This window comes from Halorussus sp. MSC15.2, assembly GCF_010747475.1.
In the GTDB taxonomy this organism is placed as follows: Archaea; Halobacteriota; Halobacteria; order Halobacteriales; family Haladaptataceae; genus Halorussus.
This window is the reverse complement of record NZ_VSLZ01000006.1, coordinates 1-230,686: the sequence shown is the minus strand read 5'-3', so window position 1 is coordinate 230,686 and position 230,686 is coordinate 1. Positions and strand designations below refer to the sequence as shown.

General features: G+C 59.6%; 206 protein-coding genes and 12 pseudogenes (1 of these 218 cut by a window edge). 111 read left to right on the top strand and 107 right to left on the bottom strand.

All coding sequences use genetic code 11. The features are described 5' to 3' along the window. Positions 1 to 1,095: the 3' portion of a hypothetical protein gene (locus FXF75_RS19205; RefSeq protein ID WP_163523591.1), read on the top strand. It extends 780 nt beyond the left edge of the window; only the last 1,095 of its 1,875 coding nucleotides appear in the window; its start codon lies beyond the left edge, outside the window; its stop codon occupies positions 1,093 to 1,095. Here FXF75_RS19205 and FXF75_RS19200 read toward each other — a convergent pair. Next, positions 1,092 to 1,538, bottom strand: a complete 447-nt coding sequence (locus FXF75_RS19200) for a hypothetical protein (protein WP_163523590.1) — start codon at positions 1,536 to 1,538, stop codon at positions 1,092 to 1,094. The genes FXF75_RS19205 and FXF75_RS19200 overlap by 4 nt on opposite strands. 314 nt (positions 1,539 to 1,852) lie before the next feature. Then, positions 1,853 to 2,746 (bottom strand): hypothetical protein, encoded by an 894-nt coding sequence (locus tag FXF75_RS19195; protein WP_163523588.1) that lies wholly within the window; start codon positions 2,744 to 2,746, stop codon positions 1,853 to 1,855. An 820-nt stretch (positions 2,747 to 3,566) separates the two neighbouring features. On the opposite strand from FXF75_RS19195, the gene FXF75_RS19190 reads away from it, so the two are divergent. Continuing rightward, positions 3,567 to 3,812 carry a hypothetical protein gene (locus tag FXF75_RS19190; protein WP_163523586.1) on the top strand — a complete coding sequence of 82 codons (246 nt, stop codon included), beginning with the start codon at positions 3,567 to 3,569 and terminating at the stop codon, positions 3,810 to 3,812. A gap of 253 nt (positions 3,813 to 4,065) precedes the next feature. After that, complete coding sequence (locus FXF75_RS19185) at positions 4,066 to 4,467, top strand: hypothetical protein (RefSeq protein ID WP_163523584.1); 402 nt, start codon at positions 4,066 to 4,068, stop codon at positions 4,465 to 4,467. A gap of 61 nt (positions 4,468 to 4,528) precedes the next feature. Here the strand turns inward: FXF75_RS19185 and FXF75_RS19180 are convergent. Beyond that, positions 4,529 to 4,846: pseudogene (locus tag FXF75_RS19180) on the bottom strand (SOS response-associated peptidase); the annotation flags it as partial. A gap of 834 nt (positions 4,847 to 5,680) precedes the next feature. On the opposite strand from FXF75_RS19180, the gene FXF75_RS19175 reads away from it, so the two are divergent. Then, positions 5,681 to 6,055, top strand: a complete 375-nt coding sequence (locus tag FXF75_RS19175) for a hypothetical protein (RefSeq protein WP_163523581.1) — start codon at positions 5,681 to 5,683, stop codon at positions 6,053 to 6,055. 706 nt (positions 6,056 to 6,761) lie between these two features. Here the strand turns inward: FXF75_RS19175 and FXF75_RS19170 are convergent. The 3 genes from FXF75_RS19170 to FXF75_RS19160 all read right to left on the bottom strand — a co-directional run bounded on the left by FXF75_RS19170 (position 6,762) and on the right by FXF75_RS19160 (position 8,163). Then, entirely contained in the window at positions 6,762 to 7,202 is a 441-nt protein-coding gene (locus FXF75_RS19170; protein WP_163523579.1) for a hypothetical protein, read from the bottom strand. A 301-nt stretch (positions 7,203 to 7,503) separates the two neighbouring features. Beyond that, positions 7,504 to 7,743 (bottom strand): hypothetical protein, encoded by a 240-nt coding sequence (locus tag FXF75_RS19165; RefSeq protein WP_163523577.1) that lies wholly within the window; start codon positions 7,741 to 7,743, stop codon positions 7,504 to 7,506. Positions 7,744 to 7,770: 27 nt separating this feature from the next. Continuing rightward, a complete protein-coding gene (locus tag FXF75_RS19160) occupies positions 7,771 to 8,163 on the bottom strand; it encodes a TOPRIM nucleotidyl transferase/hydrolase domain-containing protein (protein ID WP_309221866.1) in 393 nt (130 codons plus the stop codon). Positions 8,164 to 8,438: 275 nt separating this feature from the next. On the opposite strand from FXF75_RS19160, the gene FXF75_RS19155 reads away from it, so the two are divergent. Next, entirely contained in the window at positions 8,439 to 9,476 is a 1,038-nt protein-coding gene (locus FXF75_RS19155; protein ID WP_163523574.1) for a hypothetical protein, read from the top strand. A gap of 1 nt (position 9,477) precedes the next feature. Here FXF75_RS19155 and FXF75_RS19150 read toward each other — a convergent pair whose 3' ends face one another. The 4 genes from FXF75_RS19150 to FXF75_RS19135 form a co-directional block, all read right to left on the bottom strand. Beyond that, the gene (locus FXF75_RS19150; protein WP_163523572.1) at positions 9,478 to 9,741 is read right to left on the bottom strand and encodes a hypothetical protein; all 264 of its coding nucleotides are present in this window, start codon (positions 9,739 to 9,741) and stop codon (positions 9,478 to 9,480) included. 843 nt (positions 9,742 to 10,584) lie between these two features. Continuing rightward, on the bottom strand, positions 10,585 to 11,376 hold the full coding sequence (locus tag FXF75_RS19145) for a plastocyanin/azurin family copper-binding protein (RefSeq protein ID WP_163523570.1): 792 nt from the start codon (positions 11,374 to 11,376) through the stop codon (positions 10,585 to 10,587). 148 nt (positions 11,377 to 11,524) lie between these two features. Continuing rightward, positions 11,525 to 12,370 (bottom strand): plastocyanin, encoded by an 846-nt coding sequence (locus tag FXF75_RS19140; protein ID WP_163523568.1) that lies wholly within the window; start codon positions 12,368 to 12,370, stop codon positions 11,525 to 11,527. Positions 12,371 to 12,447: 77 nt separating this feature from the next. Further along, positions 12,448 to 12,873 (bottom strand): ester cyclase, encoded by a 426-nt coding sequence (locus tag FXF75_RS19135; RefSeq protein WP_163523566.1) that lies wholly within the window; start codon positions 12,871 to 12,873, stop codon positions 12,448 to 12,450. Positions 12,874 to 13,182: 309 nt separating this feature from the next. On the opposite strand from FXF75_RS19135, the gene FXF75_RS19130 reads away from it, so the two are divergent. After that, a complete protein-coding gene (locus FXF75_RS19130) occupies positions 13,183 to 13,596 on the top strand; it encodes an ester cyclase (protein WP_163523564.1) in 414 nt (137 codons plus the stop codon). 72 nt (positions 13,597 to 13,668) lie between these two features. Here the strand turns inward: FXF75_RS19130 and FXF75_RS19125 are convergent, their stop codons facing one another. Further along, entirely contained in the window at positions 13,669 to 16,023 is a 2,355-nt protein-coding gene (locus FXF75_RS19125) for a bacterio-opsin activator domain-containing protein (RefSeq protein WP_205427889.1), read from the bottom strand. A 722-nt stretch (positions 16,024 to 16,745) separates the two neighbouring features. On the opposite strand from FXF75_RS19125, the gene FXF75_RS19120 reads away from it, so the two are divergent. Together FXF75_RS19120 and FXF75_RS19115 are read left to right on the top strand one after the other, a co-directional pair. Then, complete coding sequence (locus tag FXF75_RS19120) at positions 16,746 to 16,904, top strand: hypothetical protein (protein ID WP_163523562.1); 159 nt, start codon at positions 16,746 to 16,748, stop codon at positions 16,902 to 16,904. A gap of 531 nt (positions 16,905 to 17,435) precedes the next feature. Beyond that, on the top strand, positions 17,436 to 17,816 hold the full coding sequence (locus FXF75_RS19115; protein WP_163523560.1) for a hypothetical protein: 381 nt from the start codon (positions 17,436 to 17,438) through the stop codon (positions 17,814 to 17,816). A gap of 419 nt (positions 17,817 to 18,235) precedes the next feature. On the opposite strand, the gene FXF75_RS19110 is transcribed toward FXF75_RS19115, so the two are convergent. Then, positions 18,236 to 18,814, bottom strand: coding sequence for a PQQ-binding-like beta-propeller repeat protein (locus tag FXF75_RS19110; RefSeq protein WP_163523558.1), 579 nt, complete (start codon positions 18,812 to 18,814; stop codon positions 18,236 to 18,238). 211 nt (positions 18,815 to 19,025) lie between these two features. On the opposite strand from FXF75_RS19110, the gene FXF75_RS19105 reads away from it, so the two are divergent. From FXF75_RS19105 to FXF75_RS19090, 4 genes are all read left to right on the top strand, one after another. Next, positions 19,026 to 19,466 (top strand): DUF6653 family protein, encoded by a 441-nt coding sequence (locus FXF75_RS19105; RefSeq protein ID WP_163523556.1) that lies wholly within the window; start codon positions 19,026 to 19,028, stop codon positions 19,464 to 19,466. A 146-nt stretch (positions 19,467 to 19,612) separates the two neighbouring features. After that, on the top strand, positions 19,613 to 20,263 hold the full coding sequence (locus tag FXF75_RS19100) for a helix-turn-helix domain-containing protein (protein ID WP_205427887.1): 651 nt from the start codon (positions 19,613 to 19,615) through the stop codon (positions 20,261 to 20,263). 158 nt (positions 20,264 to 20,421) lie between these two features. Further along, positions 20,422 to 23,178, top strand: a complete 2,757-nt coding sequence (locus FXF75_RS19095) for a PEP/pyruvate-binding domain-containing protein (RefSeq protein WP_163523554.1) — start codon at positions 20,422 to 20,424, stop codon at positions 23,176 to 23,178. Continuing rightward, on the top strand, positions 23,175 to 23,939 hold the full coding sequence (locus tag FXF75_RS19090; RefSeq protein ID WP_163523552.1) for a DUF4010 domain-containing protein: 765 nt from the start codon (positions 23,175 to 23,177) through the stop codon (positions 23,937 to 23,939). Before FXF75_RS19095 ends, FXF75_RS19090 begins: the two co-directional genes overlap by 4 nt. A 206-nt stretch (positions 23,940 to 24,145) precedes the next feature. Here the strand turns inward: FXF75_RS19090 and FXF75_RS19085 are convergent, their stop codons facing one another. After that, positions 24,146 to 24,784, bottom strand: a complete 639-nt coding sequence (locus FXF75_RS19085) for a transposase (RefSeq protein ID WP_163523550.1) — start codon at positions 24,782 to 24,784, stop codon at positions 24,146 to 24,148. Between the two features lie 512 nt (positions 24,785 to 25,296). Here FXF75_RS19085 and FXF75_RS19080 point away from each other — a divergent pair. The 5 genes from FXF75_RS19080 to FXF75_RS19060 all read left to right on the top strand — a co-directional run bounded on the left by FXF75_RS19080 (position 25,297) and on the right by FXF75_RS19060 (position 28,503). After that, complete coding sequence (locus FXF75_RS19080; RefSeq protein ID WP_163523268.1) at positions 25,297 to 25,458, top strand: hypothetical protein; 162 nt, start codon at positions 25,297 to 25,299, stop codon at positions 25,456 to 25,458. Continuing rightward, positions 25,455 to 25,790: a hypothetical protein gene (locus FXF75_RS19075; RefSeq protein ID WP_163523548.1), complete on the top strand. Its 336-nt coding sequence runs from the start codon at positions 25,455 to 25,457 to the stop codon at positions 25,788 to 25,790. The genes FXF75_RS19080 and FXF75_RS19075 overlap by 4 nt, the downstream gene beginning before the upstream one ends. 137 nt (positions 25,791 to 25,927) lie before the next feature. Next, a complete protein-coding gene (locus FXF75_RS19070) occupies positions 25,928 to 26,791 on the top strand; it encodes a hypothetical protein (RefSeq protein ID WP_163523546.1) in 864 nt (287 codons plus the stop codon). Then, entirely contained in the window at positions 26,792 to 27,574 is a 783-nt protein-coding gene (locus FXF75_RS19065; RefSeq protein ID WP_205427885.1) for a hypothetical protein, read from the top strand. Continuing rightward, positions 27,571 to 28,503, top strand: a complete 933-nt coding sequence (locus tag FXF75_RS19060) for a hypothetical protein (protein ID WP_163523544.1) — start codon at positions 27,571 to 27,573, stop codon at positions 28,501 to 28,503. The genes FXF75_RS19065 and FXF75_RS19060 overlap by 4 nt, the downstream gene beginning before the upstream one ends. Positions 28,504 to 28,780: 277 nt before the next feature. On the opposite strand, the gene FXF75_RS19055 is transcribed toward FXF75_RS19060, so the two are convergent. The 3 genes from FXF75_RS19055 to FXF75_RS19045 form a co-directional block, all read right to left on the bottom strand. Further along, positions 28,781 to 28,984 carry a hypothetical protein gene (locus tag FXF75_RS19055; protein WP_163523542.1) on the bottom strand — a complete coding sequence of 68 codons (204 nt, stop codon included), beginning with the start codon at positions 28,982 to 28,984 and terminating at the stop codon, positions 28,781 to 28,783. Between the two features lie 30 nt (positions 28,985 to 29,014). Beyond that, positions 29,015 to 29,578 (bottom strand): type II toxin-antitoxin system death-on-curing family toxin, encoded by a 564-nt coding sequence (locus tag FXF75_RS19050; RefSeq protein ID WP_163523539.1) that lies wholly within the window; start codon positions 29,576 to 29,578, stop codon positions 29,015 to 29,017. 615 nt (positions 29,579 to 30,193) lie between these two features. Further along, a complete protein-coding gene (locus FXF75_RS19045; protein ID WP_163523537.1) occupies positions 30,194 to 31,372 on the bottom strand; it encodes a hypothetical protein in 1,179 nt (392 codons plus the stop codon). A 271-nt stretch (positions 31,373 to 31,643) separates the two neighbouring features. On the opposite strand from FXF75_RS19045, the gene FXF75_RS19040 reads away from it, so the two are divergent. Beyond that, on the top strand, positions 31,644 to 32,210 hold the full coding sequence (locus FXF75_RS19040; RefSeq protein WP_163523535.1) for a hypothetical protein: 567 nt from the start codon (positions 31,644 to 31,646) through the stop codon (positions 32,208 to 32,210). A 186-nt stretch (positions 32,211 to 32,396) separates the two neighbouring features. On the opposite strand, the gene FXF75_RS19035 is transcribed toward FXF75_RS19040, so the two are convergent. After that, the gene (locus tag FXF75_RS19035) at positions 32,397 to 33,050 is read right to left on the bottom strand and encodes a ribonuclease HI family protein (RefSeq protein WP_163523533.1); all 654 of its coding nucleotides are present in this window, start codon (positions 33,048 to 33,050) and stop codon (positions 32,397 to 32,399) included. A 217-nt stretch (positions 33,051 to 33,267) separates the two neighbouring features. Next, complete coding sequence (locus FXF75_RS19030; protein WP_163523532.1) at positions 33,268 to 33,453, bottom strand: hypothetical protein; 186 nt, start codon at positions 33,451 to 33,453, stop codon at positions 33,268 to 33,270. Between the two features lie 274 nt (positions 33,454 to 33,727). Between FXF75_RS19030 and FXF75_RS23560 the strand changes: the two are divergent. Next, positions 33,728 to 33,889: pseudogene (locus FXF75_RS23560) on the top strand (IS5/IS1182 family transposase); the annotation flags it as partial. 395 nt (positions 33,890 to 34,284) lie between these two features. Here FXF75_RS23560 and FXF75_RS19020 read toward each other — a convergent pair. Both FXF75_RS19020 and FXF75_RS19015 read right to left on the bottom strand, forming a co-directional pair. Then, positions 34,285 to 35,115 carry a hypothetical protein gene (locus FXF75_RS19020; RefSeq protein ID WP_163523531.1) on the bottom strand — a complete coding sequence of 277 codons (831 nt, stop codon included), beginning with the start codon at positions 35,113 to 35,115 and terminating at the stop codon, positions 34,285 to 34,287. A 49-nt stretch (positions 35,116 to 35,164) separates the two neighbouring features. Beyond that, the gene (locus FXF75_RS19015; protein WP_163523530.1) at positions 35,165 to 36,490 is read right to left on the bottom strand and encodes a radical SAM protein; all 1,326 of its coding nucleotides are present in this window, start codon (positions 36,488 to 36,490) and stop codon (positions 35,165 to 35,167) included. A 300-nt stretch (positions 36,491 to 36,790) separates the two neighbouring features. On the opposite strand from FXF75_RS19015, the gene FXF75_RS19010 reads away from it, so the two are divergent. After that, positions 36,791 to 37,360, top strand: a complete 570-nt coding sequence (locus FXF75_RS19010) for a GNAT family N-acetyltransferase (RefSeq protein WP_163523529.1) — start codon at positions 36,791 to 36,793, stop codon at positions 37,358 to 37,360. Between the two features lie 207 nt (positions 37,361 to 37,567). Here the strand turns inward: FXF75_RS19010 and FXF75_RS19005 are convergent, their stop codons facing one another. The 3 genes from FXF75_RS19005 to FXF75_RS18995 all read right to left on the bottom strand — a co-directional run bounded on the left by FXF75_RS19005 (position 37,568) and on the right by FXF75_RS18995 (position 41,605). Beyond that, positions 37,568 to 38,863 (bottom strand): MFS transporter, encoded by a 1,296-nt coding sequence (locus tag FXF75_RS19005; RefSeq protein WP_163523528.1) that lies wholly within the window; start codon positions 38,861 to 38,863, stop codon positions 37,568 to 37,570. A gap of 390 nt (positions 38,864 to 39,253) precedes the next feature. After that, entirely contained in the window at positions 39,254 to 39,745 is a 492-nt protein-coding gene (locus tag FXF75_RS19000; protein WP_240334782.1) for an HAD family hydrolase, read from the bottom strand. Positions 39,746 to 40,195: 450 nt separating this feature from the next. Further along, positions 40,196 to 41,605, bottom strand: a complete 1,410-nt coding sequence (locus FXF75_RS18995; protein ID WP_163523527.1) for an FAD-dependent oxidoreductase — start codon at positions 41,603 to 41,605, stop codon at positions 40,196 to 40,198. 220 nt (positions 41,606 to 41,825) lie between these two features. On the opposite strand from FXF75_RS18995, the pseudogene FXF75_RS23555 reads away from it, so the two are divergent. The 6 genes and pseudogenes from FXF75_RS23555 to FXF75_RS18970 form a co-directional block, all read left to right on the top strand. Next, positions 41,826 to 42,760 (top strand): annotated as a pseudogene (locus FXF75_RS23555) (dihydrolipoyl dehydrogenase family protein); the annotation flags it as partial. Further along, entirely contained in the window at positions 42,758 to 43,258 is a 501-nt protein-coding gene (locus FXF75_RS23550; RefSeq protein WP_375335551.1) for a hypothetical protein, read from the top strand. The pseudogene FXF75_RS23555 and the gene FXF75_RS23550, both read left to right, overlap by 3 nt. Before the next feature lie 156 nt (positions 43,259 to 43,414). Next, on the top strand, positions 43,415 to 43,720 hold the full coding sequence (locus FXF75_RS18985; protein WP_163523526.1) for a putative quinol monooxygenase: 306 nt from the start codon (positions 43,415 to 43,417) through the stop codon (positions 43,718 to 43,720). A 711-nt stretch (positions 43,721 to 44,431) separates the two neighbouring features. Next, on the top strand, positions 44,432 to 45,424 hold the full coding sequence (locus FXF75_RS18980; RefSeq protein ID WP_163523525.1) for a ParA family protein: 993 nt from the start codon (positions 44,432 to 44,434) through the stop codon (positions 45,422 to 45,424). Further along, positions 45,421 to 45,939 (top strand): acyl-CoA dehydrogenase, encoded by a 519-nt coding sequence (locus tag FXF75_RS18975; protein ID WP_163523524.1) that lies wholly within the window; start codon positions 45,421 to 45,423, stop codon positions 45,937 to 45,939. Before FXF75_RS18980 ends, FXF75_RS18975 begins: the two co-directional genes overlap by 4 nt. 276 nt (positions 45,940 to 46,215) lie before the next feature. Next, the gene (locus tag FXF75_RS18970) at positions 46,216 to 46,449 is read left to right on the top strand and encodes a DUF2249 domain-containing protein (protein WP_163523523.1); all 234 of its coding nucleotides are present in this window, start codon (positions 46,216 to 46,218) and stop codon (positions 46,447 to 46,449) included. 318 nt (positions 46,450 to 46,767) lie between these two features. Here FXF75_RS18970 and FXF75_RS18965 read toward each other — a convergent pair whose 3' ends face one another. The 5 genes from FXF75_RS18965 to FXF75_RS18950 all read right to left on the bottom strand — a co-directional run bounded on the left by FXF75_RS18965 (position 46,768) and on the right by FXF75_RS18950 (position 50,198). Further along, positions 46,768 to 47,052, bottom strand: coding sequence for a sulfurtransferase TusA family protein (locus FXF75_RS18965; RefSeq protein WP_163523521.1), 285 nt, complete (start codon positions 47,050 to 47,052; stop codon positions 46,768 to 46,770). Then, positions 47,045 to 47,239 (bottom strand): hypothetical protein, encoded by a 195-nt coding sequence (locus FXF75_RS22240; protein ID WP_205427883.1) that lies wholly within the window; start codon positions 47,237 to 47,239, stop codon positions 47,045 to 47,047. The genes FXF75_RS18965 and FXF75_RS22240 overlap by 8 nt, the downstream gene beginning before the upstream one ends. A gap of 72 nt (positions 47,240 to 47,311) precedes the next feature. Next, positions 47,312 to 48,031 (bottom strand): hypothetical protein, encoded by a 720-nt coding sequence (locus tag FXF75_RS18960; RefSeq protein WP_205427881.1) that lies wholly within the window; start codon positions 48,029 to 48,031, stop codon positions 47,312 to 47,314. Between the two features lie 290 nt (positions 48,032 to 48,321). After that, positions 48,322 to 49,035 (bottom strand): iron-sulfur cluster repair di-iron protein, encoded by a 714-nt coding sequence (ric, locus tag FXF75_RS18955; protein WP_163523519.1) that lies wholly within the window; start codon positions 49,033 to 49,035, stop codon positions 48,322 to 48,324. Positions 49,036 to 49,148: 113 nt separating this feature from the next. Then, the gene (locus FXF75_RS18950; protein WP_163523517.1) at positions 49,149 to 50,198 is read right to left on the bottom strand and encodes a DUF2249 domain-containing protein; all 1,050 of its coding nucleotides are present in this window, start codon (positions 50,196 to 50,198) and stop codon (positions 49,149 to 49,151) included. 163 nt (positions 50,199 to 50,361) lie between these two features. On the opposite strand from FXF75_RS18950, the gene FXF75_RS18945 reads away from it, so the two are divergent. The 9 genes and pseudogenes from FXF75_RS18945 to FXF75_RS18905 all read left to right on the top strand — a co-directional run bounded on the left by FXF75_RS18945 (position 50,362) and on the right by FXF75_RS18905 (position 56,878). After that, on the top strand, positions 50,362 to 51,249 hold the full coding sequence (locus FXF75_RS18945) for a hypothetical protein (RefSeq protein WP_163523515.1): 888 nt from the start codon (positions 50,362 to 50,364) through the stop codon (positions 51,247 to 51,249). Positions 51,250 to 51,392: 143 nt separating this feature from the next. Further along, on the top strand, positions 51,393 to 51,866 hold the full coding sequence (locus FXF75_RS18940) for a redoxin domain-containing protein (RefSeq protein ID WP_163523513.1): 474 nt from the start codon (positions 51,393 to 51,395) through the stop codon (positions 51,864 to 51,866). A gap of 183 nt (positions 51,867 to 52,049) precedes the next feature. Then, positions 52,050 to 52,325, top strand: a pseudogene (locus FXF75_RS18935) (NifU family protein); the annotation flags it as partial. A 765-nt stretch (positions 52,326 to 53,090) separates the two neighbouring features. Beyond that, the gene (locus tag FXF75_RS23545; RefSeq protein WP_375335550.1) at positions 53,091 to 53,207 is read left to right on the top strand and encodes an ArsR family transcriptional regulator; all 117 of its coding nucleotides are present in this window, start codon (positions 53,091 to 53,093) and stop codon (positions 53,205 to 53,207) included. 36 nt (positions 53,208 to 53,243) lie between these two features. Beyond that, on the top strand, positions 53,244 to 53,405 hold the full coding sequence (locus FXF75_RS18925) for a hypothetical protein (RefSeq protein WP_163523509.1): 162 nt from the start codon (positions 53,244 to 53,246) through the stop codon (positions 53,403 to 53,405). Between the two features lie 133 nt (positions 53,406 to 53,538). Continuing rightward, positions 53,539 to 54,747, top strand: coding sequence for a hypothetical protein (locus tag FXF75_RS18920; RefSeq protein WP_163523507.1), 1,209 nt, complete (start codon positions 53,539 to 53,541; stop codon positions 54,745 to 54,747). Between the two features lie 161 nt (positions 54,748 to 54,908). Continuing rightward, positions 54,909 to 55,346, top strand: coding sequence for a hypothetical protein (locus FXF75_RS18915; protein WP_163523505.1), 438 nt, complete (start codon positions 54,909 to 54,911; stop codon positions 55,344 to 55,346). Between the two features lie 352 nt (positions 55,347 to 55,698). Beyond that, the gene (locus tag FXF75_RS18910; RefSeq protein ID WP_163523504.1) at positions 55,699 to 56,028 is read left to right on the top strand and encodes a hypothetical protein; all 330 of its coding nucleotides are present in this window, start codon (positions 55,699 to 55,701) and stop codon (positions 56,026 to 56,028) included. Positions 56,029 to 56,728: 700 nt separating this feature from the next. Next, positions 56,729 to 56,878, top strand: a complete 150-nt coding sequence (locus FXF75_RS18905; RefSeq protein WP_163523502.1) for a hypothetical protein — start codon at positions 56,729 to 56,731, stop codon at positions 56,876 to 56,878. 339 nt (positions 56,879 to 57,217) lie between these two features. Here FXF75_RS18905 and FXF75_RS18900 read toward each other — a convergent pair whose 3' ends face one another. Beyond that, positions 57,218 to 58,183: a hypothetical protein gene (locus tag FXF75_RS18900; protein ID WP_163523501.1), complete on the bottom strand. Its 966-nt coding sequence runs from the start codon at positions 58,181 to 58,183 to the stop codon at positions 57,218 to 57,220. 347 nt (positions 58,184 to 58,530) lie between these two features. On the opposite strand from FXF75_RS18900, the gene FXF75_RS18895 reads away from it, so the two are divergent. From FXF75_RS18895 to FXF75_RS18880, 4 genes are all read left to right on the top strand, one after another. Next, entirely contained in the window at positions 58,531 to 58,800 is a 270-nt protein-coding gene (locus tag FXF75_RS18895; protein WP_163523499.1) for a hypothetical protein, read from the top strand. Between the two features lie 18 nt (positions 58,801 to 58,818). After that, positions 58,819 to 58,986, top strand: a complete 168-nt coding sequence (locus FXF75_RS18890; RefSeq protein WP_163523497.1) for a hypothetical protein — start codon at positions 58,819 to 58,821, stop codon at positions 58,984 to 58,986. A gap of 86 nt (positions 58,987 to 59,072) precedes the next feature. After that, entirely contained in the window at positions 59,073 to 62,846 is a 3,774-nt protein-coding gene (locus tag FXF75_RS18885) for a helicase-related protein (RefSeq protein WP_163523495.1), read from the top strand. Between the two features lie 96 nt (positions 62,847 to 62,942). Next, positions 62,943 to 64,754, top strand: a complete 1,812-nt coding sequence (locus FXF75_RS18880; protein ID WP_163523492.1) for a DUF262 domain-containing protein — start codon at positions 62,943 to 62,945, stop codon at positions 64,752 to 64,754. Between the two features lie 650 nt (positions 64,755 to 65,404). On the opposite strand, the gene FXF75_RS22860 is transcribed toward FXF75_RS18880, so the two are convergent. Together FXF75_RS22860 and FXF75_RS23220 are read right to left on the bottom strand one after the other, a co-directional pair. Beyond that, positions 65,405 to 69,025, bottom strand: coding sequence for an Eco57I restriction-modification methylase domain-containing protein (locus FXF75_RS22860; RefSeq protein ID WP_240334775.1), 3,621 nt, complete (start codon positions 69,023 to 69,025; stop codon positions 65,405 to 65,407). Positions 69,026 to 69,243: 218 nt separating this feature from the next. Beyond that, positions 69,244 to 69,366, bottom strand: a complete 123-nt coding sequence (locus FXF75_RS23220; RefSeq protein ID WP_275897443.1) for a hypothetical protein — start codon at positions 69,364 to 69,366, stop codon at positions 69,244 to 69,246. 263 nt (positions 69,367 to 69,629) lie between these two features. Here FXF75_RS23220 and FXF75_RS23400 point away from each other — a divergent pair. After that, positions 69,630 to 71,177, top strand: a pseudogene (locus FXF75_RS23400) (LA2681 family HEPN domain-containing protein). Positions 71,178 to 71,679: 502 nt separating this feature from the next. Here the strand turns inward: FXF75_RS23400 and FXF75_RS18860 are convergent. Then, positions 71,680 to 71,937: an ArsR family transcriptional regulator gene (locus tag FXF75_RS18860; protein ID WP_163523488.1), complete on the bottom strand. Its 258-nt coding sequence runs from the start codon at positions 71,935 to 71,937 to the stop codon at positions 71,680 to 71,682. 330 nt (positions 71,938 to 72,267) lie between these two features. On the opposite strand from FXF75_RS18860, the gene FXF75_RS18855 reads away from it, so the two are divergent. From FXF75_RS18855 to FXF75_RS18840, 4 genes are all read left to right on the top strand, one after another. Then, positions 72,268 to 72,600, top strand: coding sequence for a helix-turn-helix transcriptional regulator (locus FXF75_RS18855; protein ID WP_163523485.1), 333 nt, complete (start codon positions 72,268 to 72,270; stop codon positions 72,598 to 72,600). Then, positions 72,597 to 72,989 (top strand): hypothetical protein, encoded by a 393-nt coding sequence (locus tag FXF75_RS18850; protein WP_163523484.1) that lies wholly within the window; start codon positions 72,597 to 72,599, stop codon positions 72,987 to 72,989. The genes FXF75_RS18855 and FXF75_RS18850 overlap by 4 nt, the downstream gene beginning before the upstream one ends. A 151-nt stretch (positions 72,990 to 73,140) precedes the next feature. After that, positions 73,141 to 73,521, top strand: coding sequence for a helix-turn-helix transcriptional regulator (locus FXF75_RS18845; RefSeq protein ID WP_163523482.1), 381 nt, complete (start codon positions 73,141 to 73,143; stop codon positions 73,519 to 73,521). 94 nt (positions 73,522 to 73,615) lie between these two features. Continuing rightward, positions 73,616 to 74,515 carry a hypothetical protein gene (locus FXF75_RS18840; protein ID WP_163523480.1) on the top strand — a complete coding sequence of 300 codons (900 nt, stop codon included), beginning with the start codon at positions 73,616 to 73,618 and terminating at the stop codon, positions 74,513 to 74,515. 574 nt (positions 74,516 to 75,089) lie between these two features. Here FXF75_RS18840 and FXF75_RS18835 read toward each other — a convergent pair. After that, a pseudogene (locus FXF75_RS18835) lies at positions 75,090 to 75,407 on the bottom strand (hypothetical protein); the annotation flags it as partial. Then, positions 75,399 to 75,605: pseudogene (locus tag FXF75_RS22850) on the bottom strand (IS1595 family transposase); the annotation flags it as partial. The pseudogenes FXF75_RS18835 and FXF75_RS22850, both read right to left, overlap by 9 nt. Before the next feature lie 359 nt (positions 75,606 to 75,964). Here FXF75_RS22850 and FXF75_RS18830 point away from each other — a divergent pair. The 9 genes from FXF75_RS18830 to FXF75_RS18790 all read left to right on the top strand — a co-directional run bounded on the left by FXF75_RS18830 (position 75,965) and on the right by FXF75_RS18790 (position 87,202). Beyond that, the gene (locus FXF75_RS18830) at positions 75,965 to 76,840 is read left to right on the top strand and encodes an ABC transporter ATP-binding protein (RefSeq protein ID WP_163523478.1); all 876 of its coding nucleotides are present in this window, start codon (positions 75,965 to 75,967) and stop codon (positions 76,838 to 76,840) included. A gap of 1 nt (position 76,841) precedes the next feature. Further along, on the top strand, positions 76,842 to 78,491 hold the full coding sequence (locus tag FXF75_RS18825; RefSeq protein WP_205427877.1) for an ABC transporter permease: 1,650 nt from the start codon (positions 76,842 to 76,844) through the stop codon (positions 78,489 to 78,491). A 263-nt stretch (positions 78,492 to 78,754) separates the two neighbouring features. Continuing rightward, a complete protein-coding gene (locus FXF75_RS18820) occupies positions 78,755 to 79,765 on the top strand; it encodes an ABC transporter ATP-binding protein (RefSeq protein WP_163523474.1) in 1,011 nt (336 codons plus the stop codon). Next, positions 79,755 to 80,573, top strand: a complete 819-nt coding sequence (locus FXF75_RS18815; RefSeq protein WP_163523472.1) for an ABC transporter permease — start codon at positions 79,755 to 79,757, stop codon at positions 80,571 to 80,573. Before FXF75_RS18820 ends, FXF75_RS18815 begins: the two co-directional genes overlap by 11 nt. A 134-nt stretch (positions 80,574 to 80,707) precedes the next feature. Beyond that, positions 80,708 to 81,427, top strand: coding sequence for a sporulation protein (locus FXF75_RS18810; protein ID WP_163523470.1), 720 nt, complete (start codon positions 80,708 to 80,710; stop codon positions 81,425 to 81,427). Positions 81,428 to 82,578: 1,151 nt separating this feature from the next. Next, positions 82,579 to 84,546, top strand: coding sequence for a type 2 lanthipeptide synthetase LanM (lanM, locus tag FXF75_RS18805; protein WP_163523468.1), 1,968 nt, complete (start codon positions 82,579 to 82,581; stop codon positions 84,544 to 84,546). Further along, a complete protein-coding gene (locus tag FXF75_RS18800) occupies positions 84,543 to 85,751 on the top strand; it encodes a lanthionine synthetase LanC family protein (RefSeq protein ID WP_163523466.1) in 1,209 nt (402 codons plus the stop codon). Before lanM ends, FXF75_RS18800 begins: the two co-directional genes overlap by 4 nt. Before the next feature lie 111 nt (positions 85,752 to 85,862). Continuing rightward, positions 85,863 to 86,756 carry a DUF6895 family protein gene (locus FXF75_RS18795; RefSeq protein ID WP_163523465.1) on the top strand — a complete coding sequence of 298 codons (894 nt, stop codon included), beginning with the start codon at positions 85,863 to 85,865 and terminating at the stop codon, positions 86,754 to 86,756. Between the two features lie 56 nt (positions 86,757 to 86,812). Continuing rightward, positions 86,813 to 87,202: a hypothetical protein gene (locus FXF75_RS18790; protein ID WP_163523464.1), complete on the top strand. Its 390-nt coding sequence runs from the start codon at positions 86,813 to 86,815 to the stop codon at positions 87,200 to 87,202. A gap of 541 nt (positions 87,203 to 87,743) precedes the next feature. On the opposite strand, the gene FXF75_RS18785 is transcribed toward FXF75_RS18790, so the two are convergent. Continuing rightward, positions 87,744 to 88,256, bottom strand: coding sequence for a hypothetical protein (locus tag FXF75_RS18785; protein ID WP_163523463.1), 513 nt, complete (start codon positions 88,254 to 88,256; stop codon positions 87,744 to 87,746). Beyond that, positions 88,257 to 88,559, bottom strand: a complete 303-nt coding sequence (locus FXF75_RS18780) for a hypothetical protein (protein ID WP_163523462.1) — start codon at positions 88,557 to 88,559, stop codon at positions 88,257 to 88,259. It abuts the gene before it with no gap. A 396-nt stretch (positions 88,560 to 88,955) separates the two neighbouring features. Here FXF75_RS18780 and FXF75_RS18775 point away from each other — a divergent pair, with 396 nt between their 5' ends. From FXF75_RS18775 to eif1A, 3 genes are all read left to right on the top strand, one after another. After that, positions 88,956 to 89,360: a hypothetical protein gene (locus FXF75_RS18775; RefSeq protein WP_163523460.1), complete on the top strand. Its 405-nt coding sequence runs from the start codon at positions 88,956 to 88,958 to the stop codon at positions 89,358 to 89,360. Then, positions 89,357 to 89,869: a hypothetical protein gene (locus FXF75_RS18770; RefSeq protein ID WP_163523458.1), complete on the top strand. Its 513-nt coding sequence runs from the start codon at positions 89,357 to 89,359 to the stop codon at positions 89,867 to 89,869. The genes FXF75_RS18775 and FXF75_RS18770 overlap by 4 nt, the downstream gene beginning before the upstream one ends. A 91-nt stretch (positions 89,870 to 89,960) precedes the next feature. Further along, the gene (eif1A, locus tag FXF75_RS18765) at positions 89,961 to 90,245 is read left to right on the top strand and encodes a translation initiation factor eIF-1A (protein WP_163523456.1); all 285 of its coding nucleotides are present in this window, start codon (positions 89,961 to 89,963) and stop codon (positions 90,243 to 90,245) included. A gap of 40 nt (positions 90,246 to 90,285) precedes the next feature. On the opposite strand, the gene FXF75_RS18760 is transcribed toward eif1A, so the two are convergent. The 3 genes from FXF75_RS18760 to FXF75_RS18755 form a co-directional block, all read right to left on the bottom strand. After that, positions 90,286 to 91,341, bottom strand: coding sequence for a phytoene/squalene synthase family protein (locus tag FXF75_RS18760; RefSeq protein ID WP_163523454.1), 1,056 nt, complete (start codon positions 91,339 to 91,341; stop codon positions 90,286 to 90,288). Positions 91,342 to 91,435: 94 nt separating this feature from the next. Next, on the bottom strand, positions 91,436 to 91,582 hold the full coding sequence (locus tag FXF75_RS22235) for a hypothetical protein (RefSeq protein WP_205427875.1): 147 nt from the start codon (positions 91,580 to 91,582) through the stop codon (positions 91,436 to 91,438). 106 nt (positions 91,583 to 91,688) lie between these two features. Continuing rightward, a complete protein-coding gene (locus tag FXF75_RS18755) occupies positions 91,689 to 93,275 on the bottom strand; it encodes a bacterio-opsin activator domain-containing protein (protein WP_163523452.1) in 1,587 nt (528 codons plus the stop codon). A 141-nt stretch (positions 93,276 to 93,416) separates the two neighbouring features. On the opposite strand from FXF75_RS18755, the gene FXF75_RS18750 reads away from it, so the two are divergent. Next, on the top strand, positions 93,417 to 93,788 hold the full coding sequence (locus tag FXF75_RS18750) for an Hsp20/alpha crystallin family protein (protein ID WP_163523450.1): 372 nt from the start codon (positions 93,417 to 93,419) through the stop codon (positions 93,786 to 93,788). Positions 93,789 to 93,861: 73 nt separating this feature from the next. Next, on the top strand, positions 93,862 to 96,075 hold the full coding sequence (locus FXF75_RS18745; RefSeq protein WP_163523448.1) for a CDC48 family AAA ATPase: 2,214 nt from the start codon (positions 93,862 to 93,864) through the stop codon (positions 96,073 to 96,075). A gap of 55 nt (positions 96,076 to 96,130) precedes the next feature. Here the strand turns inward: FXF75_RS18745 and FXF75_RS18740 are convergent, their stop codons facing one another. Further along, positions 96,131 to 98,746 carry a glycoside hydrolase family 3 C-terminal domain-containing protein gene (locus FXF75_RS18740; protein WP_205427873.1) on the bottom strand — a complete coding sequence of 872 codons (2,616 nt, stop codon included), beginning with the start codon at positions 98,744 to 98,746 and terminating at the stop codon, positions 96,131 to 96,133. A 636-nt stretch (positions 98,747 to 99,382) separates the two neighbouring features. On the opposite strand from FXF75_RS18740, the gene FXF75_RS18735 reads away from it, so the two are divergent. After that, positions 99,383 to 100,084 carry a DUF2270 domain-containing protein gene (locus tag FXF75_RS18735; protein WP_163523446.1) on the top strand — a complete coding sequence of 234 codons (702 nt, stop codon included), beginning with the start codon at positions 99,383 to 99,385 and terminating at the stop codon, positions 100,082 to 100,084. Positions 100,085 to 100,105: 21 nt separating this feature from the next. Here FXF75_RS18735 and FXF75_RS18730 read toward each other — a convergent pair whose 3' ends face one another. The 5 genes from FXF75_RS18730 to FXF75_RS18710 all read right to left on the bottom strand — a co-directional run bounded on the left by FXF75_RS18730 (position 100,106) and on the right by FXF75_RS18710 (position 103,375). After that, positions 100,106 to 100,474, bottom strand: a complete 369-nt coding sequence (locus FXF75_RS18730) for a DUF302 domain-containing protein (protein WP_163523444.1) — start codon at positions 100,472 to 100,474, stop codon at positions 100,106 to 100,108. A gap of 139 nt (positions 100,475 to 100,613) precedes the next feature. Further along, positions 100,614 to 101,018 (bottom strand): helix-turn-helix domain-containing protein, encoded by a 405-nt coding sequence (locus FXF75_RS18725; protein WP_163523442.1) that lies wholly within the window; start codon positions 101,016 to 101,018, stop codon positions 100,614 to 100,616. Positions 101,019 to 101,187: 169 nt separating this feature from the next. Next, on the bottom strand, positions 101,188 to 102,300 hold the full coding sequence (locus tag FXF75_RS18720) for an MBL fold metallo-hydrolase (RefSeq protein ID WP_163523611.1): 1,113 nt from the start codon (positions 102,298 to 102,300) through the stop codon (positions 101,188 to 101,190). A gap of 238 nt (positions 102,301 to 102,538) precedes the next feature. Further along, the gene (locus tag FXF75_RS18715; RefSeq protein WP_163523440.1) at positions 102,539 to 103,123 is read right to left on the bottom strand and encodes a DsrE/DsrF/DrsH-like family protein; all 585 of its coding nucleotides are present in this window, start codon (positions 103,121 to 103,123) and stop codon (positions 102,539 to 102,541) included. A 6-nt stretch (positions 103,124 to 103,129) separates the two neighbouring features. Continuing rightward, positions 103,130 to 103,375, bottom strand: coding sequence for a sulfurtransferase TusA family protein (locus FXF75_RS18710; RefSeq protein ID WP_163523438.1), 246 nt, complete (start codon positions 103,373 to 103,375; stop codon positions 103,130 to 103,132). A gap of 229 nt (positions 103,376 to 103,604) precedes the next feature. Here FXF75_RS18710 and FXF75_RS18705 point away from each other — a divergent pair, with 229 nt between their 5' ends. The 3 genes from FXF75_RS18705 to FXF75_RS18695 are packed head-to-tail and all read left to right on the top strand — an operon-like array spanning position 103,605 to position 105,768. After that, the gene (locus FXF75_RS18705) at positions 103,605 to 104,789 is read left to right on the top strand and encodes an MBL fold metallo-hydrolase (RefSeq protein ID WP_163523436.1); all 1,185 of its coding nucleotides are present in this window, start codon (positions 103,605 to 103,607) and stop codon (positions 104,787 to 104,789) included. An 8-nt stretch (positions 104,790 to 104,797) separates the two neighbouring features. Beyond that, positions 104,798 to 105,292, top strand: coding sequence for a YeeE/YedE family protein (locus FXF75_RS18700; protein WP_163523434.1), 495 nt, complete (start codon positions 104,798 to 104,800; stop codon positions 105,290 to 105,292). Next, positions 105,289 to 105,768 (top strand): YeeE/YedE family protein, encoded by a 480-nt coding sequence (locus FXF75_RS18695; protein WP_163523432.1) that lies wholly within the window; start codon positions 105,289 to 105,291, stop codon positions 105,766 to 105,768. The genes FXF75_RS18700 and FXF75_RS18695 overlap by 4 nt, the downstream gene beginning before the upstream one ends. A gap of 108 nt (positions 105,769 to 105,876) precedes the next feature. On the opposite strand, the gene FXF75_RS22845 is transcribed toward FXF75_RS18695, so the two are convergent. After that, positions 105,877 to 106,230, bottom strand: coding sequence for a multicopper oxidase domain-containing protein (locus tag FXF75_RS22845; protein ID WP_163523430.1), 354 nt, complete (start codon positions 106,228 to 106,230; stop codon positions 105,877 to 105,879). 95 nt (positions 106,231 to 106,325) lie between these two features. On the opposite strand from FXF75_RS22845, the gene FXF75_RS18685 reads away from it, so the two are divergent. Together FXF75_RS18685 and FXF75_RS18680 are read left to right on the top strand one after the other, a co-directional pair. Continuing rightward, positions 106,326 to 106,691, top strand: a complete 366-nt coding sequence (locus FXF75_RS18685) for a hypothetical protein (protein WP_163523428.1) — start codon at positions 106,326 to 106,328, stop codon at positions 106,689 to 106,691. Between the two features lie 551 nt (positions 106,692 to 107,242). Beyond that, positions 107,243 to 108,379, top strand: a complete 1,137-nt coding sequence (locus FXF75_RS18680) for a tyrosine-type recombinase/integrase (RefSeq protein ID WP_309221863.1) — start codon at positions 107,243 to 107,245, stop codon at positions 108,377 to 108,379. A 127-nt stretch (positions 108,380 to 108,506) separates the two neighbouring features. On the opposite strand, the gene FXF75_RS18675 is transcribed toward FXF75_RS18680, so the two are convergent. Together FXF75_RS18675 and FXF75_RS18670 are read right to left on the bottom strand one after the other, a co-directional pair. Then, on the bottom strand, positions 108,507 to 109,508 hold the full coding sequence (locus tag FXF75_RS18675) for an AIR synthase family protein (RefSeq protein WP_163523424.1): 1,002 nt from the start codon (positions 109,506 to 109,508) through the stop codon (positions 108,507 to 108,509). 209 nt (positions 109,509 to 109,717) lie between these two features. Continuing rightward, positions 109,718 to 110,947 (bottom strand): MFS transporter, encoded by a 1,230-nt coding sequence (locus FXF75_RS18670; protein ID WP_163523422.1) that lies wholly within the window; start codon positions 110,945 to 110,947, stop codon positions 109,718 to 109,720. Between the two features lie 148 nt (positions 110,948 to 111,095). Here FXF75_RS18670 and FXF75_RS18665 point away from each other — a divergent pair, with 148 nt between their 5' ends. Together FXF75_RS18665 and FXF75_RS18660 are read left to right on the top strand one after the other, a co-directional pair. After that, positions 111,096 to 111,290, top strand: a complete 195-nt coding sequence (locus FXF75_RS18665; RefSeq protein ID WP_163523420.1) for a hypothetical protein — start codon at positions 111,096 to 111,098, stop codon at positions 111,288 to 111,290. A gap of 72 nt (positions 111,291 to 111,362) precedes the next feature. Next, a pseudogene (locus FXF75_RS18660) lies at positions 111,363 to 112,714 on the top strand (glycerate kinase). A 6-nt stretch (positions 112,715 to 112,720) separates the two neighbouring features. Here the strand turns inward: FXF75_RS18660 and FXF75_RS18655 are convergent. Together FXF75_RS18655 and ddh are read right to left on the bottom strand one after the other, a co-directional pair. Beyond that, complete coding sequence (locus FXF75_RS18655; protein WP_163523419.1) at positions 112,721 to 115,789, bottom strand: FAD-binding and (Fe-S)-binding domain-containing protein; 3,069 nt, start codon at positions 115,787 to 115,789, stop codon at positions 112,721 to 112,723. A gap of 135 nt (positions 115,790 to 115,924) precedes the next feature. Next, the gene (gene ddh, locus FXF75_RS18650) at positions 115,925 to 116,863 is read right to left on the bottom strand and encodes a D-2-hydroxyacid dehydrogenase (protein ID WP_163523417.1); all 939 of its coding nucleotides are present in this window, start codon (positions 116,861 to 116,863) and stop codon (positions 115,925 to 115,927) included. An 84-nt stretch (positions 116,864 to 116,947) separates the two neighbouring features. Here ddh and FXF75_RS18645 point away from each other — a divergent pair, with 84 nt between their 5' ends. Both FXF75_RS18645 and FXF75_RS18640 read left to right on the top strand, forming a co-directional pair. Beyond that, a complete protein-coding gene (locus FXF75_RS18645; protein ID WP_309221865.1) occupies positions 116,948 to 118,591 on the top strand; it encodes a thiamine pyrophosphate-requiring protein in 1,644 nt (547 codons plus the stop codon). 91 nt (positions 118,592 to 118,682) lie between these two features. Further along, on the top strand, positions 118,683 to 119,090 hold the full coding sequence (locus FXF75_RS18640; protein WP_163523413.1) for a PPC domain-containing DNA-binding protein: 408 nt from the start codon (positions 118,683 to 118,685) through the stop codon (positions 119,088 to 119,090). A gap of 68 nt (positions 119,091 to 119,158) precedes the next feature. Here FXF75_RS18640 and FXF75_RS23540 read toward each other — a convergent pair. The 3 genes and pseudogenes from FXF75_RS23540 to FXF75_RS18620 form a co-directional block, all read right to left on the bottom strand. Further along, positions 119,159 to 120,414, bottom strand: a pseudogene (locus FXF75_RS23540) (nitrate/nitrite transporter). A 112-nt stretch (positions 120,415 to 120,526) separates the two neighbouring features. Next, the gene (locus FXF75_RS18625; RefSeq protein WP_163523408.1) at positions 120,527 to 121,588 is read right to left on the bottom strand and encodes an alkaline phosphatase family protein; all 1,062 of its coding nucleotides are present in this window, start codon (positions 121,586 to 121,588) and stop codon (positions 120,527 to 120,529) included. A 50-nt stretch (positions 121,589 to 121,638) separates the two neighbouring features. Beyond that, positions 121,639 to 122,856, bottom strand: coding sequence for a nitrate/nitrite transporter (locus FXF75_RS18620; protein WP_163523406.1), 1,218 nt, complete (start codon positions 122,854 to 122,856; stop codon positions 121,639 to 121,641). Positions 122,857 to 122,955: 99 nt separating this feature from the next. Here FXF75_RS18620 and FXF75_RS18615 point away from each other — a divergent pair, with 99 nt between their 5' ends. Together FXF75_RS18615 and FXF75_RS18610 are read left to right on the top strand one after the other, a co-directional pair. Further along, positions 122,956 to 123,834: an oxaloacetate decarboxylase gene (locus tag FXF75_RS18615; protein WP_163523404.1), complete on the top strand. Its 879-nt coding sequence runs from the start codon at positions 122,956 to 122,958 to the stop codon at positions 123,832 to 123,834. A 91-nt stretch (positions 123,835 to 123,925) separates the two neighbouring features. After that, complete coding sequence (locus tag FXF75_RS18610) at positions 123,926 to 125,110, top strand: iron-containing alcohol dehydrogenase family protein (RefSeq protein ID WP_163523402.1); 1,185 nt, start codon at positions 123,926 to 123,928, stop codon at positions 125,108 to 125,110. A gap of 7 nt (positions 125,111 to 125,117) precedes the next feature. On the opposite strand, the gene FXF75_RS18605 is transcribed toward FXF75_RS18610, so the two are convergent. Then, positions 125,118 to 126,368, bottom strand: a complete 1,251-nt coding sequence (locus FXF75_RS18605) for an MFS transporter (RefSeq protein WP_163523400.1) — start codon at positions 126,366 to 126,368, stop codon at positions 125,118 to 125,120. A 135-nt stretch (positions 126,369 to 126,503) separates the two neighbouring features. On the opposite strand from FXF75_RS18605, the gene FXF75_RS18600 reads away from it, so the two are divergent. The 3 genes from FXF75_RS18600 (at position 126,504) to tcuA (ending at position 129,797) form a co-directional block, all read left to right on the top strand. Beyond that, entirely contained in the window at positions 126,504 to 127,871 is a 1,368-nt protein-coding gene (locus tag FXF75_RS18600; protein ID WP_163523399.1) for an MmgE/PrpD family protein, read from the top strand. Beyond that, complete coding sequence (locus FXF75_RS18595) at positions 127,868 to 128,299, top strand: cupin domain-containing protein (RefSeq protein ID WP_163523397.1); 432 nt, start codon at positions 127,868 to 127,870, stop codon at positions 128,297 to 128,299. The genes FXF75_RS18600 and FXF75_RS18595 overlap by 4 nt, the downstream gene beginning before the upstream one ends. A 61-nt stretch (positions 128,300 to 128,360) precedes the next feature. Then, the gene (tcuA, locus tag FXF75_RS18590) at positions 128,361 to 129,797 is read left to right on the top strand and encodes an FAD-dependent tricarballylate dehydrogenase TcuA (protein ID WP_163523395.1); all 1,437 of its coding nucleotides are present in this window, start codon (positions 128,361 to 128,363) and stop codon (positions 129,795 to 129,797) included. 42 nt (positions 129,798 to 129,839) lie between these two features. Here the strand turns inward: tcuA and FXF75_RS18585 are convergent, their stop codons facing one another. Together FXF75_RS18585 and FXF75_RS18580 are read right to left on the bottom strand one after the other, a co-directional pair. Beyond that, a complete protein-coding gene (locus FXF75_RS18585) occupies positions 129,840 to 131,333 on the bottom strand; it encodes an ABC transporter substrate-binding protein (RefSeq protein ID WP_163523609.1) in 1,494 nt (497 codons plus the stop codon). A gap of 204 nt (positions 131,334 to 131,537) precedes the next feature. Beyond that, positions 131,538 to 132,980 carry an ABC transporter substrate-binding protein gene (locus tag FXF75_RS18580; RefSeq protein WP_163523607.1) on the bottom strand — a complete coding sequence of 481 codons (1,443 nt, stop codon included), beginning with the start codon at positions 132,978 to 132,980 and terminating at the stop codon, positions 131,538 to 131,540. A gap of 158 nt (positions 132,981 to 133,138) precedes the next feature. Here FXF75_RS18580 and FXF75_RS18575 point away from each other — a divergent pair, with 158 nt between their 5' ends. After that, positions 133,139 to 133,471, top strand: a complete 333-nt coding sequence (locus FXF75_RS18575) for a hypothetical protein (RefSeq protein WP_163523393.1) — start codon at positions 133,139 to 133,141, stop codon at positions 133,469 to 133,471. Positions 133,472 to 133,931: 460 nt separating this feature from the next. Here FXF75_RS18575 and FXF75_RS18570 read toward each other — a convergent pair whose 3' ends face one another. The 4 genes from FXF75_RS18570 to FXF75_RS18555 form a co-directional block, all read right to left on the bottom strand. Next, the gene (locus FXF75_RS18570) at positions 133,932 to 134,840 is read right to left on the bottom strand and encodes a carbohydrate ABC transporter permease (RefSeq protein WP_163523391.1); all 909 of its coding nucleotides are present in this window, start codon (positions 134,838 to 134,840) and stop codon (positions 133,932 to 133,934) included. After that, on the bottom strand, positions 134,840 to 135,784 hold the full coding sequence (locus FXF75_RS18565) for a carbohydrate ABC transporter permease (RefSeq protein WP_163523389.1): 945 nt from the start codon (positions 135,782 to 135,784) through the stop codon (positions 134,840 to 134,842). The genes FXF75_RS18570 and FXF75_RS18565 overlap by 1 nt, the downstream gene beginning before the upstream one ends. A gap of 3 nt (positions 135,785 to 135,787) precedes the next feature. After that, positions 135,788 to 136,972, bottom strand: coding sequence for an ABC transporter ATP-binding protein (locus tag FXF75_RS18560; protein ID WP_163523388.1), 1,185 nt, complete (start codon positions 136,970 to 136,972; stop codon positions 135,788 to 135,790). 73 nt (positions 136,973 to 137,045) lie between these two features. Beyond that, the gene (locus tag FXF75_RS18555) at positions 137,046 to 137,312 is read right to left on the bottom strand and encodes a hypothetical protein (protein WP_163523386.1); all 267 of its coding nucleotides are present in this window, start codon (positions 137,310 to 137,312) and stop codon (positions 137,046 to 137,048) included. 118 nt (positions 137,313 to 137,430) lie between these two features. On the opposite strand from FXF75_RS18555, the gene FXF75_RS18550 reads away from it, so the two are divergent. Genes FXF75_RS18550 through FXF75_RS18535 form a run of 4 tightly spaced genes read left to right on the top strand, consistent with a single transcriptional unit; the run spans position 137,431 to position 142,043 of the window. Beyond that, positions 137,431 to 138,702 carry a CaiB/BaiF CoA-transferase family protein gene (locus tag FXF75_RS18550; RefSeq protein ID WP_163523384.1) on the top strand — a complete coding sequence of 424 codons (1,272 nt, stop codon included), beginning with the start codon at positions 137,431 to 137,433 and terminating at the stop codon, positions 138,700 to 138,702. A 13-nt stretch (positions 138,703 to 138,715) separates the two neighbouring features. Beyond that, positions 138,716 to 139,222 carry an MFS transporter gene (locus tag FXF75_RS18545; RefSeq protein WP_163523383.1) on the top strand — a complete coding sequence of 169 codons (507 nt, stop codon included), beginning with the start codon at positions 138,716 to 138,718 and terminating at the stop codon, positions 139,220 to 139,222. Between the two features lie 43 nt (positions 139,223 to 139,265). Then, positions 139,266 to 140,663 (top strand): MmgE/PrpD family protein, encoded by a 1,398-nt coding sequence (locus tag FXF75_RS18540; RefSeq protein ID WP_163523381.1) that lies wholly within the window; start codon positions 139,266 to 139,268, stop codon positions 140,661 to 140,663. A gap of 42 nt (positions 140,664 to 140,705) precedes the next feature. Next, positions 140,706 to 142,043 carry a nitrate/nitrite transporter gene (locus tag FXF75_RS18535; RefSeq protein ID WP_163523379.1) on the top strand — a complete coding sequence of 446 codons (1,338 nt, stop codon included), beginning with the start codon at positions 140,706 to 140,708 and terminating at the stop codon, positions 142,041 to 142,043. 12 nt (positions 142,044 to 142,055) lie between these two features. Here FXF75_RS18535 and FXF75_RS18530 read toward each other — a convergent pair whose 3' ends face one another. The 4 genes from FXF75_RS18530 to FXF75_RS18515 form a co-directional block, all read right to left on the bottom strand. Then, the gene (locus FXF75_RS18530; protein WP_163523377.1) at positions 142,056 to 143,156 is read right to left on the bottom strand and encodes an Ldh family oxidoreductase; all 1,101 of its coding nucleotides are present in this window, start codon (positions 143,154 to 143,156) and stop codon (positions 142,056 to 142,058) included. Next, positions 143,157 to 144,218, bottom strand: a complete 1,062-nt coding sequence (locus FXF75_RS18525) for an isocitrate/isopropylmalate dehydrogenase family protein (protein WP_163523375.1) — start codon at positions 144,216 to 144,218, stop codon at positions 143,157 to 143,159. It lies immediately after the preceding gene. A 133-nt stretch (positions 144,219 to 144,351) separates the two neighbouring features. Then, positions 144,352 to 145,491, bottom strand: a complete 1,140-nt coding sequence (locus FXF75_RS18520; RefSeq protein ID WP_163523374.1) for a mandelate racemase/muconate lactonizing enzyme family protein — start codon at positions 145,489 to 145,491, stop codon at positions 144,352 to 144,354. Positions 145,492 to 145,596: 105 nt separating this feature from the next. Next, positions 145,597 to 146,775 carry a CaiB/BaiF CoA-transferase family protein gene (locus FXF75_RS18515; RefSeq protein ID WP_163523372.1) on the bottom strand — a complete coding sequence of 393 codons (1,179 nt, stop codon included), beginning with the start codon at positions 146,773 to 146,775 and terminating at the stop codon, positions 145,597 to 145,599. A 230-nt stretch (positions 146,776 to 147,005) separates the two neighbouring features. Between FXF75_RS18515 and FXF75_RS18510 the strand changes: the two genes are divergently transcribed. Next, positions 147,006 to 147,413: a thioesterase family protein gene (locus tag FXF75_RS18510; protein WP_163523370.1), complete on the top strand. Its 408-nt coding sequence runs from the start codon at positions 147,006 to 147,008 to the stop codon at positions 147,411 to 147,413. Positions 147,414 to 147,440: 27 nt separating this feature from the next. Here the strand turns inward: FXF75_RS18510 and FXF75_RS18505 are convergent, their stop codons facing one another. Continuing rightward, positions 147,441 to 148,151, bottom strand: coding sequence for a haloacid dehalogenase type II (locus FXF75_RS18505; RefSeq protein ID WP_163523369.1), 711 nt, complete (start codon positions 148,149 to 148,151; stop codon positions 147,441 to 147,443). A gap of 172 nt (positions 148,152 to 148,323) precedes the next feature. Between FXF75_RS18505 and FXF75_RS18500 the strand changes: the two genes are divergently transcribed. From FXF75_RS18500 to FXF75_RS18475, 7 genes and pseudogenes are all read left to right on the top strand, one after another. Then, positions 148,324 to 149,106 (top strand): enoyl-CoA hydratase/isomerase family protein, encoded by a 783-nt coding sequence (locus FXF75_RS18500; protein ID WP_163523367.1) that lies wholly within the window; start codon positions 148,324 to 148,326, stop codon positions 149,104 to 149,106. Between the two features lie 44 nt (positions 149,107 to 149,150). Next, positions 149,151 to 150,377, top strand: a complete 1,227-nt coding sequence (locus FXF75_RS18495) for a CaiB/BaiF CoA-transferase family protein (protein ID WP_163523366.1) — start codon at positions 149,151 to 149,153, stop codon at positions 150,375 to 150,377. A 100-nt stretch (positions 150,378 to 150,477) separates the two neighbouring features. Continuing rightward, positions 150,478 to 151,200, top strand: a pseudogene (locus FXF75_RS22835) (CoA-binding protein); the annotation flags it as partial. A 181-nt stretch (positions 151,201 to 151,381) separates the two neighbouring features. Further along, on the top strand, positions 151,382 to 152,488 hold the full coding sequence (locus tag FXF75_RS22830; protein WP_240334772.1) for an acetate--CoA ligase family protein: 1,107 nt from the start codon (positions 151,382 to 151,384) through the stop codon (positions 152,486 to 152,488). Positions 152,489 to 152,527: 39 nt separating this feature from the next. Continuing rightward, positions 152,528 to 153,730 (top strand): acyl-CoA dehydrogenase family protein, encoded by a 1,203-nt coding sequence (locus FXF75_RS18485; RefSeq protein ID WP_163523364.1) that lies wholly within the window; start codon positions 152,528 to 152,530, stop codon positions 153,728 to 153,730. A 51-nt stretch (positions 153,731 to 153,781) separates the two neighbouring features. After that, positions 153,782 to 154,384 (top strand): MaoC family dehydratase, encoded by a 603-nt coding sequence (locus tag FXF75_RS18480; RefSeq protein ID WP_163523362.1) that lies wholly within the window; start codon positions 153,782 to 153,784, stop codon positions 154,382 to 154,384. A gap of 312 nt (positions 154,385 to 154,696) precedes the next feature. Continuing rightward, positions 154,697 to 155,467, top strand: a complete 771-nt coding sequence (locus FXF75_RS18475; protein WP_163523360.1) for an IclR family transcriptional regulator — start codon at positions 154,697 to 154,699, stop codon at positions 155,465 to 155,467. 261 nt (positions 155,468 to 155,728) lie between these two features. Here FXF75_RS18475 and FXF75_RS18470 read toward each other — a convergent pair whose 3' ends face one another. Beyond that, the gene (locus FXF75_RS18470; protein ID WP_163523358.1) at positions 155,729 to 156,070 is read right to left on the bottom strand and encodes a cupin domain-containing protein; all 342 of its coding nucleotides are present in this window, start codon (positions 156,068 to 156,070) and stop codon (positions 155,729 to 155,731) included. A 220-nt stretch (positions 156,071 to 156,290) separates the two neighbouring features. Here FXF75_RS18470 and rdfA point away from each other — a divergent pair, with 220 nt between their 5' ends. Both rdfA and FXF75_RS18460 read left to right on the top strand, forming a co-directional pair. Next, on the top strand, positions 156,291 to 156,923 hold the full coding sequence (rdfA, locus tag FXF75_RS18465) for a rod-determining factor RdfA (protein ID WP_163523357.1): 633 nt from the start codon (positions 156,291 to 156,293) through the stop codon (positions 156,921 to 156,923). 452 nt (positions 156,924 to 157,375) lie between these two features. Continuing rightward, entirely contained in the window at positions 157,376 to 157,753 is a 378-nt protein-coding gene (locus FXF75_RS18460; RefSeq protein WP_163523355.1) for a hypothetical protein, read from the top strand. A gap of 112 nt (positions 157,754 to 157,865) precedes the next feature. Here FXF75_RS18460 and FXF75_RS18455 read toward each other — a convergent pair whose 3' ends face one another. Continuing rightward, positions 157,866 to 159,821 carry an archaea-specific SMC-related protein gene (locus FXF75_RS18455; protein ID WP_163523354.1) on the bottom strand — a complete coding sequence of 652 codons (1,956 nt, stop codon included), beginning with the start codon at positions 159,819 to 159,821 and terminating at the stop codon, positions 157,866 to 157,868. Between the two features lie 365 nt (positions 159,822 to 160,186). Beyond that, entirely contained in the window at positions 160,187 to 160,807 is a 621-nt protein-coding gene (locus FXF75_RS18450) for an N-acetylmuramoyl-L-alanine amidase (RefSeq protein WP_163523352.1), read from the bottom strand. A 249-nt stretch (positions 160,808 to 161,056) separates the two neighbouring features. Here FXF75_RS18450 and FXF75_RS18445 point away from each other — a divergent pair, with 249 nt between their 5' ends. The 4 genes and pseudogenes from FXF75_RS18445 (at position 161,057) to FXF75_RS18435 (ending at position 164,140) form a co-directional block, all read left to right on the top strand. Further along, positions 161,057 to 162,019, top strand: a complete 963-nt coding sequence (locus tag FXF75_RS18445; protein WP_163523351.1) for a transcription initiation factor IIB family protein — start codon at positions 161,057 to 161,059, stop codon at positions 162,017 to 162,019. A 491-nt stretch (positions 162,020 to 162,510) separates the two neighbouring features. Beyond that, positions 162,511 to 162,651 (top strand): hypothetical protein, encoded by a 141-nt coding sequence (locus tag FXF75_RS18440; RefSeq protein ID WP_163523349.1) that lies wholly within the window; start codon positions 162,511 to 162,513, stop codon positions 162,649 to 162,651. A gap of 290 nt (positions 162,652 to 162,941) precedes the next feature. Beyond that, positions 162,942 to 163,262, top strand: a pseudogene (locus FXF75_RS22825) (AAA family ATPase); the annotation flags it as partial. Beyond that, positions 163,223 to 164,140, top strand: coding sequence for a hypothetical protein (locus FXF75_RS18435; RefSeq protein ID WP_240334798.1), 918 nt, complete (start codon positions 163,223 to 163,225; stop codon positions 164,138 to 164,140). The pseudogene FXF75_RS22825 and the gene FXF75_RS18435, both read left to right, overlap by 40 nt. A 74-nt stretch (positions 164,141 to 164,214) precedes the next feature. Here FXF75_RS18435 and FXF75_RS22820 read toward each other — a convergent pair whose 3' ends face one another. Both FXF75_RS22820 and FXF75_RS18425 read right to left on the bottom strand, forming a co-directional pair. Then, positions 164,215 to 166,032: a GAF domain-containing sensor histidine kinase gene (locus FXF75_RS22820; RefSeq protein ID WP_163523347.1), complete on the bottom strand. Its 1,818-nt coding sequence runs from the start codon at positions 166,030 to 166,032 to the stop codon at positions 164,215 to 164,217. Further along, entirely contained in the window at positions 166,020 to 167,537 is a 1,518-nt protein-coding gene (locus tag FXF75_RS18425; RefSeq protein ID WP_163523345.1) for an MEDS domain-containing protein, read from the bottom strand. Before FXF75_RS18425 ends, FXF75_RS22820 begins: the two co-directional genes overlap by 13 nt. Before the next feature lie 556 nt (positions 167,538 to 168,093). Between FXF75_RS18425 and FXF75_RS18420 the strand changes: the two genes are divergently transcribed. The 4 genes from FXF75_RS18420 (at position 168,094) to FXF75_RS18405 (ending at position 170,394) form a co-directional block, all read left to right on the top strand. Continuing rightward, the gene (locus FXF75_RS18420; protein ID WP_163523344.1) at positions 168,094 to 169,320 is read left to right on the top strand and encodes an FAD-dependent oxidoreductase; all 1,227 of its coding nucleotides are present in this window, start codon (positions 168,094 to 168,096) and stop codon (positions 169,318 to 169,320) included. A gap of 96 nt (positions 169,321 to 169,416) precedes the next feature. Beyond that, positions 169,417 to 169,605, top strand: coding sequence for a hypothetical protein (locus tag FXF75_RS18415; RefSeq protein ID WP_163523342.1), 189 nt, complete (start codon positions 169,417 to 169,419; stop codon positions 169,603 to 169,605). 137 nt (positions 169,606 to 169,742) lie between these two features. After that, positions 169,743 to 170,108 carry a hypothetical protein gene (locus tag FXF75_RS18410; protein ID WP_163523267.1) on the top strand — a complete coding sequence of 122 codons (366 nt, stop codon included), beginning with the start codon at positions 169,743 to 169,745 and terminating at the stop codon, positions 170,106 to 170,108. 142 nt (positions 170,109 to 170,250) lie between these two features. Continuing rightward, entirely contained in the window at positions 170,251 to 170,394 is a 144-nt protein-coding gene (locus FXF75_RS18405; RefSeq protein WP_163523340.1) for a hypothetical protein, read from the top strand. A gap of 5 nt (positions 170,395 to 170,399) precedes the next feature. On the opposite strand, the gene FXF75_RS18400 is transcribed toward FXF75_RS18405, so the two are convergent. Beyond that, complete coding sequence (locus FXF75_RS18400) at positions 170,400 to 170,699, bottom strand: hypothetical protein (protein ID WP_163523338.1); 300 nt, start codon at positions 170,697 to 170,699, stop codon at positions 170,400 to 170,402. A gap of 330 nt (positions 170,700 to 171,029) precedes the next feature. Between FXF75_RS18400 and FXF75_RS18395 the strand changes: the two genes are divergently transcribed. Further along, positions 171,030 to 172,271: an MFS transporter gene (locus tag FXF75_RS18395; protein WP_163523336.1), complete on the top strand. Its 1,242-nt coding sequence runs from the start codon at positions 171,030 to 171,032 to the stop codon at positions 172,269 to 172,271. A gap of 28 nt (positions 172,272 to 172,299) precedes the next feature. On the opposite strand, the gene FXF75_RS18390 is transcribed toward FXF75_RS18395, so the two are convergent. Further along, complete coding sequence (locus tag FXF75_RS18390) at positions 172,300 to 172,488, bottom strand: hypothetical protein (RefSeq protein WP_163523266.1); 189 nt, start codon at positions 172,486 to 172,488, stop codon at positions 172,300 to 172,302. Positions 172,489 to 172,823: 335 nt separating this feature from the next. On the opposite strand from FXF75_RS18390, the gene FXF75_RS18385 reads away from it, so the two are divergent. Together FXF75_RS18385 and FXF75_RS18380 are read left to right on the top strand one after the other, a co-directional pair. Further along, positions 172,824 to 173,180 carry a DsrE family protein gene (locus tag FXF75_RS18385; RefSeq protein ID WP_163523334.1) on the top strand — a complete coding sequence of 119 codons (357 nt, stop codon included), beginning with the start codon at positions 172,824 to 172,826 and terminating at the stop codon, positions 173,178 to 173,180. A gap of 231 nt (positions 173,181 to 173,411) precedes the next feature. Continuing rightward, the gene (locus FXF75_RS18380) at positions 173,412 to 175,385 is read left to right on the top strand and encodes a succinylglutamate desuccinylase/aspartoacylase family protein (protein ID WP_163523333.1); all 1,974 of its coding nucleotides are present in this window, start codon (positions 173,412 to 173,414) and stop codon (positions 175,383 to 175,385) included. A 1,010-nt stretch (positions 175,386 to 176,395) separates the two neighbouring features. Here FXF75_RS18380 and FXF75_RS18375 read toward each other — a convergent pair. Together FXF75_RS18375 and FXF75_RS18370 are read right to left on the bottom strand one after the other, a co-directional pair. Next, entirely contained in the window at positions 176,396 to 176,917 is a 522-nt protein-coding gene (locus FXF75_RS18375) for a helix-turn-helix domain-containing protein (protein WP_163523331.1), read from the bottom strand. Between the two features lie 67 nt (positions 176,918 to 176,984). Next, on the bottom strand, positions 176,985 to 178,265 hold the full coding sequence (locus FXF75_RS18370; RefSeq protein ID WP_163523329.1) for a hypothetical protein: 1,281 nt from the start codon (positions 178,263 to 178,265) through the stop codon (positions 176,985 to 176,987). Between the two features lie 261 nt (positions 178,266 to 178,526). On the opposite strand from FXF75_RS18370, the gene FXF75_RS18365 reads away from it, so the two are divergent. From FXF75_RS18365 to FXF75_RS18345, 5 genes are all read left to right on the top strand, one after another. Next, the gene (locus FXF75_RS18365) at positions 178,527 to 179,588 is read left to right on the top strand and encodes a DUF3179 domain-containing protein (protein ID WP_163523328.1); all 1,062 of its coding nucleotides are present in this window, start codon (positions 178,527 to 178,529) and stop codon (positions 179,586 to 179,588) included. A 106-nt stretch (positions 179,589 to 179,694) separates the two neighbouring features. Further along, positions 179,695 to 180,198, top strand: a complete 504-nt coding sequence (locus FXF75_RS18360) for a hypothetical protein (protein ID WP_205427864.1) — start codon at positions 179,695 to 179,697, stop codon at positions 180,196 to 180,198. 241 nt (positions 180,199 to 180,439) lie between these two features. After that, positions 180,440 to 182,428, top strand: coding sequence for a plastocyanin/azurin family copper-binding protein (locus FXF75_RS18355; protein ID WP_163523326.1), 1,989 nt, complete (start codon positions 180,440 to 180,442; stop codon positions 182,426 to 182,428). Between the two features lie 70 nt (positions 182,429 to 182,498). After that, entirely contained in the window at positions 182,499 to 183,008 is a 510-nt protein-coding gene (locus tag FXF75_RS18350) for a cupin domain-containing protein (RefSeq protein WP_163523324.1), read from the top strand. Positions 183,009 to 183,169: 161 nt separating this feature from the next. After that, on the top strand, positions 183,170 to 184,204 hold the full coding sequence (locus FXF75_RS18345) for an NAD(P)/FAD-dependent oxidoreductase (RefSeq protein WP_163523323.1): 1,035 nt from the start codon (positions 183,170 to 183,172) through the stop codon (positions 184,202 to 184,204). A gap of 191 nt (positions 184,205 to 184,395) precedes the next feature. On the opposite strand, the gene FXF75_RS22815 is transcribed toward FXF75_RS18345, so the two are convergent. Genes FXF75_RS22815 through FXF75_RS18335 form a run of 3 tightly spaced genes read right to left on the bottom strand, consistent with a single transcriptional unit; the run spans position 184,396 to position 186,411 of the window. After that, the gene (locus FXF75_RS22815; protein ID WP_309221860.1) at positions 184,396 to 185,775 is read right to left on the bottom strand and encodes a glycoside hydrolase family 15 protein; all 1,380 of its coding nucleotides are present in this window, start codon (positions 185,773 to 185,775) and stop codon (positions 184,396 to 184,398) included. 26 nt (positions 185,776 to 185,801) lie between these two features. Further along, positions 185,802 to 186,269: a trehalase-like domain-containing protein gene (locus FXF75_RS22810; RefSeq protein ID WP_240334771.1), complete on the bottom strand. Its 468-nt coding sequence runs from the start codon at positions 186,267 to 186,269 to the stop codon at positions 185,802 to 185,804. Positions 186,270 to 186,273: 4 nt separating this feature from the next. Continuing rightward, positions 186,274 to 186,411, bottom strand: a complete 138-nt coding sequence (locus tag FXF75_RS18335) for a hypothetical protein (RefSeq protein WP_163523321.1) — start codon at positions 186,409 to 186,411, stop codon at positions 186,274 to 186,276. A gap of 234 nt (positions 186,412 to 186,645) precedes the next feature. Here FXF75_RS18335 and FXF75_RS23200 point away from each other — a divergent pair, with 234 nt between their 5' ends. The 3 genes from FXF75_RS23200 (at position 186,646) to FXF75_RS18325 (ending at position 190,833) form a co-directional block, all read left to right on the top strand. Next, complete coding sequence (locus tag FXF75_RS23200) at positions 186,646 to 186,744, top strand: C2H2-type zinc finger protein (RefSeq protein WP_275897442.1); 99 nt, start codon at positions 186,646 to 186,648, stop codon at positions 186,742 to 186,744. 206 nt (positions 186,745 to 186,950) lie between these two features. After that, on the top strand, positions 186,951 to 189,860 hold the full coding sequence (locus FXF75_RS18330) for a PQQ-dependent sugar dehydrogenase (protein ID WP_163523319.1): 2,910 nt from the start codon (positions 186,951 to 186,953) through the stop codon (positions 189,858 to 189,860). 22 nt (positions 189,861 to 189,882) lie between these two features. After that, positions 189,883 to 190,833, top strand: coding sequence for a TIGR03557 family F420-dependent LLM class oxidoreductase (locus tag FXF75_RS18325; RefSeq protein ID WP_163523317.1), 951 nt, complete (start codon positions 189,883 to 189,885; stop codon positions 190,831 to 190,833). A 479-nt stretch (positions 190,834 to 191,312) separates the two neighbouring features. Here FXF75_RS18325 and FXF75_RS18320 read toward each other — a convergent pair whose 3' ends face one another. Continuing rightward, positions 191,313 to 192,206, bottom strand: a complete 894-nt coding sequence (locus tag FXF75_RS18320; protein WP_163523316.1) for a hypothetical protein — start codon at positions 192,204 to 192,206, stop codon at positions 191,313 to 191,315. Between the two features lie 883 nt (positions 192,207 to 193,089). On the opposite strand from FXF75_RS18320, the gene FXF75_RS18315 reads away from it, so the two are divergent. Next, positions 193,090 to 193,875 carry a hypothetical protein gene (locus FXF75_RS18315; protein WP_163523315.1) on the top strand — a complete coding sequence of 262 codons (786 nt, stop codon included), beginning with the start codon at positions 193,090 to 193,092 and terminating at the stop codon, positions 193,873 to 193,875. A 439-nt stretch (positions 193,876 to 194,314) separates the two neighbouring features. On the opposite strand, the gene FXF75_RS18310 is transcribed toward FXF75_RS18315, so the two are convergent. The 4 genes from FXF75_RS18310 to FXF75_RS18295 all read right to left on the bottom strand — a co-directional run bounded on the left by FXF75_RS18310 (position 194,315) and on the right by FXF75_RS18295 (position 198,653). Continuing rightward, positions 194,315 to 194,713: a hypothetical protein gene (locus tag FXF75_RS18310; protein WP_163523314.1), complete on the bottom strand. Its 399-nt coding sequence runs from the start codon at positions 194,711 to 194,713 to the stop codon at positions 194,315 to 194,317. 73 nt (positions 194,714 to 194,786) lie between these two features. Further along, the gene (locus tag FXF75_RS18305) at positions 194,787 to 196,028 is read right to left on the bottom strand and encodes a S46 family peptidase (RefSeq protein ID WP_163523313.1); all 1,242 of its coding nucleotides are present in this window, start codon (positions 196,026 to 196,028) and stop codon (positions 194,787 to 194,789) included. Between the two features lie 137 nt (positions 196,029 to 196,165). After that, positions 196,166 to 196,552 carry a hypothetical protein gene (locus FXF75_RS18300; protein WP_163523312.1) on the bottom strand — a complete coding sequence of 129 codons (387 nt, stop codon included), beginning with the start codon at positions 196,550 to 196,552 and terminating at the stop codon, positions 196,166 to 196,168. Between the two features lie 1,195 nt (positions 196,553 to 197,747). After that, positions 197,748 to 198,653 carry a hypothetical protein gene (locus tag FXF75_RS18295; protein WP_163523311.1) on the bottom strand — a complete coding sequence of 302 codons (906 nt, stop codon included), beginning with the start codon at positions 198,651 to 198,653 and terminating at the stop codon, positions 197,748 to 197,750. 341 nt (positions 198,654 to 198,994) lie between these two features. Between FXF75_RS18295 and FXF75_RS18290 the strand changes: the two genes are divergently transcribed. Together FXF75_RS18290 and FXF75_RS18285 are read left to right on the top strand one after the other, a co-directional pair. Beyond that, on the top strand, positions 198,995 to 199,441 hold the full coding sequence (locus FXF75_RS18290; RefSeq protein WP_163523310.1) for a hypothetical protein: 447 nt from the start codon (positions 198,995 to 198,997) through the stop codon (positions 199,439 to 199,441). Between the two features lie 351 nt (positions 199,442 to 199,792). Next, positions 199,793 to 200,743: a hypothetical protein gene (locus tag FXF75_RS18285; RefSeq protein ID WP_163523308.1), complete on the top strand. Its 951-nt coding sequence runs from the start codon at positions 199,793 to 199,795 to the stop codon at positions 200,741 to 200,743. A gap of 44 nt (positions 200,744 to 200,787) precedes the next feature. Here FXF75_RS18285 and FXF75_RS18280 read toward each other — a convergent pair whose 3' ends face one another. Further along, complete coding sequence (locus tag FXF75_RS18280) at positions 200,788 to 202,716, bottom strand: glycoside hydrolase family 99-like domain-containing protein (RefSeq protein ID WP_163523306.1); 1,929 nt, start codon at positions 202,714 to 202,716, stop codon at positions 200,788 to 200,790. A 257-nt stretch (positions 202,717 to 202,973) separates the two neighbouring features. Next, a complete protein-coding gene (locus FXF75_RS18275; protein WP_163523304.1) occupies positions 202,974 to 204,698 on the bottom strand; it encodes a hypothetical protein in 1,725 nt (574 codons plus the stop codon). Positions 204,699 to 204,886: 188 nt separating this feature from the next. On the opposite strand from FXF75_RS18275, the gene FXF75_RS18270 reads away from it, so the two are divergent. Further along, positions 204,887 to 206,650 carry a hypothetical protein gene (locus FXF75_RS18270; RefSeq protein ID WP_163523303.1) on the top strand — a complete coding sequence of 588 codons (1,764 nt, stop codon included), beginning with the start codon at positions 204,887 to 204,889 and terminating at the stop codon, positions 206,648 to 206,650. A 360-nt stretch (positions 206,651 to 207,010) separates the two neighbouring features. Here the strand turns inward: FXF75_RS18270 and FXF75_RS18265 are convergent, their stop codons facing one another. From FXF75_RS18265 to FXF75_RS18155, 23 genes and pseudogenes are all read right to left on the bottom strand, one after another. Next, positions 207,011 to 207,871 carry a glycosyltransferase family 2 protein gene (locus tag FXF75_RS18265; RefSeq protein ID WP_163523301.1) on the bottom strand — a complete coding sequence of 287 codons (861 nt, stop codon included), beginning with the start codon at positions 207,869 to 207,871 and terminating at the stop codon, positions 207,011 to 207,013. A gap of 3 nt (positions 207,872 to 207,874) precedes the next feature. Continuing rightward, complete coding sequence (locus tag FXF75_RS18260; RefSeq protein ID WP_163523299.1) at positions 207,875 to 208,822, bottom strand: glycosyltransferase; 948 nt, start codon at positions 208,820 to 208,822, stop codon at positions 207,875 to 207,877. Positions 208,823 to 208,856: 34 nt separating this feature from the next. Continuing rightward, positions 208,857 to 210,005: an alkaline phosphatase family protein gene (locus FXF75_RS18255; RefSeq protein ID WP_163523297.1), complete on the bottom strand. Its 1,149-nt coding sequence runs from the start codon at positions 210,003 to 210,005 to the stop codon at positions 208,857 to 208,859. 35 nt (positions 210,006 to 210,040) lie between these two features. Continuing rightward, positions 210,041 to 211,177, bottom strand: coding sequence for a sulfatase-like hydrolase/transferase (locus tag FXF75_RS18250; RefSeq protein ID WP_163523295.1), 1,137 nt, complete (start codon positions 211,175 to 211,177; stop codon positions 210,041 to 210,043). A 5-nt stretch (positions 211,178 to 211,182) separates the two neighbouring features. Then, positions 211,183 to 212,406: a glycosyltransferase family 4 protein gene (locus tag FXF75_RS18245; protein ID WP_163523293.1), complete on the bottom strand. Its 1,224-nt coding sequence runs from the start codon at positions 212,404 to 212,406 to the stop codon at positions 211,183 to 211,185. After that, positions 212,393 to 212,875 (bottom strand): hypothetical protein, encoded by a 483-nt coding sequence (locus FXF75_RS18240; protein WP_163523291.1) that lies wholly within the window; start codon positions 212,873 to 212,875, stop codon positions 212,393 to 212,395. The genes FXF75_RS18245 and FXF75_RS18240 overlap by 14 nt, the downstream gene beginning before the upstream one ends. A 1-nt stretch (position 212,876) precedes the next feature. Then, a complete protein-coding gene (locus tag FXF75_RS18235; RefSeq protein ID WP_163523289.1) occupies positions 212,877 to 213,425 on the bottom strand; it encodes an iron-containing alcohol dehydrogenase in 549 nt (182 codons plus the stop codon). Then, positions 213,425 to 214,462 carry a hypothetical protein gene (locus FXF75_RS18230; RefSeq protein WP_163523287.1) on the bottom strand — a complete coding sequence of 346 codons (1,038 nt, stop codon included), beginning with the start codon at positions 214,460 to 214,462 and terminating at the stop codon, positions 213,425 to 213,427. Before FXF75_RS18230 ends, FXF75_RS18235 begins: the two co-directional genes overlap by 1 nt. A gap of 393 nt (positions 214,463 to 214,855) precedes the next feature. Then, complete coding sequence (locus FXF75_RS18225; RefSeq protein WP_163523286.1) at positions 214,856 to 216,130, bottom strand: LamG domain-containing protein; 1,275 nt, start codon at positions 216,128 to 216,130, stop codon at positions 214,856 to 214,858. Further along, positions 216,130 to 217,440, bottom strand: a complete 1,311-nt coding sequence (locus tag FXF75_RS18220) for a LamG domain-containing protein (RefSeq protein ID WP_163523284.1) — start codon at positions 217,438 to 217,440, stop codon at positions 216,130 to 216,132. Before FXF75_RS18220 ends, FXF75_RS18225 begins: the two co-directional genes overlap by 1 nt. A 31-nt stretch (positions 217,441 to 217,471) precedes the next feature. Next, positions 217,472 to 219,853 (bottom strand): LamG-like jellyroll fold domain-containing protein, encoded by a 2,382-nt coding sequence (locus FXF75_RS18215; protein ID WP_163523282.1) that lies wholly within the window; start codon positions 219,851 to 219,853, stop codon positions 217,472 to 217,474. A gap of 12 nt (positions 219,854 to 219,865) precedes the next feature. After that, on the bottom strand, positions 219,866 to 222,322 hold the full coding sequence (locus tag FXF75_RS18210; RefSeq protein ID WP_163523280.1) for a LamG domain-containing protein: 2,457 nt from the start codon (positions 222,320 to 222,322) through the stop codon (positions 219,866 to 219,868). Positions 222,323 to 222,324: 2 nt separating this feature from the next. Further along, positions 222,325 to 223,770, bottom strand: coding sequence for a hypothetical protein (locus tag FXF75_RS18205; protein ID WP_163523279.1), 1,446 nt, complete (start codon positions 223,768 to 223,770; stop codon positions 222,325 to 222,327). Positions 223,771 to 223,777: 7 nt separating this feature from the next. Continuing rightward, positions 223,778 to 224,335 (bottom strand): hypothetical protein, encoded by a 558-nt coding sequence (locus FXF75_RS18200; RefSeq protein WP_163523278.1) that lies wholly within the window; start codon positions 224,333 to 224,335, stop codon positions 223,778 to 223,780. 2 nt (positions 224,336 to 224,337) lie between these two features. Then, the gene (locus FXF75_RS18195) at positions 224,338 to 224,952 is read right to left on the bottom strand and encodes a hypothetical protein (RefSeq protein ID WP_163523276.1); all 615 of its coding nucleotides are present in this window, start codon (positions 224,950 to 224,952) and stop codon (positions 224,338 to 224,340) included. Position 224,953: 1 nt separating this feature from the next. Next, positions 224,954 to 226,240, bottom strand: a complete 1,287-nt coding sequence (locus FXF75_RS18190; protein ID WP_163523275.1) for a baseplate J/gp47 family protein — start codon at positions 226,238 to 226,240, stop codon at positions 224,954 to 224,956. Beyond that, complete coding sequence (locus tag FXF75_RS18185) at positions 226,237 to 226,599, bottom strand: GPW/gp25 family protein (RefSeq protein WP_163523274.1); 363 nt, start codon at positions 226,597 to 226,599, stop codon at positions 226,237 to 226,239. The genes FXF75_RS18190 and FXF75_RS18185 overlap by 4 nt, the downstream gene beginning before the upstream one ends. Positions 226,600 to 226,654: 55 nt before the next feature. Continuing rightward, positions 226,655 to 227,374: a hypothetical protein gene (locus FXF75_RS18180; RefSeq protein WP_163523273.1), complete on the bottom strand. Its 720-nt coding sequence runs from the start codon at positions 227,372 to 227,374 to the stop codon at positions 226,655 to 226,657. After that, positions 227,371 to 227,670, bottom strand: a complete 300-nt coding sequence (locus tag FXF75_RS18175; protein WP_163523272.1) for a hypothetical protein — start codon at positions 227,668 to 227,670, stop codon at positions 227,371 to 227,373. Before FXF75_RS18175 ends, FXF75_RS18180 begins: the two co-directional genes overlap by 4 nt. Beyond that, positions 227,667 to 228,497: a hypothetical protein gene (locus FXF75_RS18170; RefSeq protein ID WP_163523271.1), complete on the bottom strand. Its 831-nt coding sequence runs from the start codon at positions 228,495 to 228,497 to the stop codon at positions 227,667 to 227,669. Before FXF75_RS18170 ends, FXF75_RS18175 begins: the two co-directional genes overlap by 4 nt. Further along, positions 228,497 to 228,835, bottom strand: a complete 339-nt coding sequence (locus FXF75_RS18165) for a phage baseplate plug protein (protein WP_163523270.1) — start codon at positions 228,833 to 228,835, stop codon at positions 228,497 to 228,499. The genes FXF75_RS18170 and FXF75_RS18165 overlap by 1 nt, the downstream gene beginning before the upstream one ends. Then, on the bottom strand, positions 228,835 to 229,383 hold the full coding sequence (locus FXF75_RS18160; protein WP_163523269.1) for a phage baseplate protein: 549 nt from the start codon (positions 229,381 to 229,383) through the stop codon (positions 228,835 to 228,837). Before FXF75_RS18160 ends, FXF75_RS18165 begins: the two co-directional genes overlap by 1 nt. A 10-nt stretch (positions 229,384 to 229,393) precedes the next feature. Continuing rightward, positions 229,394 to 230,686: pseudogene (locus FXF75_RS18155) on the bottom strand (hypothetical protein); the annotation flags it as partial.

The following is a 230,686-nucleotide window of genomic DNA, read 5'->3' as shown; positions in this document are numbered from 1 at the left end:
CAGAAGCGCGTCATCAATTCTGTCATACCCGAGACGAACGTGGACTTGGTCTCACACAACTCCTACACTGAGATGTGGGCCGCACTGCGACAAATGAATCCCAACGAAGCACCAGCGTACTTCCAATCGATACTGGATTACGTAAACGAGAACACCCCCAATCCATCACAGTACGTTGAATCAGTGTTACCTGACCCGAACAAGAACGTCTTCGTCGGCGAATACGGACTCCCGTTCGCGGTCGTCGGTGAAGAAAAAGCGACTCAAATCACGAAACTTGCCACTCATACATCGCTAGACTGGGGTGTTCCATACACGATATTCTGGGAGATATACGACAACGAAGGTGGAAAGGGATTCTGGCTCGTCCGTCCTGACGGGACAAAAACCGCCGCCTGGGACTATTTCAACTCGCTCATCACTGAAAACGCGCTCCAGAAACTTCTGACGTACACCGAACTCGTCCTTAAATTCAATAAGTCAGTCGAAACTCACGAGATAAATCCTGATATTTCGAAGGATAAGAGCAGGCCGCTAACGTTCCGATGCTCGGAACTTGACCTTCTTGATTCCAAGGGACAATCATTCAAGCATTACGATATCGGGCGTTTCGATGATGAACCGATACTTACCAGCGGTACCTCGTACCCTGAGAGTAACGACCGACGTAGCTGGCGGTGGTTTGTCGCTGAAGATAACGAGAACCCAAGGACGGTCATATACATCGAACGGTCGATGTTCAACAAAGCAGAAGGAATCCGAATTCGGGGCTATCCTGTTACCGACGCGGTCGAAGCGGACGTGCTGGTAGACGGCCAAACTGTTGACCAACTCAATTTCGACCGAGACCGTGGCTGGACCGACTATTCCGTCGAACTACAAATGAATGCATCAACGACGGGACAGCAATCCGTCTCAGCGACACCTTCTACAACAACTCAACCAACGACCACTGGGCAACGTACACGTCCAAATACTAAGTCAGTAACATCGAACCGAAATGGTTCATCTGTTCCGGGATTCGGTATCTCGGCTGCCACTACTGGCCTAGCGACAGCACTGGCAAGGTATTGGATTAAAAGCGATTCCAACTAGAATTCACCTATTATCTTTTGAGCAACGTACTCTCCCTCGTCGAGTCGCCACGGCCCGTAGCGCTCCTCACATTGCCCCAAGTCTCGAACATCCCACTCACGAGTAGGGAACTGCGGGAGCGTGTACTCTTCGCAGATTTCCTCCCAATGCTGGATGACGAGTTCACGGTTCTCGCGGTAGTACTCGTGATACGGTTCGGAGAGATACGCGGGCTGGCAGTCGGACGCGAGCTGGCGATGCATCAGGTAGTGCTGTTTTTTGAGAGCGCGACCGGTGTTGCCACTGAAGCGTTCGTCATGAATCCGCTGGTGGCCCTCCTCGACGTCTCCATGGTTCTTCGCTGAATCGTTGTGGTCCACGGTGTAGTGCCATAGGTCCCTGGCGTCAACTCCGACGACGGGGAGTATCCAGTCGTGAAGGAGCGTCAGGTCGTAGTCTGCCAATTGGTCGATTTGCTCTGGCGACTTTTCGGGACCGTCTGGCGTGCGGGCCGTCGTATCTGTATTGGAGAGTGCTCTTGGGAACCAATCCAAGAACGGAATGTGAGCTTGGTCCACATCAATTTCCAGCGGGACAGAGGGTGGGAAACCAATTCGTTCGAACTTCGGGAGACCACCACACCGGAGTCAACGTCCGTGTCACCGTCAACTACCGAGACGAGGCCCAGAACGCGACACACTCGTTCGAAATGACAGTGAAGGGGGTTGATAAAGTCGCTTCTTAATCGATGGAGAAAGAATCGATAACTCGACTGCCGTTATCTTTCGATACAGGCTTGCTGGCCTCTCGAACAATCGAGATATTCCTCTAACTGCTTGTTGCGGAGGAAACCCCGAATCACCTCTAGATACGCGGTTCCATAATCGCGTCCGTGGTATCGACCCGGTTCAATCATGTGGGCTTCCGTCCAGTCGTTGAAACTCGCCAGATAAATGCGGTCCCCGACTCGATACTCGTCGGCCAGTCGGAGGAGGTCAGCTAAATGGGACGGATTTCGTGGAACGTAGCGTCCACGTGGCCGACACTCCATCCACGATTGGCGGTCGTCGAACCCTGGGAACACTGTCGGGATGAACTCCATGTCGTTTTGCAGTGCGAATTGGCGAGTCTCCTGATAGTTTCGCTCGACGTACTTGCGATGGTTCTGCCACGAAGTCGTTCCGGGGTCGGGACTTCCGACCCACGTCATCGCGGCATCGAACAACCGATTCCACCGGGCGAACCGTCGTGGATAACCACCCACCGCGTGGTCGCGGAACTCACCGACGACGTACGGTTCGACACCATCGACCGATAGTTTTGCTCGGAGATAGTCCATGAACGCCTCGAATCCACCCCATTCAGCTTTCACCCGTGGCCATCCACCTGCCGCAGGATAATCAGCTGCCCAGAACGTGACGACAGGCCGCCCATCGCGCGTCTTATGATTCTCCCGTTTGAGAAAATTCTCACGGAGGAATGAAAGTTCATCATCCAGAACGTCACGGATGTTCGTGTCAGGAAACACGTGGAATGGACTACTGAGTCCGTAGAAGGTTTCCAGCGGCATCTCCGAAACGAGTTCGGCCGTGCGGAAATTCTCGAAAAACGTGGGTGCATGCGGACTCGCATTGTAGTTGTACAGAAGCGTCGAAATACCGAATCCTTGCATCCAATCGATGTGGCGGTTGACAGCGTTTGAGTCAGCCAGACTGTACCGCCCGACCGCTGGGTTACCTTTCGAACATTTACCCCACCAACGTGAGTTACGCCCAATCCAGGGGATGTAAACGGCTCCAACGTCGATTGGAGGGTTCGTCACCGGGTCGAACGTTCGCTCATATCCCTGTGCGTTTGTAGACCACATGCTACCGACGAGTGGTGCAGTTGCTATTGACGATAGAAATCGTCGTCTATCGACAGAGCTTTTTGAATCGTTCATGTCTGTTTTATTTAAAAACGAGTTTTACTCCGCTTTGTCTTAGTCATGGCGGATATATTAGCAAACCTGATAACTAGTCCGAATCCGTGAAGGAAATATTATAGCAATAATATTTAACTAACTTCCTATATTTGTGATTAGTATGATTTTGTGGATAGTGTGATATGGGTCCAGTAGTACGAATCCGGTAAACGTGCAGGCGAGAACGTTGTCAATACACTACCTCAAAACCCCCGTTAGCATCTGCACGACGTACTCTCCAGCGGAGAGTCGCCGAGGCTTGTACAGTGGGTCTCCCTCGTCGAGTCACCACGGCCCGTAGCGCTCCACACCTTGCCCAAAGTCTCGAACGTCCCACTCACGGGTAGCGAACTGGGCAGCATGTACTCCTTGCAAATCTCCTCCCACTGTTAGATGACGAGTTTACGGTTCTCGCGGTAGTACTCGTGATACGGTTCGGAGAGATACGCGGGCTGGTGGTCGGACGCGAGCTGGCGATGCATCAAAACGACTCGCGAGCGCTGGCTGTCCGGACGAGGCGACGCCCGGGATGTTCCTATACCTCGTGGTGCAGACGTGGCAGGGCAGCGGCAACGCCTCGGTGGACCTCGCGCCGTGGCGATATGAACTCAACCACGAGCGAGAGACCGTCGTAGAACCGTCTGAGGAATGTGGCATCGACGTGGCGCTTTCGATAGCGCACGAGTACGTCCATGAGCACGTCGAAGTCGAGAGCGACGCTGACGGGCCGACTGTCGGCCAGAGGAGCATCACCGACTGGGGTGAGACAGCGTGACCGTAGACGTAATGTGCTCCAATGGACGACGGTCACCGTCACAACGGGTCTCGAACCAAAGGACTGCCGTCGGGAAGGATCTCCTCTTGTTGGCGATGGCGGGGACAGGGTTTGTCCTTGCAGTCGGGTGTACGGCTAGTCCACTACGCCTTACGGAGGGGCCGCGTGCAAATGTATTATACGCGTGAAATTACGAAAATCCTATCCCTTTCTCAGGAAATGATTAAGCATGCATCGACGGACGTTCCTTGGAATGACGACCGCAGTCATAGGGGTGTTTGCGGGTTGCAATGAATCTACCTCCCCTAAGACTACTGTTTCGGGTTCACTTGTCGAATCTGGAGCTGGGGATTACCCCCATAAAATACGAATCGATAATTCGCTTGACCATGATGTTACTGTAACTGTTACTGTGAAGCGTGACAGTTCAAAGGTGTACCAAGAAACGCATACGGTAGCTGCTCAGATGAGTCGGACTGTCGCAGGAATTACTAAAACCAGATTGGCTGGAAACGACCAATCGGTGACAGTAATTGCTAAGGATACTACCGGACAGTCAACTGAAATAACTGCCTCTGTGTCCAACTGCCTCGGCAACATCATCTTCTTCTTTAATTCAGATGAAGAACTGAACTCGACGTACGCAATTTGTTAATCCGGTGGCCTGTGTCAGCTCTAAGAGTGGTTTGGCGAAGATTACAGGTTCTTATTGTCGATTAGCCTTCTGAACTGTCGTCCGCCGAAAGCCACTGGCCGTCACTTGCTTCGGACATCACTGGCATCCGGTCGTGAATCAGTTCGACCACCTTGTTCGCGTCGGTCGTGATGATAGTCACAGTATCCCGCGCCGTGTCCGCCGAGTCACCCCACATTACCCAGAGTCCAGCGAACGCGAACGGTCGGTCGTCAATCCACGTAATCCGATAGGGTTGTTTCGACCCGCGTTGGCCCGTCCACTCGTAGAACCCGTCGGCAAAGACGAGACACCACCGCTCAGCGAAGACGTCACGGAACATCGGCCCCTTCGCGACCGTCTCGACACTCGCTCTGGCATATCAGCCGATTCCGTACTCCCCCGATAGCTCTTGTTCTACCAGCAGTGAACTCGGAGCAAGTAAGTTACACGCCTCGGACGCAAGTCAGTCAACCGCCCCCGTACTGAAACCATTCCGGCAAGACGGACTGGTAGGGAAGTGCGACACGCTCAGTCCCTGGTTGGTCGAGGCCATTGCTGACGACGCCGAGACCGAAGTCCACGAGCAGACCATCCAGCAGTTTTCGCTACTCCGCTAACCAATGCAAGACAACTTTCGTCTCCTCGCATTGGTTAGCGTGACGGAGTTCAAGAATGCGAGCGACTCTGGTTTTCTAGTCTGGTCTCAGTGAGTGGCGTAGAGCGCGATTTAAGTACGATTGCAGTAGTCTGAAACGCGCGTTTTCTCGCGGTATGAGCATTCTATCTTGCGTTAGTCTTCCAGTAGTTTTAAGTTAAACAAGTACCTAACTCTAGGTAGGAAAGCCGGGGCTACTCGGACTCGTTCTTCTCTTCGGGAGAACGGTCCGCGGGTGCTTGGAACACCCGAGACCACGGCTTTCCAGTGAGGCCAGAAAGCCATGTTCGAGTCAACGCTACGCGAAGAAAAGCGTATCGCCAGCGAATCAACTGCGGTCTACTGTGTGGGGGTGTGAGTATGGGGTGTCGCAAGTGCGGATGTCCCAGTCAGTATCGCGTGTGTCGAGAATGCGAGCGCATGGAGCGTGCCGAAGAAGCCGCACGGCGCTCGGGTGGAGGGCTTGACGTTGCCGACTGTCCCGAATGTGGCGGTCAGACGAGTGGCGAGGGTGTCGTCTGTTGGAGGTGCCGCTAAATGGCGTACGCCCAGCCTGACAGTGAGACTGTGTATCTCGAGACCGACGTCGAGCAGGTCCTCACGGGCCTGCAGGTTGGTCTCGGTGGTGCGAAAGGGACTTGTTGTTGGTGTGGCCGGGAGTTGCACGACGGGCATTGTGTGACGGTGTACGCCTACCGGACTGCCGGACATGACGAGTGGAGCCTCCCACGGGTGTACTGTCGCGACTGTAACGGCGGGAAAATCGAGACGCCCACGCTCGGGACAACCGGGGTTGTCGCGACCGCATTTCTTGGTATTCTGCAGGTGGCGGCCTCGCAGACAACGCGGTTGGTATTGACGGGTGTCGAGATAGAGGAGTACAGCGGGCCTGACGACGGAAGCAAGGCGTAGCGGACGGGACGGGATGAGCTTCCTTCTTGATTGCTCGTTGTCGGTACTCGCCTACATCGTCCAGCAGATGCGAGCGTCGAGACGCGCTACGCGTCTTCCACTAACCAATGGAGCATATTTCGAGAATTGGTCTCATTGGTTAGCGGTATTGCTGGTGCAATCCGTTTTTCTCGGAACTACACGACGAAGTGTGTGTTTCCGAATGGAGAGAGTCAAAATGCGGCCTACTGCTAACCAATGATTGCTATCCTATGGAGGGCGTCATTAGTTAGTAGTGATGCGGCCCGGCGCTCGAATCGAATGGAGTTATAAGACGAGGGAAATCAATCTCCGAAATTGCACACGTCCTCGGTCGGCCGCGTGTGCAGAATGACGCGCTCGCCAGCGCCATCCGCACTTCGACCGAGCCGATTAAGCCGGACCTGTGACCTCGTTTATATACGAACCTGATTTTAGTTACCCGATAAAACTAGGAATCCGGGGGAGTGCGCAAAAATATGCGGCTCAGAATGACCGACTCGCGCGAGCGTCGGCTGGAGAACCCCCCTTGAAGCGACCAGTGAGACCACCAAAAGTAAGGCCATCGACCGCGCCGCCGACTATTACATCAAGATGGCCGGAGATACTACAGCTATTCCGAAGGGTGCGTTCGTCGAACTGATGGAGCGCGCTGAGCAGCAGGAGAGCGGTTAGACATATCGTATAATCAGTACCGTGGTTTGAATCGAGAGTCTTTTTTCCCATCTACTTCCGGTAGGCCTGACGAATCTCTATCCCCCGATCCATCAACTGCTGAATCACTATCTCCGCCATTCCCTGAATTTCCTTTCGGTTCATTTTCTTTCATACGATAGTGATAGACAGCGCCAGTGAACGTTACAAACGTACCGAGGCAGATATACAGGAGAAGAATCCCATTCACTCTAGAATCGGCAGGTATAAACTTAGGAGACGGAAATATCTTTAGGCCGAAAACTAGTAGTATAAATATGACAGAAACTGAATCAGGATATAATGCCACCTCTTCTCTTTCGATAACCTTGTCTCTGCAGTAGACTGGAAAAACAGTAAAAACCGCGGTAAATGCACAAAGCAAATACGCTAAGGTTCCAACATCCACGGCACCTGTTACTGTAGTAGATATCACGAATAGAAACGACAAGGCCATTATTCGAGGTGCTGTAATTGATATCCGCTCTACCAATTTATTCACATAGTTCCTTGTTAGAAACAACGACAAAGAAAAAAGAATTACAGGTACGAGTAGAGCAAATATATGAGGACGGAATAAAGATGGAATATCACCTAGCCAATTCGGTATCTGCATATGTGTCAAATCCAAGTTTAGTATTGAAACAGATAAAAAGTTCCATTTTAAGATTCGCAGCAATGGCAAAGGAACAGCTCAATAGATTGTGGAAATGAAGCGGTTCAGAGACAGAATCCGCCTATTCGTCGTCCTTTATCTGGTTACAAAGTTTCCCAACCAAGTCACCAAACGCCTCGACGGTCTCCGTGTCCAACTCGTCCTTCCCGTAATCTCCGCTCGCAATTCGGTCGCAGATGGTCTCCGCGACATCGCCTTTGTCAAAACCGCCTACTTGGAGTTCACCCTGTTCAATCTCCTGTAGTTTCGCCTTCACCACATCGGGCATCGTTTGATACTCGTCGCCCGTCTCCTTGACCAAATCGTCGGGGTCGATATCGTCACGGGGTTACTGCTCGGCGACGACCTCGCAGAAGATATCAGCCGGGAGCAAATCCTCGATTTCGACCGGAGTGCCCTCGTCGGTGTCGTCCAATACGTCGCTCACGAGGACAATGCGGTCCTCGTCAACATCCTTCTCGACTAGCGTCTCCTTGTGGGACTTTGCATCCTCGGCGTCGTCGTCATCCAGCAATATGGTGTAGTCATAGTTCTCGGCGTCGAGGAACCTGACCATGTACTCGGTTTTCGAGCCGTCTACGTCCACGAGGCTGGTCTGGTAGTCGAACGTAGTGTCCTCGCCCTGTCGGCGGAAGAACTCGCTAAAGGTTTTGAGATAGAGTTTGTCGGTGTAGCCTTCGACGAGGACGTTATTGGTGGAGCCGAATAGCGACCCGGAGATGTCCGCGCCGAGGCTCTGGCGGACGGGTCTGAAGATATTTCTTATGAGGACAAACGTGGATTCCTGTAGCTGTGACGGACAGCTATGATAACAGGTGGCTGATATCCGTTGCTACTACAACTGTCAAACATCGCCATGTTCTGTCCATATCTGATTGTCATACCGTCTATTCAAGGAAGTTCGACGTTTGCCTGGTAGGCGTCAGCGAAAATTCGCCAGACAGTAAGTCCCATTTTAGACGCTTTTATTAATAAGAGGTGTGATGATTAAGGACGATGCCAATCGGTCGAATCTTTGGGGACCTCTCGGTATTCGATCTTTTGGGGAACTTCGTACCGGGTATTCTACTCATGGGAAGTATCATTGCGTTACTCCCGCCGGACCGCGTGACGCAGATTGGTTCATCACCGCTTGCTGCGGTGTTTCTGCTGGGGGTAGTAGCGTTTGCCCTCGGGCACTTGATTCAAAGTTACGCGGCGCGGGCAGTCGGCAAACGAGAAACTTTTCGAAATTCGATTCTCGTCAACCAGAGTCTCGGTAAGTCAGCGGCATTGGATTTCGATGAGTTTCCGACAGCACATCCATGTCTGTACTCCGTCTATTCGTGGCTCCATCCGGAGGAGACTGAAGAGTGGAACCTTGACAATTACCTAAACGGCGACCCAGTCGAAGGGGATACTGATGTATCTGTCGGCGAAGGGGTACTAGACAGTGAGACCATAGTTGAGAGATTTGTGCGGGTGCCTGCCCGCTGGTACCGAGCGGTAATCGAAGCCGCGGCAATGGTTCGGATTAAACGTGACCGGCCGCTGTCCGACGTGACACTCGCTGGAAAAACGTGGGCAATCTGCCGGAAGAAATACGATTTAGACCGTAAGTACGACCAGTACGGGGACTTACTGCACCTGATTTCCAGCGATATAGAATCCGTGGCTGCAAGTTCCAGAGCACTCCGTTTTCAGGCGATTCGTAATTTCCATCGAGGAATGTGGATTGCCTGCTACTTTTCGCTATTGCTAATGGTTACCGTGGTTGTCGCACGAGGATTCTCAGAGCAGGTCACCGTGTTCGCCGAGTTTGTTGGTCTCACGGTTTGGAAACCTGTAATCGTCGAGTTTTGGACGCCCATCTGGATGCTCTGTCTCGGGTACGCGGTGTTGCTCTACTTCTTCTGGGAACTAAAAGAAGACTTTGAGGAGGAGTTCATTGAGTATCTGTTGACGGACTTCCTCGCAATTCACGAGAAGGTAGATGAAGAAGACGAGGATGAGCCGGCATGGAAGCGCCGAGATAGTCCGAACTGGTACCAATAGGTTAGACGCGCGCTCTACTACGGCTAACTTGCTCACGCTCAATGTCTTCGAAGGCCCAGATGGTTCGAAGTGAGTTACGGCTCTCTAGTTCCGCCGCAATCGTATCACCTTCGGAGAGTTGGTTGATTTTCTTCCGGATGTCCGAAGAGTACTCCATTCCACTAGCTTCAACAGCGACAGTGAGGCCGCGTTCTAAATCTTTGAGCCAGATATCATTTTTCATGATATCTTCGACTGTGAACTTCGACTTAACGGTCTCACTCATATTGAACACTTCCTGTGCGTTCTACTTCAAGGTTCCTCCATCAAAGTGTTTTGGTTCGTTCTTGTCACTAGTTGCATCATTCCGGAGGTGAACTCATTCAGTCATCATAGGTAGTTGACAAACATTAAAGAGACAAGAAGTATATCCTAATCATGGCGTGCTGTTCTAATTTGGCCCTTCTGCAATTTATCTGGTGATTGTACCTTTTGTAGGCTAGAGCCTCGCTGTAACCTTCGGTTCGGAAATAGATTACGTGAGTATAGTGTATCGCAAATTCACTTCGGCAGAATTTCATCCTGGGCAGTAACCGGCCAGAAACATTCAATATTTAATTTTTGGCGTTGACCGCGTCCATGCGCAGGTTCAGCAGTTGTTGCTCGCTAGTCGATTCCGGTTGGAGTACGATTCTGTCGTCGATACTGGTGTCTGCGTTCATGATTCGATGTCGGATTCCACGGTTCCGGCTACGGAATCCCCCGGTTCACCAGAGAGAACGAGCATCCTAAGAGATTCGTAAAACAAGACATGGAGTGTAATTGAACCACGGTTGAAGCGGTCTTAGAATCAAATACAACTTCACCGACCATGCCATTCCACGAACTCATCCAAATCGGCGAGACGAGTGGCACGGTGTTTCTGCCGAAGAGCGAGCTTCGAGCCGAGGGGTCGCTCGAGGAGGACGGGAGCATCATCGACGGTCAGCAGTTGCGGGTGACGCAAGTCGAGCAGGGCAAGTGGGAGATTGGGAAGGTCGATAACCGATTGTGTAGTGACGCAATACCCCCGGCGACTGTTACGATGGCGAGGTGGCGTGGCTCATGCAGAGAGGGGTTGAGCCGGAGGTTATCTCGTGGTCGTGGTGGTCTCCTCCGGGGGACTCTGTTGTAGTGTCAGGTCACCCCACCCGACGGTTCCGGCCTCGACGATGTGTTGGGGCTGGAGCTCCGGCGCCGTCAAGACGGCCATCGCATTCGGGAACGTCTTCCCCGACGGCGCAGAGAGAGTAGCCGCATCCGTCTCCGAATCGGTGACGACGACGCGCTGCACCATCCCGAACGACACGTGCGGGAGACAGAAGATGTCGTACACGCCGGGCTCGTTGAATGTGTAGAGCCACGAGGCGTCCTCCATGAGGAGTGGCGAATGAAACCCGGGGGTTCCGTCGGGTATCCGCGTCGGAATTTTCAGGAACTCCTCGGCCTCACCCCACTTCTGATGGAACGCCGTCACGGTGTGAAGGTGTGCCACGGATTTGAAGTGAACGACATCGCCCCGAGCAATCCGTACCCCCACTGGGTCGAACAGAAATTCCTCCTCGGCCTCCACCATCTGGTCCGGGTTCTCGGGGTCCGGTCGCATCGGGAATCCCTCGTGGATGTCTTCGTCCTTCTTCTTCTCTACGGCGTCTAACTCGACCACGTGCACTGGGTCGATTCCGTCCGGCACGGCCTGCCCCACGGCGAGCGGCAGTCCGAACACCGGGTCGATATCACTGGCATCGTCGGCGTCCGGTGTCCTCTTCCGCGCGACCGCCTCGTCACTAACCCCGCCGAGCGTGCTGATTCCGGCGAGTGCCGCACTCGTTTTGAGAACGCTCCGTCTGTCCACCCAATCGGTCGTGTTGTCGTGCGTCATGTAACCCCCTCCTGTGTTATGCTCGCTGGACGCGCCGCGCCGCTACGGTGTCGTTTGGTGTCATGGTGTTGCTGTCGTGGAGTCGCGTTCAGTGAGTTCGGTGTTGTGCCGCTCTCAGTGTCGGTCGTAGTCGTGCCGGCGCCGCCGCTCAGTGGTCGGGATCGAACGGGACGCCGAGTTCGTCGGCGACGTTCTTGAACGGCACCGTGCTTGCATCCTGAATCGTCGCCGGGTCCAGCGCGTCCGCGTCGAGGACTTCGGGTGCGGTTAGCCACGTCCACTCGATGTCCTCGTTCTCGTCGCTCGTCGCTTCGAGTTCGTGTTCGAGCAACTCCGCGGGAACCGGCGGGAAGAGCGGCGGTTCGGCTTCGAACGTGTCCTCGTAGTCCGGGACGTCCTCCTCGGCGAGGTCGCCGACGACGAGTCGCATCGTCATTCCTGCGATTTCGTGAACGCCACAGAACAGGTCGTACAGCCCCTTTTGCGTGAACCGGTAGAGCCACGCCCCGTCCTTCTTCACGAGCGGCGACGAGAACGGCGGGACGCCTTCCGGCACTCGCCGCTGGAAGCCGTGTCCCGGGTGGTAGGGCGAAACCGTGTGGTTGGGGCTCTCGTACGTGAACTGGACGATGTCGTCGGTGTCCACGTGCAGGCCGCTCGGTTCGAAGTGGAAGATCGACGGGTGCTTCGGGTTGTCGGGATTTTCCGGGAACACCCGGTGGAGTTCGACCTCGTGATCCGGCGCGAGCGACTCCGGGATGTCCGCGACGTCCGTCACGGGGTAGCCGAACACGGGGTGGATTTGGTCGGCGTCTGTGTTCACGCTGTCTCGCGCGGCAACCGCGTCGTCCCCAGCAGCGGCGACGCCACTGGCGTGCGGAAGTGCAGCACCGATGCCGAGTGCTTTCAACAGCGGGCGTCGCCCGATATCGGGCCAGCGACGGCTCGCGTCGGCAGGTGCATCGTCGGTCGAGTCGTCTGTGGATGATGTCATTAGTGGTCCTCCAATTGGTCGGTGGTGGTCGCATCGATTGTCGCGGGATGGCGTCGTGTGGTCGGGCTCCCGGTTTGTCAGTCCGTGAGCCCGAGTTGCTCCAGCATGCTGACTTCGTCAGCCACGTACCATTTTTCGGCGATTTGGCCGTCCTCGAACCGGAACAGTGCGAGCGCGCGCATGCTGAACGGCTCGCCGGTTGGCGGCAAGTCACCTAATTCGCCTTCTTGAGTGCCACTCATCGTCCAGTGGACTGCCGCCATGTTCTCCTCTGCGAGCAACGCCTCGATCTCGGCGTGTGCATCGGGAATTGCTTTGAGCAGTTCGCCGGCCCACTCGAGGTACGCGTCGACACCGCGCACGGGCCCGTCCGCGCCGGGAAGGCCGTGGACGACCACGTCCTCCGCCACCGTCTCTTCGATTATGGCGGGATTCGCGTCGTTGTACCCGTCCTCGGTGTAGCGCCGCACGACATCTTTCACGCTTTGGACTTCGGTTGCCATGTCTTGTCACACTCTCCGTCGTGGGGAGAGCAAGGGTGCTACATTGGACGTCCACGTAAAGTACCTCTCAAACTAACCCTAGGCGCATGATTAGGAGGTTGTAGCTCCGTGACAGTTGGCCACTGCTTCGACGATACTGCCCCGCCAGTAACTGGTGATTTGCCGGGCATACTCGACTCGCCTCGAATTTGCACGACGTGTGGTGGTTCACTAGGGCTATCTAGAGGCGGTTCTTAAGCCAACTAACGGCACAGTCTACCGCGGGGTGGACAACCTATGGCAGAAGCCACACCGAAATCTGAGCAACTCGTGACCGACTACGTCGACATGTGGAACGAACAGAATTATGACGCGATTCCGGACCTCGTCGCCGAATCGTTTGTGATGTACGACCCGGCGGCTCCAGAGGAGGGGGTTCCCGGGCCTGCAGGCGAGGTTCACGGCCGGGACGGCCTCGAAGCGTTCATGCACGGGGTGGCGGCCGGGTTTCCCGACTTCGACGTGACGATTCTCGACATGGTGTCGAGCGACGACCTGGTGATGTACGAGGCAGCCATCACGATGACCCACGAAGGAGAATTCGATGGGATTCCACCGACCGGCCGGGAAGTGAAAGTGCGTGAAATGTCCAAATATCGCGTTGCGGACGGCGTCATCCACGAACACCGCGCTTACTTCGACCAGCAAGCGATTTTCGAGCAACTCGGACTCACCGACGACTAACAACGAGAACGACCGGGTTGGTGACGAGACGGCCGTCAGCCGACCTGAATTCTCACGTCGGCTCGGTGGTAGTTAATCGTAGTATCCGTCACCGATGTCGGTCAGGGCCGCAACCAACGTCTCCAACGCATTCCGCAAGTGGTAATGGAAGGTGGTTTCAGCGACGTCCATCGCCGCCGCAATATCACTCCCCGTACTCTGGCGTGGCCACTCGAAATACCCGGCGTGGTACGCGCGCGTGAGCGCTTCCTGTTGCTTGGCGGTCAACCGTTCCGCGACCGATTGGCGTAGTTCACTGGCCTTCTGGACCGGTCGGTCACGTTCACGTTGGGCGACCAACGTCGAGTCCGGATACACAGTCTGGAGCCGGGCCACTAACCGCCGAACGTCCGTTGATTGCGGTGCTTCAATGCAGAATTGGCCGCGGCCGTCAGCGACGCGACCCACTGTCAGTATCGCCCCCCGTTCTGTTAGTGCAGTCAGCGCAGGCCCCGTCATGACGCACTCGAGCAAGCCGGTGTCGTCCTCGTCGGTGATGACGCGCACCTGCTCTACACCCGAATCGGCTACGGCGACATCGCGAACCGCCGTCGGAGCAGCGCCGTCAACCCTGAGATAAACACTCCACGTACCAGCCGCTGACTCGACGTAGCCAGTGATTGTGAGGTCACACCCGAGTTGCTCGGATAACCGGACGAACAGCAGGTCGGAATCGGTCACCTCGAACTCGAGTTCGACGACCGTGTCCGCAAACAGGAGGTTGCGGTTCTCGATTGCGTTGGTGGCGAAGCCGACGGCGTTCCCGAGAGTGTCGAACGCGGCTTGTTCGCGGTGACTGAATGCGAGCGGGCGAGTCGCGTACACCGCCAGAATGCCATAGGTGGTGTCGCCGTGGACTAGCGGCACGGCGGCCGCCGATTTAATGCCCCGGGCCAGCGCCTGTTCTCGCCACGGTTCGAACGACGAATCAGACCGAATGTCCTGACTGACTTGCACGCTGCCAGTGCGCAGCGCCCGTCCGCCTGGCCCCTGACCGGTGTCTGTCTCGGTCATCGTGACCGTAATCGAGTCGACGTACCCCTCGTCAACCCCAGCGCTGGCGCGGGGAAGGATTCGGTTGCCATCGGGCTCTGGTTCGCCTATCCACGCGAACTGGTACAAATCGGATGCGGCTAGCCGGTCACAGACCATCTGTTCGATTTCGGCGCGCGTTGGTGAGGTGAACAAATCGCGCGCAATTTCCAGCAGAAGTTTGTTGATTCGGTCGAGCGTCTCGAGTTCGTCGCGCTGGCGTTCTAAGTCCCGCTCGTGTTGTCTGCGGTCCGAGATGTCGATGGCCATCAGGACCGCTCCGTCGAACTCGCCGTCGCGATACAGCGGGACACCACGCCCGGTGAAGTACGCCTCTTTGCCGTAGATCGACTCGAACGGGAACTCGAACTCGATGGTTTCACCGTCCTGCAGCCGCGTAAACAGGTCTGCTTGCCCGGTTTCCACGATTGACGGAAGATTACGGATGTCCTCCCCGATTGCCGCCGACTCCTCTTCGTCGTCGGGCAGCCCAATGATTTCCTCGGCGCGCGAGTTCTCGTACGTGATGCGGAAGTTCTCGTCGAGACGGAACATCCCGAACGGGGCGTTCTCCACTAGCTCTTCGTTGAACTGGCGGGCGGTCCGGAGTTCCTGTTCGCGCTGCTCGCGGTCGGTCACGTCACGCACAACGCCAATACTTCCCCGATATTCGCCATCGGGGTCGGGGTAAAGCCGGTACCGCGCTTCTAGAGTTCGGTCGCCGTCGGCGGTTGGTACCGTCGCTTGAACGGTGCCGATACTGGTGTCGTTCTCGACGGCGCGTCTGCGAATCTCCTCCGCGGCGGCGACCTCGTCGTCGTACTCGAACAGGTCCACGACGGGCGTCCCGATGAGGTCTTCCCGTTGTAAGCCGGTCAGTTTACACATAGCCTCGTTGACGAAGGCAAATCGGAGATTCTCGTCGAGCACGTAGATGCCATCGTCGACAGTGTCGATGATAGTTTTATAGCGTTCCAACTCGCGGTCCCGCGTCAGGCGTTCGTGGCTTTCGCGGGCGGTGCAGATGAAGTGGCTGTCATCTAATCGGGCGATCGAGAGGTGGTGTGGGAAGGTGGTGCCGTCGCGATGGAGACCAGTGACCGTGCCGCGCCACTGGTCTTGCTCATGGCACGCCGGGAAGATTTCCTGTTCGATGCGGGCGCGTTCGTCGGCAGCGAGGCGTTGCGGCCACGGTGTACCACTGAGCGCATCAGAGTGTGGAAACCCGTAGAGGTCGGCGTACGGTTGGTTGACCGCGATGTGTTCGGCCGGGTCGGTCTCGATGACGGCCATCGCAGCTGGCGACGCAGCCAGCACCTGTGCCCCGTCCCAGGGGATGTCGGCTGCGCTGGACATAATGGGCCGTGTTATCAACTAGCACGGTCTTTAATGTTCGGGGAACACCCAGTTCGCGACGTGCCCAGTGTCCAACCCCTCACCGATATCTGTAGGCTAGCCTGAGCGTCCGACCGGCTTTCTAGTCCGGGAATCGAACGTGAGGTGCGTCGGTGACTGCATGGCCGTCAACTCAATTCACCGGTGGAGACCGTCTGTTTCCCATCCGTGGACGGAATACTATGGAATTCCTCTCCAGAAGGGCTGGTAGAACAAGCATGTATAGATAGCGGCTAAACACCAACTCTAATGACGATGATACGCTGGGAAGTTGCGAATTGTTAAGGGTTTAGAGTTTGATTCAGCGGACGATGACCTGTCTTCGCCGCGGAAGTATCATTCTCCTGTTGGCGGGACTCTGTGTTAGCGGACTATTTTTAATAGGGGCGCTATCAGGCACTTCCGATACGCCGAACCCGCAAGACCGTCCAGTGTTCATCAATTTTACTAATAGTGCGGAGACGAGCCATACGCTCGAACTTTGGGTCGGTGAAGGGACAGAGATCAATGACATCCAAGTTCAACGCAGTACTGGTGGTGACTACAACACCACCGAGGGGACTGCTGGTATCAGTTCCAGTCATCCCGGCGACTATCACACGGTTACGTCCCTTTCGTTTCCTAGTGAGGTCCAACTCTACGGACGGTACACGTTGGACCCCAGTACGACACGCACTTGGACGATGGCCGAGCCGTACGGCCAGACCGTTTTCGTAATCGTCGTCTACACTGACGACCACGTCAAAATTTGGAAGAGTGTCTCCTGTGACAACGGACTCCTCTACGGCTTCAAAACCGAAGTAACGTCCTACGGAGCGCCCGGCGCGTACACCTGCCTGTAAACTATGTATTCACGACGAACACTCGTTGCATCCGGTCTCGCGTTCTTGGGTGCGGGCTGTAGTTCACTTCCATTCGGAGGTTCGAGGGATGAACAGGACCTCTGTGAGTACGAAGCCGTCGCCGAACCCTTTGACCCCGTGACGGACCTTCCGCCCGCGTACAACCGATTTCAGCGGACACTCGCTCACCGAGCAAGTCGCCATGGGAGTACGACTGCTTCCTACGGGCCTCGCCCACTCAAACGGGCCTCGTACGTAGAGTTCGAGGACTCGTATTACTACGTCGAACTTGCCAACAGCTACACCGCTGAACTACCGGCACTCGTACTCAGCGTCACGTGGAATCCCAGCCAAACGCCATCACCGAACGCGACAGTGCTATCGTTCCCAGACCTCCCCGAATCAGACCAATTAGCATTGCGGTCCACCGTCTACGGCGGTCTCTACAAACCCCAAGTCCATCCGGAGACGATACTCGATTTTTCCGCGTCTCCAGTTCCATATCCAGACGGGACCGCTGAATCAACGTTCGTGGACGAGAGCGAGTTGTGGGTTCGTTGGGAAGGGAGGACCTACGAGGTGACGGCCCACCGAACAGCCACGATGGAGAAGCTCGTACACGAGTACACGGCTGAACGGGTGGCAGAGAGTGCCGAGTCATTTCGTCGGTTGATTGCCGACCGACACATCATCCGAATTGAGTCCCCCACATCTGCAGAGCAAGCCATTCTGGACGCGGCGGTGACCGACGGCTATCACGAAACAACCCAGTCTCCTTCCCGTGCATGGCACCGGCTCCTGGAGCGACTTCCGGAGACAGCCTTTCCTGAAGCCCACTACACGTGGTACGTCGACTACGACGGGGAGTGGTATACCCTCTCTCTCAGTTCAGACGAGTCATGCGCGAATTAAGATGGTTCGGAACTCCTCAACCTCGGAGGATGAAACTGATGCGTGCCTTTCTTTCACCGTAGCTCGTAGTGACTCAGCTCCGAGAAGTGTCCGGCTGCCTTTCGCTCAATTCAGCCATCTGCTAGTTGATTAGTCTTCTCGGGCGTGGTGCACTCGACTTGCAGGGGATTTCTGCAAAGAAACGTCGGCGCAGGAAGGAACGGTGGTTCTGTCAGTTGCTGAAGTTAAACGCGGCCTCCCGGTCGTTCTTGACGCCAATGTCATCGACAGTCTGAGAGACGTTAGAAAACGTATTCAGAAGAGTTTCATACGAATGCCAGCGCCAATCAGGCAACCGAGGCGCTCTCACAAACGAATCAGCGAGTCCGAAGCGGGCACCGGAAAGGGAGAACGAGTCGTTTTGCCCGACGAATGCCGGATTATCGCCCTTCGAACGCGACGTGATGCAGGCCGCCACTCGGTGCAGGGACGTAGAACGCTTCGTCGGTTCCGACCGAGATTTGTGAGTCCACGTGGCCGACCGACGAGTGGCGCGCGGAGACCTCTAGCGACGACCGCTCAACGACCACCAGTCCTGCATCGCGTCCAGCCACCATCAGTGCGTCTTCGGTGAAGACTGGCTGGGTGTAACTCTCGCCAGTCTTGACGGTTGTCAGTTCGTCCCCGGTCCCGGCATCGAAGACACGCGCTTGCTCGCCTTGGCCGGCATTCACCGCGACCAACTCGCCCGCAATCGCGGGCCGGGCGTACCCCTTCTCGGGGAGCGAGCGCCGCCACTCGACCGTTCCGTCGGCTGCGCTCACACACACCAGTTCCGAGCCGTCCGCAACCGCGTACAGCAGGCCGTCGGAGATGGCGGGCGGCGTGTCGAACGCACTTGGGCCGTTCAGCGTCCATTCAGTGTCGCCGGATTGGAGGTCCAGACCAAGGATTCCTGGCTCAACCGCTGTCCGGTACGTCACGTAGGCGAACGAGCCGTCGGCGCAGACACCAACCACGGAATCGTCGGAATCCTCGCTCCATAACAGTTGTTGCAAATACGGATTATTTATTCAGAATTGGGGTAGAATTCTAACTCACTAATTCCTCTCCAATATGGGCGAAATAATACTGCGCAGACTATTGTAATATTACTGATGGTATTGACATTCGCTACTGAAATAGAGTGTATACATCAAATTGATAGGAGGCTTTCGCGTAAGTGACCTTATGGCTATCACGAATGTCCTTGGTGAGGACTTCTGGGCACGGCACACGAATCCGTGGAGTGGCTATACGCGGCTTCCAATGGGGCCAGTACTCCTCCTTGGGCTGTATCGTCGGGATTGGCGGATGGTTGGCTTGACCCTTCTCTATGTAGTCATCAATCCGGTGCTCTTCCCCGAACCGGAAACAAAGGATGCATGGATTAGTCGAAGCGTTCTCGGTGAGCAACTATGGTTAGAGGACGGACACGAGGTGTTTGAGGCCAGTCTCCCTGGCGCTCTCAACGTGTTGAATGCTGTGGCATATTTTTACGGACTGTACGGGGCTTATAAGCGCAACCCCCGGGTGACGGCCCTCGGCGGAGGAGTTGCGCTCACCTGCAAACTTGTGTATCTCCACATCCTTGTAAAATACTACGACGAAAATGCGCGAAATCGGAAGTAGTCCCAGTAGGCCCATCACTTGAAAGCTGAACTCCTAATGTGATAGTGAAGGTTAAGCAATCGCCTAGCTTCAATGGTAGTATAAATGCAGAGTATGAGAGTGAGAGGCTACCCATTCAGTAAACCGCTGAGCCAGGTGGTACTCTGATGAAATCGGTGACAGTCCTCGTTTCGCCCCCGACGAATCATCCTGTGGACCATCTGTTTACCAGTGAATCGAGAGTGCAACGGGAGCGAATCTTCAATCTCACCCTCCTCGAAGATGGGACGTTTGTTCTCCTCGGCCGGATTCGAGGCGATCTAACGCACGCACGCGAAATTCTCTCGGCTGAACAGGACGTCCTCGGGTTCAGTATCTCCGAACAGGATGCGAACGTCGGACTCGTGTTTGTACACGCTCGACCGCCGCCATCCATCAGGCGGATACTCGAACTCCGTCGAGAGCATGGCGTGTTCTTCGACCTCCCGATCGAGGCGACAGAAGAGGGGCAGCTCAAGCTCACCATAGTCGGCGAAACCAACAGCGAAATCACGGGAATACTGGACGAAATTCCAGCAGAGATCGAGATATCGGTCGAACGAATCGGTCCGTACATCGAGGATCCAAAATCGATGACAGACTTGCTGACCGACCGTCAGCGCGAAATACTGGAGGTCGCACTCGCCAGTGGGTACTACGACGTTCCTCGGCGCGCGACTCACCGAGACATCGCCGAACAACTCGAACTCGCAGTACCGACAGTAAGCGAACACCTCCAGAAAATCGAAGCGAGAATCTTCGGTGCCCTCGAACTCTGATTACGGCCATGAGATCCTCGAACAGCATCACCCTCCGATTCTACTTATAAACAGCCATTAGTACTAGGCACCAGTCTAACTCCTCAGCTAGGCAATAGCGTATTATGGAACTTCACCCCGTTACAGATCAGTACCGCGTAATCAGGAGGGACAATTAGATGCCGGAGACCGAACTATCAGAGGTACGCGATCGGCGATTCGTCATCTCGCTGGATGAAGAAGACGCGACAAACCTCGAACTCACTGGCGGTAAGGGTGCAAATCTCGCTCGCTTAGTCGAAGCGGGCATGCCAGTCCCCGCTGGAGCATGTGTGACGACTGCCGCCTATCAAGTTCTCGTCGACGAGCCCGACATCCGGGCAGAGATCGAATCGTTAGAGGGACTCGACCCAGGGAGTGCGGACGAAATCGCTACGAAGAGCGAGGAACTCAAAACGAAGATCCGGGAGACGGAGATCCCCGAACACATCCAACGGGCTATCTCGAACGCACTCGACACGCTCGATGCCGATTCCTACGCCGTTCGGTCGAGTGCGACGGCCGAAGATTTGCCGACCGCGTCATTCGCCGGAATGCACGAGACGTTCCTCGGAATCGACCAGGAAAATGTTCTCGAATACGTTCAGGAGTGCATAGCGAGCCTCTTCACGGAACGGGCAATGTCGTACCGGCTTCGAAACGACGTCTCGCACTCGGAGGTAGCGATGGCGGTAGTCGTGCAGACGATGGTCAAACCAGAGATTGCCGGAGTGCTCTTCACCGCCGATTCTGTGTCAGGTAATCGCCACATCGCATCGATTGACGCTAACTATGGTCTTGGCGATACGGTGGTCGCCGGAGACGTATCCCCAGACAACGCACGTGTTGACCGCCGAACTGGAGAAGTTCTCGAATACGAAGTCGGCGAAAAGCACCTTGCGCTCCGCTCGGGGAAGGACGGCCAAGATGAGCCATCACTGGAAGAGGTATCTACTGCGCGCCGTGAGAGCCGGGCGTTGACCGATGCCCAACTACGGGAACTCGTAGAGCTCGGGGAGGATGTCGAAGAACTACTCGGCAGCCCACAGGACATCGAATGGGCACTCGTCGATGGCGAGTTCATGCTGCTCCAGTCACGTCCAATCACCTCTTTGTATCCGCTCCCATCACCAGTGCCGGCCGATGACCAGCTGCACATCTACTTCAGCATCGGTCACCAGCAAGCGATGGCCGAGGCACTCCCACCACTGGTCGTCGATTGGATGCAGGAAACGGTAAACAGATCAGTTGCTCGGTTCCAGTCCGCCGAATCTGAGCAGTCGTTCGCAGTCGAAGCCGGACACCGAGTGTATGTGGACCTCACCCCTCTTCTACGAGGGGAAGTAACACGAAAGATCGCTCTTCGCGTCCTCGACTCGATGAGCGAACCCGCAACGCGTGCACTCGAAGATATCCTCGACCGACACGAAGATACACTCTCTCAAGACACGCTCACGAACCGGCTCCGAAAGCTCGGTCGCGTGAGCCGACGCCTCCTCCCGCTCGTTGTCTCAAATGCACCGGACCTTTTGGCCCGTCTCCTCAAGCCGTTCCTTCTGGGGCCACCCGACGCCGGACACGTCCGTGCTCGTATCGAACGTGCGGGAAAAACGATGGCAGCCCGTGTCACGCATCCCGAGTCTCGCAGCGAGCAGATTCGAGTGGGGTTCGAGGAAACCGAGCTCGGTACGCTGGTCGCTTCGGTAGGAAGCAAGTCGATGCCGTATCTTTTGGCTGGCGTTATGGCGGGCAATGTACTAGAACGGCTGTACCCAGACGCAGACGACGAACTCACAGCACTCAGCCGGGGATTCGACGAGGAGATCGCCACCGAAATCAATCAGCGGCTCGGCGACCTCGCAGATATTGCTAGGGAACATCCGGACGTCGAAGCGGCGATTCGAGACGAATCCTCTCTCTCAGAGATCGAAGATGTCGATGGCGGAACCGAATTCGTGGCGGCATTCGAGACGTTCCTTGACGACTTTGGCTTCCGGGCGAGTAACGAGATAGACCTGAGCCGATCACGTTGGCGAGATGATCCCTCAATGCTCTTTCAGACGATTCAAAGTAATCTTCGGAGTGGTGATCATGGAGAACACCGCGAACACTTGGCTCAACTGAAACAGGACGCAGGTGAAGCCGCCGAGACACTTGAGAATCGCGCTAGTCGAGGACTCTTGGGCCCCGTGAAACGGCCGATTGTGGGGCAGTTGATCCAAGTGTACCGAGGCGGAATTCAGCTCCGGGAACACCATAAACACGGAGCTGCGCGATTTCTCGCGGCCGTACACGACGTCGTCTCCGATACAGGAACCGAACTCGCTCGGGCCGGTGTTTTGGAACACCAAGAGGACGTCTGGTTCCTCCGGAAACGGGAATTGTTGAATGCACTAGATGGTGAGTCATCTTTTAATGTGGACATCTCCGAACGACGTGATACTCACCAGCGATATGCGTCGCTGAGTGCACCACCTATTCTCACGAGCGAGGGAGAAACACCGACAGGCAAGAGAGATGGATCTCCCTCAGAACACGTGCTCACTGGAACGCCGGTCTCGTCCGGTGTGGTCGAAGGAGTTGCCAAGGTGATGCACGATCCGTCTGAACAGTCGATTTCAAAGGGTGAGATTCTCGTTGCCCCGTCCACGGACGTTGGATGGACACCGTTGTTCCAGGATGCGGCTGGGTTAGTGATGGAGGTTGGTGGCCGGATGACACACGGCGCACTGGTCGCACGTGAGTACGGTATTCCGGCCGTCGTGTCGGTGGCGAACGCAACCAACGAAATCCGAACGGGCGAGCGAATTCGAATCGATGGCGAGCGCGGAACCGTCGAGTTACTTGACCGAACGGACCAATCGACGGGAGATTCTGACTCTGAGAGTAAGCGATGAGCACTCGCTGGAGCGAGATGAGAGATCGAATCGATACGGAAGACCTCAGAGCGACAGTTGAATTTCTTGCTCTGTTCCTCGTCTTGCTGGTTTTACCCGACGAGCGCCTCAATGTACTGCTCGGAGTGAACCCGCGACAGGTCTGGTTAGTCGTGGTGTTCGTCGCAGGACTGAGTTTTCTTGGATACCTCCTATCCAAGGTAGTCGATCCGGGGACTGCAATCGGGGTCACCGGAGCACTTGGGGGTGCCGTGTCCCCCGGAATGACAATCACATCACTCACTGAACAGTACCGGCGTCATCCGGAGTTCGGTCTTGCCTACACGGTCGCAGCTGCGATCGCATCGACGATGCTGTTCTTGCGTAACTTCATCGTCGTGGCCATCGTCAGCCCTGCATTTGCCCAGTCACTCGTGATTCCATTTGTGGCGATGGCCGGGGTAGGATTCCTCGTAACAGGGAGTCTCTGGTTTCGTACTCGAAATCGTGAACCACCAACGAACGAATTGAATACTCCGTTTCGGATTCGATCAGCGTTAGCGATTGGTGGCCTTGTCGCGGTCGTTCTTGCCTTCGTCAATTCCGTTGACTTGTCTCTTTCAGCAGGCACTACCCGCATTGGAATCGTCATAGCGACTGTGGTACAGTTATCTGTATACGTTGTAGTAACGTCGATAGCTGGTGCGAAACAGATTGCTCAAGTGATTATTGTGATACTACTCGGTAGCGCAAGCGTCGGAATTGTGCTCGTCGTGTTATAGCGGAGCACACACCTGAAATGATACGGTTGGTACCGAAACACATCGGTATCTTGCACTGAAACCTCCATTCAGCTAGAATATCTAATTGAATTCGAGTCAGGTTGCATGCCATATTCTGGCCTTCTATTCAACACGGGCTGTTGTAGCCGTTATCTTATATTTACGCTATTTTATAGTATTCGGCGGGAGTCTAAAATGGCCCTACTTCAGCGGAACTCTGACCAAGGATCAAACGCTTTTAACTTGTCTTTGACCACCGACAGGTCGTCCTTCTCCCCAATTTGCAAATCGGCGGGATCTTCCTCGATAGCGCGCATCACCTCGGGACCGCGGAACGGATAGTCCTCATCGTCATCACCGAGATCAATCCCCAGTTCATCGGCGCGCTTCACGTTCGCGGCCAGCCACATATTGTACCAGAGGACGGCGAAATAGAATACCTGTACCCGGATGTAGTACCGCGTCGAGCGTGACTTCGCCAGAAAATCCTCCTTCAACTTCCGGTAGCTGGTCTCTATCCCCCATCTCGCGCGGAAGTCATCGGCCAGTTCCAACGGTGTCAGCGGCATCTCCTGCTGCTCTTCGGTGAGGCTCTCTAGGTCAATCTCCTCGTCGGGGGCGTCAGCCACCCAGTCGAGATTCGTGTAGAAAGCGATCCACCTGTCCTTCGGGTCATCAGGCTCCTCTTTGTACAGTTTCGACTTCTTCTCGGACTCCATCACCCAGAGGTTGTGACGCTCCGGGACGTCGCTCACGCCCCACTTCGTGGCCTGCCAGTCCTGCTCGTTCTCGATAGCGTGGTCCATCATCTCGTCTATCTTGTCTGCGCTCTGTTTCGCCTGCATCACCCAGCCGAGGCTGTCGAATTCACCGAGCGCACGCGCCGAGTCCTCATTGTAGAACCCGCTGTCGAGATAGTTCTTTGTGAAAACCCGATTTCTTCATGAATTACATCATATGTCCTTACAGACTGCCTTGCGCAGTTCTTCTAGCAACTCTGGGTGATGTTGTCTAAGGACCTCTACATCAGTTTCTAGTTCTTCGATTCGACTGCGAACCCGATGAATCGCTTGGTATCTCTTTTCATCAGAGACATCAGCTTCTTCACTGATTCTCTCTCGGTCCGTCGTAGTCATTATTGCGCGGTATTTTCCCACGCTAACTGGAGGTGGTTCCATCCACTTCTACGTTAGCACTATTGCTATTTAACTTTGCACTAACGCTAATAGTTTGCTTTGATGCTAAGTATTAAGTAACTTCACAATCATGTAACTAGTGAGAAGTGCGGGAAACCGGTCAGAAGTAGGCCGGAACGTGTAGGAGCACGTCCGACCGCGCTTCGCCAACTCGACGAAGCATGAAGATATTAGCCTTTGCCGGACTTGAACCCTCTGGCACGACCGTAGAATCGCTCGACAAGCAAGACGACTGTGACAAGTGCGTGAAACTCGACGACGGCTTCCCGTGCGCCAACTGCTACATCCCCGGCCGGAAGGACTTCTCGGAGGACTACGCATGAGCGCCGAGGAGTGGGAGCCACTTGGTCGGAAGATAGTGTGGATCCACACGCTCAACCAACTTGACGATCTCGAAGTTGCAACCCACCGACTCGCCGGGAAACTCCGAGACGGTGAGGAAGTGACGGCAGAGGACATCAAAGAGATTCGCAAGGCGCTAACAGGGATTCAGACGCTGGTCGAAGAAGACCTGAGTCTGCTGGTTGACGACATTGAACCCTACCACGATGCACTGAATCACGTTCCGTACGATGCGTTCGCCGACTACCTGGACGTCTCGGTGTCACGGCTGAATGAACTCGACCGCCAGGGGCTGCTTGGCGATGAGAACTGACAGTACCCGTGTGACGGCCCGAGTCGTCCGTACTGAGTACGGTGAGACCTTCCACGAGTACCAAGTCGGCGGTGTCACCTACGGCAGTCTCGACGTACTCGAATTGGCCCTAAACAATTGCTAACACCCCTGAGACAATGATTGAAGCCATCGAGAAGGACGTTTTCGTACGGATACAGACCGACCTGCTGGTGGTCGGGGACAGCATCATGACCGACCGCCATCACGCCTCAAACGGCAATTACGAGGACGACGACCCGCAGAATCAGATCGGCGGCATCATCCCCGCCTTCCCGCTCTCGGGCTGGCTTCGACACGGGATGGAGGAAGTCGTCCACGAGTACGACGGCACCGCCTGCCACCCCGGCGAGGCCAACGCGAACTTCATGAAGGAAGACGTCTACGAGCGCGACCTCAATGACGGCTACCACGAGAAGGGCGCGTGTACCGACGATCCGAAGGAAGACGACGGCTGTGTGGTCTTCGATCTCTTCGGCGGATTCGGTGGCGTCCCTGGGAAGGTGATGCGTCGCCCGATTAAGTTCAACCCTGTCCGCTCCAGCGTGGACTACACGCGCGGGCAGGCCGAAGGGCACTACCGCAGGCTTAACCGGAACATCGTCTCCCGAAACGCCGACGACAATCGGGAGCCACTGCGAAACGCCGAAGTGGATGCCGTCGCCAATCTCGACGGCTGCTGGCATCTCTCCTTCCGGGAGGTGAAACCGGAGTTCGTCGGCCTTCTGGCCGAGGGCATCGACTTCCTCGATGCTCACAAGACCGACTTCATGCACCAGCTCGGTGGCGCTCGGAACTTCGGCGCGGGGATTGTCGATTGCCACCTCATTAACCCACTCTACAACGAGCGCGAGTTGAAGCGCGTCTTCGACCGCGGGAAGGGCAACACGAACAAGATGGACGAAAAGGACGACCAGTGGACCGAGGAGTACCGCCCGGCGTTCGTGGAGGCGCTGGAAGAGCGCATCGAGGAGGGACCGTAGATGGCCGAGAACGCCAGCCTCAGCGACTTCCAGACCGGTGATGGTGGCGAGAGCGAGATGGCCGTCGCGTACCGCCACGACGCCCACAAGATGAACGGTCAGCCGCACGACTACGCGCCGGAGACGTTCGCCGGGGTTCCCGTGAACCAGACGGTTCCCCACGGCGCGGACGGCGATGCGTCGGCACTCTCGCGCCCCAACGGGAAGCCTGAGCGGACGATGGAGAACCACGAGACGCTCTACCGGCTGTCGCTCATCGAGGGTGAGAGTCGGTACGACCCGGAGGAGTACACGCGGAACGGCGTGGAGAGCGCCGTGCATGACCTCCTGACAGAGAACGACCCAGAGGCCATGCATCGGGCGTGGCTGAAGAGCGACGTCGCCTCGGCGTTCAACGAGATCGTCTACTACCCGTACACGAGCCTGAAGTACCACACCCTGCTCGTGGCGGCGCTACTCGACAACTACCGCGACGGCCACGAGTTCGCCGATCTCCTCTTGGTGGTGGACCACGCCGGGGAGATCGTGCCCCATCGGACGGTCTACGCAGGCGAGAACTTCGCGCTCCGAATCGACGAGAGCGCCGACGGCCGGCCGTCGTCCCGTCTCGGGAGTCGTCCGTGGCGGTCGTGGGCTTCGACGTGGAACCGGCTGACCGCGCACCCGCTCGATGCCGCTCACGACAAGTACGACATGGTGCTCGACGCGAACCTCCGCCGGATCGGCGCGTGGTCTACCGCGCTCCAGTACATCGAGGACTTCCGGGAGGCGTTTGACCGATGACGCGCATCCAGCAAGTCCAGTGGGAGCTGGAGATGGACTACATCGGCCACCCGTACTACGTCTCGGGGAACGCCATCATGCACGCGCTCGGTCAGCAACTCCCGCACGACGTCCACCGCCACCTGAACGCGAGTCACGGCGTCTTCGTGCCCGGCCAGTTCGGGACGTTCCCGGAGGAGCACTCGCAGAGCGGCATCCGGCCGTACCTCGGAAGCGGCCTCCCGGACGTGGAGAGCTACGACGACCTGTTCCTGATGCGGCAGGCGTCGCACTCGTGGCTTCTCGACTCCCGGCCGCGAGACGCACTGAACACCCACGACATCCGCGTGCAGAGCGGCCACCCGGCGCTGTCCCACGAGACCATCATGGGGAAGCCCGACGACGCGCGGAAGCAACAGCAGACGACGAATTGGTACATCAACGCATACCTTCACGCCGACCGGGACGACGTCCTCCCGCTCGATGAGAGCGCCCTGGATGGCCTCCAGTTCGGCGGGAAGCGCAACTACGGCTACGGCATCACGCGGCTGAAGGACACGCAGGTCGTAGACCTGGAGGCGCTGGACTACTCGCGTCTCGAAGACCGCGAGGCGTTCATCCTCGAACTCGTGACGCCGTTCGTGCTGGAGTCGGAGTACCCGAACGCTCACGACCAGGACGTTCCGTGGTGGTGGAAGGAGGATCGCCGCGATCTCCGCGAACGCGAGGAGAAGGTGCTGGAGCAACGCGAGGTGTACAAGCTCCAGACGGTGGACCACGGGCAGGTGGTCGCCTACGAGGGCGACCGTCCGGTGGAGACCGCGAAGAGCGGCATCCTCCGAGTCGGCAGTCACTCGAAGTACGGTTTCGGTGAACTGCGAGTGAAGCCCGTCGAACCCCGCTCGAATCAGTGTCAGAACTTAGAGGAAAAGACGAAGGTCACCGGGTGAGATAACTCATGTGTGACGGGAGAATCGGCACGAAAAAATCACGCCGCGGACTGAATAAAGAAATCGTATTTGCAACAACTGGTAAAGGTGCTCACATTGTACCATCGGCGAGACGAGTGGCGGGGGAATCCTGCCGAAGAACGAGCTCAAAGCCGAGGGGTTGCTCAAGGAGGATGGGAGCGTCATCGACGGACAGCAGTTACGAGTGACTCAGGTCGAACAGGGGAAGTGGGAGACCGAGAAGGTAGAAGCTGAGCAGTTCGCTGTTGCGGACTGATTACTCGTCGGCGAGTGCGTCGTAGATTTCGCGGTGGTCGTCACGGCTCTTCTTGGCTCGTTCTCGGAGGATTTTCTTCCTCGCGTTTTGGAGAAACTCTTCTGAAGGTTCTTCTCCATGTTCCTCGATGTACTCTTCTCGAACCGTATCGAGTACTTTCTCCATCAGATTTGTTGGAGAACTCTCCGAGTCCTTTGTTGCCATCTTCTTACTACAAATCAGGTTTCGGCTGTGTTAACCATTATGGTGATCATCGTCTTCTACGCTATCTTCGTCTCCACCAGCGTATACCTCGAAGTCTTCTGGATTCTCCTCAAAAGACTCCATAAACCCAGATATGAGAACTGCTGCAAGGAATTGATCAGTAGTCACTTCCTCCCAGTCGACACCGTCTTCTTCAGCGCGGTTACTGAAGTGCTCAACAGCTACCGTCTCATCAAAGATGTCCTCTCGAACAGAGAATAACTTGACCATAGACCTGAAGTCTTCCCCAGTGTGCAATTCGTACCCGTTGAAAAGATAGAACATTTCGACTGTGTTCAACGCGGTCCGCTTGTTTCCATCCACGAACCAGTGGTTCGCGGCGAGTAGACGCATGAGGTGGAACGACTTCTCGTGGATCGTCTCCGGACCCACTCCGAAGTGACCGTGTTGGATGTGGTCTATGGCGTACCGAATCTGGTCCGGGTCCCGGACCCCCGGTTCGCTATCCTCGTCCTCCTCGATGATATCGTCGTGGATAGTGAGGATGTCCTCGACGGTCGGATACCAAAACGGATCCTCGTCCGGGTCGGCCATGCTACTTCGGAGTGGTCACGCCGTGGTCTTAAATCACTGAGGTTGGACGAAGACGATGGCAGCGCAGTTCGTGGCCAGTAGTCAGAGATGACTGGTTTAGTCGAGATAGTTCTCCATCGTCTCCTCGACCGACTGTCTCTCGAAGGACTCTACGAGTCGGTAAACCCGTTTCCGGAGCGGCCGACGTTCGCGTCGGGCACCGCGTTCGTACAGGCACTCCATGCCCAGTTGATGCACGGGTTTCCCGATTCGAGCAGTCCGCTTTCGAGTCACATTTCCGTTGCCTTCGGTGAGTAACAGCGCCCACGTGAACCCGTCGGTCGCGATACCCGCAGCGGGAACCTCAATCTTTGAGAGATACGTCTCGCAGTCGAGTCGAGAATCTTGGAACTCGTTCGGTTTTTTTTAGTTCGCCGATAATCGGGTAGTCGTCTTCCACCAACTGAAAGTCCGGTACAAGGTCTTCTAGTCCGGGTAGCAAGCCGTACCGCCTCTTCTTTTCGATTAAGAAACCGGTCCACATGGTCCCGGAAGTCAGCATACCCTTCTGCGCGGTCGATAGCCTCCGGTAGGAATATTTGTTATGTAAAGCGGAAGAAAACAGAAACTGGAATACTATCCGACCGTGTAGGGGTTATTGTTAACGATTTTGTAAGCAGGCCAGCCAACGGTCTTCGGTTGGGTAGAGTCACCGTCGCAGGCAGTCCCGTTGTAGCTCCCTTTAGCGATGCTCATGTTGTTGATGGCCAACGCTTCACAGCTACCGTAGCTACATCCTGTGAGGGCGAAGATTGGGCCGCCTGAGTCCCCTGGTGCAATGTCCACTTCGGTTTTTACGCCGTCAGTATCGAATCGGGGACAGCCGGTAAATCCGCCCTCATTGTATCCTCTAATCGTCCCTGTTCGATATCCAGTTCCGTCTCCAGATTTGTATGCTTCGCCGGTTTTATCCACCATCGAAGCGATTCCATCACGGGTCTTGTACCCGGTAAGAGTGTAGCTGTATCCGTCCCAGTAAATTTCGTTGGCAATGTCCGTGATTCCCTGATTGTTCGCAGGTACTAAGCACCAGTCGTGGAGAGCGTGTGCATCTTCGAACGTTCCAATCGTGGCATTGTTCGCGGCAGCCGCGACCTCTCCAGTCGCTTTAGTAGTACAGTTGTCCACGAACACATGGTTCGCGGTCAGCATGTACTCCTTATTGCCATCATGCATCCGGTATCCTGCTGTCCCTTGGTGGGTAGATTGGTTCTTCTCCCAGATGACGATTCCACCGGGATATGGCTCTATTGTAGTTTCCGCACCGCCACACAGGAGGGTTTTGTTATGGTTGATTCGTTCGTACTGAATCTCATTGAGTAGGAGGTCATTCGAAACTGAAACACCAACGTCTTCGAGAACACTCGGAAGTTGTTCTTCCAACCCAGAGGGAGCCTCTTCCGCAATTTCTATTACTGGCTGAGTTGCGGTATATCCTCCAATGCTACGTGAAGACCCATCTTGGTACATCGCGATGAGGTGGTCACCGAACTGACTGTTATTTCGAATGTGTTGCAAAGCTCCGAACAACTGATTGTAGACCTGACGTAGAGCCTTCTCGTGTTCATGCCATTGGACAGGCACTTTCTTTTTCTCTACAGGCTCCTGTTTTAGTCCGCCGCGCCCCGTTACGATTCGGCGCTTTCGTTCAGCCGCGCCGACTACATTTGAGAGGGATGCGACTCCAACTGCGGAACCGACACCCTGCAAAACGGTACGCCTGTTAACTCGGCTGTCAGCTGGTTTCTCTGACATCAATACGCAATTTTCAATATTGGATTAAATTATTTTCTCTAGCAATTATACTAAATTAGCCTCATGGGACATGGTGAATTCAAAATGGAGAGAGATTTGTCCTTATAAATAAATTGATTGCCAGAATTACCTTAACATATCGGGGGCGAAGTCCTCTAGTGTTTGGTTAAAGAATGTTTAGGAAATAATAATTTAAAATGCTGTGTTTTTTACTCACCACAAGGCCTTTTTCTCTTATCTCGTATGAGGATGTATGAACCGTCGGAGGTACTTGGCACTCGTTACAAGTAGCATGGGGGCGATTACAGGGTGTGCAAGTCCACTTGCTCAGACCAGGCAAAAGAAAAAGCAACTCGGAAAGGTATCGTTCGTTGATAAAAAGACCAAAGGTGTTGATTTAGATGTGCAGATACCACGTTCAGTTATCACGACAAAACAAACTGCCATCATCCAGTTGCGGTTTTCTAATCCAACTTCCAAACCAATTGAACTAAAACTTGACCGAGAAACTAATTCTCCAGCGCCGTTGTTAAGCTTTGTCGAATCCAATGCCGGTCGGACATCCACCGGTATCGCTCTTGTTCCGCGCAAGGGGTATAACATTAAACGGACGTCAAACTCCTGTTGGAGACCCGGTAAGGATGGATTTGTGAGACAACTTGATGAAGAGGTTATGAAAATTTCGCCAAGTGAATCAGTTCAGTTGGATTACGAGGTTTGGGAAGATACCGAGAAAGGTGAATGCTTCCCTACAGGGAAGTACCATTTCGGGAAGAACAAAGACAACCCAAACTCATGGAGATTTACAATTAAAATAGAGAAAACAGAGAATAATTAATTCCTAATCATTGAATCTAAACCGACGGGGTGGATATTCGGGGTCTACTAGTAGAGTCCTCCGACCGGAATCCCGATGGTGATGGCGTCGGGGCGGCGTCCGCCCGGTCGAGGCCTACATGCCATTCCACTGGACACGAGTAGAACGACCGCACGGACACCAACATGACAGACAAACGTATCACTCCTATCCGGGTCCGAAGGCCGCGATATCGGCTCCCACAGTCGCCAGTGCGTCGGCAGGGTTCGGGTCGCTGTCGGCTAGATGCGTGTACTCGTGTTCGGGAATGTTCGCCAATGCGGTCGTGACGGCTTCGCTATAGGCTTCGACGCCCGGCTCTGTCGGGTCGTTACCGCCCCAGACGTCTCGGATGACCGTCATCGAATCGATGCGCACCTCCAGTCGACGTGGCTCGTAGCGAGCCAGCAGTTCGGAGAGTCCGAGTTGGAGGGCGACGTACTCGGCGGTGTTGTTGCCCGTCCGGGAGCCGACGGGACGGCCGAGACGGGCGAGTTCGTCCTCCGTCGCGTCCATGATGACTGCGCCCGCACCTGCGGGACCGGGATTGCCCCGCGAGCTACCGTCCACGTAGAGGACGAACGTGTCGCTCGTCGACTCGGCGACGGGTGGCCGGGTGACCCCCGACGCCAGCAGGTCTTCGAGCGCGCTTCGCAACTCGTCCGAGGAAGTCGCGGGGTCGAAGAGACCGCCGTAGCCGGGGACGGCGTCGTCGATGGCGTCGGTGGCGGCCGCCATCTCGTAGCCGACGCCCGCGAGTACCTCGTCGACGAGCGCGGCGAGCGGCGAGAGGTGTTCGGCCGGGAGCTGGTCGTCGGTCACGCCGCGTCCCCCTTCGGAATTCGGGTCCGAGTCCTCACACCTTCGCTCGCGGATATTCTCGTTGGCTGCTCGCGCCACTGCATACGGGTCCTCGGTGGTCCAGCGGCATAATCCCTTCAGGTGGGACCACTGGCCGGTCGTTTCGAATCGGTCGGCCTCACGGGGTCCTCAACGACTGATACACTCGGCCTATCTGTGGGATTCGGTCTGGCTGTCGTCAGCTACGGTTTGGGTCTCCGACGTCGTTGTTCGAGTCTTCGCCGACCCTCTCTTGGACCTTCTCGATTCCTCGTTTGGCCTTCTCTTCGCTTACGCTGGTTCGCTTGCTGACCTGCTTCGCTATCTTGTCCTCGTGACCCTCGACGAGTCCGAGTAGCCGCCGGAGCTTGTGCATCAGGCCCATTATCTCTGCGTTTTCGCCCGGGTACCCGAAAACGTGGTGGCCGTCGTCTAACGGAATTGTTGCACACTCTGCGGAGGCGCTACTCCGAGGGTTTGGGAGGGACGTCGTTGAAGAATTCGGGGTTATCCCACGGCGAAGCATGGCCAGCATTTGGGACTTCCTGCAGGGTCAAGTTGGGGATTTGGCCAGCTAGCGTCGGAGCGTGGCGGCTGATTATCGACTTCTCGTGTTCACCGTAGTGGATGAGCGTCGGGGGAGCGATAGAGGAGAACTTGAGGACGAAACCTATCACCGCAGGTCCGTCGTTCAGTCAGTTCTTCGTTCGGTGAAACACCGATTCGGCGACACGCTCTGAGTGCGAGCCTGGTTCTGCCAGTTCCGTGAGCTCGCCCTCAAAGCTGCCGTTAAAAATATCGAAGTATCGCTTAGCCGCTAGACCCCATAATCTCGACCCTCTAAACACGCCCGATTCTTTCCATTCCCTACTGACTGTGTTTTCACCACCATTTTCTTTTAGTTATCATTAATAACTATAATTTGATACAATGGGCCAGGAGTTTACTCCAGAACCTAATACAAAAATTTGGTAACTTATGAACGGAATCCAGCGGATTCCGACTACTTCGGTTCGTCTTCGATGTTAGTGTATTGCGCTTCCATGGGCTCAAAGTCGGTCTCTTCACTGTACGTCTCGTCGAAGGCGCTGTCTTGTAGCATTGACATGCCGTCTCACGATATGGATTCCTTTCTAATAAATCCTTATATTAAATAAATTTTTTATATTATTAATGCATCCCATAATGGGGTCCAGGGGTGACCGTGACCAATCGGTCAGCTGTTGAAGTCGATCGAGGAGACGTCACCGACTTCGTCGTGGTATCCGTTGAATCGGACGACCTCTTCTTTCCAGTAATCGTCGGTGTTGTACTCGCCGATGCACCAACTATTCTTGACGTGGGCGAGGCCGTGATACCCGGACCAGTAGGTGGGTTCGGTGAGAAACTCGTAGGCGGCTTCCGCGGCCTCGCCCCTTCCGATTTCCCGGAATAGCCGCCCGGTTTCACTGGCGAACTCGCGTGCGCGATTACACTCGAATGAACACGGGTAGAAGTCGACGAAACTCCATCCCTGGTAGGCCCAGATCGGATTGAGAATCGGGTGAGGATCTTCGACGACGAGCTCGCCGCCACGTTCTTCTGTACTCGGCGTATTCCGGGCAATCGCTACGATGGGATCGTGCTGTCCGCTCGCCCGGTGTTGGGTGTAGGCAGTCGCACAGCAGTCCGGAACGCCCCGATATTTCATTTGGTCGATGGGACTGACGTCCCCGTCCAGGAGCGTTTCTGGGTTGGCGGGGCAATCTGGAGACGTCAATACGAGGGTCGTATCGTCGTCGTCCACTGCTCGTGCGACGTCGATCTCGTCGCTCATGTCCGCGACGATGTCCGACGCCCGTTCCGTCGGAACGAGTCGGCGGAGGGTTTTCCGTGGGTGGTCTTCGTCCAGGAGCGCTCGTTGGGCGACCTCGCGTCGACCCTCAACGAACGATTCGAGCGGATCGTCCCAGACATCACGGATTTCCAGTTCCTTCCAGTTATGTTTGGAGACCTCTGGGAGGTCAAGCGAAACGTCCGGTTCGTCTCGGGAGGGATCGAGCATCATGGTGAACGATTAGAACCTCGGATTCGGGCACGGTCGCTGGTGATTGACGTCATTTCTCCCCGTTCTCCCGGTAGGCGATCTCCTCAACGCTGGGAGCGTCGTGAGAGCCGCCAACCACGTTCGGATCTTCCGCCTGGCTGTGGTGCATCCCGGCGAACGGCATGATGTCGACGTCGTTGGTGATGGTCAAGTCGGCTAGGGGGGCGTCCCACGGGGCGTCGGTAATCAACCTGATACCGGGGAACATTGCGCGCACGTCTTCTTCGATCTGGTTATAGAGGGCGTACTTCGCCTCACAATCTCTCGTCCGGTTCCGGTAGTCGTAATCCATTCCCGCCGCCGGACAGCCGCCGGTACAGACGTTCCAGTACCGACAGCCCTTGCACCCTCCTTGGTCTTCTTCTCCCTCGGTGTGGGCACCCGGGACCTGTTTGAGCATCTCGTAGCGCTCTTCGGTGTTGTTGTACTCGTTGCCGATCGAATCGCCCTGCAGGAACGCGCTCCCGTCACCGACACTCGCCCACGTCTTCCCGCAACCGCTCGTTCCTCCGTCCCCCTTGATGACCTTCGCACCGGCCGCGTTGAACGGGTCGCATTTGTCGTTTATGCAGTATTTGAGGTGGTTGCCGAGCAGATTGTTCAGGTAATTGGTCATCGGACTCCACTGGTGGTAGGGTTCAGCCTTGAACCACTCCCAGCTCTGGAGGAACACCTCCTTGAGTCGCTCGGGACTCAGCGACTGGTCCTCCTGGATGTCCTCGTAGGGGATTGCAGGATTGAAGTGGCCGTAGATGCCGTGCTGTGTGAGGTCGTCCATCCAGTCGAGGAGTTGTTCGAGCTTCTCGTCGGTACCGGCGTTTTGCGTGGTGAGAACGGTAATAATGCCGACGGATACGTCGGTCTTCTTGAGACGATCGATTGCGTCGAGGGTCCGCTCAGTCATCGTCTCAGTGACGTCACGCATTTCGCCGTCCACCTCGGAACGCGCCAAGCGAAGATCGTTGAGGGCGGGAGGCCCGTCACAGGAGATTCCGACGTTGACCCTGTACTTCTCGAACATCTCGATGTGTTCGTCTTCGATGAGGGTCCCGTTGGTCTGGATCCGAGTGTATCGGCCGGTCCCCTCGAGGTCGTACTCCTCATGGATCCACTCGAAGATCCGCTCGATGTGCTCGTTCCGCATCAACAGCGGCTCGCCACCGAACAGCGACGGGACCTCGGAGTACTTCTCACTGAACTGTTCCAGACGGTCCATTATCTTCTCAATGTCGTACTCCGCGTCGATGTCCGCCTGGGAGTGTTGTCGATCCGGTTCCTCGTAACAGTACGTACAACCGAGGTTACACCCGGTATTTGGCTCGACGAGAATCGTCATGCTGTCACCGTTCGACGATTGACAGTATCGGTGGTTCGAGACTGAATCCCGGTCACGTAACCACCTCGAAGCGGTTGGTTCGCTCTTACGTCGAATGTTTCGTTGGCCTCCGTCCTTGGCTGGCGGGACAGGACTTTGTCCGTTCGCTCCAAGAGCGTCGATTTGACCGTTTTCATAGGGACTCGGATTGTCAAATGGTAGCATGCACCTTAAATATTATGTATACTAATATAATTCATAACTTAGTAAGTAATTACTGTAGAAGAAAAGTATTTATGTAATGTATACAAGTTCGGATTTATGCCAGGTCAACTCGTCGAGAACGGTGAGCGAATCTCGTTGCGGACAGTCGAGCGTGAAGATGCCGAGTTCCTCCAACTGGCCCACGCCAATCCGGAACTTCGCTATCCACTCGGCATCTCCATGCACCGCAATCGCCAGCAGATGGAAGAAGTGCTCGAAGGGCACATCGAAAACCAGAACAATGCTAACTTCCTCGTCTGTCTCGATCACGACGACGCGGAATCCGGTTATCCCTCGGCGGACGAAGTGACGCCCATCGGCGCAGCCGACGTGGTAAACGTCAACGCGACTCGCCCGGAACTCCAGGGGTGGTTCCTGCCCGAGCAACACAACCAGGGCTACGCCAAAGAATGCCTAGAACTGCTGCTCGATTACGTTTTCCGGACGTTCAATCCACACGGAGTGTACATGGAAACCTACGACCACAACGTCCCAATCCAGCGTCTCGCCGAAATATTCGGGTTCACCGAAGAAGGACGGAAACGCGAATCGGAGTTCGTCGACGGCGAGTATCGAGACGAGATTCAGTACGGGTTACTTCGCCGAGAGTGGGAGGAAGAATCGTAGCAGCAACCGACGATACTGTCGTCCGTGGTAGCTTCGGTCCGGAGGTGGTGCCTCGAAATGGTCGTTTTGGAACGTTCCCCCGGACCCCAACCGGGTCGACGAACGTCTGACGCTCGCTCCTGAAAATTTCGACCGTCTTCGGAGCCAGCAGTACGAGGACCGCACCTCGGGCGAGATTACAACTCTCTTCTACGACACGGCTGGAGGCTAATCGGGTTGTTTCAACCCAAGTTGCGTCTCGTTAATTTCGGTGACTGGCGAGAGGTCGTTGAGCTGCGGATGAAGGAGATAGTAGATGCCGATGAGTCCAATGGTGATGCTGACTCCATACAGTGCCGTCACGCTGCCGACCGCGCTACCGAGGGCTCCACCGAGCAATCCACCAGCAGGTGCCATCATCGAAAGAGTACCACTGACGAGTGACGTGACGCGACCGAGTAGCGTATTGTCGACTGTCGACTGGACCATCGAAAAGAACAGTACGTTGCACATGCCGGTCGGAATCGTGGCGATAAATACCAGTAGTGCGGTAGCCCACACCCCGGGCACGGCGATCGCCACGAAGATTAACGCTCCTGATGAGAAGTGTGCTACGGCCGCTAGCCAGCCGAACGGCAAATCTTCGACGAGAAACGCACTGGCCGCCCCGACAAGGCCCCCGGCACCTATCGCTGCGACCAACAGGCCATACACCGCCGGTCCGCCGATAGAATCGGCAAACGCTGGCAGAATTGCGGTCACTGCGACAGCGGCCAGGTTGTTTACCATCATCCCGAAGAGCACCGCTGGAAGTGCCGACCCACGAACGTAGTCAATCCCCTCCCTGAGTTCGACGAGATATCCACCCTTGTCTGCATCTCCATTGTCCGTCGCGTCTTCGGTTTCGACGTCGTCTTTTCGGGTCGTCTTCGGAACGGTGACGCCGACAAATATAATCGCTGCAACGGCGAACGTGACGGAGTTGACGACGAAGAGAGCGACTGCGCCGATGATTGCGATAAGTGCGCCAGCGATTGCGTTGGCGATCATATCGACCGTTCGCAAGGACGTCGAAAAAAGCGAGTTCGCCCGCGTGAGTTCGTCCTCTTCAACGAGTCGAGGGAGCGCCGCGTTCTGAGCAGGATAAACGAATCCGTTGATGAGCTTTAGCAGCGGGATGAGAAACAGGACTAGCCACACTGAGAGGTGGCCCGTTAGCGCTGCGAGCGGAACGAGCAGTACGGCGACACCGTTGATGAGTTGTGTGCTCAACAGGATTCGACGCAACCGCCAGCGATCCACGAGCGGCCCGATGAATACGGTGAGGATGTCCGGTATCCGCATTAGCGCGGCGGCCACTCCCGTGTAGAACGGCGAACCTGTTAATTCCAACACCATCCACATTGACCCGATGAAATACAAACTATCCCCGACGTCCGTAACGACCCGGCCGAAGAACAACCGCATGAAGACTCCGTTGTTGAAGAGTCCACGAAAATCGGAGTTAACAAACTTCTGTAACATCCGCGCCAAATATAATGTTATTTCATATAAAAATTTGATGGATATAAAAATGACGGGGAGTTTCTGGTGATAATCCCCGGATTCGGCGTGGGCGTTCACAGTTCGAGGGGTGTTCACTCGGAGGCGCAGAGACGTGCGAACGTAGCAGGCGGAATCTTCCGGTTCGAGCAGCCTGACTTGGCCGTGCTGAAGGCGGAGAGCGGATTGACCAGCGCGTTACCGGCAGATGTCGGTAAACTTGGCCGACGAATTATCGAACGGGCGCCGGGCCGTCCGTAGAGAGGATGTCTGGAAGATTACCGAACGTCGAAAGCCGAACGTCGGGTTCTCTGTACGGCGTCTCCTCGTCGCTTTCGATTTACACCGACGTCATCCCGAGAGTTTCGCCCATCATGAGGTCCTCGTTGCACTCGTCGCAGACGAAGGCGACTGATTCGTCGCCCTCGGAAGGCACTCGAAGTACCCTTTTGGATGGGATTTCGGCCGCCGCAAGTCCGAGGAGACAACGAGATTATCGAAGCACTCCCGGACCCCGTACTCCGAGAGAACCGTCTCAATCCACGGGCGAACCATGTTGCCGAAGAGGACGAGCGTGTGGTCGTCTGCGAGGTCTCGGAGGACGTCTACGTGTTTCTCGGGAAGCTCGGGGTCGAGCCACGTCTTCTCGAGATATTCACGACACGCATCGTGGGATGCCCCGGTGAGCGTCGAGAGGAGTTCGACGTATTCCGCTGTGCGCTGGACGAAGCCGTCACGGAATGCGAAGTAGGCGAGCCATCTAGGATAGGGTTCGGTTTCAGAATCAACGCCTAGGATGTGGGCTTGTTCGCGTTCGGCGTCGTGCTCGACGATGACACCGCCGTAATCGAGGACGAGATGCATAGGAATCTTTTGAAGCTTCTGAGCAAGATTCAATCTGACGAACCTTCTGCCATTCCTTCCCTCTTCGTACCACAGGTCCAGTTGGCAGTATCTGTATTGTCGAGACGCGGACTAGCGCTATCCATCTGGTAGGAGGGTAGCTCGGCCCGCCTCCCTGCTAGTTCTACGGTGTGGAGTGAGAACGGAACTTCTCATCTAATCGAGGCACTCTGAGAGGGAATAGCGAAAGTCGCGCTCCCCTCGCTTGAGTCGAAAAATCCTACTCTGCACGGAATCCACGACGGAGCGACCACCGTGAGTTTTTCACGCCCTGAGGGGTACTCGAAGAACCCCTCGAACCAGGCCCTAGCGTAACGACCAACTCGCAATCACTCAGAAGCGAGAGGACGACCACGACCGAAAGCCGCCCCACGTGTTCCGGGACTCGTTCCGCGACTACCGTGGAACCGTTCAGCGCTGGCCTTCGACTACCTTCGCAGCGGTCAGGACGGGGTCCCACGTCGTATTAAATGGTGGTGCGTACGCGAGGTCGTAGTTGGAGAGTTCCTCAACGGTGGTGCCTTCGGTCACTGCACCAACGAGCGCGTGGCTCCGGTAGACAGCACCCTCACCGTACTCGGAGACGAGACTGCCACCGAGTACGCGACCGGACGGCCGGTCGACGGTGAGCGTTACTTCCACGGTCCCGCCTTCAGGATAGTAGCCAGCGCGGGATTCCGCCTCGATGGTCTCGGTCATCGGCTCGAAGCCGACCGCACGGGCCTCCTCGTGGTTCAGAATTCCGGTCCGAGCCGCCTCCATCTCGAACGCCTTGACCGCCGCTGTCCCCGCGATACCGCCGCCCTCAGTCGGGTCGCCCGCGACAGTCTGCCCGATTGCCCTGCCGTGGCGGTTGGCAGTCAACGCCAAGGGCACGTACGCTGGCTCGCCGGTGACGACGTGCTCTGCCTCCGCACAGTCACCCGCCGCGTACACGTCCGGGAGGTTCGTCTCCCGGTACGCGTCGGTCGCGATGGCCCCCGTTTCGCCTAGTTGGACGCCTGCGTCCTCGGCGAGGTCCGTTCGCGGACGGACGCCCGTCCCGACGAGTACCATTTCGACCGGGACGCGGACGTCGTCGGTGACGACCGCTTCGACCCGGTCGTCGCCCGCGAGCGTCTCTACTTCCGCCCCGAGGTAGACAGCCACGTCCCGGTCGGCGAGGTGGTCGAGAACTGCCTCACTCGTGGCTTCGCTGAACTGCTTCAGAATCCGGTCGCCGCGCTGGAAGAGGTGGACTTCGAATCCGTTGGCCGCGAGCGCTTCCGCCATCTCAATCCCGATGTATCCACCACCGACGATGCCGACAGGCCCATTACACGTTTCGAGGAACTGGCAGGCAGGTCCCCGGTCGGGTTGCTGGAGATTGCCGTCCGAACGCGCCCGCTCCACGTAGTCACGGAGGTTTTTCCCGTCTGACATCGACCCGAGCGTGTAGACGCCCGTGTGGTCTAACCCGTCGATGGGTGGCGTGACTGCTTCCGCACCGGTCGCCACGAGTAGATGGTCGTACTCCTGTTTCACCTCTCCATCACTGCTACGTGCGGTGACGACTCGATTCGAGGGGTCGATATCGACGACTTCGTGTCCGGTTCGGAGGTCGATATCCCGTTCCTGACGGAACTCTTCGGGTGTGACCGAGACGAGATTCTCGAGGGAGTCAATCTCACCTTTGATGTAATATGGGAGTCCACAGGCACCGTACGAAACCCACTCCCCCTGTTCGAAGACGACGACGTCGAGATTCGAATCGTCCCGTTTCGCTTTACTGGCCGCTGACATTCCGGCGGCGTCGCCGCCGACGACGACGAACGTTGACACAGAGGATACATCGGATGGCTGTGTTATAAAAATGGGTCGGGCGTGTCGTTCAATTTCACAGTGGCTGGTGCGCGAGTTACCGCGACGATGCGTTCACGCGGTAGGACGCTCGCGGAGCGAACGCACTTCGTCAGACACCTCGAACGTATTTTGCAGTAGGTACCGGCGGGGAGGGACGCGGCGATAGCTTTCATCACTCCAGCGCGTCTCGTTGGAGAACATGGAAGAGTTCGACTTTCTCGTCATCGGTTCGGGGTCGGGGTTGGACGTGGCGAACGTCGCGGCGAATCAAGGCCAGTCGGTCGCCGTGGTCGAGAAGGGGCGTCTCGGCGGGACGTGTTTGAACCGCGGTTGCATCCCCTCGAAGATGCTGTTGTACCACGCGGACATCGTCGAAACCATCGAGGACGCCGAGGCGTTCGATATCTCCGCGGAGGTCACCGACGTCGCGTTCGAGGACATCGTTCGGAAGGTCAACGAGGAGGTGCACGGCGACGCCGCGTCCATCCGCAACGGACTGGAGTCGTCGCCCCAACACGAACTGTTCGACGGCGAGGCCCGCTTCGTGGACGAGCGCACGGTCGAGGTCGCGGGCGGCGAGGACGACGGCGCTCGCCTCCGCGCGGACACGGTCCTCATCGCAGCGGGGTCCCGACCGTGGATTCCGGCCATCGAGGGTATCGAAGACGTCGATTACCTCACTAGCAAACAGGCGCTCCAGTTAGCGGAGCCACCCGACCACTTGGTCATCGTCGGCGGCGGTTACATCGCGGCGGAACTGGGCCACTTCTTCGGGACGTTCGGCAGCGACGTGACCATCGTCGCCGCCGACCGCACATGCTCCCGTCGGCCGACGCGGAAGTCGCCGAGGCGTTCACCGAGCGGTACGCCGAGCGGTTCGACGTGTACACCGGCTACGAAGCGATTTCGGCGTCGGCGTCTGGCGGTGACGTCACCGTGAACGCGCAAACGTATCCGCGCAAGCAGGGTGAGGACCCCGACGAAACCGTGAGCGTCACGGGCGACGAACTGTTGGTCGCGACCGGCCGGACGCCGAACTCGGACACGCTGAACCTCGACGCGGCGGGTGTCGAAACCGACGACGCTGGATTCGTCGAGACCGACGAGTACTTGCGGACGACCGCCGACGGCGTGTGGGCGCTCGGGGATATCGTGGGCGAGTACCTCCTAAAGCACAACGCCAACCACGAGGCCCAGACCGTCGCGCGGAACGTCTTCGGCGACGAACTACAGCCAATCGACTACACGGCGATTCCGTTCGCGGTGTTCGGGTCGCCCGAGGTCGCGGGCGTCGGCGCGCACGAGGAGGCGCTACGGGCGGCCGACCGCGAGTACGCGACCAACACGTATCGGTACGAGGACACCGCCCGCGGCGACGCGATGCATGCCGAGGGGTTCGTGAAGGTACTCGTCGATATGGAGGGTGAGATTCTGGGGTGTCACATCATCGGACCGGACGCCTCGACGCTGATTCAGGAGGTCGTGGTGGCGATGCAAGCAGGGTCGGGGACCGTCCAAGACATCCGCGAATCGGTCCACGTCCACCCCGCCTTGCCGGAGGTCGTCCAGCGGGCGTTCACCGGACAGTTCTCACCCGGCGGAAGCAGCCAGCATCACCACCACCACCACTAGGCCCGCTCGGCACGTCCAACCGCTTCGGTGACCTCGCAGAAACGAGCGGCTCAGAGACCCCCCGGTCAATAGGAACGACTGATTTTGTTCGTCTAGACCGGTCGAACTGTCGCTAGGGGAGCGACTTTACGTCTCCTGACCGTAGTCGCAAGCGTTATGCTCGTAGTTCACGCGACGTTTCCGATTGACCCCGATAACCGCGGCGAAGCGCTCGACTTAATCGAGTCGCTCGCGGAGGACTCACGACAAGAGGACGGTGTCATCGACTACCGAGTCGCGACGGATATCGACGATTCGAACCTGTTTCGGTTTTTCGAACAGTACGAAGACGAGGCAGCGTTCGAAGCGCACGCGGAGACGGACCACTTCGAGGAGTTCGAGCGAGCGCTCCCGGACCTTCTGGCTGGCGAGCCGGAAGTGACGCGGTTCGACGTCGAGGACGCTTCGCCCGTCGAACTCTGACTGACTCTGTTTTCCCGGTTCTATCGAGCGAAGGTCTCTAGTCGCGGCCCCACGGTCACCGCCATCCAGTACGTACGTATCACGGCTCGAGTGGTCAGACTCGTCTTCGACGGCGCAGGACCCTGTGGATTTCCGAACTCGAAGACGAGGCATGGCCCCTACGCCACCGGCAGCGAAAGCACGTCCGTCTGATACTGCGCCGGCGCGTTCGGTGCCGACGACGCGATTCAGGACGCTGTCGTGATAGCTGACCGCTAGGACGTACTCACGACTATCCCCCAGAACCCATACGGTTACCTGTCACGGGCTTCTGCAACATCTGTCTGTAATTACTGTCTGTGAAGAATGGCTGTTATTGCTGTCTGTTATAGATTTCTGTAATAGATATGGGTGGCAGAATTCGGTGACGATGACCCGTCACAGAGGACTATAATAGATATATGACCACAGTTTACAGTGTTATTCGAATGCAGTAGTCTGCCACAAAAGTCTGTAATCAGTGACTGTAATAGACATCTGTAACATCCAATGGTGAGTCTGTAATAGACATCTGTAACATCCAATGGTGAGTCTGTAATAGATGCTATCTAATCGCCATACGTGAGTGATTACAGATACCTGTTACAGACTACTATGACAGACGCCTATCACAGATATCTGCTCCATGTGTCTGACACAGATTTATAGTACAGCGGGCGAAATCCGGCGGATATGATAACGACTGTAATCTACTCCGAGTCGGGTGGAACGTACAAGACGACGATGACGGCCAACCTCGCCGTCGCGTTGGAGCGAATGGGTCAAAATACCCTCGTGATAGACCTCGACCCCCAAGAGGGGAACCTGACGAGCCTGTTCGACGCCGGCGAACACCGAAGCGAACCAGATGCTGACAATCTGGTCAAACATATCCTCGACATGCCGGACGGCGACTTCGACGACCTCATCGAAACGACGGCCGAAGGCGTCGATATCGTCCCGAGTCACGACATGCTCGGAGACTTCACCTCGAATCTGGAGCAGAAGATATCCTACGAGACCGGGATGCAGAACATGAGTCGCGACGATTACCCACGGTTCGAACTCCTCCACGAGCTACTCTGGGAGAAACAGGAACTCCATCAGGAGTACGACGCGATTCTCATCGACCCCAACGCGCGGGCGGAAGACCTGCTCTACAACGCGATTTTCGCACTGCGGACGCTCGTCGCGCCCGTCAAGCCCGCCGGAAAAGGCAACCTGAGTTTGGAAGGACTCGAAGAACTCGTCGGGAACATGGAGACCCAATTGGACATCGAAATCGGACTCTCCTGCGTCGTCCCCTCGGGCGTCGGCCAAACGAACGCTCACCGCCAGTACCAACAGCAGTTCGAGGACACGGAGGCGTTCGCCACGCCAGTCGCCATCGGGAACCGCGAAAGCCTCATGGACGCGATGTGGGAGGCGAGGGGGTCGGCGTTCAAAGTCGTCGAAGAACGGTGGAAGACCTTCGAGAGGGACGGCGAGATGGTGAGTGAACCGGGCCAACGGCGGGTGCGCGACAGAGAAATCGAGACGCTGGAGAGACTGTACGAACTCGCCCGATTCGTCGCGGTGGACACGTTCGACACTGACGTCAATCCGGTGTTAGAACTCGATATTCTGGAGTCCGAGAACCGAGTCATCGACCTGCGAGAGGAGGAGGAAACGGAGGCGACCGCATGAGCAACTTCAAATCCGGGTCCGGAAACCTCGATTTCGGCGGTGACGACGACGGGGACGGCGACGAAGACGACGCTGCGGAAACGGCAGAGGCGCACGTGGAGGAAAGCGAGGCTGAATCGACTTCGACCGAAGAGTCCACACCAGCATCGGCGAGTGAGTCCCCGTCGGCGTCACCGAGCAGGACGTCGTCGGAGAGCGAGAACCGGTCCGAGCAATCGACGACCGGCCGAGGTTCAGCGCGGGAGTCCAGTGAATCTACTGCCTCCCCGGACGAGTATCCGTACTTCGTCCGGCGGAGTAACGTCGGTGACGAACGGGACACCCGTCTCGAAATCCACGTGCGAGACAAGGTCGCCGACCAAGAGGCGGAGTTCCGGAGTGAACTCGCCGACCTGCTCGGAACGAGCGAGGTTTCGAAGACGGACGCGCGCGAGTTCGCGCTTCTCGCGGCGTTCCAGAACCCCGAACTCATCGCCGAGTTGATGGAAGACGAGGGATTCGGCACCCTCCAGTAACCCCTCCGAAGAGCGTGCAGTAGACGAGGGGCAGCGTCTCGAACAGTACCGCTTCCTCCACTGACCACGCCGGAGCGGCCACGTGCTGACGAGTGTGAGACTGCCACCGGCGGCGGGGAAGAACTCGAAGGCTCCGACCCCCGGACGGCGCGCCACCGCCAGAACGCCGTCGTCACGCTGGGGAACAAGCGTGGCGGACGCGGGGACAGCAGTACACTCGTCCGCGAACCTGTTCGTGATAAGGGTTTCAGGGGTAGCGTGTCCAGTTCCGTCCACATGACCGGCCAGACACTCGACCTCCGCGACGTACCGCCGCCGGAGCGCCACCCGAAGGTCTTCGACGCGTTCGACGAACTCGATAGCGGTGAGGCCCTCACGCTCGTCAACGACCACGACCCGAAACCATTGTACTACCAGATGCGGACCGAAGTCGAGTCGTTCGACGCAGACGAATACGTCGTCGACAAAATCGGACCTGACCAGTTCATCGCTACACTGCGCAAAGAGTGACAGCGGTTCGCTACGGCGACGCGACGCCGCCTGGGACTTTCGCGGACAGCATCTGATTCCTATTTCGGCCGTACCCATGACGTAGTGGGTCGTTAGACAGACCTCCGTACGTCGGGGGCGACCTGCGCGATACCGAATGTGTCTGTAGGCCGGTCCACATCGAGAGACAGAACGCGGAATGATTCGCTCGTCTCGACGACGGCAAGCGCCGTCATTACTGGGTCGAAAGTGTCGAAAGGGTCGGCGTCGGCCAGCCGTTTCCACTGCGTTCGGTCGGTGTTCTGTGCACTGTCAGTACGTTCTGCAGTCGGCTGTCGGTCACCCGTGGTGGATTTCGAGGTACGTCGTGTACTCCTTTCGGAGGAGACCGCTCCGGTTCGTCTCGATTCCAAGAAGTTCGTGATTGGTCTGTGCGGCTAGCTGCCGGTACTCCTGTTTCGCCCGCTTGTCCGTACTTTGAATTCGTAGTATCGCACCGTCCTCGAGGTCCTCCAGCGCGCGCTGGACGCGAGCGATTCCGCTCGCACAGCCGCGTCCCCGATTGTCGACAGTCATATCTGGTTCGACGTCCGGACCCGTCTCGGGGACTTCGGACTCAGTCATCGGCTTCGCCCTCCGCCGAACCGCCTGACGGTCGCCCGTTCCCGAGGTCTTCGAGTTCGCAGACCCCGTCGATAGGCGAGCAGGCCCGCCACATCGGGCAGAGCTTGAAGATGACGACCAGTAGACCGACGAACCCGATTTTGGCGAGGACGGCAAGCCCCACGAGATTGCCGAGGTAGTTCCCCACGGAGATACCGAACGCGTCGACGGCTTGGTACAGGCCCGTCAGGAACAGCGTCGGGATGATGAACCGAACCGCCTACCGGAAACGTTCGAGTTGCTCGCCGGCGGCCCGAACGACGTCCGCCGTGGGATGGTGCTGTCCCGTCGGGACGGCGACGAAGATGTTCCAGACCGCACCTCCGACCCACGCGGCGAACGCGAGGAGGTGCAGTACCCGAACGGCCGCGGCTAGTGGGTCGAATCCCCGAAGACTCACCTCCGCAAGCGCCGTGGCGACGACGACCACCAGTGCCAGAGTCATCGTGAAGAGTCCGGCCGGGCTCCTGAACTGTTCGTCGACGGACGCCGAACGGCGCACCGTCACGACCGTCGTTCCGAGCAAGAGCGAGGACAGCACTCCGAGACTGACTACGAGTCGGTTGGTTCCGAGAGACGAGACGTACTCGGCGAGGACGAACGGTCCGCTCGACACGAGTACGACCACGGCGACGGTAGCCACGCTGTCGAACCGCGAGTACATCTCCGCACAGTACTCGCTCGCGTCCGTCCCGAGGTCCTGCGGGCGAACGAAGAGGTGCTTCCAGACGAGTCCGCCGGTGAGAACGCCGAGAGACGCGAAGGACGACCACTTAGCCAGCGTGACGACGACTCCCGTCTGATTGGCGAGACGGCCGGTCACCCACGTCCCGACGAGTGAGGCGGTCAGGATTACGGCGAGCGCAACTTTCGGAAGGACGTACTTGTTGAAGAGGTCGTTCGCGACGGTCGCACCAACCTCCGTCGGTGGGTCGGTCATTACGGAATCACCCTATGCGTGAATGAGGCTCGCCGAAACTAAGTCCCCTCACGGATATGTTCGCGTCAATCGACTCCCCCGTACAGGTAGTACCGGGACACGTAGCGACTGACGAGGGCCAGCTGAACATTCGAGAGTCACCCGGAGTCCCGGACCAGACGGGGACGAACCTCGAAAACGCAGAATTTTGTACCCGAACCCGGTGTCTACGTCCTTCGGTCGAGTAGCTGGAGTTGACTCGTGTTGGGGGCGGCGTGGCGCGATGGAATGAATCGATTAGCCAGTGAAATTCAGCTCCGGGTAGCGGTCGATAGCTCCTGCTCGGCTCTGGGGAACAATATGTTGTTCTCTCGATGGACGTGCATGTGGGTGTCTCGTTCGAGTTCTTCGAGACGGGCGAGCATGTTGCGGTAACTCGGACAGGCGTCGTCCGGGACCGCGTATCCGTCGGTCAACGCCTCGATTTGCTCGAGACGTGCTGCAGTCTCCTCGTGGTCGTCCTCGAAGTTATCTATCTCTTCCCGGAGCGTCGCCACTTCAGACTCTGTGAGTGGGTCGCCCCGGTCGAGTTTCTCGACGAGCAAGAACGCCTCGTCTTCCTCCTCGGAGATGTGCGTCTGCATCGCCTCGGCAAGGTCGGAGAACTCCTCTCCGACTCGCTGCAGTTCCGGGTGATTCTCCCCGTGAACGCTCACGACCTTCCGAACGAGGTCCTCCAGTGCTGGAAGCTCCTCGCGGAGATACTCGTGGTGTTCGGAGACGATGGTGTCGACGAGGTCCGACATCGTTTCCCAGTCTTGGTTACCGTCGCTATCCTTCACTGTCGCCAGTTCGTCACGAACCGTGGACAGTTCGAGGCCCGCTTCTGCACACGCGGTTTCGAGGGAGGCGTCTCCCCCACAGCAGAAATCGATGCCGAAGGACTCGAAAACGCGGGCGAATTCCGGGTTCTCCTCGACGAGAACGCCGAGGCTCCGTTCCGAATCAATTGTTGTCGTAGTCATTCGAATCACCCTTCGTGTACTCGTACTGATTCTCTCGGGGGACATAGGAATTCACCCGAACAACTCCGAGACGTTCTGGACTCCCCGTGGCTGGGGCATCCGGACCCGAACGTTCAAAACGGCGCTTTCGTGGTCTCGGATGCCGAGGAGTCGCTCTCGGTCGCGCCGTCTCTGCCGATGAGAACCCTAAATTCGTTGGGGTCTCGCTGCCGGTACTCCCATCGGAACTCGCTCCCGGTTTCCGCTTCGAACTGGTGATAGAGCGGTTTCGGGTCGTGGTCGTTCACCAAGACGAACGCCTCACCCGACTGAAGTTGCTCGTACGCCTCGAAAATCTGTTGGTGGCGTTGGGCGGGCGGCAGGTCCCGAACGTCCAGTTCCTCCGTCACGTCCATCGACACGTCGGCCGACTGCGAGGACTCTTCGTCGTCGGTACTCGACTGGCCTCCTTTCGTGATACGGACGCGACAGCGACCCGGCTCCCTCTCTCGAACCTCCCACGAGAACGACTGTCCGTATCGCTGTCGGAACTCCCGGTGGAGCGGACGGGGTTCGTGCGGGGAGGTTATCTCCATTGCGTTGCCGTCCTCGAGGTTTCCGTACCGGTGATGAATCGTCGGGTGTCGCTCCTGTTTCGGGATTTCACGGACGTCGAATTTCGCCTGTACTTCGTCGTCGTCTTCCGTCTCACCGTCGTCGGTCTTGCGTATCTCGACCTTCCACGCCTGCGAGTCGCGGTTCGTGTACTCCCACTCGAAGATGTCGCCGCGGGTAGAGCGAAGTTCGTGGTAGAGCGGCTTCGGGTCGTGGTCGTTCACCAAGACGAACCCTTCGTCGGGGTCGAGTAGCTCGAAGGTTTCGAGGAGTACCGAGTGGCGCTTTCGCGGCGGCATCTCCCGCACGTCGAACTCGGTCAGGCCAGTCCGTCCCCCAGAGTGCTCCGATTTACTCACGCGGATTTCCCAGACGTCGGGTCCTGCAGTCTCGTACTGCCAGTCTAGCGTCTCGCCACGTTTGATTTGGTACTGATACAGCGCCGCCTCGACATCGTGGTGGGCCACGATAGTCGCCGTCTCACCGGCGCTGATGTCCCGCAGGTCCTCCCGGATTTGCTCACGGCACTCGTCGGCCGCCCGCTCGCGAACGTCGATTCTGGATACCATCGTCTCTACCGAGGAGGTCGAACCGTCCGCCAATAGGTTCTCTCCCGAATGAATTCGGCCGATTGTCCGAGCGTTCACTGCAAAAGTACTGAAAAGCACTCGAACCCTCGCTCGAACATATATGCGGACAGGGTTTCGTATCCGTAGTCCCATCTCCGACCTGATGAACGATACGACGGCGACAGAGAGCAGTACGACCGAAATCAGTTGGAGACAATCAGCACGTACCGACTGGTTGACTCCGATGGTCGAGACGCTTCCGTACGTCGAACTCAAACTCGAACACCCGAATCTCGACCCGACCAGATACGGCGAGTCGTTTTTTCCGGACGCGATTCCATACGAGTACGACGGTGGCCATCGGGTCTTCTACTGGCGTCCAACGCTCGACACGGGGACGAGCGAGCAACCAGATTGGCAGGGCGTCTGTGCGACGACGGACACCCTATCGGTCGTCGAGGAAGGTCGTCCGTACACGCCCGACTTCGTCTCCCGTCGTGGGGAGACCGAGGTCGTCGTCGAAGGGACTGTCGGCGGGGATTCGACGACGGCGTTCGTCCGGTCGTACTCCGTCCCCGACGTTCGAGTCCGGGAGGTGACGGCATCACGGCTTGAACTGTTGGCCGACGGGACCGAGTACACCGTTTCCAGCGGCACTCGACGGCGTGTGTCGCTCTCGGAGCAGACGGTAGAACGCGCGGACGGCGACGGAACGGTGACTGTCACTCCCGAACTGGTCGTTCGATTCCCCGGAGAGCGAGAACTCCACCATCCCGCCCCCGGCGCGGAGTACCAACTGTTCCCCTCGTTCGGTCTCGACCTAGATACCATCCCGAACCCCGTTCCGGTTCCGACGACGAACGGCGAACTTGACCACGCCGCGTTCGCAACGTCTCTCGGGGTCGACCTGTCCGACCGGCCCTATCCCGAGCGCGTGCTCTGGCAGGCGTTCGCCTACACTGCGTTCGACCCCTACACTGCGACTGTTCCACGTCTCACGCAGTTCCGGACAGGTCACCTCGCACTCCTGAATAGTCCGCCCGAACAGTGATGATGTTCGACCGCCGTGGCGGGAATCGGCACGAAAAAATCACGCCGAAGACTGAATACAGGAATCGTATTTGCAACAACTGATAAGCTACCGAATATATTCGTAAAGTGGTTTACCTTTTTGACAGCCGTTCGCTGTAGACGATGCCAGCCACTGGAGATACTGCACCGACGTTCACAGCGACCGTCGGGACCAGCGACCACGCATCGTTCGACCTCGAAGACCGCATCGGTGACGGACCACTCGTCCTCGCGTTCTTTCCGGGCGCGTTCACGCCGCCGTGTACGAACGAGATGCTCGCTCTTCAAGAGAGACTCGACGAGTTCAGGGACGCCGGTGCGTCCGTTCTCGGGGTGAGTGCGGACTCGCCGTTCTCGCTCGGGGCGTTCCAGGAAGAACACGGAGTCGAATTCGACCTCGTAAGCGACATGAATCGGGAAGCGATTCGGAAGTACGACTTGGAAATCGACATCCCGGAACTCGGACTCTACGAAATCGCCAACCGTGCCGTGTTCGTTCTGGACGAGGACGGGACAGTGACGTACGATTGGACTGCCGACGACCCCACGAACGAACCGCCGTACGACGAACTCCTGAACGAAGTCCAGGCGGCCTAACGAGGCCGAACTGGACCGTCACTCTCCTCCGAGCGTCCAGTTCGGATGCCGAGTACTGCTCCGACGACTGTGAGACAGTAACCCGGGCCAGTTCTCCCGAACGTATTCACGGTACTCGAACTTCTCGCTCGGCGGAACGTATTCGGGTAAAGTCGTACAACAGTTGTTACCGATACTGTCGGTATGGGCGCAGACAACCGGAACGGTCCGGACTCATTCGACAACGATGGCGAGAAGCTCGCGAACGACGTTGCCGCGTTTCTCCGGCGGAACTTCCCCCAGATTGCGATGCACGGCGGGAACGCTGCAATCCAGGAGGTCGATACCGAGTCCGGTGCCGTATGGATTCAGCTCTCCGGAGCGTGCGGCGACTGCGGCATCTCCCCGATGACGACGCGAGCGATTCAGGACCGCCTCCCGATGGAAATCGACGAGATACGAGACGTCCACGTCGAGACGACGTGAGACCCGACGTGTACGACCCGTCTCGGTCAGTAGACACACCAGAATACCCCGAGCTTTCAGACGATGAACGACCTCGAACGCCACGAAATCCCACCAGACGTAGACACGACCGACTAGAACCCCCGCGTCACCGGTACGGTCGAACGACCGCGTCGCTTCACCGAGAGTGACCTGACGTCGCTGCCCCTCGAAACGTTCACCGACGACTTCGAGCGCGCGAAAGGGTGGGTCGCGGACAGTCTCACGTGGCGGGGTATCCGCGTCGAAGCCATCTTCGACCGCACGACCCCGACAGCCAAGAACGAGTACGCGCTCGCTCGCGCGATGGACGGTGACTACGCGTGTTCGTTCCAGTTAGACCGACCCGCCGAGTCGAAGTCCCCGAGCAGACCATCCAGCAGTTTTCGATACTCCGCTAACCAATGCAAGACAGATTTCGTCTCGTCGCATTGGTTAGCGTGCCCTAGTTCGAGACTGGGAGCGACTCCGGTTTCTCGTCTGGTCTCAGTGAGTGGCGTAGAGCGAGATTTAAGTACGATTCGAGTAGTCTGGAGCGCGCGTTTTCTCGCGGTACGGGCGTTCTATCTTACGTTATGCTTTCAGTAGTTGAACGTCTCGTTCGGAACCTGAGGGTCCGACTCCGACGAGGAGCGAATATCGTCCGCGGACGCGTCCGCAATCGAGCGTCCGGAGTTAGCCGTTGTTCTGCGGGAAGTATTCGGTATCTCCGAGACGGGGATACGCATCTGCGTCTTCCTCATGGAGGACGGAGAATCGACCGCGAGAGAACTCGCCGACCATCTCGAGTTGGACCGAAGCACCGTCAGCAGACAGCTGAATCACCTGACTGACATCGGCCTGCTGGAGAAACAGTAGCGCCTGCTCTCCGAGGGCGGCTACGTTCACGTCTACTTGTCGGTAGACGTCGAGGAGGTCCGCCAGCGACTGACCGTCGGCCTCGGTGTATGGATGGACGAGGCGCTCGAACTAGTCGAGGACATCAACCGCGAGAAGGTAGCGGCGTTAGCCCGATTTGACCCCGACGATAGCGAATCAACCGGTATCTGCTATTAGTCAAGAGGAATTGCCGCTACTTATTGCTATAAGAATACGCTCTTAAATTTCATAGATAGATAATTACATACCCCATATTATATGTAAATATAGGTTAGAAAATTATAACATAAGAGGAGATAATTTTGCAACTATGGATGGTAAAGATACCTCCAGCTTGCTCGACTTGAACCGTCGAAACTTCACAAAGGGACTCCTTTCTATAGGGCTATCGGCATCAGCGGCAGCTGGTCTATCGAAAGAGGCGCTGGCTGAACTTACAGATAATCCAAACGAAGAGGTCCCTCGACTAGGGTGGTACGAAATCCAGAATTACGAAGAAATCGAGAAGAATGGAGTGCCGCCGGAAATTAAGCCCAAGTACTATACGATTTCCAGAGACAAGTGGGTGAAGACTACGGCTACTGAGAAGGCATCCGAGCAATTAGCGAAACGCTACACAGACTCTAATATTAGCGTCGGACTTGTTCCACACGAGTCGAAGGGTATAGCGGTTGGTGTCAATTATATTGTGGAAGAAAGTTCGGACGGAAAGACGAAGACCCCGAACGTGTCCTTTACTGAGGTGCAAAAGCAGACTCCAGCTAATGTAAGCGCGACAGTGTCTACTGCGGACACGGAATTTACACAAACCGACATTCCCATAACGGTCAAGCGAACCAAAAAGCAAAAAGAGCAAACCAAGTGCGGTGAAGTCACTGTTGAGTGTCACTACGAACACAAGTATGACCCTATCCCCGCAGGCTGTGAAGCTGGGACATCGGCCACATCCGGATGTTCGTGGAGTCTTGGCCCCGTTGCGTACTCGAACAAATATAACGAATACGTTATCTTGACTGCCGGTCACTGCGTCGATTCTACGGGTCAATCAGTGTACCAACCATCGCGTTCCAACGATTACTTTGGTTCAGTCGCCGAGTTCGGCCCTGATGGGATGGACTCCGCGGTCATCGAACCATACAAGAGAGACGTAACGATGGGAATCGTTGATTCCGGTGGTGGAACTCGATATCCCATCAAAGGGATGGTCTCCAAGACACGGATTAACGATATGATGGAAGCAGGCACCGGTGTTTACCACACTGGCCGTAGCACTGGTGACGGCTACGGACAGATTGACTTCCACGCAGACAACGACGACTATCCCTGGATGGGGTACGCGATTTCTACGGCTGGTGGCGACTCTGGCTCAGTCACGTACGATATCGTGAATGATACAGATGCGTACGTCGTGGCGCTTCATACGGGTGGCTACTGTAGTGACGGTATGAAGTATGGATCGGGTGAATGCATGTACAGTGTGGAACAAGAGATGAATATCAATTACAGTAGCACTCTGTAACTTTCCCTCGACTACATATTTAATTAGCCATTAGTGTTGAATAAGGAGTGACCATTGGTTAGGTCTAGAATATCCTTGATAGCGACTGCTAAATTCCACTTATAATTAAATAACACGCAATGGTCAGAAAGTATTTACGGATGAAAATTTGAATAAAGCTTATGGAACGGAGACGATTTTTACAAGCCGCGCCTGCCGCTGCGGTAACTACTATTGCCGGTTGCTTGGATGGCATTAACCCATCAAACCAAGAGAATGGGAAATCCGACTCAACGAGCAACTCAACAATCCAGACTAGCCAAAAAATGAATAAAGTGGGAATAAAAATCGATAATCAAACCGGGAACGACTCCGACATAAATGTAGTAATCTTGAGTGAAAATGCCACAGTAAGCAAGAAAAATGTCTTTGTGCCCTCCAGTGATATAAACACTATCAATACGCCTATATCAAGTCCAGGGACGTACACCGTGAAAATATCGACGGGTAATCAAACGCAAGAGTTTACCCATATCGTCAAAGAACATGCTATTGAAAACGAACTTAAAATTGTCATCGTAATGTATCCAAACAAGATGCGCTCATACATTCAAGAATAAAATCGTATTCTCTCTATACTTAACGGGGTTATATTCGGGATTGACCCTACTTGACTGTAGCAGATTGTGCTGTCCAGCAACGAGGCGATATTCTCGTACTCGATGCAGAAAGTCTCAACACGGGTGTCGATTTTCATCCCTTCGACTGATAAAAGATTCCGACGAACCGCAGTTCGAATACATGGTTGTCTATCTATAACTGTGTAAGAGAGCGCAGATATACTGTATCGAATAAGGTAAGTACGCGTATTTTATGCACTTTTAACAAATGCGCAGGATACACCAATCACTGACGACTTTCGGTCTTGGAATCGTGCTACTGCTGTCACCACTATCTTGGCCAGTGAAGAGTGTGGGTGGACTCATCACAGTTGCCGGGATTATCTTTGTATTGTACGCTCTTCGAAACATGGAGTTCGAGGAGCGAATCGCTCTCCTCTCTCCGTCGTTTTGGACCGGTCTTGGAGGCTTCATTCTCTTTGGGCTAGTCCACTTTCCTTCTTCACAGTTCACTGCTCGAATCGGCGAAATGATAGATAATCCGTGGGTCGTAGCAGTCTCAGTCGCCCTCGTCTCTACGGCGCTATACACCGGAACAGCCGTGTTAACCTGGAGCGTTTTCTCGGTGGGCAACTCCATTCGTTCTACCGACGACGGCGAATCTGGACCTGACGAGTTGTAAGCTCATAGTGGGAACATCCTACTCCGTGTTAACTCTCGATGAAGTCCTCAACAAACCCCGAACGCTGATAGAATACATGCAGCTGCTCTCAGCGAGTCCAGAGTTCCGATATACGAAACGATAGGTCCGCGAGTGTCGCAGGGAAATCGTCGTAGAAGACCAGCCAGTCGGCGAGCGCGTTCCGTCTGGAAGAAGTGCGTGCAGTCGGTGTTCAGGTTGCTGTAGACTTCTTCTGGCACGGCGATTTTGTGGAACAGGACCACCGCCGTGCCCCCGAACACCATGACGTAGCGTCGGTGGTCGAGCGAGGTACGCATAGTTCTAAGAGGTGAGCTAGGACTTGCTGCTGACGGAGGAAGAGCGAGGAAGTCATATCGAACAGAGAGAAAGTGGTGGAGTAATCCAAGTGGCGGTCTCGCAGACGACGCGAACGGTGTTGACAAGTGTTGAGTTGGAGAAGTACAGCGGGCCTGGCGACGGAAACGGGGCGTAGTGGACGAATCGGGATGGGGCTTCCTTCTTGATTGCTCGTTGTCGGTACTCGCCTAGGTCCTCCAGCAGACCCGAGCGTCGAGACGCGCTACGCGTCTTCCGCTAACCAATGGAGGCGGTTTCGGGCGTCGAATTCATTGGTTAGCGGTATTGCTGGTACGAACCGTTTTGTCCGTGTGCTTCCAGTCGTTCGACTGGAAGTTCCTCGGTGTCCCGGACCTCGGCAATCTGCTCGGGGGGTGACCGACCCCTGTTCGACGGCGAGGTCCATGAGTTCCTGGAGGCGGCCGGTCGGGACGGCGGTGGTGTCACCGCACATCTTGAGATAATAGTCGTCTCCGGCGTCGGGTGCGGTTGATTTGTGCCCTTCGCCGGTAGCTTCTTTCAGGTTCTCCCACTTGCGTTGGCGGGCTTCGGTAGCTTCGATGCACATACTCGTTGCACAACCGCCGGTCAGACCTAGTAATCTGCGGCGACTGAAATCGGGTTCATATTTAAACAGTGGTAGATAGGGCGGTGAACTGGTCGGGAACCGAGCGAAATTCACGTGCGAAAAGTCTCTCGTTGCACAACCGGATTCGCTGGCGTTGTGCAACGATCGGGATTCGATTCTGTTCGCGTGCGACCCTGGGGTGTATGAGGTGCGGAGAGTATTTGGGAGACTTCGGTTCTATGAGGATGAGATAAGCATTTGACTCTACTCGCCGATGGTATATTCCAATTCCCCTCCTAAATGGAGCTTTTTACCAGGTGTGTCGGTGTCTGGGTATCCTTCTGTTACTACTATGTTGACAAGACCAATCCCTCCTTCTTTTTCTTCCAGAGATTGTTCTCCTCCGTCCGCTCTGAGAGTTTCGGAGTCCGGAATTTGATTTGATGAGTCACTTAGATTGAACTCAGTATTACTATTGAAAAGGTCTCGGTAAAATTGCCCAATACGGTCATTGGGTCGATATTCTTCCCCATATTGACCCCTCACGAATAGTTTGAGATAGCCTATAAACGATTGATAACCAGACGGAGGATCTTCAGTCCTCTCGTAATGATAATCCGCAGTTTGTTCTGGATTATAGTTAATGTACCCTCCGTCCATTCCATCGGTTGAATGGAAGAATGGAAGCCAAAAGTCGCTGACAAAACTATAATTGGAAAAGGCACTACTTTCCCGTTCTAAATCATACCACTCCCCCAAATTAGGTTGGACTGGATAGAATTTCTGCAAGGTGTGTAGGAGATGATACTGATTAGGCTTAGGATCCCACTGCCTCTGAGTAACGTACTTATTATCGTATGTGTACTTAGTCTGTGATAGCATTGTTCGTCTCCCGACGACCTCATTATCTTCTACATATGTGATGAGGAAAAGAATATCTGCTAATTCACACCTCTCAAATTTCTTTTTCCCTGGCCACCAAAATCTGACACTCGGGGTGTTATGGAATTGCTTCGTATTAATGTGAACGCTCAAATTACCGTCCTTACCAGTGGCTCCATCTATTTCTGGTATAGCGTTGCTTAGGAATTCTACCTCACCCCCTTTGCTATTTGATGCTTTTGACCGAGGTGGGATGTTGGCATATTTTGACCGATTCTGAAGGGGTTCTAAGTCATCACCTAGATTATTGATTAGGTCGTCAGTAATTTTGATATCAACTGAACTCATAGAGTGGTAGTTGAACTGGTAATTTATATACCTGACTGTGAAGGAATTATCGCTTTCCAGACAAAAGGTTAGAGGTTTGATGGGACTATTGCTAAAAGCGAACTGAGACTATTTTTAGTCGCTCTAAGCGATATGCAATACTTGAATGTTGTAATTATAGAAATGTCGACTACTTTCACTTCGGCTCCGTACGTGGCGGAGATTCTTATTAATACTCTGCTACCCCTATTTGTGACCCACTCAATCCTGACTGGCCAATGGACCGATTCCTGACCGACGAAACACGTAAGCGAATTATGCGTGCGTATCGCCAAGTTCTCTCCGCGCCCGATGCGGATATCCAAGAGATGGAAGAACTCACAGACGAACTGCCCCTGGACATCGACGTTCTTCTCATCAAGCGCTTCGATGATAACGTTGTTCACGCCGAGGTTCTCATCAAACACGACGATCACCCGGAGTTGGCCACCGACGAGGTAGAGGACTGTCCACACCACGCCGACGGAGATCGGCTTTCGACGCTGGCCAACATGGGTGAGGAGTACGCTGACCTGGAGCAGAACCTGTTGGAGGTCTCGTCGCTGATGTGCGACCTGCCGGAGTTCGAAGACGAGTGAGAGCGCTACGTCGACCGGGTGGCGTTCCAGAGCCTCTCGTGCTACGAGGGACTGCTCGCGTTCACGTTCGAGATTCGGATGGCCGAGGTAATCGTACAGACGTATCAGGATTTCGAACACGAACTGGGTGGAAAGGTCGGGATTCCGATTGAGCCGTCGGCAGAGGAACTTATCAGACCAAACTAGGGAATAGTCTTATACGAATCCCCCGTGTTTGAGTAATGTCTTAAGAGAAACGTTTATTCCGTCATCACAACGGTTGTTCAACATTAATGCTTCATCTCGAACCACTCGTCGACAATACAGAAACGAATCTCGCTGACACCTATCGAAAAGTTATCCGAGAGAGTGAGGAGGCTCGGATTGCAACAGGGTATTTCTACGTCTCCGGTTTCGATTTGGTTAAAGACGATCTTGATCTGTTGGCCGACCCCGAGGAACTTGGACGGTCGCCGGTACGAATTCTGATGGGGCGTAGCACGGATCGTCACACTGCTGACGAAGTCGAAGAGGGACTCAGTCTTCGCGAGCAACTTGAAGACCAGATTAAGGAAGACATTGAGGAACTCAACAACGCTCAGGTAGAACGCTTAGACCGATTACGCGATTTCATCGCTAACGGTCTTATCGAAATACGGGTTCGAAATCCGGAATCAGGTTATTTCCACGCAAAAGGCGCAAGTTTCCGTTCTCCACCAGAATCGCCGGAGATACGAGAGGGCGAGAATGACCAACGTGGTGGTGCAGTCGTAGTTGGGTCCTCAAACTTCTCTAAAACAGGCCATACGAAGAACATTGAGTTGAATCTCACGAGCCAAGAACCGCAAGATATCGGGGCATTCGACGATTGGTTCGATAACCAATGGGCGAACGCCGACGAATTCAACGAAGACCTCCTTGATATTATCGAGTCACACGATAAGTATCAGGATTGGAAAGGGAAGCAGGGAGGCTCGGACGACGAACTCGGTCAGTATCTTGAACCGTTCGAGTTGTACAAGCTTCTCGCCTACGATGCGCTCAACGGGAACGTCGGGACACGCGACAGTCCGCTCTTCTACTTCCAAAAACTCGGGTACGAAAGCGCAAAAGAGAAGCTCGCACAGTATAACGGATGTATTATCTCCGACTCGGTCGGGCTTGGGAAGTCATTCATTGGTAGTGAACTTCTCTACGACTATCGGCAGCGGGCGAAAAACTGCCTCTTGATTGTTCCTGCGAACCTCGTTGACCAGTGGGCTGATTTACTCCAAGATGCGACGAACGAAGACGGGGATCCGCACTTTGGACTCGAAGTTGATGGTACACACCTCGACGTAATGAGCATCAGTAAGTTCCAGAACCTCAGTTACGACGACGTTCAGGAACTGCGAGACACGTTCGATGTTATTCTCGTCGACGAGGCCCACCGATTCCGGAACTTTGGCAAATGGCGGCCCCAGCCGGACGACGAAGACGACTACAAGGGAACGCGCCGACACGCGAATCTCCGGCAACTCCGCGGTAAGACGATGATTATGCTGACCGCGACGCCGATTAATAACAGTGCGACCGACCTGAAGAACTTGATTAGCCTCTTCACAGGTGAGAATCAGCTCCGGAACAACGCGAGTCTCAACTTCGGCGCGTTCGACGATTACATCGAACTCGCCGAGGAACGGAAGCGGGTCATTGCTCACAAGGAGGAGGTTTCTGAAGAGGAACGAGAACGGCTCACTGACCAACTCACTCGAAAGTCGGAGGTAATTAGTGACATCCTCAACGAGGTAATGGTACTCCGAACACGAAAGCACGTCAAGGAGCAACTGCAAGACGACGAGGAGCTCGAAATGAGCTTCAGTCCGCCGACTCTCCACAAAGAGGAGTACTCCTTGCCTCTCGCGTACCAACCCGTCTATCGCGTTCTCCCGGACGTAATGGATGCACTCCATCTTCCGCACATTACAGTCAAAAACCCTCAGGCCGGTGGAACGCTGAAGGCGCTTTACAAGCTTAATCTCCTGAAACGGCTCGAATCGTCGACGTACGCGTTCGTCCAGTCAATTCAGACCCTACACCAGAGCGAAGTCACGCTTCTGAACTTCCTCGAAGATCTCCCAGAAGATGAAGAAATCGACGTACTTCGACAGTACAACGAGGAGGACTCGTCATCGCTCGACGACTTCGTGGAAGGGGAAGACGCAGAGGAACTCGCGCAGACTCTCGAAGAGTTCGGCTTCGACTCGACCATGGTTCGGGCCGATCAAGAGGAGTCCGACCAGAACGAGCTCGCTGACGCGACCGTCGGTGAGGTCCGGACTTACATTCGAGAGGACCTCACCCTCTTGGCACATTTCCTCACGAAGTTCATCGGTGACGTTGCTCGGCATTCTGGACCGGTAAACGACGCCGCAGTCAAACTCCGTACGTGGCTCGAAGACAATCGCGTCGACCGAGTCCCGGACGTACCTGAGGAGGAACAGAACCCCGACCTGTACCCGCATGCGGACTTGGACGACGTTCGAGACGCAACTGACGAGTTCTACGCCGAGGTCTTCGCGCTCCACGAGTTCCGGGACCCGAAAGTCGATCAAGTCGGCGATGTCCTCCAGAGCCACAACAAAAAGGTCCTCATCTTCACGCAGTATCGGGCCACCGCCGACTACGTCTACGAGACACTCGTAGACGACCCTGATTCGCCGATGACGCGGGCGAATAGCGCTGTCGTGAAAGGCGGTGACGACAACAAGCAGGCCGTCATCGAACGGTTCGCGCCAGAGGCTTCGGGGTATCAGCGGACCCTTGAAGAAACCGGTGAGAGTGAACTACAGTACGTTGTCGCGACGGATACCCTCAGTGAAGGGGTGAACCTGCAGGACGTTCACGTCGTCGTCAACTACGACCTCCCGTGGAACCCAATGCGTATCGTCCAGCGGGTCGGTCGGGTCGACCGTATCGGGAGTACGGCCGAAAAGCACGTCCACAACTTCTACCCCGACGGTGACATCGAAGCTGCAATTAAACTGCTCAAGCGTCTACAGGCGAAAATCAACGACATCGCGCTCATCGTCGGGAAGGAGAACAACATCCTCGATCCGAACGAAGACCAGATTCTGGAGCGTGCGGGCGTCGAAACGGAGAAGACCATCGGCGAGTTGGAGGTCGAAGAGATCGAGGCGTCGCTCGAACAGTCGCGGGCCGTCGACGACTACAACGAACTCGACGACACGAGCAAGAACCCGCTCCTTCGAAACGCCGGGAGCAACGAAGAGCAAGCCTTCGAGCGATTCCTCCTGAAGGAAGACCTAAACGACGAGTATGGTCTTGACGAAGAGGACTTCGAGTTCGCAGAGGACTTCTTCGAGGAATCACCCCCGGAACGCGAGTTCCTCTACACGAACGTCACGGACGGAAGCGGCCCCCGACCGGGCGTGTTCGCCCTCGCTCACATGTGGTTCGAAGACGACGATGACGCGCCACTCGGACGAGTCCGGCGTGGGTTCTACTACAAGCCGTTCAGCGACGACGTGAAGGAGCGCGGCGTTCGGACGCTGAAGATCGAACCGGACGCTGAAGGTGAGCCGATGTCCGGCGACTTGACGCGCGTGCTGGAAAGTCGAGAAGCGATTTCGGAGTTGGTCGATCAACGACTCGAAAACGTTCGGTCGAGTCAGGTGGAAGGAACCTTCGAACAAGGGAAGGAATACTCGAAGGAGCAAGAGACGCTGATTAGCTATCTCCAGCACTTGCAGGGTTCTGCATCGGAGGGGGAGGTCTCACAGTCGAACGAGTTCGATACGGTCGGGGAATGGGCGTCTGAGTTGGAGTCACGACTTCGAGACGTGAAGTTAGAGAACACCGACGAGGACAGGATTCTCCGCGAGACGTTCCGGCATCACGACGAGTACGACGCTATCGGTTCGTGGCCCGTCGAAGAGCTACTGAGCGAATTGGAAATCTTCCTTGACGATAACATTGCAGGGTCGACGGAGTACCAAGAGACACTGGTTCGTGAAAGTGAGATTCACGCCGAGTTGATGTGCTGGGGGGTTGTAGCAGGACAATAAACTCTAACTATCAATTTGACCTTGCGTCTGGTGTTTTCATACCAATTGTCTGTAGCTGTCGTAAGATATATCGGGATATCGTTTGACAGCAGAATTATGAAGACCCGCACCGAAACACTTGCATCTCTATATCAGGATGGACTCTTTGATATCCCCTCCTATCAACGGAGTTATTCGTGGGAAAAATCACAATTAGATGACCTTATAGACGATCTCCGATATCTCCCAGAGGACTCAACTCACTTTTTCGGTAATATCATCCTTGACGAGCAGGACGAACAATATAGAACAGATAAGGGCAGACGATTCGATAAATACGATGTCGTGGATGGTCAGCAACGCCTAACGACTGCGCTTATCCTTCTCCATGTTGCTACAAAGTTTGATGATGTTGTTGATGAAACCGTATCTGAAGATAGCCTGATTTACCCTGTTGAGGAACGTCCTCGACTGTTGCCACAGGACCAAGACGAGGAGTTCTTCCGAGATAGTTTGTTCGGGGATTCCAATCTTGAGACTAAGACTCCTTCGCAGGACCGCCTCGAATTCGCATATCAGTACTTCGAGTCCCGATTTGAAGACCCACCATCGGATGTCTCGGTTCGAGAGATATCAGAACGGTTGCGCTACGACTGTAAAATCAACGTCGTCGAACTAGATGGTGAATCCGAAGCTGCATCCATTTTCGAGAGCTTGAATGACCGGGGGAAGCCTCTGTCCTCACTTGACAAGACGAAGAGCTTCTTGATGTATATGGACAATCGATCAAGCAATCAAGGCGCTCTCGAAGCCAAAATCAAACAGCGGTTTGGAAGTATCTACGGCGAATTGTTCGTCTTGTCGAACGGCCACAACAGAGTCAGCGATTTTGATGAAGACAGCTTCCAGCGGTTCCATTGGGGAATTTACGATGGATATGATTCAGATGAATACTACAACAGCCTCGACACTCTAAAAGCGCGTCTACGGAACGCCTATCGGCAGGGTGACTACGGAAAAGTACAGTCTGAAATCGACAAGTATACACAAGACCTCCGAGAAGCGTCTTCAGCATTCGCGGCACTGTTCCGACCTTTACAGCGACCCGAACCTGTTCAATCCCCCTTGAAACATCTTCTCGAACTTGGTAGAGTTGCCAACGTACTTCCGGTCCTAATAGCGGCCCAAATGGAGTTCGGTGATGACGACCCGGATAAGATGGTAGACATCATTGAGGCGTGTGAAACACTCGTGTTCCGAGTGTATGCGGTAGATGGACGCCGTTCGGATACTGGACGCGGTAAACTCGTTCGTCTTGCTCACAACATCCATACGGACGAAGAACACGGATTTAACGACACGATCGGCCGTCTTCACTCAATCACCAGAGATTACTCCGACGATGAACGGTTCATTCGGGAACTTCGTGACCCCGAATTCTATGATTCCGTCACAAGTCAGGACATTCGGTATTTCCTGTATCACTACGGCCAGAATTTGGAGGCAGCTGTCGGTGAACATGTAGAACACAAACTTCCACAAATTCTTTCATCAGATTTTGAGGTCGAGCATATTCTCGCTCGCAAACTCGAAGAAGAGGACATCCCCAAGGACTTGCGAGAAGAGTTCGTCGATTACGTCCACCGGCTTGGAAACCTAACTATTGCTAGTGACTATTGGAACAAGACCTACGGGAACCTTCCCTTCAAAGAGAAAAAGACCGCTGGAGAAGAGAAAGAGAAAGCCTACGAATCGTCCAGTCTTCGAGTTCAACGCGCGCTATCTGATTACAACAAGTTCGGGAAAGAAGAGATCGAAAAAAGAGAGCAGGATATTATCGATTTCGCATTAGAAGAGTGGAATGTCAAAGAACCTGAAATAAGTGGCCTGGAAAAGGTAGCTAAGAATGCCGGTGAGACGTCGTGGTAGTTGTCGTCCCTCCTACTGGAAACCGATATCACGACATTGACAGGGAGGGAGAGGATGTTGAGACAGACTGTGGACTAGCTATTGATGCTAAGTCGGCCTGTTTCATGGGGCCGGAGAGACAAGCAAAGCACAACGGATTCAAAAAATGTGCGAAGTGTTCTGAACCTGATGGAACACCGAGCGTCTTCTAAATTCCACAAGAGGACATAGAATGTTGAACTTGTAGCGCATTTGTTCTGGGGTCAGGGTAGTCGAATACTACCGACCAAGACGTCCCATGATGGCAAACTAAGACGTTCACGGAGGTAGGGAAGTAATTGGCGAACTGTACCCCGACACAAGTTCAAGTCTCGATCCTATTCTTGGCGAAATTGGCGTTAAGGAGGTCTCGGAGAAGAGGGAGTACTGGGAGTGTTTCAGGGTGGCAGGCCAACGGTGAGACCCGAGTGAAAGTCCTCGTCTTCTCTGTGGACACAGACGAAGCAGCGAACGCCGACGACCCCAACTCTGTCTTAGTCCACTACGACTAGACATCCGGCCTGAACGTGCCACCAGAAATTGGGGACCAACTCATCATCCAGGCCCGACAAGACGGTGTTCTCGGCGGCTCTCGGTGAAGAATCGCTAAGCGAGTAATTTCGGCTTGCTACTTATTCCATCGGCCCTTCTATGTCCAAGTAGTCGTACTTCTCGAACACCATGTCGAAGTAGTCCTCGTCCATCAGTCGCGGATTCTCGACGCGGTGGAAGTCGTCGAGGATGAACTTGACCTCCTGAGCATCAAGCCCGTAGGCATGGAACGCCGCGGCGTCGATCTCGGCCTGAAGCTCACGGCGTTCCTGCCCGGTAGTGGCAGGTTCGATACCGCCGAGTCGTTCGCGCATCTCCTCGAAGTCCTCACCGTAGCAGTTCAGGCGAGCGGCGCGCTCGGAGATATAATGGAACCAGTCGTCACCTTCGGTGAGACGGGGAAGTTGTGATTCCAGCATCTCCCGTTTTATAATATGCGTCTCGACCTTCGTCCGCATCAGGAAGTCAAATGCAATGCTGTTCAGAAGACCAGTAGCAACGAACAGCTCTTTGTCTGTGAATCGGCGCACGTAAGGCGAACATAGAGGTGACTCAGAGAGGTGCGATTCCTCCGGGTTAATCTCGAATGGTTTGAGCGTATTAATCGTATGGAGGCAAACGACATCTTTGGGTAGGACAGTCGCAATGATTGTCCGTTCGTCGCGAGAACGAGACACGTCTCGAATACCAATTCGGTACTCCGAACAGTCAAGCAGAACGTCTTGCTCTTCGAGACCATGTCCGCGATAATCCTCAAGAAGGTCATCTACAAACTGAACCTGTGATTTGCTCGTCTCTTCGCCTCCAAAGGCGTCGTAAATGGCCCGCTTGAGATTTCCACGATTGAATTTCTTTTCGCGGACACGGTACTTAGCACTGTTCTCTGGATCGTATAGGTCTCGACTCCAGTACTTTGGATCGTCAAGTTCCTCGGTGTGAGTATTGTCGTACTCGAATTGGTGGAAATTCTTTCCACCGTAGACCGGATAATCCGCGTCATCTGGCGATGTTAAAAGTCGGTCCTTGTCAGTCGACTCTACGAACTCCTTCGTCAGGATATCGACTGACCATGCATTCTCGATATCTTCACCGAGAGAGGGTTGCTCCACGACTTTTTTAAGAACATCTACCTCCCGCTGTGATGTGATATTCGGGAAGATACCACCCTCAGGGGAGTAGCTTACAAGCACACTTCGAGGAGTTTCAGTTGCGATTTCCTCTATGTCATAAAGAACACCCGTATCCCGTTGATTGAAGACGCTTCGCAAATGCTTTGTCTTACCACCGTACTCACATGTAAGGACCGCAAATCGGTATTGAGGATGAATTTGATTAAAGATACCTTTGTTTTCGAATCCAATCAGACTCTGTACGTCCGCATTGTCAAGTAGGTGTGAACGGAGGTCTTTCCCCATTACGCCCCCAAATATGGTTCCAGGAAGAAGGAGACTGACTTTAACACCGGGATTAGAGAGTTTGTAAATCCTCTCAAGGAAAAGCGCTGAAAGTTCGTTCTTGGTGGGCATCGTCCTGCCTCCAACGACCGGCGACTGGAGATTGTAAGTATTCCCTTTCGTGAAGTAGTCTGCTCGCGTCTCAATTGACTCCTGATACTCCTCCCACTCCTTTTTGACGGTGTCATCTTCCAGCAAGAACTCCATTACCACGTCCTTTCTATCGGAGGAATAAGATTGGAATTGTTCGTCATATCTGACGAAGAAGTCGTCTCGATTTGCATACAGCATATCCCAAGGTGGGTTTCCGATGATAACGTCGAATCCACCATCCCGGTAAACCGGAGCAAACTCAAGTACCCAATGGAAAGGCGAATAGTCTTGGACCCTCTCCAAGTCCACACCTTCAATTCCTGCCTCTTGAAATTCCTCTACGATTTTTTCGTCCAGCTTCCGGCTATGCTGGTCGATTTTTGATTCTGCAATTTGTCTGGCGTTCTGAGCCTCGGAAGAGGAATCTGAACGACGATGACGCTCTTGTGCCTGAATCACGTCGTCATAAAGTTCCTTTACTCCTGTTCCCGCGCCAGCCCCAAAGTTCGACAGCGAATGATCACCTTGCTCTTCACGAGCGATCTCTTTGACCTCAGTAAACCCGATAAGACTGTTGCCTTGTCGAATATTAAAGTCGATATTTGGAAGCTTCTCGACCTCGTCAGGGTCGTCCTCGATATCCGCGACCATCGACAGCCAGAGTCGGAGCTTGCAGATTTCCACTGCGCCGTCGTCGATGTCCACGCCGTAGAGGTTGTTCAGGATAATCTCACGTTTGGCGTACAGTGAAGCGTTCCCCTGCCGCCCCTCAATGGTTTCGAGTTCCTCCTTGATTCGGTCGGTCAGCTCCCACGGCTGGCTGTCTTCCTGTTCCTGGAAGTACTCGATGCACTGCATGTACACGTCCAGTAGGACTTCCTGAGCGGCGAGGAGGAATGCACCGCTACCGACTGCAGGGTCAAGGACGCGAGTCTCTTTCAGCACGTCGAAGTACAGCGTCTCGACGTGGTCCTGCGTCACTCGCTCCGTGGGGGCTTGAGTTGTAATCGTCCCTCCGTCGGCGGCCACCGTCGTATCGCCACCAGCGTCGGCTGGCTTGAATCCGAAGACTTCGTCCAGTTCCTCGTACTCGGCACCCACCTTCTCGTTGAGTTGGTCGAGAAGGTAGGGATGGATTGTCCGGCGAGCCATGAAGCCCGTAATCTCCTCTGGAGTGTAGTACGCCCCCATCTCCTTCTGGTTGACCGTCTGCTCGAAGATGTGACCGAGGACCGCCGGGGAGAGGTTCTTCGGGTCCACAATGTCGAGGCGTTCGTCGACGTTCCAATTCCAATCTGAGAGGAAGTCCAGAATCTCGTCGAAGCAAGCGTTCGTCTCTTCGGCGGTCTCGCCGAGTTTGGCGTCTTCGAACTCTTCCTCAATGGGATTCTTCGAGAAGAGTCCCCCATTGAGATGTGGGACTCGGCCGTACTTGTTGTCGAGTCGGCCCTCTGCGAGTGCGTCGAAGAAGAGATCGTGGTAGAAGCTGTCGTAGACGTCGCCCTCCTCGGCGTACTCGTCGTGTTTCTTCCGGAGGTAGTCCTTGTCGTGGTCGAGCAGGTGCTTCTCCTGAATGAAGTAGAGGAAGATCATCCGGTCGAGTACGACCTGCACGTAACGGCGCTTAGCGTCCCCGCGGTCGTCGGGAATACCCGCAACCTTCTGAACAAGGTCGGTGCGGAGGTCTTCGAACTGCCGGTAGAACTCCTTGACGACCTTCTTCGTATCGTAGATATCCTCATAGATAGTCGCCGGGTTACCGTATTCGATGCTGTTCAGTTTCTCTAATACGGTCCGTTTCTCGCCCGATTCGCGAGTGAATTGGTCTTTCGAGAAGGAGAATTTCTGGTATTTGATTCGGCCGTGTTCTTGGTCCCACGTTCGGACCCGAGTGATGAAGGTGAAATCCTCGAAATCGTTCGTAGCGACGAAGTTCGTGTGCTGAGTCATGCTCTCGGGCTTGAAGTCCTGAGCGTGCTCACCAGGCCCAGCTTCCACGAGCTTGATGAACTCGTCATCTGAGAGTTGCAGAACGATTTCGTTCGAATCGCCGAGGTCGGGTTGTCGCTTCAGCCCGCGTTTTTCGAGTGATTCGGCAATATCAGAGAGCGAGTCCCAGTTGGCGATGTCGATGGCCTCGATCTGGGTGGACATACCCACGGGTTTGTATCATAGTTTAAGAATCTATCCCTATTGAGATAGTGTAGAACGTATGTTCACGACGACGTGGCGAGTCTATCTTTAACTACACTATTTTCGAATATCCAAAAGTACCTCTGCAAGTCCTTTGGGGTCCGATTTCCCAAGGAGGACCTATTCGACATCCATAGGAAGAGCACCGAAGCGCGACGGTTCAGTATCACGTTGCTTCGTCAGGGCATGGGGCGTGCCGGATTAAGGAGCGTGACTCGCTCAGTCCTGGGCTGGTCGAAGACATCGCTGATGACGTTGAGACCGAGGTCCACGAGCGGAACGTCCAGCGGTTGTCTACCCACCAGCGGATTCTGCTCGACATCGTTCGGGAGTCAGGGGAGATCGCGGCGGGCGCATTGCATGACGAGTATGAGAAGCGTGTGGGGAATCCGAAGTCGAAGCCGACCCGGCGGCGGTATTTGCAGTCGTTGGCGCGGTATGAACTGATTGAGAAGGTCGGACAAACGCGAGGGGCGTACTACGAGTATTTAGAACCGTAGCATTTTGGGAATTTTGTAGACCAACACTACCAAACTATTATAACAGTGAGTTGGTAATTACCTGCATGGCTAGTGGTTTTAACCGACAGAGATACTATGAGAATCTCCTCCTCGAATTGTATCAGAATTTAGAATCAAAGCCTTCGATAGTCTATGATTTTTTGTCCCTCATAGATGACTTAGATGTTTTCATAACTGGCAACGCAATCAATTACCTAGGTATATTGCATGATGCGTCCGATATATTGGATCGGGAAGAGGGATTTCAGAAAATCACTAATCTTGGTACTAACCTCCAGAATCGGGATCTTTCGCCAGAAGAGGAAGCAAGGTTAGAATACACCCTTGGTAATGCTCAAACCGGATTACTACGTATTCACGGAGGGTTAACAAGTTGGGACTGGGAAAAACCTGAGATGGAGGTCATCATTCGTCGGTTTAGAAGGGCATTGGATTCAAAGGGAATTCAAAAACTGACTAGTGAAGAAATCCAAAAATCGTATACAAACTTGGGAAACGTTCTCTCAAACATCGGCAGATGGATTGAAGCATTCTGGAATTGGAGGAAGGCAATCGAGATTGACCCGCCCTTTCTTCGTGCTCTGGGACAAATAGGTATGTCGCTACTGTCCTATGCACGACACGTACCGAATCCTGCAGAACGTGTCGTTCTCTTTCAAACCGCTCATGACTATCTACGTCAAGCTCTCTTAGATGGCCAACTTCATCAAGACATGAGAGAACGATTTCAGCAGAATTTGAAATGGCTTCAATCTAACGTCAGCTCAAAAATTCTGCAACTTGATATTGACTTGTCGGATATTTCATTAGGCAGTTCAAAAGAGCAAAAGTACCGGGAATGGTGTCTTGAAAATGTACTTTTCCTTAATCCGCTAAACGATGTCACCACTGAGTCAAGGGCAGCTAAGGATTCAATTCACCTTCCCAAGGTAAGCCAGTCAGATAGCGAGAAACTGATATCTTGTACTGGTTTCCTTAATCAAATCAAGCAAGAATACGTCTCTGCTCGCCATCAGCTCTGGAGAGGTATTTCAGCCTCTCCAGACCATTATAGCGATAAGGCTGTTACTCGCAGGAACACCTTTGATTACTCCCGACACTCTATGGGGGTAGAACTTATCAAGTCCGGATTTAGAGCCTCATATTCAATATTCGACAAGATTGCAAAGTTCATATCCCATTATTTTGGACTCAACTATATTAAAGAACATAAGCTATATTTCAGCAATGTCTGGTACAAATCCGGGGGCAAAAACCAACTCGCTCCAGAATTCCAAAACAAGAAAAATTGGCCGCTTAGAGGATTATTCTGGCTAAGCAAGGACTTAGAATTCAATAGCTAACTGACAGTAACTGAATCCCTTGAACCTGGGGCAGAGGAACTACGAAAACTGAGGAACGAATTGGAACATGGTCACGTAAGAGTGCTGGCTGATTTTTCTGAAAGTTCGGAGTTCTCCAATAGGTCCAATGAACTCTCACACGACCTATATCTGAGTGGACTTGAAACAAAATCTCTTGAAATCATGCAGAAATCAAGAGCTGCAATAATGTATTTGATTCTGGGAATTCACCGCGAAGAGACTCAATGATAGCCTAAAATCCTCTCGGGCACAGTCGGCCTAAGGGCTAGCGGAGTAGTTACTTAATCACATTCCTAAAATTGATGCGAGCTTGGACGAGTGTGGCGCTGTCGGAAATACATCTGATTTTGAAATCACTATAGGTTCTAATCCGGATACAGAGCTGGTATTTATTCATTCGTTCACTTTCGTTCATCACTTCTACACAGTTTCACGGCCACCTCAGAACCTCTACCGCCAATATCAGGGTTTATTCGTTCACGTTCGCCATACGCCCTTTTAGTCCGAATGTCTCGTGGCAAGTATGCCAACGAAACATGGCCCGGACGCGGAGAGATTCGGAGGGAATCAAACTTGGGAGTCACCGAAGACAAGCCTTCCTATTGGGTCGCGGCCGCGCTACACCAGCGAGGCCATCCAAGTCACGAAGTCGACGGTCGCGGCGACGAAGCCGACCAGAAACAGCAGGAGGAATCGAGTCCAGCGATGGACTGACGGACCGACCATCGCGCTACTCCTTGTCGTTTTCTAGTTCTTCTGCGTCGAGGTCGCCAGCGAGATATGCGCGACCTTTTGTAGTTAATTTGTATAATGCTCGCTCTTCGTTTTCGTACGTGATGAGATTCTCATCTTTGAGTTCGCGCAGACGCTGATTTACCGTTGAGAGTGTATACGGAAGATTCGCCTCAATAACACCCGGGGTAGCAACCAACTCTTCATTGCCCTCGTTAAGGAGAAATTCGAGGATTGCATCGTCCGCACGAGTCATCCAATCAACGTGCGGCCGTCTCATTCGTGCTATCGGGAATGAGTATAAGCCATTTAACGCCGCTGATAGGCAATTCTAGTGCATAAAACGGCCCATTCTGGTGCATAGTACTATGCATTAGAAATAAGTATCCCCTGTTGCAATTCAGAAAACAACGACTGTTCGATAGGCCATCTGGTCATAGAAAAGACCCGTGGGGCATCACGGGCCTGTCGTGCGGTCGTTCGGAGAAACGAACCGCATGTTCGCCTTTACCCAGACGGGACTTGAATGTCCCGCACGAGGAGCGGATAGTCTATCAATCGCCCACATGATGGGAGGTGCCCAGCGATGAGCGCGGACTCTTCTCAGTCGGTCGGAGACCTCCGAGCGTTCGAGCGTGACCTCCTGTATGCGGTCCGCGCGCTCGAACGGGATAGCGAGAATCCACCGAAGGGTCTTGCGATCAAGGCGTATCTCGATGAACGGAACGGCGATGAAATCAATCATTCTCGTCTGTACCAGAATCTGGACCGGTTAGCCGAGCACGGCCTGCTAGAGAAGGCCGAGAAGGATGGCCGCACCAACGAATACGCCACCACCGACACTGCCGAGCAACTGCTCGTCCAGCACGCCAAGCGCCGCGCCAACGCAGTCGGCCTGAATAGAGGTGACTCGAGGTGACGCAAGCCATCGAGGAGTTCGGGCCGGACCTCGCTGAAGCGATTCCTGAGACGTTCGACGTGTGCGGTGACTGTGGCACACCCACGATTCAACTGTCGTCGCATACGTGCCCGGATTCGGATACCGTAGACGAGCCGACGCGAGAGGACCTCAACGCGCGTATCGACAACGATTCCTACCCGGCACAAGAGACGGTTCTCGTCATCGAGACGACGGGTCAGCGGTCGTACGCCTACCACGAAACCAACGAGAACGACAACCCGCTCTGTCCGGTCAACCATGACGGACTCAAGGAACTCGCCCGGACGGAAGCCCAACGACAGCGGTATGCGCCCTGCCAGTTCTGCCACCGTATCCGTGACGCCAACCAGGAGGTGACCGGCCAATGAGTACGTGTTGGGCACTCAAAGACGGGGAGTGTCCCGCTTGCGAGACACCGATTCGCGCCATCGCCGCCAATAGCCCCACCGAGTGTATGGTCCAGCCGTGTGGCTGTACCATCCCCAAGGGTACCACTCCCAGTTCCGGAGGTGTGGGTCGATGATCGACCAGACCGTAGCCGACTTGACGAGCTATAAACGCGATCTCTTGCTCGCTGTCTACCGGGCGAACCAAGCCAACGAGACACCTGTCGGCGCGGACGTCAAGCGGGAACTGGAAGCGCTCGGCCAGACCAACACCGCGGGCGGGCAGTTCTATCCCCGCCTCAATGAGCTAGTCGAGCGAGACCTCGTTACCAAGAGCGACCATCCGGACGACGCCCGCGGGTTCACCTGCGACCTCACTGACGAGGGCAAAACCGTACTCACGCAGTTGTTTGTGCGGAACGCCGTCTCGCTCGACATCGACGTGACCGAGTTAGACCTACCAGCGGAGCCGCCGCGGCCCGGATTACGTCTACACGGGCGACCCCGCGGGTAGCCCAGACACCCTCCGTTCGTCCCTTTCGCGCCCACGCACGCCTAGCAGACGGTATCGCCAGCCAACCACCCCTGCCGACAACCCCAGAGAAGCCATGACAACCGACACTCCCACCGAACAAGGACTCCCCGAACAGCTCGCCGAATACATCACACAGCGAATCCAGCAAGCGACCGCCGACCTCCGAGAGCAGATTACCAATCTCGAACGCGAAGTTGAGAATCTCCGCGATGAACTCGCCGAGGAACGCGATGCGCGCCGCGAGGCCGAAGCCCGACTCGCCGACCTCCAAGACACAGTCGAAGGCGAACACGACGCGCGCTTGAGCGCCCTCGAAGCAAAAGCGAACGGGACGCGGTCGATGATTGCGGAACTCCAATCTCGCGAACTCGAAAAGGGCGCACACCTCCAGTATGAGAACGTGGAAGCCAACATCATGGACGAACTGCTCGACGTGGATGGTGACCGCGTCGAACGTATCACCAAAGACGACGGCAACCACTACGCCCGGCTTCCCGGCGAAGAAGACGCACTCGAACGCGGCGGCCACGTCACGCATTCGACGGCCGATCTCCTCCCGATTCAACGTCTCGCTCGCTATGATGACGAAATGCTCGCCAATGTCACGAACCGCAAGCCCGACGAACTCGCCGCAAAAGCATGGCGGGAACGTGACAACCCCGGCCGCTACCAACTCTGGACGTCTGGCAGTAACGGGTGGCGCGTCTACCTGAAGTCCTCCGACCTTGCTGATTGGATTCGTGCTCACGAGGAGGGCGTCTCGAAAAACTACGCGCAGGAACTCGCGCGGCGGACGCTCGACGCCATGCGTGAACTGAGCAAACATCGACTCATCACCACCCAGAAAGAACGCACCGCAGACGGCCTCACCTACAAAGAGAACGTCGTAGTCCTGAAAGACGACGTGGACCTACCGGGCGAACCGTCGCTCGGTGACTCGGACGCTCCGGCCACAGACGAGGTGGCCGGATAACGGGGTGGCCGGACCCAAACACACCCCGAGAGGGACACCTCTCTCCCACGAACGCCCGTAATCGGCCGTGGTCTGGAGCCGTCACGACGTGTAGACACCCCCAAGGGTGGGTCCTCGTGGCGGTGACACCCTATGGCTACCTGTCGGTCTCTCAATTCCAGCGGTGTCCAGCGGTAGACACGGACAGGATGCACTGGAGGAGGGACCGCCAACAGCGTTTGTGGCCGGAGAACGTACACGAAGAGGATTACACTGGTGTATGCATGGTTTTCCGGGTCGGCATAGCCGCCGTTCCGAACACCAACATCGCCATTCCGAAGTTCGAACTCAAGTGCTTCGTACTGGGCGCACTTCCGGACTCTACTCGTCGTCTCGAATCTTGCAAGTGGCGTCGTCATTGTGGTCGTGAGGCACCGAGAAGTCGAGTGCCCCGAACCCGTCAGGGGTAGAAAAACGAACCGACCGGTTCTATCTAATCTATTGAAGCGGCTTATCAGTTGTTGCAAATACGATTTCTTTATTCAGTCTGCGACGTGTTTTTTCGTGCCGATTCCTCCGTCTCGCATGAGTTCTCTCACCCGGTGACCTTCGTCTTTTCCTCTGGGTTCTGACACTGTTTCGACCGGGGTTCAACCGGCGTCACTCGTAGCTCTCCGAAGCCGTACTTCGAGTGACTGCCGAGCCGGAGGATGCCGCTCTTCGCGGTCTCCACCGGGCGGTCGCCCTCGTAGGCGACCACCTGCCCGTGGTCCACCGTCTGGAGCGTGTACACTTCGCGTTGCTCCAGCACCTTCTCCTCGCGTTCACGGAAATCGCGGCGGTCCTCCTTCCATCACCACGGAACGTCTTGGTCGTGAGCGTTCGGGTACTCCGACTCCAGCACGAACGGCGTGCCGTAGGTGAAAACCGGCTCAAAATCGCAGTCACGGTGCCAGATTCGGTCGACTGTTTCCCAACGTCACAATGCTCTGATAGTCGCAGCGTGGACAGAACGTATTTTCCCAAAATTGCTTGAGTCGCCACTCGATGACCGCACCGAGCGGTTTCGTATTACTTCGATGACATCCAGATTAATCAGTTGCCAAAACATCCCGTCGAACGTTGCCTGAGCAGAAGATAAATCGTCAAACCAGCGCTGGCTTATTGAAACTATACATTCTCCCGCATCTTCATACAAAACCCCATATTCTTAACCATCAATAAATCTTGAATGGTGGGACTGTTAGCTATAATGATTAGAGTGTGGGTTTGGGCCTCTGTTTCTTTACATTCTATTGGATTAAATATTCGTTTTGGTTATTCTTTAGTTTGAGTTATGACCGTTAGGCCAAATATAATATTAATCCTATAACTCCAAATCTAGTGGCTTTTGAATGGTATTTTTATATATTCTCTTACACCAAATTCATGCTCAAAAAATATTTGTACGTGGTACTGATACAATCCGCCATGAAGTTACGTACTGAAGAACTTGGGAAAAAGTACGCAGAGGACACATGGGGTATCCGTGACGTCTCCCTCGAACTAAACGAGGGGATTCACGGATTACTAGGACCAAACGGTGCCGGAAAATCGACCCTCATGAATATCCTTACGACGGTTATGAAACCAACAACCGGCACTGCCTATTGGGAAGGCACGGACATAGTCGCATCGCCTAATGCTGTTCGGTCTATTCTCGGTTATCTACCTCAAGATTTCGGCGTGTATCCCGACCTAACACTCGAAGAGTTCCTTGAATATATGGCCGCACTGCGCGGCCTCGATAACGAGACTGCAAGCGCACGCATCGACGAGATGATTACACTCACAAATCTGAGTGACGTCCGAAACCGAAAGCTCAAGACGTTCTCTGGAGGGATGCGCCAACGCGTGGGTATTGCGCAAGCGTTGCTCAACGACCCGGACCTTCTCATTGCTGACGAACCGACGGTCGGATTAGACCCCGAAGAGCGAGTTCGGTTGCGAAGTGCTTTATCTAATACCGCTGCCGACCGTGTTGTCATTCTTTCAACACACATTGTTCCAGACGTGGAAGCAACCGCGAACAAAATCGCCATCCTCGATGATGGCCAACTACTGACCCATGCGAACGTCGAGGAACTCATTGGCCGAGTCGCTGGAGAGGTTTACGAGTGTCTCGTTCCACGAGACGAATTATCTACGCTTCGCAACCAGTACCAGATATGCAGTACTGTCCAGCGTTCGGACGGCGTCAAAGTCAGACTAATCGCAGTGACGCCACCGACAGATGACGCGACTCAGGTCTCCCCGACCCTCGAAGATGCATATCTCAAGACAATCGATCAACAGGACGGTGTCTGAGATGCATCGACTCTACAACATCGCACGGGCAGATTTTCTGCAACGAGTCCGGTCGCGCCGCCTGTTGGTTGTTCTTGCGATTATCGCGTATATCGGGTTTCTCGTCAACGTCGGACAAATCGAACTGGCCTATCAAGTCACCGACGGGAGTACCACGACGAATTATCACGGGGTGAACACAGCGGCATTCATCGGATTGAAGGCCGGATTGACTGGGTCGGCAGTCGTCCTATTTGGCGGGTTCTATCTGATGAAGAATACGCTTGAACGTGACCGGCTATACGACGTTGACCAGTTAGTTGCCAGCACTCCGGTTTCAGAGAGGACATACCTCGCTGGAAAGTGGCTCAGCAACGTTGCTCTCGGCGTGGTGATTCTCCTCACGCTCGGATTTGCAACCATCGCCAATCACGCAATTCACGGCGTTGGACCGACGAATCCACTCCCACTGTTAGCACCGCTATTCGCGTTCGCGCTTCCAGTCTGTGCCCTCGTTGGTGCTGTCGCTCTCTTTTTCGAGACGGTAGATCGGTTGAGCGGCACACTCGGCAATATCTTGTATGTGATACTCGCGACGTTCTCGCTCGCTGCATTAGCTGCGACACAGAATTCGATGCCCGGGGCGATTCCACTCCAAGCGAGGGCGGGTGACATCATGGGACATATAGCAATATACGATCTGACGGTTGACGCGTTACTCACTGAAGCCCCGAACTACGGCGGTGGGGTGCCATCGATTGGAACACTCGATGGTGACAAGACGTTCCGCTACGCTGGGGGTAGTTGGCCACTCTGGATTTATGCACAACGCATCGGCCTGTTCGTGCCTGCTATCACCATCGTGCTCGCCACGACGGTGTTGTTTGACCGAACGCCGTCACACGAATCATCGGACGGATCCGGATGGCTTGCGCGACTCGTCGCAGTCGTGCCAGGAGTCGGCCAAGAAGATGCTCCTATCGAAGATGACACCGAACCCCCGTCAATTGATTCGATGTCGCTCACATCTGTGACTGATCGTGACGCTGGTGGTTTTGGGCGACTCGTCGCTGCGGAGGTTCGACTTGCGCTTAGAGGGCAACCTTGGTGGTGGTACGTTGGTGCAGTCGCTCTTGCTGGGAGTCCAATTCTTATGCTTACGACTGGTGGGTCAACAGATGCGGCGGTCGCGCCTGCTCGCCAAATTGTCCTCCCACTTGCGTTCGTGTGGCCGATATTCATCTGGTCGGGCATGGGCGTGCGGACGGTGAAGCATCGAATGACGAACTTGGTGCTGTCGTCAAAATATGCGAATAGACAGCTCATAGCAGAGTGGCTTGCGGGTGTCGCCGTCGCCGCGAGTATCAGTGGTGGTCTGTTCGTATTGTTTGTCGGCGCCGGTCAACTAGAACTACTTGTCGGGTATGCGGGCGGGGTCTTGTTTGCTCCGTCACTAGCCATTGCGACGGGAATCTGGAGTCGGTCTACGTGGTTGTTCGAAATCGTGTACCTAATGATTTGGTACGTCGGACCGCTCAACAGTGCTGTGCCACTCGATTTCATCGGCTCGACAACAGGGAGTATTGAAGCAGGCGTCCCACTCGCGTTCGTTGGCGTGAGCCTCGTCTTGTTCGGTGCCGCAGTGCTCCGTCGTCGAGCAGAAGTCCAATAACCGAGTGCTCGCTCACCAGTGGTTTGCCTTCTCGTTTGAGCAGTCGATAGCAATTGTCTCGCTGGTGCGATAGCCGTCGACTTTTAGCCGCGAATTTGAACGCTACTGACGTCCTCGGTGTTATCATCACAACATTCGGAAGGAGACTGCACCGGAGTCAAAACTCGCAGTACTTGCCTTGTTTCTGTGTATGGTTTATGAATTCTACGAATAACGGAACAATTAACATGTAGGTATATTATAACTACATTGTAGATAACAATATGAAAACAGATGAACCGCCGGCAATCCGCGTCGAAGGGTTGAAAAAAACATTCGGAGACGGTGAATCTGCTGTTACTGCCATCGATGATATATCATTCGAAATAGAGCGTGGTACCGTTGTCGGCATACTTGGCCCGAACGGGGCAGGAAAGACAACGACGATTAAGTCAATGCTGGGTTTGATACTTCCTGATGCAGGAGATGTTGAAATCACGGGACGAGACGTTCATGAACAACCGAATTACGCGTATGAAAACGTAGGTGCGATACTTGAAGGTGCACGAAATATCTACTGGAAACTCACGGTGCAGGAAAATCTCTCGTTTTTTGCGGGCATTGGTGGGGATAATCCGAGTGATTTACGCGACCGGCACGAGACACTGTTGAAACAATTCGATCTTGACGACTACGCCGACACGCCAGTCAATGATCTTTCTCGTGGAATGAAACAGAAAGTCTCTCTGGCCTCCACCTTAGCGCGTGACGTTGATGTCGTTTTCATGGACGAGCCGACTCTCGGACTCGACATTGAGACGTCGCTTGAACTCCGTACCGAACTCAATAGACTTGCCAACGAGGACGTAACGATTGTGCTCTGTAGTCACGACATGGATGTCATCGAAACGGTGTGTGACAGTGTTTTAATACTCAACGATGGCTCTATCATCGAGTATGACGAGGTTGACGCGCTGTTGGACCTATTCCACACACGTCAATACGAAATCACTCTCGAACGTCCAGTTGCCAATCGCGTCCGACAGCGCCTGGAACAGACAGTAGCTGCGGACATCACAGAAACCGATAATCGACTTACCGCGACATTCACCGTTGTTGAAGGGAACGAAATATATGATGCAGTGAACATCCTGCAGGATGACCAGCAGGACATTCGGGAGATTACCTCTGTTGAACCGGACTTAGAGGATGTCTTCCTTCGACTTACCGAAACAGATCCGCGACCGACAGACGATTCAAGAGCCGTACAGGAGGTGAGCAATATTGGCGACTGACAGTAGCAAGCTGACGGAACTAGCTGACGATGATAGTCCGTCCTTGCTAGCCTTGGTGAAAGTTGTTTTTTATAAACAGTACGTTCTTTTCGTTCGTTATCCCGTTAATACAGCGAGTCTGTTCTTGACGCTTGTAGCGTTCTTTTCGTTGGTCTTCTTTGGCGGAAAGGCTATTGCAGGCCCTTCATTAACCGATTCTCTCAACGGAATTATTGTTGGATTCTTCCTTTTTACCCTCTCGATTACGTCCTACTCCGGACTCGCGTGGAACGTTACGCGTGAGGCACAGTGGGGTACTCTAGAGCGGTTGTTCATGTCCCCTCACGGATTCCGGACTGTCATGGCCGTCAAATCAATCGTTAACATCGCTTTCAGTTTCCTTTGGGGGGCAGGACTACTGGTGTTCATGATGGCTACAACAGGCCGTTGGCTGACTGTTGACCCGCTAACGATACTTCCATTGTTAGCGCTTACTTTGATGTCAATCGTTGGTATTGGATTCTTGTTTGCTGGGCTTGCTCTCGTATACAAACGCATCGAGAACTTGTTTCAAATTGTCCAGTTTGCATTCGTTGGACTAATCGCCGCTCCAGCTGGAGATTTAGAAGTCCTGAAGCTTCTTCCAGTCACCCACGGTAGTTATTTGACTCGAAGAGCGATGGAAGACAGTATTCGACTCTGGGAATTCCCGGCAACTGAAATTGGTCTTCTTGTCGCTACAAGCGTCGTCTATTTCACAATCGGCTACTACAGTTTCTATCGGGCAGGAATTAGAGCGCGACAGAACGGATTGCTCGGCCACTACTAACACTCTAGCCGATTCTATCGTAATTCAGATTTTACGGATACACACCGAGGATGTTCGTCGGTCCTGTACTATTAATATCGCTTATAACTTCAATAATTCGAAAAGTATATTTGCATTCATAAATACTTGAGAGCATGGACGAAAACAACGTTCTTACAAGCCACAGCGTCAGTGAGGGTACAATCGAAATCAGTCTCTCACAAAATTACGTCGTCATCGGGGAAAGTACGGACATCGATGTCACGTTCCGGGGGACGAACTGTCAATGGGAAATTAAAGAAATTGCCCTCGCGCTCAACGTTCCGTATCGAACTGGAGATGACTTTCAGCGGGCCACTATTGACCGATTTACTCTTGTTTCTGATGCCACGTTTGAAACCGAACTCACAGAGACGCGGACTTCGACCATTACGATTCCATGGGAGACCCCTGAGACTGTCGGTAGTATTGATGTAATCTCTTCGATAAAAATTTTCACAGAAGAAGAGACCACGACCTACGAGCGACACATTGATGTCACGGCACCGCAACTGCAAGCGGTTTTTAAGTCTATGATTGAGTTGGGGTTCACTCCAAGAGACTTTGAGTGCGTCGAAGCGGCTGCTACCTGTGATACCCCGTTTGTCCAGCGACTCGTATTTCAGCCTGTTGAAGGGTCATTCCAGTCCAAATTCGACAAACTGGAGCTATTATGCCGGTCGAGTGAGGGGACAGTTACGGTGTTTGCGGCAGGTGATGGCAACGTCTGTCCAAAGGATATGACTAATTGGGAGAATATCCCTCAAACGAAAATTGAACGAACTGATGAAGGTGTAGTCTACGACCACATTAAGTCGTTCATTGAAGAGATTTAGTTATATCACGTATACTATTCGCCCGGAGGAAGATAGAGTACCTCGACCGCAGTTGGCATATTAGAGTTTGCAGTATATCACTTGTGTCTATGGCTAGAATCCGCTGGAAAAGTCGTGAAGGTGGACTACTGACTGTGCCAACGAGTCGGTACTCCTATCCTTCCCCCAAACAGGGTGCAAACTACTAAGAACGTTACGCGTTCTGCTGTAAGAACGAGAGTTTCTCTCTCGTTAACGCTACTCGGACTTCGCCGAGTTGTTTCATAACGATGATGTTTTAGCGCCTGCATTAAAGTAAAAGGTCGGATTGAGAATGGTGGAAATTTTCCGTCCACCTATCGCCGATAGACTGAAAATGGGTTGTCGGATTCATCCTGCGCCTTTGGATGCGGGTGTTCTCCTCGCTCTTTACGGTGTAGCTATCAGGACTTGATACCTCATGATAACCAAATAATCCATAAATCATAAGCATAGAAAGTTTAACCTAAATGACTTGTTTTTAACAAATTATGGTGGATTAAAATATAACAACACAGGTTCATATATCCTAGAATTAGTAAAAAAACTTAACTTTAAGTATCTCTGGTCAGTAGGTGATAGTGCGTGAGGAAGGATCAACCCCAACAATCCACTACAACAATGCAATCTGACACACCCAAGTCGGTTGACCAATTCGAAGCCAAGCACAGCCGCGACATCAACAACGAATTTGACGACACCGCACCCATGAAGGCATGTGGCTCCCTCACGTGCTTCTGGGACTCCGACTCCAACTAAATTCATCCAAAACAATGTCCGCTAAACCACAGACCACGTCGGTTGACCAGTTTGAAGACAAACACAAACGCGACCTCGACGAAGCCCTCGAAGACAACGTGCAGCAAGCAGAGTGCTTCTCACTCACGTGCTTCGTCGGTTCCGACTCCAGCTGAATTAACCAAGCCAATAATTCGAACCTTCCCTCACGTAATTTTAATACAGATAAAACACAGTCACGATGCCTTTCAATACAGTCGTATAGACAACAAGTACGACGCCCAGCAAGCCTGTAATACTATGAGCGACGCCGAAACCCTGTTCGCGACGACAAAGGCGACGGAGTTTTGTCCGTCATCCATCTGTGGACGGGTTCTTGCAGGAGAGTCCAAACAATGAATCCGGATTATTATCACATTGCAGCGACGGGAGAATTACTACACGACCGAGTGCAGAACGGACACGCGTCTCAGCGTGAAACGGCACCGACTGATTCAGACAAACAGTCATCACCCTTCGATGATATTGACAGTAATCAAGTCGATATTCTCTGGAAGGAATCAAAACTCGACTCCGACAACATCGATTCGTACGTCCAGTTCGACCGGTGGCCAGACGACGAGGATTTACCCCAATGGATTACAGAGTTCACCGGCATTGTCGAGACACTTTCTACAGTCGATACGACCCAAACAACACCTTACGACGGCAAAGATGTCCCGTTCGAACATATTCTCTGGCCAATCGTCAAAGAGAGTCGCAGTCGTCTCACTGCAGAGATGAGTCTTAAACGAGTATCTGAAGATGGTTTACAAGACTTCGAGTGGTTGTTGCTTGATCAACTCGCCGAAGTCGCTGCACAAGCACTCCATATCGATTATATCTCCTACATCTACGAGACAGATTCGGAGGTACTCGAAAACGACCAACTCTCCTCGGAATCAACGGAATGGTACGATGCGTACGTTACTGCGTTCTTTGAGAAACGAGCAGCATCGTTCTTCGAGGAGTTTCCGATGGCTGCGAAGCTCATCACCATTGTGAGTCGCCAGTGGCGGGCCATGGTCACACAGTTCCTGTCTCGATTGAATGACGACATACAAGAACTCAACCGTGTTGTCAACATTGGCGATGGTGAGCAAGTTGTCGGGATTTCTGGGAAAGGAGATTTACATTCAGGGGGGAGTCAGGTACTGCTCGTTGAGTTCAACACTGGAAACGAAGTCGTGTACAAGCCACGGAGCATCGACCCAGAGAACCGTCTGTACGACTTCGAGACTTGGGTGTACGAGACATTTGATGATGTGCCTGAATTAAGGACGCCAGCGACACTGGTCAGACCCGACTACGGGTGGATAGAAAAAGTTGAGCAGGCGGACCATTCGGAAATCGAGACCATCGAACAGTATTATCGCGGAGCAGGAGCACTACTGTGTGTTCTTTACGTGTTGAATGTCACTGACTGCCACTTCGAGAATCTAATCGCTACAGATAATTCTCCTGTTCTGGTGGATCCCGAGACGATACTTGAAATGAACAGTACACCCGTTGATAAACCTCAGCGGAAAATGAACGAGAAGCTCCGTCGTCATATTATGAATAATAGCGTTATTGGTATTGGAGCGCTCCCTCACGACGCGATTCCTGACGATACTTCTGGGATAGCTGGAATCGATGGGCGAGAAGCACGAAACCAACACATCTCGTGGAAAGATGTTAATACCGACGCAATCGACATTGAATATCATACCCCTGTGGGATCGCGGGAAAAGAACTTCCCGACATTGTCTGGGAAGCCTGCACCGCCGAGCCAGTTCGTTGACGAAATCGCAGATGGTTTCGAGGCGACGTATGATGCTATCAAAGGCGCGAGCGACCGCGTGACGGATCTCGTTTCGGACCAGTTCGACAGCCTCCAGACGAGAGTTCTTCTCCGTAATTCAAGAGTATATAGCTTAGTTCTGAAGGCACTTACGACACCGAAATATCTCCGGAGTGGCGCACTCTACAGCTATAAAATTCGAGAGGTTCTCTCGACACGCCCAGACTCACCGGTGGTTAGACGTGAGACGAAAATGCCGGAACTTAGTCCAACGCTATGGGATGAAATAATCAAAGCCGAGCGTGAGGCCCTCCATCGGGGCGACATCCCGAAATTTACAGTATACTCGGACGACCCCGGACTGTACTTCGACGACGAGAAGATACTCTCAGCACTGACCGAAAAAACGGGCGTGGAGCGATTTATGGACCGAATTGAGGATTTATGCGAACGCGACAAGCGACAGCAGGTCGGGTTGATTCGAGCGTGTTTGAGCGAACTGAATGGTGAGCGGAAACCACATCCGGAGGGAAAAATATGACTGAACAATTCACTCAAGCGGAAGACATTCGCTGCGAAGTAAAGTCGATAGTCGAAGATGTCGAACGGACAGGAGTCACGTTCGAAGATGGCACAACTGGCCGAGTTGGGTTTATGTCCTCCCTTGATGGCCTGAACTTAAAGACTCGGAACGGTCTTTACTCTGGACAAATCGGAATCGCTCTCTACTTTGCAGCGATGTACCAATACTTTGAAGACGAAATATACCGTGAAAAAGCAGAACAGGCGGTAGATTTCATCTTTGATAGGGACGAAGAAGAACTAGTCGACACCGCATACATCGGTGCTGGAGCGGGTGTTGGGTCGTTAGTTTACGGACTAGACTTACTCTCGGAACTCACTGACAACCAACGATATCGGAATCGAGCTGCAGACCTCGTCTCCGAACTGTCTAAAGAAATCATTGAGGACGATGACCAATACGATATGTTGCTCGGTGCTGCGGGCACCGTTACTGGATTACTGCGTCACTGGGAGCACTCGGATAACTCTGAGGCGTTGGATAAAGCGATTCTATGTGGCGAACATCTACTTGATAGCAGGTACGACAAGTGGGCGGACTACAAGTTGTGGGATACGAGTCGAAAGGAGGGTACTCTCAGTACCTCGACGGGAATGGGTCACGGAGTCGCGGGCATCAGTTATTCGCTCTATCGATTGTATCAACACACCCAACGCGATGCATTCCGGGTTGCCGCAAGGAACGCCCTTGAGTTCGAGAATCTATTCTACTCGAAACACCAGCATAATTGGAAGTCAAACTTTGTGGGTATCAAACACTACTCGCACTGGTGGTGTAATGGTTTAGCTGGTATTGGTCATGCGCGCCTTGGTAGTCTCCAATACCGCACCTCGGAGACGCTTGAGCGTGACATGAACCGTGTTCGAAACGGTCTCGAACCGCAGTTGCTAGCTGAGGATTCGGTTTGTCACGGTACGTTCGCTCAGATTAATCTTCTTATCGATCTTGGGCGAATGTATGACGAGCAGTACCTCGAAGCGGCATGGGAGTTGGCGTCTGACGCCATCGAGAGGCGACGGCGGGCCGGTTCTTATCGGGTGGATCCGGGCCATATCGATGGCATTGATAACCCTGTGTTTTTCTTGGGCACGACTGGAGTCGGATATACGCTTCTCCGACTGTTGGCTCCCGCGGAAATACCGTCTGTTCTTCGCTTTGAGTAGCGTAAGCTGATATAGATATATCCTCTCGTTTTAATTATGTATATATCTGGAAAATTTTAAGTACTTGAAATATATACTGTTTCTTGTGGCGGCACACCACCGGTGTTACCAATGAGTGACAAAACACACGCAGCAGTTCCCACTGAACTGATTTCCTGTAACAACGTCGTAGACCGAGCGGAAACATTCAAAGAACACACTGACCACTGGATGAACGAGAATGCCGACCAATTCGACCCATTCTACTGGACAGACACCGGAACCCGTGAGGTTCGTCGAAAAGCCCTCACAGAGGCAGCACATTACTTGTACGTCGCCGACATGCATGACGACTCCGCAGCACCGCAACTCAAAAATTTGCTTGCGACTCGAGCAAATGATGAATCGTTCTACCGTCTACTGCGACGAAAGCCAACCGAACTCGACAAGCTAGGGTATCCACTGGTATATCTCTCCACAATAGACGAACTTGACCCAAATGCAAAGCGCGTTCTGGACGATGTTCTGGACTGGCCAGAAACGTGGTCAAAGAGCCGTCTCCCTGCTCGCCAACTTGATCTGTGGAATCTATGCCGTATGTATGGATACGACGGTCACGACTTCGATCTTAACCAGTTACTTGACCACGGCTACGCCACTCGGTCACTGAATATGGCGCAAGTCAATCAAAATGATGTATATGGACTGACGCATGAGTTTCTTTACTATCATAATCTCGGCAGTGGAAGCGATGCATTCCCGGACGAACCGCTTGAATACAATCACCCTTCCGTGCTTCAGGCGGGTATCCTTCGATTTATGATTGAGGGACACACCGACCTCGTCGCAGAATTACTGATTTGTGGCGTGTTACAGCGACAGGTGCCGCCAGGACTGGCGCGTTTTACCTTCAGTTGGCTGTTCGATCATTTGGACGACGACGGCTATCTTTCGTTCTCAGTTGAGAGTACGGAGGAATTGAAAAAAGTTCGTTGGACCAGGCATAGACAATTGGGAAGGAAGTGAAAAAAACGTGGCGTTGTTACTATCATCCAACAGTTGTTGGTGGGATACTCGCACGAGTGCTGATAGATAATTGGCAAGAGCTACGTGACGAGACGAACGAGAAAGACATCGATTATCAAGAACAAAGTGAAAATCTCCTCACTCTCGGAAAAGTCTTCCAGTTGTTCGCCGACTACAGTCTTGACCAAGGTGCCAGATGCCTAAAAGAGCTCTCCGATACTCCTCTCGTCACGGAATATCGCAGCGTCATACAACATGCCGTCCGGTTTCTTGAAACCCAGCGCAGATTTGACGGAACGTTTGGATGCTGGACCGACGAAAAGAAAATGTACTCTCACAGAGGCGAGGAGAACTCCGAGGCACGATTTGAAGAAGAACTATTGAATCCATTAGGAGAAGTGTGTGAATCGGCCATTGAATCGGTCACCACTAATATGGTCAATTAAGCCATAACTGTGATGTCAATCTGAATTCATTCTATACGGGGTTCTCCATATGTCTACCTAGCATGTTGGTTCCAGAATGAGCGCTACTACGAGCCTGAACTTGATGTGGACCTGGCGCTGATGACTTCGTTGCTAGCGGGCTTCGGATAAATACAGAAACCTGCTGGATACACCACGATGACTGCTAACGGATGCGCACAGACGCTTCTCACAGGGAGTGCTCAGGAGACGATGGTGAGTTCTGGCTCCCATGCCGTCTTATTTTGATGTAAGGAGTGGCCTCTGAGAAGGTTGAGAATAGAGGGGTGGTGCTTGGCGTTGGAAGTCAGCGGTTCCTCAAGAGGTTTAACCCTCCCAAGTCACTGCTTACGCAAGCGTGAGTTCGATGTTGTGAGCAATGCATTTGATGATGAGTTCTCGGGATTGTTTCCACCAGCATCGTAATCTCGCGGTCAACAAAATCGCGATTAACGAAAACGGGAAACGAATCCAGACAGAGACCGAGACTCACGCAACGGGGTACTGTCCGAAGGAGCGATACTCACGACTCGTCGAGTAACGAGCGTGCTCGCTGGACGTAGCTGTTCGTCTCCCAACTTCGAGCAGCGCTAATCTCGTCGAGGAGCGCGTGTGCTTCGTCGGGCGTCAATCGGTCCGTTCGAACGAATACCGAGAGGAGCGTGGGCGTCGTCACAAGTCGTGTGTCGGCGAGAGAGGCGTGAATCAGTCCGAGACTGTTGAACTCGTCGCAGAGGAAGAGCGCGGCGTCGATTTCGTTCGCGAGTGTAACTGCGGCGTTTTCACCGTCGTCGAGCGGGAACTCGGCGTCGAGGTCCACAGTTCGGACCGCCAGTTCCGCAGTTCGGTCGAGGACTGCGGTTGCGGCCGCCCCGTGTTCGTCGTCGTACGACGCAATCTCTTCGAGTTCTTCGACGACCTCGTCCGGGACGAATACGTCGTAGCGGTCGAGACAGAGCGAGAGCGGATTCGGACTGGTGTCTGCGACGATACCGAGACTCACCAGCGCCGACGTGTCTGCGACTAGTCCGGCCATCTATAGGTCGGCGATGTCGTCGACGAAGCCCTCGTCCAGTTGCTGTTTCAACACGCGGAGGTTGGCCGCTTCTTCGGCCCCGACGAGCGCTTTGAGTTGCTCGTAGCTGATTTCGTCGTCGTAGTAGGCGGCGGCGATTTCTTGGGTGATGGCGTCGTCGTGCGCGGCGTCTTGGAGGTACTCGCGAAGTGCGGTTACGAGGACGTCTGTTCGGTCCTCTCCGAGGACGGTGGCGAGTGCGTCGGCCCGGTCGATGAGGCGGTCGGGTGCCCGGAACTGCACACGTTTCTTATCGGTACCCATCGTGTGTACATTGTGAGCCAGTCTACTTAGGCGCTTTCGTGTGTACGATGTGAGCCAATCCTCGGACGCCCATAGAGCGGTTCGGTGGGGTAGACGAGGCGTTTTCCACAACCGGGTGTACTGCACAGCCGATTTGCCGGGTCCTCTGCTCTCCGACACTACGACCCGTGAGACCCCGATGTCTACGCGGTTCCTCCGTCCGGGGTGGACGGGTTCGACTGGCGCGTCGAAGAGTTCGGCGACTGTATGCATCCGCTGTCGGTCGCGAACACGGACACCCCCAAGGCCGAACGATTATCAATCAATTAAGCATTTGCCGAGCGCACAGAACGGTGAACATCTAAGTTTAGACCCACCCTAACTATTGCTAGCACGTAACATAGGCAGTGCGTACCCATGAGTGGCCTAATCACTGCGATCGCGTGGTTACTAATCGTGCTCACGTTCACCGGGAGCTATCGCGTCGCGCACTACCTCGCCGCTTCCACCGACGACTCGACCGCTGGGGCCTACTATCCAACGTTGATTGCGGCAACCATCACCGTCGCCTTCGTCGTGGTGTTCGATTTCATCATCTTACTGACCGGATTAGCCGCGATTCTCGTACCGAGTTACCTCCTCGTGAATCCGGACAGACGCCCCGGCCGACCACGTCTCACAAATCCCTTGGCCAACTGGCGGGATAGACTCGGAGAGAGCGGCCACGCCGTGTACGACGTGGTTGCCGGCCGCGTCTCGTCCGCGGAGGAGGAGGCAGAGACTCAGCAACCAGCAGACGCCGACCCGGCTAGAGACAGATGACCGCTCTCCCATCGGAACCGACGACGGGCGAGATACTAGCGAAAGGTATCGAACTGGTCGGCGGTCTCCTCCTGTTGACCGCTGGCTACTACGGACTGTTAGCCCGTCGCACTCCCGACCGTGACCGGCGGAAGGAGTATCGCCGCACCGTCCTCCAACTCACGACGGGATTCCTGATGTTCGCGTACGCGGCGGCGGTACTGGTGCCGGAAACCTCGGTGTGGCCCGCTCAGTTCGGCGATTCACTCCGTAATTACTTCCAAGAACTGGACACGGTGCCGGTCGCAGTGAACAACGAACTGACCGCGTTCTACACGGCGCTTATGGAGAAAGTCGGCGTGGTGACCGGCCCCGAAACCTCGCAACGGGACCCGGTAGCGTATTTCTTGGAGCCAGTTCGGACGCTCGGCTTGGTCGTGTACACGCTCGGCTTCAGTGCCGCCAGTTTGGGCCTACGTGTCCCCCATCGTTTGGTGGCCGGAATTCGCGGCGGGACCGAGGACGAGTAACGTGCACCATCGAACGAGGACTGTTTTTGGGAGTGTGCCGTGACACCAAGGGTATCGGATGCCTTTTCAGTGCGACGCTCTACTATAGAGTATGAGCGAAAACTCGGGCCGGCGGAATCTCCGCATGCCCAACGATGACGAGTTGTTCGGCGTCGTCACCGAACACAACGGCGGCAACCACGTGCGCGTCCAGTGCGAGGACGGGCAGAACCGGATGGGTCGAATCCCCGGACGAATGAAGTACCGAGTCTGGATCGAACAAGGCGACGTCGTCCTCGTGGAACCGTGGGACTGGCAGGACGAGAAGGCCAACGTCGAATGGCGCTACACCCAGCAGGACGCCGACCAGCTCCGCGCTGAAGGCCACATCGACTAACTCTAGTTTTCTTCTACCCTGACCGACGGACCATCCCCAGTTACTCGGACGGTCCGACGGGCCAGCACTTTCGGAGGCGGTTCACGACTCGTTCGAACGGCCTCCGTATTGAACGTACGTCCCGGTAGCCTGTCGTCTCGGTCTGCGCCGAGGCAGCAGGTGATTCGGTCTCGACGTCCGGGTCGCTCTCGGCTTCCGCCGAGATGGCGCTCGCCCGGTAGAAGGCCGCCTCGGGGTCGTTCTCGCGTCGCCAGTACCACCACGTCCGTGCGACGAGACGGAAGTAGTCGCTGAGACCGAGACTCGGCGTCCCGGAGAGGACGTCGAAATCACGCTCGCGGACGTGTCGGTGATACTCGGCGTACAGAACCGCCGAGAGCAACACCGGAAACTGGCAGTCTTCGGGCAGGTCCGCGATGCCCGCGACGCCCTCGCGGTAGCGCTCTTCGGTCCGGCGGAGTTCGCTGCGAACCGCCGCGGCGACGCCCTCGGAGTGGCGCAGGTCGGCGATATCGTCGGTCGAGACCCCGAACTTTCGGAGGGTCGCGCGCGGCAGGTATATCCGGCCGTAGTCGGTGACGTCCTCCCGAACGTCACGGATGAAGTTCGTCAACTGGAACGCTTCGGCGAGTGCCTCCGCGTGAGGGCGGGCCGTCTCCTCGTCCTCCGGCCCCATCACGGCGAGCATCATGTAGGCGACGGCGACCGACGACCCCCGGAGGTAGTCGGTCAGGTCGTCGTAGGTGTCGTACACCTCCGGTTCCACGTCGGCCTCCATGGCGTCGATGAACACCTCGATTTCCTCGTCCGCGATGCCGTGCCGCTCGCGCATCTCGCTGAACGCCGAGAGTACGGGGTCGTCGGTCGGTCGCTCGCCCGTGGCCGTCGCGCGCATCCGGGCGAGTTCGGCCCGGAGTTCCGCCGGGGGTCCCGGGTCGGGGTCGTCCACGACGTCGTCGGCCATCCGAAAGAACGCGTAGAGCACGTACGTCGGAAAGCGCGCTCGTTCGGGGAGGAACTTCGTCGCCACGTGGAACGTCCGTCCGGTCCGTCGTTGTATCGCGCGACTCGTCTGGAGCTGTTCGTCAGTTACCATTCGTGTAGCCTCCGGCTTCGACTAATCGTAACACTAAGACCGGCGTCGAACGACAGTGACCGGCCTGTCCGCGGCCGAGTGGACGACGTGAGAATCAGGACTCGGCCCTACTCAGCGTCACTTCGGCGATTCCCGCGTTCGCCGAACACTCGGGGCAGGCCCGTATCTGTCCGTTCTCGTCGGCGAAGACGCGCACGAACGCGTTCGAAACGTAGCTCCCGCAGTGATTACATGTCGGCATGGTTGGTCTTGGGAACCCCGTGTCGCCGCGAGTCCACCGCTGGACCGGGGTTCGGTGTTAGTCCTAACTGACGAGAGTGAGGCTAAAAAAGAAAATACCTTACTAGTCAGGCGTCACCGAAGAACTCGCCAATTAGCTTCCGCTCGGCCGCCCGAAGGTGCTGGTGAAACGTGGCGCGCGAGACGCCCATCGACTCGGCCAGTTCGTCTCCCGTCGTCGAGCGGTTCGGGTCGTAGTAGCCGCCGAGGTAGGCCTTCTGTAAGGCCGTAATCTGACGGTCGGTCAGGCGTTCTTCCAGACCGCCGACGAACTCCCGCTTCGTGTTGGCCGGGCGTTCTCGTTCTCGGAAGGCGACGAGTTCACTCCCCGTAACGCGGTCGCGGAACGTGTCGGTGACCGCTCGCGAGTCGATACTGGGCGCGAGTTCGAGCGTGAGTCGGGCGGTCCCGTTCTCGGCCACGATAGAACGCGTTTTGACCCCTCGTTCGGCCAGTTCGGCGACGACCGAGTCTCCGCCGATTCGGAACTCAAAGAGGTTCGACTCGTCGTCGCCGCTGACTACCGCGGCGTCTTCGATTTCCGAGATGCTCTCGGCGACGTCGAGAATCGTCGTCGGTGCGGCGTCCGTCGTGAAGAACATCGAGAGTCCCGCACCGTCCGAGTTCACCGACCCCCGATATTCGAGTCGGCACTCGCACTCCGCGGAGAGTTCGACGAAGAACAGCGTGGGGTCGGCCACGTCGAACTCGAGTTCGACGACGTTGTCGGCCGTGAGGACTTCGCGGCTCTCGCGGGCGTTGAGCGCCGTCCCGACGGTCCGACCCAGCGCTTCCAACACGACAGTCTCGCGCTCGTCGAACGCGTCCTCATCGTCAGAATAGACGGTCAACACGCCGTAGACCGTGTCTCGGTCGGCGATAGGGACCGCGGCCATCGACCGCGCACCCGGGACGCGGTCCGCACAGGCGGTGCCAGCGACCGGCGAAGTTCGAACCGACCGTGTGTCGAAGGCGCGGGCCGTCGTATCGTCGGCGTGAACGTCGATTTCGAGTCCGTCCAGCGACTCTCCCTCGCCGGCCCACGACGACGGGACGATACGCTCCGAGACGAGGTCCAGTTCGCCGAACCAAGCGAACGCGTACGGGTCGGCCGCGGCGAGACGCTCGGTCACCCCGCGCACGGCCTCCTCCTTCGAACTCGACCGCATCAGGGTCTCGGTGACGTCCTTCAGGAGTCCGTTTATCCTTCGGACGAGGTGTTCGAGGTCTCGCTTTCGTCGTTCGACCTCTAGTTCCGCCTCCTTGCGCGCAGTGACGTCGTCCTGAAATCCGACGAAGTTAGTGACCTCGCCGTCCTCGTTTCGGAGTGGAGCGATAGTTATCTCGTTCCAGAATGCTTCGCCGTCCGCCCGGTAGTTCACGAGTTCGACCGACACCGGCTCCTCGGCGTCTACCGCTTCGGCCATCTCCGCGACGGCCTCGGGTGCAGTCTCCTCGCCCTGAAGGAACCGACAGTTCCGTCCGACGGCCGCCTCGCGTTCGTAGCCGGTCAGGCGCTCGAACGCCTCGTTGACGTAGATTAGCGGATTGTCCTCGCGGGCCGGGTCGGAAATCGTGATTCCGACGGGCGCTTCGTCCATCGCGCGTTCCTTCAGTTCGAAATCGACCTCGCGATTCGCCTCGGAGTCGGCCATGCGCCGGATAGTGGGACGGCCGGTTTGTATGTTCCCCTCGATGGGACGGTCGGTCGGGTATCAGCGCAGCCGCGTCGCCGACGGCCAAAATATTTATTATGAACCGCGCACAATCATGAATTGGTATCGAGGTGACCAGCCATGGCACTGCCCAGGAGCCCAACAAGCTCGTGGATGCAGAACCTCGATATGCCGAGCCGACTGTTCGAAACCGGGAGTAACGACTACGAACTGTACGAGGAAGACGACGAGTTCGTCCTCAGCGTCGAGATGCCGGGCTTCGAACCGGACGAAATCAGCGTCTCGTGGGACAACGGCGTCCTCAACATCGCCGCCGAACACGAGGACGAACAGCGGGACCAACGCAGGACCTACCACCGTCGGTTCCGCTTCCCCAAGGACGTAGACGAGGAGGGAATCACTGCCGAGTACACCAACGGCATCCTCGAGGTTCGGCTTCCGGTCCAGCGGGGAGCGACCGTCACCGGCACCGAAATCGAGGTCCAGTCCTGACGACGACTGGACCTCACTGGCCTGACAGCATCGCCTGCGACTCGTTTTTTCGACCACGACGGAGGTGAGAGCCATGCGACTCACGGTCAAACAGCTCAAGAACAGGGAACCGGGAAGTGGTATGGCCGTCATCGACCGCGACGCGCTCGTCGAACTCGGGGTCAGTAGCGGTGACTTCGTCGCCATCGAGGGTCGCGACGACGGTCGTGCCGTCGCCCGAATCTGGCCCAGCGATTCGAGCGACGCGGGCCGCGGCGTCGTCCGCATCGACGGGCAGCTCAGACAGGCGGCCAACGTCGCCATCGACGACCGAGTGACCGTCGAGAAGACGGAAGTGAGTCCGGCCGACCGGGTGAGAATCGCGCTTCCGGGTACCCTCCGCGTTCGCGGTGACCTCGACTCCCACATCCGCGACCAACTCGCCGACCAAGCGGTGACCGCGGGGCAGACGGTCGCGCTCCCAATCGGCTTCGGGATGCTGTCGCGCGGGTCGGACCGTCGAATCCCGCTGCTCGTCGTGGACACCGAACCGAGCGGACCGGTCGTCGTCGGAACGGAGACGACAATCGAAATCACCGACCGGAGCGCAGAGGAGGTCACCGTAGACGCCGACGACACCGAGGAACCGGCCGCTCCGACGGTCACCTACGAGGACATCGGCGGACTGGACGACGAACTCGACCAAGTTCGGGAGATGATAGAGTTGCCAATGCGCCACCCCGAACTCTTCCACACGCTCGGCATCGAACCGCCCAAGGGCGTCCTGTTGCACGGACCCCCCGGGACCGGCAAGACGCTGATAGCCAAAGCCGTGGCCAACGAAATCGACGCTCACTTCCAGACCATCTCCGGGCCGGAAATCATGTCGAAGTACTACGGCGAGAGCGAAGAGCAACTCCGCGAGGTGTTCGACGAGGCCGAGGAGAACGCGCCCGCCATCGTCTTCATCGACGAACTGGACTCCATCGCCCCCGAGCGCGAGGAGGTCAGCGGCGACGTCGAGCGCCGCGTCGTCGCCCAACTGCTCTCGCTGATGGACGGTCTCGAAGAGCGCGGACAGATTACCGTCATCGGGACCACGAACCGAATCGACGCGGTGGACCCCGCGCTCCGCCGACCCGGCCGGTTCGACCGCGAAATCGAAATCGGCGTCCCCGACGAGGAGGGCCGCGAGGAGATTCTCCGAATCCACACCCGCGGCATGCCGCTGGGGGAGGACGTCGAACTCGGTCGGTACGCCGAACACACGCAGGGGTTCGTCGGCGCGGACCTCGAATCGCTGGCCAAAGAATCCGCGATGGGAGCGCTCCGCCGCATCCGGCCCGATATCGACCTCGACGAGGATGAGATATCGGCCGACGTCCTCGACTCAATCGAGGTGACCGACGCGGACTTCAGAGGGGCGCTGAAGGGAATCGAACCCTCGGCGATGCGCGAAGTCTTCGTCGAGACGCCCGACGTCAGTTGGGAGGACGTGGGCGGACTCGACGAGGCCAAGGAACGACTGCAGGAAACCGTCGAGTGGCCGTTGGCGTACGCCGACGCCTACGACCGCGTCGCGCTCGACCCGGCGAAGGGCGTCCTCCTGCACGGACCGCCCGGCACCGGGAAGACGCTCCTGGCCAAGGCCGTCGCCAACGAGGCCGACTCGAACTTCATCTCGGTCAAGGGTCCCGAACTGTTCGACAAGTACGTCGGCGAATCCGAGAAGGGCGTCCGCGACGTGTTCTCGAAAGCACGCCAGAACGCCCCGACCGTCATCTTCTTCGACGAGATAGACGCCATCGCGTCCGAACGAGGGCAGGGCGTCGGCGACTCTAACGTCGGCGAACGCGTCGTCTCCCAACTGCTGACCGAACTCGACGGTCTCGAAGAGTTGGAGGACGTCGTGGTAATCGCCACGACCAACCGGCCGGACCTCATCGACGACGCGCTCCTGCGGCCGGGGCGGTTCGACCGTCACGTCGCGGTGACGGAGCCGGACGAGGACGCCCGGCGCGAAATCTTCGAGATTCACACCCGCGACAGGCCGCTCGCCGCCGACGTCGATATCGACGAGTTGGCGGAGCGAGCCGACGGATACGTCGGCGCGGACGTCGAGGCCGTCTGTCGCGAGGCGGCACAGATAGCCGTCCGCGAGTACGTCCGGCGGTCGTCGGGCGACGAGTCCGCGAGCGTGGACGATATCGAACTGACGATGGACCACTTCGAGCGAGCGCTCGACGAAGTCGATGCGAGTACCGACAGCGAAGAACAGGAGTTCGGAGCGGTGTCCGAGGCGGTGTAGAATCGCGGTCACACCCACGACTTACTCGCTCGCCGAAGAACGGAGGGGTGAGCGGTCAGTCGTCGGCGTGTCCGGGGGCGTCGGCGCGGCCGCCGTTCGAGCGCGGGTCGATGACCTCGACGCCGTCTCGGAGGCGGATGTCGCGGGAGGAACTGCCGACGAGAACTTCGAAAGCCCCGGTCTCGACGGTCCAGCCGTCGTCGGGGTGGAAGAACTCGAAGGCGCTGTCGGCGAGTTCGAACGTGACGGTCGCGGTTTCGCCGGGGTCGAGCGCGACCTTCTCGAAGGCTTCGAGTTCTTTCGGCGGCCGCTCGACGCTGGCGTCGACGTCGTGAACGTAGAGTTGGACGGTCTCCGCGCCAGTACGGTCCCCGGTGTTCGTGACCCGGAGTTTCGCCTTGAGCGTCTGTTTCGCCTCGTTCTTGACCTTCGGGGTGACGCGGAGGTCCTCGTACTCGAAGTCGGTGTAGGACTCGCCGTGGCCGAAGGGGAAGACCGGCTCGACGTCGTGTTCGTCGAAGTGCCGGTACCCGACGAAGACGCCTTCGTCGTAGTAGGCGGTGCCGTCGATGCCGGGGTAGCCGCGTGCCCCGTCGGGGAGGGAGGTAATCTCCTGCGGCAGGTAGTCCTCGAGGTCGGCGCCGAACGTAACCGGGGTCTTCCCGGAGGGGGTAACTTCGCCGAAGAGGATGTTCGCGAGCGCGCGGCCACCCTCCTGTCCGGGGAACCAGAGTTGGAGAATCGCGGGAACGTCTTCGACCCACGGCAGTTCGACGGGGGCTTCGGTGTTGAGGAGGAGAACGGTTTCCTCGTTGGCCGTTCGGACCGCGTCGACGAGTGCGGACTGGTTGCCGGGGAGGGCGTACTCGTGGCGGTCGTCGCCGTAGAAGGTGTCGGTCTGCGCGAGGACGACGGCGACGTCGGCGGATTCCGCCGCGGCGACCGCGTCGCGAATCCCCTCCGGCGGGTTCCACGACAGCGAAGCGGGGCCGCCGGCGGCTTCGACGCGGATGTCGTAGGTCTGGCCGGCTTCGAGTTCGAGGCTCGCTTCCTCGGTCTTGGGACCGAAGAACCCGCCGCCCTCGCTCCGGACGAGGGGTTCGCCGTCGACGTAGAGGCGACCGGGGCCTTGGCTGGTGACGGCGACGCCGAACGTCCCCGAAGTTGGGGCGGTCAGCGTGCCGGTCCAGCGGACGGAGTTCGCGCCGATGTCCGAGAGTTCGGTCTCGGTGAGGTCGACTTGGTCTTCGACGCGGGTGCGGACGGGACTGCCCGACCAGTCGTCGCTCGTGAAGTACTCGGCGGTGAGTCCGTTCCCGGTGCCGGACGCCGGCGTGAGGTGTTCGGTCTCGACGAGTCGGGACCGGTCGGTCGAGACGGTCGTGACGGTGACGTCGTCGCCTGCGACGGCGTCGAGACCTTCGACGGGGTCGACGCGACGAATCGCGTCGATGTGGTCGCTGCCGCCGATGCTCGTCTTGAAGCCGGTCGGACTCGGGCCGACGAGCGCGATTTCGTCGACCCCGTCGCGGTCGAGCGGGAGGAGGTCGTCCTCGTTCTTGAGGAGGACGGTGCCCTCTTCGGCTATCTGCTGGGCGAGTTCGAAGTGCTCGTCCGTCCCGCGGACCGGTTCCGACCCGTCGCGCTCACCGTCGAGCGCGCCGATTTCCTGCTGTGCGGTGAGACCGCGTTTCACCATCTCGTCGACGGTGCTCTCCTCGACGTCGCCGTTCTCGACTGCCTTCTTGAGGGTGTCGCCGAAGTAGTTCGCGGACGGCATCTCGATGTCGAGACCGTTCTGTGCCGCCTCGACGGTGCTGTGGGTGCCGCCCCAGTCGGAGACGACGAACCCGTCGAAGCCCCACTCGTCCTTGAGAACGTCTCGCAGGAGTTCGCGGTGTTCACTGCTGTACGTCCCGTTTATCTTGTTGTACGCGGGCATGACTGCGCCGGCGCCGCCCTCGGTGACGGCGGCCTTGAACGGCTGGTAGTAGAGTTCGCGGCGGGCGCGCTCACTGACGACGACGTTGTGCTCGGACGTCGAGAAGTAGTCGTAGACGGAGCCGGTCGTACTCGCTTGGTTGTAGCAGACGAAGTGTTTCAGCGTCGCGATGACGCCCTCCGACTGGACTGCCGAGGTGTAGGCTTTCGCCATTTCGGCGGCGAGATGCGGGTCTTCGCCGTACGTCTCGCCGTGTCGACTGTGCAACGGGACTCGCGCCATGTCCATCGACGGCGCGAGCAGGACTTCGACGCCGCCGGATTTCGCTTCGCGCGCGATGGCCCGCCCCTGCTCGGAGACGAGCGAGGGGTTGAACGTCGCCGCCGTGGCGATGGGATGCGGGAAGTCGGTCGTCGGGACGCCGAGGGAAGCGCCCGGCGGGCCGTCGGCCATCCCCATCCCAGGGACGTCAGGTGACTCGACGCCTTGAAGGTAGCCCGCGATTCCCTCGGGACCACCCTCCGCGCCGTGCGTCCGACTGACCTTCTCATCGAGGGTCATCTCGGCGACGAGTTTCTCGAGGTCGGCGTCGCCGCTATCCGCGGCGGCGACGTCTACGCTTCCTAGTAGCGACCCGCCCACGGTTAGCGCCCCAGTCGCCCGCAGGAAAGTCCGACGCGACGTTTCGCGCTCCTCTGCCACCGCTTCCCGATTGGTGTTATCTTCCACCACATTCAATACTTTACTCTATACTGCATAAATATTAGAGACATTAATAATTAGTCCGTTGCCACGTTAGGATATCGTGGACGACCAGCCGTTTGATGACCCGTGTTTTAGGTCAACCGCCGCGTTCGAAGCTGCAATCATACTTCAGGCACTCCATCCGGTAGTTGGCTACTGAGAGGTTCCCTAAGAGTGCGTCTCTGCAGAAGCGATGTCCGTGTCGTCACAGAATGGTTCGATTCGGCCCAATTGCGTCTCTTGAACGTCTGTACAGCATGGGCGTATCGATTCTATACCACTACAATTTAATCGAAGCCAGCGGAGAAAATCGTGGTCGAACCTACAAGCCAGTACGAACAGGAACGCAAATTAGACACTACTGAATGCCTGCTGAACGACCTCGTTCAGCGCGAACTCGGTCAGTTGTCCACGTTGCATACTGCACGATTGTGTCCTCAAGGGAATAGTATTGTTCGGCAGACGAACGACCTTCCACTCATCGAGAAGGGCCTTCGATACGTGATTCATCGGTGAGGGTCTGTTTGTCTGTCCTCAGATGCTCATTTGCCTCGTTCTCATCTACCTCCTGTATGGTGGAATCGTAGCACAATTATACAAGGCTCTCGTAGATGCCTGTCTATGAGTGACCGGTCACAGAAAGAGTTCGACCCGGCGGACCCCGACCACCGCGAAGTCGGCCAAGGCCTGCTCGACGAGGAGATGGGGCCGAGCGGATCCATGGCGCATCTGTACCGCGGTGAAATCCACCGCATGCGCTTCTGGCGCGAACGCCTCGACCGCACAACCAACTGGGCGGTCATTGTCATCGCCGCCATCCTGACGTGGGCGTTCTCAAGCGAGTCGAATCCCCATTACGTGTTGCTGGCTGGTGCGTCGATACTCGGCGTCTTTCTGGTGATTGAAGCCCGTCGGTACCGCGGGTACGACATCTGGCGGTCTCGCTATCGGACGTTGCAAAAGAATGTCTTCGCGTACGGTCTCGACCCCTCACAAGGACTGGAAGATCCGAACTGGCGAGCCAAACTGAGTACGGATTATCGACAACCGCGCCTCAAGATTTCGCGGATGGAAGCAATAGCCCATCGCCTCCGGCGGGTGTATCTCCCACTGCTCTCCGTCCTCCTCGGAGCGTGGCTCATTCGGGTCACTGCGTTTGCAGACGCCCCATGGCCGGCGAGCGCAGCCATCGGCCAAATCCCGGGGAGCATCGTGAGCGCTATTGTCTTACTCAGCTACGCCACTTTGATTTTCATCGCGTTACGACCGCGAACCTGGCACGCTGAGGGAGAACTCCTGAACGAAGATCTCCGCAAAAAGTAGTTCCCTACGGGGTTCAGTCGATTACCCTTCGACTTCGTCAAGCACACGTTCGAAGCTCTGATGAACGTCTGCTGCAATGCTCTCAAGCGCCTCATTGTCGGTAACACTAACCAACTGTCCTGGATCGATTGCACTGACACCGACATCACCATCGTCCGTTTCGTAGACAACGACATTGCACGGGAGCAGTGTTCCAAGCAAGAGTTCATCTTGAAGCCCTTGATGTGCCTGTTCCGGGTTACAGGCGCCGAGAATACGGTACTGACGAAAGTCGGCATCCAGTTTCTGTTTGAGTGTAGCTTGGACGTCGATATTACAGAGGACGCCAAATCCTTCGTCTTCCAACGCGTCAATCGTCTGGTCGACGATGTTCTCAAAGTCACCGGACACAGTTCAATCGAGAGTATACTCCATAAGTACCACTACTGCCCAATACTGTAAAGTGATTTGGGTCGATAATCATCCGTTCCCCATTGCAGGACACAAAGTGCTATGCTGTCCGCGTGTTCAGACTAGTCGTCGTAGAAAATCAGACTTCGGGCGAACTCTGTTGAGGAGCCTGTTGGTTGTACTTGTCCTCGAACTCCTGGATGAGCTGGCCCATCTGGGCGTACCAATCGTTGAGCATCCGCTGCATATTGTCGGCGATGTTGCTCGGATCGACAGGGCGATAGACGTGGTAGTACCCGCCTTGGTCGTAGTTGATTTGCTCTTTCTGGATGAACCCGGCCTGGATGAGCCGTTGGATTGACCGGTATGCGGTTGACCGCTCCCGGTCGACGCGTTCTGCGGCTTCGTCCACCGTCAAAGGCTCTTCACTCTCGACGAGCGCACGGAACACTTGTTTATCAAGTTCCTTGAGACCGTGCATACACTCGAGGAGCCCTTCACATTCCATGTCCTTCTGGAGCATTTCCACCATTGAGTCACTCATATCACTTCTTCCTAGGCGACCCCTCGCTAAAAGAGTTTTGTACAAATAGAACAACACCGCATAGTCATCGGACGAGGAGAGGGATAAGCGAAAAACGCTACGCCCAATTAATACGCCCCACCATCAGGTGGAACAGCCGTAGAAAAACTACGGGAACTGCGGACCGTCGTTAGTTGGCCGCGCAGTTGTTCGGTCCGAGTTCGAGCGCCTCTGCGTCCTCCGTGAGCGGTTCGTTGCCCCAATTAATCTGCTTAATCTCGTTGTAGTTCGCAGGTTTGTCAGCGAGGCTCTCGACGATGGTCTCGACGAACCCCTTCTTGTCACCGTTCGTGACGAACTCGAGGAGTTCACCGTCAGCACGGTCGCCGAGGGTCACCGCGAGCGGACGGATTTCTTCATCGCTGAAGTGGCCGGGTAGGACGGCCGTCTGGTCCGGCAGTGCCAAGAGCCGGTCGAGACTGTCGAACAAATCGCGGGCTGCCGTCCGAATCGCATCCTCGTCGCTGTCTTCGAGGTCAGGTCGACCAACGCTACGGATAAACAGCGTGTCGCCATTGAGCAGTGCGTCGTCGTATTGGAACGAGACACTCCCGGGGGTGTGGCCCGGCGTGTGGAGCACGTCGATGCTGCGGTCACCAACTTGGAGGGATTCACCCTCTTCGATGGCCGTGTAGTTGTCGAGGTTGCCAGCGTCGGCGCCGTGGAGGTAGTAGGGGACGTCGAGTTCGTCCGCGAGTTGCCGTGCTCCGGAGACGTGGTCGGCGTGGGCGTGTGTGTCGGCGACCCCGACGATGGTGAGGTCGCGTTCGTCGGCCAATTTCAGGTACTTATCCACGTACTGGGTCGGGTCGACAATCAATGCTTCATCGCCGTCGCGGACGAGGTACGAGATACACCCAGTGCCGGGGCGAACGATTTGGGTAACACCTTCGACTGCCTCGAGGTCGTAGGTGCGATGGAGTCGGCCCCACCCACTCATACCGCCGGCGACCGACTTGGCATCGTAGCCGCGTTCGCGGAGGAACTCGGCGGCTCGGGCCGAGGTGACACCGCCGACACACACGATGATAATCTCCTTGTCTTCGGGGAGTTCGTCAAGTGATGCTTCCAACCCGGTGTAGTTCTCGTCGAGGAGTTGGTCGTAGATGGGGATGTTGTGACTCCCGTTAATCTGCCACTCCTCGTAGTCGTCCTCGTTGCGGACGTCGAGGAGGTATAGATTCTCGTCGTCTGCTTCGAGGCGCCGTGCCACTTCGGCTGGCCTCACTTCCTTATTGCTCATTATGTGCAATACTACCAGGAGACAGTGTAAAAGAGTTGTGATGGTGTTGTGGCGGGAATACAATACCGGACTGGGTCAGAAACATCGTACTTCAATACCAACGTCCGCAAATGGAGCAGGGAAAACTGCCCGTCATTGTGCTCGAACTGTACGTTTTCCCTGCTTCACACAGAATTACGACTCCAGAATAGTTAGTTCTTGTAGCAAAACTGCACTATACTCTGGCCACTTCACCACTCTATATCATGAGCTGGATGTCGGCGTCAGCCATATCCTGAAGTGCAGTGGCTGCACCGACACCAGTCGTCACGCCCTCGTAGAACGCATCCTCATCATAGTCCATCAGATTAGCCGTCATTTGGCACGCGAGGAAATCGACACCCATGTCGAGCGATGTATCGATCAACTCTTCGATGGTCGCGGTGTCGTTGTCCGCGATTTTCTTGTTCATCATCTTCGTTGCCACGGAGTCCATGCCTGGGAGCGCAGCAATCGCATTGGGTACGGGCATGTTGGGGTTGCCGACGGCGCTCAGCTTCAGGTTTTTCGACTGCTCTTCGTGGAGGATGTCGAGCCCCCAGAACGTATGGAAGACGGTCACGTCCCAGCCGAACGCAGCGGCGGTACTCGCCAAGATGAGCGGCGGATACGCCATGTCCAGCGTGCCCTTCGTCGCAATAATCGACATCTTCTTCGGTCCATCGTCCAATTGGACTTTCACGTCCGCCAATTCATCTTGGAGTTCTTCGACCTGTCGCTGGAGTTCGGCGCGACTCAGCTTGTCAACGTCAGCTGCGTCTCCAGCGTTTGTCTCGGTACTCATGGGTCGTTAGTCCTCCTTCTGGACGTAGTGCTTGTAGACGTCACTGTCTTCGACCTGATCGATGAGTGCGACGCCGTTGGTTGTCTCGGCCCAGCCTTTGATGTCGCTCATGCTGCCGGGGTCGGTGGCCAACACTTCGAGGATGTCGCCTGCTGACAGGTCGTCGATTGTCTGTTTGGTCTTGACGACCGGCATCGGACAGTTCTGGCCCTTTACGTCGAGTGTTTCTGCGGTATCGTATTCCGTATTCATAGTGGTCACGAATGTTCTGTGTTGAACGCATTCCACAATACTGCTGGCGTTGTTAAAAGATTGTCGGTCATAGTCATTTCTGCACACGACTCTACTCGCCGAGGTTCGCTAATACTGCCATCTAGCCGTTTGTTTTGTGCGCATGCCCATGGCGAACCGGAGATAGTATTGTGCTATTTTGGAAATATCATAGCAACCTTTATTGGCGTGAAGGAAGTAACACCAGGTGATGACAGTAGACAACTTCCCAGACGCAGACGTGGCGGTCGAATCGATCGACCCCACGACACTCAAAGACCGCATCGACGCGGGCGAGGAGGTGTTCCTCCTCGACACCCGTGCCGCTGACGACTTCAACCAATGGCAAATCAGCGGAGAAAATGTTGAAATCATCAACATCCCGTACTTCGAGTTCCTCACCGGCGATGTTGACGATGAACTCGTTGCCGACATTCCTGACGACCGCGAAGTAATGGTGTTGTGCGCAAAAGGCGGGTCGAGCGAGTACGTTGCAGGCCTGCTCAAAGAGCGCGACTACACCGTCAACCACCTCGAAGACGGCATGCAGGGCTGGGCACGCATCTACGAGTCACAGGAATTGAACGCCGACACCGCCGCGACGATTCTCCAGTACCAGCGCCCGTCGAGCGGCTGTCTCGCCTACCTCATCATCTCGGAAGGCGAAGCCGCCGTCATCGACCCACTCCGCGCGTTCACGGACGAATACCTTGAGGATGTACAGACGCACAGCGCAGACCTCACGTACGCGCTCGATACCCACATTCACGCCGATCACATCTCTGGTATCCGTGCCCTCACCGCCGAGACTGGTGCGATGGCGGTTCTCCCTGCGCCCGCTGCCGACCGCGGCGTGGAGTACGACCAGTCCTACGAGACGGTCGCGAACGGCGACACCTTCACCGTCGGCGACGTTGAAATCGACGTTGTTCACACGCCCGGGCACACCACGGGTATGACGGCGTACAAGGTCGGGAACGTCCTGTTCACCGGTGACGGCTTGTTCACTGAGAGCGTTGCTCGCCCCGACCTCGAAGACCCTGAAGCTGCTAAGAACGCGGCGGAAACCCTCTACGAAAGTCTCACCGAGAAGATTCTGCCGCAGGCCGCTGATACCATCGTCGCGCCCGCACACTTTAGCGACGCCGCAGCGCCGAACGACGGGACGTACACTGCCGCGCTCGGTGACTTGCAGGAGTCGATGGACGCGCTCTCGATGGACAGGGACGAATTCGTCGAATTCATCGTCGCAGATATGCCGCCCCGGCCTGCAAACTACGAGGAAATCATCGCAACCAACCTCGGCCAGCGTGATACTGACGACGACGAAGCGTTCACCCTTGAGCTGGGACCGAACAACTGCGCTGCAAGTGACGAAGCACTCACGGGGGACTAATCCGGCACATGCTCGATATCACACCGCTTCTCGCCGCTTGGGACCTCTTCCCGCGTGGCGTTGTCCACTACGCCATCGGTGGGGTTCTCATTGGTCTCGGTGCTGCGATTATCTACCTTGGAACAGGAATCATCGCGGGTGCGAGTACGTTCCTTGAATCGACACTGTCGTATGTGTCGGATTTCCCGCGATTCAACCGCTTCAAGTACATCCAATCGCGTGATTGGCGGGTCGTGTTCACGCTCGGTATCGTCGCGGGCGCCGCCGTCTACGCTGTCCTGTTTCAGGGCGGCATCTGGACGACAGACGTCCAATGGTGGCGGCTCCTCGGCGGTGGGTTCCTCGTCGGCATTGGTACCCGTCTCGGGAAAGGATGTACATCAGGCCATGGTGTCTGCGGGGTCGGCTCGGGCTCGCGGACCTCCATTGTGAACGTGGCGACGTTCATGGCCATCGCTATCGGCACCGCGCAACTCGTTCAAGCACTGGGGGTGACACCATGAGCAGTCAGCAAGAGACGGGTCGGTCGCCGTGGTTCATGCCGCTAATCTTCGTTGGCGGCCTGGTCTTCGGGTTCGGCCTCGGCTTCAGCCAGATGGCACGCCCAGAAATCGTGCTGGACTTCCTCCAGCTCGACGACTTCGGATTGGTGTTCGTGATGGGCGGGGCGGCAGTCGTGACCGGCATCACGTTCACGGTGGCGATGCGGTGGCTCGACCATGCCCCGCTGACCGGCGAGGAGTACACCCGGCGATTGAAGTCGTTCGATCGGAACGTGTTGGTCGGTGGCAGTATCTTCGGCGTCGGCTGGGGACTGTCGGGTATCTGTCCGGGTGCGGCGTATGCGAGCCTCGGCATCGGGAACTTCCCCATTCTGTGGGGAATCGGCGGGATGTTCCTCGGCGCCTATGCCCAGGGGCTATGGCGAGCGTACCGGTCTGAGTCTCAGTCCGGTGCTGCGGTCACGAACGCCGATTAACGTCAATCAGCTTTCTCGTGGCCAGTTAGGAGTCGTAGTGTCCTGTTTTGCACTGTCAGATTTACAGGCCAACCGAACCTACTCTCGTCACACCTGTATAGAAGTCGGTCATTGGACATATGTAATCACACGTGCCATTCCTGCATCGAGATGATACAGGTTGTGGCAATGGAAGAGCCAGTCGCCCGGGTTGTCGGCGATAAAGTCGAACGTCACTTCACCCATGTGTTGCGGAACAAGAACTGTGTCTTGGACGGCGTCCCCCACTTGGAAGAAGTGGCCGTGCAAGTGCATCGGATGGACCACAGGACTATGATTCACCATGTGGACGCGAACATGGTCACCAGGCTGTACAGAGAGTGGATTGGCGTCGGGGTACGGCTCTCCGTCAATCGTCCAGACGTTTCCGCCTCGTCTGCCAGTGAGCGCTAAATCGAATTTCCGATTCGGTTGTCCACTCACATCGAGTGGTTCGTGGCGTGTAAGTCACTGTAGTTTAGGAGTTGGCCGCCAGCCGTCGGTGACTGTGGAGATGCTCCACTATCCGCTCCCTCGTATTGAAGACTGATACGGAGTTTTTCGCTGCTGAGTCCATCGCTGCACTGGAAGATTACGACTTGATGTACGTCATCCCGATTCCAGAAACGAAACGAGACCTGGGGACGAAGAAGGACGGGAAGGTGTGGGTGAAGCTAGTTCACAGGATTACTGGCCCAGTGAAACATAGGGTGACTAACGAGGAGGTGTGGACGTCGGTTGTGGTGTTGCCGCCGGACGGGGACTACAATGCTGAGCAGGCGTTTGCGACGAATCTCTCGGTCTCGGATGAAATCGGAGGAAAACGCGGGCTAAGATTGAGCAGTACGAAAAGCGAGCTGGGATTGAAACGGCGTATAGCAAGATTAAGCAATTTGGTGGGATGACGACGTCGCAATCGTTGCCTGTCCGGCTGTTCCACTTTGGAAGGAGGTGTTGCTGTATAATATGTGGTTGTTGGTTGATTTCTTGGTGCAAGTGTCTATGGAGGTCGAGTTTCGGTCGAAGCCGCGGCTGACGGCTGAGCGGTTTCGGAAGTTCCTCGAGCGGATGTTAGACGATGTGAAACCGGGTTAACGGCCCTCTCTTCTTCGGTGTTTGTGGTTGGTCGACAGAGGTATCACACATGGCAGTCTTTCATTCCAGACTCCGCCCGCCTGTGATTGATTTCTGTGATATATTCTATGGTTTTTGGAAGATTGTGAGCGGCATGTAGCCACTCAGGAACTGTTGGGTCGGTTTCTACCATGCACAGATTCCACGAGTTCTGAACAACACAGCCAGAAGTTTCGATATATCATTTATTACTTTATAGATGGCGATAGGCCGCGCCGTCATGCGATTTTACGTCCAAAACACCGTCACGAGTCCACTTTGCATTAGAGCCATAATACCGAGTGATTTTTGTCACCCCCGCGCCGTACCAACAGCACGAACCGTGGACAACCGAAAGGACAGCTCTTCCGCCCGGCGAACAGATATCGAAGACGCCCTCGCCGACTACGTACGAAGCAAGGCCGTCGCGGACCCTGAGGGAAACGGCTCGGGCAACTACGTCTCGAACGCCGAGTCGGTCGTTCGACGCTGGGCCGACTGGCTCGACCGCGAGGAGGGCGTCGAATCGCTGGCCGCGGTGGAACCGATACACCTCCGGCGGTACGCACGCCATCTCAAGACGAAGGTCCGGCAGGACGAGTACGCCGCCAGCACCGCACGGACGTACTACGCATACGTGCGAGCGTTCCTGACGTGGTGTTCGCGCGACCATCTGCTCGAATCGAATCCGGCGGAAGACGAAATCGCGCTCGAAGAGCTACCCGACGACCCCGGGACCAGAGAGACCCAGCAGTTCTGGAGTCCGGACGACCGACGACAACTCGAATCGTACGTCCGCCAGCGGGCGCTCGAAGCAATCGAGTCCGGCGACGAAACTCAGAAGCGCAAGCGACTCCGCCAACACGCACTCGTCGCACTGCTCGCGCACACGGGCGTCCGCGGCGCGGAAGTCTTCTCTCACCCCAAAGACGACCGCCGAAACGGCGCGACGTGGGCCGACGTCGATTGGGAGAACGGCTCACTCCGCGTCCTCGGGAAGAGCCAAGAGTACGAGTACGCACCGCTGCCCGAAGTGGCACAGAAACCGCTCCGACGGTGGAAGGACGAACTCGAACCGCCAACGACCGAGTTTCCGCTGTTCCCGACCGAACACGCGCCGTCGAAGTACGGCGCAGTCCGGTCGCAGGTGACGGATATCGACCTCGAAACGGCGGATATCGACGCAGTGGTCCGAGAGAACGAGGTCGTCCTCCCCGCGATTTCGACGGAGGGCGCACGGTCCGTAATGAAGCGTCTCTGTGACGAGGCAGACCTTGAGGTCGACGGAGAGTATCTGAAACCCCACGGGGCGCGACGCGGTCTCGGCGACGAACTGTACCGGTCGAACCCGACTGACGCTCAAGCCGCGCTTCGCCACTCCTCGATATCGGTTACGAACGAGAGTTACTCGCACATCGAAGCGGGAGAAATCGGCGACGTCATCGACAACACTCGGGAGAGAGGCGAAGACGAGCGGTGAAAGCCACGACGTCCGATGTATCGGGCGGGTGAGACGCTTCGGCAAGAAATACATAAATCCCATAGTGATATACTAAGTCAGTCGTCTCTGCGGCGAGACGACGAATTATGCCCGTATTTGGATGGACCTATTGAAAGGATTCGAAGGCTTCCCAAGCAGGGTCTGTGTCGGGGTGTGTTACCTGGTTGCCATCGACAGTGACGCCAGTGCCCTCCCGGACTTCTCCGATGATAGTTGCAGGAGTGCCACGGTCTTCGAGAGCGCTCACGATTGAATCGACGTACTGCTTTGGTGTCGTAATGAGGAGCGTCCCTCGGGATGAAACCTTCCACGGGTCGAGGTTCACCGACTCACAGATACCAGTGACGTCTCTCTGCTCGGGGAGGCGGTCGCTCGACACGGCAAAGTTGAGGTCGTTCACATCTGCTAGTTCGACGAGTGCGCCTTGAAGCCCACATTCCGTAGCGTCGTGCATCGCCGTCACGGTACCTGCGTCCACCGCGGTGAGTGCGTCACGGACGAGCGTCGTCTCGTCGAGTCTTGCTTCCGCCCGCTCGACGAGACCCGCACCGACGTCAAGTTGGTCCCCGGCGAGCGCCGCGAACAACCCGGCCACCTCGATACCGGGGCCGTTCGTGAGGAGGACCGTGTCCCCCGGTTGAGCACCATCGGGGCGGACAATTCTTTCCGGGCTACCAACGCCCATCGCTGTCGCCCCGCCGACCCACGGGAAGGACACGTCCTGACGGGAGGTGTGGCCAGTAACGACGCTCACCCCGAGCCGTTCGCATTCGGCGGTCATCGCCTCCCAGAGTTCGGCGAACTCGGCGTCAGTCATCTCGGACGGAAGCGTGAAGTTGACCGAGAGGAAAGACGGTGGGATACCGCTGACTGCGACATCCGAGAGGACACTGTGTAGAGCTAACTTCCCTGCCCGGGCGAACCCAATCTTGGGCATTACTGATACGGGGTCGGTCGCGACGATGAGACGCTGGTCCCCGACCGCAAGCACGCCGAAGTCGATTCCGTGTCGGGGTCCAACGGCGACTGCATCCCGTGTAGCACCAAGATTGGGAGAGATGTGTTCTTCGAAGAATTCTGCATCGATTTTCCCGTTCTCTCCACTCATCGGTGCTCACCCGGGCACTGCTCTGTAAACGTCGGTTCAGGCCAGTCGTCGAGTCGTCGCATAACACGCTCTCATAATACGAATAACATAAGCCTTTTCAATCCAGTTTGTATTAATACAAATCCATTTTCCCCGATGCAAGGCTATCGAGAGAAGACGATGCTCGTTCGACAGGGTAACAGCGACGCCGACTACAAGTACGGACCCAACTACTCCTCGCGCGGGAGTCCGGGGAGGAAGGCGAAGATTATCGCGACGACGGCGAGCAGGCCGCCGAGTATCAGGACCGCGCCGTCGAAGTACCCCTCGTCGGCGAGGACGCCGACGAAGACCGACCCCGTCGATGCTATCAGGAAGTAGCCGGTCCGTAACAGTCCCCACGCACCGTTTCGGTCCGCCGGCGGGAGCGCGTTGATGATGTAGGTGTTCGTGACCGGCGCGATGCCGAGTTGGATGCCCGCGAGGACGATGACGACGGTGATGGGCACGAGACCTGAGAGAAACGGGAGCGCGAGCAGCGGTAGCACGCTGACGGCGGCCAGCGCCACTAGTACCAGTCGATTCCCGTAGCGAGTGACCGCGCGCCCGCCGCCTACCTGCGCGGCGGCACCGCTCACGAAGAGCGTGGCGAAGAGGACGCTGGCGGTCACTTCGTCGATACCCTTGACGGTGATGAGATACGTCGGCAGAAACGCGGTGAGGCCTTGAAAGACGAACACTCGTATCGTCTTCCCTCCGACCCCGAGGACGACTCGCCGACGACTGATAGCAGACAGGAGACCGCGGAAACGACGCCGAGGGGACGACTCGGTGGCGGCGGGGATTGCGGTAGTCGGGACGACTCGCCACGCCAGCACCGTCGTAGCGAAGAGCAGGGGGACGGCGCACGCAATCGTCACGCGCCATCCGAGGCGACCCACGGCCGCCCCGGCGAGGATAGGGAGCGCCGCGGCACCGAGACTTCCGACCGCGAGCGTGAATCCGATGGCGGCGCTGTCGTTGTCGGGATAGATGGACGAGAGGAGCGTCCCCCGCGTGGGTCCGTAGAGACCGTTCCCGACGCCGACGAGCGCCGCCGTGACGAGGAAGACCCCGAAGAGGGGTGCCGCCGCGAGCGCCGCGATACTCAGCGTCATAACCGCGAGGCTGGCGAGGAGCACTTTCCGGTCGCCGATGCGGTTGCTCAGGAGACCGGCCGGGAACTGCGACAGGCCGTACACCGCCCAGATGACGGTGATAGTGAACCCGGCGGTCGCGTTGTCGATGTCGAAGGTCGCCTTGATTCCGGGCAGTAACACGGGAATCGTGATGCGCGTCCCGAGAATCAGCAGCCACCCGACCGCGATGGCGACCAGCGCCCAACCGCGGCCGTCGCCGCGGAGCGGTGCGATAGCGTGTACGATTCGTTCCTTCAACCGGACGGCGATGGTCACCAGCATTCGACTGTCGAGTAAAGTACTATAGCCCCGACGGTTCTGTTATAGCTTCCGGCCTCGGCAACCGCGACTCGCTCGCTCGGGCTACCCACCTAGAAGAACTAACCGTCTCAAGCACGTGGACCCACAGTACGTGGGAGCGTCGGAATAGATGCCGGACCACCTCGGGACGATATACCTGACAATCATGTTCCTCAACTTCCTCTACATGGTATTCCTGCTGTACGGCGGAATCTGGTACACGAACCAGCAGACCGTCCAGTGCCCCCGGTGCGGGGTCAAGTACCCGAAGTACCACGTGGGGAACCACGAGTGCCATCCCTCTCTCGTCGGCGACGACGACTGACGCCGTTCGCTGACTGCGGTCGCAGGCACCGACCACCGTTAGTGTTTTGTCACCGTCCCACACCTTCGAAGTATGAGCGTGTTTCGGGAGTCGCTGGCCGAGACGGCCGCCCACGAAGTCGCGCTGAACTGCCTCGAAGCGGGAATCGAGGGTGCGCACCGGCCCGGGTCGTCGGCGAGAGCGTCGCCCTCGACGGCGAACAGTTGACAGTCGGCGGCGCTACGTACGACCTCTCGGAGTACGAGGAGGTTCTCGTCGTCGGGGGCGGGAACGCGGCGGGCACGGTAGCCGCCGCCCTCGAAGACGAGTTGGGAGAGCGAATCCACGGGGGAATCGTCGTCACCGACGTACTCCCGGAGACGACCGCGGTCGAACTCGTCGAGGGCGACCACCCCGTCCCGAGCGAGCGCGGCGCGGCGGGGGCCGCGCGGGTCCGCGAACTCGCCGACTCGGCGACGGCGGAGACCCTCGTCCTCGGCGTCGTCACCGGCGGCGGGAGCGCGCTGTTGCCCGCCCCGGCGGGCGACCTCTCGCTCGCGGACGTCCAGCGAGTCACCGACGAACTGCTCGCCTCAGGGGCCGCGATAGACGAGATAAACGCCGTTCGGAAGCATCTCTCCGCAATCAAGGGCGGCCGTCTCGCCGAGGCCGCGGCACCCGCGACGGTCGTCGGACTCGTCTTCAGCGACGTCGTGGGCAACGACCTCGACGTTGTGGCTAGCGGCCCGCTCACGCCCGACCGCTCGACGTACGCCGAGGCGCTAGACGTGGTGGAACGGTACGACCTCGACGTTCCGGAGCCGGTTCGCGAGCGACTCCAGCGCGGCGTCGCGGGCGACCTCCCGGAGACGCCCGGTCCCGGCGACCCGGCGTTCGAGGGCGTCGAGACGCACGTCCTCGCGGACGGGTTCACGGCGCTCGCCGCCGCCCGCGACGAGGCGGTCGAACGAGGCTACGACGCCCACGTCCTCAGTTCCCGAATCCGCGGCGAAGCGCGCGAGGCCGCCAAGAGTCACGTCGGAATCGCGGAGGAGATGCGAGCGACCGGCAACCCGTTCGAACCGCCCGCGGTCGTGCTCTCCGGGGGCGAGACGACGGTGACGCTGCGCGGTGACGGCGACGGCGGCCCGAATCAGGAGTTCGCGCTGAGCGCGGCGCTGGAACTCGACGAGGAAGGCGTCGTGATAGCGAGCGTGGACACCGACGGCATCGACGGCGCGTCGGAGGCGGCCGGCGCAATCGTGGACACCGAGACTGTCGGCGACGACAGGGTCGAGGCCCGCAGTGCGCTCGAAGAGAACGACGCCTTTCCGTTTCTGGACGCGAGAGACGCGCTCGTCGTGACCGGCCCGACCGGGACCAACGTCAACGACCTCCGGGTGATGGTCGTGGAGGCGGAAGCGGAATCGGAGTCCTCTCGGTAGGCGGGGTCAGTCGAGCGCGCTCGCCAACTTCTCGACGGGGTGGGGAACCGCCGCGTCGTACTCGTCGCCGAGTTGGGTCCGGCAGGACGCGCCCGGCGCGGTTACGGCGTCGCCGTCGCTGTCGTCGATTTGGTCGAAGAGGATGCGACCGATGGCCTGCGACATCGAGTAGTGTTCGGCCTCGTAGCCGAACGTCCCGGCCATCCCGCAACAGCCCGAATCGAGCGGTTCGACCTCGTAGCCCGCCCGGCGCAGGACGCCCACGGCGTGATGGTCCTTCTTGACCGACTTCTGGTGGCAGTGCCCGTGGTAGGTGAGCGACTCCGCGGGCGCGTTCCACGTCACGCTCTCGCCGAGGCGGAACGTGTCGAGGTACTCGCAGACGCCGTAGGTGTTGCACGCGAGGGTCTCCACGTCCTCGCCCGCCACTCCCGAGGCCTGCGCGCCCGCCGGTTCCGGGGTGCGCTCCGCCCCGCCGAGCAGGTCGAGGTAGTCAGACTGGAACATCACGGCGTCGGAGGGTTCGACTACGACGACATCACGGCCGTCGGCGACGTACTCCGATAGCGTCTCGACGTTCCGGGTCGCGATGTCGCGGGCCTTCTCGACGAACCCCTTCGAGTGGGGCGGCCGCCCGCTCCCCGTCACGTCCGCCACCGTGACGTGGACCCCGGCGGCTTCGAGGACGCTCACGGCGGCCTTCCCCGTCTCGGGCTTGTTGTAGTTGGTGTAAGTGTCGGGGAACAGGACGGCCCGTCGCTCCGCCTCGGCTTCGGCCACTCGCGCGCCGCCGCGCTCCTCGAACCAGTCGCGGAACGTCTCGCTCTCGAACTCGGGGAGCGAGCGCTCGCGGGCGATTCCCACCGTCTTTTCGAGCAGCGTGCGGGCACCCGGGAGGGTCTGGCCCCAGTTGGCGACGGGCGCGAGCGCGCTACCCACCTTCGAGAGCGCGTCGATGTTGGCGAACGCGCGGTCCCGGAGGCTCGCGCCGTGGCGCTCCTTGTACTCGCGTTCGACCTCGACCTTGAGTTTCGCCATGTCCACCTCGCTCGGGCAGTCCACGGAACAGCCCTTACACCCGATGCACAGGTCCATCACCTCGTGCATGAACTCGACGTCGAACTGCTCATCGTCACCCGCTCCGGAAGCGACCGAATCCGAGTCGGATTCGGCGGGGGTCGCGGCGTCGAGGTCACCCGACATGGCCGACCGGAGGAGGTTCGCCCGGCCGCGCGTGGACTGAATCTCCTCCTCGGAGGCGCGGTAGGTCGGACACATCACGCCGCCGGTGGTGTCCTGTCCGCCGCGACAGCCGCCGCAACCGTGACAGAGTTCGGCCATCCCCTGAAAGCCGTTGTCGTTCTCCCAGTTCAGTTCCGGTTCGAACCCGGCGTCGAACTCGTAGTCGGTGTCAAACCGGAGGTTCTCGGTCATGTCGTGGTCGCCGCAGACGTTGCCCGGGTTCAGGAGCCAGTCGGGGTCTACCGCCGTCTTGAGGTCTCGGAACAGTTGCCAGACGTCCTCGCCGTAGAGTTTCTTGTTCCACTGGGTCCGCGCGCGGCCGTCGCCGTGCTCGCCCGAGACGCTCCCGCCGTACTTCACCGCGAGGTCGGTCGCGGCGTCGGCGATGGACTCCATCCGCTCGATACCTTCTGCGTTCTTGGTGTTTATCAGCGGCCGGACGTGGATACACCCGGGTCCGGCGTGGGCGTAGAAGCTCCCGAACGTGTCGTGGTCGTCGAAGACGTCCTGAAAGTCCGAGATGTACTCGGGGAGGTGTTCGGGCGGGACCGCGATGTCCTCGATGAAGGCGATGTGCTTCTCGTCGGTGGTGCGAGAGAGCAGAATGGGTGTCGAGGCCTTCCGCATCTTCCAGAACTCCTCCTGCTCCTCGTCGGAGAACGCCGTCAGTCCGTCGAACGCGACGTCGCCCACCCGGTCGTCGAGCAGTTCCCGGACCTTCCGCTCGGCCGCCTCGTCGTCCTCGGCGTAGAACTCCACGAGCAGGAAGGAGTCGGTCCGCTCGGGGAGGATGCTCACCACGTCCTTGAACTCCTCCAAGTCGCGGGCGAGGTCCACGAGCACGCCGTCCAACACCTCGACGGCGGCGGGGTCGTGTTCGAGAATCGGCCCGACGTCCTCCATCGCCTCGACGAGACTGTCGTAGGTGAGCAGGCCGATAGCGGTCGTGTTCGGCACCGGTTCCAGCGAGAGCGTCGCCTCGGTCACGATGCAGAGGGTCCCCTCGCTTCCGACCATCAGGCGAGCGAGATTGACGGTTCCATCTTGGGCTTCTTCGACCAGCGCGTCCAGACTGTAGCCCGAGACGTTCCGCTTGAGACTGGGATACGCCCCTTCGACGGTGTCGGCCTCCTCGTCGATTACCCGGAGCGCCTCGGCGTAGAGGCGTTCTTCGAGCGTCCCGTCCGGGTCGGCACCCGCCCGCAGTTCGTCGAGCGACACCTCCCCGAGCGTCGTCACGGTGCCGTCGGCCAGCACGACCTCCAACTCCTCGACGTAGGCGTCGGTCTTGCCGTACTTCAGCGAGTGGGCGCCCGTGGTGTTGTTGCCGATGGCCCCGCCGATGGCGCTCCGGTTGGCCGTCGAGGGGTCGGGCGCGAACTTCAGGTCGTGGGGCGCGAGTCGCTCGTTCAACTCCGCGAGGACGGCCCCGGGTTCGACGCGCACCTCGCGGTCCTCGGGGCGGACGTCCAGTACCTCGCCCATCCCCCGCGTGAAGTCGAGGACGACGGCCTCGTTGACGGTCTGTCCGGCGAGACTGGTGCCGCCGCCGCGGGGGAGGACCGGAATCTCCCGGTCGGCGCAGTACTCGACCGCCGCGCTCACGTCCGCGGTCGAAGTGGGGAAGACGACCCCGATTGGCGTCACCTCGTAGGCGCTGGCGTCGGTGGCGTACAGCTGGCGCGTGTAGGTGTCGAATCTGACCTCGCCGTCCACGAGCGATTCGAGGTCGTCAACGAGACCGGGTCGCTCGACTGTACCTTCGCGGTAGTCGTAGTTCGCTCGCTCGTCGCTGGCGGGACCGGACTCTCCGGACGTGTCGCGCTTGGCCATGGGTTTGCGTTATCACGTACCATTGGTCGGTGGCGTGTAAACCCTTCGCCGTAACGGGGCCGAATCCCGCAGAGTCGAGGCTGTGACACGTCGAGCCAGTAGGTACGCGCGGATTCACGCGTCGTGGCCGAGACGCTACGCGACTCGGTTGCGGAGGTCCTCGCCCGCGAGGTATCGGCGGACGTTCTCCGACACCAGGTCGGCGATGTCGAGGTGATACCGGTTGGTCGCCGACCCCTTGTGCGGGGAGATGATGACCTCCTCGAAGTCCCACAGCGGGGAGTCCTCCGGCAGGGGTTCGGTCTCGAAGACGTCCAACCCCGCGCCCGCGACGTCGCCGGCGTCGAGCGCATCGACGAGCGCGTCCTCGTCCACGATGGGGCCGCGAGCGACGTTGATGAGGTACGCGTCGTCGCGCATCCGCCGGAACTCCGGCGCGCCGAACATGCCCTCGGTCGCTGGCGTGTGGGGCACCGCGATGGCGACGAATCGAGCGTCCGCGATGGCCTCGTGGAGGTCCTCCGGGTCGTACACTCGGGAGACGCCGGGCACCGACTCGTCGGAGCGCCGGACGCCCACCACTTCCATCCCGAGGGCGTCGGCGCGTTCGGCGATGCCGCGCCCGAGCGTCCCGAGACCGACCACGCAGAGTCGCTCGCCGCCGACGGTGAACGGGCGCTCGTAGTCGGGGTCGTACCAGTCGGCGTCGTGCTGGTGGTCGCGGTAGACGTGGAGCAGGCGGGCGAACGAGAGCATGTAGTTGACCGCGAGTTCGCCGACGGTCTCGCCGTGGATGCCCGAGGAGTTCGTCAGCGGAACCCCCGCGGCCTCGTAGGCGTCGGTGTCGAACTCGTCGTACCCGGCGCGGGCGCAGTGGACCCACCCCGCGTCGAGGAACTCCGGGCGGGGTCTGAACGAGACGACGGCGTCGGACTCGGCGTAGTCCTCGCCGTCGCCGACGAGTTCGGCGGGCACGTCGAGGTCGTCGAACGCCTCGACGAACGCCTCCTTCGGCACGACGTTCTCGACCGATTCGTGGACGCACAGCCGCTCGATATCGGCGCGCTCTGACATACCTATCACTCACGCGGGACTGGTTTGAGGTTTTCGCCGCACGCACTCGCGCCAGCATACAATCATCACCAAAGAACATTATAAATACATTTACAACACTGCACCGCGCCACACACTGACATGGACGTGACAGAGGCGATTGCGGACGTTCTCGTCGCGGAAGGCGTCGATTACCTCTTCGGATTCCCGTCGAACCCGCTGTTCGACACCGGGGCCGTCGAGGAGGCGGGAATCGAGACGATAGTCGTCCGACAGGAGCGGACGGGCGTACACATGGCCGACGCCGTGAGCCGAGTGACTTCGGGCGACGAAGTCGGCGTGTTCGCCTGCCAGCACGGTCCCGGCACGGAGAACTCCTTCGGCGGGGTCGCGCAGGCGTACGCGGAGTCGGTCCCGCTGGTCGCGTTTCCGCGGGGCTACGACCGGTCGAAGACCGACGTGGACCCGAAGTTCAACTCCTTCCTCAACTACCAGCACGTCACCAAGTCCTGCGAGCAACTCACCGACCCGGAGGCGGTCGCCGACACCGTCCGCCGGGCGTTCAGCGCCGCGCGCAACGGTCGGCCGCGCCCGGCGCTCGTCGAGATTCCCATGGACGTCTGGGACGAGGAGGTTGGCGACGTCGAGTACGAACCAACCGAGTCACGGAAGACTGGTCCCGACCCGAGCGACGTCCCGCCGGCGGTGGACATGCTGCTCGACGCCGAGCGGCCGGTCATCTACGCCGGGCAGGGCGTCCACTACGCGAAGGGGTGGGAGCCGCTCCGCGAACTCGCCGAACTCGTGGAGGCTCCGGTCGCCACCAGCCTCAACGGGAAGAGCGCCTTCCCCGAGGACCACCCGCTCTCGCTCGGGGCGGGGTCCAAGAGCGAACCCGGTCAGCTCGCGCACTTCCTCGACGAGTGCGACCTGCTGTTCGGCGTCGGAACCAGCTTCTCCACGTCGTCCTACGGCATCACCGTGCCCGAGGACAACGCCATCGTCCACGCCACGCTCGACCCCGCAGACATCGACAAGGAGGTCGAGAGCGACCACGCCATCGTCGGCGACGCGAAGCTGACGCTCGAAGCGATGGTGGCGGAAACCGAGGACCGTCTCGACGGGCCGCGCGGCCGCCGCGAGGACGTGGTCGAGGAGATTCGGGAGGTCGAAGAGGAGTGGCTGGCCGACTGGCGGCCCAAACTGGAGTCCGACGAGACACCCATCAACCCGTATCGGGTCATCAACGAACTCACTGAAGTCGTGGACGCCGAGGACGCCATCGTCACCCACGACGCCGGGAACGCCCGCGACTTCCTCGCGCCGTTCTGGGAGTCCACGGAACCGCTGGGTTACATCGGGTGGGGGAAGACGACGCAACTCGGCTACGGTCTCGGACTGGCGATGGGGGCCAAACTGGCCCACCCCGACAAGCTCTGCATCAACGTCTGGGGCGACGGAGCCATCGGTATGACCGGTCTCGACATCGAGACCGCGGCCCGCTACGACATCCCGATTCTCTCCATCCTCCTGAACAACGAGGAGATGGCGAGCTACGACACCCCGTTCGGCGGTGACTTCCGGACGGTGGCCGAGGGGCTGGGCGCGTACGGCGAGCGCATCGAGGACCCAGACGAAATCGCCGGTGCCATCGAGCGCGGCATCGAGAAGACCGAGGAGGGGACGCCAGTCCTGCTGGAGTTCGTGACCGCGAGGGAGACCGAACTGTCGCGCCCCGACCTCGACTGAAGCCGAACCACCGCTTCTTTTCGCGAAACCGGCAGAGAGTCACGCGAGCGGTACTACGAAGTGGGCGGTAGCCGTCGTGGCTAACGCACACATGGACCACGTACGCGAAGGCGACCGAATCGTCGTACGACTCGACCCCGGCGAGGAAGTCCTCGACTCGCTCGCCGAACTCCGCGACGAGTACGACATCGAGAACGGCTTCCTGACCGCCATCGGCGCGGTGGACCGGGTGACGCTCGGCCACTACGACACCGAGGCCCAGGAGTACAGCGAGGAGGAGTTCACCGGCCAGTTCGAGGTGACCAGCTTCCTCGGCAACATCGGCCCGGACAAGATACACACCCACATTCAGGTAGCCGACGACTCCTTCGAGTCGCTGGGCGGCCACTGCTCGGATGCGCGGGTCTCGGGGACCTTCGAGGTGCTGGTGACCCTCGGCGAGACGCCGCTCACGCACCACCTCGACGAGCGAACCGGTCTCGACGTGTTCGACATCTAGTCGGCGGTCGAGCATCCAGTACCGCAGCCGAATCACCTTCCGAACGTGTCCGCGGAAGGCGGCGTTCCTCAGCCCCCCGACCGGCCGCGTGACTCCGGAGCGAACCAGGAGACGAGGAGTCCGAGTCCCGTCAGCGCGGCCGCGTAGGCGAACGCCAACAGGTACGTCTCGGTGAATTCGATGAGCGCCCCCGCGACCAGCGGCGCCGTGAACGCGCCGGAGATTCCCGCCGTCGTCAGGAACGCCAGCGCCGTCCCCGTAATCTGTGGTTCTACGACCTCCTGCACATAGCTGTACACGACGCCGAACGTGAGCTGAATGACGAACCCGGCGACGACCAGCGCCGCGACGATGACTGCGAGTTGCCTCGTCAGCGCGATGAGGACGACCAGCGGGAGCGAAACGAGGAACGCGACCCGGAGGACCGGCAGTCGCCGCCGGTTCAGCAGTCGGTCCGAGATAGCGCCGCCGCCCGCCCGCGAGAGTATACCCATCGCCGGGAACACCGCGGTTAGCAGACCGCTCAGCGCGGCCGAGAGGGCGAACTCCTGGGCGAGATACGACGGCAACCAGCTGTTCAGGAAGAGGTAACAGGAGTAGGCCGCGAACGCCATCGCGCAGCCGTACCACACCACTGGGCGTCTCAGGATGGCGGCGAAGTTCGCGCGCATCGACGCGGTGTTGGTCGTCGGTTCGACCGTGAGACCGCGCACCCCCGCCGTGAGGAGCACGAACGCGACGGCCGAGCCGAGAATCATCGCGAGGAAGTTGGCGTGCCAGCGAACCGCGCCGCGACGAGCGGTCCGGAGAGTTGCCCAATCGCGAACCCCGCGGGGGCGCTCGTGATGAACACGCCGATGGTCGTACCGCGGTTGGCGTCAGAGACGGCACCGCCGACCAGATTCGTGGACGCCGTCCAGATGACGCCCACGGCGACGCCCGCGACGAGACGCGCCGCCAGCAGCGACCCGAACGCGCCCTCGCGACCGGCCCACCAGCTCCAGCCGCCCGCGAGGACGACGATGCCGGTCCCGATGGCTATCATCCGGTAATCGCCGAGTCGGTCTATCCAGACGCCGAGCGCGAAGTTCGTGACCGCCCACGAAGCTGGAACCGCACTCACTAGCCAGACCGCCCTCGCCGGAGTCACTCCGAGGTCGGCGGCGACTGTCGAGAGGACGCTCGCCGGCGCGATGATGTAGTGGTGGGTCGCCGCAGTCAACAGCCACGTTCCGACAAGACACGCGACGAACGCTCGTTCGTCGAGGAAGCCGCGACGGACCGCGCGCAGACGTGTCGTCACTGCGTCGAGGCCCGCGCTCATACTGACGACGCACCTCCACGGTCCGCGGTGGCGGTCGAGAAGCGACCCGGAGCGCGTCCGTCTCGTCGCTCGGTGGACTGCGTACGCTCGCTCATCGGTCGAGCCTCACGGATTATTCGAGTCCCCGAAACGCCTCGACGTTGTAGTCGAGAGTCGTGCCGGTGCTGGCGACGTACGGAACGCGGCGCTCGTGGTGAGAGCCGTGCGAGCGCAACTCGACCGACCCGCGAACGCCCTCCTCGACCGGACCGAACACCGACGACTCGGTTCCGAGAACCAGCGCATCGCCGATGGCGTCGGTCGGCAGTCGGAACCGCTCGGCCGCTTCCTCGGCGGGGAGAACCTCCGCCACGCCGTCGATGTCAGCCAGCGGCGCGAGGGCGTCGGCCGACCCGTCTTCGAGGTAGACGTACGCGGCCCCGCCGAGGTTCTGGTGGTGGTAGGTGTGTTCGTCGGTGATGAGTCGGACCACCTCGGCGTCCAACTGCTCCCGGTCGAGGGCCGCTTCGAGGTCCACGCAGACCGACTTGTAGTTCATGCCGTGGTCCGCGGTGGCCACGAGCGCGTCGCTCCGCTCGGCGAGCGCGGCCACCCCGGCGTCGAGTTCGCGGACCCACTCCTCGGCCGCAGCTTCGTCGGGACCGTGCTTGTGGGGAATCACGTCCGTCGTGGAGACGTACAGCACGTCGGGGTCGCGCTCGTCGAGGACGTGGACCGCGGCGTCCATCAGCCACGCGCTCGCCCCGCCGGAGTAGATGCCCGGCGGGTCGCCCACGGCGTCGGCGAGCCAGTCGGGCGGGTCCTCCGCGCTCGCCGCGAGGTCGCAGTCCTGCCCGACCATCCCGACGAGTTTGTCCTTGGCCACGAGGGCGGCGACGGTCTCGCCGCGGTCGGCCCGGCGCTGGAGTTCGGTCCGACACCGCAGGAGCGACGGGTCGTTCATGTAGGCCTGTTCGTCGCGCTCGGGGTCGTAGTAGGTGTTGCCCGTCACCCCGTTCTCCGCGGGAAAGCTGGCCGTGACGATGCCGACGTTGTTGACGTTGGTGAGGCTCGGAACGAGTCCGTCACAGGTGCCCGCGTTCCCGCGGTCGGCGATGCGGTCCCAGCCCGGCGTCTCGACGGCGTCGAGGTACTCGGGGTCGAGACCGTCGAGACAGGCGACGACGTGAGTCATGTGGTAACGCGTGTACCTGCCGCCCCCAGACACATATACGTTCGCCACCGTCACTCCCCGGCCACCGCGGGTTCCTCCGGACCGGGCGCGGACCGCCGGAGTCGCCGCGACAGCAACTGCAGCGAGACGAGACCGAAGACCGCTCCGAGCGCGAGCGTCGGGAACGCCCACGCGTACCCGGCGGCGTCCACGACCGCGCCGAAGACGACCGGCGAGACCACCGTGGCGCTGAATCCGGTGAGCGTCTGGACCGAGAGCGCGGCCCCGACGTGTTCGTCCTCGACCACCTCGGTGACCGTGGTCGATGTCGGCGAACTGTCGGCCGTCAGGAGCGTGCCGTAGACGAGCAGGAGCGCGGTCAGCGCGGGGAGCGACAGCAGGTCGCCCACGCCGCCGAGGACCACGCTGATGCACGCGCTCCCGCCCAGCACGACGAAGACGGTCGGAATCCGGCCGACGGAGTCGCTCGCCCACCCGCCCAGCAAGTTGCCGACGCCGCCGAGCGACATCATCGCGCCGGTCAGCAGACCGGCCAGTACCGCTGGGTTCGACGCTCCCGCGAGCGCAGGGGTGAGCACGAGAAACGCGGGGAGCCAGTTCCGCACGCCGAACAGTTCCCACGTGTGACCGGCGTAGACGCCGACCGCGTAGAGGTACGCCCGATTGGAGAGGAAGCTCCGGTCGAACTGCAGGTCGCTCGCGGCCGCGTCCGGGTGGTCGCGGGCGAACGCCAGCATCACCGGTCCGGCGACCACCGCGCCCACGCTGGTCGCGCCGATGCCGACCCGCCAGTTCACCGCCGCGGCGACCGACGACGAGAGCAGGAACGAGAGACCGGTGCTCAGCGAGAACGCGCCGGTGTAGACGCCCAGCGCCCGTCCCCGGACCGACTCGGGGTACCACTCGCTCAGGAACCGCATGCCGGGCACGTACACCGCGGCCATGAACGCTCCGGCCACCAGTCGGAGCGCCGCGCCGACGAGGAAGCCGTCGGCGAACGCCGCGAACCCGAGACTCGCCAGTCCCGTGCCGGTCGCGCCGACGGCGACGACCCGCCGTGTCGAGTACGTATCGGCGACCATTCCGGCCGGGAGAATGGCGGCGACGTACCCGGCCTGAAACGCCGCGAACAGCGCGCCCGCCTGAAGCCCAGACAGCGACCACGCCTCGACTATCCGGGGCAGCAGCGCCGAGTAGTTGAACCACACCAGCACCGACAGCAGCAGGACGGTGCTGGCGACGGCGAGCGCCCGAGTGCGGTCTTGCATCGTCGGTGTTCCCTCCGGACCGTCGCCTCGCGGCGGATTCGGACGGAAGGTCCTGGCGAGCGCACTTAACGTTATGGTACGCGATTACGAACCACGGGCATGGCGAATTCGAGAGCCGAGTTCCGCGAATCGGTCGAGAGCGACGGAATCGTCGTCGCGCCCGGCGCGTACGACGCCGCCAGCGCGAAACTCGTCGAACGGGCGGGCGCGGAGGTCGTCTACATGTCGGGGTCGAGCGTCTCGACGTCCGTCCACGGCTACCCGGACGTCGGAGTCACGACGCTGACGGAAATGACCGACCGCGCCCGGCAGATGGCGAACGCGGTAGACGTGCCGGTGTTCGCCGACGCGGACACCGGCTACGGCAACCCCATCAACGTGCGCCGAACCGTCGAGGAGTTCGAGGCCGCGGGCGTCGCGGGCGTCCACCTCGAAGACCAGACGTTTCCCAAGCAGTGCGGACACTTCGAAGGCAAGGACGTGGTGGCGACCGACGAGATGACGGCGAAGCTGCGCGCCGCGGCCGACGCCCGCGAGGACGACGACTTCGTGCTCATCGCCCGGACCGACGCGCGGGCGGTCGAGGGGTTCGACGTCGCGGTCGAACGTTCTCGGGCATACTTGGAGGCGGGCGCGGACGTCATCTTCTTCGAGGCCCCCGAGTCGGTCGCCGAACTCGAAGAGGCGGCCGAGCGAATCGACGCGCCGCTCTTGGCGAACATGACCGAGGGCGGGAAGACGCCGATGCTGTCGGCCGAGGAACTCGACGCGTTGGGGTACGACATCGCGCTGTTCCCCGCGACCGGGTTCAAGGCGGTCCTGAAGACCCTGCAGGACGTGTACGCCGAAATCGTCGAGACGGGGAGCCAGCGGGAGGTCATGGACGAACTCGTCACGTGGGAGGGCCGCAACGAGATTACGGGACTCGACCGAATACGCGACCTCGAAGACAGGTACGCCACCGACGGGGACTCGTAGAGGTCGCGGAAGGGTCGGTCGTTTTGGCCGACAATCGGAGAGTGGTCGGTCGCAGCCCAGTTTTATGTGTCCGCCGGTCGCTCGAAGAGGCATGCACGACCGACCGCTCGTCGGAGAGGGCCGCATAGCGTTCGCGACGCCGGAGACCGAGTTCGGCGAGGGAGTGACCGACCGACTCCCGGAGACGCTCGACCGATTGGGCGTGGACGCCCCGCTCGTGGTGACCGACCGGGGCGTCGAATCCGCGGGCGTCCTCGACGCCGCGCTCGACGGTCTCGACCTCGACCCGACGGTCCACTACGCGACGACCGAACCGAGCGTCGAGGACTTCGAGGACCTGCCCGACGTCGAGGTGGACGGCGTGGTGGCCGTCGGCGGCGGGTCGTGTCTCGACACCGCGAAGGTGGTCGCCACGCTGCTCGCCCACGGCGGGACAGCCAGCGACTACCTCGGCGTCGACAAGGTTCCCGGCCCGGTCGCGCCGACCGTCGCGATTCCGACCACGAGCGGAACCGGGTCGCAGGCGACCCAGACCGCGGTCGTCTCCTTCGACGGTGTGAAACGCGGAATGAGCGACGAACTGCTGCGTCCGGACGTCGCGCTCGTGGACCCGGCGCTCACGCACGGCCTGCCGCGCGACGTGACCGCGCGGTCGGGGTTCGACGCGTTCGTCCACTCACTGGAGTCGCTGACCGCGCGCGACCACACTCAGGTCGAACCGCGACCCATCAACTATCAGGGAGCGAACCCCATCTCGCGCCCCCTGTCGCGTCAGGCGCTCGAACTGGTCCACGGGGCGTACGAGCAGGCGGTCGCGGACGGCGACGACCGCGAGGCGAGGCGCGACCTGAGCCTCGGGTCCCACCTCGCGGGGACCGCGTTCTCGAACGCGGGACTCGGCGCGGTCCACGCGCTGGCGAGCAGCGTCGGCGGGATGACCGGGCGACCCCACGGGGAGTGTCTCGCCGCCTCGCTGACCGCCGGTCTGCGCTACAACCTGCCGGTACGGCGAGAGGAGTACGCAGACGTCGCGCAGACGCTCGGCGTGGCCCGACCCGAGGACGACACCGACGAGGCGGCCGAGGCGCTCATCGCGGAGTGCGAGCGACTTCGGGACAGCGTCGGTCTCCCGGGGTCGTTCGCCGACCTCGGACTGGGACCCGACGACGCCGACGAAATCGTCGAGAACACGCTGATTCAGGAGCGCCGCATCAAGACGAACCCGCGGGACGTTGGCGAGGACATCCGCGAACCGGTGGTACGGGCGCTGGAATGAGTTCCAGTTACCGCACGAGCAGGTAGAGGCTGAGCAGACCGGCGAGCGCCACGAGGGCCGCGAGCGCGACGAACAGCGCGCCCGACCCGGCGTAGGTGAGGACGGTCCCCGCCAGCGCGGCCCCGAGCGCCCCGACGCCGAACATCGCGAGGTAGGTGAACCCGTACGAGAGACCGTGGCTGTCGGCGGTGACGTAGTCGGCGATGGTGGCCTGATACACCGGCGCGGCCGCGTAGACGAAGAAGCCAAGCAGCACGCAGACGCCGAGCAGCGGCACGACGCCCGCGTTGGACGCGGGGACGAACAGCAGCGCCGCGACGACGAGCGCCGCGAACGTCGCGACGAGCGCGTACTCGGTCTCTATCATGTCGGTCACCTTGCCGCCCGCGTACTGGCCCGCGACGCCGACCGACAGCAGGCCCGCGTACACGTATCTGCTGGGCGAGAACGTCCGCTCGAAGACGGTGACCGGTTCGAACATCGAGAGACCCCCGAGGATTTCGGGCAGGAACGTCAGCACGCCCCGGTAGTAGAGACCGTAGAGCATGATGATGGCGAACAGGACCACGAACCCTCTGGTGAACAGCAGTCGGGAGTCGCGGACCAACTCGCGGAGCGAACCCAGACCGCCGTCGGTCTCGGCCGTCCGGCCGGGGTCGCCGTCGGCCGCGACTTCGGTCTCCGCCTCCTCCGCGGCCGCCCGCTCGTCGAACGAGAGTCGGAACGCGATAGCGCCGGCGACGGCGGCGGGAATCACGAACAGTCCGGCGACGAGTCGCCAGTCGAGGACCGCCAGCAGCACCGCCGCCGCCAGCGGGCCGACCACGGTTCCGACGTTGCCCGCCGCGCCGTGGTAGGCGAAGGCGGTGCCGCGGTTGTCGTCCGCCGTGCCCCGACTCAGGAGCGAGAGACCCGCGGGATGGTAGAGGCTCGCGCCCGCGCCCCACAGCACCAGCGCCGCGCCCAGCACCCAGACGTTCGGGGCGACGCTGACGAGCAGGAACCCGCCGCCCATCCCGGCGGCGGAGCCGAGAACGAGTCGCTTCGACCCGTACGCGTCGGCGAGGATGCCGCTGGGGAGCGCGCCCAGACCGATGAGGGCGTAGCCCGCGCCGACGACGAGACCCAGCGTGGCCTCCGTCGCCGTGAAGGCGTCGAGCCACACCGTCACGAAGATGGGGATGGCCAGTTCGTAGGTGTGAAACATCGCGTGGGCGAGCATCGTGAACCCGACGATGGCTCGGTCGTTGGATTTCATCGTTCGAGGTCACCGCGTAATCGGGTGAATCGACTGGACCGATGGTTCGGAGTCGTATAAAATTTTGGTGAAGAACGGGCCGAGGGTCGGAATCGGGAGTACGATTATAATCACGGCGTCACGATAATTGCTTGCATGGGAGAGACGCACACGTTAGCCGAGTTCGCAGCGAACGCGACGTTCGAGGACGTACCGGACGAGATAGTGGCGGAAGCGAAACGGGCGATTCGGGACTACGTCGGCGTCGCGCTCTACGGCTCTCAGCACGGCGTCGGCGAGCGCATCTCGACGTACGTAGACCGATGCATGACGGGCGAGGAGGCGGCGGTGCTCGGTCGCGGCGCGGCGAGTCCGCCCGGCGCGGCACTCGCGAACGGCGCGTTCGGCCACGCCATCGACTACGACGACACCTTCGAGTCGATAGTCATCCACCCGACGTCGCCCGTGTTCCCCGCTGCTCTCGCTGGGGTGCAGGTGGCCGATGGCACCGGGCGCGACGCACTGACGGCGTACGTCGTCGGCGTCGAGGCGGCCTTCCGGACCGGCCACGCCACCTACCCGAGTCACTACGACAACGGGTGGCACAGCACCGGCACTGTCGGGACGTTCGGCGCGACGGCGGCCGCGGCGTCGGCGCTCGGACTGAACGCCGAGGAGATAGCCCACGCGTACGGCATCGCGGCGTCGTCCTCGTCGTCGCTGAAGAAGAACTTCGGGACCATGACGAAACCGCTTCACGCCGGTCACGCCGCCCAGATGGGCGTGCGCGCCGCGCTGCTGGCCGAATCGGGGTTCACCGCAGACGACGCGGTGTTCGAGGGCGACATCGGTTACGGCGAGGTGATGACTCCGGGCGGCGAGTACGACCCGACTCAGATGACCGAGGGGCTTGGCGAGGAGTGGGCTGTCGCGGACATCGGCTTCAAACCGTACCCCTCGGGCGTGATAACCCACGCGGCGATGGACGCCCTGCGAGCGGTGGTCGAGCGCGAGGACCTCGACCCGGCCGACGTCGAGACGGTGCGGGTCGCGCTCGACGAGGCCGCCTCCGAGATGCTCATCCACGCCGACCCCGACGACGCCCTGCAGGCGAAGTTCTCCATCGAGTTCTGCCTCGCCGCGATACTCCGCGAGGGGGACGCGGGCGTCCGGGAGTTCTCCGACGAGTACGTCGCCGACCCGCGCACGCGAGAGGTGATGGCGAAGGTCGAGCGCGACTTCGAGACGAACCTCTTCGGCGGGAGCTTCGCCGGGTACGGTGCCCGGGTGACGGTCACGACGAAGGACGGTGAGGAGTACGTCGAAGTCGAGAAGCACGCGCCGGGGAGTCCCAACAACCCCGTCTCCGACGAGCGCCTCGACGCGAAGTTCTTCGAGTGCGCCGAACCGACGGTGGGTCCCGAGCGCGCGGACGCCGTCGCGGCCGCCGTCGCCGACCTCGACGCCGAGGGCGCGCTCGACCGACTGCTGGAGAACGCCACCGCCGAGAACGAAGACGAATGAGCGACGACTACGAACACCTGTCGCTCGACGACCTCGAGACGAACCCCGAGAAACCCGGCCGACGGTGGGAGCTATCGCCGGCGTTCGGCATCGACGACTACAACGTCAACGTCGCGGTCCTCGAACCCGGTGAGCGACTGTCCCAGAACGCCTACCACTACCACCCGAATCAGGCCGAGTTCTACTACGTCGCCGACGGCCGGTGCCGCGTCGAAGTCGAGGACGGGTCGTTCGACGCCGAGACAGACGACGCCCTCCGGTTCGCGGCGGGCGTCCCGCACATGCTCCACAACCCGTACGACGACCGGTGCAAAATCGTGGCCATCGGCAGTCCGCCCGAGGGGAGGCGGCCGGTCCATCAGGTCCAGAGCTACGAGGAACTGCTGGCAGAGCGATACGGCGAGGACGCAGACGACGCTCCGTCGTAACCGTCACCGTCCCTCCCCGTCGGCGGTAGTTTGATTGTGATTGTCCAGCATATTACGGGCGATGGCAGTGAAAGATGGCAGCGAGCGGAATAGTCCGGAGCGACGCGAGTCGTACGACGTGGTCGTAATCGGATGCGGGATGGCCGGGTTGGCCGCCGGGAACCGGGCGGCGCGACTCGGACTCGACGTGGCGATACTGGAGAAGTCTCCCGAAGAGCGACGGGGCGGCCACACCCGGTTCACCGAGTCCTTCCGCGTTCCGTCGGCCGACACCGACCTCACCGAGTACGGCTACGAGTTCGACATCCCCGATTACACCGTCTCGGAGTTCTACGACGACATCATGGCCCAGACGAACGGCCGGGCCGACGAGGACCTCGCTCGGACGCTCGTCGAGAACGCGGGCGAGACAATAGAGTGGCTGACCGAACTCGGCGTCGAGTGGAACATGACCCCGCTGAACTCCGGGTACACCGTCGGCCGGACGTGGTTCGACGGCGAGGAGTTGGTCGAGACGCTCGTCGAGGCGGCGACCGACGCGGGCGCGGACGTCTACTACGACGCCGAGGCCAGAGACCTCCGGCAGTCGAGCGACCGGCGGATAACGGCGCTCGACGCGGTCACCGACGAGGGGTTCGTTCGGTTCGAGTGCGACGCCGCGATACTCGCCGCCGGAGGCTACGAATCGAGTCCCGAGAAGCGCACGCGCTACTACGGTCCGGACTACGACGCGATGACCGTGCGCGGAAGCCGGTACAACACCGGGGAGGCGATAGACATGGTGCTCGACGCCGGGGCCAAGGCGGTGGGACAGTGGGGCGGGGCGCACATGGCGCTCATCGACGCCGCCGCCCCGGACGTGGAGGGCGGAACCAACCGCATCGACGGCTACCAGTACGGACTGCTGGTGAACCACGACGGTGACCGGTTCGTGGACGAGGGCGAGGACGCTCGCGCCCACACCTACGCCAAGTTCGGGCAGAAGATATTCGAACAGCCGAACCGCGAGGCGTTCATCCTCGTGGACGACCAGACTATCGACGAGGTGGACGCCACCGGCCCGTCCGACCCCGTGGTCGGCGACGACCTGCGCGACGTCCTCGAACGAGTGGGATGCGAGAACCCCGACGCCGCAGTCGCCACCGTCGAGGAGTACAACGCCGCCTGCGACCCGGACTCGTTCGACCCGCAGGTGCTCGACGGCAACGAAGCGACCGGGGTGACGCCCCGGAAATCGAACTGGGCGCTCCCGCTCGACGACCCGCCGTTCTACGCGTACGCGGTGACGGGCGGCATCACGTTCGCCTTCGGCGGGGTGGCGACCACCGCCGACGCGGAGGTACTCGATACCCGCGACCGTGTGATACCGGGCCTCTACGCCGCCGGAAACAGCGTCGGCGACCTGTTCTACGACAACTACCCCGGCGGGACCGGACTGACGAACGCGGCGGTGTTCGGTCGAATCGCCGGCGAAAAAGTCGCGGAATACGTGGACTGACGGCCTGCTTCCGGTCGCGCAACCGAGTCGGTCGAACGCTGTTCAGGAGTTCTTCTGGAGGCGCTGGTTAATCTCCTTGGCGGCCTGCGAGGTGGCCTTCTCGACGCTCACGCCCTGCTGCATGATGCGCTGGTGCATCTTGCGCGGAATCTCGTAGGTGATGGCGTTCGCGCCGGGCACCGCCGGGATGACCGCGGGTTCGAAGTTCTGGAGCGTCTTCAGCGCCGCGCCCCGCCAGAACTCCTTGTGCATCTCCGTCTTCGCGAAGAAGTCCTCCTTCTTGATTTGCTCGGGCGCGACCGGCACGAACCCGAGGTTCTTCGCGTTCTTGACCGCGCGGTCGCTGTCGCCGACCCACCACTCCATGAACTTGACTGCGGCGTCCTTCTCCTGCTGGTTGCTGAACCCGTCCGCGATGAATCCGAGCGACGGCAGCCACGCCAGCGCGGACTTGGTGCCCGCGTTCATCGGGAGACCCCACGTGTAGTCGCCGTTCTTCATGGCCTTGGGCTGTTCTTCGAGGTAGTCGCCCCAGAGGTCCGTCGAGTCCTGCACGTGGTTGACGGCCTGCTTGCCCGCCCAGTGGCGAGTCGTTGCCTCCTCGTCGCCAGTGTTGATGGAGTTCTTGTGGAAGTAGCCGTTGTCGACGTAGTCCTTCTGCATCTTGATGGCCTTGCGGGCCTCTTTGGAGTCGATGGCGGCCTCGTCGCCGGTGATGTTCACGACGCCGGATTTAGACCCACCGTGCTGGGGGATGTACAGCGACATGTACTCCTCGTCGCTCTGCTTCATCCCGGTGGTGTCCGGGTAGAAGCCCTTCTTCTGACCCATCTCCGTCTGCTTCAACTTGTCGTAGATGTCCGGGATGTCGTCGTACCAGTGGAGGCTCCCGGCTTTGTGATTGACTTCGCTCGGGTCGATGCCCGCTTGGTCGAGCCAGTCGGTCCGCCACGCCGAGAAGTACGGCCTAAATCCGAGCGGGAACGTCACGAGGTTGCCTTCCTTCCCGGTCGACTGCGAACCCCAGACCTTGTGACCGGCCATAACCTTGTCCGAGGCCTTGTCGGCGAGCGAGGAACTCTCCCACAGGTCATTGACGACCATGCCCGCGCCGCCCGCGAGGATGCCCGGCCGCGTCATCACCTCCACCATGTGCGGGACGTTCCCCGCGGCGCGCGCCGACCGGAACTTCGTCACCACGTCCGTGTACGGCACGCCCGTGATGTTAATCGAGATTCCGGTCTTGTTCTGGAACTGCTTGACCAGTTTATCGGTGTATTTCTTCTTGTTCTCGCCCTCGGTGTAGTACGAGAGCCAGATTTCGAGCGTCGGTTTGTCGGTGCTGCCGACGGTCGTCCCTTGGTCCTGGCCGCCGCCGGACTCGGTCGTCGTCGCGTTACCATCACCGCCGCCACCGCCACCACTGCAACCGGCGAGACTAGTCGCCGCTGCGCCTGCACCGGCCGCCTTCAGGAACCGACGGCGATTGACGGAACTGTGCCCCGAGTTCGAGTCTGTCGACTGTTTCCTTGCCACGGTTTAACAACTCACTACCCTCTTTAATAGTGAGGGTATTAAGTCTTACCCAGAAATACACGACCTCTACTGGAGTTCAATCGAGCCTTGGTAAATGGTAACGCCCCACATTGAAACGGACGTCGCTCGGAAGCGTCCCGACGGAGGATGGGCTATCGACTGATTACCGAGTCGGACCGAAGAAAAATGAGAACGGAAGAGCCGCTACTGGCTCTGCTGCAGTCGCTGGTTGATTTCCTTCGCGGCCTGCGACGTCGCCTGATTGACGGCCTCGTCCAGTCCCGTCCCCCGCCCGAGCATCTGCGAGATACGCTGGTGCATACTGCGCGGGATGTCGTAGGTGATGGCGTTCGCGCCGGGCACCGCCGGGATGACCGACGGTTCGAACTGCTTGAGCGTCTTCATCGCCGCACCCCGCCAGAACTCCTTGTGCATCTCCGTCTTCGCGAAGAAGTCCTCGTTCTGAATCTGCTGGGGCGCGACCGGGACGAACCCGAGGTTCTTGGCGTTCTTGACCGCACGGTCGCTGTCGCCGACCCACCACTCGATGAACTTGACTGCCTCGTCTTTCTCCTGCTGGTTGCTGAATCCGTCAGCGATGAACCCCAAGGCCGGAAGCCATGCGAGCGCGGACTTGGTGCCCGCGTTCATCGGTAGCCCCCACGTGTACGCGCCGTTCTTCATGGCCTGAGGTTGTTCTTCGAGGTAGTCGCCCCAGAGGTCCGTCGAGTCTTGGATGTGATTGACCGCGGTCTGACCCGACCAGTGGAGCGTCGTGGACTCCTCGTCGCCGTGGTTGATGGAGTTCTCGTGGAAGTACCCCTGGTCGATGTAGTCGAACTGCATCTTGATGGCCCTGCGAGCCGGCTCGGAATCGATAGTCGCCTTGGTACCCTTGAGGTTGACGACGCCGGATTTAGACCCGCCGTGCTGGGGGATGTACAGCGACATGTACTCCTCGTCGCTCTGCTTCATCCCGGTCGTGTCCGGGAACGCCCCCTGTTGCTGGCCCAAGTCGGTCTGCTTCAACTTGTCGTAGATGCCCGGCATGTCGTCGTACCAGTGGAGGCTGCCGGCTTTGTGATTGACTTCGCTCGGGTCGATGCCCGCCTGTTCGAGCCAGTCGGTCCGCCACGCCGACAGGTACGGTCGGAACCCGAGCGGGAACGTCACGAGGTTGCCCTGTTCGCCCGTGGACTGGGACCCCCAGACGCGGTGGCCGGCCATGATTTTGTCGGAGGTCTTGTCCGCGAGCGAGGAACTCTCCCACAGGTCGTTGACGACCATGCCCGCGCCGCCCGCGAGGATACCCGGCCGCGTCATCACCTCGACGAGGTGCGGGACGTTACCGGCGGCCCGCGCCGACCGGAACTTCGTCACTACGTCCGTGTACGGCACGCCCGTGACGTTGATTTGCGTGCCGGTCTGGTTCTGGTACTTCTTGACGAGTTGGTCCGTGTACTTCTTCTTGGTCTCGCCTTCGGTGTAGTACGACAACCAGACTTCGAGCGTCACGTTGCCTTGGAACCCCACGTAACCCGGCAGTCCGGTCGCCACTGCGCCCGCTCCGGTGGCTTTCAGGAAGTCTCGTCTATCTACTGTGCTACTGTCAGTTGCCTTATCGGCAACGTCTTGCTTCTGTGCCATTTGGTAACTCCCCACCACACTGTTGGTCGGTAGCATCTATCATAAAGTTTTGCAGTATTTTTCCCGGCTATCGCGACATCTTCCTACGATTCGAGACCTGTACCCGGCGGACGTTCGGCGGCGCAACGTTTATGGGCCGTTTGCGTGTATGTCACCGTATGTCAGGGCAGACCGTACGGTCAGGTGTCGGCACTCGGAGCAAGGCGGATTACCTCACGCTGGCCGCCAACGTCGTGTACGCGCTCGCGGGAGGCCTGTTCCTCCTCGGACTGTACTTCGATTGGCGCCACTCGGGCCAGATACTCATCAGTGAGTTCGCGCTCGCGGACGAACCGAACGCCAACAGCGGCCTGTTCATCCTCGCCATCATCGTCCTCGCGCTGGGGTACGTGCTGTCGGTGCTGGGGAACAAACTCGAAGAGTGGCAGACCGAGAAGGTGGACCAGACCCAAGAGTGGACGGTGGACGTGGGCGAGTCGAGCGAGGACTGAACGACGCTCTTTTCCGGTACTCGAAGTCAAGGACCGACGACCGCTAGACGAATCGAGTCTCGCCGCTGATTCTGGAGTGCTGGCGGTGCTAGTCGGTGACTGGTCTGTACTACCACGAGAGAGCCGGGAGTCCCCCGTAGTCGCGTCCCGTGTCCAGTCGGGGGCCATTCGAGTGGGCGTCCGCCGCGTTCGACGAGTCGCGGACAGAGGCGTCACTCAGGCCTGCAGAAAACGGGGTCGGTTCGCTCGACGGTTGAGTCCGCTCGAACAGGGTCGCCGGGACGGTCCGGGCGACGTGAGTTAGAGGACGGCTGACTACCGCGACGACTGACAGTCGATGCAAAATGGACACGGCAGACACGTACCGGCCGAGGTGTGTCTGCCGACGGTGAAAACGATGCGAGTAGTTATCGAACCACCGACCGACAGCGGAAACGAAGTCGCCGAAGTCGAAGTGAGGTTAGCCCTTGACGCCGCCACCCGACGAGAGTCCTTCGACCAAGTACTTCTGCAGGTACATGTACATCGTGATGGGGACAATCATCGAGAGGAACGTCCCGGCCATGATGTAGTGGAAGTTCCGGACGAAGAACGTCCCCTTGAGTTCGAGCAGCGCGGGCGCGAGCGTGGTGTGGAGCGGGTCCTGCCCGATGATGAACGCCATCAGGTAGTTGTGCCACGCCAGCAGGAACGCCAGCAGGAACACCGAGGCCAGCGCCGGGCGCGACAGCGGGAGGATGACCCTGAAGAACGCGCCAATCTGGGTACACCCGTCCACGCGCGCCGACTCCTCCAAGTTGTCCGGGAGTTCCTCGAAGAATCCCCGCAACAGCCAGATGTTGTACGGCAGGGTGAACGCGGTAAACGCCAGTATCATACCGACGTAGGTGTTCAGCAGGCCCAGTTCCTGCATCAGCACGAAGATGGGGATGGCCAGCAGCACGATGGGGAACATGAACCCGGCCACGCTCAAGACGAACAGCGAGTTCTTGAACGGGTAGTCGAGTCGCGCGAACGAGTAGGCCGCGAACACCGCGGCGACCGTCGCCAGTCCGGCGGTGCCGACGCTGACGATGAACGTCGCCAGCGTGTACTCGACGAACGGGAACGCGTCCCACATCGTCCGCCACGCGTTCCGACCGCTGAACGCCACCGGGTCGAACGTGACGAACGGGATGCCCAGCGGCTGTGTGAAAATCATCTCCGGCGTCTTCAGCGAGTTCGCGAAGGTGTAGTACACCGGCAGCAGCATCCACACCATCAGTACTGCCAGCGAGATGTACTTCAGCACCGGCTTGTAGTGCGTCTCCCAACTCCACCCTGATTGGTCCGTCTCGAACTCGAATCGTCTGTCGGTGTCTGTACTCATTAGTAGTCCTCCGTTTCGGTGCGCACCCAGATGAGGATGAGCGGGATGATTCCGACCGCGAACAGCATGCCCAGCGCCGCGGCCTGACCCATGCTCCAGTTGAGGAACGCCGACTTGAAGATGGCGACCCCGAGGAACGTCGTGTAGTTGACGGGTCCGCCCTGCGTGACCGCCCACGGGATGGCCACCTTCCCGACCGTGAACACCGTCCGAATCATCACGACGGTGACGATGACGGTGCGCAGGTGGGGCAGGGTGATGTACCGGAACCGCTGGACCGGACCGGCACCGTCCACCTTCGCTATCTCGTACAACTCCGTCGGTATCGACTGCACGCCCGCCAAGAACACCACGTACATGAACCCGAAGTCACGCCACACCTTGGCGATGACGACGCCCCAGAACGCCCACGGGGTGTTCGAGGTGATGCCTCCGGACGCCGGGATGTCGAAGAAGATGTTGAGGGTGTTGTAGACGAGACCGTAGGTGGCCGCCTGCTCCATCGTCCCCCACACCAGTCCGGCGGCAATCGCGGGGCTAGCGTACCCCGCGAGCATCAGGCCGCGCCAGAACGGACGGGCCGGGAGGCTCTCGTTCATGACCAGCGCGGCCGCGAGCGCGACCACGAGGTCGAACGGAACCACGACCAGTTCGTACAGCAGCGTCATCTTGAGGCTGAAGAGGAACAGGCTCTGTCCCTGTCCGAACAGCCAGTACTCGTAGTTCTCGAGACCGACCCACGGGTCTACCGCGTCGGGGTTGAGTGTGAACTGCTTGAAACTCAGCAGGAACCCGTTGACGACCATCGGGTAGAAGACGATGCCCGTGAGGAGTACGAGGGTCGGCAGCAGGAACAGGATACCCTGTAGTCCTCCGTACTCCTCGAGGACCCGGTCTCTGAACGAACGGTCACGTTGCGCGATATCTTCGGAGACCGCCGACATCGCTCAGTTCCCCTCCTCGCGTGCGCCCGACGGCGACCCGTCCGCCCGAACCTCGTCGTCAGGTTGGCCGGGGACGCCGGGGACGGTTCCTTCGGTGGCGTGCATCCACTTGACGACCTTGGGACCGTCTGGGCGGAAGAAGTGGACGTTCGGCCACTCGACTTCGAGTCCGACCGTGTCGCCCTCCTGGACTCTGTCGGTCGACGCCACGACTGCGTTCACCCGTTGGCCGTCCAGGTCGAAGTAGAGTATCTTCGTGTCACCCATCGGTTCCACGACCTCGACCTCGATATCCACGAGACCCGTCCCGGCGTCGGTGACGTTGATGTTCCCGGGTCGGATGCCGACGACCACGTCCTCGCCGGAGAGACCGTCCCGGAGTTCGTCGGCGACGGCCTCCGGCAGGTCTACGCCGAACTCGTCGCCGGTGACCGACGACCCGTCGAACTTCATCTCGAAGAAGTTGATGGACGGGCTTCCGATGAAGTCGGCCACGAACAGGCTGTTGGGGTCGTGGTAAATCTCCTCGGGCGGTGCAATCTGCTCGATGCGACCGGCGTTCATCACCGCGATGCGGTCGCCCATGCTCATCGCCTCCTCTTGGTCGTGGGTGACGAACACCGACGCGACGTCGAGTTCCTGCTGGAGTTCCTGAATCTCGGTCCGCATCACTGCGCGGAGTTTCGCGTCGAGGTTACTGAGCGGTTCGTCGAGCAGGAACAGCGCCGGGTCGCGGACGATGGCCCGCCCCAGCGCGACCCGCTGTTGCTGGCCGCCGGACAGTTGGTTCGGGTACCGGTCGAGCAGGTCGCTTATCTCCATGATGTCGGCGGCCCAGCGGACCTGTTCGTCTATCTTCTCCTTGTCCGCGCCCCGCATCTTCAGCCCGAAGGCCATGTTCTCGTACACCGTCATCGACGGGTAGAGCGCGTAGTTCTGGAACACCATCGAGATGGCGCGGTCCTTCGGCGGCAGTTCGGTCACGTCGTGGCCGCCGAACGTGATGGTGCCCGAGTCCGGTACCTCCAGTCCCGCGATACATCGCAGCGTCGTCGATTTGCCGCACCCGGACGGTCCGACGAGGACGAGGAACTCCCCCTCCTCGATGTGCAAGTCGATGTCGTCGACGGCGACGACCTGCCCGTCGTTGAACGTCTTTCGGACGTTGTCGAGTTTTGCGTCAGCCATGGTTGAACAGTTCGTTTTCGGTAATCGTCGTAGTGCGGTTCTGTTTGAGTAGTCCGTACATCGTTCTGGAATCCTATTTTACGCCGGTGTGAACCCTGCTCGCACCGAACTTGTTGGTGAGTACCGATTTGATGATGGGCACGAACAGGATACTTCCGAGCACAAGCCCCGCAACGACCAGCGAGGCATCGACCGTTCCGGCGATTCCGACTGGCCCTTCCAGCCAGACGTACACGGGAATACTCAGTACGGCGTACACAACGAGTGCCGCCGCCAGCGAGTGCTCCGTAATCCACTCGGAACCACCGTCGCGGTCGTGGGCCTGGTTAGTCTGCCCCATACAAGCTAACTCATAGCACATAGTTATATAAACTCTTGCATGGTCAATAATCACTGTTCTTATATAACCGGCCCATTCGATGCAAAATCTTATCTGACCGGTCGGTCTTTCGTCATCCATGTCAAAGTCAACCGATGACACGACCAGCGGAGAGTCGGGCATACTCGACGGCGTGCGCGTCCTCGACCTCTCGACGTTCGTCACCGGCGGGTTCGCCTCGCTGATGCTCGCGAATCAGGGGGCGGAGGTCATCAAGGTCGAACGCCCCGAGGCCGGCGACGACAACCGCCACTCCGGACCACCCTTCGTGGACGTGGACGGGTACGACGGACCGGGGAAGACGGCCGCGGACCGCGGCGAGTCGCCCTACTTCTGGACGGTCAACTACGACAAGAAGAGCGTCGAACTGAACCTGAAGACCGACGAGGGGTTGGAGGTACTCTACGACTTGGTCACGGAGGCCGACGTGTTCGTCGAGAACTACCGGCCGGGCACCGCCGAGCGACTCGGCGTCGGCTACGACGACCTGCGCGAGCGCAACGACCGACTCGTCTACTGCTCCATCTCCGCGTTCGGCGACTCGGGACCGTGGAGCGACCGGCCCGGCTACGACCTGCTCGTGCAGGGGATGAGCGGCATCATGGACGTGACGGGACCCGAGGGCGGCGACCCGGTGAAGGTCGGCCTCCCCCAGACCGACCTCATCACCGGGATGTGGGCCGCGTTCGGAATCATGGGGGCGTTGTACCGGCGCGAATCGACCGGCGAGGGCGAGCGCGTCGAACTCGGGATGCTGGACGCCGCGCTCCCGTGGTTGACCAAGCAGGCCGGAAAGACGTTCGCAGGCGAGAAACCCGAGCGCATGGGGACCAAGGACCCGGTGCTCGCGCCGTATCAGGTGTACCCCACCGCTGACGGCCACCTCAGCGTCGCGTCGGCGAACCAGAAGCTCTGGACGGAACTGTGCGAGGCCATCGACCGGCCCGACCTGCTCGACGACTCCCGGTTCGCGTCCAACGCCGACCGGGTCGAGAACATGGACGAACTGGAGGTCGAACTCTCCGAGACCTTCCGACAGCGACCCACCGACGAGTGGGTCGAACTGCTCGCGGACGAGCGAGGACTCCCCGTCGGGCCGGTTTACAACGTGGACGAGGCGCTCCACAACGAGCAGGTAGAGGCCCGGAACGTCCTCTCGACGGCGGACCACCCCGCTGCCGGAGAGATTCCGGTCGTCGAACACCCGCTGAACTTCGAGAACGCGGAGTCCGGGTTCGAGGAGGCACCGCCGCTGCTGGGCGAGGACACCGAACCGCTCCTCCGTGAGCTGGGGTACACCGACGAGGACATCGAGACGCTCAGGAGCGTCGGTGCGATTCCGGACGAATGAGAGGGTCCACGACATGACCGACGAGAACACCACCCCGGAGCGATTCAGAGACGGAACGACCGCCGAGGAGGCAGAGACCGACCAAACTGCGACCGACCAAGAGGCGGTCGAAGACCCCTCTGACCAGCACGTGGCGGAGGAGGACAACCGACTCCTCGCGCGGGTGCCGGAGTGGGTCGTGACGCTCGGGTCGGGGTCGCTGTTCACCGCGACGCTAATCACGTTCGTCGGAACGGTGTTCCTGTGGTACTCCGTCTCGCAGCGACGGTTCTACGGCTTCGAACCGTACAAAGTCGTGCTGCTCGCCGTGCAGTTCACCGGCGTGACGCTGTTCCAGGCGCTCGGCGTCCGCTGGGGCCGCAGGCGGATTCGATGGATGTGGGTGATGCTGTCGGCCATCGCGGGCGCGCTGACGTTCGTGGCGCTCCCGTTCAGCGCCATCGCGCTCGTCTGCCTCGGTCTGGGCAAGTACCACTTCACCTTCGACACGCCGTCGAGCGTCATCCGCGGCGAGAGGTAACGCGACCCCCACGTTTATTCCTCCCAATCGCATCGCATTCGGTATGCCATCGACTGACGCGACCGCCAAGGTAGCGGCGCACTGTGCCGAGACGAGTTTCGCATCCCTCCCCGCAGACGTTCGGGAGAAACTCAAGCGCCACTTACTCGACTACCTCGGGGTCACGCTCGGCGCGCGCGAACACGCCGAATCCACGCCCTCCCTTCTCGCCGGACTCGGCGGCGGCGGTGAGGGCGGTGAAGCGACTGTCGTCGGGACGGGCGAGCGACAGGCACCCGACCGGGCCGCCGCGGTCAACGGTGCGCTCGCCCACAGCCTCGACTTCGACGACACCCACCGCGAATCGTCGCTCCACCCGGGCGCGCCGGTGATTCCGGCCGCGCTCGCCGTCGCCGAGCGCGAGGGAGCGACCACCGAGCGACTCCTCGCTGGCGTCTCGGCCGGGTTCGACGTTGCCTGCGTCCTCGGCCGCGCGGTCAACCCCGACGCCCACTACGACCGCGGGTTCCACGGCACGGCGACCTGCGGGACGTTCGGCGCTATCGCCGCCGCCGGCGTGGTGGCCGGTCTCTCGGCGGACGAGTTCGAGTCGGCCTTCGGCGTCGGTGGGAGTCAGGCCGCCGGGTCGCTCCAGTTCCTCTCGAACGGCGCGTGGAACAAGCGCCTCCACCCGGGTCTCGCCGCGAGACGCGGCGTCACCGCCGTCTCGCTCGCCGCGGCCGGGTTCCGCGGCGCGGACGAAGCCATCGAGGGCGAGTACGGCTTCCTCAACGGGTACACCGGCGACCCGAACCCCGAAGCCTTCGACCGACTGGGCGACGAACACACCGTGATGGAGACGGCGCTGAAGCCGTATCCGTGCTGTCGGTACATGCACGCGGCTATCGACGCGCTCACGGAAATCGGGGAAGAGGTCCGCCCGAGCGAGGTGAACTCGGTGGTCGTGGACCTCCCCGAACCGGGCGTCCGACTGACCGGTGACCCCATCGAGCGCAAGCGCCGACCGTCGAACTTCGTGGACTGCCAGTTCAGCATGCCCTTCGCGTCGGCGCTCGCGCTATCGACCGGCGAGGCGGGACTGGCGGCGTTCCTCGACGCGCAGACGCGACTCGACGACCCGGCCCTCCGCGGACTGATGGACGCGACCGACGTGGTGTCCACGGAGACGGTCCAGTCGCTGTTCCCCGACCAGTGGGCCGCGCGAGTCGTCGTCGAGACCGACGGCGGGACCCGAGAGCGGTTCGTGGAGACCGCGCTCGGCGAACCCGAGAAACCGCTGGGGTGGGACGGCGTGACCGAGAAGTTCGAGTCGCTGGCGGGGTCGGCGGGCGTCGGCGAGGACGCGCGACGGGAACTCGTCACCGTCGTTCGCGAGTTCGAGGACCGCAGCGTCGCCGACCTGACCGACGCTGTCCGTCGGGTCGCCGCCGCGGCCCCGTAATCCACGATGGTGCGCGACGTCGTCGGCAGAACCACCGCGAGAATGAGGAGCGGGGTGGACACCCTCCGCGGGGACGGCCGCGGGCGCATCCTGACCGTCGTGGCGGTCGGGTGGTTGCTGGTGCTGGGCACCCGCGTCGTCCTCCCGGCGCTCCTCCCGCAGGTCAAGACCGCGTTCAGCATCGACAACGCGACCGCAGGTCTGCTCGTGTCGGTCATGTGGGCCGCCTACGCGGTGACCCAGTTCCCGGCGGGCATGATGGTGGACCGGATCGGCGAGCGGACGACGCTGGCCGCGAGCGCGGTCGTCACCGCCGCCGGGGCCGCCGCGCTGACGTTCGCCCCCTCGTTCGCGGTGTTCGTCCTCGGCAGCGTGCTGTTCGGCCTCGGGTCGGGGCTGTACGCGCCCCCGCGGGTGACGGTGCTGTCGCGCATCTACCCCGACCGCGACGGGACGGCGCTCGGAATCACGTTCGCGGTCGGGAATCTCGGGGCGGCGGCCCTCCCGCTGGTCGCGGGGGCGCTGGCGGTGTGGGTCCACTGGCGGCTCGGCTTCGGGTTCGTCGTGGCTCCGCTCGCCCTGGTCGCCGTCGGCCTGTGGGTCTACGTCCCGCCGCGGCCGAGCGAGCAGGCCCGCGCGGCCGAGCGGTTCACCCGCCGGACCGCCGTGCGACTGCTCCGCGGCGTGACCGACCGCGACGTCGCGCTGGCGTGGGTGGCGATGACGCTGGTGCTGTTCGCCTACCAGGGCATCACGGCGTTCCTGCCGACGTACCTCATCGACGTCAAGGGACTGACCCAGGGGACCGCGTCCGCGCTGTACGGACTGTTCTACGCGAGCGGGGCCGCCTCGCAGTGGGTCGCCGGAAACGCCGCCGACCGGTACGGCGAGCGAACCGTGCTGGCGTCGGTCGCCGGGTTCGGCGTGTTCACGCTCGTCGCGCTCCCCTTCGTCGGGGGGACGGCGGCGCTGGCGGTGTTGCTCGCGCTGCTCGGGACCCGACTCGGCATCGGGCCGGTCGGCAACGGCTTCGTCGCGGCGTTGCTCCCCGAGGAGATTCAGGGGGCGGGCTACGGCCTGTTCCGCACGTTCTACCTCGCGGTCGGCGCGTCTGGGTCGCTGTTCGTCGGCGTCCTCGCCGAGCGAGGCTTGTTCGACGAGGCGTTTCTGGCGCTCGCCGGCGTCACGGCGGTGGCCTCGGTACTCTACCTGTTCCTCCCGGCCACCCCGGACGAACACACCCACGGTTCCGAGACGGGCCGCGACGGACCGACCGACGACGAATCCGGCGCGGGAACGGGTGGGGGAACCGGCAGCCTGTCCAGCGCCGCGGAACCGGGAAGCGACGCGGACGGCGAGAACGACCGGACGACCGACTGAACGCCCGACGTCTCACTCCGCGAAGGCGTCGGGGACGCGGTCTCCGAGACCCCGCGAGACGGCGAGTTCGCGGAGCGAGTCGGCGACCCTGTCCGGGAGCGGAATCCCCGCTTCGCGACGCTCGGCCGCGGTCCGGTACTCGGCCTCCCCGGGCAGGAGGGCGTCGTCTCCATCTGCGGCGGCACCCGCCGGAACCGACGGCGAGTAGTCTGCCGACCGGAGGTGGTCGGCGAGCGCCGTCACTCGGTCACGGACCCCCGCTTCGGTCGTGAACCGCGTCGGGTCGAGGGCGACGAACAGCGCCGCGTTGTCGGCCCACTCGTGGCTCCGCTGACCGGCCACCACGGCGTCGCCCGCGATACCGGCGAACAGTTCGGCGACGACGGCAAGTCCGAACCCCTTGTACCCGGCCGTCCTACCGCCCAACGGGAGCAGCGCCCCCTCGCCGTCCTCGAACGCCCGGGCGTCGGTCTCGGGGTCGCCCGACGCCGTGACCGTCCAGTCGTCCGGGAGCGGTTCGTCGGCGTGGGCCAGTTCGCGTATCTTGCCGTGGGCGACCTGACTGGTCGCGACGTCGAGGACGAGCGGGAAGTCGAGCGCGCCGAACGTCGGCACGCCGAACGCGACGGGGTTGGTCGCGAGTTTGCGGTCGGCGCTGCCGGGCGGCGCGACGGTCTGAGCGCCGCCCTGCACGTTGACGAAGGCGGCGAACGCGACTCCCTCCTCCGTCGCGCGCTCGGCCCACTCGCCGATTCGGCCGAGGTGGGTGGCGTCGCGGACCCCGACGGCCGCGACGCCGCGGTCGAGCGACTTCGCGGTCGCGAGCGCCGTCGCTTCGGGACCCACTATTTGGCCGAAGGCGTCCCGGCCGTCCACGGTCGCGGTCGCCTCGTCCTCGCGCTCGACCGCCGGAGTCGCCGTCGGGTCGAGGCGGTCGGCCTCGACCATCTCCGCGTACAGCGGGAGTCTGAGTACGCCGTGGGAGGTGTGCCCGCGGAGGTCGGCCGCCACCAGCGATTCGGCGACCCGTTCGGCGGTCGCCGCCGGAGCGCCGAGACCGACGACGACGTCGCGGGCGAACCGTTCGAGGACGCGGTGCTCGACGCGGACCATCTACACCGACAGTCTGTCCCGGAGGTCGGCGACAACGTCCTCGGTCGCGGCCTCCCCGCCGAGGTCGGGCGTCCGCGGCGCGTCGGGGTCGGCCACCTGCTCGGTGACCGCGTCCCAGAGCGCGTCGGCCGCGGCCTGTTCGCCGAGGTGTTCGAAGAGCATCGACCCCGAAAGCACGGTGGCGAGCGGGTTGGCGACGCCCTGTCCGACGATGTCGGGCGCGCTCCCGTGGACCGGTTCGAACATCGAGGGGTACTCGCCGTCCGGGTTGATGTTCGCCGACGGCGCGAGACCCATGCTCCCGGTGACGATGGCCCCGATGTCGGTCAGGATGTCGCCGAAGAGGTTCGAGGCCACCACCACGTCGAACTCCTCGGGCCGGCGGATGAAGTCCATGCTCGCGGCGTCCACCAGCAGACGCTCGACCTCGACCTCGGGGTATTCCTCCCCGATTTCCTCGACGATGTCGTCCCAGAACACCATGCTGTGGGCCTGCGCGTTCGACTTCGTGATGCTGGTCACCTTCCCCTCGCGCTCGGTCGCGGCGTCGAACGCGGCGCGGACGATGCGCTCGGTCGCGTCGCGGGTGAACACGCCGCTCTGGACCGCCACGTCGTTGTCGAACCCGAGGTGTTCGCGGCCGCCGACGTCGGCGTACTCGCCCTCGGTGTTCTCGCGGTACACCACGAAGTTGATGTCGCCGCCCTCGTAGCCCCGGAGCGGACTCTCGATGCCGTCGAACAGCACCGACGGGCGCTTGCAGATGCCTTGGTCGAACCCCTTCCGGATGGGCAACAGCAGGCCGTGGAGCGTGACGTGGTCGGGTACCTCGGGGTGGCCGACCGCCCCCAGCAGAATCGAGTCGTAGGACTCCAGTCGGTCGAGTCCGTCGTCGGGCATCATCGCGCCCTCCTCGACGTAGCGTTCGCTCCCCCAGTCGAAGCGGTCCGTCTCGAATGTGAACCCGGCCGCGTCGGCGGCGTCCTCGAACAGCGGGAGCGCCGCGTCGACGACTTCCGGACCGATACCGTCGCCTGGAATCGTGGCTATCTCGTATGCCATACACCACCAATCGGAGAAATACCGTAAAAAACCTCGGTCGGATGCGGGATTGGGTCGGCCGGACCTCCCGCTCTGCGAGCGCCGGGTCTGTGAACGCGGTGCCGATTCGTGAACGCGGTACTCGACCGCCGCGCTACGCGTCGGCCCGGAACTCCGCCAGCACGTCCCGGTCGATTTCGACGCCGAGACCGGGCGCGTCCGGAATCGGCACCGAGTTCCCGTCGTTCGTGATAGGTTCGACCGCGAGGTCCTCGCGGATGGGGTTCGGCGTGCGGTCGAACTCCAGCATCGGGTCGTCGGGAATCGTCGCCAGTATCTGGAGACTGGCCGCCAGCGCGACGGCGCTCCCGAACACGTGCGGGTGACACTGGACGTTCGCGGCGTCTGCCATCGTCGCCACGCGCCGGGTCGAGGTGATGCCGCCCGCGCTAGTGACGTCGGGTTGGACGTACCCCACCGCCCCGGCGTCCAGAACGCGGTCGAACTCGTGCTGGAAGGCCCAGCACTCGCCGCCCGCGAGCGGAACCTCCACCTCCTCGTTTATCGCGGCGTAGTTCTCGATGTTCCGGGGCGGGACGGGTTCCTCGAAGAAGTGAACGTCGAGGTCAGCCAGTCCCTCGGCGACGCGCCGGGCGTCGGCCACGTCGTAGGCGTGATTGGCGTCGGTCATCAGGCGCACGTCGTCGCCGACCGCCTCGCGGATGGCGGCGACGAGTTCCACGTCCTTCTTGGGACCCCACCCGAAGTGGCGCGCGAGACCGATTTTGTTCTTGAGCGCGTCGAACCCGGCCGCGACGTGGCCCTCAGCCTCCTCTACCACGTCGGCCCGAAGCGTCTCGAAGTCCTCGACGTCGCCCCAGAAGTGGCCGGTCGCGTACGCCCGCACTCGGTCGCGCCGCCGACCGCCGACGAGGGCGGAGACGGGTTGGCCGACCGCCTTCCCGTAGAGGTCCCACAGCGCGATGTCCACTCCGCTGACGACGCTGGCGGGGACGTAGGAGTGGTACGACGACCGCAGCTTGTAGATGAGGTCGTCGTGAATCTGCTCGACGTTCCGGGGGTCCCGGCCGCTAAGCCATGGCGAGACGTACTCCTCGACGAGTTCGCGATTGCCCGCGGTCGGTCCCCAGCACTCGCCCCACCCGACCGTGCCGTCGTCGGCTTCGACCCGGACGAGGCAGTACTCGCGGCTGTCTATCCACTTCTGGGCGTTCGCGAACCGTTCACCGAGGTCTCTGCGGAGCGGAATCGCTTCGACGCTTGCGACTTCCATGCTCTCCACGTCGGAAGCCACCGTCCTGAAACTTTCCCCGTGATAGCAAACCGCATAATGACGTCGAGCGTCGTCGCCGAATCTACCGGGGCGCACCGCGAGCCGTCACTCTCCGCCGCTCTCGACCGCGTCGAGCGCGTCCTCGTCGAGGACCTCGCGGGTGTGTTCGCCGAGTCGCGGCGGCACTCGGTCTGTCCCGGTGCTGAGACCGGAGAAGCGTGCCGGGAACTGGACCAGGGGCATGTCGATACCGCCGAGCGAGAGGTCGGTGGTCACGTCGCTCTCGCGGAGTTGCGGGTCCTCGAACACCTCGACGGTGTCCCGGACCGGCGCGCCGGGGACGCCGCGCTCGCGGAACAGGTCGAACCACGCCTCGGCCGACCGCTCGGCGAACAGCGGTGCGAGTTCCGCAGTCAACTCCTCGCGGTGTTCCACTCGGTCGGCGTTGGTCTCGAACCGCGGGTCGTCGGCGAGGTCCGGGCGGTCGATGGCCTCGCAGAGCGCGTCCCACGTCCCTTCGCTCCCCACGGCGACGGCGAACCACCCGTCGGCCGTCTCGAACGCGCGGTAGGGCGCGAGCGAGGGGTGGGCGGTCCCCATCCGCGGGTACGGGTCGCCGGTGGCCAGCGTCCGACCGGCGCGCTCGGTCAGCCACGAGACGAGTCCCTCGAACATTGGGACCTCGACGCGCTGACCGCCGTGCTGGTCGCGGACCGACAGCGCGGTCACGACCGAGAGCGCGGCGTACATCCCCGCGCAGATGTCGCCGATGGGAATCCCGGGGCGTGCTGGTGGTCCGTCGGCCTGCCCCGTCACGCTCATGCTTCCGCTCAGCGCCTGCACGACCATATCGAACGCCGCGAGGTCGCGGTTCGGACCCTCCAGAAAGCCCGATATCGAGCAGTAAATGAGGTCCTCGTTGACTTCTCGGAGGTCGTCGTATCCGAGGCCCCACTCCGCCATCGTGCCGGGCCGGTAGTTCTCGATGACCACGTCGGCGTCCGCGGCGAGGCGCTCGAACGCCGCCGCGCCCGCCGGGGTCGAGAGGTCGAGTTCGACGCTGCGCTTGCCGCGGTTGAGCGACGCGAAGTAACTCGAAACGTCCGAGTCGCCGACCGTCGGTCCCACGGCCCTCGTGATGTCGCCGACCTCCGGGCGCTCGACTTTCACGACTTCGGCTCCGAGGTCCGCGAGCAACTGGGTCGCGAACGGTCCCGAGAGCATCTGGGTGCAGTCGAGGACCCGGACGCCGTTCAGCGGGCGGGCGGAGTCGGTCCCGGTCATCGCCGACTCCGCCTCCCGACCGACGACTCCGTGAGGGTCTGTAACCGCCCGCCGACTCGTGGATGGTGGTTCATACGACTACGATATCTCCGGATGTAGATATAAGGAACGGTCGTCTCGTGAACGCGTCTCCGGTTCACCGTCGGCCGTTCGGATACCCCGGCCGTCGGCGGTCGAGAGGCCCGCCGCGCGGCGAGGATATAAATCCGCGGCGTACGCGTAACTGAATCATGGCGGACTACGAGTACACGACCGACCTCGACGTTCGATTCCGGGACCTCGACGCGATGGGTCACGTCAACAACGCCGTCTACGCCACGTACTTGGAGCAGGCGCGCGCCGACTACTACGCCGACGTCGTAGGCGTACCCCTCCCGGAGGCGGACACGGTGCTGGTGAACCTCTCGATAGCGTATCAGCGCCCCATCACGGCCGACGAGACCGTCACGGTCGCGCTCGGTGTCGGCGACCTCGGCGAGTCGAGCGTCCCGATGGAGTACGAGATTCGGACCGGGGACGGCGTCGCCGCGACGGCCGAGACGGTACAGGTCGTGTTCGACCGCGAGACCGGCGAGTCGCGTTCGATTCCGAAGGAGTGGCGCGACCGAATCGCGCGGTACGCGCAGTCCGACGGGTAGCGGAAGACGCGACGCTGTGGCGGTTTTTCAGAGTAACGCCTCGGCCAGTTTCTCGGTGTCCTCGACTACCAAGTCGGGGCGCTGTGGCCACCCGCCGAAGGGGTTCTCGTGGCGGTTGAGGAACGCGCCGCGCATGCCCACTGCCTTCGCACCGACTAAGTCGAAGGTGTGGGCGGTCACGAACGTCACTTGGTGAGGGGCGACGTCGAACCGTTCGCAACACAGGTCGTAGGACGCGCGGTGGGGTTTGTACGCGCCAGCCTCGGCGACCGAGATGACGCCGTCGAGGTCCGCCTCGAAGTTCGGCCGGACTGCGGCGAGCATATCGGGGTCGCCGTTCGAGAGGCCGACGAGTGCGTACTCCTCGCCGAGGTCGGCGAGGGCGGCGTCCACGTCGGGGTACGGTTCGAGTTGCTTCCACTGCCTGATGACGTCGCGCACCGCCTCGTCCGGCACGTCGAGACCGAGTTGGTCGAGGCGGTAGGCGAGCGCGCGCCGACTTATCTCTTTGAACGGCGTGTGCGGGCCGGGAATCAGCGAATCGACCATCGAGTCGCGGAAGTGCATCGCCAGATACCGCCGGAGCAGAATCTCGGGGTCGTAGTCACTCCCGTGGGCGTCGAGGAGGTCCGCGAGCGCGGGGACGAGCGTCGATTCGCGGTCGAGCAGCGTGTCCCAGAGGTCGAACGCGAGGACCGCCGTCTCCTCGCGGAGCGTCTCCGTGGCGATTGGTGCCATACCTACAGATGAGTCGGATTCCACGATAAGGTTTCTGCAGATGGGGAGAGGGACCGGGACGGCGAGGGCTTTGGGGCGCGAAACCGGAGATTTCCGGACACCGAAACCGGAGACGGCGAGAGTGAATCTCACCCAAAGTTCTTTCTCGGCAGATTCTGTATTCGTTCGGTGTATGAGCTTCTACAGCGCCTACGACAGTATCACGGTGGACGTCGCAGACGGCGTCGCCACCATCGAGTTCCACCGACCCGACAAGTACAACGCCCTCAACACCGAGGTGATGCTCGACCTCCAGCGTGCGTTCGCCGAGCTCCAACTCGACCGCGACATCGACGCCGTGGTCATCACCGGGGAGGGCGAGGACGCCTTCTCCGCGGGCGCGGACATCGAGCAGTACGCCGGACCGGCCGAGGAACACGACCCGCGTCAGAAGGACCGCCAGGAACTGTTCTACGACATCTACCGCGCGCCGCTCGACCTCCACGCGCCCGTCATCGCCAAGATAGACGGCTACTGCGCGGGCGGCGGCCTGATTCTGGCGATGTACTGCGACATGCGGGTCGCCGCCGAGGGGTCGCAGTTCGGCGTCCCCACCTGTAACATCGGCCAGATTCCGACCGGCGGGTCGAACTACCGCGCGGTCCAACTCGTCGGCGAGGCCAAGGCGAAGGAACTCGTCCTCACGGCCGGGTTCATCGACGACGAGGAGGCCCACCGCATCGGACTGGTCAATCACGTCGTCCCGTCCGAGGACCTCGACGAGAAGGTCGCGGGAATCGTGGACGCGATTCAGAGCACCGGCCGGAGCGCGGTCAAGAACTCCAAGAAGGCCATCAATCAGGCCGCCGACGCGCCCGACATCGACGCCGCGAGGGAGTACGAGGCCGACCTCTGGTGGGAGCAGTTCGCCACCGACGAGCGCCGGGACCTCGTGGACGAGTTCAACGAGGAGTAGCCGCCCGGCAAATCTTTTTGTCCTCCGGGTCGCGTTGCTATGCTATGTCGAAGCAGGGGCCGCTGTCGGACCTGACCGTCGTAGAGATGACTGCACACCGTGCCGGACCCTTCTGCGGGGCGCTGCTGGCCGACCTCGGGGCGGAAGTCGTGAAAATCGAGCGACCGGGCGTCGGCGACCCGGCCCGCGACCAAGGGGCGGGTCCGGCGGGCAAGTCGGGCTACTTCATGGCGAACAACCGGAACAAGAAGTCGGTCACGCTCGACCTGAAGGCCGACGCCGGGCGAGAGGCCGCCCTCGACCTGCTCGCCGACGCGGACGTCTTCGTCGAGAACTTCGGGTACGGCGTCACCGACAAACTCGGCATCGGCTACGAGGACGTCCGGGAGGTGAACGAGGAGATAATCTACGCGTCCATCAAGGGGTACGGCGAGACGGGGCCGTCCAAGGAGAAGAAGGGTCTCGACCTCATCCTGCAGGCGGAGGGCGGCATCATGAGCGTGACGGGTCCCGAGGGCGGCGACCCGGTGAAGGTCGGGCAGGCCATCGGCGACCTGAGCGCGGGGATGTTCGCCGCCATCGCCGTGCTGGCCCGACTCCACGAGCGCGACCGGCGGGCCGGAACCGGGGGCGACGACGGCGAGTTCGTCGGGAAGTTCGACGTCGGCCTCTTCGACGCCATCGTCAGCGTGATGAACGAGTATCTGACCTTCAACTCGATGACCGGCGAGGTGCCCGGCCCGCAGGGGACCTCCCACCAGTCGCTGGTGCCCTACCAACTGTTCGAGACGGCCGACGGGCACGTCGTGACCGGCGTTCCGAGCGACGAGCGGTGGGACGACTTCGTGGACGTCGTCGGCCGCGAGGAACTCCGGGAGTACCCGACCAACGACGAGCGCGCCGCGAACGCCGAGGCGGTCACCGCGATAATTCAGGAGGAGTTCGCGAAGCGCTCGACCGACCACTGGCTCTCGGCGCTGACCGAACACGGGTTCCCGAACGGCCCGCTCAACGACGTCGGCGACGTGGTGGACCACCCGCAGGCGGAGGCGCGGGGACTCGTCCGAGAACACGACGACCCCGACGGGGGCGAAGTCGTCCTCCCCGGCCACCCGGTCAACTTCCCCGACTTCGAGACCGAGATTCGGAGTCCCGCACCTCGACTGGGCGAACACACCGACGAGGTGTTCGCTGACGTCGCCGGCGACCAGACCACGCTGGACGAGTGGCGCGCCGACGGAGCGTTCGGAGGTGCTGGCGGTGACGAGTGACCGAGCGAACCCCGAGCGGCCCGACCTCGACCCGCTTTTCGCGCCCGAGTCGGTGGCCGTCGTCGGGGCCAGTCCCGACTCGTGGTACTCCTCACAATTGATGGACAACCTCCTCGACTACGGCTACGACGGGACGGTCTACCCGGTTAATCCGAGTCGCGACGAGGCGTGGGACCGGACCTGCTACGACACCATCGCGGACGTGCCGGAGGTCGTGGACTTGGCGGTCGTCAGCGTGCCGCGGGAGTACGTGGTGGACGTGGTGACCGCAGCGGGCGAGATGGGCGTCCCGGCCGCGCTCGTCATCACCGCGGGGTTCGCGGAGGCCGACGACGAGGGCGCTCGGCTTCAGGCCGAACTGGCCGAGGCGGCCGCCGAACACGACGTTCGGGTGTGCGGTCCCAACTGTATCGGACTGGCAAACGCCCGTGAGGGGACGGTGCTGACCAGCACCTGCTCACGGAAGCCGGAACCGGGGAACGTCGGACTGGTCAGTCACTCCGGGGCGCTGGCGTTTACGACCTTCTTCGAGCGCGCCGCCGACGAGGACCTCGCGTTCTCGCACATCGTCTCGACCGGCAACGAGGCCGACCAGACGCTCACAGACTACGTCGAGTACATGGCGGCCGACCCAGCGGTGGACGTCATCTGCGCGTACGTCGAGGGACTCGACCGGCCCCGACGATTCATGGAGGCGGCCGAGTCCGCCGTCCGCGGGGGAACGCCGGTCCTCGCGGTCAAGATAGGCGGGTCAGACGCGGCCGAGAGCGCGGCCATGTCCCACACGGGGTCGCTGGTCGGCACCGACGAAGCTTGGGACGCCGTCTGCGAGCAGGTCGGTGTCCAGCAGGTGCCGGACATCCCCGACCTGCTCGGGCGTGCGAGCGCTCACGCGGCGTTCGACCCGCCGAAGTCGAACCGGGTGTGCGTCGCCTCCACGAGCGGCGGACTGGCGAGTCTGCTCGCGGACATGGCGAGCGAACGCGGCCTCGACGTGCCCCCCCTTGGAGGGGGACACCGAGCGCCGACTGCTCGACATGGAGGGGCTGTTGACCTTCGGCGAACTCCACAACCCCGTGGACATCAGAGGCTACGGCGCGGACCACCTCCCCGAAATCGCCGACGCCCTGTTCGGCGACGACGCGTACGACGCCTACGTGTTCGCGGTCGGTCTCTCGGCGGTGGACGAACGCGCCGAGGACATCGCCGACGACCTGCTCGCGGTCGCCGACGCCGCGGACGACCCCGTCCTCTTCCTCTGGACCGGCCGCAAGGACCCCGACGAACTCGACGACCCCCAGCCCTACGAGCGAGTTCGCGAGGAGGTACCGCTGTTCTACGACCCCGGTCGGTGCATGGACGCGCTCGCCTCGCTGGTCGAGTTCGGGTCGAACCGGGACCGACTCGCGGACCGGCCATCGCGGAACTACCGGCGGTCCGAGAGTGACCGGCGCGACGTCGAGGTGCCGTCGGGACGGACCTTGACGTGGCGCGAGTCCGCCGACCTCCTCTCGGCGTTCGACATCGAGACCGTCGAGACGCGACTCGTCGAGGGACCCGAGGAGGCGGCGACGGTCGCGTCGGACCTCGGTTTCCCGGTCGTCCTCAAGGTCGATTCGGCCGACGTCCCTCACCGGTCCACGGTCGGCGGCGTCCGGACCGACGTGCGAAGCGCGGCCGACGCCCGCGACGCCTACGAGGAGATACTGTCGAGCGTCCGCGAGGCGGTCCCCGACGCCGAGATAGAGGGCGTGCTCGTCCAGTCACAGGTCGAAGACGGCGTGGAGGCGCTGGCGGGGGTCTCTACCGACCCCGAGTTCGGCCCGCTCGTCGCGGTGGGACCGGGCGGGACGCTCGTCGAGCAGTTCGACGAGCGGGCGTTGCTGGTTCCGCCGTTCACGGCGGCGGAGGCGACGGAGGCTATCGCTGAGACGCGCCTCGACGCGCTCTTGGCGCAGTCTGACGGCGACGCGAGCGCGCTGGCCGAACTCCTCGCTCGCGTCGGCGACTTCGCGGCGGAGTGCGAGTCGCTCGACGAACTCGACCTCAACCCGGTGCTGGTTCGCGAGTCGGGGGTCGCGGTGGTGGACGCGCTGGTCCGGACTCGGTAACCCTCGGAATTATACTCCGGGCCGCCCCACATCCAAGCGATGGCTCATCGCTTCAGGGACACTCTCCCGCTCTCCGAGCAGCAGCGCCTCGTGCGCCGAAGCATCAGAGAAATCTGCGACAGCTTCGACCGCGCGTACTGGCGCGAGCGGGCACAGGAGGGAACGTATCCCCGCGAGTTCGTGGACGAACTGATAGACAACGGGTGGATGGCGGCGCTCATTCCGGAGGAGTACGGCGGTGCGGGCATGGAGACGAGCGAGGTCGTGGTGATGATGGAGGAGATAGCGGCCAACGGCGGCGGGTTCAGCGCCGCGCAAGCCGTCCACGGCGGTATCTACAACACTGTCCCGCTGGTCGAGTACGGTAGCGAGGAGTTGAAATCGGAACTGCTGCCGAAGGTGGCCGACGGGGAGGCCTCGATACAAGCGTTCGGGCTGACCGAACCGAACGCGGGGTCCGACTCCACGTCCATCGAAACCCGGGCGGAGAAGGACGGCGACGAGTACGTCGTGAACGGGCAGAAGATATGGACTTCGCGGGTCGACCAGAGTGACTATCTCGTCCTCGTCGCCCGCACGACGCCCAAGTCCGACGTCGAGAAGTCCACCCGCGGTATCTCGATGTTCCTCGTGGACCTCGACGACGCGCTGGCGCAGGGCGCGCTGGAGATGGAGGAGATATCGAAGTCGGTCAGCGAGTTCGTTCACTCCTACGAACTCTGGTTCGAGGACCTCCGCGTGCCCGAGGAGTACCTCATCGGGGAGGAAGGCGAAGGGTTCTATCAGGTGCTGGACGGTCTGAACGAGGAACGCCTCGTCATCGCCGCCGAGTGCGTGGGACTCGGTGAGTTAGCCGTCGAGCGAGGGGTCGAGTACGCCAACGAGCGCGAGGTGTTCGGCCGACCCGTGGGGAAGAACCAGTCCATCCAGCATCCGCTCGCGGACGCTCACGCCCGCGTCCAAGCCGCCAAGCAGATGACCTACGACGCCGCGGACGCGACGGGCGGGTCGAGCGAGGAAATCGGCGCGCGCGCCAACATGTCGAAGTACCTCGCCGCGGAGGCGTGTTTCGAGGCCGCGGACGCCGCGGTGCAGACCCACGGCGGGTTCGGCGTGGCGACGGAGTACGACGTCGAGCGCTACTTCCGTGAGGCCCGGTTGACGCGACTGGTCCCGATAACCCAACAGCTCGCGCTGAACTACATCGGCGAGAACGTGCTCGGACTCCCACGTTCGTACTGACGGTCGCGCGAAAGTTTTAGTATCGTCTCGGCGAGTTCTATCCGTGATACGATGGTAGACACCGACGACTCCGAGAGCGACGACCGAGACGCGCCCGAGCGAACCGACGATGACTCACGACGACTCGTCTCGGGATGGCAAGGACGGTTCTACGAGGACTTCGAGGTGGGCGACGTCTACAAACACCCCTACGGGCGGACCGTGACCGAGACCGACAACGTCTGGTTCACGAACGTCAGCATGAACCTCAACCCGATGCACTTCAACGAGGCGTACGCCGCCGAGACGGAGTTCGGCGAGCGCCTCGTGGACGGGACGTTCGTCATCGCCTTGGCCGTCGGGATGAGCGTCATCGACGTCTCACAGAACGCCACGGCGAACCTCGGCTACGACGATATCCGACACCACGCGCCGGTGTTCCACGGCGACACGATATTCGCCGAGAGCGAAGTGCTCGACAAACGTGAGAGCGATTCCCGGGACCACGTGGGAATCGTTACGACCGAACTGCGTGCGTACAACCAGAACGACGACCTCGTCCTGTCGCTCGAACGAACGCCCATGGTGTTGAAACGCGAACACGCGCAACCGAGTGCCGCCAAACCGCCGGGGTGGATAGAAGGGGTCGGGACGCAACCCGAGGATATCGACTGAGACGTCCATTCGGCGACGCCGAATCGGACGGCGGTAGGTATCGAGTTTGTCATTCTCCATCTTTCACGGTTTTTAGCCGGTGTGGCGCTCGTCGAGCATGTGTTGTGGTATCTATTGACAGTATCGGTCCCGATTCGGTTTCGCAGTCAGCGAATCGAATACCTCGAACCTAAATCGAGGTCCTACTGGCCATCAGCCGAATCTTAGCGCTATCTCGCCAATTACTATTTAACTAAAAGGGGTGTTCAGGACCGAAACGTGGTTCGTGAGGACCGAACTATAAGTAGCTCCGGCCAGAAAGTTGGTATAGGTATGATAGACCATGACGGGGGCGGTCGGACGGTCAAGACGACCGAGACGGCGTTCACCATCATCGAAGGTCTCGAAGAGTTAGACGGGGCGCGGGTGACGGAATTGGCAGACCACCTCGGACTGGCCGACAGCACGGTCCACAGTCACCTCGCGACGTTGTACGAGATGGGATACGTGGTCAAGGAGGGCGACGAGTATCTGGTCGGGTCCAAGTTCCTGAAACTGGGCGAGGCCGTGAAGGAACGGAGGGAGGCCTTCAACCTGATAAAGCCGAAGGTGAAACAACTGGCCGAGGAGACCGAGGAGCGCTGCCAGTTCATCATCGAGGAGTACGGCCGGGGCGTCTACCTCCACCGGGAGACGGGCGAACGGGCGGTGTGGACAGACTCGGGACTCGGGAATCGCATCTATCTCCACTCGACCGCGGCCGGGAAGTCCGTCCTCGCGAACCTGCCCGAGAGTCGAGTGGAAGAGATTCTCGACCAGTGGGGACTCCCGGCGCTCACGGACAACACGATTACGGACCGAGACGAACTCTTCGAGGAACTGAATACCATCCGGGAACAGGGGTACGCCGTCAACAAGGAGGAGAGTACGGAGGGTCTGCGCGCGGTCGGGGTCCCGGTCATGGACGGGACCGACGAACTGGTGGGTGCGCTCAGCGTCTCCGGACCGACACACCGGATGAAGGGCGAGTGGTTCGACAGCGAGATTCCGAACCTCCTGCTCGGGACGGCCAACGAACTCGAACTGAACCTGAAGTACTCGTAAACCGTTCCGGACCCGATTGCCGCTTTACGCCGTCGCTCCGCAGACGTCGAGTCACTGCTCCGATACGGTGTATCCCAGCGACCGACGGCTACGTCCCGAACGCTACATTATTGCTGACGCTCGGATTTTTAGTTGCCTGTTACCTTATCACATTCCTTTACGCGTATAGCTCTGTAAAGGGAAGGAGGGACGGAGTGTCGAGAGGTTCTCGACGAGACCGTAGTAACACGGTCGATTACACCGCGACGACGTCCACAGCGACTATTCACGGTAGCGTTCGATAGGCGGATTGAAGGCGTCTATCAACTGCGTCCGAGGGGCGACGCCCTCGATGCCGTGACGGACCCCGGGATGGACGACGAAAGAGTCACCGGCGGCCAACCGTCCCTCTCGGTCGCCGAAGAGTTCGATGCAACCGTCGATGACGAACACCGCTTGCACCGTCTCGTCGTGTTCGTGTTCCGGGAACACCGCGCCCTCCGCCACCGTGTAATGGACGAGCATCAGTTCGTCCGTGTACGAGAGGACGCGTCGTTCGATTCCTTCGTACGGTCGGTCGATTTTGGCGGGGTTCGTCCAGTTCGTATCGTCGAAGTCCGACATTGGAGTGGACAGATAACGCCCCGGAAGGTAAAGTTTCGGGAGCGACAGTCGGCAATTTCGCGGAAAGGCGCGTATCGAGCCTCGGTTTCGTATCTGAAACTACGACCAGCCCAGTGATTCTCCGATACACCACGGTTACGCGGTTTCGATGCGTCGGTAGAGAGGCGTCGAATCGTAACTGCGTACCTTTTTTTATCTAGACGACGTAGAGCAACCAGAAATGGAATCCGACGAGGAGACCGAGCAAACGTCGACCGGACGCCGGAGTAAAGTTGCCCGCGTCATCAGGGAGTACGGCTTGAACGGAACCGGCGACGAACTCGTCGCGTCGTGGACCGACCAAGGCGACGACCAGCGGAGTTTGCGCGAGTTGGCGGACCACTTGAATCAAGCGTTGCTTCGGACGGCGATGGAGGACGCCGGGATGAGTCCCCTCGACGGCGAAGTCGAGAACTTTTACCGGCTCCTGACCGACGACGAGACGAGCGCGGGTAATAAAACGGAGGCCGAATCGACGCTCCGACGCGAGGGCGTGGCGGTCGAGGAACTGCAACGGAACTTCGTCTCCCACCAGGCGGTCCACACTTATCTCACGGAGTACCGTGACGTCGAGTGGCAGTCCAGGACCGGAGAGCGCGAACGTGTGGAGAAGACCCTCGACAGCGTGCAACGGCTACAGAGTCGATTGACCGCCGTCTCGGAGCAGAGTCTACGGAAACTCTCCGACAAGGGTCTGATATCGGTGGGCGACTTCGACGTCTTCGTCGACGTCAACGTCTTCTGCGAGGACTGCGGGACGCAACGTGGTATCGTCGAACTGCTGACCGAACGCGGGTGTGACTGTGAAAAGTAGTCCGTCGGCGGATAGGTTCCGCGTTGGTTGGGGAAGATGAAATTTACGCCGAACGAGGTTGTTTGGTTACGCGAGGGTTCGTTCGACCACCCGCAACAATTATAAATAGTTGTAAATACTGGGGTCGAGGGACTCACTCATTTTATTCGTGATATTGCAACCTAATCGCTGTTAAGTACGACATAGGTCGAAATATAGACCGGATTTGTACCGGATTCCAATGTTAATATTCCGTATTGTAGCAATATCATTCCAGAATTTTTGAATCGTACGGTCCGCAGTTCGTTTGCTTATATCTTTATTTACGCTCGATGATGCCCGATAATCGAATAATCGGTGTGCCGGTCCGAACGAACCGTATTCTAACTACTTTTGTTTGTATGGAGTGATGCATCGGCCTATCGCTCGCTTTCAGAACGAAACCTTTTGTCCGCACACCTCCTTGAGAGCATATGGCACCCCAAGGGAGTCCCCGCAACGAGGAGTCGGAGGAGGCGACCGATTGGACGGACACTCTCGCCTACGGCGGGGACTCCGAAGCGACCGTCGAGAAACTCGATACCCACTCCGAACACTGGAGTCGCTGGCACTACGGCGTCTATCTCTCGGCGGTACTGCTGGTCGTCGGACTCTACAAATTGTCTCTCACGTTCCTCGTCGCTGGATACCTCCTCGGCCCGATTACGATGTATCTCGACTCGCAGTATCTCGAAGACGTAACCACCGGCTGGCAACCCGACGTCGGCCTCTACCTCGTCGGGACGCTGCTGTTCCCTGTCCTGATAATTCCCGCGTACCTGTACAAACGCCGGGAGCTTCGGGGTCCGTAACGGGGGTCGGGACTTTCTCCCTACGGGGTCGAATCACAGCGACGGAGTGTAATGTGGTCGGCGTGTTTCGAAGGAAACGTGGAATTTCAGGTAAAAGAGCCTGCAGTTTCCGCTAAATGTCGGTGAGTCGCTCGTAATCGTCCGGGAGCGCGTCGGCGTCCTCGGGGAGGAGGGCGACGACCACGTAATCGACGTAGGACTCGAAGTACTCGACGAGCGCTGCGATGCGCTCGGAGTCGATTGCCTCCAGTGAGTCTAACAGCATGAACGAAATTCGTTCGTGAACGTCGTGGACGAGGAATCCGGCGAGCGCGAACACGAGACCAGTCACCTCGCGCTCGCTCTCGCTCAGATGGTCGATGGTGTCCTCGTAGGCGGTGCCCGACTCGGTGCTACGAACGACGTGGAGGTCGAACGTCGTCTTCGAGACCGTCCGCCGTCCCTCGCGGACGTCGGTCTCGGTCCGTTCGAGCCAGATGCGGTCGAGGTTCGAGTAGTCGAGAACGTCGAGCAGTTCCTCCATGTGCCGGTTGAACGCTTCGACGGCCTCCCGTTCGATGCGGGAGACCCGGGTCCGAAGCTCTTCGAGGTCCGCGTCGATTTCGTCTCGCTCCGCTTCGAGCGACTCCCGTTCGTCGAGTTGGCTCTCGACCTGCGCTATCTCCTCGCGGACCTCCGATAGCTCGTCTCTCAGGCGGTCGCACTCGAATTCGAGTTCGTTCGCTTCACGGTGGAGGTCCAGAATCTCGTCGTAGTCTTCGCTCCGCAGCGACTCCACTTCGTCGTTCAGCGTCGTGAGTTCCGATTCGAGACCCTCGCGTTCGATTCGGAGTTCCTCGACACGCTCTTCGCGGTCCGCGAGTTCGGACTCCGACTCCTCGATTTGGTTCTCCAGTCGTTCGCGTGTCTGCAATCGGTCTTTCAGTTCATCACGTTCCGAGACGAGTTCCGAAATCCGGGTTTCGAGTTCGCGACGGTCGTCGCGTTTCGTCGATTGGAACTCCCGTATCTGCTCGGTCGTCGAGTCTATCTGGTCGCGTTCGACGGCGCTCCCGCACGTCCAACAGGTGACTTCCTGACGGTCGCCGAGCAGTTGGTCGGTCACACCGTCGTCGCTCGCCGCACCAGTATCACCGAGCGTTTCGAGAACGTCCGACTCGTAGTCGTCCAGCATATCTTGGTTGAACTGGATGATACTCTGCAGTTGGGTGATGTCGGATTCGAGGTCCCGTTTCCGTCGTCGAAGTCGGTCTATCTCCGCGTCGAGTTCGTCGATTCGCTCGGCCGGTGCGGCGGGCAGTTGTTCCTTGCGCTCTCGATACTCGTCGAGTTCCTCGCGGAGACGCTCGATGCTCTCGCGGTTGGTCTCGATGTCGTGGCGGGTGTCTTCGAGCGACGACCGGACGGCCTGTAACTCCTCCAGTTTCGCTTCCAACTCGTCTTTCTCCGCGCGGGTCTCCTCGATGTCTGCGTTCGAAGCGTCGATTTCGGCCTTCTTCACTTCGAGTTGCTCGCTGGTCTCTTCGAGTTCGCGTTCCAGGCGCGTCTCCTCCTCGACGAGTTTGGGCAGTCGCCGTTCGAGGTCGGAGAGCGATTCGAGGTCGTCGGTGAGTCGGCGTTTCTCCCGTTCGAGTCTGTCGATTTCGGCCTGTATCTCGTCGGTATCGACCGGCCGCATGATGACCTCTCGAAGGTCGTCGCCCCGCGCGACCGCGCGCCGCGACTCGTTGTTCTCCAGCAAGAACGCGTAGAGGTCCGAGAGGACGGAGGTATCTGCCAGTGGTTCGCCCGTCATGACCACGTCGCCATCGGTCCGCGTAAGCGTCCGCGTGTACGTGTCGTCGCCGATAGTGAGTTCCACGTGCCCGCGCTCGGCGTCGGCCTTCAGAGTCGCCCTGTCGCTACCGAGAACGGCCATGAGTGCCTGAAGCGACGACGTACGGTTCGTCGCGTTACGGCCGGTGAGAACGTTTACCCCGCGACGGAAGGTGAGTTCCGTCTCCGCGATACCGCCGACGTTCTCGACCGAGAGGTGGGCCGTGTCTAGCAGTTCGTCCGTAGAATTCATACGTGAGACTATCTACTACGTGGGCCAAAAGTCCTGTCGTACTTGCGTTACTCCTCCTGTCGGCCGGTGAACAGTGAATCTCGGAGAACAGTAACAAGCTACTTTCAATGACACCTAAGTATCGAACTTCTCGAACATCAGTCTGGTCTGTCTCAGTCGATGATACGTCGGAACTGTAGCGCGTCAAATGACGTTTCTCTCATTTCTACGCTCGGTGCCGGAGTTGCTGAAGCGTCGCCGGGATTGCCAGTAACTCGGTCCGTAGCTCCGTAGGTCGGACTCGGAACGCGATACTCGTCGGTGACGATGAATCCCGGGGGTCGTCGTTTTCGTCACGAAATAGTTCGACCGAGACGGTGTCGCGGTCAGTACGACCGGACGAGGTCCATGTAGTAGCCCCAGTCCCAGTTAGCGCCGGGGTCGGTGTGCGTGCTTTCGGGGACCTGAGAGTGGGCGATGACACCGCCGTTAGCCGGGTTCTTCGCGTCGTACGGGACGCTCGACGGGTGCTGCTTCGGGACCCCGTACTGGTCGCAGAGCCAACTGGTGAGTTTGGCCGACGCCCGGTACTGCGCGTCCTCGTAGGTCTCACTGACGTACCCGCCGTGTTCGATGCCGACCGAGTACGTGTTGTAGTTCGACCCGCCCGCGTGCCACGCGATGTTGATGTCGCTGACGCTCTGGTACTTGTGGCCGCCTTCGGAGACGGTGTAATGGGCACTCACGTTGGCGTCGGGGTTCTGGAACCAGTTGACCGCACTACTGGCCGACCCCTGTACGGTGTGGATGACAATCCAGTCTATCTTGCCAGCGCCGCGGTCCGCTGCCGTGAAGTTGCTCGAATCTGCCGGTTCCCAATCGACGGCTGGCTTCGCCGCTGCGGTACCGCTCGCCAGTGCAGTGCCACCGAGACCGACGACACCGGCCGTGGCGGCGCGCTTCAGTACGTCGCGTCGCGTCGTGTTCGTTTCGCTATTTTCTTGCATCGCATTTCTATATCACAACATATCTACTTTAATTTGTTTCTTAGTGAATTAATATATATTCCGGCGTTTCGTATGCATGCTGAGTTCGACCCTCTGCCTCTGTATTTGAGATGTCACGAGCGGCGTGGCCAAGAGATTGTCACGAACAATCTCGAACGAATGGTCGAGAGTCCGTTTCGTGATAACCAATCGACCCCATTCAGACCGTACTTATTAAACGGACGAGAACCTGTACTAGAACACGATTAAATGGTTCGCCTGAATCGCCAACAAGAGAGCGAGGAAGAACGCACCTCTGAAGAGGAGGGTGAAACGGAAACGCAGTCTTGTCCGGAGTGTAACTCGGACAGTCTCGTTACGAGCGGGGATGGCAACGAGATTGTCTGTGAGGACTGCGGTCTCGTCCTCGAGGAACAGACCATCGACCGGGGGCCGGAGTGGCGCGCGTTCAACCACAGCGAACGCCAGAGCAAGAGTCGAGTCGGTGCGCCCACCACCAATACGATGCACGACAAGGGCCTGACGACTCAAATCGACTGGAAGAACAAGGACGCCTACGGTCGGTCGCTCTCCTCGGAGAAGCGGAGTCAGATGAGTCGCCTGCGAAAGTGGCAGGAGCGTATCCGGACGAAGGACGCGGGCGAGCGTAATCTCCAGTTCGCACTCAGCGAAATCGACCGCATGGCCTCGGCGCTCGGCGTCCCGCGGTCGGTCCGAGAGGTGGCGTCGGTCATCTATCGGCGGGCGCTCAACGAGGACCTGATTCGCGGTCGGTCCATCGAGGGCGTCGCCACGAGTTGCCTCTACGCTGCGTGCCGCCAAGAGGGCATCCCGCGGAGTCTGGAGGAAGTATCCGAGGTATCCCGGGTCGAGCAGAAGGAAATCGGTCGAACGTATCGATACGTCTCGAAGGAACTCAGCCTCAAGATGGAACCGGTCGACCCCAAGGAGTACGTACCACGGTTCACCTCCGAACTCGGCGTCAGCGAGGAGGTCAAGATGAAGGCGAACGAAATCATCGACAAGACCGCCGAACAGGGCCTGCTCTCGGGGAAGTCGCCGACGGGGTTCGCCGCCGCCGCAATCTACGCCGCGTCGCTGCTCTGTAACGAGAAGCAGACCCAACGCGAGGTCGCCGACGTAGCCCAAGTCACCGAGGTCACGATACGGAACCGGTATCAGGAACAAATCGAAGCCATGGGCATCCACTAAACCACGAGAGCGCCATCGTGTAGCAAAGTCGGTTCGAGTACCAATTTACGGAGGCTTAGACGAGGTGCTCGAACGCTGGGGGGATATTCTCGCGGGAGAGTACGTTTCGAGTGTTCCGTGGTGTCGCGACGCCGGTCGAACTCGTCTGTCGAACTTTGCGTGGGGTCGAGTCCGGGCCACGGACAGACAGTACGTTTCGAGTGTTCAGGTCGTGGTGGGTGGTAGCTCTGCAGGCGAGGAGAGACAGAGAGTACATTTCGAGTGTTCCACGACGAATGGTTCTCGACTTACACGGATTCCAGTCGTACGGATTCTCGTAGGGGGAGACAGACAGTACGTTTCGAGTGTTCAGAGACGACCACTTAGCGGCCAGTCCATCACTCGAAGAGAGACAGTACGTTTCGAGTGTTCAGAGAAGTCGTTGTTCGACCAAGGGTAGCGGGTTGAAGGAGTGAAGAAGTTGAGGGATGGAGGAGTGACAGGATAGAAGAATGGGGGAATATAGGGATGGAGAGATGGAGGTATTGAGAAATGGAAGTATTGAAGAGCAGAAGAACAGAGAAGCAGAAGAAGAAAGAAGGCGGACAGAAGTGGAAAATGGACTTACAGGTAAAGAAGGAGTGGGAAGATAGAGAAAGAGAGAGTACATTTCGAGTGTTCCATTCGAGGATGAGGTGCGAAGCGGAGGAACCGATTCTACCGCGAGCAAAGAGAGTACGTTTCGAATGTCTGCGCCACACCTACTTCTAACTATAATTTATATCTTTGGGTAGCGGCAAGTCGATGTTAGAGCCTTCTCACATACACAATCTACGCCGGAACACTCGAAACGTACTCTCTCTATACTACTTATAGAAAACGAACAATCGAAACACTCGAACCGTACCTTTATGTGGGAGGAAAGAAATGTCCATCTATACTCATGGCCGGGCTGTTCGACGAGGTAACTGAAACCCTCTTCGCAAACAAGACCGTACTGGAAGAGGAGTACGAACCAGACACCATCCTCGAACGAGAAGACGAAATTGAGGAGTACAAAGACGCACTGAAAGACGTCCTCTTCGGTCGAAACCCATCGAACGTGATGCTCTACGGCAAAGCGGGCGTGGGCAAGACCGCAGTTACCACGTACGTCCTCGACGAACTCCAACAAGCAACCCGCGAACGCGAGCAGGCCGACACCCTCTACGTCCATCGACACAACTGCAACGACGACACCGTGTTCTCGGCAGTCCGCTCTCTCGTCAATCAACTCCTGCCCGAAGACGAGAAACAGTTTCCGAAGAAGGGGTTATCGACTGCCGACGCCCGCGAAGAACTGTACGCGCAGTTAGAACGCGTCGGCGGTACTCACCTCTCGTCCTCGACGAAATCGACCACCTCGCCGAAGCCGACGACCTGCTGTACGAACTCCCGCGAGCGCGAGCGAACGGACACCTCGACGCGGCCAGAATCGGCGTCATCGGTATCAGTAACAACTACACCTTTCGAAATCAGCTCTCCTCGAAAGTCAAAGATACTCTCCGCGAGGAGGAGATATCGTTCTCGACGTACGACGCGACTGAACTCCGGACGATTCTCTACGACCGCGCCGAGAAAGCGCTCGTCGACGACGGCTACACCGACGGTGCGGTCGGGAAAGCCGCCGCGCTCGCCGCTCAAGACACGGGGAGCGCCCGGCAGGCCATCGACCTGCTCCGGAAGGGCGGGGAGATAGCCGAACGCGAAGACGCGACGACTATCGAAGACGACCACATCGACCGCGCCCGCGAAGAGGTGAAACGCGGCCGTCTCCGCGACAAAATCGCCGACCAGTCGTTACACGCTCGACACGTCCTCGAAGCCGTGGCGCACATCGAACACAACGGCGACACGCCCGTTCGGACGAAAGACGTGATGAAGACCTACCAGCGTATCGCCGACGAACGCGGCGACGACCCGCTCACGACGCTCAAGAGCATCCAGAACCACCTCTCCGACCTCCAGATGCTCGGATTCCTCATCCGTCACGAAGTGAACAAAGGCCAGAGCGGAGGCTACTACTACACCCACGAACTCGACATGGAACCCGACGTCGTCTTCGAGGCGTGCAACGAACTCGACAAGGAAGACGCGGTCTAATCGACTCCGAGAGAGGACGTAGTTGGTGTTCCTCGAGTTATATCATCAGAGTCCCGGCCCGTATTCGGGAACGCTCACGTGACGTTCCGGAACTCGAACCGTGCTCCGCCGTCCGCGCTCTCGGTGACGGCGCAGTTCCACTCGTACACGTCCGCGAGTTTCCGGACGAACGCGAGTCCCAGTCCGGTTCCGCCGGTGTCCGCCGTGGTCGTGTATCCCTCGTCGAAGACCGCATCCCGGTCTTCGGGCGGAATCCCAGTGCCGTCGTCGGCCACGTAAAATCCGTCGGGGAGGTCACCGACCGTGACATCACTGCCGCCATGTTCGACCGCGTTGTCGAGGAGATTCCGGAAGAGGTGTCGCATGTACGTTTCGTCCGCGTCTATCGTGTGCTCGACCGTTATGTCGAGCGTCGTGTCCGGAGCATCAACGTCGTTCCACACCTTGGCTGCAACGTCTGCGAGTTCGACCGGCGTTTCCTTCTCGACCGCTTCGCGACCCCGCGTCAACACCAACATGACGTCGACCATGTCTTCGATGCGGTCGAACGCCTCCGTGACGTACTCGACCGCCTCCGCGTCCCCTTCGCCCGGTAGCTGTTGGCTGTATATTTGGCCGATTGCCACCGGGTTCCGGAGTTCGTGGGCGAGCATGCTGGCGAAACTCTCCAACCTGTCGTTCTTCTGCTGGAGTTGGTCCTCTCGCTGATTCCGTTCGAGTTCGTAACTCACGCACTGTCCCATCAGTTCGAGGAACGTCTCCTCGGCGTCGGTGAAATCCACGTCACGCGGTGACAGTGCCGTGAAACAGATTGTGCCGTAGGCGTCATCGCCGACGGTCAGTTGCACTCCGGCGTAGCATTCGAGACCGAACTCGTGATAGAGTGCGTCTCCGTCCCATCCTGCGGCCGCGGCGTCGGCGACGCTGACCGTCGAACCGGTGTCTACGACTTGGCGACAGTAGTTGTCGGTCAACGGCGGGGTGTACGACCCCTCACCGAGTTGAGGGTGTTCACCGTGCATCCGCTTAATCTCGAACGACTCGTCGCGCTTGCGGGTCAGCATCCCCACCGGCAAATCGAGACGGTCGCATCCCAGCTCCAGCAACTCGTCGATTTTCTTCTCGGTATCGAGGTCGGGGTCGGCGGTGATTCTGTACAGTTCCTGCTGGTCCTGTTTGTGTTCGCGGCGGTCCAGTTCGTAGGAGACCCACTGGCCGATTAACTCGATGAACGTCTGCTCGGTCTCGGCGAACGGGCGGTCGCGCGCTTCCGTGCTTCCGAACCAGAGCGTTCCGTACGGCGTGGCTCCGCTCGACACCTTCGTTCCGAGGTAACTCGTCAGGCCGAACTCTTGATGAACCGAGTCGTCGGCCCAGTCGGTCCCGCTGACGTCCTGCATACTGACCGGTTCGTCCTGCTCGATGGTTCGCCGACAGAAACACCCGACGTCCGGGTCGGACCAGAGTTCCTCGTCGGCGTCGATGCCGAGACCGATGCCCTTCTCAAGTCGGAACGGCCCGTTCCACGACGGGAGCTGGTTCAGTCCCGCCATCTCGAGACCGAACTGCTCGCGGCCCAACTCGAGCAACTGGTCGAGTTTCGCCTCGAATTCGAGGTCGGGGTCGGACGTGATACGGTAGCTCTCCCGCAGGAACCGTTCGCGTTGCTGGCGCTCGAGTTCGTACTTCACCCACTGGCCAAGCAACCGTTGGAATGTCTGTTCGTCCTCCGAGAACGGCCTATTGCGCGCTTCCTCGGAGACGAAGAAGAACGTCCGGTCGAAGTCGCCTTCGACCTCGATGTAGGTGCCGAGATACGCTTGGATGCCGAACTCGTTGTGGACGTGCGTATCGTCGTACCCGTCCTCCACGGGGTCGGTTACGGTTCCCACGCACCGACGTCGGTGGCCACGGTGCAGTACGTCTCCGAGAGTGGGAGCGAAAGCCCGGACTCGAAGTGGTCGTGGTCATCGCTCACATGTTCGACTTCGAACCGGTCGGCGTCGGAATCGACTTTGGCCATCCCGCCGAGTTCGAGTCCGAACCGCTCGCACCCGAGGTCGAACAACGCCTGTAACTTCTCGTCGAAACCGAGCGTAGGGTCGGACGTTATCTCGTACCCCTCGCGCAGGAATCGTTCCTGCTCGCGGCGTTCGAGTTCGTAACTCACCCACTGGGACATCAGTCGGTGGAACGTACGTTCCTCGTCGGTAATCACGTCGTCTCGCGGTTCCTCGGAGACGAAGAAGAACGTCCGGTCGAGAGCGCCGTCGATGGGAATGCGAGTTCCGAGGTACGCCTCCACGCCGAACTCGGTGAAACAGGTCGCGTTCTCGAACCCGCTATCGACCGGGTCGGTGATTGTTACCGGTTGGCCGACGGCGTCACCCCCGTCGCAGGCGGCGGGGACCCGGCAGTAGGTCTCCGAGAGGTCGACCTGCATTCCCGGAGCGAGGTGCTCGTGGCTGGCGCTGACCGCTTCGACTTCCCATCGGTCGCTGTCCGGTTCGATGGCGGCAATCGCGCCGAGTTCGAGGTCGAACCACTCACACCCGAGTTCGAAGACGGCCTGCAACTTGTCGTCGAACTCGCGGTCGGTGGCGGCCGTAATCTCGTAGAGTTCTTCGAGGAACCGCTCGCGCCGTCGGTGTTTGCTCTTCGCCACGGTCCGGTCCCGGAGCGTCCGGAGCATCCGCTCGTTCTCGCGAGCGGGTTCGTCGGGACCGAAGAACTCCGAGGGAGGCGTGTAGTAGAAGTTGTGGCACGCTGCACCGTCGTAGATGAGATGCGGGTGGGTCTGAATGATGTTTCGGACGGTTTCCGGTGAGAATCCGGTCCGGTCGTACTGGCAGAGCGCGAGACAGTCCTCGTCGGCGAACAGGTCGTTCACCTTCGCCTCGTACTCCATGAACTGCTCGACGGTCGTGGCGTCGTCTTGAAGCCACGTCGTCTCGGCGACGATTCGCAACGCCTCGTACTCCTCGGTGGCTTCCCCGACGGTCTCGGCGTAGAAATCGACCATCTCGTCGGGGTCGAACGACCCGTTCCGCAGATAAGTGTCCTGTACGGTGTGGAACGACAGCTGACCGGTGTCGAGCGCGGTATCGGCGTCGATACCCGCGTCGAGGAGCGCCGCTGTCACCGCCGCCTCACTGCTCTTGTCGACGACGTACATGACGCGCTCGTCCCGTTCGAGTCCGTGCCGGACGAACGGAACGGCGGCCGCGAACCGTTCGGCGTCGGTCTCGTATACCTGTGCGAAGTGGTCGTTGCAATGGTGGCCGCCGAGTTTCTCGACGGGACCGGTGAACTCCGCCCCCGACTGGAGCGCTTCGAGTCCGGTCTCGATGGACACCGGCTCGCCAACCGCTGCGGGCGGGGAGGTGCGCTCACTCATGGAACTCCCTCCTGCTACCGTAACTCCGCGGTCCCTCGGCCCACAGGTTCGGTCGTCTCATTATACAGAACAAAGCGTCCCGACGACGAAAAAGGTACTGTCACTCCGGATAGCTACAAGAGTGAAGGCACCACACGAACCACGACTGTGAGGCTTCCGGGCGTAAACCGCTCAAAAGCCGGTTAATCCCTCCTCCGATAGTAATCTCTCGGCAGTAGTTCGCCAGATTCACGCGTCGGTATCTGCCACTTTCGGCCATCACCCTCCGTCGTTCGTACCGTTTTATCAGACTCTTCGAACGCCACCCTGCAGTGTCGGGGAGGACGGACGCGGCGACAGCTTTCATCACTCCCCACGTCTCGTGGGTGAAAGTAGAGGAGTTCGACTTTTTCGTCGTTTACTCGCGTTCGAGTCTCGACGTAATGAGCGTGGCGGTGAACGGACGGCGACTATTCGTTCGGAGACGCCCTCCTTGGAAAGACACGATTCCACCGACGGTCGGCGGTAGCCGTCGAGTTCGCCGTCAAGAACTTACCTGCGTACCCGAACCGAACGTATGGAGTCGACGACTGTCCTCGTCATCGGTGGCGGTGCAACCGGGGCCGGAATCGCCCGCGACCTCGCGCTACGTGGCGTAACCGTCACGCTCGTCGACCGCGGCGGACTCGCCAGCGGGACGTCCGGTCGTTCGCACGGTCTGTTACACAGCGGGGCACGCTACGCCGAATCCGACCCTGTCGGTGCCGAGGAGTGTATCCGGGAGAACCGCGTTCTCAAGCGAATCGCGGGAGACTGTCTCCGCGACACGGGCGGGTTGTTCGTGCAACTCGCCGGCGACGACCCCGAGTACTTCGAGACCAAACGAGATGCCTGCCAGGCGGTCGGTATCCCGACGACTGTTCTGGACGGCGACGACGCCAGAGAGGTCGTCCCGGACCTGTCGCCCGACGTCGAGCGGGCGATGCGAGTGCCCGACGCCGTGGTCTACCCGTCGCGACTGGTCGCCGCCAACGCGGCCGACGCCCGCGACCACGGGGCGACGATTCACCCTCACGCCCCGGTCGAAGGAATGACCGTCGCCGACGGGCGCATCACTGCGGTCGACGTCGGCGGGTCCGTGGACGAACGAATCGAACCGGACTACGTCGTCAACGCGACCGGGGCGTGGGCCGAACGAATCGCTGCGATGGCCGGCGTCACCGTCGAGATGCGGCCGACTCGGGGCGTGATGGTTTCGGTCGAGTACGACCGCCTCGGTCCGGTGTTGAACCGCTGTCGGAAACCAGACGACGGAGACATCATCGTGCCACACGACTCGGAGGTGGTCCTCGGAACCACCAGCGTCAGCGTGGCGGACCCCGACGACTACTCGACCGAAGCGTGGGAGGTCTCGGACACGGTTGCGGAGTGCGCGGCCATGCTTCCGCCGGTCGCCGACGCGCCGACGCGCCGAACGTGGTGGGGCGTTCGTCCGCTGTACGCTCCCGACGAGGACGCACGCGAGGGCCGCGGTATCTCCCGCGGGTTCTTCGAGTTGGACCACGCGGCCGACGGCGTCGAGAACTTCGCGAGCGTCGTCGGCGGGAAACTGACGACGTACCGCCGGATGGCGGAATCGACCGCCGACAGCGTTTGCGACCGCTTGAACCTCGACGCCGACTGCCTGACCGCGGACCGCCGCCTTCCCGGCGCGGACGACCCGGACCGACTCGACGCGTTGGTCACGGAGTTCGACGGACGCGGCGTGACCGACGCCGACGTGGTCGATACACCGGAATCGTAGCGGAGGAGATACACCGGAATCGTAGCGGAGGACGTGCCGTCATCTATCGACGATGGCCACGCGATTCTTCCGTCTCCATCGCCTACTCCCGATGCCGTGAACGGACCAAACTCCGCTAGTGGCACGTTCGGACCTCGGAGCACCGAGACCAACGACTGGCCGTGGGCGTCCGGCGATAGCGATAGCCGTCACACCGAGTGCGAGTTGTGCCAGTCGAATACGACCACCAGCATGGAGTACGGTATGCGCGTCTGTCGGACCTGCGAGCGGAAGTACCTCCCCTGACGCGCCGGTGACTCGCGGCGGACGGTCCCACTCGGGCCGAACGAACGACCTCCGTCGACCGACGGGACACGCTCGGACCACTGATTTCGGATACGCGTGCCAGCAATCCTAACCGTCTCACGGAGGTACTGTGCAGTATGAGGACGAATGACAATACTCCTCGCGGAGACCGAACTGAAATCCCCGACGATACCGGACCCAAAGACCGATACGACGAGCACGTATCCCCGTACGAGTGGGCCGCGTGGGGAGGATGGGGACTGGAATGGCCCTACCGGTTCGGTCGAGGCGACGACGACGCGGAGGTCGGCGACGAGAGCGGCGACGCCAGAGCGGGGAGGGGCGACGACAGAGACGAGAGCCGGGTAGACGAGGGACTCGTTACGCTGTTCCTCGTCGTCGGTGTGATACTGTTCGTCTTCCCCGAACCGGGGACGTCGGTGGTGGGACTTTTCCTAGTTCTGGTTGGAACGGTCGGGTGGATAGTCGATGCGGCGAGATGAACTATCCGGGGTCGATTCTATTTGGACGGACGCGTCGGCCGGTTCCTGCTATCTGGCCCGAGGAGAATCGTACAGAACGGACTCCGATATTCGTACCTAGGGCCGGCCTTTTTTGTAATCCGTCTCGTAGGTTGGTGAGGTCATGACTGCACGGCTCGAATTCCTACTGGGCGTGGTTGCACTGGTCGTCGCCGGACTGACGATGACGACACTCTACCTACGGGCGAAGCTCCGACAGGAAGAACAGGGGGACACGGGACTCACCTCGCGGATTGCACCGCGCTGAGGGGCTTACTCCGACTCTCGACGTCCCGGTTCGCCGTCTCTCGTTTCGTCGGTGAACGCTGTCGCTCGCCGGAAGCCCAATCCGACGAGTACTCCGCCGGAGAGTCCGGTACTGACGAAGTCGAGCGGCCAGTGCCAGGGGAACTGTTCGGGCGGATTCCGCACGCTTCGAGGCAGTTTCGCCAGTGCCGGGATGTACCAGAAGAGATAGGCGAGCAGGTAGAAGCCACCGATAATCATCCACAACCAGTCGGTCGTTCGCACCCAAGAGACCAGCGTCGAGAGTGTTCCGCTATCCCGAGCCACTCGCGCTCACCTCAGATTTGCCACGAGACGGTGACTGTGTTGCTGACGAATTGGCTACGCTCGTACACATACTGTTCTACCGTTGGCAAGAATAACGGATACCCCGAAAAATCCTCGGGCCATCCCTCACACCGAGTTTGTCGAGCAGTCCACCTCTCGAACGGGCGCTGAGACGCCACTACTCGAACACCGATATGCCCCCGATGGTCCGACTTCCCGACGGTGGCAGGAAGACCAAATTGAATCACCACCAACTTCGTAATGCCGACGGACGTCCCAGACAGAGAAACCAGAAGTCACTTTCCACTCTACGGAAAACGGGGCCGACACATGGGCTCCGAGCAGGCCGAATTCTACTCGCTCTACGTGACTCGGTTCGCCGGCAGTCTCGGCTTCATCACCATCCTCACCTTACTTCCGACGTATATCGACGTCCTCGACCCGTCGGGCGTCGCCGTGGGACTGTTCATCACCGCGCTGTCGGTCGGTCGCGCCATCGCCATCGTCCCGCTCAGTTGGGCGGGCGACCGCTACGATAAGCGAACGATTTTGTTAATCGCCCTCGCGACCAGTATCAGCGCCTACGTCCTGTTCGGGTTAATCTCGTCGAGTCTCGGCTTCATCGCCGCCAGAACGTTGCAGGGTCTCGGCATCGTCGGGACCGGTCTCATCAGTCTCGCCCTCGTCAGCGAACTCGCCCCGGACGGGGAGCGAGCCAACGTCATCGGCAAGTACAACTCGTGGCGGATGGCCGCCGGAATCATCGGGACGCTCGGAGCGGGTCTGCTCTACCAGCAGTTCGGGTTCACGCCGGTCTTCTCCGTTCTCGCCCTACTGCTCGCAGTCGCGTTCCTCGGCGTCTGGGTCTTCATCAACCCGGACGAGACCTCGATGTCGGGGTTCGCGCTGTTCGACCTCGCGGTGAATCGGCGGATTCTCACGCTCACGAGTTTCCGCGCGCAGTACGCGGTCGCGGTCACCCTCGTCCGGAAGTGGGTGCCGATATACGTCGGCGTCTCGGCCGTCCGCGGCGGTCTCGGACTCGGTGCGTTCGTCGTCGGCACGGTCATCGCCGCCGAGAAGTTCACGAACATGCTGTGTCAACCGTACACTGGGCGACTCTCCGACCGATACGGTCGCGCCCTGTTCGTGTTCGTCGGCGGTGGCGCGTACGGACTCGTGGCACTCGTCATCCCCTTCGCCGAACCCATCGGTTCGACGCTCGGTTTCCCAACGTCCATCCCCGCACTCGGCGACGTTTCTCCGGCGTATCTGGTTGTCGTGCTGTTGAACGGTCTCCTCGGCGTCGCCGACAGTTTACGCGAACCAGCGAGCATGGCGTTGTTCGCCGACGAGGGCGAGGGCGAAGGGATAGCGAGTAGCTTCGGGATTCGGTCCATCGTCTGGCGTCCGGGCGCGATTATCGCGCCGATGGTCGGCGGGTATCTGATGAGCGCGGTCGGGATGGAGTGGGTGTTCTTCCTCGGCGGGGCCACCGCGTTGAGCGGCGTCGTGACCTTCTTCCTCGTCCTCTCGTCGACTCACGGTCGCCGCGCGCTCGCGGAGTGGTGAGTTCGGTGGTTCTCCGTCCTGTCCGCCGTCAGTGTACTATATCGATGAGGAAAATCAGGAGGAAGCCCGCGAAGAACAGCACGCCCGCGGCTAAGTGCTGGACGTTACTCTCCATGTACGGGCCGGGCGGTCGGAAGACGGCGATTAACCCTCCGACGAGTCCGGCCACGACCGCCAGCTTCGTGTACGAGAGCGCCTGCGTTAGTGTCCCGACCATCCGCCTAGCGTTTCCATCTCGCCACAGTTGAGTACTATTGCCACCGCACTGGCCGGAAAGACAGGCACGTGTCCTCGATGGAGAATCGGGTATTTGCCTCTCTAAAGTGTACCAGATAACACCACAGACGACACCTCGGAGATTCGGGCGACATCGGTCCTCCTCGATGACGGGTTATCGGTGACACAGTTCCGCGCCGAAAATACCTCGCCTGCCGAGGTACGTAACCCTGTTCTGTTGTGCTAGGTCGGTTTTGAAGGGGAAATCTCTCGGTCGCGGCCGGAATGGCCGTCGTCATCCGGTACTTACGTATCACGGCCCAACCGTAGGTCGTTATGGCGAAAGCAGCTATCGTGATTCTGGCCGGTACCGAATCGCACGCCGACAACGGTCGCGTCGTCAACGGTCTCGAAGCCGCGAAAGAGTTCGCCGAGAACGACGGCGACGAACTCGAACTCATCTTCGACGGCGCAGGAACCCAGTGGATTCCCGAACTCGAAGACGAGGACCACGACTACCACGACCTCTACGCGTCGGTCAGCGAGAGCGCGTCCGCTTGTGATTACTGCGCCGGCGCGTTCGGCGTCGACGACGCGATACAGGACGCCGGCGTCGTGACGCTGGACGAGCACGAGGGCCACCCCAGCATCCGGTCGCTCGTCGACGACGACTACGAGATTATCACGTTCTGACGGACCGACCGTTCGGGCGTCTCCGATTTCGCTCTATTTCTGCTGACCACCACGTGCTCACTTCGAGTTGGCGGTGACCGTGAGTCTCTACTCTCCCCCGATTGAGGTAGTAGCGATACTGTCGTAGAGACGCGCAACAGAAAACCACTAGTGAAGGATAGTAAATTTTTACGGGAGATACACTCTGGACTACGTACTAGTTTTAATTCTCGATACAGCGTGTCTTCAGGTATGGTAACTTCAAATGTTTTGGCTCCGCTCCAAATTCGGTTCAGTAGCTACGAAATAGTGATACTAATTCTGACTGTACTTGGTATCATTATCGGATACTTTGAACGGAACTGGTTACGTTCTCTTCTTCAATTTCGGTTACTCGGGAGGGACATTCACGTCGTGCATCTACAGACACGCGACCCACACGTCGATATCGGGACGGCAGGTTGGGAAGATGAATTCGAAAAATCGCGAGGTATACGATTCGATTATTTGGAAAGTCCGCCGAATCGTTCTCCGTGGATAGTGGACCAGCTCCGTTATTATCTGCGAGTCCTCGTCGGAGGTGAAGAGACGGAAACAGCACCGGAAGTCACACTCGAAAGAGGTGAAGAGGAGTTGATTTTGCTTGCCATACGATACAACCGCTATTCCGAGTTTGGTGGACAGAAAATCCCGGGTATCGGGGATTACACTGCTATTTTGGGAAACGTCGAATTCGATTCGTTTATTTGGTGGGTGCACTTGTGGCCGCCAGAAAAGTACAATATTCGCCTTCCAGAATCGGAGGGACGGGATACTCAACCACCACTACCATCAGAAACGTCACTACACACTCACGACCCGTTAGTGATTGATGGGAACGAAGAATCGGATAGGCGAGAGGAAAGTTTGGTATCTAATCTGGCAAGCTGTCTCAATCCCTTCGTTACGCAGCAAAAAGTCGGCGAATCGGACCAACAGGTGAAGATAGCGTATCCACCGATAGTAAACAAACAGTTCTTCAAACTTCGTCAGGGAACGATGCGCGGCGAACTCCCCCGGTATACCGCTGGGCACAATATTTTCATTCCCCTCTGGATTCATACTCCAGACCATCCAGAGAAGTATCCGCGATGGACTCTCGACGATAGTAGCCATCCCAAAGCCAGCACGGATGATTACGAACACCGTCTCAGCGTCGTAATCGACCCGCCGCGACTTCCCTTCCGTATGTATAAGGAGTTGCGTATCGATTTCGAAGATACTGTGGGATACACGTTCCCAATATTCGAGGTTAACGATAACGAACCGATTGTTGAGGTATTCCCGGAAGATACATCGGAAGAATGTGACATAGCGGTAGTTTGTTGCCAACACGGCGACGAAAAATGCGGGAAAGAAGCAATCGAGAAGTTACTCTCCGTCGGGGAAAATCTCGGCTTTAGGAAACCAGTCAAATTCGTTCTAGCAAACCCAAGAGCAGTCAAGCAAGACACGCGCAAAATCGATGCTAATTTGAACCGTATCTTCAGTGACGATAGTGACGTTGACCCCGACGACTACGAAGTAGGTCTCGCTGAACCACTCCGTGAAGAACTTGCAGATTGCAAAGTACTTGACCTCCACTCGACCGAAACGACGGAGGAACCCTTCGCTCTCGTTCAGAGCTTCGAAATTACCGACGCGGGACAAACCATCACTCCCAGAGAAGACCAATCAGAACTAATCGACCTCGTCGAAAAAACAGGACTCGTATCTAACGCCGCGGACATTAGCATCGTAGAAGGCGGACTCATCTCGGAGGTAACAGGCGTGTCCATCGAATGTGGAGAGAAAGGGACCCAAGAAGCAACTGAGAATGCGTACGTGGCCCTTCGGAACTTTCTCATTACAAATGGAGTCTTCGAGGAAGGAACTGCATCATTAGCCGACCCAGATTGGCACATCATCTGTTCATCGGTTGAAGAGCCAGACTACTCGTTCGAAGGAGAGAACTTTGAACGAGTAGAGCGAGGGGAAGTTTTCGCAAGGGATGCTGGTGACGCAGTCACCGCTGATGGAGCGTTCACGCCTGTTTTGATGGCGGGACCGGACGAGGGCTACGACGACAAACTAGGGTTCAAAGCACGGAAAATCAGTGACCTTGACGATGTTCGAACTCCTGAAGATATCGGATTCTACGAGGCTTGTGGGCCTATCTGGTGTAGCGAAGTCCTCGATGGTTCGTAAACCGATACGTGACGAGATGAGACGACATCTGCTTCCCTGACTCTCACCCTCTGCTTACTCAACACCTCCTACACGGTCGACATTAAGGATAGAACTTGTCAGAACAGTAGTTAACATAGGATAACATGTGTAGGATTAATCGAAGAAACAAATGAATCCTATTACAGAGTGTCTGAGAAAGGACGGAGAGTCCTTTCTGGAGATATACGAGCAGAAGAGCTAGAGGTCGAACAGGTTTAGCAATTCTATTCCACCCAATAGTATCGACTTAGATTCGCATCCACTCAATCGGCCAGATACTCCTGAAATTCACTCACTTGTCACCCGAGCGGCGACAGGATGCTCTCGGCTGCTCGAATCACTTTCTTGGCGTAGTCCTCCGCGCCGTATCACTTGGCCTCATCAGTGAGCGCCACCCACTCCGGAGACGATTTCGCGTCGTCTACGACTACGTACTTGACAGCCTGACAAGACCGCACATCTCGGCCTACATCTGCCGCCGATTCAAGCGCCCCGAAAGTGCGCACGAAATCAGACCCGCGGCACCGAGAAGACCGAATCGATTAAAAACACGTATAAGATAAGTGTGAGGAACCAAATAGCGAAAAAACCGACGAGCAACGCAAAAATTCTGTGAAAGGTGGACTTGTACGAGTAAACGGTCTGGGGTTCCCGTGCAAACCAAGTTTCGCGTTCCCCTGTTCCTTCAGTAACCCATCCTGTACGGAGCAACAACCGGAAACCGATGAATCCCGGAAGTGGTGTGAGGAAGAACCCAAGATAGACGAGCAATTCTACAACCACAAGTCCAATTTCGCCCCCAAATAACAAAAGAATTTTGCTTTATTTTAACCACTCGGAAGTGAATATGGGTGTATTCAGGACTATCCCTTGATTCTAAAAGGAAACACGCCATCGTTCGCCGGACTGTTCACCTGCGTCAAGACGGGTACACCCACAGGTCATCAAGCCGGTACGGGTCGAGGTAGGTTCGAGGGGAGACCGAACGTTTACTCGTCCCAGTAGATACCGGTCGAGTCACTTTCGTCGTGGTCGGCTCGGGCCAACGCCGCGACCTTCTCGCGGTTGACGTCCTCGACCAGTTCGAGCGCCTCGTCCATCCACGCGTGGAGGCCGACGGTCAGTCGCTGGCGGACCTCCTCGACGTCCACCGGCGAGTAGACGTGGACGTAACCGCCCTCCGAGAGCAGGCGCTGTCGTTTCTCCAGCAGGCCGATGTCGGTCAACTGATTCAGTTGCCTGCTGACGGTGCTTCGGTCTAGCTCGAGGTGGTCGGCGAGTTCTCCCGCGGTCGATTCTCCGTCCTCCATGAGGAAGACGCAGATTCGTATGCCCGTCTCGGAGATGCCGAAGACTTCCCGTAGAACGACGGCTAACTCCGGACGCTCGATTGCGGATGCGTCCGTGGACGGTCGTTCCCCCTCGCCAGAATCGGACGCTGAGCGTCCGAACGAGACGTTCCCGCAGTGCTGGCATCTGTACACGTCTCGTTCTTTGTCAGTTGTTCCCATGGATGAGCGTTAGCTACGGAGAACCAAGTTCGTTTGGTGAGTTCGAGGTAACCCAATACGTGAATAGTCAAAGCCGATGACCGCAGGCGCAGTTCCCGATGCAGTAGGTGGTCCCGGCCTCCGACAGTTCGACTCCGAGCGTCGCCATCGTTCCCAAGAGATTCCCGACGGCGTCTTCCTCTGGACGAACGGTCGCGGCCGTCGCACCGTAGGGTTTCGACCCGACCGGAATCGTCGCGGTGACCTCGCCGCTCGGGTGGTCGATGACCTTCACCTCGTCGCTCGTCTGGACGGGCACGTAGAGCTGTTCGCGGTTCGGTCCCCACGTCCCGACGAACGCCGACCCGCCGAGGTCGATGCGGTTCGTCACCGTTCCGGCGTCGATATTGAGGACGGTGACGTCGTTCGAACCGGGGGTGAACACGTACCCTGTCTGTGAGTCGGGACCGATTTCGCTCGTGAGCGGTCGCTCTCCGAGGCCGTCGTCGCTCGTTAGTCGCACCTTCTCGGTGGGGGATGCCGGGTCGCTGACGTCCCAGATGCTCTCGGTGCCGGTCGCGCCTTCGTCGTGTTCCACGAGCAGCACGTCGCCGTTCCACGCCGCCGTCCCCATCCACGGGCGGGCGGCGTCCGCGTCGCCGGTCGGCGCGACCGATATCTGCGTGGCGAGTTCGAACGCTTCGACGTCTATGACCGAGAGGGTATTCCCGAAGATGTCCGGGACGTAGGCGTACTCGCCGTCTGGGTGGATAGTGACGTCGCAGGGTCCTGGACCGTCTCTGTCGCCGCGGCCCCCTTCGTCGGTGCGGTCGAGTTCGCCAGTGACTTCGCCGAACGACTCGGATGCCGGGTCGGCGTCGATTCGATACTGGGTGTGGGCCGGTTCGCGGGCGCTCACGACGAGGTGTTTCCCGTCGGGCGTGAGTTCCTGCCAGTTCGCGCCCGACCCGGTTTCGACGGCCGCGACTTCCGACAGCGACCCGACTTCCACCGCCCGTACGCCGCGGTCCACGTTGAGCCACAGCGGGTCGGTCGGGGCGTCGGTCAGCGTCGGTGCGAACTGGTTGGACGGGAACGACGCCGTCACACCGACGTGCGGCGTGGCGACGACTTCGTTGTTCTCCGTGTCGATGATACTGACCGTCTTCTCACCGGTATTGAATACGAAGACCGTTCCGTCGCGGGTGTCCGTCTCGGCCGGGCCGGACGACGAACCGGTACATCCGGCGGTCACGGCGGTGCCGGCGGCCACCGAACCGGACAGCAGCCGACGACGAGAGACGCCCGTCTCTCGGGACTGTCGGTCCCGATTCGGGTAGAGGTGGGTGCGCTCGGAGTTGTCGGTCATCCTGTTCGCAGTACCACGCCGTACGTTCACATCAGGGTGCCGTTCCCGTCAACCGACGCCGTCTCTATCGTCACCGCCCGCGATTGCGGTGGTTCGCTTTCTGTCTGTGCAGACGGACAGACGACTCGATAGTCGCGAGACGCCGCGAACGCGTTTCTGTCGATTCGTGGATAAACCGTCCCTGAGAGGTCACGTATCTGGCTGTGATTGAGATGGACACACCCATAGTAGTGTTAACACTCCTCGCGACCGAGTACCGATATGGTTCGCACCTCACGGCGGAGATTCCTGCTGGGAGCAGGTACTTCGCTCGCGGCCACGGTCGGAACCCGTCGTCGGACTGCGTCAGCACGACCGCGAGACGATGGGGCGGTACCGCTCGCGAGCGAGCAACTTCTGGTCGAGTACCCGCTGAAGAGACTCCGGAACGAGGTGGTGTCGGGCGGCCCGCCGAAGGACGGTATCCCGTCGATAGACGACCCGAAGTTCACCGGCGTCGCCGACGCAGACGAGCGACTCCAACCGGGCGACATCGTGTTCGGCGTCGCCCGGGGAGACGACGTCAAGGCGTACCCCCAGTACATTCTCGTCTGGCACGAGATTACGAACGACACGCTCGACGAGACTCCCGTGAGCGTCACCTACTGCCCGCTCACGGGAACCGCGATGGGGTTCGAACGCGGCGAGACGACGTTCGGCGTCTCCGGGGACCTCCTCAACAACAATCTCGTGATGTACGACCGGGCCACCGATAGCCGATGGCCGCAGATGCTGGCCACCGCCATCGAAGGTACGCACGAAGGCGAGTCGCTCCGGGAATTTCGGCTGGTCTGGACCACTTGGGAGCAGTGGAAGCGACGCCATCCGGAGACGAAGGTCCTCTCCGAGGACACCGGCTACATCCGGGATTACGGTGGTGACCCCTACGGCACGTACAATCCGCGCGGGGGCTACTACACGAGCAGTAACACGTTATTCGACCGGCTTCAGAACGACGACCGGTATCCACTGAAGAAGGTGGTCCTCGGGGCGCGAACGCCCACCGACGCGACGGCGTTCGTCAAAGACGCCTTGCGAAAACGGGGTCTCGTCGAAGGGGAACTCGGCGACTCGCCGGTCGTCGCGGTGTACGACTCCGCACTGGATACCGCGTACATCTACCGGACGCCGGACGACGCGTCGATTAACCGAAAGAATGGAGCGGTCGTGGTGAACGGGTCCACCTACTCGCCCGCGGACCTCCCGTTCGACCGGGTGTACGGGTACGATGCCATGTGGTTCGCTTGGGTGGGACTGTACCCGAGTACGGGAGTTCATGACTAGGCGGAAATCCACGGTCGAGGACCGAACGAGTCTCCACGGTCGAATCGGAGTGGCAGTGTCGCGTACCCGCTTCGCAGTTCAAACTGCCCTTCGGCGGCGCGACTCGATGGCAGTGTTCGCGGGTGTGGCGGTCGTCTACCTCGTCGCCTATCTGACCGCGGTAGGACACCTCTCGTTCGGCGGTCGCGGAATCGACCTGCTCGTCGTGGACGACCCCCTGTCGCGGGCCTTCGAACCCATCGGCTACGGGCAGTTCGAACCTATCGCCCGACTCGAACTTCCCGTCGCCACCTTCCTGTTCTCCCCGGTGAACACGCTCGTCGGTCTCGGACTCGCGGGGTTAGTCGGGTTGAACCTCGCGCTCACGTACCTCGCGTGGCGGCAACCACAGGCCTGCGGGTTCGCGTCCTCTTCGACCGGTGCCCTCGCGGGACTGCCGGCGTTACTGTCCGGGGCAGCGTGTTGCGGCCCAGTAGTGCTCATCGTCCTCGGTGTACAGGCGTCCGGAGTACTGTTGACCGTGTTCGACGTCTTGCTCCCCGTCGCTGCGGTCCTCCTCGTCGGAAGCCTCCTGTGGGTCGGCCGGAAGATAGACCCGTCGTCGGTGTAGCAGCGTCCGTCCGACGGGATTCTGTCACTATCCGTCCATCCACCGCTGACTCTACCTTCGAGGGTCTCCCGAGACGCCCCGAGAACCGATTCACCGGATGGCGGCTACGTCCGGTCGTGCGTCTCGGGGACACAGGCGGGGGTGACTTATTCGCGCGAAGGTCGTCCCGTGTACACTGTCCGAACGGTCGTACTGCCGGCGGTCGCACCGTTCGACGCGACAGCTATATTCACGAGAGACCATGAATCACGACCACTCATCCGACGGGGAGGGGAGTGCTATTCGGCGGCGAGCGATGCTGAAACTCGCGGCGGGAGTCGCAGGGGCCGGTGTTCTCGGCAATGTCGCTACCGCAGAGTCCACGACGTACCGACTCGGAGCGAAGATATCGGGATGGCAGGGCCGTCAACCGGCGGCCGTACAGGGCCAGACCAACCCGACGCTGACACTCGAACCGGGAACCGAGTACGAAGTCGTCTGGGAGAACCTCGACGGCGCGCCCCACAACTTCACCATCACGGACCAGAACGGCAACAACGTCGTGAGCACGGAAACGATGTCGAATCAGGGGGAGACCCGCTCGCTCACGTTCACCGCGTCCGAGGCGATGTCCCAGTACGTCTGCACGGTCCATCCTTCGACCATGGTCGGCGATATCCGAACCGGGGGCGGGACCACGAAAACCACGCAGGCCGCACAGCAAGCGGCGTACGATTGGCGAGAAGCGACGTGGGACTCCTACTGGTACTCGCTGTACAACATGAACACCACCATCGCGGTGAGCGGCGTGGGGGTGCTGTTCCCGCACAACGAGCAGCAGCAGAAGCTGTTCACGAAGCGACTGAAGGGCATCTTGAAGAACTCGGACGTGGACCGCCCGCCCATCAAGAACCCGAACCTGAACGTCGCCCCGTTCACCGAAGGCGACCCGCACTTCACGCAGAAGCCGGTCGCACCGTTCAGCGCGAACGTCGAGCGCATCCACGCCGACACGATGGCGTGGGACCGGTCGGAGATGTCCGGCGTCGTGAGTCCGGCGTCGGTCGCGTGGACCCACCTCAAGGGGGTGACGTGGGCGAAGAACTTTCAGGCGCACTTCGACGTGCTGCCGTCCGACATGGCACCGAAGTTCCGCGCGCAACTGCTCGCGACGGTGGCACAACTCGCCATCAAGACCACGCTCGTCGACGGCGGCCCGGACGGGAACGGTGCGCTCACGAAAGGTGACGACAGCCTCCTGCTCGTCTCGGGGTTCAATCCGAAGCAGGGGACGGTCGTGGACGACACGGCGCGGCCGACCCAGCACGCCGCGATGTTGTGGTTCCTCTCGGACATGACCAGTCTCGCCAACGGCGGCTGGTACGGCTACGTCAACCCCGAACCCCTCATCCCGGCACGGAAAATCCAGCAACTCACGGACGGTGTGGCGAAGACGACGATGAAGGCGTTCCCGCCCGAGAAGATTCTGGAGATGGGAACGACTCGGGACCTCGGCGTGATGCTGGGCGCGGTCGGCTGGTACGGCACCCACGCAGGGAGTGAACGACTCCGGTCGCGCGCGGTGGAGTACGCGAACGCGCTGGCGAGCGCGGTCGAGGAGCGAACCGCGAGTAGCGGGACGGTTCGGTCCGAGTCGAAGAACCAAGCCGCGACGCAGGGCGTCGTCGGACAGGGCCTGCTCTGGGCGTCACAGCTACCGAACGTAACCCACGAGGAGACGGCTCGCTCTGTCCTCACGTACCTACTGCAGGACCTCTGGGACGACGACGCCGGGACGTTCGCGGACGGCACCGGTGACGGAGCCTACACTATCACCGCGCGGGACGCAGGGGATATCACCGGCGGTGTCAACGCCGCGGACGCCGTGCTCGGTATCGAGGGTGCACAGCAGAAGTACGCGAGCTTCTACAATCAGACGTTCAACCGCGGGCGACTCCAGCGCGCCGAGCGCCCGCCGTCCCGGAACGAGGACGCCGAGTTCACTCTCCCGCTCCCGCAGAACGCCGGCGGGGAGTTCGGGCAGGCCGCGGTGTACAACACCGAGGTCACCTACGACACCGCCGCCGACGAGTGGTCGGTGTCGAACGACCGATTCACCACGGCCCAAGCGCTCTATACGGCGAACCAAGACATCTGGATTGGCCAGTGGGCCGGCGACTTCTTCGAGGGCCGAGGTGTCCCGGGGACGAACGACTCCCCGCCGGGCCAGCAACAGACGACCACCGAGTAACGAGGTCCGACTGAGACGTCTCGTTCCGTCACCCCGTTCTTCTTTTACCCCCACCCGAATCACGGGACGTATGGAGAAAGTCCGCATCGAGGACGTCGAGAACGCAGTCCAACCGGCCGCCGTGATGCGCCACCTGACGGAACCGCTGGGAGCGACCGACTTCGCGATGAACTACTACGAACTCGAACCGGGGGATAGCTTCGCTTTCGCGTATCACCGACACGAGGTGCAAGAGGAGGTGTTCTACGTCCAATCGGGTACCGCGACCTTCGAGACGGAAGACGGTGACGTCGAGGTCGACTCCGGCGAAATCGTTCGGTTTCCGCCCGGGGAGTTCCAACGCGGATGGAACCGCGGAGACGAGCGGGTGATAGCGTTCGCCTTCGGTGCTCCGTTGGAGTACGGCGAACAGGTGAAACTCCGCGACTGCCCCGACTGCGGTGAGGCGACAGACCAGGAATTAGAGCGGCGTTCGGACGACGATGCGTCGAGCGGAGATATCGTCGTCGCGGTATGCAAGGAGTGTGGGACCGAGACTGGCGAGTGGTCCGAGGGGTCGATGCCGGGGCAGGTTCCGTAAGGTTCCACTCTCTCGTCTTTCACCTAGTCCGACTGACCGGTTCGTTACCATCGTCCGGCCGTGTCGTTACTCCGTTTCCGTTTGGTAAGCCGCTTACCTCTCGCTTAGCCAATACTTATGGGTAACCAAAGGTAATGTAGTAACAGAAGGTGACTCACGAGATGACCACTAAAGCAGACGACACGGACACCGACTCCGAGTACGACGTCGTCGTCATCGGCGGCGGGCCTGCGGGACTGACCTCGGCACTGTACACGACCCGTCTCGGTCACGACACGGCGGTGTTCGACCGCGGTGGCGGCCGCGCTGCGATGATGCAGGACACGCACAACGTCCTCGGAATTCCCGAATCCGTCTCCGGCAACGAACTCCTCGAATCGGCAATCGACCAGTTGGAGGGCTACGGAGCGGAGTACAGGCAAGCGTTCGTCACGGCCGTCGAACATGCGGCAGAGGTGTCCAGAAAGTTCCGCCTCGAAACGACCGCTGGCACGGCGTTTACCGACCGCGTCGTCCTCGCGACTGGACTTACCGATGGACGGCCCGAACCCCCACTCCCTCGCACCGGCCGGGGTCTCCATTACTGCCTCCACTGCGACGCCTACATGTTCGTCGACGAGTCGGTGTACGTGATGGGTCACGGCGAAAGCGCCGCCCACGTCGCGATGATAATGCTCAATTTCACCGACGACGTCGATTTGTTGTTACGCGACGCCGAACCCGAGTGGAGCGACGAGACCGACAGGCAACTTCGCGCTCACCCGGTCGATATCGTCGAAGCGGAGGTCGTCGGCGTGAACAACGACAGTGACGGGTGGTTAGAGAGCCTCGAGTTCGCCGACGGGTCTCGGCGCGAGTACACCGGCGGGTTCGCCATGTACGGTGCGGACTACAACAACGAACTGGCCGAGAGTCTCGGCGTCGAACTGGACACCGACGGCGCGGTCCTCGTCGACGACCACGGGCGTACGAACGTCGAGGGCGTGCACGCAGTCGGCGATATCACGCCCGGCCACAACCAGATTCCGGTGGCCATGGGACAGGGTGCGAGAGCGGGTCTCGCCATCCACAAGGACCTCCGGACGTACCCCAAGTCGTTGTCGGAGTTAGAGGGCGAAATCGACTCGGCCGACGTTCCGGCACTCTCTGACGCCCTCCGAAGTCACGCCAACGAACGCGCTCGTGCGGACGACTGACCGCCACGGCTTCCGGCGAGCGTCGGTCGGAGTCCGCATATCGTCGCCGACCCGCAAGACGGGTCATCGTTCTCGACTCCGTTCGGTCCTAGCGGCACTCCCAGTCATCAGTGCCTCCCAGAGCAGTCTGTGTTTCTTGCATCGTCGTCCAACGAGTTACGTCCCCGAACATCGGTGAACGGTCATCTTTCTCACTCCGTATTCCCGAGCGAGATACCGTCTCCCAATCTCATCCCCATCGGCTTCGTCGTCGATTCCCCGCCATCCTTCGCGTGAGCCAGATAGAGGGCGCTGTTGATGAGACCGATGTGGGAGAACCCCTGCGGGAAATTACCGAGATGTGAACCGCTTTCGGGGTCGATTTCCTCGGCGAGTAGTCCGACGTGGTTGACGTACCCCGAGAGCGAGGTGAACAGGTCCTCGGCCTCCTGAATGCGACCGGAAAGGGCTAGCGCGTTGACCAGCCAGAACGAACACCAGAGGAACGCACCTTCCTCGCCCGGGAGTCCATCGTCACCGTCGTACCGTTTGACGAGTCCGTCATCGGAGGCCAACCGAGCCTGTATCGCATCGATGGTATTCTGGACCCGGTCGTCGTCGACCGGGAGAAATCCGACGACGGGGACGAGAAGCCCGGCCGCGTCGAGGGTGTCGTCGTCGCCGAACGCTTGGAGAAAGTACCCGTTCTCTTCGTCGTACCCCTTCTCTAGAGTTGTGGATTTGATTCGGTCACGGACGTCGCTCCACCGGTCCGTCGGCGCGTCGAAACCGTTCTCCTCGGCCATCGCGATGCCGCGGTCGAGCGCGACCCAGCACATCACCTTCGAGAAGACGAAGTGTTTCGGACCGTCGCGGACCTCCCAGATACCGGCGTCTCTCTCGTCCCAGACGTCGCAGACGTACTCGACGATACCGCGAAGGGCCTCCCAGTCGTCCTCGGAGACGATATCTGCGAACCGCGTGGTCTCGGAGACCGCGAGAATCAGTTCGCCGTAGGTATCGAGTTGACGCTGGTCGGCGGCCCCGTTCCCTATCCGAACCGGCTTCGACCCCCGATAGCCGTCGAGGTGGTCGAGTTCCTCCTCGGTCAGTTCGGTCTCGCCGTGAAGTCCGTACAGCGGTTGTATCTCGGCGGGTTCGCCGGCGTGACACCGTTCCAGAAACCAGTTGACGTAGCGCATCGCTTCGTAGGTGTGGCCGAGGTTGGCCAACGCTTGTACCGTGAACGCCGCGTCTCGAATCCAATTGTACCGGTAGTCCCAGTTTCGCACGCCGCCGACGTCCTCCGGAAGCGAGGTCGTCGGCGCGGCGCAGATGGCACCGGTCTCCTCGTGAGTGAGAAGTTTGAGCGCCAGTCCCGACCGAACTGCGAGGTCGTGCCACGCGCCTTCGAAGATGCACTCCGCGATGTCGCAGGTGTGGACCCAGTCGTGCCAGAACTCGACCGTGTTCTCCTGTACTTGGTCGGGAGGGACGTAACTCGCCTCCGCGTCCGGGTCGTACCGCGTAACGAACCAGTAAGCGTCCGCCGGGGTGAGAGACGCCGTTGCAGTGGCTTCGGCGTCCTCCACTTCGAAATCCAGCGACGACGAGAGCGTTACTCGGTCGTCGTCTCGCCAGCGGTTGCGATAACACTCTCGTCTCGGGCGGTTATCGTCGTTTCCGCTCGACCGTAATCGAACTGGGGTCGGAACGCCATGTCGATAGGGACCGTCCCGTCACGACCCTCCACTTTCCGATAGAGCGCGCGCTCGCCGTCTGCACCGATATCACCTTTCGTGGGGACCATGAAGTCCGTGAGTCGTATCTCGCCCCGCCCGGTCGTGAACGTCGTCTGCAGGACGTTCGTCCGGTCGATGTAGGCCTGCTCGGCGTCGAACTCCTCCTCTTCCGGGGCGACCGTGAAGTGACCGCCTCGTTCGGCGTCGAGAATACCAGCGAAGACGGAGGGCGATTCGACGCCGGGAAACGGACACCAGTCGACGGTTCCGTCGAGACTGACGAGCGCGCACGTCTTGAGGTCGCCGACGAGACCGTGGTCCTCGATGGGTGGATACTCGTTCATCTCCTTACTCCGAGACGGCTTCGATAGCTCCCTGCACGACTTCGCTCAGTGCGGGATGGCTGTGAATCGTCTCCGCGACGCCGGCCCGATGCAACGGCGTCTTCGACTGGTCGCAACCGCGGGTCAGGCACGTCCCGCTCATCGGTCTCCTCTCGACGAGACCTACGTCCCGTCCGCGTCGTGTCGCGGCCGTAGCGAGATTACTCCCCGCTCCCCCACCGATAACTAGCAAGTCGTAGTCGGTCATTGACTCTCCGAACAGGGTACGAGAGGGTCTCGTAAAAAACGTGCCGCGGTCGTTCGAAATGCTTGCACTCTCGATTCAGAAGCCGTCTGCCACTACTATTAAGCATTCAAGTATGGTACGCGGTCGCGCATGGCAGACGAATACGAGTGCGACTTGTGCGGTGCAACGTTCGACGACCAAGAAGAACTCGAAGAACACGCACGCGAGGAACACGGCAAGGAGATGTGAATCAGTTCGGACGCTACGGTGCCGACCTGATTCGCCACGTACTCGACACGGTACCGTGGTATCACTCATCGACTGGGAACGTTAGTGGTCTGATTATTTCCTGAAGCTGTCGTCGGTAGAACGGTCAGAATCCAACCAAATTCCTCCCGATAGTGGCCAAAGCATTAATCGTCAGATGCTGGCGTACTTCGTGGAGGGTGGGGAACGTGGCAACAGACGAATCAAACTCCGAGAGCGGACCTATCAGTTCACAGTCGCCCGAAATCGGGCTTCGAAAGGTCGCCGAAGGCTCGTTCGCACCGACCGACTTCGCGGTCGCACCGGGGGAGACGACGCGGAAGTACGTCCTCGACCAGCCCGGTGTCGTCCGCGTGTTAAAGGACGGCGATTTGCGGGACGAGCCATTTTTGGACATCCGTGACCGCGTCGTCGAGTTGTACTACGGGCACGACGAGCGGGGCCTTCTGGGCATCGCGTTTCACCCGGACTACGACCAGAATCGGAAGTTCTACGTCCGGTACAGTGCGCCGCCCCAAGAGCGGACGCCCGAGGGCTGGAACCACACCGGGATGCTCTCGGAGTTCCGAGCGACCGAGAACGGTGAGCGCGCGGACGCCGAGTCGGAACGACTCGTCATGCGGATGCCCCATCCCGGCGCGCACCACAACGCGGGTCAAATCGCGTTCGGCCCGGACGGATATCTGTACGTGGGGATGGGCGACGGCGGTAACACCGGAGATACGGGCAAAGGCCACGTCGAAGGCGGGAACGGCCAAGACATCACCGAGAGCGGGATGGGGAGTATCATGCGCATCGACGTCGACGGCCAAGAAGGGACCAATCCGTACGCGATTCCGGACGACAATCCGCTGGTCGGCGAGGACGGAATCGACGAACTGTACGCGTGGGGGTTGCGAAACCCGTGGCGGCTATCGTTCGACAGCGAGGGCCGTCTGTTCGTCGCCGACGTAGGTGAACACCTCTTCGAGTGGGTGAACCTCGTCGAGAAGGGCAAGAACTACGGCTGGAACGTCAAGGAGGGGAGCCACTGCTTCGACCCGGAGAACCAGTGGCGTCCGGCGGACGACTGTCCGGACGTGAACGACCGCGGTGAGGAACTCGTCGACCCTATCGTCGAGTATCCCCACATCGAGGGTGTCACGGAGGTCGGTGCGTTCGTCGGGTCGGCAGTCACCGGTGGCTACGTCTACGAGGGCGACGACCTCCCCGAACTTCAGGGAAGCTACGTCTTCGGCGACCTGAGCAAGAAGTACGACGCGCCGCGGGCGCGACTGTTCGCCGCAACAGCCTCGGACGACGGAAGCGACCGGTGGGAGCTGCAATCGGTCGATATTGAGGGACTGGAAGCGAACGTCCTCGACGGCTACCTCTTCACGCTGGGGCGCGACCACGACGGTGAACTGTACGTCCTCACGAGTCGCACGCTCAATACGCAGAAGAAACGCGAGGGAACTATCTACAAAGTAGTGCCGCCCGAGGAGAGCGAGGTGTCCAGCCTGCGGTACGATTGGTTCGACGCCACCAACGACGCCTACTGGTACTCGCTGTTCAACATGAACAGCATCTTCCAGATGAGCGGGAACGGCATCCGGTTCCCGCTGCACGAAGCGCAGTTCGACTCGCTGCCCCAGAAGATGAAGGCGAGGATGAAGGGAATGATGCAGCGGGCGATGCTCGCGAAGCGGAAGAGAGGGATTCTGAAGAACACACCTCGGGCGGACGAACTCCCGACGAAGAACCCCCACATCAACGTCGCGCCGTTCACGACCGGCGACCCCCACTTCCAGAAGGAACCGAAGATTCCACTCCGCATCCGGAATCGCGGCCGATACCGGCCCGACGCGAGTACCACGCAGTGGGATACGGACCAGTCGTCGCAGGTGATAAGCCCGGCATCGTTGGGATGGACCCACCTCAAGGGTGTCACGTGGGCGAAGAGCTTCGAGCACGAGTTCAACCTCGCCCCGGTCGCGTCGAAGGACCGGCCGCAGTTCCTCGGGACCGCCACCCAGATGGGAATCAAGTACGCGCTCCAGAACGGACACCTGCGCAAGAACCCCGACGACGAAGACGACATGCGACTCGTCGGCACGTACCGACCTGCGACTGACGAAGTCGTCGACGAAACGGCCAGTCCGGAGGACTACGCCGCGATGCTGTGGTTCCTCTCTGACATGGCGAGTTACGCGGAGAACGGCTGGTATGGCTACGAGAATCCGAGTCCGCTAATCGAGGTCGGCGAGATACGGCGACTGACCGACCGCATGGCGGACGCGACGTTCGAGGAGTATCCGCCGGAGCGGATTCTGGACGCTGGCACCGCGCGCGACCTCGGGGTGATGCTCGGGGCGACCGGGTGGTACGGGACCCACGCCGGGAACGCGGAGATGGAGACCAAAGCGAGTGACTACGCGAACGACCTCGCCGACGTCGTCGAGTCGAACCTCGCTGGGGACGGCCGTGTCGAGACTGATTCGTCCCATCAGGCCGCGACGCAGGGCGTCGTCGGGCAGGGCCTGCTGTGGGCGTCCCAAATCGACGGGGTCGGACGGAGCGACGCCGCGGAGTCCGCGCTGTCGTACCTGCTCGAGGAGTTGTGGGACGAGGCGGCCGGGACGTTCGCGACCGAACGAGGCGCGACCACGTACACGGTCACGCCGCGACACGCCGGCGATATCACCGGCGGACTCAACGCCGCCGACGCCGTCCTCGGTCTCGACGGCGTGAAGCAAAAGTTCGCGACCCACTTCAACAACACCTTCAATCGCGGGCGACTCCAGCGCTCGACCCGGTGGCAAGCCTACCGACCAGAGGGTGAGTACCCGCTCCCGCTCTCCCCGGACGCGGAGGGCGAGTACGGACAGGCCGCGGTCTACAACGCGGAAGTAGAGTACGACACCGAGACCGACAAGTGGCGGGTCACCGACGACTCGTTCGACACCGCGGGCGCGCTCTACCTCTCGAATCAGGACCTCTGGATTTCTATCTGGGGCGGCGAGGAGTTCCCCGGACGGGGCGTTCCGGGACGCACCGACCGACTCGAACGGTGGGAACAGACCCGAGTGGAGGGATACACTCCTCCCCAAAGCGAGTGATGCAATTCGAGTGTGAGACCACATGACCGAGTTCGGTATCAACCTCGCAAGCGAGACGCACGGCCCGGAGGAACTGACCGAGTACGCCCGCCGCGCCGAGGACGCGAGTTTCGATTTCGCCGTCGTCTCGGACCACTACCACCCGTGGATACGCAAGCAGGGTAACAGTCCGTTCGTCTGGGGGACCATCGGCGCAATATCAGAACGGACCGAGGAGTTGGAACTGGGTACCGCGGTCACCTGTCCGACGATGCGAGTCCATCCGGCAATCGTCGCGCAGGCGGCGGCCACCGCGCAGGTCCAGATGGACGGGCGATTCTTCCTCGGCGTCGGAACCGGGGAACGACTTAACGAACACATTCTGGGCGACCGGTGGCCGCCCCACAGCGTCCGACTGGAGATGCTCGAAGAAGCCGTCGGCGTAATTCGAGACCTCTGGTCCGGCGAGATGGTCACCCATCACGGCGACCACTACACCGTGGAGAACGCGCAGGTGTTCACGCTTCCCGACGAACGCCCGCCGATACACGTGTCCGGATTGGGGCCGAAGGCCGCGAAGGCGGCGGGCCGAATCGGCGACGGCTACGTCGCCACCTCGCCCAAGGAGGAACTGGTGAATCGGTTCGAGGAGGGCGGGGGAGCGGGACCCAAGTACGGCGGGATGATGGTGAGTTACGCCGAGTCTGACGAGGAGGGCGTGACGAACGCCCACGAGTGGTGGCCGAACGCGGGTCTCAAGGGCGGCGGACAGGAACTCCCGACGCCGAAACACTTCGAGGACACCGTCCAGAACGTCACCGAAGACGACATCGCGGAGGCGGTCGTCACCGGTCCTGACCCGCAACCATACATCGACAAGGTGCAGAAGTACGTCGACGCCGGTTTCGACCACGTCTACTTCCAGCAGACCGGTCCGAATCAGGAGGCGGCCATCGAGTTCTTCCAAGAGGAAGTGGTTCCGGAGTTCTCGTAGCAGGGTGTTTCCATCCGTCCTATGCACCGTTTCAGCTTCCCCGCCTCACATTCTTCGCGTGCTTACAAGCCTACAAACGAATCTGGCGAAATTCTGAATCGAAGGGTCAAAATCGGTTGCTGAAACAAACTGAGTTGGCTTAGCGGAGGAAAATAAAATAGATAATAGGGGCGGGGGAATTCGCGAAATTCGTACTGTACACCAAGACGGTCGGTAGCAACCAGTCAAGTACGATACTGACGACGATGGGCTGACCAACCGTCAAGAGTGGCTGTACGAAACCTCTCCGAAGAAGAGCGACAGCGACGGCGACGGACACCTCGACAGGCGGGAGCGGGCGGTCGGCGTCGAGACTCGGATTGTCCGATTCAGGAGTCTCGTCCAACCCGAATCGCGATTAATAGTGCCACGGTAGGTGCCTGAAGACGAGAACCGCAACAGGGCCGGATGTCCCTCTCTATGTCGACGTACCGCTGTTCTCACATCTGCCAACGGTTCGAAGGTCGAACTGTCTCCGCGGCCCACGCACCGAGTTGCTCTCGCTCTGCTGCTGTGAGATATAGGTAATCGGAGCGAGGACCGTCCCGAAGTACCAGGGGGTCACCTCGCTCGTCACGACAACGGACGTAGTGGATGCCGTCCCCCCACGCAGCTTGCAACGCTTGGAGTATGTCCTGTGAGGCAGTGACCTCTCCGGAGATGACGATCTCGTCTTGCGTCGCTCCTGCTAATTGTAGCGCCTCCAGTGCATCAGGAGCTGTCTGTCGGAGTACCGCAGTGAGTCCACAGAGTGAGACCGAGGACGGCAATCGATTCAGCCGCAAGAGATCGCTCCACAGCGAGGAGACCGCCGAGGCCCGATTTGATTCCTCCCCATACATAGCGTATTCCGTCAGGTCCGTCCCAGATGCCGGATTCGTTCCGTTCTCCGCACGAATCGCATCGCACTCACTACTGACCGGGAACAGTCGTGCGAGTTGGTCGGGCGACGCTGCGTCATCGAGGCGTCGATACTCCGGGACGTCGAGGTATACCGAGTCGGCGTCGCTGTCCACTCGTGCAAATACTGGGTCCCCTTTTTTATCTCGGAACTCCGCGACTAACAACGAGTCAGATAATAGTGCCACGACAGCATTCTGCACCGCTGGCGTCGCAGTGAGGTCACCTCGGAGCGTATCATCGTCGACTGTCGCGCCCGCCTCGACGAGGACGTCTACCGCCTCAGAGTCGACGTACTCAGAGAGCAGCGAGTAGATTCCCATAACCTCTACCGTTTCTACCTCGCGCTGTGTCGTCCGCAGTACATTCTGCGCTACGATTCTAACGTCGCGATGGGGTTCAGTGCCGTAGTGGCGAATCGTGAACTGTCGCATGTTGTGTTAAAAAGTTCAGAGACCAGTCTCTGTAGCCGGTTCTGTGATTGTGGAGCTATGTTTCAAACTGTTGATTTATATAATCTAGGTCACGTGTTCCAGATATACCCGAGTAGGGTAGAAGGGAGTGAGACCACGAGGAGGGCGTGACCAGTAAACGTATCTCGGCGACCGTCTCACGTAAGAATCGTTTCCTACCGCGGAGCAAGACACGAAAGAAGATGACGAGTGGCACCTACGGGCCGGAGTTGATAGAGACCGCACTGTTACCGTTGCGGCCCGGTGGGAGTTCGGGAAAGTCCTCGTCGGGAAGTTCTTCAGGTGTCTCGTCTCCGTCCTGTGTCTCGTACTTCGAGGTCACCAACACCATTATGTTGGTAGAATTTGAGCGTGAAAATGCTCCGTATTTCACAAGCGTGGTGGCTGATGGTGCGGAGCAAGGACCGATTCCGTCCGGTCCATTTTCGACAGTCTTGCCGCATCTCACGTCGGTCTGGTTCGATTCTGTCGTCCCTAATACGTTCGGTGAGAACGGACGTTTTACTTTCACCACGTTCTGTACAATTTAGGTTATAGTACTCTCGTGAGTAGCTCTGTCAGGTCCGTTAACCAAGAAACGCCGTTTCGGGGGTTCATTTTCACTTTCACTCCACTGTTGGTTAATCCTTATACGAGTGTCGCCGAAAGGTGTGGATGGCGCGAGCAACGCAGGACAGGACGCATCATCAGCCACCACTACGACGCGTTCCCTTCATCCGAGACGTCGTATCGAACTAGGAAGGGATGACGCACTAATCCGTGGGAACGACGCATGAGTCGAGAGACCCCCACGAGAAGTACGCGACGCGGACAACAAGCGACACACCGATTGCCGGTTGAAGTTATGAGTACGACCGACGACGTAGCCGACTCCGACGAGGACGTACAGCACATCGAATCAGACGCACGCACTGCCGAGCAGAACTCGCTCCGTTCCGGGTCCGATATAGAGGCCGCAGTCGCGGACCTCGCGGACCGAGTCGAGCGACTCGAAGCGGCAGTCGCCCAGAAGGACGTACGCATCGACGCGCTCGAAGACGAACTCGCGGCCGAACGCGAGGCCCGGGAGACGGCCATCCGCGACGAGCAGATACAGCGCACCCAAATCGTCCAAAACGCCAAGACCGACCTCCGCGAGGAGGTCTCGGAACTCCGTGACAGCCTCGTCGCCGAGCAGAAGACCCGAAGCAGGAGCGACGCCCTGATAGAGAAGCGCGTGACCCACCTCGAAGACGAACTCGACGCCGAGGTAGACGACGTCACCGTGTCGGGCGACAAACTGATTCGGCTTGTTCGCTGCGGTCCGGACAACGTCGTGGACCGGGTCTATCCGGTTCACGAGCGCGCTCGAGCGCTACTGATTTACGCCACTGACTGGGGATCGCTTGTCAGCGACGGTAATGGCCGCCGTCTCGTCTTCCTCGCCCCGGATGTGAGACCCTATCTGGAGGCGCGCTTCGACCGGACGTTCAGTACGAGCGAGGTCGAACGGGTGTTCTCGAAAGTGGCCGACTTCGCCGAGGACTCGCCGCGACGGGTTCGGAAGGACAAGTGCCGCGAGGGCTACCACCGCCTGCTCGTCTGGAAGCCGGACCCGCTGGTATCGGCCGCCGAAAGGATGGGGAACTGATGGCGACGCTGCCGAATAAACTGCTACCACCTGGTGGCAGCTCACGACCATCAGCCCCCTGGCAGCACTCCCGGTCGAGAAGAGTGCCGAATCACGGCAGAAAGTCGGGACTCTATCCACGGAGCGACCGGTACTCGGTCGATTCTCTGCGTATAGAGCGGTCGGTACTCAAGCTTACAGGCGGAGAGAGATACTTCGTGTTTACGGATGGAGGTGAGCCCAGAGAAACGAAGTGAATTCGAACCCACAAGTGGAGTAGCGGACGAACGAAGGGTCGAGTAGTTAGTAGTGTACTCTCCTGATCGGTGCCTGTCGGTGCTAGCGCCACCGTTTTCACCGTTCGATTTGCTACCAACAGGTGGTAGCGTTGGCTATCACCGTCCCGCCCGGATTAGTATATAAAATCAACAACTACGCGGTGTCAGGCAGTTTCACGGCGTCACCGCTCGTCGTTGGAGGGATTGCCGGTCCGGTCGTCGTACTTGAGCGTCGTGATGCGCTGGCGAAGTTCGTCGAGTTCGCCTTTTATCTCGTTCGTCCGCTCGATGTTCTCGTCGAGGAAGTCCATCATCCCCTGATCGAACTGGTTGTTACCCCCTTCGATGAGGCTCTTCAGTTGTTCGAGTTCGTCCTCGTTCTGCCGCGCGTGGTCTAACGCGTTCTCGACCCGCCGTTCTAGGGGGTCTATCTCCTCCGTCAACTGATTCTCGACGTAGGACTTAGTGGCCAGACCCACAGAGCTACGTGCGAGCCAGTAGACGAATCCGCCGATGGTGCTGAGAACGGTCGCCACGACGCCGAGGAGTTTGGTGATTCCGATTGGCCCGATGTTATCCATTGTCTAAATCACTTCTTCGTTTGGTCACGGCCGCTGCGCTGGCACGTTCGGCGATGCGGGACGACCGTGCCCGTCACGACTGTTCGACGTAGCCACCGGCGATGCGTACGTCGAACGACCCCCGATACTCGTCAGGTGCCGTCACCGACACGGCGACGTCTGCCGTGTAGCGTCCACCGCCTTCGGAGGCCGTAAGTTCGAACGTGTAGCGGTCTCCCTGTACTTCGAGCCAGCACTTACCGTCGTAGTTCCCGGAGACGGTGGCGCTCGCATCGATAGTCTCGCCGGCCTTCGGTTTGTCGCCGCTCAGCTCTTCGAGCGAGAGGTCGTGTTGCTCCATCTGGACGCCGACCGTCGTGTCGAACGACTCGACGTACTGGTCGTCGTCGGTCCCCGTCACGAACTTGACGCCCAGATTCGACTCAACGTTGGCCGCCTTGCAGAGAACCGAGACGCTGTCGGACCCGGCGAACACCTCGCCGAGGAGTTCGCCCGAGGCTTTGAGAAACACCGGAGACCCGCTGTCGCCGCCGTCCGAGATGTCAGACGTGACCACCAGGTCCCGAAGCGTCACTGCTCCGAGGTCGTCCCCGTACTGGACTCTGACGCTCGCCGACGTGGCTTTCACCTCACCGGTCGAGACGCCGGTGGTCCGGCCGGTCTTGACCACGGTGTCGCCCTTCAGGTCGCCCAGCCCCGAGCGCCGAACGCTAGTCGGATACCGGCCGCCGAGGTCGTGGTACTCGTCGGACTCCCGGTCACTATCGACGGACCGTGCCGCCACGTCCACGGACGCGCCGTCTCCGAGTGGGACGTAGCCGACTACTTCCCCCACCGCGTCCTCTGCGGTCCCGCCGTCGTACGGAGAGGGTTGCAGTATCGACTCGCCGAGTTCGGCCGCGTTCGACCGCGCGTAGACGTGATTGTTACTCAGTCGGACGCGGTCGCCCTCCGAGACGCTCACGGCCCACTCGCCAACCGACGTATCGACGACCTCCACCGGATACATTCCGGCGGTTCCGGCGCTCACGTTCGCGTTCGCTTCACTCACGCCGCCTTCGACTGGACGGTGGCGGTTCTTTCGCGCGCCTTGGGCGTCGGGGACCGGTCCGCCGCCGAGGGGACCGATTTCGCCGATTGCTTCCACGTCGCTGTCGCGGTCGACGTTGCGCTGGATAACGTGATTCGAGTCGAGCTCCGACTCGGGCACCTTCTCGGTCACGAAGGCGACGATGCGGTCGTTCGTTTCGTCGTACTCTACGCCGATGACGTTCTCTAACTCGAGTAGGTCCTCGAAATCTCGCGTGTGAGTCATATATGTGCAATTGCCTGGGATCGGGAACTCCTTGACACCGACACCCAGTGACAGTTGTACGACTTCCAATTAATATAATCGTTTTGACAGTTATGCTCGGGGAATCAGGTCTGGTAAGATTCGACGGCGGTATCGCGCTAAACGATTCGACGAGTAACGCGGCGCACGTATCGAGACTCGTCGAGGTACTCCGACAACGTCGCATCGTAGATACGACCACTGCTGTACACCTGCTGGTCGACCGCGTCGTACAGAACGAAGTGTTCCGGCAGAAAGCCCTCCGACACGATGGCGAAGTGGAGATTGCTACGGTCCCGAGACGCCAACACGTTCGCCGCGACGAGGGCGTAATCCTCGCAGTCGCCGCGCCCAGTCTCGTAGGTCCTTCGCGCTGATTGTGCGAAGTCTCGAACTCCGGACCAATCGTCTCGCGTCCACTCGTAGGTCTGTTTCGACCACCTCACGAGGTCCACGTCGGCCCAGTACGCCGAACGTTCGACGTAGTGGTCGGGAAACGCGAACACCAAGGGAGTCCATCGATGAAACTGCATCAGTCATGTTCCGTTGGTTACTCGCTCGGAGAGGATACGAGTAGACGAAGCGTACTGGACGATATGAGCTCTTGTTTACATATGTGTTTTCTACGACCTTGAGCGCCTGCCGAGAAACGTCGGCCGTCTTCAGTTGTACTCGTCGCGAGAACTCTGGTATCGCCAAGACGCTACTGTACCGAGGCCAGCGAGCGCCGCGAGTGGACCGAGTCCGCGAACGTTCTCGCTGTTGGTCGATGCTGGCGTGGTCGTGGTCCGCCCGGACGTTTGCCCCGCCGCCGTATTCGACGCGTTCGCTGCATTTCGGTCGCGTCACATTCGATGGTTGCCGTCGTCGGCTCCGAGTTCGAGCGGTGCGTGTCATTAATTGCTGTCGTCGTCTCGTCTACGAAAGATACCGACTAGTCTCGCCAGCGATTTTCCGAGAACCGAATCGACCGGCTGACCGTTCAGGCGCACGGTCGTTTCGATGCCCGCTTCGCGTGGCCGACCGTGGAGGTGGAGCGTCCGCCCACCGTCGAACGCCGCTTTCGTCACGAAGATTCGGGTTACATCCTCGTTCCTGCCGAACCCCCGTGAGGCCTGCCCCTTGTGCTCGTCCGTCCAGAACGACCCGCTCCAGATTATCGGCACAACGAATGTTGGGGCCACGATAGACACGTTCCCTGTTCAGTGTCTCACCTGACGGACTTGCTCCGACTCGCCGAGGAGTACCGAACGACTGTCAGGATTAATCTGACGACGTTCAACGACTGGACCGAGGGCTATCAGGTCGAAACTGGCCGCTTCGATGGCCCGGACTACGGGACGGTGTACCTCGAGGCCATCCGGGAATTCCAGAAGACGCTACCGACTACTTCGACGACCAGTACCACGACCTCATCGACGACCAGTATTGAATCTACGACTACCGGTACCGAATCGCAGACAACTAGCACGACAACTGCCACCCGTATGCTGCCGAACCGACGACTAAGACGACGGTCACGGGTCATCGCACTACATCGCGGATGACCAGAGCAAACCAAACTGCGAAGTCGGTTCCCGGGGTTCGACCTAACGACCGCTACCACCGGACTTGCTGCAGTACTTACGAAATACTGGTGTAAACAGCAATAATGGAACTTCTCGGGATTCAGTACGGGGTCCTGTCGCACGGGTCGACAGTTTACAGTTCGACACCGAATTCTTGCTCCATGTTGACTGCCTTGTAGAGGATGGTCGCTTTCGACGTTCCGGTATAGAGTTCCCCGAGGAGTTCCCCCGTCTCGGCCACGAACACTGGCGAACCGGAGTCCCCCCTCTCAGAGAGTTGGCCCGTGATAATCTGGTCACGTAAGGTAATCGGACCCTTTCCCTTGCCGTAATCGACCCGTACAGAAGCTGAAGTTGCCTTCACACGCGCACGCGCCGTGCCCGTCGTTCGACCAGTCTTGACGACTGTCGCACCTTTTAGGTCGCCGTAGCCGTCGCGGACGATGGCCGAGGGCCAGCGGTTGTCGAGTTGGTGGGGTTTTCCGGATTCGTCGGCTTCTGTTACCGTGCGAGCGGCAAGGTCAACGGTTACGCCGTCTGTGAGCGGCACATATCCCACGAGTTCCCCCACTCTATCCACGGCCGTGCCTCCGTCGGAGGACGAGGGTTGGACGATGGGTTCACCGAGGTTCGCTTTGTCACTGCGGGCGTAGACGTGGTTGTTGGAGAGTCGAACCGTGTCACCTTCAGAGACGCCGTCTGCCCAAACGCCTTTCGACGTGTCGGTGACCGTTACGGGGTACGGACCGGCCGTTCCGACTCCCCCGTTGATGTTGGCCTCGGAGACGCCGGATTCTACTGGCCGGTGGCGAATGTGACGCTCACCTTCCCCGTCGGGCAGGCTATTGGACTGTGAAAGGTCGCCGATTTCCTCCACGTCGGACTCCTCGTCCACGTTGTTGGCGACGATATCCGCGTCGTCTAAGTCAACCTCCGAAACTTTCCCGGTGACGAACGCTCGAACGGTACCCACGTCGTACTCTACGCCGATTACGTTTGGCAGGTCGAGCAGGTGTTCGAAGTATTCTGTTTCTGTCATAATGGGCGCTCTTGAGGCTGAGATGTCGGTAAAGACTATCGGACGGTTCGACTTACGCGTTGTACAGATATATCGGTTTTCGAAAGTTTATCCCCCGATTTTAGCAAATAAGGCAAGTGGACTTCTGCTTTCTGCCAACTATATGTCGATGGGGGTTAGGATGTGGAGTATGTATAGTATCAAAAATCATATATATGGGCTATATAATATGGGAATAAATAAAACAAAGCACGAGGAGGGCATTTCTTGGAGGTATCGGGGCGAACGCCCTCAGTAAACCTCTATTTAGTTCGCGTTCTCTTGGCGATACGCACGGAAATGAGTTGCCCGGAACTCGCCATTTGGAGGACAAAGTTGGTGTTACCCACGTCGATGGCGATTACCACCTGACCGACGAGAACTCCCTGAACGAGGGCGCCAAGCAGATTCGAAACCTCGGCTCGCGCGTCATCAAAGTCTGGCTCCACCATGTCTCGGGGGACGACCCCCACAACAAGTATCCCTACAATAGCGACTGGCCTGCATCGTTCGACAGTATGGTCGAAGTAGCAGAGTCGCCGTACTTCCGGGAACTGTTCCAACGCGATTTCCGCACCTACGTCCTCGAAGCGTATGTGTACATCGAGGAAGGCTACGGTGATGGGAACAAGCATTATTTCATCCGTGGCATCTCCGACGAGCAACTCCGGCAAGAAGAACGAGGTTTCTACGAGTTCACGAAACATCTTCTCGAAACGTATCGGGGAACGGGCAAGGAGTTCGTCCTCCAGCATTGGCAGGGCGATTAGGCGATTATTCCGTGGAAGAAACGCAATGAGATTTCTGCGGGGAAGTTGCGGTCCGACGACCTAGAACCGACCCAGACCGCCATCGACGGGATGATTCAGTGGTTGAACGCCAGACAACGCGGTGTCGAGCGCGCCCGGTCCGAGATCGAGAGCGACGTGACGGTCCTCCACGCCGCCGAAGTCAACATGGTCCTCCGGGCGATGCAGGGACAGACCCGGGTCATCAACACGGTCGTCCCCGTGACGAACGTGGATCTCGTCTCGCACAACTCCTATCGGGAGATGTGGCGAGCACTCCGTCGATGGAATCCCAACGATGCGCCAGCGAAGTTCCGCGAGATACTCGATTTCGTGAACGAGTACACCCCCAATCCATCACAGTACGTGGAATCGGTGCTTCCCGTGCCCTCGAAGAACGTCTTCGTCGGTGAGTACGGGTTTCCGTTCGAGAAGGTGGGGAACGAGAAGGCGGCACAAATCACGAAAATGATTACGCACACGTCGCTCGAATGGGGCGTTCCGTACACGCTCTACTGGGCGATCTACGACACCTCGGGCGGGAAGGGATACTGGCTCGTCCGGCCTGACGGCACGAAATCGCCGGTCTGGGACTACTTCGACTCTATAATCACCGAGAACTCGCTCCAGAAACTCCCGACGTACGCCGAACTCGTCCTCGACTTCAACAAGTCAGCCGAGGAGCACGAAATCAACCCCGAGACGTCGAAGGAGAGGAGTCGTGCCCTCACGTTCCGGTGTTCAGAACTCGTCCTCCTCGATTCGGACGGCCAATCAGTCGAACGCTACAGCGTCGGTAACCCTGACGACGAGCCGATGCTCTCGGAGGGAGTTTCGTATCCCGTGGCGAACGAAAAGCGCAGTTGGCGGTGGTTCGTCGGAGAGAACCCCGACGATCCACGGACGTCGATATACGTCGAGCGGTCGGTGTTCGATAAAGTGGCGGCGGCACGAATTCGTGGCGTCCCCATTAAAAACGATATCGAGGCGGACGTACTCGTCGGTGGACGCGTCGTCGACCACGTCGATTTTCAGCGGGACGCTGGGTGGGCCGATTACGTGGTTCAACTCCAAACCAAGACACCTACGTCGACAATAGAAAACCCGACTACTGCCGCCTCCTCGGCAGTTACTTCAACGACCGGAACCACTCGGCGTTCCCCTACTTCGTCACGAACTGCGAACGGAAGTCGACCCAGCCCGGCAGCCCCTGGATTCGGTATCTCGGCCGCTACCGCCGGGTTAATGATAGTATTGGCGAAACACTGGCACGAACAGCGATAATCGAACCTGCCTAGCTCCGACTCGGGAGACAGGGGCGATGGCAATCAATCACCTGCTCCCGTCTGATGCCGAGGATACCACGCCGAACGTGATTGTTGATTCTTCGAAGATGGCTGGTCCGCTATCTTCAGTGAGACTTCGTACTCTTTGTATCGTCGCGTCCCAAATGAGAGTTTCCCGACTGGCATTCCCTCGATAAAGACCGTCCCTGAAAGACCGTCTTTGACTGGGACTCCACGTATGCGAAGTTCAGTGGCGTCTAGCAGTTTCTCGTCGAAGTACATCGACAGTCGCCCCGTAGGACCACCAGTCCATCGCTGAGTCCGATTGGCGTGAGACACTGGGTCATATGCACCCTGCGTGAACTCCGGTTCGTCTTTCACATCGCCGACCGAGTACGTCTCAATCGACTTTCCGTCGATGAATAACTCAATTTCGAACAAGGCAAAGGCTAGCTCGCGGGCGTTCTCCGGGGAGACGTTCGAGTTCACCTCTGATTCGGCGACCGTTTTGTTGAATTCGATTTCGAGCTGTACGAAGTTCGCAATCGCGTGGTTCGGACGCTTGTCGAACTGGTTCTTGACAACGTCGAGGTACGTGGTTCCGTATTCGCCTCCGGGTTCGATTTGGGTGTTCTCGTGCCACTCGTTGAATGACGTCACGTACACTGCGTCCAGTCGTGGGTCGAGATACTGCTTCGTCAACTCACAGACCGTCTCAAACTGAGAGAAACTCCGTTTTAACACCGGTTTGTCCGTGTCCGGAACATCTGTGTTGTTGAAGCCGGGAGTGACCATCGGGAGAAAATCGACATCTGATTCCTTCGCCGCGAGCAACCACGAGGGATAGAATCTCGCCATCCGCTGGGCGAAATTGCGATTAATGTCCTCGTAGGGTTTATACATATTATAGCTGGAGACAGCATCGAACGACCGCATGAGTTGGCGGTGTCTCGGAAGTGGTGGGCGACGCCAGTCTACAAAATCTGCGATTAGGTAAACGCCCTCTGAGACGGTATCTCGAACCGCCGCCAGTGCTGATTCGATATCCCCGTGAAAACTACCCGTGGTATACATAAAGACGACGGGCTTATCGTCGATTTGAAGATAATTCTCTCGACCGAAGTACGTTCGATCTAGGTATGCGAAGTCTTCGACTAATTGACGGCGATTCGACGGATTATCGAGGTCGATAGACCCTGGCTCGCCATCGAGCGTTCCGAACGGCTCGTAGAGAATATGAAAGTCGACTTCCGTCGCTGGAACGGTCGGTAGAACGTAGTCTTTTATCGTAACGTCTTCCCACGACCCTTGCCCCCACCAACTCATTGAAAAGAAATCGATTCCATGGGTCGTCGCCCACTCGACGTGTTGAGAGATGACTTCCGGGTTTCGTGCACTGTATTCCCCTAATGCCGGTGTTTCGATGTGGGAATCCCAGTGGCGGCCCGGCCCGTACCACGGATAGTAGTGAGCACCGACGAGCGGAGATTGATTCGAGAAAACCGCCTCTTGGGGGACGTACTCCGTAACGAATCGGGTCTCGTACTCCTTGCCAGACTCGGTGCGGTAGCTGACCTTGCCGCCGTAACGTTGTCCGCCGTTAACCGTAAACGAGACTGCGTACTTGGCACGCTCCGTTCCCGAGAACGTTAGATGACGTTCGGCACCTGTTTCGAGGTGAACTTGTAGTGTATCAATCCCGTCTGCGTGGGCCAGTGAACCAGCTACGTCAAGTTCTTTTGTATCCGCCTTACTGCTTGTGTCGGTTGTGAGCGTGAATTCGGGTTGGACTGTCGTTGTCGTCCAGTCGGAAGCCGTTTCTACCGTCTGCGTAGGCCGGGTAGAAGTTACCGCCGAAGTCGTCTGCTTCGAATCTGGTTCTCTCCCTGATTGACACCCATTCAGTATCGTCGTCGCCGCAACTGAGGCTAAAAATCGTCGCCGTGACTGGGAGGTCCTATTATTCGTCATCGGCTAATCCTCCAATTATTCCTTCAATATATGTATTTTTTGAATAGTGGGGATTTGGAACCTCTCGGTGAAAACGCCGAACAACCAGACTTCAAACAATTTTCTGTGAATTATGAAGCGCCGTAAGAACTCCACGTTGGAATTGGAGGTGAGCGAAGTTGGGTTAGCGACGTTGGTGGCGAAGGCCTGGCGAGAATAATACTAAGATAGTACTACCATTATCTTTCACGACTTTCCGGTAATGCGGCGGCGAAGTGCTAGTCGTCCGACTCACTGGCAAGATACTGACCCGCACCAAGGGTCAACGCGCCTAGCCCCGTCAGCAGCCCGAACCCCGGTGAATCCACCGACGTGGTCGTCGTCGCTTCGGCAGCCATCGCTTGCTGTTGGGTTGTCTTCGCTGTCGGTACTGATTCAGAAGTCGTTGGTGGGGTTGTCGCGGTCGTGGTAGTCGCTCGCAAATCGGCGAGATAGTTCTGCCACCCGTTTCGTTCAAACTCGAGATGGTCCATTTCCGTTCTATCGACAAGTACGTCGGCAGCGATGTCGTCGGTGATGGGCACTCCGCGCACCCGGAGTTCGGCCGCTTTCTCGACTAATTCGTGCTCGAAGTACATCTGGGTGCGTGTGGTCGGCCCGCCCAACCATCGGGTACTCCGCTGGTCGTTCTGGTTCGTATTGTACACGCCTTCCGTGAAGTGGGGTTCTGCCGCTGGCTGACCCACGTTATACGTAGCGACGCTCTTTCCATCGGCGGCCAGGAGTTCAAGTTCCGAGCATCTGAACGCCAGGTCACGACTGTTCTCGGGTGATTTGTCCGGATTCACTTCGTGCTCTGCGACCGTTTTGTTGAACGCGAGCGTGACTGGGACGAACGACTCGATTCGGAACGGCGGCAGGTCGCTCGTGGCCGCCTCTTTCACGACATCGAGATACGCCGTGCCGTAGTCCTGGCCGCTGAAGGTACCGGGTTCGATTTGATGACCCTCAGGCCACCCGTTCCACGTGGCGACGTACGTCCTATCGACTGTCCGGTATTTCTTTGCAAGATTAAAGAGCTCAGCGAGATGTTTAGGCGATCGAGGTACGTGTCGACCGTCGCCCCAACAGTCGTTGGGGCGGTCATCGAATCCCGGAAACACCATCGGCACGAACTCGAGGTCGTTTTCGATAGCGTACCAGAACGAGCGCCGGAAAATCTCTCCAACTTTCTTCCGGTGCCTCTCCCATGGATTGTATCCGGCTTTTGGATTGCCGACCCACGAGGTAATCGCGTCGAACTGTCGGCCAAACTGTTCGATGGCGTTTGGAAAACCCTCAAAGGCCCAACTACCAATTCCACCGACGAGGAACGGTTCGTTACCGTCTACAGTCAGTTCGTTTCGTATGTGATTGAATAATTTGTCAATCCCTCCCCATTCATTTTCGATTCGACGAGTTGCATCCTCGTTCAAGGCGAGATACCCTGGCGCCCAAAAGTTGACCACGGGTCGGTCGTTGACGGTCTTATAGTTAGGTAACGACACCATCTCGTCTCGGACAAACTTGAGAAACGGGGCGAAATCGTGATTACGCTGGAATATACGATGGATGACCCAGAAAATTTCGATAGCGATGTCGTTAGTACGTTTAGCTTTTCGGAACTTCAGGAACCGATCGAAATCCCGTTTGTTCGCGCCAAAATTGAATAGCACGGTCGAAATGCCATTCTGTAGCATTTGATTGACGTGATGATTGATAACGTCTGTCTCTGTGATGCTGTACTGACCAATTGCCGGATGGTGGTCAATGCACTTACCCCATTTATCACCCAGAAATGGAATGTATACGGCCCCAACATCTAAATTCGGATTTAATGTTTGATCACGTCTATTACGCTCTTCTCTCCGTTTACTTCGATAGTCAAATCCATCGACACTCCCAAATAGAAGAGTAGCGCTGGTGGCTCCGAGAAAACGTCGTCTGCTAGGTTGACTTCTCATCAGTACGTATGCAGTTGCAACTCATTTGTTTATAACTTATCCCCTCACAAGATTTATAGAGCCATTCTCCGAAACGGGAATCAATGAAACGAAGCACGAGGAGGGCGTTTCTCGGAGGCGTCGGCGCGAGCGCCCTCAGCACACCTCTCTTTAGTTCACGGGCTCTTGGCGATTCGCGCGGAAACGAATTGCCCGGAACTCGGCCACTGAAGGACAGAGTTGGGGTCACTCATGTCGATGGCGATTACCACCTCACCGACGAGAACTTTCTGAACGAGGGCGCGAAGCAGATTCGAAACCTCGGTTCGCGCGTCATCAAAGTCTGGCTCACCCACGTCGCGGGAGACGACCCCCACAACAAGTATCCCTACAATAGCGACTGGCCCCCGTCGTTCGACAGTATGGTCGATGTCGTCGAGTCGAACTACTTCCGCGAACTGTTCCAACGCGATTTCCGGACCTACGTTCTCGAAGCGTACGCGCACGTCGATGGGGGTTACGGCGATGACTACAAGCATTATTTCATCCGGGGCATCTCCGACGACCAACTCCGTCAGGAAGAACAAAGTTTCTACGAACTCACGAAACATCTGCTCGAAACGTATCGAGGGACCGGCAAGGAGTTCGTCCTCCAGCACTGGCAAGGCGACTGGGCGATCATTCCGTGGAAGAAACGCGAAGAGATTTCTGCGGGGGAGTTGCGGTCCGACGACCTGGAACCGACCCAGACGGCCATCGACGGGATGATTCAGTGGCTAAACGCCCGACAACGCGGCGTCGAGCGCGCTCGGTCCGAGATCGAGAGCGACGTAACGGTCCTCCACGCCGCCGAAGTCAACATGGTCCTCCGGGCGATGCAGGGACAGACGCGCGTCATCAACACGGTCGTCCCCGAGACGAACGTGGATCTCGTCTCGCACAACTCCTATCGGGAGATGTGGCGAGCGTTCCGTCGGTGGAATCCCAACGACGCGCCCGCGAAGTTCCGCGAGATACTCGATTTCGTGAACGAGCACGCGCCCGAGCCATCAGAGTACGTGAAGTCGGTGCTTCCCGTCCCCTCGAAGAGCGTCTTCGTCGGCGAGTACGGCCTTCCGTTCGAAAAAGTCGGAAACGAGAAGGCAGCACAGATCACGAAAATGATTACGCACACGTCGCTCGAGTGGGGCGTTCCATACATGCTCTACTGGGCGATCTACGACACCTCGGGCGGGAAGGGATTCTGGCTCGTCCGGCCTGACGGTACGAAATCCCCCGTCTGGGACTACATCGACTCTATAATCACCGAGAACTCGCTCCAGAAACTCCCGACGTACGCCGAACTCGCCTTCGACTTCAACAAGTCGGTCGAGGAATACGAAATCAACCCCGAGACGTCGAAGGAGAAGAGTCGTGCCCTCACGTTCCGGTGTTCAGAGCTCGTACTCCTCAATTCGGACGGCCAATCAGTCGAACGCTACAGCGTCGGTAACCCTGACGACGAGCCGATACTCTCGGAGGGAGTTTCGTATCCCGTGGCGAACGAGGAGAGCAGTTGGCGGTGGTTCGTCGGAGAGAACCCCGACGATCCACGGACGTCGATATACGTCGAGCGGTCGGTGTTCGACGTGGCGACGTCAGCACGAATCCGTGGCGTCCCTGTGGTCGACGACATCGAAGCGGACGTTCTCGTCGATGGACGCGTCGTCGATCACGTCGATTTCCAGCGGGACGCTGGGTGGGCCGATTACCTGGTTCAACTCCGAACCAAGACGTCTACGCCGACAACAGAAAATCCGACGACTACCGCCTCCTCGGCAGTTACGACGACTGAAACGACTTCACGTTCTCCCACTTCGTCACCAACTGCGAACGGAGGCCGCTCCAGTTCGACGGTCCCTGGGTTCGGCATCCAAGCTACTACTGTCGGATTAGCGACACTGTTGGCGAAGTACTGGCGAGAACAGCACTAACAGTATCCATTTATCTCCTCCCCTATGTTACTAAGCCAAAATAACGTCTCCCTATTCGGGAGTATTCGGTTTAGCCCACGTAACATGGAGACAAGTACACAGGACGGCCGACCGTAAGCGTGCTAATTGAAAGCATAACAAATAATTACGTTTCAGAAAACAATTTTATGTAGTAAAAGTGGTAACAAGTGTCCGTTGGCCAAAGACTACGCGCTCCTAACAGCGCCTATTGGTGCATCGCAATCCTGTTATCTGAACTCTATCTGCCTAACTGGAGTGAGAATTATACCGAGAATAACCGTTCAGCGTTTTCCGCAGGCAGTGTTTCGATTTGGAGGAGATGCAGAAGGGTTCGTCGTGTCAGAGTCTCCAGTCGTCTTCATCGCGAATGAATGCACGGTCATAGACAGTAAACTCCTCAATATCGGCATCTGCTTCGTAGGTGAGGTCACCTTCGTTGCCGCGGGCTGTTCCAGCTCGGTTCTCGGGGGTATGCGTCATTCCAAGCGCTCCAATGTCGCTGGCTCGGCTCACTCGAGGGATGACGCGATTGACGTCGTTCTTACGAGCGATGTGACTCAGGGCATGGTCGTCGCCGTAAACGCCCGGAACGAAGCGTTCTGCCAGTTCCTCTCTAGGAACCTCGGTACGGGGAAAGTCGTATCCTCGAATTATATCGACGAAATCGTGCCAATCATCTCGAATCTCCTCCCAGACGGTTTTCGTGATACAGTCCGCGACGTGGTTGCCGTGATCGGTAATCAAAACCTCGTCGAGGCATTCGCGCGGATTTATATCGTGTTCGGACGGGTCGTGGAGACGGTACATACGACCGATATGGAACGGAAACTGGTCCATCAGTTTCCGTGAAAGCCGAAGCCAGTACTTCCCGACCACGATGTCGCCTTCGAGGTGAATGAGCCGGTCGTACTCTTCGTCCAGCAGGTGGAATATGCGGTCCCGTTGAAGAGCGATTCCGATGTTCTCGTCGTTCACTCTGAGATGCTTATTCGGTAAATCAGCGTCCATCAGGACCGCGAGACTGCGCTCTATCGTCTCATCTTCGGCGTGACGAAGCCCACTGTATCGGTTGACTGCACCACCCTGAAACAGCCACCAATCTACTTCGTCTTTGTCGGGTTGAGCTTCGAGCGATTCGATGACCCGTTCGGTATACTCTGGGCGATTAAGTGCGGTCACACAGACGGCAGTCTTAGGCATAGGTCAGAACTCACCAGTAAGCTTCTGCACGACGTACTCTCCGGCAGAGAGTCGCCGGGGCTTGTACAGCGGCTCTCCCTCGTCGAGCCGCCACGGCCCGTAGCGTTTCTCACCCTGTCCGAAGTCCCGAACGTCCCATTCACGAGTAGCGAACTGCGGGAGTGTGTACTCCTCGCGGATCTCTTCCCAGTGCTGGATGACGAGTTCGCGGTTCTCGCGGTAGTACTCGTGGTACGGCTCGGAGAGATACGCGGGCTGGCGGTCGGACGCGAGCTGGCGATGCATCAGGTAGTGCTGTTTCTTGAGCGCGCGACCAGTGTTTCCGCCGAATCGCTCGTCGTGAATCCGCTGGTGTCCTTCCTCGACGTTCGAAACGTCCATCGCACCGTGCCGCGTCTGGTGATGAGTCATCGGTGCTTCTGCCACGCGGTAGACCTCCTGCATGTGGTGGCCGTACTCGGTTCGAATCTCTTCGTGGACCAACCCGCGCCATTGCGGAATCATCCCCGGCTTTCGGTGGTCGAAGTCGATGTCGGGGTCCGGACAGTAGAGCCGATAGTCGCGGTCTACTCGGCCCGAGGGCTTGACGCGAGTGTGGACGTAGCCGTAGTGGTCGAACTCACGAGTGAACCACTGTTCGTCGTGGATTTCGACCTCCACGTCTGCGCCGACCTGCATGGTGTACTCGCGGGTAGCGAGGTCTTCGGCACGACGTCGTTGCGTGCCCGGTCCTTCGAGGAGGTATTCGCGCTCGCTGGACTCGATCACGTCGAAGTCCACGGCGTGTTCTTCGCACCACTCCTCGGCGACTGCCACGGTATCGTCCTCCGAGGCATCTACGAGGACGAGTTCCTCGAAGATGGGTGACGCCGATTCCAGCGTCGAGACGATGTTGTCTTCTTCGTCTTTGGTCAGCATGCAGAGCGTGATGTTGGTGTCGAGTGGTGTCATGGGTGAATTCGCTGTTTATGGTTTGACTTCTGAATTAGTCTATATAACCGAGATTTCGTAGCTGTTCTCTATCTGGTTCGTGGTTGAGTATCAGCTTCTCCGGACCGTTCCGGACCGATTCGTATAACGACTCGAATCGTTGTTCGACGAGTGGATTTTCACACGGCTCTTCGAGTCGATGTCCGTCTTCTGGGTCCGGTTCGGTGAACGTCCGCGTAAACTTCCCATCATCTTTCTGCAACAAACAGTGAGTCGAATCTCGAATACAGTCCTCGCGACCGTTTTTCGCGGTTTGCATCGACATGGTGTAGCCTGCCAGCTTTCCCCGGAACGTCGTCAGGTCGACTCCTTCGAAGTCGTGGCTTATCGAGTCGAATCGGAGCCCCGCTTCGCGCATGAGCGTCTGGAGCGTCGGAGCGATGTCGATGCCTCTGGCGTTGGTTTCGGCGTCCACCGTGGTCTCGTCGAACTGCGGTGAACAGAACGCGATGGGGACGCGCGCAATCGCTTCTTCAGGAAAGTGACCGTGGGTATACATGTGATGCGGTGCTTCGTGGAGAGCTTCTCCGTGATCGCCCCACACCACGAATAGCGTATCCTCGTAGAGGTCTCTTGCTTTGAGTTCCTCGAGAATAGTCTCGTGTGCGGCGATGCTCATCTGAAGTTGGCTCTGATACTTTTCGTGGTTCTTTGCCGGGTCGTCATGGTCCGCAGTGTAGTGCCACGGGTCCTCGTCGTCGACTCCGACACCGTGCAGTATCCAATCGTGGAGGAACGCCAGTTCGTAGTCCTCCAGTTGGTCGATCTGCTCTGGCGACTCTTCGAGACCTTCGGGAGTTCGAGCCGTTGCATCCGTATTGGCAAGTGCCTCGGGGAACCAATCAGAGAACGGAACGTGGTCTTGGTCGACGTCGAACCCGAACAAAAGATTATTTTCTTCGTTGGTAAGTCCCGACGTGCTGAGACTATCTGTAGCAGTAAATATCGTATCTTGACCACTGTACCTGTCACCGAACTCGTACACCCCGTGACGGGGCGGGTTAAGTCCGGTGAACATCGAGGTATGGCTGGTCGGCGTGTACGTCGCTTGCGGCGTCCCTCGATACCAGACGCCATCGGGGTACAGCTCGCGGTACGCGTCGTGGTAGTCCCACCGCAGACAGTCCACGGTGATGAGAACCACGCGCTCGATATCTTTCGTGAGTGGAACATTATATGTCATTTTCCATTAATGATGAGCTTACTCGGTTGCTGGCGAACCTCGTGGTAGAGGTCTTCCAGCCACGATTCCGTTTCGGGCGCACTTACGGCGCGCTCGAGACTGTAGTCGGCGTGTAGTCCTCCGTGGACCTGTCGAACCTCCTTCACCTCGTCGTTGATCAGCGCGAACTCCCGCGTGCGGACGCCGTCGTTTTCGCCCGTCAGCGGCGTCTTGTAGGAGGTCGTGTAGCCCGCTAGTTCGCCGTCGAACCCGGTGAGGTCAACGCCTTCTATCGGATGTTCGAGGGAACCGAATCGAAGTCCAGCGTCGTGCATGAGCGTCTGGAGCGTCGGAACGATATCCACGCTTCGGGCGTTGGTTTCGGTGTCCACCGTGGTCTCGTCGAACTGGGGCGAACAGAACGCGATGGGGATGCGAGCGTGTGGTTCACTGACCGTGATTCCGTTGCCGTAGGTTTCGTCCGGCGGTTCGTGGAACCCACAACCGTGGTCGCCCCAGACGACGAACAGGGTGTTCTCGTAGAGGCCATGTTCCTTGAGCGCGTCCAAAATCGCTTCGTGAGTGCGGACGCTCTCTCGGACCTGCTGCTGGTAACAGCGGTGGAAATCGGCAGGGTCGTCCTCCTCGGGAACGGGATACCAGTCTCCGGTGTGGTCGAGAATCCCATGGAGGAGCCAGTCGTGGATGAACGTCAGGTCCCGGTTGGCGATACCGTCCAGAATCGCCCGATGGTCCTCGTGATGCTCGTACCGGAAGTGGGGGACCCGTTCGTGGTCGGGATGCCACGCCGAGAACGCCACCTGCTTGTACGCGTCCGTCCCCTGCTCGAACCCCCGCGTGAACGGGCCTGCGGGATGCACAGCGTTCGAGTACGAGACGCTATCGGTAGCCTTCAGGAGGTGGTCGCCCCGATACGTATCACCGAAGTTCAGTACGCCGTGACGTGGTGGGTTCTGTCCAGTGAACATCGAGGCATGCGACGTCGGCGTGAACGTCGCCTGTGCAACTCCTCGATACCAGACGCCCGGAGGGTACAGCTCGCGGTACGGCTGGTGGTAGTACCACCGAAACGTATCGATGGAGACCAGCACCACGCGGTCGATGTTCGCCGAGCGGGGAACGTTGATGGCCATGACGATTAGAGGTCGAGCGCGTCGAGGTTCCGCTCGATGCCCGAGACGAAGTTGTCCACGTCGTACTGCTGGGCCGTCTCGACCAGATGCTCGGCGTCGAACTCTTCGGGATCGAATGCTTGCATCTCGCCGGCGAGCTCGTAATGATCGAACTCTTCGGGATCGACAAGTCGGCCGCGAGGCGTGGTCTGGGTCGGGGCCACGTCGCCGTCGTAGCCCGGCCCCACCGTCTCGTTGAACCCGCCTGACCCCGGGAGGAGGCACGGCGTGCCGCAAGCCATGCTCTCGACGGGGACCATCCCGAAGTCCTCCCGAAGGACGCCCTGCATGGTCGCGGTTGCATCCCGGTAGAGGTCCCGAAGAACGTCGTCGTCCACGTACCCGAGATAGTGGACGTACTTCGAGTACTGTGCTTCCTTCCGGACGTAGGATTCGAGCGTTCCGGTACCGACTATGACGAGGTGTTCCTGTGCGAGTTTCGCGGCTTCGACCAGCGTGTGGATGTTCTTGTACGCCTCGACTCGCTGCGGGGCGAGGAAGTACCGGTTCAGGTCGAGAACGTCGCGCTCGGGTTCGCCCGGCGTGAACTTCTCGGTGTCGATAGGTGGGTACACCACGTCGATGTCGTCGGGGTCGAAACCCCAGTCGTCGACGACCAGTTGCTTGGTGCGCTCGCTGTTGGCCATCATCCCCTCACCATCGAGACATGCCTGTTTGTAAGCGCGCGAGTGGACCCAGCGCCGCTTGAGGAACTTGAGCTTGTCGCGCCAGCGGTCCTTGTTGTCGAGCGTCTCCCAGAAGTAGTCCGTGATGACCTTCCCGGGGTGGTCGAGGAACGTGATGTATGGAATGCCTGCGTGTTCGGCCATCACAGCTCCCTTGACCGAGATAGCGATTAGTCCGTCGCAGACGATGCGGTCGGTATCTGCTTCCCGGAGATTCGAGAGGCTAGCAATCTGTTTGTACTCTGCACCCTGCGGCTCGAAGAAGTCGGTTGGACTGTCGCCGACACCTTCCTCGGGCGGAATCTTTCGAACCCGGTGGCGGAAGACCTCTTGGGCTCTCTTGTCGAACTTCTCGGGCTCGTAGTCGAGGGTGTAGATTGGCGCGTTGAGCGCTTCGGCCAGGATTCTGATGACCTCCTCCTGACCGCCCTGCGTTCGGAGGTCGCTGTAGATTAGGCCGAGGCGAGTGTCGCTGAACGGGTCGGAGTACTTACTCTTCGTCATAATCAGTATCGGAATCAGGGGTTACTTCGACAGTGAAGGTCTCCTCGGTTAGACTAGTCTCGTCAGCTCTATCGGCGCGCGTCTCGCCGGGCTGAGCTTCGAACTCGTCGGAGGCGTCGCGGCCAAGCGCGTCGGCCTTGAAGTTCTCGATGGCCTGCTCGTCGCTCTTGAAGTTGAGCGTCTCGTCCTGCAGGTGGGTTGCGCCGATCATCGGAACGCCGTAGAGGCGAGCCATCTTCCCGGCGAATTCGTCGAAGCGGGGATCGTCCCACGTGTTGGGGACCATGACCATCACGACTGCGGTGTGACGGCTCAGTTCCACGTCGAACTGGTTGGGTCGGGCGTGAATCGTGGCCGAAACCACGGCGAAGTGGTCGTCGCACCGTTCGGCTGCGCCGGTCGCGCGGACTTCGATTTCTTTCGCGTCGGTACAGCCGTCTGCGAGGAACATGACTTCGTAAAATTCCATGTTATTGGCTCCAGTAGTACAGGGTCGAACGGTTGGATTCGGCCAGCTCCCACTCTACGGAAACGCCGTTGGAATGGAATTGGTCGTGCTCGGAGATAGCATCCTCGAACGACGTGAGCTTCTCACTTACGACGATTTCCATCCAGCCGCGTTTGAGGAGCTCCTCGTCTAGCACGTCGAGGAACTCTGGGGCATCGGGGACTTCGTAGGACCGGACGTGACACTGGTAGTCGTCCACGACGAGGAAGTCGTGGTCGTTGAGGTCGGTGAAGTACTCCGTGTTGGGAACGAGCGCGATCGCACCATAGATGCCGGGCTCCTCGGAGTGGCGGATTAGCAACAGGCCGAGCCCCCGGTCCTCGCCGTAGTCCTTGAAGTGGTGGCGGACCAGTTGCCCGATGCTTTCGTCGTCTTCGCCGGCGTCGGACATCGCCTGCGCGACTCGTTGGACCTCTCGGGGCATCGCGGGCGAGAGGTACCACTCGCCGTCGTCAGCGAGTTCGTCGACTTCTTCTGGCGTCGCGTCTTCTATGATTACGTCTGTGGTCATTAGGCTGGCACCCCCAGTTGGAGGATGATGGAGTTGTACGAGACGGGCTCGCCGTCGCTCGATTTGAGCTGAACGTGGTACGACTCGTAGCCAGAGTCACCGAAGTTGACCCAGCCGGAGTCACCTTTTCCCCAGCCGTCGCTCGCGCTCACGGACACCTGCGTGCCCGAAACCGCGCTTGCGGCGTTCTGGCGGTACATTCGAGCGTACGTCGTCCCGGAGTTGTTGCCGTGTTTGAGGTGGGCGTAGAAACGACAGTAGAGGTTCCCGTCGGCGTCCCTGTAGTCGTCGGGGTTGAACGTCAGGTCCGAGCCTGCGATGGTCGCGTAACTGGTGTTCGTGGTCGAGGACCCTTCGGCACCGAACCGCTCGGTAGCGACGATGTGGCACTTCGTAGAGCCGTCGTCGTGGGTCGGTGCGAGGTCGCTGGCGTGCATCCCGTCCACCATGTCGGCGTTCGCCTTCGAAGAGGCGTTGCCAGCGTGGATGATGGCGTTGCCAGCGATGGTCGAACCGGAGGCGAGGGTCGCGCCCGTCTGGACGTCGACGGCCTCGACTCCGGGATGGGCGCGCTCGAAGTGCGTCGTGAGTTGTGCTTCGATGTCGTCCCAACTCGCGCCGTCGGTGAGCCGGCCTTCGCCCTCGGCGACGTACGTCACCTCGTTGTCGGTGGCGGCCTCCCGAACGCACTGGCCGCAAACGCCCTTCTTACGCCGTCCGAACACGTCGTGATAGTCGGTGTAGCCGTACCAGAACTCGTGTTCGTGGTAGTCGATGACGCCGACGGTGTGTTCGCCGTCAGCCGACAGCTGTACGACCGGGTCGACGGTGTCGCCGACGAGACCGCTCACCGCTCTGTCGGCGGTGTCGCGGGTCACGTCGAGTTCCTCCGCCAGTAGCGAGACGGCGTCCGACCGGGGGAACAGCTCGCCTTCCCGCTCGTGGAATACGGTCGCCGCGTCTCGCAGCAACGACCGGACGTGTTTGCGCTCCGATTCAGCTCGTTCGAGTACTTTTGATGCGTCGAGTTGCGTCATGTTACGTCTGACCGATTCTGAACTGAGTGATGTATGACCGAGTAGGAGGAGTCACTCGGCGTCTGCCACGCGACCGAAACACCGTCGCCACGACTGCCTTCCTCGTATCGAACGCGGAACGAGTGCCACCCGTTCGTGAGAGTGACAGTTACGTTGTGACTGTAATCTCCGGCGACGCCGTGACCGTCGTACCACGACGTGACGACCAACCTGTCGATAGTGACGCTGGCCGCGTCGGTGGCGTTTCGGAGTCGAGTTTGGTCCATACTATCGCTCCTGTCGTGAGTAACGTGGTGTCGCAGACTCGCCGAGGACCGTCCGCAGGCGGAGCTTACGTATCACCTGCATTACACTCGTAGGAGGTGTCGATATAATACCAGTTTTCGTCGGGGGTCACGCGACGCCGTCGTAGATGGCCCGTATTTCGCTACCCGAGAGCGCTCGCGTGTAGAACCGAACCTCGTCGATGTCGCCCTCGAAGTTGTTGTTGTTCCGGTTACCGTCGAACGAGTTCGACTCGGAGCCGGCACCGACGTAGCCGTACCGAGTCACCCCCGTGCCGATAGCCGCTCCGTTGTGCGGGCCGGACTTGCCCCCTTCCACGGACCCGTCCACGTAGATGTACTTGTCCGTCCCGTCGTACACTGCGCAGGCGAGGTGCCAGCTTCCGTCGTTCCACGAGGTTCCGGACGTGTACATGTCGTCCTGCGAGTTACCCGGGTCCGTCGTGGCGAATTGGATGTCGCCACCGCCCCCGCTGTCGAAGCCGAACTGGAAGTACTCCGAGCGGTCGAAGTCGTAGAACGACCAGGTCGGACTCGACGCGCTGGACCGATACCACACACAGACGGTGAACTCGTCGAGTGCGCCGCTCGTCGCGTAAGAGTCCCGGAGAGCCACGTAATCATCGCTCCCGTCGAACGAGAGCGCTGACCCGCCGTTTCGCCCCGAGACCCACGTAGGACCGCGGAGTTCGCCGTTTCGGTTGCTACCGACGTTCACGTAGTCGTACAGCGTCCCGCCCGAACCGCGGTCGAATCGATACCACGCCCGGAGTCCGAGTCGGTTCAGGTCGAGGTGGCGGTCCACGTCGCTGGAGTGGCGGCGGTTCAGCGTCGCCCCGTCGAGGCCATCGACGCTGGCCGCGCCGAATCCCGACCCGGCACCGTCGTTTCCGGTGTGCCACACCCGGTTCCCACCGACGGTCGTGCGCGAGCGCAGAATTGCGCCCGTCTCGACGTTGACAGTTTCGGGCGCGACGTCCGGATGTGCCCGCTCGTAGTGGTCGCCGAGTTCCGCTTCGAGAGCGTCCCAGTCCTCATTCGTGGTGGTGACGGTGCGAACATCCTCGTCGGTCGTCGCCTCGTGGACGCACTGAGCGCAGACGCCGCGGCGGTGCGGGCCTCGCAGGTCGTGGTAGTCGGTGTAACCGTACCAGCCATCGCCTTCACGGTAGTCGAGGATTCCGACGAACGTCTCTTCGTGCGTGCGGACCGCTATTACGGGGTCCACGTCGTCGCCAGTCAGGCCGGCGACCAGTTTGCTCGCCCTCGTCGCGTCCACGTCGAGTTTACGCGCGATGGCGGACACCGCCCCGGTTCGCGGACGAAAGGTGCCTTCCCGGTCGTGAAACCAGTCAGCGACCCGTCGAAGCGCGTCGGCGTCCATCACGCGACCCCCCGATAGATGTCCTGAATCTCGTTCCCCGAGAGTGCGCGATGGTAGACACGTACCTCGTCTATCGTTCCGGAGAAGTAGTTGCTGTTCCGGTCGGAGTCAGGCGACGACGCCTCCGACCCGACGCCGACCATGCCGTACCGCGTCGCCCCTGTCCCGATAGACGTGCCGTCGCCGAACGCCGAGGTCTGAGCGAACTGTGACCCGTCCACGTACAGCGTCGAGTCCCCCGTCTCGTGGTCGTACCTTGCGGCGACGTGGTGCCAACTTCCGTCGTTTATCGACCCGCCGGGCGTGTGGTCGTACGTCCAGTCCCCCTCGTTGGTCAACTTCAGTGCCGGGCCGCCGCTATCCATACCGAACCGGTAGTACTCGCTGCGGTCCCACGCGACGAGAGACATCTCGGCACTACTGGTCGTCTTCATCCAGCACATCACGGTGAAGTTGTCGAGTTCGCCGGACTGATTGTACACGAGGTTGTCGTTGACCGCGACCCGGTCGTCGCTCCCGTCGAACGACAGCGCGCTCCCGGTGCGACCGGACGTCCACGTCGTTCCCTTCCTGTTTCCAGTCGCGCCGTGCTGGGAGAAGTCCGAGACGCTACCGCCCGTCCCGAGGTCGAAGCGGTACCACAGCTTCAGGCCGAGACGGTTCCGGTCGAGGTGCCGACCGACGTCGCTCGTGTGCCGACGGTTCAGCGTCGCTCCGTCGAGGCCATCGACCGCCACGGCTTCGAAGCCGGAGCCAGTACCGTCGTTGCCGGTGTGCCACACCCGATTCCCGCCGACCGTCGTGCGCGAGCGCAGAACCGCACCAGTCTCGACGGGCACCGACCCCGTCTCGACGCTCGGATGAGCGGTCCTGAAGTGGGTTTCGAGGTCACGTCCGAGGTCCTCCCACGGCCGGTCCACGTCGATGGTCACGGCGTATGGTTCGGCGTCACCGACCGCCTCGCGGACGCACCGGGCGCAAACCCCGCGACGGTGCGGGCCTCGCAGGTCGTGATAGTCGGTGTAGCCGTACCAGCCGTCGCCCTCGTGATAGTCGAGGACGCCGACGAAGGTACCGGTCTCGGTCGGAACGGCGACCACGGGGTCTACCCGGTCGCCGGCGACGCGGCCGACGTATTCGCTGGCCTGTGCCTCCTCGACGCCGATAGCCGCCGCCACGTCCGCCACGGCGGTTGCCCGGTCGAACAGTGTCCCGGTTCGTCCGTGGAAGTGGTCTGCGACGGAGCGAAGCCGTGACTGGGCCCCGCGGCGCTCGGCGTCCTCGCGTTCGTGTCGTCGTTTGCGTGTCATTGTCGTGTCTCGTAAAACGTCAGAAAGCGGTTCAGCACTCGTCCAGTCGGCCGACGGAGAGTCGCGTCGGAGCGTCTTCGGCGACCGTCGAGCCACTCAGCGCCGTCGTCTCGTCGAACTCGACGGCGGTCACCACACCGTCAGCGTCGACTGCGAGCGCGCCCGAGTCCGCGGCGTCGGGGGTCTTCACCAGCCGAAGGTCGCGTAACCGGATGGTCTGGTTCGAGTCGCCCGCGTTCGGTCCCGTTCGGTAGAGCTGTAGCCGGTCCATGTTCTCCCACGGCGCGCTCGCCGGACTCAGGTAGTCGGCGTCGCTGACCGGGACGTAGAACTCGTTCCAGCCGGTCTGCCAGCCCTCGGGCGAGACGACGCCGCCGGACCACGAGGTGGTGAACCCCTCGTCGTCGTTCACCTTCGTGTACTCGAACGACGCCGGAACGTAGGTGGTGTCGGTTATCTCGGCTTCGCCGACGATGGCAATATTGCCGAGCGTGTCGTCTCCCTCTTCCCAGTCGCTGGCGTCAGTGTCTCTCGGCGTGACCGTGCCGAGAGCGCTGCGGTCGTGCTGGTCGCACGTGAACGTCTCGTCCTCGACCATCAGTCGCTCGTCGAACTCCACGAACTCGTGAGCGTGGAGCGTTCCGTTGTGGTCGAGGCGCGCGCGATTCTCGTGGACGTGGCGTATCTCGTCGGTCGACAGCGCGGTCGCGTACAGGCGCACGTCCGCGAGCATTCCATCGAACGCCTCTCCGTTGAAGCCGCCGATGCTGTAGTCGGCGTCCACGAAGTTCGGCGTCGCGGGCGCGTCCGAGGCGACCTGCTGGCCGTCCACGAACACCGTGCGTTCCCCGGCGTCGGCGTCGTACCGGGCGGCGACGTGGACCCACGACCCGTAGTAGTTCGACGTGGTCGCGACGAGGTCGTCGTCCCAGAAGTAGAATTTGAACGCCCCGTCACCGTCGGTCCGCAGAGAGAAGGTGTCACCTCCGTTGCGGCCGCCGAACCCGAAGACGTTGTTGTTCGTCCCGGCGTCCGCATCTACGCGGAGCCACGCCGTCAGCGTCAGCGACCGGTCGCCCGACACGCCGAGCGAGGGGAGGACAATCTCGTCGTCATGGCCGTCGAACGACGCGCAGGTCCGCCCGAGGGCGCTCCCCTCGGCCTGCGCGACTCCGGTCGGGTCGCCGTCGTGGCCGTGACCGGTGCTGTCGGGGGCGGTTCCCGGACGGGACCCCTTTCCCTGCACGAACTCGTCGGACGGTGCCGTGGCGTACTGGACCTGTAGTCCGCACAGTTCCAGTTTCTGGTAGCCGTAGTCGTAGCTCCACTGCCACGACGGCGTGACCTCCTTGTCTTCGGTGAGTTCGACCGTGTTCTCGAAGCGATGCCACGTGCTGTCGGCTTCCAATCGAACCGTGCCATCGGTCGAGTAGTTGTTCCACGACTCGTCGGTCGCGTAGAGGTCACATCTGAGGTTTCGCGGGTCTCCCGTGGAGTCGGTTAAGCGGTACCACCCCGAGAAGGTGAACGTGTCACCCGCAGAAGCGGTGACGCTGTCCGCGCCCTTCTTGTAGTCTCCGTGCCACACCTTGTCGCCGCCGCTGGTGTCGGGGTCGTCGCCCGTAGTCTCTTTCTCCGCGACGAGTTTCGTCGTACTCTCGGGCGCGCTAGGTGCGGTGTCGTCGTCCGTGGCCGAGAGCGTCGCGGTCCCGTTTCCGTGGGTCACGATGGTCCACTGCGAGCCGAGATTCTCGGAGTCGTAGATGTTGTCGATGGGTTCCACGAGGTCCGAACACTTCCAGCGACCCACCGCGCCGCGGGCGAATCGCTGAATTTCGGCGGTCGAGACGGCGTGGTCGTACAGCCGAATCTCGTCGATGCGGGTGTCGTTGTCCTCCTCGTCAATCCGCAGTCCGCCGGAAATCGTCGGAATCGAACCCGAAACGCTCCCGGCGTCCACTTTCGTCCCGTCTATCCAGACCTCGACCCGGTCCGGGAGGCGGCGGACGACGAGCGAGTACCACTCGCCGGCCGGGCCGACGTTGTGGTCGGACAGTTTCGTGGTAGTGTCCGCGAAGCCGACGTTGTTACAGTAGTCGGCGCGGCCGGTGTTCGCGTCGGCGTCGCCCCGTTCCAGTCGGCGCTCCTGTCCCGTCTCGTCGTCGTACCGGAGGACGTCGTTCCACTGCTTGCTCGACTCGTCGATGCGCAGTCGGGCCGCAACGGTCAGTTCGTTGCCGGAGAAGACGCCTTCTATCTCGCTCGTCATGGGTACGTCGAGCGCGTTGCCCGCGCTGACGAGCGCCCGCCCGGTCTTGCCCTCGGCGTACGTCACCGACCCGGAGAGGTGGTGGTCGTACCCCGAGCGGTCCCGCAGGTCGCCGTCGAACGTCCACTGGGTGACGAGCGTCACGGCCGACCTCCGTTACAGTTCATGCAACTCACCACCGATTTCGAGGCCGTCGGGGCGGTCGCGGGCCAGTGCCGTCGAAGGGCCGAACTGGGTCTCGTCGAACGCCTCGGCCTCGACGACGCCCTCGGCGGTCGGCAGGCGCGTAGGGGCGATGTAGTGATTCTCGCCGGGCGACGACCCGAAGAACGTCGTCTCGTCGTTACTCGTGCGGTTCTCGAACATCGCCCATTGCGGGGCTGAACAGACGAACTTCGTCCCGGCGTCCAGCGCGTACGAGACGTTGCCCTCGTCTATCTGGAGGTAGGTCGGCACGTCGTCGTTCGAACTCGACCCGCCGCCGACCGTCTTGCTATCGAGACTCGACCCAGACGGGTCGTACACGTCCACGGTCGCGTTCTCTTCGAGACCCGCGAACGTGACGAACTCCGCGCCGACCGGCAGGACGTACTCGGTGGCGAATCCGCGCCGACCGAAGAACGTCGTCATGTCACTGCCGTCACCGTCGGCCTGCGTCCCGCAGGTGACGGGTCCGTCCGCGACCAGATTCACCGCGACGCCGTCGTACTGGCTGTTGCTGTAGGGCCTCCAGTACTCGCCGCGGTTCAGCGTGGTCGAACTGGAGGACCCGTCCGACGCGTAGGCAGTGACCGACGTGGAGTCCTCGACGGCGACGACGCGCATGCCACCGCCGGGGACGCCGGTAATCTCGGTGTTCGCGGGATAGAGCGGCCGGTAGTCGGCGCCCGGTTCGAGGAAGACGACCACGGGTTCGTCGCTTTCGAGTATCCACTGGTCGTCGTCGTCGCCGGTCGAGACGGTGACGTGAGCGTGGGCCGCGACGGTCGTCGTCGTAGCAGGGTTGTCCGGGTCGTTCGACGTCTGGTAGACTTCGACCGTCGCATCGTTGCGAGTCGCGTAGACGTGGGCAGTTATCGGTCCGTGCCGGTTGTTCCGCCACGCGAACCGAGTTCCCTCCCAGCCGACGGGGACGCCCGGAACCTGATTCCCGGAGTAGAGCGGTTCGTCCGCCGAGACGATGTCTCCGTCGGACACCGACAGCGAGGCCGTGCCCTGTGCGTTCAGGGTCGTCCGTTTCGCGCTGTTGACGTACACGTCGGTTCCGTCGCGGAGAGCGGCCACCTCGGCGGTACTGCCGACCGAGACGTATCTCGCGCAGTCTGCTCCCCGGCGAACCGGGCGTTCTACCAGTTCGTGTCCGTAGAGGCTCCCGCGGTCGTCGAGCGTCGCGCGGTTTTCGTAGAGTTGACGGACCGCTTCGCTCGAGAGCGCGGTCGCGTACAGGCGAACGTCGCTGATTTCGCCGTTCCAGTGGGTCCCGTCCTCGGAAATCTGCCAGTGGCTGGTGTTCGTGTCGATGGTCCCCGTCGTGGTGAACGTCTTCGAGTTGGCGAGTTCGCCGTCGACGTAGATTTCGGCTTCGCCGGTCGTTGCGACGTGAGTGTAGACGACGTGGTGCCACGCCCCGACGCTGAAGTAACTCGACGGCGCGTCGATTTTTAGTCGGGTACCACCGACGTAGACGCTCCCGGAGAACTTTCCACCCTCCTCCAGCAGCAGGCGGTACGGCGAACTCACCCGACTACAGATGCCCCGCCAGTCGTTGTCGGCGGTCTGGTCGGGGTCTACGTCCGAGCGGACCCACGCGCTCATCGTGAGCTCCTCGGTCACGTCGAACGCGTCGTCGTATGGTACCTCGACGTGGTCGTCGCTCCCGTCGAAGGTGTAGCACTTGCGGTTGAGGACGGTGTCGTCCGTCGGGGCGGCACCGTTGTACACCGTGCCGTCGTTGCCGTATACAGTGTTGTCGGTCGCCGTCCCGTTGAGCTTCCACTGGCCGACGGGTGCGCGACTGAGCTGTTGTATCTCCTGCTCCGAGAGCGCGCGGTCGTACAGTCGAGTCTCGCCGACGTCGCTCCCGGACGCGTGGTAATTGATGCGGAGGTCGTTGCTCGCGTCGATGCCGACGACCGACCCCGAGACGGACTCAGAGACGACCTTCGAACCGTTCACCCACGCGCTCCGCTCGGACGAGGTGCGCCGGACGACGAGGTGGAACCACTCGCCGCTCCCCACGCCCAGTCCGGTCGCGGATATCCGGTTGGAGGCCTCGCCGAAGTTACACCAGAAGTCCGCTTCACTACTAGCGTTGGCGTCGCCGCGTTCGAGGCGGCGGGAAGCCCCGTCGACGTCGGTGTATTCGAGGATGTCCCCCCAGTCGTCGCTGTCGGTGTGGCTAGTCTGCTTCCACCAGACCGAGACGGTGAGTTCGTCGCCGGTGAAGACGTTCTCGATGGACGACGAGACCGGAACGGTCACCGTGGAGCCGTCGCCGACGAGCGCCTGTCCGCGCTTGCCAGCAGTGTAGCTGACCGACCCGGAGCCGTCGTTGCCGTTGCCGCTCTCGTCGGCCAGCGTCCCGTCGAACGACCAGACTGCTGCGAGAGACATTGCTAGGCGGTGTAGTTGAACTCCAGAGCGTTGGTAGTGCTGTTCTCGCGGACCTCGAAGTCGCCGTACTGCGTTGCGTTGCTTCCCATGTCGAGGTTGCCGGTCATGGCATCGCCGGAGTTCTGGACGAAGTCGTCGTCCACCGACAGGTTCAGCGTGCCGCCGAGTGCGACCGACCCGTCGCCAGAGAGGTGCCTGCCGAAGCTCGTTGAGATGGCGCTGTTCGAGAGCGCCGCGTTCGACAGCGTCTGGAGCGACGATTCGGGGACGTACCCGTTCGCGGCGTCCCAGACGGTCGTTCCGCCGTCGGCGAGGTCGTTGCCGCCCATGTCGAGGGTGCCAGCCATCGTGTCGCCGGAGTTCTGGACGAAGTCGTCGTCCACCGACAGGTTCAGCGTGCCGCCGAGCGCGACCGACCCGTCACCCGAGAGGTGACTGCCGTAGCTGACGCTCAGGGCGTCGTTTTCGAGACTCCCCTGTGGGACGTAGCCGTTCGCGGCGTCCCAGACCGTGGTACCGCCGGTTGTCCGAACGTCGGCGCCGACCGAGAGCGGGCCGTTGGGGACCTCGAACTCGCCGCCCTCGCGAGCGCGTGCGATATCCTGTCCGCCGTTCTCGTCGTAGAGCGTGACCTGCGCGGTGCCACTCCCTTTAGTTCGGATTCCGAGTTCCTCGTTCCGGCCGCGAACGTTGTCGGCGTTGACGTCGCCCACTTTCTCCAGCGAATTGAACAGGAAGTCGACGTTGGTGTCGAACCCCGTGAACGTCGTCCAGTAGCCGCTGGCACCGTCTCGCTCGGCGTAGACCGTGCCGTGATGGTCCGTGAACTGGAGGTCGCCGGTCGCCGACTTCTGAAAGACGTACTGGCAACTGAGCACGTGCTCGACGGTCTGGTCGACCGAGAGTGCGGTTCCCGACGTCGTAATCTCGACGTAGTGGTCGCCGTCGTCGAGTTTCTCGTTCTGGTGGAGGAACGTCACCGTACTCGACGACCCGTCGGCGATGGTCACGCTCTTGGTCTGGGAGGCGATGAGCGACCCGGTAGCGTCGGTCCCGTCGTACAGCGCGACGGTGACGTCCTCGGTCGTCGACGAGCCGCTGGCGTTCGACAGTGTCACGACGGTCTTCACGTGGAGGTCGCGTTTCTCGGACCCCGAGAACGTGAACGACGCGGGCGACGACGTCTCGGCGATGGTCTCGGAGGATTTTTTCCCGATGCTGAGGCCGTCGAGGTCGATTGGGTCCTCCGCTCCGGCCTCGTGGAAGTGCGCGTGGTCAGCGAGCCTAGCGTCGAGGCGCTTGATGTCGGTCGTGACGGCCCACATCGCCCAGTTGTCGTAGGCGGCGACGGGCTGGTCGCCCGCGACGTATATCTCGTCTCCCTTTGCCGGCGGCGTTCCTTTGTCCTGCCAGACGTACGATTCTCGATTTATCGCGTTAGTAGTCATTGGTCAGTCACCAGGTCCGTGTGATTCTGCAGGTAGTCGAGTGCGATGCGGTCTTTCCGCAGGCCGCGTTCGAGGGCCTCGATGCGGCGTCGACGGTTTCGAGTTGCTGTTCGAGATGCTGGGTGCGCTCGCGGAGGTCCTCACGAACCTCCTCGCGCTCGTCGGCGGGAACGCCCAGCGAGACGCCGCCTTCGAGACGCTGCACGACTAGCTGGTCGGCGTCGGCGGCTTCGAGGCGTTCGACGGTGTACTCCATCGCTTCGATGCGTTCGCGCGTCTGCTGGCGGCGCTGTTTCGCGTCGGCTAGCTGTCGGTTCAGTCGTTCGACTCCCTCGCGCTTGCGGGCGAGCGCCGCCTCGGCGCGAGCGCGCTCGGTGTCGGCCTCGACCGCCTTCAGCAGGCGCTTGGCCTCGGCTTTCCCTTCGGCGTCGGGGTCGAACGACTTGGCGTCGTCCGCCGTCGGTTCGTCGGTGGTCGGTTCGTCGGCCGCTACCGGGGTGGATTCGTCGGTAGCCGCCTCGGTCGGTTCGTCTGCTGTTGTGTTGCGTCGTTCGTGCTGGCTCATGTTCAGATGATTCCGGCGTAGGTACCGTTCTCGTAGCTATCGTCCGGGTCTCTGTACCCTTTCTCCGGGTCGTTCACGCCGTCCAGAAAGTTCTGCTCGGACCGGCAGACGAACGTCCCGCGGACTTGCTCGACGGTCCGGACGCCGGCGCTACGAACCTGGTCGACGAACGTCCTGAACTCGGTGTCGCTCACGCCGGACGAGTCGAGGTCGCTCTGCCAGACCCGGACCACGAATCGGCCGGGTTCGACCGCGAAGTCCTCCTCGATGGTAATCTGGTCGGTGTCGGTGTTGAGCAGGATGGCGGCCGTCTCCTTTATCTGGTCGCGCGTCGCCCCGCTCAAGAACCGCCGAAGTTGGACCTTGAGCCGAGCGCGGTAGTGTTCGTCCGACTCTTCGCTCTTGCGCTTGGTCTTGACCAGTTCGCCGAGTTTGTCGAGTTGTTCGCCCGTGGCGATATCGATGACCTTCGAGTCTAGCACTTCGGTGTTGGCCGCTTCGAGGTCTTCGAGTTCGGCGCCGAGGGTGTCGAACAGGTCGTTCCAGAAGGTCCCTTCGTCGTGGGGGTACGGGCTCTTGAGATTGCGTCCGAGACGTTCGCGTGGCGTCCCGTCCATGTTAACTCACCGTCACGTCGAGCCAGTTCGCGTCGGTTCGCGCGACCTTCGTCTGTCCGACCGACACGTTCGAGGTGCCGGTGGGAGCGTCGCTGGTGCCGAGCGTCAGGTCCACCTCGCGGATGCCGGTCACGCTCATGATTGCGGCGAACACCTGATCGTAGACGACGTCCTCGCCGATACCCGTCCCGGGGAACGCCAGGTCACTGCTGTCGGTACCCCCGACGTAGTGGATGATGTTGTCCCGAATCCGGGTCGCTCCGTCGCCGGGGAACGTGTCCGTCGTGGTGACGGTGACGTCGGCGTAGACGTTCACCTGCGAGGCGCGTTGGAACTGCTCGGTCTTCGTCACGCCGTCGGTCGTCTCGGCGGTCCCCGACTCGTTGCCGTACGACCGGATACCGGCGGGACGCGAGTCGAAGATGGCCTGTGCGATTTTGTCGGCAGTCCCGCCGTGGACCGTCGCCCGGAACGACTTGGGCGGCAGTCCCCCCGAGTCGGTGTTGTCGTTCATCGTGACGTTCTCCTCGATGTGAACGTTCTCGATGTCCGAGGCCGCGTTGAATATCTCCGACCGGACGGCGTCCATCGTCGCGTCGCCGGACTTAGCGAAGGTGTTCTCGTAGCGGAGTTTGAACTCCGCGTCGGTCTCGCGGTCCCGGCCCTCGACGAACTTGTCGGGCTTGCCGGTCGGCTCCGGATTCGTCACCCTGTCGACGCCCGAGATTGGTTCCGTGAGTTCGGTGATGGTATCGGACGCGACGTTCGTCTTCTCGCCTAGCCACTCCTCGTCTACCTCGGTCTCCCACGGCTTCTTCGCCTCGATGGGGACCAGAACTGACGTGCTCGTGTCCTTGTTCGTGCCCGAAAGCGTCGCCTCCTCGACCGTCTTGAAAGGAATCGGAGGTGCCTGGTCGGTCGACGGAGTCGTCACCTCGGTCCCCTTGGGGATGGTCTTGTCCGTGCTGTTCTTGGGGTTCGAGTAGAATTTGACCTCGCCGGTCGCCGACCGTCGCGGGATGCGCGACATCCCGGCGAGCGACAGCAGGTTGTCGAGTTGCGTGCCGAACGCGTCCTCGTAGTAACTCGCGTAGTAGTTCTCCTCGGCGGCCTCCCAGAGACCGGCGACTTCGAGCGCCACCGTGTCCAGTAGTTGTTTGACCGGCGAGGACTGGGCAAGGTCGATGTTCTCACCCGCCTCCTGCTGCAGTTTGTTCACCAGACTATCTTGTACGTCGTCAATATGCTTTCGCTCGAACGTGCCGTCGTTCTGGACTCCGTAACTCATTGTGCCACCTCGAACACGTGCTGGCTACCGTCCACGAGCGTAACCTGTACTGTCGCGGACGTTTTTCGGCTGTCGGGGTCGCGGTCTATCCTCACCTCGTCGACTTTGTTGACTCGGTCGTCGCGGTTGAGCGTCTGCACAATCTCGAGTTTCAACCGCGACTCGGCGGTACCGGTTGCGGCGAACGTGTCGAGTCCGTGGTCCGGGTCGAACGGGTCTTCGCCCTGTCTCGTCGCCAGCGTGACTTTCAGGTCTTGTACCACGGCTTCGGGGCCGCGAACCCAACTGAGCGTGTTCAGTTCGTTGACCTCGAGGTCACCGTTCGATTCGAGCGCCAGCGTTTTCCCGAATTGTGCCATCTGACTCACCAAAGGTTGTATTCCATATATGTTTGTTTTCGGACGGGCAGTGCCGTCAGGATATCTGCGTGTCTGTACCGGTCTCGTTCGGCGATGAAGTGGTCGTGGTCGTGCCGTCGCTCAACGTCACGTCGTGCGTGTGGTTCTGCACCGCGACCGACGTGGTCGAGTTCGGGTCGCCGATAGTGACCTGTCCCTCGACGTCGATGCCGTCGGCACCGACTCGAAGCGTCGGCCCCGCGGGATGCGAGATAGTCGTCTCGTTTGCGGCGGGGTCTATCGTGAACTGCTGGCCGTTCTCGTCAGCGAGCCGTACTGTGCCGTCGGATTTGATTCGAAGGACGCTGTCTGCGTGTGCGACCAGATACTCGTCTGAATCGTGGTCGGGGAGGGTGTCCTGCTCGTTCCACACGCAGGGGAAGAACACGGCGTCCTCCGGTGCGAACTGCCGCTGGGTGTAGCCGATGTCCTGATGGCCGCGCTGGACGAGCAGGTCCTCCAGCGGCTCTTTGGTGTGGAGGACGAATCCCTCGTCGCCCTGCTGGATGGGGACTATCTGGCCGTAGCTCTTCTCGCCGTCCGGCGTCTTCCGGGTTGACGCGAACACCGAGGCGATGGGAACATCGTCCACGATGACGTTGTCGTCGCGCTTGAGGCTCACCGTACACCGCCGGGCCTCCTCCTGAACCGACTCGACGACGACCATCGAGACGGTGTAGACGCCCCGAAGCTCCTCGGTGACGTACTCGCGAACGAGCGCCGGGATGTCACTCATCGGCCTCCTCCGGGTACGACGCGGTAGCGTCCGTCCGATTCGCCCACGGAAACCACGCGCGGGGACTCGATGCCGGTAACCGTCTCGACCTGCTCGGACAGCGATTCGAGGCAGAACTCGGTGCCCGGTGTCAGCGTCGTAACGTCGAACGTCCGGCGCCCGCCGTCGTTCGCGATTCGACCCTGACAGGTACGGCACCGCCAGCCTTCGATCATGCCCCACTGGTCTGCTTCCGTCGCGTGCGCGACGCCGTCACAGGCCGGACAGGGTATCGTGGATAGTGTCTCTACGTTCATCGTATCGTGTACTCGACGTCGAGCGGCGCGAGTCGGCCTTCGACGTAGTGGTCTCCGGTCTCGGTGTCCGAGACGAATTTGTACTTCTTCAGCGCGTAGGCACCCTCGTACGCGTCGGTGTTGACGACGACGGTACTTCCGCGCCGGAGGCGCGGTTCGCACAGCGCTTCGAACTGCAGACCGCTTCCCTCGGCGTTGGACTCGCCGTCAGACTCGCCGATGCTGACCAGCGAGTTGTCGAACGAGAGTTCGACCGTCTGCTCTTTGCGACCGTCCTTGGTGACGAAGTAGAGCTTCCCGGCCTCGACGAACCACTCCCACGCCGTGTCAGACCGCTTCTGGGCCTCCTCGACTAGCTGGTCGAGCCAGTAGCGGACGGGCCTGTCCTTCGAGACGGCCCAGTTACTGTCGATGACCGAACCGACGGACTCCACCTCACCGGTCGTGAGACCTATCATTCCCGCGATGTGCGTGGCGATTCGGTCCGGGCTCTTGCCCCGCCACGTCTTCGAGAGTCGCTTCTTGGTCCGCTCGTCGGTCTCGTCCGTGCCTTTCAGCCGGAACCGCACGTCGTTACCGTCGACTTCCTTGGTTCGCTTCTGGACGACGCCCTGAATCACGCTCTTGGTCGGCCCCTGCTTCCAGCCGAGGACGATACGACAGTCGTCGCCCTTCTGAATCTGGCTCCAAGAGTCCTCGGTGAGGTTCCAGACGCTCACGTCGAACGAGAGTTCGCCGTCCTTGCTCATCTCGACAGTAATCTCGGTGTCGAGGTCCTCGATGGAGAGGTCGCCGACGTCCACTCGTCGGTACTGCTTCCAGACCATCAGCTACCACCTCCGGGTCCCGGGAAGACGCCGAGTTCGACCCCGTCACCGAGGTTCTCGGGCGTCACCCGTTCGGCCTGATTCGCCGGGTCGAACAACACGAAGGTGACGTACGGGTCGAGCGCGTACTCACGCATGAGGCAGGCGGGTGCCCGCACGAACTCCCGGCCGGTCTCGACGTGAGTGAGTCGAAGGACCCATCGGTCGAGTTGTCCGTTCCAGTCGAACCGAATCTCGAATCGGTGGCCGGGCCACGCGTCGAGTTCGGTCGTCTCGAGCCGAATCGGCTCCTTGCGCTTCGCCTTCTCGGTCGGAATCGGAATCGTTTCTACAGTCATTAGAACCCAATTGCGTCGGCGATGTCGTTGACGGTGTCCGTGACGCTCACGTCCCCCCACAGCGACTTCTTGTTCGAGCGCGCCAGCGACGGGTCGGCGGCACCGGAGTCACCGGTGAACACCGACCCGTCACCGCTTCCGTCGGTCGAGTCGATGACCAGCGTCGTGGTTCTCGTTCTGGCCTCCCGTATCTGGGTGACGGAGATGCGAACCGAGTAGTGGCTGGTCGTGGACGCCTGCTGGTCTATTTGGAGGTCGTCTAGCTTGCACTTGCCGAGCGAGACGAACCCGACCGTGACCGGAAACGGCTCGTCGGCGTTACGGATGTCAGCGAGTTGCGCGTACTTCTCGGGGGCGACGACGGCCTCGAACGTGGCCGAGATGGGCTCGGGCCCGACAGAGGTCCCGTACGAGAAACCCTTCTCGGTCTTCTTTGTCGGAGCCTGCTGGCCGCCGCGCTCGCTTACCTTCGTCACGTTTTCGAGCGTGACGTCGCCGACGAGCATCGTCGTCTCGTCGTCCGATGCCGTAAACTGGGGTCGAAACATTGCACACATGTCAGATTAAGGAATCCGCGGCGTCTTTGCCCATGGACAGGGCGTCCTCGATGCCGCCCTGCGCCTGCTGGACGGCCTGCCGCTGGGCCTTCCGGACTTTCTTGTCGACCTTCTGTGCGTCGTGGACCTCGCCGTGGAAGTGAATCTGGGTGTTGTTGTTCTGGGTCTTGCCTGCGCCGCCGCCACCGCCGCCGAGGAGACCACCGACCGTGTCGCCGACGCCCCCGATGACGTTTCCGGCGGCCTGCCCGGCCGCGCCGACTGCGTTCCCGACGGTGTTGGCCGCGTTCGCCGCCCCGGAGACGGTACCGCCGACCGCGCTCGCCGCCCCGGAGAGCGCGCCTCCAGCCGCGTCCGCGACACCTTTCGCGGCGTCCATCGCACCCTTCACGGCACCGCCGATGGCACCGGCGGCACCCGAGATACCGTCGGCGATACCGTGGGCGATTTCGGAACCGATAGAGAGCGCGACGTTTCCGATTCCGCCGAGAGCGCCCGACAGCGCGCTCCCGATAGCGGTCGCGATGGCTCCCGGCGCGCCGAGGATGCCCTTCGCTATCGTCTTCACGAGCGCCGCGCCCGCGCCGGTGAGGTTCGACAGCGGACCTCGCTTGGCGTCACTCGACGGCAGGAACGGCAGGACCGACGAGAGGGCGGAACTGATGGCGTTCCTGAGGAACTTTGGTCCGGCCATCATTACCTTCCGAGCCATCGTCTTCACGAAGTCGATGCCCGCGTCGGCGAACGCCGCGAGCGTCTCCCGCGGGTTCGAAATCAGGCGCTTGATGCCGCCGAGCAAGGAGTTCACGAAGCCCATCGCTCCGGCGACGGCGCTCTCGAGCATCGCGCCCACGTCGTCGAGCAGGCCGAAGTGCTTCAGGACGGCCCGCGTGATGGGGATGATGGGGAGCAGGACGCCGAGGAGCATCTGCGCCCACTCCATCATCCCCTTTGGCTTGCCGCCGACGCCCGTGAGGGTGCCGAGGAGCGAAGTTATCTGGTCGATGGACGGGACGAGGCTACCGAGCGTGCCTATCAACGACTCGAATCCCGCGACGATGGGGTCGAGATTTATCAGCCCGAAGTGGTCGGCGAGCATGGCGAGTCCACCGATGAGCGCGCCGATGAGTAGGAGGAGCGGGCCGATTCCGAGCGCAGTAAGCGCCGTGCCTAGCGCACCGACTGCCACGCTGGCGGCCGTCGCGCCCGTCGCGAGCGCCCACTTTGCGGCTGCGAGCCCGAACTCCGCGGCGGTAAGCGCCGCAGACTTCGCTGCGCTCGCCGCCTTCAGCAA

Bases quoted from the DNA above. Each gene is read 5' to 3' on its own strand.
- FXF75_RS19195 (WP_163523588.1), bottom strand. From the start codon at position 2,746: ATGCAAGGATTCGGTATTTCGACGCTTCTGTACAACTACAATGCGAGT.
- FXF75_RS19190 (WP_163523586.1), top strand. From the start codon at position 3,567: ATGTTCCTATACCTCGTGGTGCAGACGTGGCAGGGCAGCGGCAACGCC.
- FXF75_RS19185 (WP_163523584.1), top strand. From the start codon at position 4,066: ATGACGACCGCAGTCATAGGGGTGTTTGCGGGTTGCAATGAATCTACC.
- FXF75_RS19175 (WP_163523581.1), top strand. From the start codon at position 5,681: ATGGCGTACGCCCAGCCTGACAGTGAGACTGTGTATCTCGAGACCGAC.
- FXF75_RS19155 (WP_163523574.1), top strand. From the start codon at position 8,439: ATGCCAATCGGTCGAATCTTTGGGGACCTCTCGGTATTCGATCTTTTG.
- FXF75_RS19150 (WP_163523572.1), bottom strand. From the start codon at position 9,741: ATGAGTGAGACCGTTAAGTCGAAGTTCACAGTCGAAGATATCATGAAA.
- FXF75_RS19145 (WP_163523570.1), bottom strand. From the start codon at position 11,376: ATGACGCACGACAACACGACCGATTGGGTGGACAGACGGAGCGTTCTC.
- FXF75_RS19140 (WP_163523568.1), bottom strand. From the start codon at position 12,370: ATGACATCATCCACAGACGACTCGACCGACGATGCACCTGCCGACGCG.
- FXF75_RS19135 (WP_163523566.1), bottom strand. From the start codon at position 12,873: ATGGCAACCGAAGTCCAAAGCGTGAAAGATGTCGTGCGGCGCTACACC.
- FXF75_RS19125 (WP_205427889.1), bottom strand. From the start codon at position 16,023: ATGTCCAGCGCAGCCGACATCCCCTGGGACGGGGCACAGGTGCTGGCT.
- FXF75_RS19120 (WP_163523562.1), top strand. From the start codon at position 16,746: ATGGCCGAGCCGTACGGCCAGACCGTTTTCGTAATCGTCGTCTACACT.
- FXF75_RS19105 (WP_163523556.1), top strand. From the start codon at position 19,026: ATGGCTATCACGAATGTCCTTGGTGAGGACTTCTGGGCACGGCACACG.
- FXF75_RS19100 (WP_205427887.1), top strand. From the start codon at position 19,613: ATGAAATCGGTGACAGTCCTCGTTTCGCCCCCGACGAATCATCCTGTG.
- FXF75_RS19095 (WP_163523554.1), top strand. From the start codon at position 20,422: ATGCCGGAGACCGAACTATCAGAGGTACGCGATCGGCGATTCGTCATC.
- FXF75_RS19090 (WP_163523552.1), top strand. From the start codon at position 23,175: ATGAGCACTCGCTGGAGCGAGATGAGAGATCGAATCGATACGGAAGAC.
- FXF75_RS19085 (WP_163523550.1), bottom strand. From the start codon at position 24,784: ATGCAGGCGAAACAGAGCGCAGACAAGATAGACGAGATGATGGACCAC.
- FXF75_RS19080 (WP_163523268.1), top strand. From the start codon at position 25,297: ATGAAGATATTAGCCTTTGCCGGACTTGAACCCTCTGGCACGACCGTA.
- FXF75_RS19075 (WP_163523548.1), top strand. From the start codon at position 25,455: ATGAGCGCCGAGGAGTGGGAGCCACTTGGTCGGAAGATAGTGTGGATC.
- FXF75_RS19070 (WP_163523546.1), top strand. From the start codon at position 25,928: ATGATTGAAGCCATCGAGAAGGACGTTTTCGTACGGATACAGACCGAC.
- FXF75_RS19065 (WP_205427885.1), top strand. From the start codon at position 26,792: ATGGCCGAGAACGCCAGCCTCAGCGACTTCCAGACCGGTGATGGTGGC.
- FXF75_RS19060 (WP_163523544.1), top strand. From the start codon at position 27,571: ATGACGCGCATCCAGCAAGTCCAGTGGGAGCTGGAGATGGACTACATC.
- FXF75_RS19055 (WP_163523542.1), bottom strand. From the start codon at position 28,984: ATGGCAACAAAGGACTCGGAGAGTTCTCCAACAAATCTGATGGAGAAA.
- FXF75_RS19050 (WP_163523539.1), bottom strand. From the start codon at position 29,578: ATGGCCGACCCGGACGAGGATCCGTTTTGGTATCCGACCGTCGAGGAC.
- FXF75_RS19045 (WP_163523537.1), bottom strand. From the start codon at position 31,372: ATGTCAGAGAAACCAGCTGACAGCCGAGTTAACAGGCGTACCGTTTTG.
- FXF75_RS19030 (WP_163523532.1), bottom strand. From the start codon at position 33,453: ATGGGCCTGATGCACAAGCTCCGGCGGCTACTCGGACTCGTCGAGGGT.
- FXF75_RS19020 (WP_163523531.1), bottom strand. From the start codon at position 35,115: ATGATGCTCGATCCCTCCCGAGACGAACCGGACGTTTCGCTTGACCTC.
- FXF75_RS19015 (WP_163523530.1), bottom strand. From the start codon at position 36,490: ATGACGATTCTCGTCGAGCCAAATACCGGGTGTAACCTCGGTTGTACG.
- FXF75_RS19010 (WP_163523529.1), top strand. From the start codon at position 36,791: ATGCCAGGTCAACTCGTCGAGAACGGTGAGCGAATCTCGTTGCGGACA.
- FXF75_RS19005 (WP_163523528.1), bottom strand. From the start codon at position 38,863: ATGTTACAGAAGTTTGTTAACTCCGATTTTCGTGGACTCTTCAACAAC.
- FXF75_RS19000 (WP_240334782.1), bottom strand. From the start codon at position 39,745: ATGCATCTCGTCCTCGATTACGGCGGTGTCATCGTCGAGCACGACGCC.
- FXF75_RS18985 (WP_163523526.1), top strand. From the start codon at position 43,415: ATGCTCGTAGTTCACGCGACGTTTCCGATTGACCCCGATAACCGCGGC.
- FXF75_RS18980 (WP_163523525.1), top strand. From the start codon at position 44,432: ATGATAACGACTGTAATCTACTCCGAGTCGGGTGGAACGTACAAGACG.
- FXF75_RS18975 (WP_163523524.1), top strand. From the start codon at position 45,421: ATGAGCAACTTCAAATCCGGGTCCGGAAACCTCGATTTCGGCGGTGAC.
- FXF75_RS18970 (WP_163523523.1), top strand. From the start codon at position 46,216: ATGACCGGCCAGACACTCGACCTCCGCGACGTACCGCCGCCGGAGCGC.
- FXF75_RS18965 (WP_163523521.1), bottom strand. From the start codon at position 47,052: ATGACTGAGTCCGAAGTCCCCGAGACGGGTCCGGACGTCGAACCAGAT.
- FXF75_RS18960 (WP_205427881.1), bottom strand. From the start codon at position 48,031: ATGACCGACCCACCGACGGAGGTTGGTGCGACCGTCGCGAACGACCTC.
- ric (WP_163523519.1), bottom strand. From the start codon at position 49,035: ATGACTACGACAACAATTGATTCGGAACGGAGCCTCGGCGTTCTCGTC.
- FXF75_RS18950 (WP_163523517.1), bottom strand. From the start codon at position 50,198: ATGGTATCCAGAATCGACGTTCGCGAGCGGGCGGCCGACGAGTGCCGT.
- FXF75_RS18945 (WP_163523515.1), top strand. From the start codon at position 50,362: ATGAACGATACGACGGCGACAGAGAGCAGTACGACCGAAATCAGTTGG.
- FXF75_RS18940 (WP_163523513.1), top strand. From the start codon at position 51,393: ATGCCAGCCACTGGAGATACTGCACCGACGTTCACAGCGACCGTCGGG.
- FXF75_RS23545 (WP_375335550.1), top strand. From the start codon at position 53,091: ATGGAGGACGGAGAATCGACCGCGAGAGAACTCGCCGACCATCTCGAG.
- FXF75_RS18920 (WP_163523507.1), top strand. From the start codon at position 53,539: ATGGATGGTAAAGATACCTCCAGCTTGCTCGACTTGAACCGTCGAAAC.
- FXF75_RS18915 (WP_163523505.1), top strand. From the start codon at position 54,909: ATGGAACGGAGACGATTTTTACAAGCCGCGCCTGCCGCTGCGGTAACT.
- FXF75_RS18900 (WP_163523501.1), bottom strand. From the start codon at position 58,183: ATGAGTTCAGTTGATATCAAAATTACTGACGACCTAATCAATAATCTA.
- FXF75_RS18895 (WP_163523499.1), top strand. From the start codon at position 58,531: ATGGAAGAACTCACAGACGAACTGCCCCTGGACATCGACGTTCTTCTC.
- FXF75_RS18885 (WP_163523495.1), top strand. From the start codon at position 59,073: ATGCTTCATCTCGAACCACTCGTCGACAATACAGAAACGAATCTCGCT.
- FXF75_RS18880 (WP_163523492.1), top strand. From the start codon at position 62,943: ATGAAGACCCGCACCGAAACACTTGCATCTCTATATCAGGATGGACTC.
- FXF75_RS22860 (WP_240334775.1), bottom strand. From the start codon at position 69,025: ATGTCCACCCAGATCGAGGCCATCGACATCGCCAACTGGGACTCGCTC.
- FXF75_RS18860 (WP_163523488.1), bottom strand. From the start codon at position 71,937: ATGACTCGTGCGGACGATGCAATCCTCGAATTTCTCCTTAACGAGGGC.
- FXF75_RS18855 (WP_163523485.1), top strand. From the start codon at position 72,268: ATGAGCGCGGACTCTTCTCAGTCGGTCGGAGACCTCCGAGCGTTCGAG.
- FXF75_RS18845 (WP_163523482.1), top strand. From the start codon at position 73,141: ATGATCGACCAGACCGTAGCCGACTTGACGAGCTATAAACGCGATCTC.
- FXF75_RS18840 (WP_163523480.1), top strand. From the start codon at position 73,616: ATGACAACCGACACTCCCACCGAACAAGGACTCCCCGAACAGCTCGCC.
- FXF75_RS18830 (WP_163523478.1), top strand. From the start codon at position 75,965: ATGAAGTTACGTACTGAAGAACTTGGGAAAAAGTACGCAGAGGACACA.
- FXF75_RS18825 (WP_205427877.1), top strand. From the start codon at position 76,842: ATGCATCGACTCTACAACATCGCACGGGCAGATTTTCTGCAACGAGTC.
- FXF75_RS18820 (WP_163523474.1), top strand. From the start codon at position 78,755: ATGAAAACAGATGAACCGCCGGCAATCCGCGTCGAAGGGTTGAAAAAA.
- FXF75_RS18810 (WP_163523470.1), top strand. From the start codon at position 80,708: ATGGACGAAAACAACGTTCTTACAAGCCACAGCGTCAGTGAGGGTACA.
- lanM (WP_163523468.1), top strand. From the start codon at position 82,579: ATGAATCCGGATTATTATCACATTGCAGCGACGGGAGAATTACTACAC.
- FXF75_RS18800 (WP_163523466.1), top strand. From the start codon at position 84,543: ATGACTGAACAATTCACTCAAGCGGAAGACATTCGCTGCGAAGTAAAG.
- FXF75_RS18795 (WP_163523465.1), top strand. From the start codon at position 85,863: ATGAGTGACAAAACACACGCAGCAGTTCCCACTGAACTGATTTCCTGT.
- FXF75_RS18785 (WP_163523463.1), bottom strand. From the start codon at position 88,256: ATGGCCGGACTAGTCGCAGACACGTCGGCGCTGGTGAGTCTCGGTATC.
- FXF75_RS18780 (WP_163523462.1), bottom strand. From the start codon at position 88,559: ATGGGTACCGATAAGAAACGTGTGCAGTTCCGGGCACCCGACCGCCTC.
- FXF75_RS18775 (WP_163523460.1), top strand. From the start codon at position 88,956: ATGAGTGGCCTAATCACTGCGATCGCGTGGTTACTAATCGTGCTCACG.
- FXF75_RS18770 (WP_163523458.1), top strand. From the start codon at position 89,357: ATGACCGCTCTCCCATCGGAACCGACGACGGGCGAGATACTAGCGAAA.
- eif1A (WP_163523456.1), top strand. From the start codon at position 89,961: ATGAGCGAAAACTCGGGCCGGCGGAATCTCCGCATGCCCAACGATGAC.
- FXF75_RS18760 (WP_163523454.1), bottom strand. From the start codon at position 91,341: ATGGTAACTGACGAACAGCTCCAGACGAGTCGCGCGATACAACGACGG.
- FXF75_RS22235 (WP_205427875.1), bottom strand. From the start codon at position 91,582: ATGCCGACATGTAATCACTGCGGGAGCTACGTTTCGAACGCGTTCGTG.
- FXF75_RS18755 (WP_163523452.1), bottom strand. From the start codon at position 93,275: ATGGCCGACTCCGAGGCGAATCGCGAGGTCGATTTCGAACTGAAGGAA.
- FXF75_RS18750 (WP_163523450.1), top strand. From the start codon at position 93,417: ATGGCACTGCCCAGGAGCCCAACAAGCTCGTGGATGCAGAACCTCGAT.
- FXF75_RS18745 (WP_163523448.1), top strand. From the start codon at position 93,862: ATGCGACTCACGGTCAAACAGCTCAAGAACAGGGAACCGGGAAGTGGT.
- FXF75_RS18735 (WP_163523446.1), top strand. From the start codon at position 99,383: ATGAGTGACCGGTCACAGAAAGAGTTCGACCCGGCGGACCCCGACCAC.
- FXF75_RS18725 (WP_163523442.1), bottom strand. From the start codon at position 101,018: ATGAGTGACTCAATGGTGGAAATGCTCCAGAAGGACATGGAATGTGAA.
- FXF75_RS18720 (WP_163523611.1), bottom strand. From the start codon at position 102,300: ATGAGCAATAAGGAAGTGAGGCCAGCCGAAGTGGCACGGCGCCTCGAA.
- FXF75_RS18715 (WP_163523440.1), bottom strand. From the start codon at position 103,123: ATGAGTACCGAGACAAACGCTGGAGACGCAGCTGACGTTGACAAGCTG.
- FXF75_RS18710 (WP_163523438.1), bottom strand. From the start codon at position 103,375: ATGAATACGGAATACGATACCGCAGAAACACTCGACGTAAAGGGCCAG.
- FXF75_RS18705 (WP_163523436.1), top strand. From the start codon at position 103,605: ATGACAGTAGACAACTTCCCAGACGCAGACGTGGCGGTCGAATCGATC.
- FXF75_RS18700 (WP_163523434.1), top strand. From the start codon at position 104,798: ATGCTCGATATCACACCGCTTCTCGCCGCTTGGGACCTCTTCCCGCGT.
- FXF75_RS18695 (WP_163523432.1), top strand. From the start codon at position 105,289: ATGAGCAGTCAGCAAGAGACGGGTCGGTCGCCGTGGTTCATGCCGCTA.
- FXF75_RS18675 (WP_163523424.1), bottom strand. From the start codon at position 109,508: ATGAGTGGAGAGAACGGGAAAATCGATGCAGAATTCTTCGAAGAACAC.
- FXF75_RS18670 (WP_163523422.1), bottom strand. From the start codon at position 110,947: ATGCTGGTGACCATCGCCGTCCGGTTGAAGGAACGAATCGTACACGCT.
- FXF75_RS18665 (WP_163523420.1), top strand. From the start codon at position 111,096: ATGCCGGACCACCTCGGGACGATATACCTGACAATCATGTTCCTCAAC.
- FXF75_RS18655 (WP_163523419.1), bottom strand. From the start codon at position 115,789: ATGGCCAAGCGCGACACGTCCGGAGAGTCCGGTCCCGCCAGCGACGAG.
- ddh (WP_163523417.1), bottom strand. From the start codon at position 116,863: ATGTCAGAGCGCGCCGATATCGAGCGGCTGTGCGTCCACGAATCGGTC.
- FXF75_RS18640 (WP_163523413.1), top strand. From the start codon at position 118,683: ATGGACCACGTACGCGAAGGCGACCGAATCGTCGTACGACTCGACCCC.
- FXF75_RS18625 (WP_163523408.1), bottom strand. From the start codon at position 121,588: ATGACTCACGTCGTCGCCTGTCTCGACGGTCTCGACCCCGAGTACCTC.
- FXF75_RS18620 (WP_163523406.1), bottom strand. From the start codon at position 122,856: ATGCAAGACCGCACTCGGGCGCTCGCCGTCGCCAGCACCGTCCTGCTG.
- FXF75_RS18615 (WP_163523404.1), top strand. From the start codon at position 122,956: ATGGCGAATTCGAGAGCCGAGTTCCGCGAATCGGTCGAGAGCGACGGA.
- FXF75_RS18610 (WP_163523402.1), top strand. From the start codon at position 123,926: ATGCACGACCGACCGCTCGTCGGAGAGGGCCGCATAGCGTTCGCGACG.
- FXF75_RS18605 (WP_163523400.1), bottom strand. From the start codon at position 126,368: ATGAAATCCAACGACCGAGCCATCGTCGGGTTCACGATGCTCGCCCAC.
- FXF75_RS18600 (WP_163523399.1), top strand. From the start codon at position 126,504: ATGGGAGAGACGCACACGTTAGCCGAGTTCGCAGCGAACGCGACGTTC.
- FXF75_RS18595 (WP_163523397.1), top strand. From the start codon at position 127,868: ATGAGCGACGACTACGAACACCTGTCGCTCGACGACCTCGAGACGAAC.
- tcuA (WP_163523395.1), top strand. From the start codon at position 128,361: ATGGCAGTGAAAGATGGCAGCGAGCGGAATAGTCCGGAGCGACGCGAG.
- FXF75_RS18580 (WP_163523607.1), bottom strand. From the start codon at position 132,980: ATGGCACAGAAGCAAGACGTTGCCGATAAGGCAACTGACAGTAGCACA.
- FXF75_RS18575 (WP_163523393.1), top strand. From the start codon at position 133,139: ATGTCAGGGCAGACCGTACGGTCAGGTGTCGGCACTCGGAGCAAGGCG.
- FXF75_RS18570 (WP_163523391.1), bottom strand. From the start codon at position 134,840: ATGAGTACAGACACCGACAGACGATTCGAGTTCGAGACGGACCAATCA.
- FXF75_RS18565 (WP_163523389.1), bottom strand. From the start codon at position 135,784: ATGTCGGCGGTCTCCGAAGATATCGCGCAACGTGACCGTTCGTTCAGA.
- FXF75_RS18560 (WP_163523388.1), bottom strand. From the start codon at position 136,972: ATGGCTGACGCAAAACTCGACAACGTCCGAAAGACGTTCAACGACGGG.
- FXF75_RS18555 (WP_163523386.1), bottom strand. From the start codon at position 137,312: ATGGGGCAGACTAACCAGGCCCACGACCGCGACGGTGGTTCCGAGTGG.
- FXF75_RS18550 (WP_163523384.1), top strand. From the start codon at position 137,431: ATGTCAAAGTCAACCGATGACACGACCAGCGGAGAGTCGGGCATACTC.
- FXF75_RS18545 (WP_163523383.1), top strand. From the start codon at position 138,716: ATGACCGACGAGAACACCACCCCGGAGCGATTCAGAGACGGAACGACC.
- FXF75_RS18540 (WP_163523381.1), top strand. From the start codon at position 139,266: ATGCCATCGACTGACGCGACCGCCAAGGTAGCGGCGCACTGTGCCGAG.
- FXF75_RS18535 (WP_163523379.1), top strand. From the start codon at position 140,706: ATGAGGAGCGGGGTGGACACCCTCCGCGGGGACGGCCGCGGGCGCATC.
- FXF75_RS18530 (WP_163523377.1), bottom strand. From the start codon at position 143,156: ATGGTCCGCGTCGAGCACCGCGTCCTCGAACGGTTCGCCCGCGACGTC.
- FXF75_RS18525 (WP_163523375.1), bottom strand. From the start codon at position 144,218: ATGGCATACGAGATAGCCACGATTCCAGGCGACGGTATCGGTCCGGAA.
- FXF75_RS18520 (WP_163523374.1), bottom strand. From the start codon at position 145,491: ATGGAAGTCGCAAGCGTCGAAGCGATTCCGCTCCGCAGAGACCTCGGT.
- FXF75_RS18515 (WP_163523372.1), bottom strand. From the start codon at position 146,775: ATGACCGGGACCGACTCCGCCCGCCCGCTGAACGGCGTCCGGGTCCTC.
- FXF75_RS18510 (WP_163523370.1), top strand. From the start codon at position 147,006: ATGGCGGACTACGAGTACACGACCGACCTCGACGTTCGATTCCGGGAC.
- FXF75_RS18505 (WP_163523369.1), bottom strand. From the start codon at position 148,151: ATGGCACCAATCGCCACGGAGACGCTCCGCGAGGAGACGGCGGTCCTC.
- FXF75_RS18500 (WP_163523367.1), top strand. From the start codon at position 148,324: ATGAGCTTCTACAGCGCCTACGACAGTATCACGGTGGACGTCGCAGAC.
- FXF75_RS18495 (WP_163523366.1), top strand. From the start codon at position 149,151: ATGTCGAAGCAGGGGCCGCTGTCGGACCTGACCGTCGTAGAGATGACT.
- FXF75_RS18485 (WP_163523364.1), top strand. From the start codon at position 152,528: ATGGCTCATCGCTTCAGGGACACTCTCCCGCTCTCCGAGCAGCAGCGC.
- FXF75_RS18480 (WP_163523362.1), top strand. From the start codon at position 153,782: ATGGTAGACACCGACGACTCCGAGAGCGACGACCGAGACGCGCCCGAG.
- FXF75_RS18475 (WP_163523360.1), top strand. From the start codon at position 154,697: ATGATAGACCATGACGGGGGCGGTCGGACGGTCAAGACGACCGAGACG.
- FXF75_RS18470 (WP_163523358.1), bottom strand. From the start codon at position 156,070: ATGTCGGACTTCGACGATACGAACTGGACGAACCCCGCCAAAATCGAC.
- rdfA (WP_163523357.1), top strand. From the start codon at position 156,291: ATGGAATCCGACGAGGAGACCGAGCAAACGTCGACCGGACGCCGGAGT.
- FXF75_RS18460 (WP_163523355.1), top strand. From the start codon at position 157,376: ATGGCACCCCAAGGGAGTCCCCGCAACGAGGAGTCGGAGGAGGCGACC.
- FXF75_RS18455 (WP_163523354.1), bottom strand. From the start codon at position 159,821: ATGAATTCTACGGACGAACTGCTAGACACGGCCCACCTCTCGGTCGAG.
- FXF75_RS18450 (WP_163523352.1), bottom strand. From the start codon at position 160,807: ATGCAAGAAAATAGCGAAACGAACACGACGCGACGCGACGTACTGAAG.
- FXF75_RS18445 (WP_163523351.1), top strand. From the start codon at position 161,057: ATGGTTCGCCTGAATCGCCAACAAGAGAGCGAGGAAGAACGCACCTCT.
- FXF75_RS18440 (WP_163523349.1), top strand. From the start codon at position 162,511: ATGGGGGAATATAGGGATGGAGAGATGGAGGTATTGAGAAATGGAAGT.
- FXF75_RS18425 (WP_163523345.1), bottom strand. From the start codon at position 167,537: ATGAGTGAGCGCACCTCCCCGCCCGCAGCGGTTGGCGAGCCGGTGTCC.
- FXF75_RS18420 (WP_163523344.1), top strand. From the start codon at position 168,094: ATGGAGTCGACGACTGTCCTCGTCATCGGTGGCGGTGCAACCGGGGCC.
- FXF75_RS18410 (WP_163523267.1), top strand. From the start codon at position 169,743: ATGAGGACGAATGACAATACTCCTCGCGGAGACCGAACTGAAATCCCC.
- FXF75_RS18405 (WP_163523340.1), top strand. From the start codon at position 170,251: ATGACTGCACGGCTCGAATTCCTACTGGGCGTGGTTGCACTGGTCGTC.
- FXF75_RS18395 (WP_163523336.1), top strand. From the start codon at position 171,030: ATGGGCTCCGAGCAGGCCGAATTCTACTCGCTCTACGTGACTCGGTTC.
- FXF75_RS18390 (WP_163523266.1), bottom strand. From the start codon at position 172,488: ATGGTCGGGACACTAACGCAGGCGCTCTCGTACACGAAGCTGGCGGTC.
- FXF75_RS18385 (WP_163523334.1), top strand. From the start codon at position 172,824: ATGGCGAAAGCAGCTATCGTGATTCTGGCCGGTACCGAATCGCACGCC.
- FXF75_RS18380 (WP_163523333.1), top strand. From the start codon at position 173,412: ATGGTAACTTCAAATGTTTTGGCTCCGCTCCAAATTCGGTTCAGTAGC.
- FXF75_RS18375 (WP_163523331.1), bottom strand. From the start codon at position 176,917: ATGGGAACAACTGACAAAGAACGAGACGTGTACAGATGCCAGCACTGC.
- FXF75_RS18370 (WP_163523329.1), bottom strand. From the start codon at position 178,265: ATGACCGACAACTCCGAGCGCACCCACCTCTACCCGAATCGGGACCGA.
- FXF75_RS18365 (WP_163523328.1), top strand. From the start codon at position 178,527: ATGGTTCGCACCTCACGGCGGAGATTCCTGCTGGGAGCAGGTACTTCG.
- FXF75_RS18360 (WP_205427864.1), top strand. From the start codon at position 179,695: ATGGCAGTGTTCGCGGGTGTGGCGGTCGTCTACCTCGTCGCCTATCTG.
- FXF75_RS18355 (WP_163523326.1), top strand. From the start codon at position 180,440: ATGAATCACGACCACTCATCCGACGGGGAGGGGAGTGCTATTCGGCGG.
- FXF75_RS18350 (WP_163523324.1), top strand. From the start codon at position 182,499: ATGGAGAAAGTCCGCATCGAGGACGTCGAGAACGCAGTCCAACCGGCC.
- FXF75_RS18345 (WP_163523323.1), top strand. From the start codon at position 183,170: ATGACCACTAAAGCAGACGACACGGACACCGACTCCGAGTACGACGTC.
- FXF75_RS22810 (WP_240334771.1), bottom strand. From the start codon at position 186,269: ATGAACGAGTATCCACCCATCGAGGACCACGGTCTCGTCGGCGACCTC.
- FXF75_RS18335 (WP_163523321.1), bottom strand. From the start codon at position 186,411: ATGAGCGGGACGTGCCTGACCCGCGGTTGCGACCAGTCGAAGACGCCG.
- FXF75_RS23200 (WP_275897442.1), top strand. From the start codon at position 186,646: ATGGCAGACGAATACGAGTGCGACTTGTGCGGTGCAACGTTCGACGAC.
- FXF75_RS18325 (WP_163523317.1), top strand. From the start codon at position 189,883: ATGACCGAGTTCGGTATCAACCTCGCAAGCGAGACGCACGGCCCGGAG.
- FXF75_RS18320 (WP_163523316.1), bottom strand. From the start codon at position 192,206: ATGCGACAGTTCACGATTCGCCACTACGGCACTGAACCCCATCGCGAC.
- FXF75_RS18315 (WP_163523315.1), top strand. From the start codon at position 193,090: ATGAGTACGACCGACGACGTAGCCGACTCCGACGAGGACGTACAGCAC.
- FXF75_RS18310 (WP_163523314.1), bottom strand. From the start codon at position 194,713: ATGGATAACATCGGGCCAATCGGAATCACCAAACTCCTCGGCGTCGTG.
- FXF75_RS18305 (WP_163523313.1), bottom strand. From the start codon at position 196,028: ATGACTCACACGCGAGATTTCGAGGACCTACTCGAGTTAGAGAACGTC.
- FXF75_RS18295 (WP_163523311.1), bottom strand. From the start codon at position 198,653: ATGACAGAAACAGAATACTTCGAACACCTGCTCGACCTGCCAAACGTA.
- FXF75_RS18280 (WP_163523306.1), bottom strand. From the start codon at position 202,716: ATGACGAATAATAGGACCTCCCAGTCACGGCGACGATTTTTAGCCTCA.
- FXF75_RS18275 (WP_163523304.1), bottom strand. From the start codon at position 204,698: ATGAGAAGTCAACCTAGCAGACGACGTTTTCTCGGAGCCACCAGCGCT.
- FXF75_RS18265 (WP_163523301.1), bottom strand. From the start codon at position 207,871: ATGCCTAAGACTGCCGTCTGTGTGACCGCACTTAATCGCCCAGAGTAT.
- FXF75_RS18260 (WP_163523299.1), bottom strand. From the start codon at position 208,822: ATGACACCACTCGACACCAACATCACGCTCTGCATGCTGACCAAAGAC.
- FXF75_RS18250 (WP_163523295.1), bottom strand. From the start codon at position 211,177: ATGGCCATCAACGTTCCCCGCTCGGCGAACATCGACCGCGTGGTGCTG.
- FXF75_RS18245 (WP_163523293.1), bottom strand. From the start codon at position 212,406: ATGACGAAGAGTAAGTACTCCGACCCGTTCAGCGACACTCGCCTCGGC.
- FXF75_RS18240 (WP_163523291.1), bottom strand. From the start codon at position 212,875: ATGGAATTTTACGAAGTCATGTTCCTCGCAGACGGCTGTACCGACGCG.
- FXF75_RS18235 (WP_163523289.1), bottom strand. From the start codon at position 213,425: ATGACCACAGACGTAATCATAGAAGACGCGACGCCAGAAGAAGTCGAC.
- FXF75_RS18230 (WP_163523287.1), bottom strand. From the start codon at position 214,462: ATGACGCAACTCGACGCATCAAAAGTACTCGAACGAGCTGAATCGGAG.
- FXF75_RS18225 (WP_163523286.1), bottom strand. From the start codon at position 216,130: ATGGACGCCGACGCGCTTCGACGGGTCGCTGACTGGTTTCACGACCGG.
- FXF75_RS18220 (WP_163523284.1), bottom strand. From the start codon at position 217,440: ATGACACGCAAACGACGACACGAACGCGAGGACGCCGAGCGCCGCGGG.
- FXF75_RS18210 (WP_163523280.1), bottom strand. From the start codon at position 222,322: ATGTCTCTCGCAGCAGTCTGGTCGTTCGACGGGACGCTGGCCGACGAG.
- FXF75_RS18205 (WP_163523279.1), bottom strand. From the start codon at position 223,770: ATGACTACTAACGCGATAAATCGAGAATCGTACGTCTGGCAGGACAAA.
- FXF75_RS18200 (WP_163523278.1), bottom strand. From the start codon at position 224,335: ATGAGCCAGCACGAACGACGCAACACAACAGCAGACGAACCGACCGAG.
- FXF75_RS18195 (WP_163523276.1), bottom strand. From the start codon at position 224,952: ATGGACGGGACGCCACGCGAACGTCTCGGACGCAATCTCAAGAGCCCG.
- FXF75_RS18190 (WP_163523275.1), bottom strand. From the start codon at position 226,240: ATGAGTTACGGAGTCCAGAACGACGGCACGTTCGAGCGAAAGCATATT.
- FXF75_RS18185 (WP_163523274.1), bottom strand. From the start codon at position 226,599: ATGGCACAATTCGGGAAAACGCTGGCGCTCGAATCGAACGGTGACCTC.
- FXF75_RS18180 (WP_163523273.1), bottom strand. From the start codon at position 227,374: ATGAGTGACATCCCGGCGCTCGTTCGCGAGTACGTCACCGAGGAGCTT.
- FXF75_RS18175 (WP_163523272.1), bottom strand. From the start codon at position 227,670: ATGAACGTAGAGACACTATCCACGATACCCTGTCCGGCCTGTGACGGC.
- FXF75_RS18170 (WP_163523271.1), bottom strand. From the start codon at position 228,497: ATGGTCTGGAAGCAGTACCGACGAGTGGACGTCGGCGACCTCTCCATC.
- FXF75_RS18165 (WP_163523270.1), bottom strand. From the start codon at position 228,835: ATGACTGTAGAAACGATTCCGATTCCGACCGAGAAGGCGAAGCGCAAG.
- FXF75_RS18160 (WP_163523269.1), bottom strand. From the start codon at position 229,383: ATGTTTCGACCCCAGTTTACGGCATCGGACGACGAGACGACGATGCTC.